The 230686-nt window shown below is 39.6% G+C and carries 186 protein-coding genes, 5 tRNA genes, 3 rRNA genes and 2 pseudogenes (2 of these 196 only partly in view); 103 read left to right on the top strand and 93 right to left on the bottom strand.

Going from position 1 to position 230686, the window contains the following annotated elements:
• Together PREBIDRAFT_RS05720 and PREBIDRAFT_RS05715 are read right to left on the bottom strand one after the other, a co-directional pair.
• Positions 1-579, bottom strand: the beginning of a protein-coding gene (locus PREBIDRAFT_RS05720; protein ID WP_004336736.1) for an Ig-like domain-containing protein. Its footprint begins 1497 nt before the window's first position; the window shows 579 of its 2076 coding nt (coding positions 1-579); it begins with the start codon at positions 577-579; its stop codon lies off the left edge, out of view.
• 30 nt (positions 580-609) lie between these two features.
• Entirely contained in the window at positions 610-2121 is a 1512-nt protein-coding gene (locus PREBIDRAFT_RS05715) for a GH3 auxin-responsive promoter family protein (protein WP_004336735.1), read from the bottom strand.
• A 626-nt stretch (positions 2122-2747) separates the two neighbouring features.
• Between PREBIDRAFT_RS05715 and PREBIDRAFT_RS05710 the strand changes: the two genes are divergently transcribed.
• On the top strand, positions 2748-3077 hold the full coding sequence (locus tag PREBIDRAFT_RS05710; protein WP_004339458.1) for a hypothetical protein: 330 nt from the start codon (positions 2748-2750) through the stop codon (positions 3075-3077).
• 151 nt (positions 3078-3228) lie between these two features.
• Here PREBIDRAFT_RS05710 and PREBIDRAFT_RS05705 read toward each other — a convergent pair whose 3' ends face one another.
• Together PREBIDRAFT_RS05705 and PREBIDRAFT_RS05700 are read right to left on the bottom strand one after the other, a co-directional pair.
• Positions 3229-4203, bottom strand: a complete 975-nt coding sequence (locus tag PREBIDRAFT_RS05705; protein WP_004336734.1) for a phosphatase PAP2 family protein — start codon at positions 4201-4203, stop codon at positions 3229-3231.
• Positions 4204-4228: 25 nt separating this feature from the next.
• Positions 4229-5227 carry an NAD-dependent epimerase/dehydratase family protein gene (locus PREBIDRAFT_RS05700; protein ID WP_004339457.1) on the bottom strand — a complete coding sequence of 333 codons (999 nt, stop codon included), beginning with the start codon at positions 5225-5227 and terminating at the stop codon, positions 4229-4231.
• Between the two features lie 77 nt (positions 5228-5304).
• Here PREBIDRAFT_RS05700 and rnr point away from each other — a divergent pair, with 77 nt between their 5' ends.
• From rnr to PREBIDRAFT_RS05680, 4 genes are all read left to right on the top strand, one after another.
• On the top strand, positions 5305-7593 hold the full coding sequence (gene rnr / locus PREBIDRAFT_RS05695; protein WP_004336731.1) for a ribonuclease R: 2289 nt from the start codon (positions 5305-5307) through the stop codon (positions 7591-7593).
• 16 nt (positions 7594-7609) lie between these two features.
• Entirely contained in the window at positions 7610-8440 is an 831-nt protein-coding gene (locus tag PREBIDRAFT_RS05690; protein WP_004336730.1) for a hypothetical protein, read from the top strand.
• Positions 8441-8451: 11 nt separating this feature from the next.
• Positions 8452-9468: a C1 family peptidase gene (locus PREBIDRAFT_RS05685; RefSeq protein ID WP_004336729.1), complete on the top strand. Its 1017-nt coding sequence runs from the start codon at positions 8452-8454 to the stop codon at positions 9466-9468.
• Between the two features lie 206 nt (positions 9469-9674).
• The gene (locus PREBIDRAFT_RS05680; RefSeq protein ID WP_004336728.1) at positions 9675-12185 is read left to right on the top strand and encodes an outer membrane beta-barrel family protein; all 2511 of its coding nucleotides are present in this window, start codon (positions 9675-9677) and stop codon (positions 12183-12185) included.
• Positions 12186-12458: 273 nt separating this feature from the next.
• On the opposite strand, the gene PREBIDRAFT_RS05675 is transcribed toward PREBIDRAFT_RS05680, so the two are convergent.
• A complete protein-coding gene (locus PREBIDRAFT_RS05675) occupies positions 12459-13763 on the bottom strand; it encodes a histidine-type phosphatase (protein WP_004336727.1) in 1305 nt (434 codons plus the stop codon).
• A 145-nt stretch (positions 13764-13908) separates the two neighbouring features.
• On the opposite strand from PREBIDRAFT_RS05675, the gene rpoN reads away from it, so the two are divergent.
• From rpoN to PREBIDRAFT_RS05655, 4 genes are read left to right on the top strand one after another with little or no spacing between them, the layout of a single operon-like run.
• On the top strand, positions 13909-15420 hold the full coding sequence (gene rpoN, locus PREBIDRAFT_RS05670; protein WP_004336726.1) for an RNA polymerase factor sigma-54: 1512 nt from the start codon (positions 13909-13911) through the stop codon (positions 15418-15420).
• The gene (locus tag PREBIDRAFT_RS05665) at positions 15420-16037 is read left to right on the top strand and encodes a hypothetical protein (protein WP_004336725.1); all 618 of its coding nucleotides are present in this window, start codon (positions 15420-15422) and stop codon (positions 16035-16037) included. The genes rpoN and PREBIDRAFT_RS05665 overlap by 1 nt, the downstream gene beginning before the upstream one ends.
• 43 nt (positions 16038-16080) lie before the next feature.
• Positions 16081-16587, top strand: coding sequence for a 5-(carboxyamino)imidazole ribonucleotide mutase (purE, locus tag PREBIDRAFT_RS05660; RefSeq protein ID WP_004336724.1), 507 nt, complete (start codon positions 16081-16083; stop codon positions 16585-16587).
• Complete coding sequence (locus PREBIDRAFT_RS05655; RefSeq protein WP_004336723.1) at positions 16587-18488, top strand: 4-hydroxy-3-methylbut-2-en-1-yl diphosphate synthase; 1902 nt, start codon at positions 16587-16589, stop codon at positions 18486-18488. Before purE ends, PREBIDRAFT_RS05655 begins: the two co-directional genes overlap by 1 nt.
• A gap of 325 nt (positions 18489-18813) precedes the next feature.
• On the opposite strand, the gene PREBIDRAFT_RS05650 is transcribed toward PREBIDRAFT_RS05655, so the two are convergent.
• From PREBIDRAFT_RS05650 to PREBIDRAFT_RS05630, 6 genes and pseudogenes are all read right to left on the bottom strand, one after another.
• Positions 18814-19209, bottom strand: a complete 396-nt coding sequence (locus PREBIDRAFT_RS05650; RefSeq protein WP_004336722.1) for a hypothetical protein — start codon at positions 19207-19209, stop codon at positions 18814-18816.
• Between the two features lies 1 nt (position 19210).
• On the bottom strand, positions 19211-20698 hold the full coding sequence (cysS, locus tag PREBIDRAFT_RS05645) for a cysteine--tRNA ligase (RefSeq protein WP_004336721.1): 1488 nt from the start codon (positions 20696-20698) through the stop codon (positions 19211-19213).
• A gap of 212 nt (positions 20699-20910) precedes the next feature.
• Positions 20911-21042 (bottom strand): annotated as a pseudogene (locus PREBIDRAFT_RS11705) (DUF4172 domain-containing protein); the annotation flags it as partial.
• A gap of 29 nt (positions 21043-21071) precedes the next feature.
• A complete protein-coding gene (locus PREBIDRAFT_RS05640; RefSeq protein ID WP_004336719.1) occupies positions 21072-21617 on the bottom strand; it encodes an RNA methyltransferase in 546 nt (181 codons plus the stop codon).
• A gap of 15 nt (positions 21618-21632) precedes the next feature.
• Positions 21633-22049, bottom strand: coding sequence for a SufE family protein (locus PREBIDRAFT_RS05635; RefSeq protein ID WP_004336718.1), 417 nt, complete (start codon positions 22047-22049; stop codon positions 21633-21635).
• Positions 22050-22063: 14 nt separating this feature from the next.
• Entirely contained in the window at positions 22064-23320 is a 1257-nt protein-coding gene (locus PREBIDRAFT_RS05630) for a peptidase U32 family protein (protein ID WP_004336717.1), read from the bottom strand.
• Between the two features lie 99 nt (positions 23321-23419).
• On the opposite strand from PREBIDRAFT_RS05630, the gene miaB reads away from it, so the two are divergent.
• The 3 genes from miaB to PREBIDRAFT_RS05615 all read left to right on the top strand — a co-directional run bounded on the left by miaB (position 23420) and on the right by PREBIDRAFT_RS05615 (position 28699).
• On the top strand, positions 23420-24748 hold the full coding sequence (gene miaB / locus PREBIDRAFT_RS05625) for a tRNA (N6-isopentenyl adenosine(37)-C2)-methylthiotransferase MiaB (protein WP_004336716.1): 1329 nt from the start codon (positions 23420-23422) through the stop codon (positions 24746-24748).
• Positions 24749-24835: 87 nt separating this feature from the next.
• On the top strand, positions 24836-26710 hold the full coding sequence (locus PREBIDRAFT_RS05620; RefSeq protein WP_004336715.1) for an ABC transporter ATP-binding protein: 1875 nt from the start codon (positions 24836-24838) through the stop codon (positions 26708-26710).
• A gap of 9 nt (positions 26711-26719) precedes the next feature.
• Positions 26720-28699: an LTA synthase family protein gene (locus PREBIDRAFT_RS05615; RefSeq protein ID WP_004339453.1), complete on the top strand. Its 1980-nt coding sequence runs from the start codon at positions 26720-26722 to the stop codon at positions 28697-28699.
• Positions 28700-28760: 61 nt separating this feature from the next.
• Here the strand turns inward: PREBIDRAFT_RS05615 and PREBIDRAFT_RS05610 are convergent, their stop codons facing one another.
• Positions 28761-29906, bottom strand: coding sequence for a glycosyltransferase family 4 protein (locus PREBIDRAFT_RS05610; RefSeq protein WP_004336713.1), 1146 nt, complete (start codon positions 29904-29906; stop codon positions 28761-28763).
• Between the two features lie 119 nt (positions 29907-30025).
• Between PREBIDRAFT_RS05610 and PREBIDRAFT_RS05605 the strand changes: the two genes are divergently transcribed.
• Both PREBIDRAFT_RS05605 and PREBIDRAFT_RS05600 read left to right on the top strand, forming a co-directional pair.
• The gene (locus tag PREBIDRAFT_RS05605) at positions 30026-30985 is read left to right on the top strand and encodes a lysophospholipid acyltransferase family protein (protein WP_004336712.1); all 960 of its coding nucleotides are present in this window, start codon (positions 30026-30028) and stop codon (positions 30983-30985) included.
• Between the two features lie 5 nt (positions 30986-30990).
• The gene (locus PREBIDRAFT_RS05600) at positions 30991-31803 is read left to right on the top strand and encodes an O-fucosyltransferase family protein (RefSeq protein ID WP_004336711.1); all 813 of its coding nucleotides are present in this window, start codon (positions 30991-30993) and stop codon (positions 31801-31803) included.
• A gap of 105 nt (positions 31804-31908) precedes the next feature.
• Here PREBIDRAFT_RS05600 and PREBIDRAFT_RS05595 read toward each other — a convergent pair whose 3' ends face one another.
• The gene (locus PREBIDRAFT_RS05595) at positions 31909-33096 is read right to left on the bottom strand and encodes a glycosyltransferase (protein ID WP_004336710.1); all 1188 of its coding nucleotides are present in this window, start codon (positions 33094-33096) and stop codon (positions 31909-31911) included.
• A gap of 230 nt (positions 33097-33326) precedes the next feature.
• On the opposite strand from PREBIDRAFT_RS05595, the gene PREBIDRAFT_RS05590 reads away from it, so the two are divergent.
• The 3 genes from PREBIDRAFT_RS05590 to PREBIDRAFT_RS05580 all read left to right on the top strand — a co-directional run bounded on the left by PREBIDRAFT_RS05590 (position 33327) and on the right by PREBIDRAFT_RS05580 (position 37549).
• On the top strand, positions 33327-35006 hold the full coding sequence (locus PREBIDRAFT_RS05590) for a phosphoethanolamine transferase (protein ID WP_004336709.1): 1680 nt from the start codon (positions 33327-33329) through the stop codon (positions 35004-35006).
• A gap of 161 nt (positions 35007-35167) precedes the next feature.
• The gene (locus PREBIDRAFT_RS05585; protein WP_004336708.1) at positions 35168-36352 is read left to right on the top strand and encodes a glycosyltransferase; all 1185 of its coding nucleotides are present in this window, start codon (positions 35168-35170) and stop codon (positions 36350-36352) included.
• 24 nt (positions 36353-36376) lie between these two features.
• A complete protein-coding gene (locus PREBIDRAFT_RS05580; protein ID WP_004336707.1) occupies positions 36377-37549 on the top strand; it encodes a glycosyltransferase family 87 protein in 1173 nt (390 codons plus the stop codon).
• Positions 37550-37582: 33 nt separating this feature from the next.
• Here the strand turns inward: PREBIDRAFT_RS05580 and PREBIDRAFT_RS05575 are convergent, their stop codons facing one another.
• The 16 genes from PREBIDRAFT_RS05575 to pckA all read right to left on the bottom strand — a co-directional run bounded on the left by PREBIDRAFT_RS05575 (position 37583) and on the right by pckA (position 52452).
• Positions 37583-38536, bottom strand: coding sequence for a glycosyltransferase family 2 protein (locus PREBIDRAFT_RS05575; RefSeq protein WP_004336706.1), 954 nt, complete (start codon positions 38534-38536; stop codon positions 37583-37585).
• Positions 38533-39321 carry a polysaccharide deacetylase family protein gene (locus PREBIDRAFT_RS05570; protein WP_004336705.1) on the bottom strand — a complete coding sequence of 263 codons (789 nt, stop codon included), beginning with the start codon at positions 39319-39321 and terminating at the stop codon, positions 38533-38535. Before PREBIDRAFT_RS05570 ends, PREBIDRAFT_RS05575 begins: the two co-directional genes overlap by 4 nt.
• 421 nt (positions 39322-39742) lie before the next feature.
• Positions 39743-39943 carry a DUF4250 domain-containing protein gene (locus tag PREBIDRAFT_RS05565; protein WP_004339450.1) on the bottom strand — a complete coding sequence of 67 codons (201 nt, stop codon included), beginning with the start codon at positions 39941-39943 and terminating at the stop codon, positions 39743-39745.
• 6 nt (positions 39944-39949) lie between these two features.
• Positions 39950-40429: a cytidine deaminase gene (locus PREBIDRAFT_RS05560; RefSeq protein WP_004336703.1), complete on the bottom strand. Its 480-nt coding sequence runs from the start codon at positions 40427-40429 to the stop codon at positions 39950-39952.
• Positions 40426-41196, bottom strand: coding sequence for a glycosyltransferase family 2 protein (locus tag PREBIDRAFT_RS05555; protein ID WP_004336702.1), 771 nt, complete (start codon positions 41194-41196; stop codon positions 40426-40428). The genes PREBIDRAFT_RS05560 and PREBIDRAFT_RS05555 overlap by 4 nt, the downstream gene beginning before the upstream one ends.
• A gap of 18 nt (positions 41197-41214) precedes the next feature.
• Positions 41215-42054, bottom strand: a complete 840-nt coding sequence (gene murI / locus PREBIDRAFT_RS05550; protein WP_004339448.1) for a glutamate racemase — start codon at positions 42052-42054, stop codon at positions 41215-41217.
• Between the two features lie 93 nt (positions 42055-42147).
• Positions 42148-42651, bottom strand: a complete 504-nt coding sequence (locus PREBIDRAFT_RS05545) for an OmpH family outer membrane protein (RefSeq protein ID WP_004339446.1) — start codon at positions 42649-42651, stop codon at positions 42148-42150.
• Positions 42652-42801: 150 nt separating this feature from the next.
• Entirely contained in the window at positions 42802-43305 is a 504-nt protein-coding gene (locus PREBIDRAFT_RS05540; RefSeq protein ID WP_004336699.1) for an OmpH/Skp family outer membrane protein, read from the bottom strand.
• Positions 43306-43346: 41 nt separating this feature from the next.
• Positions 43347-43865 carry an OmpH/Skp family outer membrane protein gene (locus PREBIDRAFT_RS05535; RefSeq protein WP_004336698.1) on the bottom strand — a complete coding sequence of 173 codons (519 nt, stop codon included), beginning with the start codon at positions 43863-43865 and terminating at the stop codon, positions 43347-43349.
• 49 nt (positions 43866-43914) lie between these two features.
• Complete coding sequence (locus tag PREBIDRAFT_RS05530; protein WP_004336697.1) at positions 43915-46533, bottom strand: BamA/OMP85 family outer membrane protein; 2619 nt, start codon at positions 46531-46533, stop codon at positions 43915-43917.
• A 15-nt stretch (positions 46534-46548) separates the two neighbouring features.
• Positions 46549-47307, bottom strand: a complete 759-nt coding sequence (locus tag PREBIDRAFT_RS05525; protein WP_036875488.1) for an isoprenyl transferase — start codon at positions 47305-47307, stop codon at positions 46549-46551.
• A gap of 82 nt (positions 47308-47389) precedes the next feature.
• Positions 47390-48721: a DUF6242 domain-containing protein gene (locus tag PREBIDRAFT_RS05520; protein ID WP_004336695.1), complete on the bottom strand. Its 1332-nt coding sequence runs from the start codon at positions 48719-48721 to the stop codon at positions 47390-47392.
• Positions 48722-48987: 266 nt separating this feature from the next.
• A complete protein-coding gene (locus PREBIDRAFT_RS05515) occupies positions 48988-49368 on the bottom strand; it encodes a DUF1634 domain-containing protein (protein ID WP_004336694.1) in 381 nt (126 codons plus the stop codon).
• A gap of 4 nt (positions 49369-49372) precedes the next feature.
• On the bottom strand, positions 49373-50206 hold the full coding sequence (locus PREBIDRAFT_RS05510) for a sulfite exporter TauE/SafE family protein (RefSeq protein ID WP_004336693.1): 834 nt from the start codon (positions 50204-50206) through the stop codon (positions 49373-49375).
• Positions 50207-50218: 12 nt separating this feature from the next.
• Positions 50219-50506, bottom strand: coding sequence for a hypothetical protein (locus PREBIDRAFT_RS05505; RefSeq protein WP_004339442.1), 288 nt, complete (start codon positions 50504-50506; stop codon positions 50219-50221).
• Between the two features lie 323 nt (positions 50507-50829).
• Positions 50830-52452 carry a phosphoenolpyruvate carboxykinase (ATP) gene (gene pckA, locus PREBIDRAFT_RS05500; RefSeq protein ID WP_004337951.1) on the bottom strand — a complete coding sequence of 541 codons (1623 nt, stop codon included), beginning with the start codon at positions 52450-52452 and terminating at the stop codon, positions 50830-50832.
• A gap of 279 nt (positions 52453-52731) precedes the next feature.
• Here pckA and upp point away from each other — a divergent pair, with 279 nt between their 5' ends.
• From upp to PREBIDRAFT_RS05485, 3 genes are all read left to right on the top strand, one after another.
• Positions 52732-53391: a uracil phosphoribosyltransferase gene (upp, locus tag PREBIDRAFT_RS05495; protein WP_004337950.1), complete on the top strand. Its 660-nt coding sequence runs from the start codon at positions 52732-52734 to the stop codon at positions 53389-53391.
• A gap of 127 nt (positions 53392-53518) precedes the next feature.
• On the top strand, positions 53519-54208 hold the full coding sequence (locus tag PREBIDRAFT_RS05490; RefSeq protein WP_004337949.1) for an alpha/beta hydrolase-fold protein: 690 nt from the start codon (positions 53519-53521) through the stop codon (positions 54206-54208).
• A gap of 173 nt (positions 54209-54381) precedes the next feature.
• On the top strand, positions 54382-55728 hold the full coding sequence (locus PREBIDRAFT_RS05485; RefSeq protein WP_004337948.1) for a DegT/DnrJ/EryC1/StrS family aminotransferase: 1347 nt from the start codon (positions 54382-54384) through the stop codon (positions 55726-55728).
• A gap of 106 nt (positions 55729-55834) precedes the next feature.
• On the opposite strand, the gene PREBIDRAFT_RS05480 is transcribed toward PREBIDRAFT_RS05485, so the two are convergent.
• Positions 55835-56668 carry an RsiV family protein gene (locus PREBIDRAFT_RS05480; protein ID WP_238295907.1) on the bottom strand — a complete coding sequence of 278 codons (834 nt, stop codon included), beginning with the start codon at positions 56666-56668 and terminating at the stop codon, positions 55835-55837.
• Positions 56669-56770: 102 nt separating this feature from the next.
• Entirely contained in the window at positions 56771-58483 is a 1713-nt protein-coding gene (locus tag PREBIDRAFT_RS05475; protein ID WP_004337945.1) for a Na/Pi cotransporter family protein, read from the bottom strand.
• Between the two features lie 365 nt (positions 58484-58848).
• Here PREBIDRAFT_RS05475 and PREBIDRAFT_RS05470 point away from each other — a divergent pair, with 365 nt between their 5' ends.
• Entirely contained in the window at positions 58849-60510 is a 1662-nt protein-coding gene (locus PREBIDRAFT_RS05470) for a nucleoside kinase (RefSeq protein WP_004337268.1), read from the top strand.
• 304 nt (positions 60511-60814) lie between these two features.
• Here PREBIDRAFT_RS05470 and PREBIDRAFT_RS05465 read toward each other — a convergent pair whose 3' ends face one another.
• Complete coding sequence (locus PREBIDRAFT_RS05465; protein ID WP_004339437.1) at positions 60815-61234, bottom strand: hypothetical protein; 420 nt, start codon at positions 61232-61234, stop codon at positions 60815-60817.
• A 50-nt stretch (positions 61235-61284) separates the two neighbouring features.
• Here PREBIDRAFT_RS05465 and PREBIDRAFT_RS05460 point away from each other — a divergent pair, with 50 nt between their 5' ends.
• On the top strand, positions 61285-61464 hold the full coding sequence (locus tag PREBIDRAFT_RS05460) for a hypothetical protein (RefSeq protein ID WP_004337266.1): 180 nt from the start codon (positions 61285-61287) through the stop codon (positions 61462-61464).
• A 99-nt stretch (positions 61465-61563) separates the two neighbouring features.
• Here the strand turns inward: PREBIDRAFT_RS05460 and PREBIDRAFT_RS05455 are convergent, their stop codons facing one another.
• The 3 genes from PREBIDRAFT_RS05455 to PREBIDRAFT_RS05445 form a co-directional block, all read right to left on the bottom strand.
• Positions 61564-62571 (bottom strand): 2-oxoacid:ferredoxin oxidoreductase subunit beta, encoded by a 1008-nt coding sequence (locus PREBIDRAFT_RS05455; RefSeq protein WP_004337265.1) that lies wholly within the window; start codon positions 62569-62571, stop codon positions 61564-61566.
• A gap of 16 nt (positions 62572-62587) precedes the next feature.
• Entirely contained in the window at positions 62588-64486 is a 1899-nt protein-coding gene (locus tag PREBIDRAFT_RS05450; RefSeq protein WP_004337264.1) for a 2-oxoacid:acceptor oxidoreductase subunit alpha, read from the bottom strand.
• A gap of 445 nt (positions 64487-64931) precedes the next feature.
• Positions 64932-65666 carry a plasmid pRiA4b ORF-3 family protein gene (locus tag PREBIDRAFT_RS05445; RefSeq protein WP_004337263.1) on the bottom strand — a complete coding sequence of 245 codons (735 nt, stop codon included), beginning with the start codon at positions 65664-65666 and terminating at the stop codon, positions 64932-64934.
• A 738-nt stretch (positions 65667-66404) separates the two neighbouring features.
• Between PREBIDRAFT_RS05445 and PREBIDRAFT_RS05440 the strand changes: the two genes are divergently transcribed.
• The 3 genes from PREBIDRAFT_RS05440 (at position 66405) to rrf (ending at position 71528) form a co-directional block, all read left to right on the top strand.
• Positions 66405-67933, top strand: a 16S ribosomal RNA gene (locus PREBIDRAFT_RS05440).
• 453 nt (positions 67934-68386) lie between these two features.
• Positions 68387-71295, top strand: a 23S ribosomal RNA gene (locus PREBIDRAFT_RS05435).
• A 120-nt stretch (positions 71296-71415) separates the two neighbouring features.
• Positions 71416-71528, top strand: a 5S ribosomal RNA gene (gene rrf / locus PREBIDRAFT_RS05430).
• The 16S, 23S and 5S rRNA genes sit together here, the layout of an rRNA operon.
• 468 nt (positions 71529-71996) lie before the next feature.
• Here rrf and PREBIDRAFT_RS05425 read toward each other — a convergent pair.
• The 3 genes from PREBIDRAFT_RS05425 to PREBIDRAFT_RS05415 all read right to left on the bottom strand — a co-directional run bounded on the left by PREBIDRAFT_RS05425 (position 71997) and on the right by PREBIDRAFT_RS05415 (position 74060).
• The gene (locus PREBIDRAFT_RS05425) at positions 71997-72989 is read right to left on the bottom strand and encodes an ISAon1 family transposase (RefSeq protein WP_004339432.1); all 993 of its coding nucleotides are present in this window, start codon (positions 72987-72989) and stop codon (positions 71997-71999) included.
• Positions 72955-73341 carry an ISAon1 family transposase N-terminal region protein gene (locus tag PREBIDRAFT_RS05420; RefSeq protein WP_004339429.1) on the bottom strand — a complete coding sequence of 129 codons (387 nt, stop codon included), beginning with the start codon at positions 73339-73341 and terminating at the stop codon, positions 72955-72957. Before PREBIDRAFT_RS05420 ends, PREBIDRAFT_RS05425 begins: the two co-directional genes overlap by 35 nt.
• 245 nt (positions 73342-73586) lie before the next feature.
• Positions 73587-74060, bottom strand: a complete 474-nt coding sequence (locus PREBIDRAFT_RS05415; RefSeq protein ID WP_004338245.1) for a hypothetical protein — start codon at positions 74058-74060, stop codon at positions 73587-73589.
• Positions 74061-74210: 150 nt separating this feature from the next.
• Between PREBIDRAFT_RS05415 and PREBIDRAFT_RS05410 the strand changes: the two genes are divergently transcribed.
• On the top strand, positions 74211-75872 hold the full coding sequence (locus PREBIDRAFT_RS05410; protein ID WP_004339427.1) for a glycosyltransferase: 1662 nt from the start codon (positions 74211-74213) through the stop codon (positions 75870-75872).
• 27 nt (positions 75873-75899) lie between these two features.
• Positions 75900-78458 carry an alpha-glucan family phosphorylase gene (glgP, locus tag PREBIDRAFT_RS05405; RefSeq protein WP_004338241.1) on the top strand — a complete coding sequence of 853 codons (2559 nt, stop codon included), beginning with the start codon at positions 75900-75902 and terminating at the stop codon, positions 78456-78458.
• Positions 78459-78682: 224 nt separating this feature from the next.
• Here the strand turns inward: glgP and PREBIDRAFT_RS05400 are convergent, their stop codons facing one another.
• The 6 genes from PREBIDRAFT_RS05400 to PREBIDRAFT_RS05375 all read right to left on the bottom strand — a co-directional run bounded on the left by PREBIDRAFT_RS05400 (position 78683) and on the right by PREBIDRAFT_RS05375 (position 83820).
• Positions 78683-79915, bottom strand: coding sequence for an FtsX-like permease family protein (locus PREBIDRAFT_RS05400; RefSeq protein ID WP_004338239.1), 1233 nt, complete (start codon positions 79913-79915; stop codon positions 78683-78685).
• Positions 79916-79920: 5 nt separating this feature from the next.
• The gene (gene rbfA, locus PREBIDRAFT_RS05395) at positions 79921-80256 is read right to left on the bottom strand and encodes a 30S ribosome-binding factor RbfA (protein WP_004338237.1); all 336 of its coding nucleotides are present in this window, start codon (positions 80254-80256) and stop codon (positions 79921-79923) included.
• A gap of 106 nt (positions 80257-80362) precedes the next feature.
• Positions 80363-80995 carry an O-methyltransferase gene (locus tag PREBIDRAFT_RS05390; RefSeq protein WP_004338234.1) on the bottom strand — a complete coding sequence of 211 codons (633 nt, stop codon included), beginning with the start codon at positions 80993-80995 and terminating at the stop codon, positions 80363-80365.
• 2 nt (positions 80996-80997) lie between these two features.
• Positions 80998-81414: a type II 3-dehydroquinate dehydratase gene (gene aroQ / locus PREBIDRAFT_RS05385; protein ID WP_004338232.1), complete on the bottom strand. Its 417-nt coding sequence runs from the start codon at positions 81412-81414 to the stop codon at positions 80998-81000.
• An 8-nt stretch (positions 81415-81422) separates the two neighbouring features.
• Complete coding sequence (locus tag PREBIDRAFT_RS05380; RefSeq protein WP_004338231.1) at positions 81423-82493, bottom strand: HpaII family restriction endonuclease; 1071 nt, start codon at positions 82491-82493, stop codon at positions 81423-81425.
• The gene (locus tag PREBIDRAFT_RS05375; RefSeq protein ID WP_004338229.1) at positions 82474-83820 is read right to left on the bottom strand and encodes a DNA cytosine methyltransferase; all 1347 of its coding nucleotides are present in this window, start codon (positions 83818-83820) and stop codon (positions 82474-82476) included. The genes PREBIDRAFT_RS05380 and PREBIDRAFT_RS05375 overlap by 20 nt, the downstream gene beginning before the upstream one ends.
• 59 nt (positions 83821-83879) lie before the next feature.
• On the opposite strand from PREBIDRAFT_RS05375, the gene xerD reads away from it, so the two are divergent.
• The 11 genes from xerD (at position 83880) to tyrS (ending at position 94461) form a co-directional block, all read left to right on the top strand.
• Entirely contained in the window at positions 83880-84812 is a 933-nt protein-coding gene (gene xerD / locus PREBIDRAFT_RS05370; protein WP_004338227.1) for a site-specific tyrosine recombinase XerD, read from the top strand.
• Between the two features lie 305 nt (positions 84813-85117).
• On the top strand, positions 85118-85240 hold the full coding sequence (locus PREBIDRAFT_RS11805) for a hypothetical protein (RefSeq protein WP_262498667.1): 123 nt from the start codon (positions 85118-85120) through the stop codon (positions 85238-85240).
• Between the two features lie 147 nt (positions 85241-85387).
• Positions 85388-86038: a DUF2975 domain-containing protein gene (locus PREBIDRAFT_RS05365; RefSeq protein ID WP_004339424.1), complete on the top strand. Its 651-nt coding sequence runs from the start codon at positions 85388-85390 to the stop codon at positions 86036-86038.
• Between the two features lie 16 nt (positions 86039-86054).
• On the top strand, positions 86055-86258 hold the full coding sequence (locus PREBIDRAFT_RS05360) for a helix-turn-helix domain-containing protein (protein ID WP_004338223.1): 204 nt from the start codon (positions 86055-86057) through the stop codon (positions 86256-86258).
• A gap of 95 nt (positions 86259-86353) precedes the next feature.
• Entirely contained in the window at positions 86354-89170 is a 2817-nt protein-coding gene (locus tag PREBIDRAFT_RS05355; protein ID WP_004338221.1) for a M16 family metallopeptidase, read from the top strand.
• A 155-nt stretch (positions 89171-89325) separates the two neighbouring features.
• The gene (gene metK, locus PREBIDRAFT_RS05350; RefSeq protein ID WP_004338219.1) at positions 89326-90618 is read left to right on the top strand and encodes a methionine adenosyltransferase; all 1293 of its coding nucleotides are present in this window, start codon (positions 89326-89328) and stop codon (positions 90616-90618) included.
• Between the two features lie 8 nt (positions 90619-90626).
• Entirely contained in the window at positions 90627-91559 is a 933-nt protein-coding gene (locus PREBIDRAFT_RS05345; RefSeq protein WP_004339422.1) for a DUF4271 domain-containing protein, read from the top strand.
• 6 nt (positions 91560-91565) lie between these two features.
• Positions 91566-92312: a uroporphyrinogen-III synthase gene (locus PREBIDRAFT_RS05340; RefSeq protein WP_004338214.1), complete on the top strand. Its 747-nt coding sequence runs from the start codon at positions 91566-91568 to the stop codon at positions 92310-92312.
• 9 nt (positions 92313-92321) lie between these two features.
• Entirely contained in the window at positions 92322-92819 is a 498-nt protein-coding gene (rnpA, locus tag PREBIDRAFT_RS05335) for a ribonuclease P protein component (RefSeq protein ID WP_004338212.1), read from the top strand.
• Positions 92816-93091 carry a membrane protein insertion efficiency factor YidD gene (yidD, locus tag PREBIDRAFT_RS05330; RefSeq protein WP_004338210.1) on the top strand — a complete coding sequence of 92 codons (276 nt, stop codon included), beginning with the start codon at positions 92816-92818 and terminating at the stop codon, positions 93089-93091. The genes rnpA and yidD overlap by 4 nt, the downstream gene beginning before the upstream one ends.
• A gap of 71 nt (positions 93092-93162) precedes the next feature.
• Positions 93163-94461: a tyrosine--tRNA ligase gene (tyrS, locus tag PREBIDRAFT_RS05325; RefSeq protein ID WP_004338209.1), complete on the top strand. Its 1299-nt coding sequence runs from the start codon at positions 93163-93165 to the stop codon at positions 94459-94461.
• A 77-nt stretch (positions 94462-94538) separates the two neighbouring features.
• On the opposite strand, the gene PREBIDRAFT_RS05320 is transcribed toward tyrS, so the two are convergent.
• The 7 genes from PREBIDRAFT_RS05320 to PREBIDRAFT_RS05290 all read right to left on the bottom strand — a co-directional run bounded on the left by PREBIDRAFT_RS05320 (position 94539) and on the right by PREBIDRAFT_RS05290 (position 101856).
• Positions 94539-95888 carry an ATP-binding protein gene (locus tag PREBIDRAFT_RS05320; protein WP_004338207.1) on the bottom strand — a complete coding sequence of 450 codons (1350 nt, stop codon included), beginning with the start codon at positions 95886-95888 and terminating at the stop codon, positions 94539-94541.
• Positions 95889-96309: 421 nt separating this feature from the next.
• Positions 96310-98373 (bottom strand): porin family protein, encoded by a 2064-nt coding sequence (locus tag PREBIDRAFT_RS05315; RefSeq protein WP_004338205.1) that lies wholly within the window; start codon positions 98371-98373, stop codon positions 96310-96312.
• Between the two features lie 106 nt (positions 98374-98479).
• On the bottom strand, positions 98480-99214 hold the full coding sequence (locus PREBIDRAFT_RS05310) for a winged helix-turn-helix domain-containing protein (protein ID WP_004338204.1): 735 nt from the start codon (positions 99212-99214) through the stop codon (positions 98480-98482).
• Positions 99215-99426: 212 nt separating this feature from the next.
• Positions 99427-100392, bottom strand: coding sequence for a cation diffusion facilitator family transporter (locus tag PREBIDRAFT_RS05305; RefSeq protein ID WP_004338202.1), 966 nt, complete (start codon positions 100390-100392; stop codon positions 99427-99429).
• A gap of 69 nt (positions 100393-100461) precedes the next feature.
• Positions 100462-100532 (bottom strand) — tRNA-Gln (locus tag PREBIDRAFT_RS05300).
• A gap of 185 nt (positions 100533-100717) precedes the next feature.
• Positions 100718-101266 carry a glutathione peroxidase gene (locus PREBIDRAFT_RS05295; RefSeq protein WP_004338200.1) on the bottom strand — a complete coding sequence of 183 codons (549 nt, stop codon included), beginning with the start codon at positions 101264-101266 and terminating at the stop codon, positions 100718-100720.
• Between the two features lie 314 nt (positions 101267-101580).
• The gene (locus PREBIDRAFT_RS05290; RefSeq protein WP_004338199.1) at positions 101581-101856 is read right to left on the bottom strand and encodes an HU family DNA-binding protein; all 276 of its coding nucleotides are present in this window, start codon (positions 101854-101856) and stop codon (positions 101581-101583) included.
• 242 nt (positions 101857-102098) lie between these two features.
• On the opposite strand from PREBIDRAFT_RS05290, the gene PREBIDRAFT_RS05285 reads away from it, so the two are divergent.
• The 18 genes from PREBIDRAFT_RS05285 to PREBIDRAFT_RS05195 all read left to right on the top strand — a co-directional run bounded on the left by PREBIDRAFT_RS05285 (position 102099) and on the right by PREBIDRAFT_RS05195 (position 124932).
• Positions 102099-103055, top strand: coding sequence for a rhomboid family intramembrane serine protease (locus PREBIDRAFT_RS05285; RefSeq protein ID WP_004338196.1), 957 nt, complete (start codon positions 102099-102101; stop codon positions 103053-103055).
• The gene (locus tag PREBIDRAFT_RS05280) at positions 103036-104190 is read left to right on the top strand and encodes an endonuclease/exonuclease/phosphatase family protein (protein WP_004338194.1); all 1155 of its coding nucleotides are present in this window, start codon (positions 103036-103038) and stop codon (positions 104188-104190) included. The genes PREBIDRAFT_RS05285 and PREBIDRAFT_RS05280 overlap by 20 nt, the downstream gene beginning before the upstream one ends.
• Before the next feature lie 103 nt (positions 104191-104293).
• Entirely contained in the window at positions 104294-107320 is a 3027-nt protein-coding gene (gene secDF, locus PREBIDRAFT_RS05275; protein WP_004339415.1) for a protein translocase subunit SecDF, read from the top strand.
• A gap of 504 nt (positions 107321-107824) precedes the next feature.
• Positions 107825-108769 (top strand): DMT family transporter, encoded by a 945-nt coding sequence (locus PREBIDRAFT_RS05270; RefSeq protein ID WP_004339412.1) that lies wholly within the window; start codon positions 107825-107827, stop codon positions 108767-108769.
• Positions 108770-108870: 101 nt separating this feature from the next.
• Positions 108871-109452: a porin family protein gene (locus PREBIDRAFT_RS05265; protein WP_004338189.1), complete on the top strand. Its 582-nt coding sequence runs from the start codon at positions 108871-108873 to the stop codon at positions 109450-109452.
• 194 nt (positions 109453-109646) lie between these two features.
• Entirely contained in the window at positions 109647-110180 is a 534-nt protein-coding gene (locus tag PREBIDRAFT_RS05260) for a hypothetical protein (protein WP_004338187.1), read from the top strand.
• A gap of 353 nt (positions 110181-110533) precedes the next feature.
• On the top strand, positions 110534-110734 hold the full coding sequence (locus tag PREBIDRAFT_RS11445; RefSeq protein WP_004338185.1) for a hypothetical protein: 201 nt from the start codon (positions 110534-110536) through the stop codon (positions 110732-110734).
• 106 nt (positions 110735-110840) lie between these two features.
• On the top strand, positions 110841-111044 hold the full coding sequence (locus PREBIDRAFT_RS05250) for a hypothetical protein (RefSeq protein WP_004338184.1): 204 nt from the start codon (positions 110841-110843) through the stop codon (positions 111042-111044).
• Between the two features lie 5 nt (positions 111045-111049).
• Positions 111050-112711: a putative transporter gene (locus tag PREBIDRAFT_RS05245; protein ID WP_004338183.1), complete on the top strand. Its 1662-nt coding sequence runs from the start codon at positions 111050-111052 to the stop codon at positions 112709-112711.
• Between the two features lie 41 nt (positions 112712-112752).
• Positions 112753-112824: transfer RNA gene (locus PREBIDRAFT_RS05240), tRNA-Arg, on the top strand.
• 180 nt (positions 112825-113004) lie between these two features.
• On the top strand, positions 113005-113652 hold the full coding sequence (locus PREBIDRAFT_RS05235; protein WP_004338182.1) for a DUF47 domain-containing protein: 648 nt from the start codon (positions 113005-113007) through the stop codon (positions 113650-113652).
• A gap of 4 nt (positions 113653-113656) precedes the next feature.
• Entirely contained in the window at positions 113657-114673 is a 1017-nt protein-coding gene (locus PREBIDRAFT_RS05230) for an inorganic phosphate transporter (RefSeq protein ID WP_004338181.1), read from the top strand.
• Positions 114674-115013: 340 nt separating this feature from the next.
• A complete protein-coding gene (gene ftcD / locus PREBIDRAFT_RS05225; protein ID WP_004338180.1) occupies positions 115014-116717 on the top strand; it encodes a glutamate formimidoyltransferase in 1704 nt (567 codons plus the stop codon).
• Positions 116718-116805: 88 nt separating this feature from the next.
• Positions 116806-118803 (top strand): urocanate hydratase, encoded by a 1998-nt coding sequence (locus PREBIDRAFT_RS05220; RefSeq protein ID WP_004338179.1) that lies wholly within the window; start codon positions 116806-116808, stop codon positions 118801-118803.
• Positions 118804-118889: 86 nt separating this feature from the next.
• Positions 118890-120365 carry a histidine ammonia-lyase gene (gene hutH, locus PREBIDRAFT_RS05215; protein WP_004338178.1) on the top strand — a complete coding sequence of 492 codons (1476 nt, stop codon included), beginning with the start codon at positions 118890-118892 and terminating at the stop codon, positions 120363-120365.
• Complete coding sequence (hutI, locus tag PREBIDRAFT_RS05210) at positions 120365-121609, top strand: imidazolonepropionase (RefSeq protein ID WP_004338177.1); 1245 nt, start codon at positions 120365-120367, stop codon at positions 121607-121609. Before hutH ends, hutI begins: the two co-directional genes overlap by 1 nt.
• Before the next feature lie 912 nt (positions 121610-122521).
• Positions 122522-124342, top strand: coding sequence for an arginine--tRNA ligase (argS, locus tag PREBIDRAFT_RS05200; RefSeq protein ID WP_004338175.1), 1821 nt, complete (start codon positions 122522-122524; stop codon positions 124340-124342).
• Positions 124343-124461: 119 nt separating this feature from the next.
• Positions 124462-124932, top strand: a complete 471-nt coding sequence (locus tag PREBIDRAFT_RS05195) for an RNase H family protein (protein ID WP_004338174.1) — start codon at positions 124462-124464, stop codon at positions 124930-124932.
• Between the two features lie 58 nt (positions 124933-124990).
• On the opposite strand, the gene PREBIDRAFT_RS05190 is transcribed toward PREBIDRAFT_RS05195, so the two are convergent.
• The 11 genes from PREBIDRAFT_RS05190 to PREBIDRAFT_RS05140 form a co-directional block, all read right to left on the bottom strand.
• Entirely contained in the window at positions 124991-125755 is a 765-nt protein-coding gene (locus PREBIDRAFT_RS05190) for a UDP-2,3-diacylglucosamine diphosphatase (RefSeq protein ID WP_004338173.1), read from the bottom strand.
• Between the two features lie 6 nt (positions 125756-125761).
• The gene (locus tag PREBIDRAFT_RS05185; RefSeq protein WP_004338172.1) at positions 125762-126082 is read right to left on the bottom strand and encodes a metal-sulfur cluster assembly factor; all 321 of its coding nucleotides are present in this window, start codon (positions 126080-126082) and stop codon (positions 125762-125764) included.
• Between the two features lie 118 nt (positions 126083-126200).
• A complete protein-coding gene (locus tag PREBIDRAFT_RS05180; RefSeq protein ID WP_004338171.1) occupies positions 126201-127406 on the bottom strand; it encodes an acetate/propionate family kinase in 1206 nt (401 codons plus the stop codon).
• Positions 127407-127461: 55 nt separating this feature from the next.
• Positions 127462-128517: a phosphate acetyltransferase gene (pta, locus tag PREBIDRAFT_RS05175; protein WP_004338170.1), complete on the bottom strand. Its 1056-nt coding sequence runs from the start codon at positions 128515-128517 to the stop codon at positions 127462-127464.
• A gap of 135 nt (positions 128518-128652) precedes the next feature.
• Positions 128653-129423: a diadenylate cyclase CdaA gene (cdaA, locus tag PREBIDRAFT_RS05170; protein WP_004338169.1), complete on the bottom strand. Its 771-nt coding sequence runs from the start codon at positions 129421-129423 to the stop codon at positions 128653-128655.
• 7 nt (positions 129424-129430) lie between these two features.
• Complete coding sequence (gene folP / locus PREBIDRAFT_RS05165; RefSeq protein ID WP_004339401.1) at positions 129431-130243, bottom strand: dihydropteroate synthase; 813 nt, start codon at positions 130241-130243, stop codon at positions 129431-129433.
• A 241-nt stretch (positions 130244-130484) separates the two neighbouring features.
• Positions 130485-131249, bottom strand: coding sequence for an EFR1 family ferrodoxin (locus PREBIDRAFT_RS05160; RefSeq protein ID WP_004338167.1), 765 nt, complete (start codon positions 131247-131249; stop codon positions 130485-130487).
• Positions 131250-131279: 30 nt separating this feature from the next.
• Positions 131280-132827 carry a YifB family Mg chelatase-like AAA ATPase gene (locus PREBIDRAFT_RS05155; RefSeq protein WP_004338166.1) on the bottom strand — a complete coding sequence of 516 codons (1548 nt, stop codon included), beginning with the start codon at positions 132825-132827 and terminating at the stop codon, positions 131280-131282.
• The gene (locus PREBIDRAFT_RS05150; protein ID WP_004339397.1) at positions 132828-133820 is read right to left on the bottom strand and encodes a TlpA disulfide reductase family protein; all 993 of its coding nucleotides are present in this window, start codon (positions 133818-133820) and stop codon (positions 132828-132830) included.
• A 24-nt stretch (positions 133821-133844) separates the two neighbouring features.
• Positions 133845-133930, bottom strand: a tRNA-Leu gene (locus PREBIDRAFT_RS05145).
• A gap of 53 nt (positions 133931-133983) precedes the next feature.
• Positions 133984-135684 carry an RluA family pseudouridine synthase gene (locus PREBIDRAFT_RS05140; RefSeq protein WP_394330218.1) on the bottom strand — a complete coding sequence of 567 codons (1701 nt, stop codon included), beginning with the start codon at positions 135682-135684 and terminating at the stop codon, positions 133984-133986.
• Between the two features lie 116 nt (positions 135685-135800).
• Here PREBIDRAFT_RS05140 and PREBIDRAFT_RS05135 point away from each other — a divergent pair, with 116 nt between their 5' ends.
• Positions 135801-136760: a patatin-like phospholipase family protein gene (locus PREBIDRAFT_RS05135; RefSeq protein WP_004338163.1), complete on the top strand. Its 960-nt coding sequence runs from the start codon at positions 135801-135803 to the stop codon at positions 136758-136760.
• A 460-nt stretch (positions 136761-137220) separates the two neighbouring features.
• Here PREBIDRAFT_RS05135 and pdxT read toward each other — a convergent pair whose 3' ends face one another.
• The 7 genes from pdxT to PREBIDRAFT_RS11100 all read right to left on the bottom strand — a co-directional run bounded on the left by pdxT (position 137221) and on the right by PREBIDRAFT_RS11100 (position 143620).
• Entirely contained in the window at positions 137221-137799 is a 579-nt protein-coding gene (gene pdxT, locus PREBIDRAFT_RS05130; RefSeq protein ID WP_004338162.1) for a pyridoxal 5'-phosphate synthase glutaminase subunit PdxT, read from the bottom strand.
• On the bottom strand, positions 137796-138671 hold the full coding sequence (gene pdxS, locus PREBIDRAFT_RS05125; RefSeq protein ID WP_004338161.1) for a pyridoxal 5'-phosphate synthase lyase subunit PdxS: 876 nt from the start codon (positions 138669-138671) through the stop codon (positions 137796-137798). Before pdxS ends, pdxT begins: the two co-directional genes overlap by 4 nt.
• 17 nt (positions 138672-138688) lie before the next feature.
• Positions 138689-139648 carry a bifunctional hydroxymethylpyrimidine kinase/phosphomethylpyrimidine kinase gene (locus PREBIDRAFT_RS05120; RefSeq protein WP_004339392.1) on the bottom strand — a complete coding sequence of 320 codons (960 nt, stop codon included), beginning with the start codon at positions 139646-139648 and terminating at the stop codon, positions 138689-138691.
• Between the two features lie 203 nt (positions 139649-139851).
• Positions 139852-141915 (bottom strand): methionine--tRNA ligase, encoded by a 2064-nt coding sequence (metG, locus tag PREBIDRAFT_RS05115; RefSeq protein WP_004338159.1) that lies wholly within the window; start codon positions 141913-141915, stop codon positions 139852-139854.
• A 59-nt stretch (positions 141916-141974) separates the two neighbouring features.
• Complete coding sequence (locus PREBIDRAFT_RS05110; protein ID WP_004339389.1) at positions 141975-142517, bottom strand: hypothetical protein; 543 nt, start codon at positions 142515-142517, stop codon at positions 141975-141977.
• Between the two features lie 130 nt (positions 142518-142647).
• Positions 142648-143358: an ABC transporter ATP-binding protein gene (locus tag PREBIDRAFT_RS05105; protein ID WP_036875637.1), complete on the bottom strand. Its 711-nt coding sequence runs from the start codon at positions 143356-143358 to the stop codon at positions 142648-142650.
• An 88-nt stretch (positions 143359-143446) separates the two neighbouring features.
• Entirely contained in the window at positions 143447-143620 is a 174-nt protein-coding gene (locus PREBIDRAFT_RS11100) for an STAS-like domain-containing protein (protein ID WP_048740080.1), read from the bottom strand.
• 603 nt (positions 143621-144223) lie between these two features.
• On the opposite strand from PREBIDRAFT_RS11100, the gene PREBIDRAFT_RS05095 reads away from it, so the two are divergent.
• The 3 genes from PREBIDRAFT_RS05095 to PREBIDRAFT_RS05085 all read left to right on the top strand — a co-directional run bounded on the left by PREBIDRAFT_RS05095 (position 144224) and on the right by PREBIDRAFT_RS05085 (position 148059).
• Complete coding sequence (locus PREBIDRAFT_RS05095; RefSeq protein WP_004338156.1) at positions 144224-146137, top strand: AAA domain-containing protein; 1914 nt, start codon at positions 144224-144226, stop codon at positions 146135-146137.
• Between the two features lie 103 nt (positions 146138-146240).
• Positions 146241-146630, top strand: a complete 390-nt coding sequence (locus PREBIDRAFT_RS05090; protein ID WP_004338155.1) for a hypothetical protein — start codon at positions 146241-146243, stop codon at positions 146628-146630.
• Between the two features lie 136 nt (positions 146631-146766).
• Positions 146767-148059 (top strand): L-cysteine desulfidase family protein, encoded by a 1293-nt coding sequence (locus PREBIDRAFT_RS05085; protein ID WP_004338154.1) that lies wholly within the window; start codon positions 146767-146769, stop codon positions 148057-148059.
• Positions 148060-148180: 121 nt separating this feature from the next.
• Here PREBIDRAFT_RS05085 and PREBIDRAFT_RS05080 read toward each other — a convergent pair whose 3' ends face one another.
• Positions 148181-150172, bottom strand: coding sequence for a helix-hairpin-helix domain-containing protein (locus tag PREBIDRAFT_RS05080; protein ID WP_004338153.1), 1992 nt, complete (start codon positions 150170-150172; stop codon positions 148181-148183).
• Between the two features lie 265 nt (positions 150173-150437).
• Here PREBIDRAFT_RS05080 and PREBIDRAFT_RS05075 point away from each other — a divergent pair, with 265 nt between their 5' ends.
• From PREBIDRAFT_RS05075 to PREBIDRAFT_RS05010, 14 genes are all read left to right on the top strand, one after another.
• On the top strand, positions 150438-151295 hold the full coding sequence (locus PREBIDRAFT_RS05075) for an enoyl-ACP reductase FabI (RefSeq protein ID WP_004338152.1): 858 nt from the start codon (positions 150438-150440) through the stop codon (positions 151293-151295).
• 569 nt (positions 151296-151864) lie between these two features.
• A complete protein-coding gene (locus PREBIDRAFT_RS05070; RefSeq protein WP_004338151.1) occupies positions 151865-153706 on the top strand; it encodes an AMP-dependent synthetase/ligase in 1842 nt (613 codons plus the stop codon).
• Between the two features lie 35 nt (positions 153707-153741).
• Complete coding sequence (prfB, locus tag PREBIDRAFT_RS05065; RefSeq protein WP_004338150.1) at positions 153742-154866, top strand: peptide chain release factor 2; 1125 nt, start codon at positions 153742-153744, stop codon at positions 154864-154866.
• Positions 154867-154893: 27 nt separating this feature from the next.
• Entirely contained in the window at positions 154894-155028 is a 135-nt protein-coding gene (locus PREBIDRAFT_RS11800; protein WP_004338149.1) for a hypothetical protein, read from the top strand.
• 19 nt (positions 155029-155047) lie between these two features.
• Positions 155048-155545: a CYTH domain-containing protein gene (locus PREBIDRAFT_RS05060; protein WP_004338148.1), complete on the top strand. Its 498-nt coding sequence runs from the start codon at positions 155048-155050 to the stop codon at positions 155543-155545.
• 12 nt (positions 155546-155557) lie between these two features.
• Positions 155558-156538, top strand: a complete 981-nt coding sequence (locus tag PREBIDRAFT_RS05055; RefSeq protein ID WP_004338147.1) for a helix-hairpin-helix domain-containing protein — start codon at positions 155558-155560, stop codon at positions 156536-156538.
• Positions 156539-156693: 155 nt separating this feature from the next.
• Positions 156694-156766: transfer RNA gene (locus PREBIDRAFT_RS05050), tRNA-Pro, on the top strand.
• A gap of 653 nt (positions 156767-157419) precedes the next feature.
• Positions 157420-160620 (top strand): SusC/RagA family TonB-linked outer membrane protein, encoded by a 3201-nt coding sequence (locus PREBIDRAFT_RS05045; RefSeq protein WP_004339383.1) that lies wholly within the window; start codon positions 157420-157422, stop codon positions 160618-160620.
• 38 nt (positions 160621-160658) lie between these two features.
• Positions 160659-162188, top strand: coding sequence for a SusD/RagB family nutrient-binding outer membrane lipoprotein (locus PREBIDRAFT_RS05040; protein WP_004338145.1), 1530 nt, complete (start codon positions 160659-160661; stop codon positions 162186-162188).
• Between the two features lie 471 nt (positions 162189-162659).
• Complete coding sequence (locus PREBIDRAFT_RS05035) at positions 162660-165890, top strand: SusC/RagA family TonB-linked outer membrane protein (protein ID WP_004338144.1); 3231 nt, start codon at positions 162660-162662, stop codon at positions 165888-165890.
• 12 nt (positions 165891-165902) lie between these two features.
• Positions 165903-167528: a RagB/SusD family nutrient uptake outer membrane protein gene (locus PREBIDRAFT_RS05030; protein WP_004338143.1), complete on the top strand. Its 1626-nt coding sequence runs from the start codon at positions 165903-165905 to the stop codon at positions 167526-167528.
• Positions 167529-168075: 547 nt separating this feature from the next.
• Positions 168076-171048 carry a SusC/RagA family TonB-linked outer membrane protein gene (locus PREBIDRAFT_RS05020; protein WP_238295910.1) on the top strand — a complete coding sequence of 991 codons (2973 nt, stop codon included), beginning with the start codon at positions 168076-168078 and terminating at the stop codon, positions 171046-171048.
• Positions 171049-171078: 30 nt separating this feature from the next.
• Positions 171079-172635 carry a RagB/SusD family nutrient uptake outer membrane protein gene (locus PREBIDRAFT_RS05015; protein ID WP_004338141.1) on the top strand — a complete coding sequence of 519 codons (1557 nt, stop codon included), beginning with the start codon at positions 171079-171081 and terminating at the stop codon, positions 172633-172635.
• Between the two features lie 584 nt (positions 172636-173219).
• On the top strand, positions 173220-174545 hold the full coding sequence (locus tag PREBIDRAFT_RS05010) for a UDP-N-acetylmuramoyl-tripeptide--D-alanyl-D-alanine ligase (protein ID WP_004339374.1): 1326 nt from the start codon (positions 173220-173222) through the stop codon (positions 174543-174545).
• A 125-nt stretch (positions 174546-174670) separates the two neighbouring features.
• On the opposite strand, the gene PREBIDRAFT_RS05005 is transcribed toward PREBIDRAFT_RS05010, so the two are convergent.
• The 5 genes from PREBIDRAFT_RS05005 to prmC form a co-directional block, all read right to left on the bottom strand.
• On the bottom strand, positions 174671-175087 hold the full coding sequence (locus tag PREBIDRAFT_RS05005) for a hypothetical protein (protein WP_004338139.1): 417 nt from the start codon (positions 175085-175087) through the stop codon (positions 174671-174673).
• Position 175088: 1 nt separating this feature from the next.
• Entirely contained in the window at positions 175089-175721 is a 633-nt protein-coding gene (pyrE, locus tag PREBIDRAFT_RS05000) for an orotate phosphoribosyltransferase (RefSeq protein ID WP_004338138.1), read from the bottom strand.
• A gap of 133 nt (positions 175722-175854) precedes the next feature.
• The gene (locus PREBIDRAFT_RS04995) at positions 175855-176559 is read right to left on the bottom strand and encodes a ComF family protein (protein ID WP_004338137.1); all 705 of its coding nucleotides are present in this window, start codon (positions 176557-176559) and stop codon (positions 175855-175857) included.
• Positions 176543-177028: a regulatory protein RecX gene (locus PREBIDRAFT_RS04990; protein WP_004338128.1), complete on the bottom strand. Its 486-nt coding sequence runs from the start codon at positions 177026-177028 to the stop codon at positions 176543-176545. Before PREBIDRAFT_RS04990 ends, PREBIDRAFT_RS04995 begins: the two co-directional genes overlap by 17 nt.
• Positions 177025-177882, bottom strand: a complete 858-nt coding sequence (gene prmC / locus PREBIDRAFT_RS04985; protein WP_004338127.1) for a peptide chain release factor N(5)-glutamine methyltransferase — start codon at positions 177880-177882, stop codon at positions 177025-177027. Before prmC ends, PREBIDRAFT_RS04990 begins: the two co-directional genes overlap by 4 nt.
• Before the next feature lie 28 nt (positions 177883-177910).
• Between prmC and ribD the strand changes: the two genes are divergently transcribed.
• The 6 genes and pseudogenes from ribD (at position 177911) to PREBIDRAFT_RS04950 (ending at position 184074) form a co-directional block, all read left to right on the top strand.
• Positions 177911-178855, top strand: a complete 945-nt coding sequence (gene ribD / locus PREBIDRAFT_RS04980) for a bifunctional diaminohydroxyphosphoribosylaminopyrimidine deaminase/5-amino-6-(5-phosphoribosylamino)uracil reductase RibD (protein WP_004338125.1) — start codon at positions 177911-177913, stop codon at positions 178853-178855.
• Positions 178856-179397: 542 nt separating this feature from the next.
• Complete coding sequence (gene glpK / locus PREBIDRAFT_RS04970) at positions 179398-180888, top strand: glycerol kinase GlpK (RefSeq protein ID WP_004338123.1); 1491 nt, start codon at positions 179398-179400, stop codon at positions 180886-180888.
• Positions 180889-180986: 98 nt separating this feature from the next.
• On the top strand, positions 180987-181733 hold the full coding sequence (locus PREBIDRAFT_RS04965; protein WP_004339370.1) for an MIP/aquaporin family protein: 747 nt from the start codon (positions 180987-180989) through the stop codon (positions 181731-181733).
• A 38-nt stretch (positions 181734-181771) separates the two neighbouring features.
• Positions 181772-182539, top strand: a complete 768-nt coding sequence (locus PREBIDRAFT_RS04960) for a hypothetical protein (protein ID WP_004338119.1) — start codon at positions 181772-181774, stop codon at positions 182537-182539.
• Positions 182540-182730: 191 nt separating this feature from the next.
• Positions 182731-183117 carry an ISAon1 family transposase N-terminal region protein gene (locus PREBIDRAFT_RS04955; protein WP_036875473.1) on the top strand — a complete coding sequence of 129 codons (387 nt, stop codon included), beginning with the start codon at positions 182731-182733 and terminating at the stop codon, positions 183115-183117.
• Positions 183083-184074 (top strand): annotated as a pseudogene (locus PREBIDRAFT_RS04950) (ISAon1 family transposase). The gene PREBIDRAFT_RS04955 and the pseudogene PREBIDRAFT_RS04950 overlap by 35 nt, the downstream one beginning before the upstream one ends.
• 304 nt (positions 184075-184378) lie before the next feature.
• Here PREBIDRAFT_RS04950 and PREBIDRAFT_RS04945 read toward each other — a convergent pair.
• The 9 genes from PREBIDRAFT_RS04945 to PREBIDRAFT_RS04910 all read right to left on the bottom strand — a co-directional run bounded on the left by PREBIDRAFT_RS04945 (position 184379) and on the right by PREBIDRAFT_RS04910 (position 195486).
• On the bottom strand, positions 184379-186913 hold the full coding sequence (locus PREBIDRAFT_RS04945; protein ID WP_004338788.1) for a DEAD/DEAH box helicase: 2535 nt from the start codon (positions 186911-186913) through the stop codon (positions 184379-184381).
• 24 nt (positions 186914-186937) lie between these two features.
• Complete coding sequence (locus PREBIDRAFT_RS04940; RefSeq protein WP_004338790.1) at positions 186938-189373, bottom strand: N-6 DNA methylase; 2436 nt, start codon at positions 189371-189373, stop codon at positions 186938-186940.
• Between the two features lie 266 nt (positions 189374-189639).
• A complete protein-coding gene (gene fic, locus PREBIDRAFT_RS04935) occupies positions 189640-190536 on the bottom strand; it encodes a protein adenylyltransferase Fic (RefSeq protein WP_004338792.1) in 897 nt (298 codons plus the stop codon).
• Positions 190529-190735 (bottom strand): helix-turn-helix domain-containing protein, encoded by a 207-nt coding sequence (locus PREBIDRAFT_RS04930; protein ID WP_004338793.1) that lies wholly within the window; start codon positions 190733-190735, stop codon positions 190529-190531. Before PREBIDRAFT_RS04930 ends, fic begins: the two co-directional genes overlap by 8 nt.
• A gap of 101 nt (positions 190736-190836) precedes the next feature.
• Complete coding sequence (locus PREBIDRAFT_RS04925; protein ID WP_155114420.1) at positions 190837-191499, bottom strand: hypothetical protein; 663 nt, start codon at positions 191497-191499, stop codon at positions 190837-190839.
• Positions 191500-191746: 247 nt separating this feature from the next.
• Entirely contained in the window at positions 191747-193648 is a 1902-nt protein-coding gene (dnaK, locus tag PREBIDRAFT_RS04920) for a molecular chaperone DnaK (protein ID WP_004338799.1), read from the bottom strand.
• A 128-nt stretch (positions 193649-193776) separates the two neighbouring features.
• On the bottom strand, positions 193777-194205 hold the full coding sequence (locus PREBIDRAFT_RS04915) for an HU family DNA-binding protein (protein ID WP_004338801.1): 429 nt from the start codon (positions 194203-194205) through the stop codon (positions 193777-193779).
• The gene (locus PREBIDRAFT_RS11435) at positions 194174-194356 is read right to left on the bottom strand and encodes a hypothetical protein (RefSeq protein ID WP_004339364.1); all 183 of its coding nucleotides are present in this window, start codon (positions 194354-194356) and stop codon (positions 194174-194176) included. Before PREBIDRAFT_RS11435 ends, PREBIDRAFT_RS04915 begins: the two co-directional genes overlap by 32 nt.
• Positions 194357-194472: 116 nt before the next feature.
• The gene (locus PREBIDRAFT_RS04910; protein WP_004338802.1) at positions 194473-195486 is read right to left on the bottom strand and encodes an aspartate-semialdehyde dehydrogenase; all 1014 of its coding nucleotides are present in this window, start codon (positions 195484-195486) and stop codon (positions 194473-194475) included.
• A gap of 406 nt (positions 195487-195892) precedes the next feature.
• On the opposite strand from PREBIDRAFT_RS04910, the gene PREBIDRAFT_RS04905 reads away from it, so the two are divergent.
• The 6 genes from PREBIDRAFT_RS04905 (at position 195893) to PREBIDRAFT_RS04880 (ending at position 202170) form a co-directional block, all read left to right on the top strand.
• A complete protein-coding gene (locus tag PREBIDRAFT_RS04905) occupies positions 195893-198022 on the top strand; it encodes a cation:proton antiporter (RefSeq protein WP_004338804.1) in 2130 nt (709 codons plus the stop codon).
• Complete coding sequence (locus PREBIDRAFT_RS04900; protein ID WP_004338805.1) at positions 198019-198720, top strand: ABC transporter ATP-binding protein; 702 nt, start codon at positions 198019-198021, stop codon at positions 198718-198720. Before PREBIDRAFT_RS04905 ends, PREBIDRAFT_RS04900 begins: the two co-directional genes overlap by 4 nt.
• Before the next feature lie 45 nt (positions 198721-198765).
• Positions 198766-199629 (top strand): CvfB family protein, encoded by an 864-nt coding sequence (locus PREBIDRAFT_RS04895; RefSeq protein WP_004338807.1) that lies wholly within the window; start codon positions 198766-198768, stop codon positions 199627-199629.
• A gap of 31 nt (positions 199630-199660) precedes the next feature.
• Positions 199661-200539 carry a ThiF family adenylyltransferase gene (locus tag PREBIDRAFT_RS04890; RefSeq protein ID WP_004338809.1) on the top strand — a complete coding sequence of 293 codons (879 nt, stop codon included), beginning with the start codon at positions 199661-199663 and terminating at the stop codon, positions 200537-200539.
• A gap of 111 nt (positions 200540-200650) precedes the next feature.
• On the top strand, positions 200651-200971 hold the full coding sequence (locus PREBIDRAFT_RS04885; protein ID WP_004338811.1) for a heavy metal-binding domain-containing protein: 321 nt from the start codon (positions 200651-200653) through the stop codon (positions 200969-200971).
• A gap of 230 nt (positions 200972-201201) precedes the next feature.
• Positions 201202-202170, top strand: coding sequence for a hypothetical protein (locus PREBIDRAFT_RS04880; protein WP_004338813.1), 969 nt, complete (start codon positions 201202-201204; stop codon positions 202168-202170).
• A gap of 157 nt (positions 202171-202327) precedes the next feature.
• On the opposite strand, the gene PREBIDRAFT_RS04875 is transcribed toward PREBIDRAFT_RS04880, so the two are convergent.
• The 3 genes from PREBIDRAFT_RS04875 to PREBIDRAFT_RS04865 all read right to left on the bottom strand — a co-directional run bounded on the left by PREBIDRAFT_RS04875 (position 202328) and on the right by PREBIDRAFT_RS04865 (position 206660).
• Positions 202328-203371 carry a ribonucleotide-diphosphate reductase subunit beta gene (locus tag PREBIDRAFT_RS04875; RefSeq protein ID WP_004338816.1) on the bottom strand — a complete coding sequence of 348 codons (1044 nt, stop codon included), beginning with the start codon at positions 203369-203371 and terminating at the stop codon, positions 202328-202330.
• Between the two features lie 19 nt (positions 203372-203390).
• Positions 203391-205910, bottom strand: a complete 2520-nt coding sequence (locus tag PREBIDRAFT_RS04870; protein WP_004338818.1) for a ribonucleoside-diphosphate reductase subunit alpha — start codon at positions 205908-205910, stop codon at positions 203391-203393.
• A gap of 668 nt (positions 205911-206578) precedes the next feature.
• A tRNA-Leu gene (locus PREBIDRAFT_RS04865) sits at positions 206579-206660 on the bottom strand.
• 325 nt (positions 206661-206985) lie between these two features.
• Here PREBIDRAFT_RS04865 and PREBIDRAFT_RS04860 point away from each other — a divergent pair.
• The 3 genes from PREBIDRAFT_RS04860 to PREBIDRAFT_RS04850 all read left to right on the top strand — a co-directional run bounded on the left by PREBIDRAFT_RS04860 (position 206986) and on the right by PREBIDRAFT_RS04850 (position 208301).
• Entirely contained in the window at positions 206986-207513 is a 528-nt protein-coding gene (locus PREBIDRAFT_RS04860; protein ID WP_004338819.1) for an RNA polymerase sigma factor, read from the top strand.
• Positions 207500-207817, top strand: coding sequence for a hypothetical protein (locus tag PREBIDRAFT_RS04855; protein WP_004338821.1), 318 nt, complete (start codon positions 207500-207502; stop codon positions 207815-207817). Before PREBIDRAFT_RS04860 ends, PREBIDRAFT_RS04855 begins: the two co-directional genes overlap by 14 nt.
• A gap of 64 nt (positions 207818-207881) precedes the next feature.
• Positions 207882-208301, top strand: coding sequence for a DUF6249 domain-containing protein (locus PREBIDRAFT_RS04850; protein ID WP_004339361.1), 420 nt, complete (start codon positions 207882-207884; stop codon positions 208299-208301).
• A gap of 78 nt (positions 208302-208379) precedes the next feature.
• On the opposite strand, the gene PREBIDRAFT_RS04845 is transcribed toward PREBIDRAFT_RS04850, so the two are convergent.
• The 3 genes from PREBIDRAFT_RS04845 to PREBIDRAFT_RS04835 are packed head-to-tail and all read right to left on the bottom strand — an operon-like array spanning position 208380 to position 212984.
• Positions 208380-209411 (bottom strand): S41 family peptidase, encoded by a 1032-nt coding sequence (locus PREBIDRAFT_RS04845; RefSeq protein WP_004338825.1) that lies wholly within the window; start codon positions 209409-209411, stop codon positions 208380-208382.
• Positions 209411-210244: a DUF3316 domain-containing protein gene (locus PREBIDRAFT_RS04840; protein ID WP_004339360.1), complete on the bottom strand. Its 834-nt coding sequence runs from the start codon at positions 210242-210244 to the stop codon at positions 209411-209413. Before PREBIDRAFT_RS04840 ends, PREBIDRAFT_RS04845 begins: the two co-directional genes overlap by 1 nt.
• On the bottom strand, positions 210231-212984 hold the full coding sequence (locus PREBIDRAFT_RS04835; protein ID WP_004338828.1) for a DNA gyrase/topoisomerase IV subunit A: 2754 nt from the start codon (positions 212982-212984) through the stop codon (positions 210231-210233). Before PREBIDRAFT_RS04835 ends, PREBIDRAFT_RS04840 begins: the two co-directional genes overlap by 14 nt.
• 208 nt (positions 212985-213192) lie before the next feature.
• Between PREBIDRAFT_RS04835 and PREBIDRAFT_RS04830 the strand changes: the two genes are divergently transcribed.
• The 12 genes from PREBIDRAFT_RS04830 to PREBIDRAFT_RS04770 all read left to right on the top strand — a co-directional run bounded on the left by PREBIDRAFT_RS04830 (position 213193) and on the right by PREBIDRAFT_RS04770 (position 224878).
• Positions 213193-214746: a glycine--tRNA ligase gene (locus tag PREBIDRAFT_RS04830; protein ID WP_004338830.1), complete on the top strand. Its 1554-nt coding sequence runs from the start codon at positions 213193-213195 to the stop codon at positions 214744-214746.
• A 97-nt stretch (positions 214747-214843) separates the two neighbouring features.
• On the top strand, positions 214844-215461 hold the full coding sequence (locus PREBIDRAFT_RS04825; RefSeq protein WP_004338832.1) for an FKBP-type peptidyl-prolyl cis-trans isomerase: 618 nt from the start codon (positions 214844-214846) through the stop codon (positions 215459-215461).
• Positions 215462-215606: 145 nt separating this feature from the next.
• On the top strand, positions 215607-217046 hold the full coding sequence (locus tag PREBIDRAFT_RS04820; RefSeq protein WP_036875636.1) for an MATE family efflux transporter: 1440 nt from the start codon (positions 215607-215609) through the stop codon (positions 217044-217046).
• Between the two features lie 799 nt (positions 217047-217845).
• Positions 217846-218667, top strand: a complete 822-nt coding sequence (locus PREBIDRAFT_RS04815) for an ATP-binding cassette domain-containing protein (protein ID WP_004339358.1) — start codon at positions 217846-217848, stop codon at positions 218665-218667.
• Between the two features lie 15 nt (positions 218668-218682).
• The gene (locus PREBIDRAFT_RS04810) at positions 218683-219411 is read left to right on the top strand and encodes a GIN domain-containing protein (RefSeq protein ID WP_004338837.1); all 729 of its coding nucleotides are present in this window, start codon (positions 218683-218685) and stop codon (positions 219409-219411) included.
• A gap of 21 nt (positions 219412-219432) precedes the next feature.
• Positions 219433-220200 carry a GIN domain-containing protein gene (locus PREBIDRAFT_RS04805; protein ID WP_004338839.1) on the top strand — a complete coding sequence of 256 codons (768 nt, stop codon included), beginning with the start codon at positions 219433-219435 and terminating at the stop codon, positions 220198-220200.
• Positions 220201-220214: 14 nt separating this feature from the next.
• A complete protein-coding gene (locus PREBIDRAFT_RS04800; protein WP_004338840.1) occupies positions 220215-221021 on the top strand; it encodes a hypothetical protein in 807 nt (268 codons plus the stop codon).
• A 38-nt stretch (positions 221022-221059) separates the two neighbouring features.
• Entirely contained in the window at positions 221060-221434 is a 375-nt protein-coding gene (locus tag PREBIDRAFT_RS04795) for a GntR family transcriptional regulator (RefSeq protein WP_004338842.1), read from the top strand.
• A gap of 206 nt (positions 221435-221640) precedes the next feature.
• Positions 221641-222231 carry a hypothetical protein gene (locus PREBIDRAFT_RS04785; protein ID WP_004338843.1) on the top strand — a complete coding sequence of 197 codons (591 nt, stop codon included), beginning with the start codon at positions 221641-221643 and terminating at the stop codon, positions 222229-222231.
• 86 nt (positions 222232-222317) lie between these two features.
• On the top strand, positions 222318-223028 hold the full coding sequence (locus tag PREBIDRAFT_RS04780) for a NigD1/NigD2 family lipoprotein (RefSeq protein WP_004339357.1): 711 nt from the start codon (positions 222318-222320) through the stop codon (positions 223026-223028).
• A 24-nt stretch (positions 223029-223052) separates the two neighbouring features.
• Positions 223053-223616, top strand: coding sequence for an RNA polymerase sigma factor (locus PREBIDRAFT_RS04775; RefSeq protein WP_004338845.1), 564 nt, complete (start codon positions 223053-223055; stop codon positions 223614-223616).
• Entirely contained in the window at positions 223616-224878 is a 1263-nt protein-coding gene (locus tag PREBIDRAFT_RS04770; RefSeq protein WP_004338846.1) for an outer membrane beta-barrel protein, read from the top strand. The genes PREBIDRAFT_RS04775 and PREBIDRAFT_RS04770 overlap by 1 nt, the downstream gene beginning before the upstream one ends.
• Before the next feature lie 79 nt (positions 224879-224957).
• On the opposite strand, the gene recA is transcribed toward PREBIDRAFT_RS04770, so the two are convergent.
• The 3 genes from recA to PREBIDRAFT_RS04755 all read right to left on the bottom strand — a co-directional run bounded on the left by recA (position 224958) and on the right by PREBIDRAFT_RS04755 (position 227953).
• A complete protein-coding gene (gene recA / locus PREBIDRAFT_RS04765; RefSeq protein WP_004338847.1) occupies positions 224958-225983 on the bottom strand; it encodes a recombinase RecA in 1026 nt (341 codons plus the stop codon).
• A gap of 74 nt (positions 225984-226057) precedes the next feature.
• A complete protein-coding gene (locus PREBIDRAFT_RS04760) occupies positions 226058-227281 on the bottom strand; it encodes a saccharopine dehydrogenase family protein (protein ID WP_004338848.1) in 1224 nt (407 codons plus the stop codon).
• Between the two features lie 63 nt (positions 227282-227344).
• Positions 227345-227953, bottom strand: coding sequence for a DUF6621 family protein (locus PREBIDRAFT_RS04755; RefSeq protein ID WP_004338849.1), 609 nt, complete (start codon positions 227951-227953; stop codon positions 227345-227347).
• 726 nt (positions 227954-228679) lie between these two features.
• Between PREBIDRAFT_RS04755 and PREBIDRAFT_RS04750 the strand changes: the two genes are divergently transcribed.
• Positions 228680-229573: a LysR family transcriptional regulator gene (locus PREBIDRAFT_RS04750; protein ID WP_004338850.1), complete on the top strand. Its 894-nt coding sequence runs from the start codon at positions 228680-228682 to the stop codon at positions 229571-229573.
• A 133-nt stretch (positions 229574-229706) separates the two neighbouring features.
• On the top strand, positions 229707-230686 hold the 5' portion of the coding sequence (locus tag PREBIDRAFT_RS04745) for a YeiH family protein (RefSeq protein WP_004338851.1). It continues 55 nt past the right edge of the window; the window shows 980 of its 1035 coding nt (coding positions 1-980); its start codon is at positions 229707-229709; the stop codon falls past the right edge of the window.

Genomic DNA, 230686 nt, shown 5'->3' with positions numbered 1-230686 from the left:
AGGCAATTTCTGAAAAGCAGTATCGTTTTGATTACTATACAAGCCCACCAAAATACCCTTTATAGGTTCTAAGTTTTCTGCTTCTAGCACATAACCTGCCACCTCCATTGTGTCAATATGGTTGCCAGTAGAGAAAGAATAAGTATAGTTTCCGAGCGGATTGCCCTCATTATTATCCGAAATAGCATCTGAAAAGTCGATGGTATATGTAGTATTAGGCTTCAATTCGTCAAGGAGTTTCACACTGATACTCTTGCCTTGTCCTTTGATTTCTGGTACTTCTAGTTGTGGAGGAGAAACAACAACCTTTTCAGAGGCATTCTCTAGTTTGATAAACTCATCAAAACTGATCACCACCTTCTTGCTATTCACATCTATAGCCTTATCGGCTGGCGATGCTCCGATAACTTTTGGTGGAGCTTCGTCGTACCATCCACCGTCTGGTTCACCCATTCTAGCGCATGAGCTGATAATAAAAAGCAAACTAGAGAAGCCGAGAAGTGTGAGTAAAGCCAACTGTAATTGCCTACGGCTGCTTATCGTTTTTTGCTTATATATGTTGTTATTGTTTTCTCTCATATTGTTATTTTTAGTATTGCTAACGCCTACTTAGTTATTCAAAGCTAGCATTTCCTCAAGATTAGTGCGGCTATTCGATAGGCGTGGAATTTTGTGCTGACCACCTAATTTTCCTTTCATCTTGAGCCAATCGCTGAACAATCCTTGCCGAGCCACAATCACTTCCAATGGTTGGAGCGTAATATCATGGAAGCGTTTTGCCTCATAATCAGAGTTGATCTCTTGCAATTTAGCATCGAGCACAGCAGAAAATTCAGCTAAACTAGATGGATCTTTCGCAAACTCAATGAGCCATTGATGACGACATTTAGCATTTGCATCCATATATATAGGTGCTGCGGTATAATCGGATATCTGAGCCCCAGTGGCTTTACATGCTGCTTCTAATCCTTTCTCGGCATTGTCCATAATAAGCTCTTCACCAAAGGCGTTGATGAAATACTTTGTGCGCCCAGTGATAACAAACTTATAGGGATCTTTTGAAGTAAACTTTACCGTGTCGCCAATCATATAACGCCACAAACCACATGAGGTACTGATAAGCATAGCATAATTGCGTCCCAGCTCAATGCCTGATAATGGAACGATATTAGGACGCTCGCTCTCAAACTCGTCCATAGGTAAAAATTCATAGAACACACCGTAATCTAACATAAGCATCATGCTGCTATCCGTTAGATCGTTCTGCACACCAAAAAAACCTTCCGAGGCATTATATGTTTCCATATAACGCATATCGCTCTTGGTGATGAGTTGCTCGTATTGTTCGCGGTAAGGAGTAAAGGCTATACCACCATGAAAGAATACTTCTAAATTGGGCCATACTTCTTCCAAATGTTGCTTACCCGATAATTCCATTACGCGCACCAATACCGATAGCATCCACGATGGAACACCAGATATATTGGTTATATTTTTATTTAATGTCTCATGTGCAATCCGATCACGTTTCACCTCAAAATCGCTTAAAAGTGCTGTTTCTTTTTTAGGAACGCGTACCAAATTGGCTAATGGATTGATGTTTTCAATGAGGATAGCACTCAAGTCGCCCACCAGCGAGTTAGGCAGATTATAGTTAGGTGAATGGCTTCCACCGAGAATTAAGCCTTTCCCATTGAACAAGCGACTTTTTGGATTGTTGCCAAGATAATATGCCACTACGTCTGTGCCACCTTTATAATGAATGTTTTGCAAACCTTCCGATGTGATAGGAATAAACTTACTCTTATCGTTGGTAGTACCCGACGACTTTGCATACCATTTCACCTGACCCGGCCACAATATGTTTTCCTCGCCATGCCGCATACGGTCTATGTCTTTCTTTAGTTCTTCATAGGTGTTTACAGGAACGTTTTGTGTAAAATCGTTGTAGGTTTTTATTGCGGCAAAGAGGTGGCTTCTACCATATTCTGTGTTCTTTGCTCTGCCTAAAAGATATTGCATTACCTCGTGCTGAAGTTCTTCAGCATGGTGAGTATATTGATCCAATTCCTTTCGGCGCGATTGAAAATACAGCTTATTTACTATACTAGTAAGACTCATTTTAATTAATTCTTTAAACTACAAAATTACGCTAAAAAAGCCAATAACAGCCTTTTTTCTTCATATTTTAACAGTTTAGAAAGGACGAACAATTACTTTGTAACTTACAGAATATAAACTATTTACCTTTTTCAGCACAATTGTTCTATGGTATATGCTATTCTCTTTCCTTTTTAAAAACGATTTTTTAAATAGTAAAAAGTCATCTTCTTAATAGTAAAACATCACCTTTTTAGTGCAAATAGCTTATCTTTTGAAATTAAAAATAATTTATTTTTGATTTGTTTTTAATTTATTTTTAATCCAAAAATAAATTAAAAATACAAGCAAAACATCACCTTTTATCACATAAACGATGATCGATTAGCATAAAAAAGATAATCTTTAGCTAAACGAAACATACTTTTTTTACATTAGTACCGCATATATATATATGATTATCAATGAGTAATATTTTTTTCTTATATTCGCAAATAAATGGAAATATTACATATTTATTACAGCATATAGTCTAAAATAGAAAAAAATATTTTTTTACTTTGAATAATATTATTACTTTTGTATATGAAGGTAGACAATCTTTGCAAGTTTGTTTTTCTTCTAACAATATTATAAATAAATAAGATATGAAAAGATTAAAGTTTTTAATGATTGCTCTTGTTGCAATGATGGGAGTTCAAAGTGCAACTGCACAGAGTGCAAGACCTAAAAGTTATGTCAAAATATCTAAGGAACAGCTCGAAGCATTATATAACGAAGTAGAAGCTAATTATGACGCTATAAATGATAAGTTGGGCAAAGCTAAAAGTAAAGAGAAAGATGCCAAGAGGGCTTATGACGAAGCTAAAGACAATACAAAAGCACTAAAACAGCAATTGAAGGAAGCAAAAGCTAAGAAAAAAGAAGTGAAAAAAGCATGGAAACTGAGAAAAAAGCTACATAAACTAGCCAACTAAAACGCTTTTCTTAGTTAGTATTATAAAGCATAGCAACCAAATGGCAAGCTAACAACAAATACATTGTAAGCTTGCCATTTGGTTTGTTTTTATGCTTTAACCCGACAAAGGCTATTGCTCCATATAATCGGAATATGAATACCCCGATGCTTTACCTTCCTTTTACAATAATATCCCTTGATATCCAAAGGAAGAAAAAATAAAAAATCACTGCCGATACGAAGCCTGCAAGCGCATCAATGAGGTAGTGGGCTTGGATATATACCGTTGCACAACATAGCAAAACATAGAAAGGAGTCATAAGTAGTAATAGCTTCTTACTGCGCACATGCCATAGTAGGAGCATGCAGATGGTGGATACTCCCACATGAGAGCTAGGAAAAGCAGCAGTAGGACGCTCGCCAGCAGCTTTGGCATCTTCCACCAAATGGTAAAAGAAGCCATCTATATAGCCCGGACTTGTTAGGCAGTCTTGATGATGATTAAAGTAGTCGTGTACATTAGGAAACACACCATTTATAACGGTTTTCATACCTATAGCTTTATAATAAAATGTAGGTCCCACCACAGGTACGAAGATAAAAATAACGTAATAGGTGAAAAACGATGCGAGAATGATAAATGCACAACGCTCAAACTCCTTATAATGCCACCCAAAATAAAAGAAAACCGTGAGTGCTATCATAGGATAATAGCTAGCATATCCCATATCAAAAAGTTCACTAAAAACAGGACTTGACAGTGTTTTAGAAAATAAAAGAGCAGGCTGACAACCAAACATCGACTGCTCGGCAGCGGCAAAAACATGATCGAGATTAGGAAAATGGCGGTTTAGCTCATAGGTATCAGGATACCACCATGCTAGCAACGATATCTGCACCAATGGACGAACAAGCCTTGTTAGCTTACACGGATATATGCGATATACCAGCCATAAAGCCGCCGTTATGGCAACAATGCGCAAACGTCCGAAGATCATTTGCTCTGGATGTCGTATGCTAGTATACATAAAAAAGGTAATGATGAGTGTCAATATAAGGTAAGCCATGACAACCCACTCTAGTGCCATCAGTCCTTTTAGTGGCTTCTTCTCTACTTTAAAAAGGGAAGTTATAAACTTTTGCATTGTTTGTTTTTCTTCTTTATATGGGTTATAACCACTTATTTTCTTTATACCAAGCTATAGTTTCCTCCACTCCACGTGTAAGATCATAGTTGGGCTTGTAGCCCAACTCATTGATAGCTGGGGTAATATCACATCTCCAATTGCGTTGTTTCAATATTTGATATTTGTCATTATTAAGGGCAGTCATTTTACCTGTTACCTTACCGAGAATATCTCCAAAGAAGGTAACGATGCGCAATACAGCAATAGGAGCAGTAATACGGATCCACCAAGGATTTCCTAGTGCTTTACGAATAAGGTTGCTAAACGTGGAACTTTGATATACCTTACCATCGCTTAGGAAATATGCCTTACCGTTTTCGCCCTTTGTTAATGACAGAAATACAGCCTGCACAACATCTTTTACATATACAAAGGTAATGTCTTGTTGCTGATAACCCACCGCAAAATCGGTATGCCCTTTAATGCTTTTAGCCATTAGGAAGTAATCCTTTTCGCGTGGACCATACACGCCTGTAGGTCGTAAGATAACGTATGGCATCGTCCCTGCAAGATCTTTTAGCCGCTTTTCAGCTATTAGCTTGCTCTTACCATAATAGGTATTGGGCTTTGGGGTGTCTTGATCGGTTATTTCTTGGTAAGGTTGTTCTTCCTTTATCGCACCAAAGATGCTCAAGCTAGAGAGGTAAACAAACTTCTCCACAGGCATTTGAAGCGCATGGATAGCTTTTACAAAGTTGACCGTTCCGTTGGTATTTGTTCGGAAGAAGTCGTAGCTATGTAGGCATTTCGTAGCCCCAGCAGCATGTACTATATAGTCGAACTGATGTCCGCCGAGTTGCGCTCGAAGCTTATCCTCTGAAGAAAAGTCTAGCTCTATGAAGTGGATACGCTCATCTTGCAAATATTTTCGCGAAGAAGAGCCACGCACAGCAGCCCAAGTTTCGAAGCCTTTAGCTAACGCTTCTTCTACAATAAACGATCCGATAAAGCCTGAAGCACCTGTAATGAGTATCTTTTTCATCATTTTTTAATATGAAACATTTGCAAAGATACGAACTTTTTCGTTACTTTGTGATTAATAATCAAAGACATATTCCTATGGGAAAAGAAAAGAAAAGCGGAAAAAGACTTACTAAAAAACAGCTATTTGAGGTGTTAGCAAGTTTTTTCCAAGCCAATCCAGACGATACATTTAGTTTCAAAGAAATATTTAAAGCGCTCAAACTCACCACGCATCCAGCAAAAATGCTTGCTATAGATGTGATGGAAGAAATGGCATGGGACGATTTTTTGGCTAAATCTGGAGAAAATGCTTACCGCTTAAATACCAAGGGGCAAGTGCAAGAAGGTACTTTTGTCCGCAAGGCGAATGGTAAGAATACCTTCCAACCAGACGATGGTGGTACCCCTGTCTTTGTCTCGGAGCGCAACTCTATGGCTGCTTTGATGGGCGACAGAGTAAAAGTTCAGTTTATGGCTCGTCGCCAACATCATATCAAAGAGGCTATGGTGATTGAGATATTGCAACGGAAGAAAGATACTTTTGTGGGAAAGTTGCGTGTCGAAAAAGACATAGCCTTCCTTGTAACGCAGGACAATCTCTTTGTACATGACATTCTTATCCCTAAAAAACGCTTAAAAGGCGGACAAACAGGGGATATTGCAGTGGTGAAGGTGATTGCTTGGCCTGACCCTGAACATAAGAATATTTTGGGCGAAGTAGTAGATATTTTGGGCGAAGCAGGCAATAATGATGTGGAAATGAACTCCATTTTGGCTGAATATGGTTTACCTTACAAGTATCCAAAGCGCGTAGAAGATGCTGCCAACAAGATTAGTGCAGAGATTACGAAGCAAGACTATGCCGAGCGAGAGGACTTCCGTGAGGTGTGGACATGTACTATCGACCCTCGTGATGCGAAAGACTTTGATGACGCATTGTCTATCCGTCAGCTTGATAAAAATACTTGGGAGGTGGGTGTTCACATAGCCGATGTGTCGCATTATGTGAAGGAAAACGACATTATCGACCGTGAAGCGCAACAGCGTGCTACCTCTATTTACCTTGTCGATCGCACCATTCCTATGCTTCCAGAGCGTTTGTGCAACCTCATTTGTTCGTTAAGACCTGATGAAGAGAAGCTCGCTTATAGTGTTATCTTTAATCTTGATGCTGAAGCTAACGTAAAGAAATATCGCATTGTGCATACCGTCATCAAGTCGAACCGCCGTTTTGTGTATGAAGAAGCACAGCAATTACTAGAAGATAACGGTGTGATTGATGGCAAAGGTATGCCTGCCCCTGCTCCAGGAAAGGAAGGGTACAAGGGCGAATATGCAGAACAAATAATCTTACTAGACCGCTTTGCAAAGCTATTGCGTGAGAAACGTTTCAAGAATGGCAGTGTAAACTTCGACCGAGAGGAGATGCGTTTTGAGATAGACGAGCATGGAAAGCCATTGCAATGTTATTTTAAACGTTCGAAAGATGCCAACAAGTTGGTAGAGGAGTTTATGCTATTGGCAAATAAAACAGTGGCAGAGAGTGTAGGAAAGGTAGCTAAGGGTAAAAATCCTAAGACACTTCCTTATCGTGTGCATGATAATCCTGACCCAATAAAGTTTGAGAGTTTGCGAGAGTTTTCTGCTAAATTTGGCTATAAACTCAAGTCGACAAGTACCAAAGGGGCTACTGCTCGCGCCCTAAACAAGCTCATGGCAGAGGTAGAAGGCACTAAGGAGGAGAAAGTAATACAAACGATCGCACTCCGATCTATGATGAAAGCGAAATATACCATTCACAATATTGGTCATTTCGGACTAGCTTTCGACTACTATACACACTTCACTTCACCTATCCGTCGTTATCCAGACACGATGGTTCATCGCTTGTTGACACGTTATCAGCAGGGTGGTCGCTCGGGAAATAAGGATCATTACGAGGAACTTTGCGAACATAGTTCGGATATGGAGCTAGTGGCTCAGCAGGCAGAACGCGACTCTATTAAGTACAAGATGGTAGAATTTATGAGCGATCATATCGGTGAATGCTATGATGCTCATATCACCGGTATTCAGAGTTATGGACTTTATGCCGAGATAGACGAGAACCATTGCGAAGGAATGATCCCTATGCGCGACCTAGGAGATGATTATTACGACTTCGATGAGAAGAACTATTGTCTTGTGGGACGTCGTCGCCATCACATCTATCAGTTAGGCGATCCTATCCGTATCCAAGTGGCTAAGGCTAATCTTGAGAAGAAACAGCTCGACTTTACCTTAGAGGGTAACGAGGCAAATACCTATAGCGGTAACATTGCTCAAGGTAAACCAGCAAAGCAAAGTCATAAAAAGGATTCGAAAAAACGCCGTAGAAGATCGTAAATAAAGGCATTTTTTAATGACAAGAAAGTATTTTCTTTTAATATCATTTCTACTCCTGAGCATACTTCATAGCTATGCTCAGGAGCAGCAATATACGCGTATTAAGGGCTATTATCGTGTATATCAAGCCACCGACTCCATGCTAACCTACTTTGTTGACGGTATGATGGAGTTTTATATTCCACTTAATCCAAAGGAGAAGAAACATATTTTCATCGACAGAAAGTTCTTAGGTGAGCGCAGAAGAAAGGCTCCGTTGGCTAATGGCGATGATACATTCGTGCGTATGTGCTTACCAAGCTTAGAACAGCGTCTGCTTATTGAGAGTATCAATAGCGAGGAATACTCTACAAGAAACAGTGGAGATGTGTATCGGTGGGCTGATAAATGTGGAAAAATAAGTACCGATAAGGTGAAAATAGGTAAGCAAATAAGGAGTACTAAGACGATAGAGATGGACGAATTAATGGGACAACCCAACCATGAGCTTGATCTTAGTCAGATGAAAATGTATGGTATCGTAGCAAGAATGACACGCTATGATGATAGCGAAACCTACCTATCCGAGTATCTTCCACAAAGAAACGACACGCTATATACTATGTGTCCTATACTGTCAGCACAGAAGCATCAAACCTTTATGGCACATTATCGTGGCGATGATGTCGACGATCGTATTGATGTGTGGTGCGATTTCTATGTTACTGACAGAATGATCATAGATGAAGCGGAGAAAAAACGTGTGAATAAAGAGAAGAATAAGATATATACTTTCGCTATCCCTGATACTGTTCCTCCAGTAGAAAAGGAAATAGAAGAGGCTTGGCGGAAGATGATAGAATACTAAAATAGCACTGCATGAAGAGGTTATTAAGTTTGTGCTTATTAGCTATTTTGCTAATAGGATGTAAAAGTAGAAAGCAAAATAATTACGAAAATAGGAATATTAAGGTAGATTTTATGTTACCAACTACTCCTATTAAAGACCAAGGAGCAAGTTCTTCATGTTGGATTTATGGTATGCTAGCCACTATAGAAACAGAGCATTTAGTGCAAGGCGACTCAGTAAACTTGAGTGCTGATTACGTTATTAGAATGTATCTTCGTGAGCAAGCTATGCAGCGTTTGTATGGTAAGCACAAGTTTGGGAATAAGGATATTGGCACAAGGGGTATGATGCCAATGACGATCGACTTAATCAATACCTATGGATTACAGCACGAAGACGCTTTTCATCGTGATGAACATACCAATTATAATGTTATAGCAAGGAAGCTATCACAACTTACTAACGGTATATCTGATTTTACTTTGAAAGACATTGACGACTATCTCGATAAAAGTATAGCTTGCTCTCCTAAACAAGTGTTTATGTATGGTGCTATTTATACACCTCAAGAGTTTGCACATAGTGTATGTAGCGACAACGAATATACACCTATTACAAGTTTCATGCATCATCCTTTCAATGAGCGTTTCCCTTTAGAAGTGCCTGATAACAAGTATCATAGCACTTATCTGAACGTACCTTTAGATAAGATGATGAGGCTTATAGAGGAGTCGCTACACCACCATCACCCCGTTTGTTGGGAGGGTGATGTGAGCGAAAAAGGCTTCAATTGGCAAGAAGGTATAGCCGATATTGATGCTAACGATCTTCCTATTACTCCTGAAAAGCGACAGAAAGCATTCGAACATCATACTACTACCGATGATCATGTTATGGCAATCATTGGTATGGGGCATGATGCTAAAGGCAAAAAATACTTCCTTTGTAAAAACAGTTGGGGCAAATCTAATCGTTATGGTGGATTTATCTTCCTGAGCTACGACTACGTGAAGTATAAGACGATAGCCTTAATGGTGAAGATATAATAAGGAGTAAGAGAGCTAAAGATTATTTTTTATCTAGTAAACGGTGGATATTGACCTTATGAGAAATATTTGATATATAGATTAATGTGTTTCCGAAGATTATTTATTATTTTTGCCTTAATCTATATTATTTTTGCTTTTTCTTGTAGTTTTTTCTTTCTCTTTGCGTCTAATGAATAAAGTAAAAACCAAAAACAAGAAATGGTATGGCACTTAATATAATGAAAATTTATCCAATTATGGGCATAAAGAAAACCCTTTTTTGTGTGGCATTAGCAGCCGTAGGAACATCGGTTAATGCACAAACAACGATCGTTTCAGGAGAAATGGTCGATTCGCTAACTCATCAAGGCGAACCAAACGCTAGTATCCGTGTGTTTAAAGCAAACAATATGGATAAGCCTGTAGCAATGAGTATCACTGATGTGAGTGGTAAGTTTAAGCAAACTATCACGGGTACAGGTGCTTACATCATAGAGTTCAGCTCAACAGGCAGGCGTAAAATTAGACGTAATGTGAACCTTACAAAGGACGGAGGAGAACTGAATATTGGTACACTTCTTGTGCAAGATGATGCTCAACAGCTAAAAGGTGTTGATGTGGTGGCACAGAAACCACTTGTGAAGATGGAGACCGATAAGATGACTTACGATGTTCAATCGGACAATGATGTGAAGAGCAATACGGTGCTTGAAATGCTGCGTAAGGTACCAATGGTAGTAGTAGATGGGCAAGATAACATTACCGTAAATGGCTCTGGAGCGTTCAAAGTATATGTAGATGGTAAGCCAAACATTATGTTTTCGAGCAATCCTTCACAAATATTCAAGTCGATGCCTGCTTCAGCAGTGAAGAAGATAGAGGTGATTACCAACCCAGGTGCTAAGTATGATGCTGAGGGTGCAGTAGGTATTCTCAACCTTGTCATGTCAGATGTAGATGGTAAGAAGAAGTCTGTGAATGGTTATAATGGTAATGTTAGTGCTATGATTAGTAATCGTCAACACAACGAGTTGTTATACCTTAGTGGGCAACAAGGCAAACTTACTTATAGTACCAATGTTAGTTACTTTGGATCTTCTGATGATAACGCTTCAATAGTAATCGATAGAACATCTACAAAAGATGGCTCGATGAATAAAACTCAAATAGATCAAGACACTAAGTTTGGTTTTAGTAATGCCAGTGTTAGTCTAGGTTACGAGGTCGACTCATTAAGCACTATAAGTACAACACTAGGCTATTCAGGCTTTAACAATAAAGAGGCTAATCACGTTTTAGAGGAAATATACAGTAAGAGCAGCACGCCTGAAGATAAGTTAGTGTATGATACACAGAATAAAAATTCTAATCCATCGTTCGATTTTAGCATTGACTATCAGCGTTTCTTTAATAAGGAACGTACAAAGAACTTGATTATTAGTTATCTTTTTGATACCTCGCTGAACAAGTCCAATCGTTATAACTATTATGATACTAAATTATCTAGCCAGTCATTGATGGCTAACGACTTCCATACAATTTCTAAACCACATAGTTTTGATCATACTATTCAGGTGGATTATACTACACCTTTGACTAAGGGTCAAACATTGAACATCGGAAGTAAGTATATTTCGCGTGTTAATAAAGCAAATACGCAATACTATAGCTTATTAAATGGTGTAGAAACTTATAACGAAAAGGCAAGTACTGAATATAGAAATGCACAGAGCATCTTAGCGGGTTATGCAGAATATGTGGGCAATTTTGGTAAATTTGGTACTAAAGCAGGTTTGCGTTATGAGCATACTTGGGAGAATGTGAAGTTTCTTTTAGGTAAGGGCGAGGACTTTAAGAAAACATACGGCACGTTGGTGCCATCGGTTAGCTTTACCTATAACATCAGTTCGGGTATGAATTTAGGATTGAATTACAATATGCGTATCAACCGTCCGGATATTTATGCTCTCAATCCTTTTGTGGAAGAAACTCCTACTTCACGTTCATACGGCAATCCAAACCTAGATGTTACGAAGCGACATAAGGTGAGTTTAGTGTTCAATTCGTTTACTCCTAAACTCATGGTCAATGCTACTTTGTCTGGAGCTATTACCAATGGAAGTGTTGAGCAATACACATTCCTAGAAGGAAAGGTATTACATAGCACGTATGGTAATATTGTAAAAGAACGCACAGCAGGTATGGATTTATTTGTAAATTATGCTTTCACACCAAAGAGTAGGTTAATGCTGAATGGTAGTATAGCCTATAATCATCTTCAGGCTAATCAGTTAGGACTAAAAAATTGTGGATGGAACATAAATGCTTTCCTCAACTATCAGCAAACATTACCATGGAATTTGCAATTTAGTGTGTTCACTGGAGTTCAAGGAAGAAGATACGAATTGCAAGCAGTTTCTAACACTTTAGGAGCGGCAGGAGTAGCTTTGAATAAGGATTTCTTTAAGGATAAACTAAATGTTAGCATACAATACTTCAATGTTTTGAATGGAAAACTAAAGTATAAGCAGCATACTTTTGGTTCTACCTATATTCAAGATATGACTTATTCACGCGATATTCAGCGATTAAGCCTTACCCTAACTTGGAAGTTTGGTAATACTAAGCGCCAGTTCCAAACAAAGTCGAGCAACATTGCCAACGACTTTGGATCAAGTGGTAAGAACAATAGTCAAGGTGGTGCTGGTGGTCTGGGCACTGGAGTGGGAATGTAAAGCAGAATAAGATTATATATTTTATAAAGCAGAACTTCTATGTAAGTTGATACAAACATAGAAGTTCTGCTTTTTTTATGAGAACCCATTATGCACTTTATTGAAGGAAATTAAGCACAATTTTATCACATAAACTACAAAATCATAGTCGTGCTGATGTCATGAAAAGTCGTTGTTAGAAAAATAATACTTGTGTTTGATGCAAAGAAAAAAGCCCATATTCTTCGTTATAATGAAGTGTATGGGCTTTATATTTTCAATTAGGTTGAGGTTTTATTTTCCCATGTAGCTGTCTAGTTTCTTGGTGTAATATGCCTTGATGTCGCTCCAACGATAGAAAGAAGAGCGATAGGCGGGGATGGGAAGCGTAGCATCTTCCTCGTTTAGGAGTACTCGGACGAGGGTGCAATCGTCGCTGACGGGCGATTTCTGCTTATTTGTAGGTTTGTAGAAAACGAACTGAATGTTGCAACCCATTGGGAAAATCTTACTGTTTATCCACCCTTCTTTCTCCAAGTTTTCAAGGTTGTCTATGGCTTTGTCGGCTCCGTTTAGCCCCAATAAGCAGGTAAGGGGTAGCACCATCGTCTCATGACCAAAGCGAAGGGTGGCACCAGGATTGGGCAAAGCTAAACAAGAATCGGCTTCGTGGAGGATGTTGCGCAGGAGATTGCGCTGAGTGAAGGGCAGCTTACCCTGTGTAAGTGGTGAGGATCCGTCGCGTAGATACCAATAAACATTGGCTTCCTGCCATAGACGATAAAGCTCTTCGGTGGTGTAAAGGTCGTAGAGCGACACCGTATGGCGTATCTCCGAATTCTGAACGATGCCTGCCAAACTGAAAAGATCGAAAGCAAGATCGTGCGGTTTGATAAATTGCTTGAAAGCAGTGGTATCGGTGAAGAGCTTCACAAAGGTGGAACTATAATCCACATGCTTATCACTCCACTGCTTATAAGCATCCTTTACGGCAGGAAGTTTGCGCAGTTTTGGTAGCTCTTTGTTGGGTTGGTTCATGTAATACATATCGTGTTCGCTCGCATCGTGGCGAATACGCAATAGCGGATTGTGGCGTAGTAGCTCCTGAAGCTCGTTCTCCATCGAAAGAATACAACGAATAACAACAGTAGATTTTGCATCTACCCACACCGAATCGTGGAACACTTCAGGGAAGCGTGTGTACATACGACGAGCTATCTGTCGATGCTGAAGCGCCCCTAACTCGGTAAGTTCCCCCCACCGATTGTACGATTCCGTGTACATCTTCTTGATTTTCTCTAGCACTTCCCTGCCCTTTGTGGTCAGAATACCCACCGAATCAGCCTTTTCAAGCGCATGAATTGGATCAGTATAACTCTTCGGATTGATCATATAGCGTGAGCCATGACGTCCATAATGCGAGATGTAAACAGGCGTATAGCCTTTAGGTGCCTTTGCTAGTGGCTTGATAGGAGTGGGGTAAGCCAGATAATTACTTGCCGATACACACGGATTTTTTGCTATCTCGTCCCGAAACGACTGTGCAGAGGTTGTAAAGACGGTGAAAAAAGATAACAATAAGATGAGTTGTTTCTTCATTGCCTATATGTTATAGTTATTACTTTATATCTACAAAGATAAACAAAAAATAGAAGAAAAGTTGTGTCCGAGTTAAGGATAATTATTTGGCAATTCCTACAAAAAGGAGTAACTTTGCGTAATATTCAGTATATTAAGGTTTATCATGGCTCAGGAACAAATCCAAATTCAGGCGCAGAAACAAATACAAGTGCAACGACTTTCCCAGCAGCAGATGTTGCAGGTGAAGTTGTTAGAGATGCCATTAACCGAACTGGAACAAAATGTTATTGCCGAATTGGACGATAATCCTGCCCTAGAATCAGGTGAACCAGAGACCGATCTAGCGACGACCGATGATGTTTTAGACAACGCTAGCGATGATTTCGATACTCAAAACGAACGCGAAGAACGACAAGATGCGCTAGATATAGCCCTCGAACGTATGCGTTCCGATGACGACTTGCCTACATACGTTGGGCGACAACAACGCGATAATGCCGACTATGAAGAAATCGTTTATGGTGATACTACCTCGTTTATTGACAAGTTGAACGAACAAGTGGGTGAGCGAGAACTAAGCGAAGAGCAACGAGAAATTGTGGAATACCTCATAGGTAGTCTCGATGACGATGGCTTATTGCGCAAAGATCTTGATACGATTAGCGACGAATTAGCCATTTATCAAGGCATTGATGTTACTGTATCCCAATTGGAGGAGAGCTTAAAAGTGTTGCAAGACTTCGATCCCGCTGGTATTGGCGCACGCTCTTTGCAAGAGTGTTTGTTATTACAGATCGACCGAAAGGTGGAAAATGGTGAGTGGGAAGCCGATAGCAAGCTTTATGAATACATACGAAAAGTGATAGCAAACTACTTTGATGCTTTCACAAAAAAGCATTGGGACAAGATACAAACCTCCATGCAGCTTAACGATCTACAGGTGGAAGCACTGCAAAAAGAGATCCGAAAGCTCAATCCAAAGCCCGGTGCCTCGATGGGGGAGACTATGGGACGCAATGTACAACAGATTACCCCCGACTTCATTGTCGACACAGAAGACGATGGAACGATTACCTTCTCGCTCAATCATGGGCATCTTCCAGAACTTTATGTGTCGCATACCTTTAATGAAATGGTGGCAGCTTACAAGGAGAACAAGGCTAGTATGAACCGCCAACAGAAAGAGGCTTTGCTCTATGCAAAGGAGAAAGTGGAGAAGGCACAAGGGTATATTGAAGCCATTAAGCAACGTCGCCATACGCTAACAATCACGATGAACGCCATTATTGACATACAGCGCAAGTTCTTTCAAGATGGCGATGAGGCTGAATTGAAGCCTATGATCCTCAAAGATGTGGCAGACAGAACAGGGCTAGACATCAGTACCATTTCACGTGTTAGCAACATAAAGTATGCTCAAACCCGATGGGGTACTTTCCCATTGCGGTTCTTTTTCACCGATAGTTATACCACTGATGAGGGCGAAGAAATGTCTACACGTAAGATAAAACTAGCCCTTAAAGAGGTCATTGAGAAAGAAAATAAAACAAAGCCCCTTAGCGATGACACACTTGCTAAGGTGTTGAAAGATAAAGGTTTCCCAATAGCACGCCGCACAGTGGCAAAGTATCGCGAACAATTGGGTATCCCCGTAGCCCGTTTACGAAAAGAATAATGAATGTAAAAACTATTATTTTAGCAGCAAGAATCATTAGTATGCTCTTAACGCCGTTTTATCTTTCGGTGGTAGGCGTTCTTGCAATCTTTAGCTTTAGCTATCTAAGTATGTTCCCATGGCAAGCCAAATTGTCGCTCGTTTTGCTAACATACGCTTTTACCGTCCTTATTCCTTCTATCCTTATTCATCTTTATCGGCAATACCATGGTTGGACTTTATTCCAGCTAGGTCATCGTGAGAAGCGTATGATACCATACGTTATCTCTATTCTTTGCTACTCCCTTTGTTTGTATATTATGGACTGGCTACACCTTCCTCATCTCCTTACCGCTATCCTTACGGCAGCTTTAGTGATACAGATACTCTGTGCCATTATCAATGTTTGGTGGAAAATATCCACCCATACAGCAGCTATTGGTGGAGTAACAGGGTCTTTAATAGGTTTTTCTTTCCTTTTCAGCTTCAATCCTATGTGGTGGTTGTGCCTTGTAATTTTGCTCTCGGGCTTGGTAGGATCGAGCCGAATTATCCTCCGACAACACTCTCTTTCGCAAGTGTCTATGGGGTATTTCCTCGGTATAGCTAGTTCTTATCTCACGATTATCTATTTTTAAACGAATACAACAATATTAATTTACCATTTAATAGAAACGTAATATGAAACCTATCATTAGTATTATCATGGGCTCAACAAGTGATTTACCAGTAATGGAAAAAGCTTGTAAGTGGTTAGAACAGCAAGAAATTCCTTTTGAAGTGAATGCACTATCGGCTCATCGCACACCAGCCGCTGTCGAAGCATTTGCTAAAGGTGCAAAGGATCGTGGTATTAAGGTTATCATTGCTGCAGCAGGAATGGCAGCAGCCCTACCCGGGGTGATAGCAGCCTCTACTCCATTGCCTGTTATTGGTGTGCCTATTAAGGGTATGCTAGATGGTTTGGATGCTATGCTTTCTATTATTCAGATGCCTCCCGGTATCCCTGTAGCTACCGTTGGTGTAAACGGAGCGCAAAACGCAGCTATCCTTGCTGCTGAAATGATTGCTTTAGGCAATGACGAAATAGCTCAAAAAGTGGAAGCATGGAAGGCTTCGCTTGGCGAGAAAATTGAGAAAGCCAACAAAGAGTTGGCTGATATTCAGGATTATAAATTTAAGTGTTAATGATTGATTTATTTAATTACGAACGACGAAAAACTTCTGTTACCCATGTGGGTAATCTTGATATAGGTGGCGATAACCCTGTGAGGGTGCAATCAATGACTACCACTTCTACCGATGATACCGAGGCTAGCGTGGCGCAAGTTAAACGTATTATTGCGGCAGGTGGCGAACTTGTGCGCCTCACCACACAGGGACGACGTGAGGCGGAAAACCTCAAGAACATCAATGCAACACTCCGTGGCGAGGGAATAAATACTCCACTTTGTGCCGATGTCCATTTTAATGCAAATGTAGCCGATGTTGCTGCCACTACAACGGCTAAGGTACGCATTAATCCGGGCAACTATGTTGACCCAGGACGCACTTTCAAAGTGTTAGAGTACACCGATGAAGAGTATGCGCAAGAATTACAGAAGATAGAGGATCGCCTTGTGCCTTTCATCAATCTTTGTAAGGAAAACCATACCGCTGTGCGTATTGGTGTAAACCATGGAAGCCTTTCCGACCGTATCCGCAACCGTTATGGCGACACGCCAGCGGGTATTGTGGAGAGCTGTATGGAGTTTCTTCGCATCTTCCGCAAATACGATTTCCACGATGTTGTGATCTCTATCAAGTCGTCGAACACCGTTGTCATGGTACAGTCGGTGCGCCTTTTGGTAGCTGAAATGGAGAAAGAGGGTATGGAATATCCCCTCCATTTAGGAGTTACAGAGGCTGGCGAAGGTGAAGATGGGCGTATCAAGAGTGCCGTAGGTATTGGTGCTTTGCTAGCCGATGGTATTGGCGACACTATCCGTGTATCATTGAGTGAAGAACCTGAAGCGGAAATCCCAGTGGCAAAGCATCTTACATGGTATATGCGTAAGCACGAGAAACACGTGATGATACCTGCTGAAGCTAATAAGGACTTTAATTATCTTGCGCCAGTGCGTCGTAAGACAGTGGCAGCAGCCAATGTGGGTGGCGACAATGCGCCTGTGGTGATAGCTACACGCAGTGCCGAAAATCTTGTGCCACAAGTGAAGGCTAGCGGTGTGCCAACACCCGATTACATCTATGTGCAAGGCGCATTGCCAGCGCAGTTGGATGCTAAGCAGAAGTATATCATTGACTATAATGTGTATATAGAGCTAGCCAATACGAGTAAACTTCCTAAGGGAAATATCTATCCTATCTTCCCTGTTTTGGGTCAAACCTTTATCGGTCTGATCCATTCACCTATCAAGTTTTTAGTATTAAAGTATGGTACGCCTACCGACGAGTTCTTTGCTTGCTTGCGCCATCATCCAGAAGTGGTAGTGGTTTGTATGACAACGCATCAAAACCGATTGGGCGATCAGCGTGCTTTTGCTCACCAACTAATGAATGAGGGATTAACCAATCCTATCGTCTTTGCGCAGATGTACGAACATACCACTACAGAGCGGGATACTGAAAAGGTTTCGGCGAAGGAGAAGTTTCAGCTAGAAGCAGCAGCCGATATGGGGGCATTGATGATGGACGGACTAGTGGATGGTGTTTGGCTTATGAACAATGGCGACCTTTCTCAAGACGATGTGGAGCAGACTGCCTTTGGTATTTTGCAGGCTGGCAGGCTCCGTATGGTCAAGACCGAGTATATTTCTTGTCCCGGTTGTGGCAGAACGCTTTACGATCTTCGCACCACTATTGCTAAGATCAAGGAAGCCACCAAAGGTATGAAGGGCTTGAAGATAGGTGTTATGGGCTGTATTGTGAATGGTCCCGGAGAAATGGCAGACGCCGATTATGGTTATGTTGGTGCTGGGCCCAAGAAGGTTAGCCTCTATCGTAAGCAGGAATGTGTCGAGAAAAACATTTCAGAAGATGAAGCTGTGGAGCATTTGCTCGCTTTAATTAAGCGTGATCAAGAGAAATAAAACAGCGTATTCTTTAGACAAAGTAGCTTTAAGGACAGCATAACAAAGTAACTTTTCCGACAAGATACTTTCAAGCTAATGTAGCAAGAAATAATAAATTGATAGCGAAAAGATAACCCTTCTTTTATAAATAGATAATAGTTTGATTAGCAATAGCTTACCTTTTATCTTTAAAAAGATAAACTTTTAGCATAGAAAATAATTTATTTTTGCTTCATTTTTAATTTAATTTTATCATAAAAATAAATTAAAAATATATTTAAAAGATTAGCTTTTAAAAAAAGAAAGGTGATGTTTCGGTCGTAGAAACATCACCTTTTACTATTTAATAGATTAGTTTTACTTTATTTTTCAGCAATTCCACTACATTCTGACGCTGATCATACGGCAGTGTACCGATGTGAAGTGTAATGCGCTTTGCTTTTGTATTGATCCTTAACAGGATAGTTGGAGAGAAGAAAAACTTATCTTTTTCTATCACAATATTCCGTATCTCGTTGTAAGCAATACACTCCTTCTTAAATACTTTCTTCACCACTATGTCGTCATCCTCTATCTTTATGCGCTGGATATACTTGCACAAGATCATGAGATTAGCCACAGCTATCCCAAGGAAAGGATAAATATTAACTGGTCGTGCAGCTATTATTCCTAGCAGAATGGGGATGAGCAGCAAAGAAGCTGCGTATAAGATGAAATGTAAGTAGTTGTATTTAAGCATGCTACTTATCCAGCTTCCACGTAACACCGTCTTTGGTATCCTTTACATTGAAGCCTGCTTCAGCGAGAGCATCGCGGATCTGATCGCTGACAGCCCAATTCTTTTCAGCCTTTGCCTTAGCACGAAGATCGAGCACCATATCGACAACCTTACCAAAAGCCTCTTCACGTGCATCATTGTTAGCACTGCGTTCGTTGCGGAGACCAAGAATATCGAAGGCGAAGATATTCATAACTTCAGATAGTTCTTTAAGGTCATCGGCAGAGATTTGAGCCTTGTGATCGACTAAAAGATTTACCACATGGCAAGCCTCGAAGAGTGAAGAGATAACGGCAGGTGTCATCAAGTCATCGTTCATTGCATCGTAACACTTCTGACGGAAGGTGCTAACAAACTGCTTTGTATTGGTATCCGACTCGCCTGAAGTTTGCACACGGCTTAAGTCTTCAATGCCATTCATCAGCTTTTCGTAACCCTTCTGTGATGCTTGAAGAGCCTCATTAGAGAAGTCGACCGTACCACGATAATGTGCTGAAAGGATAAAGAAGCGAATAGTCATTGGCGAGTAAGCCTGCTCCAGCTTCTCATGACTGCCTGTGAAGAACTCGCTGAGGGTAATGAAGTTGCCCAACGACTTACCCATCTTCTGTCCGTTAATGGTAATCATATTGTTGTGCATCCAGTATTTCACCATCTCATCGCCCTGTGAAGCTACAGCTTGTGCAATCTCGCACTCATGATGAGGGAACACAAGGTCGATACCTCCACCATGAATATCGAAGTGGTTGCCTAGATATTTGCGGCCCATAGCAGTACATTCGCAGTGCCAACCAGGGAAGCCCTCGCTCCACTTGGATGGCCAGCGCATAATGTGTTCAGGCATAGCACGCTTCCAAAGCGCAAAATCTACCTGATTTCGTTTCTCACTCACTCCTGCAAGCTCACGCGAATTATTTATCATGTCGTTCAAATTACGACCTGATAGCACGCCATACTTATAGTCTTCGTTAAACTTAGCTACATCAAAGTAGATGCTACCATTACTTTCGTATGCGTAACCATTCTTCATAATCTCATCAACAAGCTGTTCTTGTTCAATGATATGACCTGTAGCATGTGGTTCAATGCTAGGTGGAAGCACGTTTAGCGCACGCATAGCATCGTGATAACGATTGGTGTAATATTGCGCAATCTCCATAGGTTCGAGCTGTTCTAGTCGTGCTTTCTTCTCAATCTTGTCGTCGCCCTCATCGGAATCGTGTTCCAAATGTCCCACATCGGTAATGTTGCGAACATAACGCACCTTGTAACCAATGTGCTGAAGGTAACGAAACAGTATATCAAAAGTAATTGAAGGGCGTGCATGTCCTAGATGTGGATCGCCATAAACCGTTGGTCCACATACGTACATTCCCACGTTAGGTGCTGCTATCGGCTGGAATAACTCCTTCTTTCGATGCAGTGTATTGTAAATCACTAAATCTTGCATAGTTGTTATATCTATTATTATAGTGCAAAGTTACAAAAACTTAGTGGGTTACAGAGGTATTGAGGGATAATAAATTATTGTTGAGGCTGAATAGGGAATTATCTAGGCTCAATATTAAATGGAGAGAATAATTAGTTTATGAGATAGCTGCAATATTTGGAAAGCAGCCTTCGTAAGGGCATTTCTCCTTTTAGATATAACGCAGCATCAAGTGTCTGTTTTACGTTCTCTATACCTAGATGTCTGGCTATGGAAGAGCATACATCGTCTACATTCAGCAGAATACCTTCTATTTCTGATGAATGTACTACATCGTGCGTCATATTGTCTGCCACAGCTTGCAACTATTTTCTAATGCTATGTGGACAGCTTCTTACTTTATATGTTCTAAGTAAGCCTTAGCAAACTCCCAAATAACAATGCCTGCGGTGGTACTCACGTTGAGCGAATGTTTGGTACCAAACTGTGGTATTTCAAGGCAGTTGTCGCTAAGATCGACAACCGATTGCTTCACACCTTTTACCTCATTGCCCATAATAATGGCGTAATGTTGAGTGGTATCGAGTGTAGATTGTAAGTTTTGAAGTTTTGTAGAACCCTCCACTTGCTCCACACAATATACGTAATAGCCTTGACTGTGGAGTGCTTTGATAGCATCTTCAGTGTGTTCGAAGTATTTCCAATCGACGGAGTCCTCACCGCCGAGTGCCGTTTTATGGATTTCGGTATTAGGTGGAGTAGCGGTAATGCCACAAAGGTATACAGCAGTAATGCGGAAAGCATCGCCCGATCGGAACACGCTTCCCACGTTATAGAGTGAGCGAACATCGTCGAGAACGACAACAAGTGGCAACTTGTTAGCCTCCTTAAACTCCTCTATCGAGAGGCGATTCATCTCTATTGTGCGTAATTTGCGCATACGTTTAACTCGAAATTACTTAGTACTAAAGGCGATAGAATATGCCTTTATCTGCTTTACCATTGATAGCAAACCATTGCTACGGGTAGGACTTAGGTGCTGACGAAGACCTATTTTTTCGATAAAATATAAGTCGGCATCCATGATTTCCTTTGGTGTATGTCCGCTAATGACACGAATTAAAAGTGCGATAATACCCTTTGTGATGAGCGCATCAGAGTCGGCAGTGAACACAAGATGGCCTTCTACATAGTCGCATTGTAGCCAAACACGGCTCTGACAACCATCAATAAGGTTCTGTTCGTTCTTATATTTCTCTTCCAATGGAGCAAGATCATTACCAAGATCGATCAGCATTTGATAGCGATCCATCCAATCGTCAAACTCTTCAAACTCTTCAATTACAGCGTCTTGTGCTTCATTAATAGTCATATCTTGTTATCTTTTTAGTCCTTAATATCTACTTTGTCTATTCTAAATAACTTGTCGTTAGGGCGCACTTTGTCAGGAACAGGGATAGAAACGCGTGTGCCTTGCTCGGCTGTTTCAACTGGTTCAAGGTCGAAACGGATCTCTTCCGCATTAGCATACATTGCTCCTGTGGTAGGTCCGGTTATTAAAAGCTTATCGCCTTTCTTGAAAGTACCCGACTGTACAGCTACTTCTGCGATACCAATCTTGGAGAAATACTTCACAACTTTACCTACTTGGATCTTCTTTTCGGTGGCTTTATTGCCATAATTCTTCGTCCATTCGCCCAACTTCTGTCCTTGATAGTATCCATCCCAGAAGCCACGATTGAACACACGAGATAGGCGTTCGTCAAGTTCTGTTTTCTTTTCTTCGGTGTAAGTGCCGTTAAGGGTTGCCTCGATAGCCTCCTTATAGCAAGTTACCACAGTGTGAACATATTCAGGTCCGCGTGCGCGTCCTTCAATCTTAAATACCCTTACACCCGCATCCATCATACGATCGATAAAACGAACGGTTTTCAAATCCTTTGGACTCATGATGTATTTATTGTCGATCTCTAGTTGGTTACCTGTTTCCTTATCGGTAACAATATACGAACGACGGCATATTTGGGTGCATTCTCCACGATTGGCTGAGCGATTATTGTCGTGTAAGCTCATGTAACACTTGCCCGAAACAGCCATACAAAAAGCACCATGACAGAACATTTCGATGCGGATAGGTTCGCCCTTTGGTCCTACGATGTTCTGTTCCAATATCTGTTTGTGGATCTCTTTCACCTGATCCATGTTCAGTTCGCGTGCTAATACAGCCACATCCGCAAATTGAGCATAGAACTTTAGCGCATCAATATTAGAGATATTAAGCTGTGTAGAGAGGTGAACCTCTACGCCAACTTGTCGGCAATACATCATTACTGCCACATCACTAGCAATTACTGCCGAGATATTTGCTTCCTTAGCCGCATCAATAATCTCGTGCATAGTGCTAATATCTTCCCCATAAATCACTGTGTTAACAGTGAGATAGGTCTTAATATTCTTCTCATTGCAAGTGGTAGCGATTTCCTTTAAATCGGTAATATCAAAGTGATTAGCCGAATGAGAACGCATATTTAGCTTCCCAATGCCAAAGTAAATAGAGTTGGCTCCAGCCTGAATAGCTGCCGCTAAAGACTCTCTTGACCCCACAGGAGCCATTATTTCGTATTCGCTATTATAATCTATCATTATTCTAAGTTTTATGCAAAGGTATAGAAAATATCTCATATTTGCCTATTTGCAAAGTATTTACTACCTTTGCACATTAAGTGTTAAGTTAGATTTTTGATGAAGAAACTATATATAGAAACATACGGCTGCCAAATGAATGTGGCAGATTCAGAAGTAGTTGCATCGGTTATGAAGATGGCTGGCTACGATGTTTGTGAGAAAGAAGAAGAAGCGGATGCTATTTTCCTCAACACTTGTTCGATACGTGAGAACGCAGAAAACAAGATTTATAACCGCCTTGAGACACTACATGCAGAGAAAAGAAAGGGTAGAGACCTTATTTTAGGTGTGCTAGGCTGTATGGCTGAACGTGTAAGAGACGACTTAATAGAAAACCATTACGCAAATCTTGTGTGTGGCCCAGACTCTTATCTCAATCTTCCAGACATGATAGCACAGTGTGAAAATGGTAATAATGCTTGTGATATAGAACTTTCTACTACAGAAACTTATCGTAATATCATTCCTCAACGCATTGGGGGCAATCGTGTTTCAGGCTTTGTTAGCATTATGCGTGGTTGCAATAATTTCTGCCATTACTGTATTGTGCCTTTTACAAGAGGTCGCGAACGTTCACGCGATGTGGAGAGCATTTTGCAAGAAGTGCAAGACTTAAAGGGGCGTGGCTTTAGGGAAGTAACCTTATTGGGACAGAATGTAAACTCGTATGGCTTGCTTCCTAACGGTAAACGCCCAGAGAATGGAACTTCGTTTGCCGAGCTTTTGCGTAAGGTTGCGCAAAGTGTTCCTAATATGCGTGTACGCTTTACCACCTCTAATCCAGAGGATATGACAGAGGATATCCTACAAGCTATCGCCGACGAACCTAATCTTTGCCACCATATTCACTTCCCTGCGCAGAGCGGAAGTAATAGCGTTTTGAAGGATATGAACCGCAAATATACACGTGAAGAGTATCTTGATAAGGTAGCTGCTATTCGTCGTATCATTCCAGATTGTGGCTTGACAACCGATATTTTTGTGGGTTATCACAACGAATCGTTGGAGGATCATCAGCAAACACTTGACTTAATGCGTGAGGTAGGCTTCGACTCTGCTTTTATGTTTAAGTATTCAGAGCGTCCGGGAACATACGCTGCTAAGCACCTTCCTGACAATGTTTCAGAAGAAGAGAAGGTCAGACGTTTGAACGAACTTATTCATCTACAGACCCAGATTTCTGCTGAAATGAATAAGAAAGACGAAGGAAAAGAGTTTGATATATTGATTGAACGCTTTGGGAAACGTAGCCATGATCAGTTGATGGGACGTACGCCACAGAACAAAGCAGTGGTTATTCCAAAGGGAAATCACCATATTGGCGACACTGTTCATGTGCGTATCGTAAGCTCTTCTAGTGCAACATTAATAGGGGAAGAGATTTGATATAGAATAAAAAAGAAGTTAGAGTAGAGCGGAAAGACATTTGTTTCTTTGCTGTTCTACTCTAAATAGTTTATATTTGCAGAGGTTATGAATGAATTTATAAAAGTATTACGGCGTTTTGTTCCACCTTACAAGCGGTATCTTGTACTGTCGGTGATATTCAATATACTATCAGCTCTGCTGAATATATTCTCTTTTGCTACCTTAATACCTATTCTTCAGATATTGTTTAAGGTAGATTCGGGTACTAGTGTTACGCACGCTATGGCTTGGAGTAACATCGACTCGTTAGACACTTTAAAAGATGTAGTATCCAATAACTTTGACTACTACACCCAAATCTATATCACTAGTTGGGGACCTACTACAACATTGCTAATCATAGGTTTGGCACTTGCTACTATGACCTTTCTCAAAACGGCATCTTATTTCTTGTCGTCGGCCTATATTATCCCTATCCGAACAGGTGTTGTTCGTGATATTCGTAACCAACTTTATCAGAAAATAACCTCTCTTTCGTTAGGTTTCTTTAGCGATGAGCGTAAGGGCGACATCATTGCCCGTATGAGTGGTGATGTGCAAGAGATAGAAGGTTCTATCATGTCGTCGCTTGATATGTTGTTTAAGAACCCTATCTTGATCATTATTTATTTTACAACCCTTCTTACTATTTCATGGCAACTCACGTTGTTTACTATCGTTTTTGTGCCAATCTTTGGTTGGTTAATGGGTTTTATTGGTCGTAAACTAAAGCAAAACAGTATTGCAGCACAAGCACTTTGGAGCGATACAATGAGTACGGTAGAGGAAACGTTAGGCGGATTACGCGTTATTAAAGCTTTCTGTGCAGAGGAGAGAATGAACGAACGCTTCGATCAAATCAACTCACAATATCGCGATGACATCATGAAAGTGAATATTCGCCAGCAGATGGCGCACCCAATGAGCGAGTTCTTAGGTACGGTAATGATCATGGTTGTGTTGTGGTTTGGAGGTATTTTAGTACTTGGACAATATCCTGTTATCAGCGGTCCTACTTTTATTTATTACCTTGTTATCCTTTATAGCATTATCAATCCGTTAAAAGAGTTCTCTAAAGCGGGGTATAATATTCCTAAAGGTCTTGCCTCTATGGAGCGTGTAGATAAGATTTTAAAAGCAGAAATAGAGATTAAAGATCCTGAAAAACCATCTCATTTGGATACTTTTGAACACCAAATAGAGTTCCGTAATGTGAGTTTTGCTTATAACGATGAGCGCGATGCAGAAGGTAATCCTGTTTTACATTGGGTATTAAAGAATATCAATCTTGTTATTCCAAAGGGTAAAACTATAGCCCTTGTAGGGCAGAGTGGTAGCGGAAAGTCAACATTGCTCGACCTTATTCCTCGTTATTACGATGTTGTAGAAGGGGAAATATTAATAGATGGCATTAATATTAAGGATCTTGGTGTGCATAATTTGCGTCAGTTTATTGGTAATGTTAACCAAGAAGCCATTCTCTTTAATGATTCTTTCCGTAATAATATAGCTTTTGGTATGGAAGGAGCAAGCGATGAAAAGATAGCCAATGCTGCTAAAATAGCCAATGCCCACGAGTTTATTTTGGCTAGTGAAAAGGGATATGATACCAATATTGGTGATCGTGGTGGTCGCCTTTCTGGTGGTCAGCGTCAGCGTGTGAGCATTGCTCGCGCTATTTTGAAGAACCCACCTATTCTTATTCTCGATGAGGCTACCTCTGCGCTAGATACCGAAAGCGAACGTTTAGTACAAGATGCGCTCTTCCGTTTGATGAAGACACGTACTACTATTGCCGTGGCTCACCGCCTTTCTACAATCAAGAATGCCGATGAAATTTGTGTGATGCACGAAGGGCAGATAGTAGAACGTGGCACGCACGATGAACTAATGGCGATAGAAGGCTATTATAAGAAGCTACATGATATGCAGGAAATTTAGAAATTTATTATGTTTAAACTACAGGATGCAAAATTGTTAAAGTCTAGTTTTGGGTCTTTAACAGCCTTACTACTTAATCTTATTCTCGTCTTTTTGCTCTATATCGTTGCACGATTAGCATTCTTATTCGAGAATTATAGTTATTTTTCCGAAGGACTTTCAGTCTCTCGTTTATCCACAATGTTTTGGGGAGGTTATATCTTCGACCGCTCTGCTATTGCCTATACCAATATTCTTTATATCGTTTTGATGCTCCTTCCGCTTTGGTTAAAGGAGAACAAAGCCTACCATTTGGTGTGTAAATGGGTGTTTGTGGTGGTCAATACCTTTAGTTTTGTCCTCAATCTTTGCGATGCTGTATATTTCCCTTACACCCTTCGCCGTACCACTACGAGTGTGTTTCGCGAGTTTAGTAACGAGCATAATCTTGTCGATGTCTTTGCAGGTGAGATCCTTGTGCATTGGTATTTGGTAATGCTTACCATTCTCGTTGTTTTCCTTTTATGGAAACTTTACGTTACTCCTAGCACTTCAGCAACTAGCTATCCTACAGTGAAAGGTAAGGTAAAATATGGCTTAATCCAGCTCTTTTGCTTGGCAGCTCTTGCTCCGTTAATCGTGGGAGCTTGTCGTGGAGGACTAGAATCGGGTATTCGCCCTATCACTGTCAATAATGCCAACGAATATGTTGACCGTCCTACCGATTGTGCCCTTGTCCTTAATACTCCTTTCTCTTTGATTAGAACGATTGGCAAAGATGTATTTGAAGTGCCTAATTATTATGCGAGTATTAAAGAGGCAGAGAAGTTTTTCACACCTATTCATACACCTAAACCTACCCATCCTTTCCGCAAAAAGAATGTCGTTGTGCTTATTGTGGAAAGCTTCGGTCGTGAATATATTGGTGCTTTCAATAAGGATTTAGATGGTGGTAATTATGGTTATACTCCTAATGTAGATAAGCTTATCGACAAAAGCATGGTCTTTAAATACTCTTTCTGTAATGGACGAAAGAGCATTGACGGTATGCCTTCTGTACTTTGTGGGATCCCAATGTTTAAAGAACCATTTGTGCTTACACCTGCTTCTATGAACGATTACACGAGTATGGCTGGTTTGCTAAGTCAAAAAGGCTATACCACTTCTTTCTTTCATGGTGCTAATCGTGGCTCAATGGGTTTTCTAGCCTTTGCCAAAAAGACAGGTTTTCAGCAATATTATGGTAGGCAAGACTATGCTACTGACCCTCGTTTTGGTGGCGATGCCGACTTCGATGGACATTGGGGCATTTGGGACGAACCCTTTCTTCAGTATTGGGTAACGAAGATAGGCGAGATGAAACAACCTTTCATGACAGCTTGCTTTACAGTGTCAAGCCACACACCTTATATTATCCCCGACAAATATAAGAATGTATATAAGGAGGAAGGCATTGTTATTCATAAGTGTATTCGATACACGGATATGGCTATTGGTAAGTTCTTTGCTGCTGCAGAGAAGCAACCTTGGTTTAAGAATACTATCTTTGTGATGACTTCCGATCACACTAATCTTAGCGACCACAAGCAATATCAAACCGATATTGGTGGCTTTGCCTCACCTATTATTGTCTATGATCCTAGCGGAGAGATTAAGCCGGGTATGCGCAATGGTATTGCTCAGCAAATAGACATTCTGCCAACGGTGATGAGTGCTTTAGGTTATGATGAGCCTTATTTTTCGTTTGGGTGCGATTTGCTTACCACACCAATGCGCGAAACCTATGCCGTTAATTATCTCAATGGCATTTATCAGTATTGCAAATACGACTATGTATTACAGTTTGATGGCAAACAAACACGTGGGATTTATCGCTTAGACGATAAACTTATGGAGCATAACCTTAAGGGAAAGGTGAAAGAGCAAGCACAAATGGAACGCGAAGTAAAAGCTATCATACAACAATACATGTACCGAATGGTGAACGATAAGTTGAAACCAAGGAGGTAAACAACAAGAAAGCAGTCCTTTTGTTGGGCTGCTTTTTTGTTGGAAGGATGGTTGTATATGGTTATTTTATGAGTGCTTGATACTCGTTTATTAATTGCTTAGTAACTTTTAGCGTATCAAACTTCTTCACATAGTTGAGTCCTTTTTCTATCATTTCCGCCCTATTTACTTCAGAAAGTACAGACAAGAGAGCCGCTTTCATACCCTCTACATCATCAGGATCAACGTAAATACTATCCGTACCACCAGCTTCTTCTAAGCAACTGCCCGTGCATGCTACAACAGGTAAGTGGCTATAAAGGGCTTCTATGATAGGAATACCGAAGCCTTCATAGCGTGATGGATATACAAAGGAGTGGGCAAGTTGGTAAATGGAAGGCAGATCGGCAAAGGGAACACCATGCAATATCATTACCTTGTCTTGTAGTTTGTGGGCTGTTATATAGTCTATCACCTTGTCGGTATAAGGTGTATGCTTTCCCACAATTACCATTTTAGCATCAGTCTCTAGTTTGCCAAAGGCTTTTACGGCAAGCAATACGTTTTTTCTTTCTTCAATACTACCCACATTTAGAAGGTATTTATCAGGCAAATTATAACGCGCCTTCACCTCTGCAAGCTTCTCTTCGCTTATCTTTTCCTTGAAAGCTTGCTCACAATCTTGGTAAACAACCGTGATTTTACTAGGATCTACACCTCCAAACTCAATAATATCGCGCTTAGTACATTCACTAATAGCAATAATTCTGTCGGCTTCCCTACACGTTAGTTGAAACTTATATTTGTAAAGCTGCACATCTAGCCAGTTGTAATACTTTGGAAAACGAAGGAAGATGAGGTCGTGAATGGTTACTAAAGTCTTGATGCCAGTGCCATGAATACCCTTTGGTAGCTCGCCCGATAGTCCATGATAGAGCTGCACACCATCATTTATTAAATCCTTATTGATACCCGAAAAGCGCCACCAAGCCTTGGCGATGTTCCCTTTCTTACCGTGAGGATACACATAATATACTTGCTTAGTCTCCTTTATCTGTTGGCGAAAAGCCTCCTTACCTTGATCAGGAGCATATAAACGGAGCGTAAAACGCAAGTCTTTTGTATGGATGATATTCTTGATAAGCGTCCTACTGTAATTGCCTAGTCCCGTGCCATTGCGCACTATTCGTTTGGCATCGTAGCCTATGATAATGGGAGTATCTTTCATCTAATGAAGTTTTTAAAAGCACTTCAAAGATAAAGAAAAAAGGCGAATGTGCCACGATAACCCTTTAAAAACTTGGTTGGTAGCAATGATTTTGTTAATTTTGTGCAAAACAATGCTCAATGAAGATACTCTATACTCTCGTATATTCCTGCTGGTATTTACTATCGTTATTACCTCTTCGGGTGCTTTATGTGTTATCCGATGTATTTTATTTTGTGCTTGCAAAGATAGTAAAGTATCGCTATCAGGTAATATGGGAGAATGTATCTTCAGCTTTTCCCAACTATGATGAGACGAAAAAGAAACACATTATCAATAACTTTTATGCGTGGTTGTGCGATTATTTTGTCGAAACTGTTAAGCTAATGACTATGAGTGAGGCAGAGGTGAAACGCCGTATGGTGTTCATTGGCTGTGAAAACTTAGATAAAAATTGGACTGATAAGCGTTCGGTAGCAGTTTATTTAGGGCATTACGGACAGTGGGAGTGGATTACTTCCTTGCCACTTTGGCTCCATTCTGACGGCAAATGCACCCAAATTTATCACCCATTAGAAAATAAAATATTCGATAAAATATTCTTGAAAGCACGCCAGCACTATGGTGGGGTGTGTATCCCGATGAATGAATCGTTGCGTAAACTTGTGAAATATCGTGCCAAAGGCATCCCCGTTGTGTTGGGATATATAGCCGATCAAGCTCCTTTTTGGAATAATATCCACCATTGGATCGACTTCCTTCACCACGATACACCAGTGTTTACAGGTGCTGAACGCATGATAAAAAGTACCGATCAGGTAGTATATTATGGTGATGTGCGTCGTGTGAAGCGTGGTTATTATACCTGTGAGTTCAAACTCATAACCGATCAACCGAAGCTGTTTCCTGATTATGAACTTACCGATACTTACTTCGATCTCCTAGAAAAGAGTATTATCTACGATCCTAGTATTTATCTATGGAGTCACAAACGATGGAAGCGCACGCATGAAGAGTATAATATCCGCTTGAATAAAGAGACAGGTATCATCGATTTACGCGATTTAGAAACTATTAAAAAAGAAAAAGGTATCCAGTAAAAGCTATGTTATTTGTACGCGATAAAGGCAGAATGTGCAACAATATCTTGCAGTATGCACATGTATATGCTTGGGCAAGGGAGCATGGACGTAAGTCGATGTCTATGCGCTTTGCCTATAAATACCCTTATTTTCACATCAGCGATACTAAGTATCACAATTTCTTTTTCTATCTTTTAGGAAAGTATGGAGCAAAAATAGGGTTGTTTAAGACCGTTTCTTTTGATTGTGAAAGTGCCGATTATTCAGCTAACGAGACACAGATGCTAACCCATCAACACTTATTGGTGGAGGGATGGTATGTGCGTTATTATGACTTGTTCTTGAAATATAAAGCCGAAATACTCCGTCTTTTCCGTTTTCATGATGATATAGAAGAGAAGATAACCCAAACGCTTGCGCCCTTTAAGGACACTATTAAGCTTGGTGTACACATTCGTCGAGGCGACTATGCGCGTTGGCAAGGCGGTAAATACTTTTATAATGATGACCAGTTTATGCACGTTATCGCACAGTTTGTGAGTCTATACCCTGATAAAACTGTTGAAATTTTTATCTGTGGCAACGATCCTAAGCTCAATCGCGATGCTTATAAGCATGCTTTTGGCAATGGATTTGTACATTTCCCAAATGGCAATCCAGGAGAAGATCTCTGCTTTTTGTCGCATTGTGATTACCTTATTGGCGCACCAAGCACATTTACGCTCACTGCATCTATGTATCACAACGTGCCTCTCTATTGGATTTTAGACCCTCTAAAACCACTTACACGTGAGTCGTTTGAGTATTTTGATCACCTTTTTAAACATATCATCTAATCTAGATTTCGTGCAAAGATTGCATATTCACAAATAACGGATAGGTACATTGAGCCTTATCATTTCCGTGAAGGATAAGGACTATGTCTTTCTCGGGGTATACGGTTATAACGCTTCTATACACATTATTCTGTTCAACTTTGCTTCAATAGCTGTGAATGTAAAGTCGAAAGCACGTTCCGTTGCTCCCTTTAGTAATTGCTTTTGCAAGTCGGTATCGGTGAGTGCCTGATGAATGGCTGTGGCAAGTGCTTGCGCATCACCCACGGGAACAAGCAAACCAGCCTTTCCGCCTGCTAAAAGTTCGCCCGGACCAGTAGGGCAATCCGTAGCCACGATAAGTTTGTTAAGCATTAGCCCTTCTATTAGAACGGTAGGTAATCCTTCAAACTTAGCACTATGCACCAATAGCTTACTTCTTTTTATCCAAGGATAAGGATTAGGCATAAACCCTAAGAAGATAACTTTATCTTCTACTCCCAACTCTTTGGCTAGTTCTCTTAATTCATTTTCCGATTTCCCTTTACCAATGATGTAAAGGCTCTCAGTGTGTTGGTAGGTCTTAACAAGGATTGAATATGCCTTTAATAGCGTAGTTATGTCTTTCTGCGACTCTTCTAATCGTTCTATAGCCAATAAGAAAGGTTGATCAAATCTGTTATCGTTAGGGCGAACCTTTGCTTTGTCTTGCACATCTTTTTGAAATTTTGGGTTATAGATTACCTCAAGTTTTTCTTTCAAATGTGGAAAGAGTTGTTCTCCTTCTGCCCTCATTGCTTCGCAAATAGTAACAATTTTATCGTATCTTTCTAGCTCCTTGCCTAGTCGTTCCATTCGTCGTCTGTCCTGCATTACGCGCTGTTTAAAGCTGAAATGGAAATAGGCTATCTTCTTAGCCGTACAGCTTTTAAGGTGGGAATAGGCACAACTATCAAAGTCGATAACAACGTCAGCATCTGTTATTACTTGCTGAATACCCCGTCTAGTTTGGTATCTTCTGATGGGATTAAGTATTATTTCATCAAAAAGCTTCCCTAGCTTTGATATTTTTCGTAATGCTCTTTGCTGTGCAAAGTGGGTTAATAGCTTCGTATTCGAGCAGTATACAATATTTACGGTCGGTGGTATTTCTTTCTTATATACTTCTAGTTCGCCCATTGCTTTGGCTATACAAAGCGTTATTTTAAACTTTTTGTCTTTGGAAAAATGTTTTAGATACTCTATTAAAACAGTTTCTATACCGCCATCAAGAAGTCCTGAGACGAGAAAAACAAGATGAAAAGGTGATGACATATTTGAATTTTATAACATTCTAAACGTAAATAATAACTATTAATGTACGAACTTTTGCCGCCTATCTTATACAAAGATAGTTATAAACCATAAAACATCATCTCTTTATGAAGAGTTTTTTATATCATAGAAGCATTCTTCTAATTGGGCTTGGGAGGCTCGGATATTTTTTCTACTTTTGCTGTTAATTATATTTTTGTAAACTTATTGAAACATTATTCTAAAAACGTATGAAATTTCTCAATAACGCTAAAGTAATTATAATAAACTTTGCTGTACGAAATTTTGCATTTATCTCTATTCTTTTATTTCTGAGTCTTACTATTTTTATGCTTCCAATTTCTTTTGGAAGAATTATTCACTTATACTTTTATACAACTTTTCTAGCATTATGCTTAGCATGGGTAACAGATGTTATTCGTCCTAACAAATTACGCAACTGCATACGGCGATTATTGATAGGGATAGCAGTTGTTGTTTTCATAATTGATGTATTCTTTCTAATTTATTACCATGCAATACCTAATCAAGCTATTATAGAGGCATTATATGCAACTAATAAAGCTGAAGCCTTGGAATATGCAAGGGCTAATTTAACTAGTGGTTGGTTGTATGCTGCTCTTATTTGTATTCTTTTAGTTTTATATTTTGTTTCAAGGCAACTTATAAAATTGAAGTATAATTCTAGGGTTATTCCTATTTTTGCTTTTTGGATGGTGTTTTCGTCTATTTTCACAATTGTGAACATCGTTAAGGATACATGTAAGGAAAGTGAAAGTACGATGAATAATCTGAAGTATAGATGTTTTCCTTTGGTGCGTACTTGTTTTTATTTATCAGAAAGCTATTCTAATATGGAGAAATTGGCAGTAATGCTTAAAAATCCCCCTGTTTCTCGACTTTTGAAGAATAATAGTTCTATTCCATATGTTGTTTATATTCTTGGAGAATCCACATCACGTCATCACATGGGTATTTATGGCTATAATCTTAATAACACTCCTTATATGAGTAAGCGAGAAGCTGAAGGAGATCTGTTGAAATTTACAGATGTCATCAGTCCTAATGGGCAAACTCTGCATGTGATGGAAAAACTTTTCACTTTTTATAGACAGCATGAACGAGGTAAATGGTATGAATATACAGACTTATTTAGTATTTTGAAAACAGCAGGTTATTATACTATGTGGCTGTCAAATCAAGAGTCTTCTGGAGAATGGGGAAATCATGGTAGAGTATATGCTGAACGTTGTAATATGTATGCTTTTACAAAACTTCGTAATTCTTCAGAGGCGACCATAGTAGAACCTTATGATGCTGCATTGTTGCCACTGTTAGATAAGGTGATGGCACATCCAAAAGTCAAAAATTTTATAGTCTTACATCTATTAGGAACTCATCAACGTTATAGATGTCGCTATCCCGACACCTTTAAAGCGTATTCAGTAAGTGAAGAACAGGGAGAATCTGAAAGAGCAAAAGAGGAAAGAGCTAACTATGACACAGCTATCCGTTATAATGATAGTATTATGAATGAGATTATAAAGCGATTTGAAAATAGGGATGCTATTGTTATTTATACATCAGATCATGGAGAAGATGTTATGGAAATAAATAAAAATGTGGCAGGTCATGGAGAAATTTGCATTAATAATCGTATAATAGAAATCCCTATGTTGGTTTATATGTCAAAAAGTTTCCGTTCTAAACGCCCGAAACTGGCACAACGTATCAAGCAATGTGTAGATCGTCCATTTGTAACAGATGATATGATACATTCCATTTTGGATATAATGGAGATAAAAGCAGAAGGGTATAATCCTCAATTAAGTGTTTTTAATAAGCAATTTAATATCAATAGGAAACGATATTGTGGAAAAAAACTTTATAAAAAGTCAATCGTATCTTAAATATTTTTAGGAAAATATTTAAGATACGATTGAAGCATATTACCTCTTTTTGAGGAGTTTTCATATTATGAAAGCATTCTTCTAATTAGGCTTTGGGGGCTCAGATATTTTTTCTACTTTTGCGGTTAATTATATTTTTGTAAACTTATTGAAACATTCTTATGACAAGAAAACGTATAGCATTTATTATCAGCTTCTTCTTGGATGGTGGAAGAGAGACAGTGCTTCTCCAATATCTCAATTACCTAGTACAGCTTGATACCTACGATATAACTTTAGTTATAGGTGAATATACAGGTCAGCAAGAAGTGTTTAAAAAATACTTACCCAATGAGGTGAAGATTGTCTACTTTGCGAAATCTCCTATTCTTGTATGGGCTAAACAGTCAAGGAGGAACCGCCTTCCTAAGCCGATAAAGTTGTTTGACGAGATATTTATTAATCCCATTCGTAGGGGATTAAAGACCTATCGTATGGCTAAGTTGGATCGAAACAACGATGTAATCATTGATTTTAGCCATGATCAAGCCTCATTTTTGAAGTCGGTCAAGGCTAAGAAGATAGTCTTTTTCCACTCGTCTATAAGCCAAGAGCAACAGAGAGAACCAAGAGTAGTTGCTAAAATGAAAAAGAGAATTCAGGTGTACGATCATATTGTTACCATAGCTAAAGATATGTACAAGGAGGCTTGTACATATTATCCTAATGTTAAGGATCGCATAACCATGATATACAACACTATGGATTTGGAGCAAATACAAAGAAAGGCGCAAATGCCTGTGGAGGATAAGCGCATAGAGAAACCTTTCTTATTAAGTGTATCAAGATTGGAAGAAGGATCAAAGGATATAACATCGTTGATCAAGGCATACGCTATTCTACGCTCAAAGTATGGTCATGATGAAGAACTATACATCATAGGAAAAGGAGATGCTCTACAACAACTTCAAGATGAAGCCGTGAAGCAAGGTGTCAAGAATTACGTACATTTTCTTGGTTTTATGTCAAATCCTTACCCTTGGATAAGCCAATGCCAGCTTTTTGTGCAAAGTTCAAAATATGAAGGTCTACCCACTACGATGATAGAGTCGTTGTTGTTGGATAAGATGATTGTTGCTACCGATTGCCCCACTGGTCCTCATGAAATCATCAATGACGGCAAAGCGGGCCTCCTTACCCCTGTTGGCGATGTTGAGGCTTTGGCGAAGGCTATGCACGAGGCATTGACTGATAAAGCGTTGCAGCAACGCATTGCTCAGGGGAGAGCTGAACATAAGAAACAATTTACATGGGAAGTAAATGGAGAAAAGTTCAGACGTCTGTTAGATGGCGATATGCCACGATAACCATCATTAATTATATACACGCTCATGGTAACACTAAAACAATACTTTAGGCATCCTTTTTTTCGTGATAAGCGCACGCTTTTAGGTCTTTGGACACTTATTGGCATTCTCTCGTGGGCTTTTAAGTTTACCCGTCAGCATAACAACTTTGAGATATTTCGTGGTGTTTATTGGCATACTGTTAATGGTACTTCGCTTTATGCGGCTTATCCTGACGAGTATTTCGATGTCAATCATTATGGACCTTTCTTCTCATTGATCATTGCTCCCTTTGCCATTATGCCCGATTGGCTAGGTATGTTCTTTTGGTGTGTGGGACTATCGCTGATACTCTTTGTATCCGTGAGCCGTTCCAATCTAAAGCAAAAGGAGCAAATCTTTCTTTATTGGTTTTGTGCTCACACCTTGTCGACAGCTCTTTTTATGCAGCAGTTTAATATTGCCATTGCTGCAATCATTATCTCTTCGTTTTATCTTATTGAGAATAAACGCGACTTTTGGGCTGCCTGCCTCATTATGTTAGGCTCTTTTGTGAAGCTTTATGGCATTGTAGGGCTTGCCTTTTTCTTTTTCTCTAAGCAGAAAGGAAAGTTTATCCTCTCACTATTATTTTGGGCTGTAGTGATGTTTGTTGCCCCAATGCTTATCAGTTCGCCAGTATACGTGGTGGAACAATATCAAGCATGGTTTACTTGTTTAGTGGAAAAAAATGGTGAAAACCTAGGATCTATTGCTCAAAACATATCAGCTTTGGGTTTGGTTCGTCGTATATCGGGTAACAATACGTATTCCGACTTATGGATAATAGCTCCTGCTTTGGTGCTTTTTGCCTTACCTTATTTGCGTTTTAAGCAATATAAGTATGTGAAATTTCGTGAGGCTCTGCTTGCTTCGGTATTGCTGTTCGTAGTATTGTTTAGTACAGGAAGCGAGTCGAGCTCTTATATTATTGCGCTATGTGGTGTGAGTATTTGGTGGTATAGCAGTCCTGAGAAGCGTGGAACGTGGGCTATAGCCTTGCTCGTATTTGTGTTTATGATCTCTGGTTTTGGCTCGTCCGACCTTTATCCTCGTTGCATTAAGCGCGGACTTATTCAGCAATATGCTCTTAAGGCCTTGCCCTGCCTTATTGTTTGGTTGAGGCTTTGTTATGAAATGCTCACAGTAAAGTATGAGAGAAGTGAGAAAAGTGTTTAGCCTATACTGTTCTCAACTTTCCATTCTCAATCTTTAATTTTCTTCCCCCACAATATCTTCTATTTCATAGAGGGGGCGTTGCTTTACCTCTGTGTAAATCTTACCGATATAAATGCCAATAATACCTATAGAAAGAAGCATCAAGCCACCAATGAGCCATATACTCATCATAATTGATGCCCAACCGGGATAGGCTGTACCAATAATTAAAGCATGAAGTACATAAATGCCAATGATGAAGCTCATAGCGATAAAAGCTAAGCCAGTAGTAAGAATATAATAGATGGGTTTTATAGAAAACGAGGTAATACCATCTAGTGCCAGATTGAGCATTTTGCGTAGCGTGTACTTTGACTGCCCTGCTTCACGTTCTCTAATTACATCTTCTACAGTTGCCGAAGGTAAGTGTAACATCGGAATTAAAGCCCGAAGATAAAGGTTTCGTTCATGGAAATGGGCTAAAATATTGAGTGCTTTCTTACTCATCAGCCGGAAATCAGCATGATTGAACACGCTATTCACTCCCATCTTATGCTGTAATTTATAAAAAGCTTGTGCTGATATACGTTTTAGTACAGGGTCTGCCTTACGTGAAGTCTTTACACCATACACTACTTCACACTTGTTTTCTGTAAACTCATATATCATCTTGGGAATAGCTTGAATATCGTCTTGCAAATCTGCATCGATGGTGATCACTGCATCTGCCCAATCCTTTGCTTTCATCATACCTGCCATAATAGCATTTTGATGTCCTACATTGTAACTTAGGTTGATACCACGCACAAACTTATTACGTTGTTGCTCTTCGTTGATGATTTCCCAAGTGCGGTCGCTACTCCCATCGTTTACAAGCACTATACAACTATCTTTTGAAATAATCTCCTTTTGGATAAGCTCCTGAAAAAGGTTTGTTAGCTTATGAATAGAGGATATAAGAACTTCTTCCTCGTTGTAACAAGGTGATACCGTGGCTAGTTTTATCATGATTTTACTTGCTTTTTTTGTTCTGTAAAATGGGTGTAAGTAACAAACGTTTCACCTCTAAGTTTTAGCATTTTAATAAGTTTATCCAAACGATTAACCATCGCTCTGCCACTATTCTTCTTAATGATATAAGGCATTTTAAAGTCTGGATGCTCTTTCAGATCGTAAAATTCCCATGGGTGGAAATAAGTTACGAAATAGCCATCATGACGTAAAACGCGGCGCACCATAGCGTGATAAAGTGCTTGTGGCAAGTTGTGTAAGGATAACCAAAAAAGTGGAAAGCGAATGATAGGAGTAACAGAAGCTGGAATCTGTAATACTTTTCCTTCCATAAAGTAGGTGCGTGGATCGGTAAGGTGCATGTAACGCCCCGGGATAAAGGCAGGATTGAGCGATGAGTTATAAAGATAGCCTGCCTTTTCTAAGTTCGCATTGGATACGGGAAACATACGTGGCTGGCGATAGCCATATACCTTAACGCCTGCTATGCGTTCTACAATCTCTTTTGATAGGAACACATCTTCTGGTTTAGGCTGCCAATGATCCACCCCATGGCACGCCACTTCGTGTCCTTCTGCCACAATGCGGTGCATAATTTTTGGAGCTTGTTCCGCAAAATTGCCCGTACAAAAGAAGGTGGCTTTTACGTTGTTTGCTTTCAAACAATCGAGTATTCTGGTAGTTCCCTCCACAGAGACCGCCATTCCTTCTGCAAGCGTAAAGGGTACTCCATGCTCCTTAGGTACGTCAAACTCCTCTGTATCAAAACTTAATAAAATCATATCTATGTATTTTTGTGTGGATAGCTGCTTGCCAAATGTAAAGAATGTTTGGCTGTTCTATCATAGGCAAAGTTAGCGATTATCGGTGGAGTGTGCAAATAAAGTTATTCTTGTAATGAAATAATTGTGATGATTGCAAAGATATTCATTATTTTAGTGGTTGATGAAAGATAGCCTTTATGGTATCAAAGCTTAACCTTTTGACTTGTAAAAGCTAACCTTTCTTGTAGAAAAAGGTGATTTTTAGCTCTAAAAAATAATTTACTTTTGCTTTGTTTTTAATTTATTTTTATTCTGTTTTTAATTTATTTTTATTCCGTTTTTAATTTATTTTTGCTCTTAATAGTTGATGTTTTGCAACAAAAAAGGTTAGCTTTTGCCTGTAAAAAGCTAACCTTTAGCTACTTAGCTGTATATGTTTTTATTCATCATACCCAATAGGGCGGAACTGTTTTTGTGCTTCGCTATATACGTATCCTTCTGTTTTGAGGCGAGCTTTGATGTCGCTAGGATCTTCGTTGAAGGAGTAGCAAAGTGGTTCTAATTCGTCGAACTCTTCATCGCGTAATAGCATATTGATGGTGCTAACGAGTATTGCGGGGTCTTTAGGTAGATATTCCATAGTGGGTTATTTCATTGAGTTGGCTACAAACTGTAAGGGTAATATGTCTTTAATACTGTTGATGACATAGATGCCATCCGTGCCATAGAGGAGAATGCGGATAGGTTGTTTGTAGCGGTCTTCCATTTCAAGGATTACCTGACGGCACGATCCACAAGGCACAATAGGGTCTTGCGTGAAGCCATAACCATTCTTTGCAGCAATGGCTATAGTGGTGATGGCTTTGTCGGGGTGGACCGATTGTGCTGCAAAGATAGCCGAACGTTCGGCACACAGTCCAGAGGGAAAGGCGGCATTCTCTTGGTTTGCGCCACGTACCTCTGTACCATCAGCGAGCAATAGGGCTGCACCCACGGCGAAATGGCTGTAAGGTGAATAGCTATTGGCTGTGGCAGCGATAGCACTATTGATGAGTTTTTGATCTTGCTCTGAGAGCTCATCAAGTTGGCAAAAACCTATCTTGATACTTAAATCTATTGTCTTCATTTCGTTTTGTATTTTCGTTTTTCTATTGTTTTAGCTACAATTAGGAATTGGTAAAACCCCGAAAGATAGCTAGAGATGAGACCGGGAAGCCCCTTTTTATATTGTTGATCCATGACGTATGCTTTAAAGAAACGCCAAGTGGGACGCCATATTAGTGCGCCCAAACCGTATTGTTTGTTAGCGCGTTTGTCAAGTTCTTCGTCGGAATAACGGTTGAGTTTTTCCATTCTATCGTGTAAGTAATTCTCATCGAGATGATTGAAAACAGCTTTATCGTTATCGACGAGTTTGGTTGTTTTTCCTTCTATTTCAGGGATAGAATGGATAAGTGGCGGCCAATATACTTTATCGCGACGGAAGAAACGTAGCTGAAAATCGCGCAATCGTCCCATATCCAACACGTTCATATCACGGTTTCGACGTGGAATGAAGAGTCCTTCAGGACAGTTGGGGGTAGCGATATATTGGTAGAGATATTGTCGAAGTTCAGGGGTAACAAGTTCATCGGCATCAGTAACAAGTACCCATGAGTGAGTAGCACTTTGTACAGCAAAGTTGCGGGCAGGCTCTACAATGGTATAGTTTTTCTTCTCAAAGGTTACAATCTTGCACCCATACTCTCTTGCTATGGCAAGTGTGTTATCTTTACTTTCCATATCACAGATTACGATTTCATCGAAATCTTTTACGCTATCGAGCACCTCTCGGAGGTGTTTCTCAGCGTTATAGGTGTTGATCACTACCGATATTTTATTGTCTTGTGCCATGTTCTGACTATGGATTTGCTATTCTAAAGTAATACGTTCTACATTGATTTCTTCGGGCATAAAGATACGTGCATTCTCTTTAAACTTGGTAGGACTTTCTGTTGTGTAATATTTTGTACTACTATGCTTGGTGCATCGCTCATCCATCTCTGGATGGCGTTGGAGGTAATCTTTTAAAGATGCTGCTACATACTCGCCCTGTGGTACAATCTTCACGCCTCGATCGACATATTTTAGGATCTTAGGCATGAGGATAGGGTAGTGGGTACAGCCAAGAATAAGGGTGTCGATTTGTGGGTCTAGGCGCATGATGTGATCGATACGCTTCTTTACAAAGTAGTCGGCTCCTGGCGAATCGGCTTCATTGTTCTCAATGATAGGTACCCAAAGTGGGCAGGAAAGACCTGTTACTTGTATGTCGGGCGATTGTTTTTGGATTTCAATATTATAGCTTTGACTGCGTATAGTACCCTCTGTAGCTAGGATGCCTACGTGTCTTGAGCTAGTGAGCGAGCCGATAACCTCGGCTGTGGGGCGGATAACGCCTAGCACACGACGGTCGGGAGCTAGCTTGGGCAGGTCGTTTTGCTGTATGGTTCGAAGTGCTTTTGCAGATGCTGTGTTGCAGCCAAGGATAACCAAATGGCAGCCCATCTCAAAGAGTTTTAGCACTGCTTGGCGTGTAAACTCATACACTACTTCAAACGATCGCGAGCCGTATGGGGCACGTGCATTGTCGCCTAAGTAGATATAATCGTACTCAGGTAACACTTGTTGGATGCCATGAAGAATGGTTAAGCCACCATAACCGCTGTCGAATACACCAATAGAACCTGGCTGTTGGGGATAGAAGGGCATATTTTTTGAGGATGATTTTGTGAAGGAATGAGTGTTGATAAGCATTGATAAGCATTGATAAGTTGATATGAATTCTCAATTCTCAATTCTCAACTATTGTAGCACTGTAATCAGTGCGTTTGTGATGTCCTCGCCTACAGCATTGTTAACGTAAGGCATGGTGTTGTTATCCGTATTAAGGATAAATGCGTAACCACTCTCGTGTCCCATTTCTTGCAATGTAGCGTTAAGCTTGTCGCGAACAGGAGCAAAAGTGGCTTGTTCGGCTTGCTTTAAGAGGCGTTCTGTTTCTATTTTGAAGGCGCGGTTACGCTGTAATAATTCCTCTATTTCAGCTTGACGCTTGCGCAGAATGGAGGGATTGAGATTATGTTGCACCTCAAGGAAGTCTTCATAGCGACGATTGAAGTCGTCTTCCGAACGTTTAACTTCGGCATCGTACTTAGCTTTAATCGAAGCGTATGTGTTTGATGCTGTGGCATAGCTTGCCATAGCATGGAACACTTTGTCGTAGCTAAAGTAGCCAAACTTTAAGTTTTGAGCATTCACCAAGAGTGGTAATGTTATGAGTAACAGTGTAAAACAGAACTTTTTCATTCTTTTCTGGATAGATATTAACTGCCGTGTGATAAAAAAAAGAGGTCAACGCAAGAATTAAAATTCATGCGGTGACCTCACCCTTAAACCCTGTTTGCTAGACGCTAGGGTTAGAAATTATATGGGGGTAAAGACACCCCAATGTTATATTTACTTCATTTTAGCTAGCTGAGCCTTAACCTCTGCTGTTACATCCTTGCTAATAGCTTCGTTGATGTAGATGGGTTGACCAGCTGCCTTTTCCATAATGTAGGTGTAACCACCAGTCTTTGCAACTGCTGCGATGGCGTTACGAACCTTCTCAAGCACAGGACCTAGTTGCTTCTGCTGCTCTTCATTGAAAGCTTTCTGGTTATCTTGTGCAGTTTGCTGGATCTTATTATATAGATCCTGTAGGGTCTTTTCGGTTTCAGCTTGCTTTGTTGCGTTCATAGTGCTTTTTGCTTTATCGTAAGCTTCAGCCTGACGCTGTAGTTCAGCCTGCATATCTTCTATTTGCTTCTGATATTCTTTACCCTTTGCTTGAAGTTTGTTTTGGATAGCAGTAGCCTCAGGAAGCGACTGTAAAAGCGCTTGTGAATCGAGGTGACCAAACTTCTGAGCAAACATTGTCATTGGTGCGCATAGCATCAACATCAATAATAACTTTTTCATTTTCGTTTTTTGTTTAAAGTGTTTATAAAATTTCTTGATTATTATTTGGCACCACCACTGAGTACTAGTAGTACTTCGTTGCTGATGTCAATAGTAGGCGATCCATAGATGATACCTGCTGTTTGGCTTGATCGGTCGATGACCATGCTGTATCCACGCTTTTCAGAAATGAGCTTGATAGCAGCATAAACAGCTTCTTGTATAGGAGTGATCATTTTTTCACGCTTCTTTGCGAGTTCGCCTTGGGGTCCAAAGTATTTCATCTTTAGATTAGCAGCCTTCTTTTCCTTTTCCATGATTGCATCTTGACGCTTCTTCTTTTGGTCGAGAGTTAAGGTCGCTATATCTCTCTGATAGTCTTTGTAAAGGTTGGCAGCTTCTTTATTTACCACATCTATTTGCTCTTGTACCTTCTTACTAACCTGACTTAACTGTTCGTTAGCCTGTGTATAGTTGGAGATGTTGTTTAGGACATACTCCATATCGACAAGTGCAAAATTCTGTGCGCTAGCTACCATCGAGAAGATGGCTAGCATAGACATTAATATCAATTTCTTCATTTGTTCTCTCTATTTGATTACTCTCTAGTTATTTACTCTCTGGTTAATGCTAGAACTCTTGTCCAAGGATGAAGTGGAATTGGCTTCCGCCCTTCTGACCATATACCTTGTCAAAGCCGTATGCCCAGTCAATACCCATCAAACCCACCATAGGTAAGAAGATACGAACACCGAGCCCAGCAGAACGCTTCATATCGAAAGGATTGAACTTACTTGTATCAGTCCATGCGTTACCTGCTTCGATAAAGCCAAGACCATAGATTGTAGTATTGCCTAAGAGGAATGGATAACGTAGCTCAAGGGTGAAGCGATTGTAAGCATAGCCTTCTGCACCGTATGGAGTTAGCGAGCCATTCTCGTATCCGCGTAGTCCGATAGTTTCTTCGGCATAACCTGTAGAGTATCCACTCATACCATCACCACCCATATAGTAGGTTTCGAATGGACTCTTCTTATACTTATTGTAACTACCCAACAAACCAAGTTCTACACGTGTCATCAGCACTAAGTTCTTCTGACCACCTGTTAAAGAGGTAAAGGTGCGAGCCTTGAACTTCCACTTGTGATATTCTATCCACTTGTATTTCTCTTGTTGTTCTGCACTGTATGTAGCTGCCTTTGGATCGTTAGCCAAGTTGCGATAGTCCTTGCCATCCCACTTGCTCCATGGTGGAGTAATGGTGAGCGAGGCTGTAAACTCTGAGCCACGACGTGGGAAGAGTTGGTTATCTGTTGATGAACGGTTTAATGAAACATTTACGTTTAAGTTGTTGGCAGCACCATTTGACATGATGAAATAACGCCAGTTCTTTAACATATAACGCTGATATGCCAACTGAAGCGACAATGTGAAGTAGTCGTCGGGCCATGTTAAGCGTTTACCCCAACCCACGTTAACACCAAACAATCTGATAGACTTGTTTGGGTCGTAGTAGTTTTCATAGCTATTATAGTTGTAATTACCATAACCATATTGATAGTTATAGAAATTATTCATATAGGCACTGTTGTAGTAATTGCTACTTACATCGGTCTGCTTGCTATAGTATGCACCCACAGAGCACTGAATAGGACGTTTGCCACCAAACCAGTTTGTAGAGTAGTTAACGCTATAAGACTGGTAGTAAGTACCGTTGGTCTGTGCGCTCAAAGCCAACACTTCGCCATCGCCTACAGGCAAAATTCCACGGCGTTCGCTCTTCTTGCGGAAGAGATTAGCCATAGAGAAGTTGTTTAACTTTAAACCAACCTTACCGATAACACCCGTCTGTCCCCAACCAAGTGATAGCTCAATTTGGTCGTTCGACTTCTGTTTCAAGTTCCAATTGATGTCTACTGTACCCGTCTCATAGTTGGGTTTCACATCTGGATTAACATGTTCAGGGTCGAAGTGTCCCATAGATGCCAATTCACGAGCAGTACGTGTCAGTGCCTCTTTAGAAAAGAGGTCGCCTGGTTTGGTACGCATTTCACGGCGAACTACATTCTCATACAAACGGTCGTTACCATTGATGCGAACACGGTTGATGTGTGCTTGTTGTCCTTCAAAGATGCGCATCTCTAGGTCAATGCTATCGCCATCAATGTTTACCTCGGTAGGTTGAAGGTTATAAAACAAATAACCATTATTCCAATAAGCATTGCCCACAGCATCTTCGTCCTCAGACAGACGCTTGTTCATATACTTTTGGTTATATACATCGCCCTTGTGCATATTGAGCAAGCGCGACAATTGATCTGTGGTATATACTGTGTTGCCCACCCAAGTAATGTTACGAATGTAGTACTTCTTACCTTCGTCCACCTTTACATAGATGTCTACATGGCTATCATCAACGTTCCACACGCTATCTTTAACGATGGTAGCATCGCGATAACCATACTCATTATATTTTGCTATAAGGTTTTTCTTATCCTCTTCCCAACGTTCTGGTGTATATTTCTTCGACTTTAGGAAGCTAGCAAGAGTGCCAGATTCATGGATTTTTGAGAAGGCTCCTTTCTTGAACAAACCGCCTTTTAGCTTTTTATCTGAAAGTTCTTTATTGCCGTCAATGTAGATCTTATGAACCTTCATTTTCTTCTTTTTGTCGATATTAACATCAAGTGTTACTTGATTCTTGTTGTTATTATCATCGCGCTGAACAATATTTATTTCGGCATTTTTATAACCTTTGTCATCAAAGTATTTCTTAGCAAGCACCTTTGCACGGTCGATCATGTTAGGAGTAATCTGTCCTCCCTTCAATAGTCCTAGCTTATTTTCCATGTCTTCCTTCTCTTTTTTAGAGATGCCATTATAGTTAATGGTAGAAACACGTGGTCGAGTTTTTAGATGAATGTTAAGGTAGATGTCTTCACCAACGATAGAATCGGCACTGATAGATACATCTGAGAAGAGTCCATGCTTCCAATATCGCTTTACAGCATCTGATATGGCAGTACCCGGAACTTCAATTTTTTGCCCAACAGCCAAACCAGAAATACCTGTCAATACATAATCCTCATAACCTGTTACACCCGTAACGCGTAAGCCTGCAAGGCGATAGGTAACAGGATTACCTGCATAAGTAATATTGGGATTAACGATTTTTTCTTGCGCATTAGCAGTGTATGTACCACCACTTGCTATGGCGAGAAGCATCAATATTTTATTTATATTCCTCATTTATATCGCGTTTGCTTATTTGTTTTCGTTTTCTATTTGATTGCCTGTCTTACCAAATCGACGCTGACGGCGCTGATAGTCGGCAATTGCTTGGTGTAGATCTTTCTCCGAGAAGTCAGGCCAAAAGGTATCACAGAAGTATAATTCTGAGTAAGCTATTTGCCAAAGCAGATAGTTAGAGATACGCAGCTCTCCACCAGTTCTTATTAATAGGTCGGGTTCTGGCATAAAAGCAGTAGTAAGATGCTTTGAGATTGTATCTTCTGTAATGTATTCTTTTATGTTATCAGCAGTGAGCTGAATGTTTTGTTGTTGTAATTCGAGTGCAATATCTTGTGTTGCCTTTGTAATTTCCCATCGTGAAGAATAGCTTAGTGCCACTACTAGCGTGAGGCTCTTGTTATTCTTAGTGTTGTTGATGGTTTGCTGAAGTGCTGTCTGTACTTCCTTAGGAAGGCGCTCAATATCGCCAATAACCTGAAGTCGAGCATCGTTCTTCATGAAGATTTCGTCCTCAAGCGATGAGAGTACTAGCCCCATTAAGGTAGATACTTCTTCAGAAGGGCGGTTCCAGTTTTCGGTAGAAAAGGTATAAAGTGTTAGATATTTCACTCCCAGTTCGCCGCAAGCCTTTGTAATACGGCGCACAGTTTCCACCCCAGCCTTATGCCCTTCGGTACGTGGTAGGTTGCGCTTTTGTGCCCATCTGCCATTGCCGTCCATGATAATGGCTATGTGTTCAGGGATGCGAGTCATATCTAAAGTTTTTTCCATACTGAAAAAAGAATATGCTTTAATGCTTTTTCTAAAATGTATTCTACTATAATTATGGTGTTTATATGGGTAAGACAAAGCCTTATCTGAACAAACCTTTCCATACCTTGTTACCACTTATCACCCACAAATAACCGTCTTTGTCCACAGTAGCTGCTAGCGTGTTTGCAGTGTCTTTTGTAGGAGGAACGGTATATGTGCTATTGCTCTTCCATGTAATGCCTTGATCACCACTTAATAATAAGGTGGCAATTTTGTTCTCACTGGTTAAGCCTAAAGCTAGTGGAAGGTTGTTATAGTTGACTACGGTGAGGCACTTATATGCTGGAAGCCTGTAAGATGAAACTGCGTCGATGGTTGCCCAATTATAGCTAATACTAGCGTTTGTTGTGTTTACCAAGCGTGTCCATTCCACTACTTTATTGCTTGCACTAGTGCCAACAAGTAGCACTCGGCTTAGGTCTTTGCCCGAATTAGTACTGAATAAAGCACTGCTAATGTTGTCTGTAGGGAGGTTTGCCACACTGCCAGATAATGTTTCTTCTGTCCAAGTCTTACCTTTATCTCTCGATGCTTTTATCTTGCCATCGGTTGTTACAGCATAAAGACTTGATGAGGTGGCAAAGAGACTTGATAAAGTATTATCTTGGCCCATTACGCTCCATGTGTTACCATCTATAGAACTCAATACTTGGTTGTTGTCAAGAATGAAGAGGGTAGCCCCTTGTGCTACAAGATTTTTATAAGCCGAAGCCGAGAAAGTTTTGGTAGCAGTAGTCCATGTCTTGCCGTCAGAGGTGGTTGTAACAAACAACTTAGTAGCATTGTCACTCACACCAGCTACAAAAATCTTGTCGCCAATGCTCGCTGCTTTAGTAGCTGAGAGTGTGCCAAGGGTAGTATTATCGGCTACGCTAGTCCATATAGCAGTGTTCGTTTTCTGCTTCTTTACGTTGAGTGTAACGGTATAGATGCGGTATGCCTTTCCGCTGTTTGCATAAACGTATAGCTGGCGATCCTTAGAAAAGTCGATAGAGTCGGTGTTGGAATATGGCTTAAAGGCTTCGTTTGTAAGCGATTTAATAGCAATTACACCACCATTCTTAGTCTTAATGTTAGCCAATACCGCACTTGTCTTTGTGCCGTAAGGCAGCGAGTCGGTGTTATAAATTTTTGCATTGGCTTGATCAATATAAAATTTGTACTTACTACCCATAAGTTTTTTGGTATAAGTACTATCTTTTCCACTCTTCCCAATGGTGTCTACAACTTGTTTAATTGCGCCTAAGGAAAAACTTGTGATCGCTGTATCATCGTAAGTAGCAATGTCTGTTTGGCTATCATCTTTTAAGCATGATGTTGTTGTAAACAGAGTTGCAGCTAACGCGATAAGCGTAAATATCTTGTATTTCATCTTTATTCGAATAAATGATTTAGCTGCAAATTTAGTTAGAAATCTTTATATACTACTGCCTTTTAGCGGTTTATTATGAAAATAAGCGAAATAAATCTGTTTTTTAAGGTTGTTTAGTAGTGCAGTATTTCTATCGTAATGCTTTTTATTATAGTTATTCTTCTTCTATAATTTATGGCTGTGCTATGATGTCCGAAGTCTTTCATAAAAATAATGCTCCACACGCACAAGCGCATAAAGCATTATTATTTTGTATTAGTCATTTTCTAAAACCCACCTATAGAGTTGGCTACAATTACGAATAGTACAATGGCTGTGATGCCTACATAGAGCCAATCTCGCTGAATACCAAAGTCGAAAAGGGAAAGGACAATTCGCGAAATAGGGGTGAGCATCAGCACGATAACACCGAATTGGATCCAGTTTTCTGCCTGCATACGAAGCATTCCCGTGAAGATCCCCGATAGCGTGGTGAGGCTTGTTGTTTCGCCATGAAACGATTGATAGTCAGGCATCGGATCCATACCATGACTGATTAAATAATAGATACCACTCACTAGAGCGATGGTGCATGCGGTGATGACACCAATACGAAGTGTAGAGCTGATGAGCAACTGCATCTTCTTGTTTTCATTGTTTGCTTCCATGTGCTTAGAATTTACCCATTATTCCGTTATAAATCATATTCAATGCCACCAAAGCAATAGCTACCGAGAAGATCTTTCTCAATACGCTTACATTCATACGTTTAAGCAATCGAGCCCCCGACATCGAACCTGCTAACACGCCAATGATAATAGGAAAGGCTATACCTGGGTCGATATATCCCCGTTGAAGATAAACCACTGCCGAAGCAACGGCTGTAACGCCAATCATAAAGTTGCTAGTGGTGGTGCTAACCTTAAATGGTACTTTCATAGCAGCATCCATTGCTAATACTTTCAAAACGCCACTACCAATACCTAATAGTCCCGATAGCACACCTGCACTAAGCATAATCGAGAAGCCACCAGCTACATTGGTGAGCTGGTAACTCTTCATGCCCTCTTTGGTGGGATAGCTACCGTAGAGTTGTAACTTTTTAGCCATTGTGCTTCCTACAACATTTTCGTGATCCACTTTGCGACGTTGCTGAAGGACGGCTGTCATAATCATTACAACACCAAAAATAACGGCAATGATATTTGTAGGCATCCAAATAGCGATGAACGCTCCACATACAGCCCCAATGGTGGTTGCAATTTCGAGGAACATGCCTAGTCGGATATTCGTAATACCTTCGCGCACATAGGCACTAGCCGAGCCTGAAGAGGTTGCAATAGAGGCTATAAGGGCTGCGCCAATAGCATAGTGGAAGTCGATACCGAAGCATAAGGTGAGTACGGGTATCACTACCACTCCGCCACCTAGTCCAGTGAGCGATCCTAATAATCCTGCAAGAAATGCAGCAAGGATCAAGATCAGCGTAAATGTTAAAACTGTCATTATTTTAAAATTTTAAAACAAAGCTAGTGCAAGCGAGCGCAATGAAAATTTATTTTCAAATTGCCGAGTGCCGCCTAGCTTATGCAAAGCTAGTGCCAGCGAGTGCAATGAAAGTTTACTTTCAAATTGCCGAGTGCCGCCTAGCTTATGCAAAGCTAGTGCCAGCGAGTGCAATGAAAGCTTACTTTCAAATTGCTGAGTGCCGCCTAGCTTATGCAAAGGTAAGTAAAAGATATTCAATGAAGTAGTAAAAGTTTGTCTTTTTGCTGGTAAAAGATAACCTTTCGATAAGTAAAACATAAACTTTTGTGTGCAAAAATAATTTATTTTTGTTTTATTTTTAATTTGATTTTAGTGTAAAAATAAATTAAAAATACTTTTCAAAGATAAGCTTTTATCAGATTAAAGGTTACCTTTTATCGCAAGAAAGGTGATTGGTTATAGTGAGGAAGATAGTTTTTTATTAGATTTTACCTAGGCTATAACCTTACATAAGACCATTTTATACTGGCTTAGCACGTAATTTGGGAGAATTAGTTGTATAATAAAAAAAGGGAAAAAGACCGTGAAGCCTTCTTCCCTCTGTATGCTTAACTTCTAAAATATTCAGAAGTTGTTTGCGATTAAAGTTGTGGACCAGCAGCAACAAGAGCCTTACCAGCCTCGTTACCTGTGTACTTAACGAAGTTCTTCTGGAAACGACCAGCAAGATCTTTAGCCTTCTCTTCCCACTGTGTTGCGTCAGCGTATGTGTCGCGTGGGTCAAGAATGTTAGTATCAACACCTTCAAGCTGTGTAGGAACTACGAAGTTGAAGAATGGGATAGTCTTTGTAGGAGCTTCGTTGATAGCACCACTCAAGATACCGTCGATGATACCACGTGTGTCCTTAATAGAGATACGCTTGCCAGTACCGTTCCAACCAGTGTTCACCAAGTAAGCCTTAGCACCGTTCTTCTCCATCTTCTTAACCAATTCCTCAGCATACTTAGTTGGGTGAAGCTCTAGGAAAGCCTGACCGAAACATGCAGAGAAAGTAGGAGTTGGCTCAGTAATACCACGCTCTGTACCAGCTAGCTTAGCTGTGAAACCAGATAGGAAGTAGTACTTAGTCTGCTCAGCGTTAAGGATAGATACTGGAGGAAGTACACCAAATGCGTCAGCAGAAAGGAAGATAACTTGCTTCGCAGCAGGACCTGCAGAAACTGAATGCTTCTTTAATACGATATTCTCAATGTGGTTGATTGGATAAGAAACACGAGTGTTCTCAGTTGTGCTACCATCAGCAAAGTTGATCTTACCGTCAGCAGCAACAGTAACGTTCTCAAGAAGAGCGTTGCGCTTGATAGCTGCGTAGATGTCTGGCTCAGACTCTTTGTCAAGGTTGATAACCTTAGCGTAGCAACCACCTTCGAAGTTGAATACACCATTGTCGTCCCATCCGTGTTCGTCATCACCGATTAAAAGACGCTTAGGGTCTGTTGACAATGTAGTCTTACCTGTACCAGAAAGACCGAAGAAGATAGCTGTATTTTCACCGTTTAGGTCGGTATTAGCAGAGCAGTGCATAGAAGCGATGCCCTTCAATGGCAAGTAGTAGTTCATCATAGAGAACATACCCTTCTTCATTTCACCACCGTACCATGTGTTAAGGATAACCTGCTCTTTAGTTGTTACGTTGAAAGCAACGCAAGTTTCAGAGTTCAAACCTAGTTCAGCAAAGTTTGTAACCTTAGCCTTTGAAGCGTTATATACGATGAAGTCTGGCTCCTGAGCTAGTTCTTCGTCGTTAACTGGCTTGATGAACATGTTTGTAACGAAGTGAGCTTGCCAAGCAACTTCAACGATGAAGCGAATCTTCATACGTGTGTCCTTGTTTGCACCACAGAAACCGTCAACGATGAATAGGCGCTTGTTAGAAAGTTCTTTCTTAGCTAGGTCGTTAACAACAGCCCAAGCCTCTTCAGTCATCTTCTTGTTGTCATTCTTATATTCATCTGATGTCCACCATACAGTGTTGCGAGAGTTGGCATCATCAACAATGAACTTGTCCTTAGGAGAACGCCCAGTGTAAACACCTGTCATAACGTTAACTGCACCAAGTTCTGTTTCCTGACCCTTTTCAAAGCCTTCTAGGCTTGCCTTAGTTTCTTCTTCGAACAATGTTTCGTACGAAGGATTGTAAACAACTTCTGTTGTACCTGTAATACCGTACTTTTCTAGTACGCTCTTATCAAACTGTGCCATTTTATAAAATGTATTTAGTTGGAAAAATAAATTCTGTTGTTTCCGAAGTGTGTTATTTTTTACACACCGCAAAGGTAGCATTTTTAATAAACTTGCCCAAAGATTACGCTTATAAATTCTATCAAAGAGAGATAGAAGTAGGTTAAATAATTAAAAATTATTACACGGGTGTTTATAATTGCTAGTTGTGTATTGCAAAATAGAAAGGAAATTAGTACTTTTGCCAAAATTTTGTAATTTGCTTAACGAAAGTGGGCACTTCAACACCTAAATGAAAGAATGGAAATTATTAATTTCTCGGAGAACAACTCCATTATTAATCAGTATCTCGCAGAGATTCGTGATAAGGATTATCAGAAAAATCGTTTATTATTCCGTAACAACGTTGTACGTATAGGAGAGTTTGAAGCTTTTGAAATTTCGAAAACTTTGCATTACGAAGCAAAAGATATCACAACTCCTTTAGGTGTAGCTAAGGTTAATGTTCCTTCAGATAAGATTGTTTTAGCGACTATCTTCCGTGCAGGTCTTCCTTTTCATAATGGTTTTCTTAATATTTTTGATCACGCTGGCAACGCTTTTGTCAGCGCTTATCGTGAATATACGGATAAGGATCATCACGAAGTGGGCATTCATGTGGAGTATTTGGCTACCCCAGATATTAATGGAAAAACATTAATTATTGCCGATCCTATGTTGGCTACAGGTGGCTCTATGGAACTAGGGTATAAGGCTATTCTTAGCAAAGGTACTCCAAAACATGTACATGTGGCTTGCGTTTTGGCTACTCCAGAGGGTATTGCTCATATTAAAAAGACTTTCCCAGATAGCACTACTACTATATGGTGTGCAGCTATTGATGAGGGACTAAATGAGTATAAATACATCGTACCGGGCTTCGGAGACGCTGGTGATCTTTGCTACGGCGAGAAAATTTAATAAGATAGTTAGCCCTTGGCTAGCTATGAAGAATAGAGATAATGCGTGCATTGTCTCACACAAAGTTTCGTTTTAATACCATTTGTGTGAGGCTATGTGCGCTTTTTCTTTTTAATCGTAAGTTTATATGGTGAAGGAAATACTAACGATTGGTGGTAGAGATTGCATTGTTCAAGGAAGCAGTAATGCTACGATAGTACTTATTCAGCCTGTGGATGGGCATGATATAGAGGAACTTGACAAGCTTATAGCTTATCTTCTTGCCCATACAGCGCAGTCGTTTCTGCATGTAGCTGTGCCTATCAAGCGATGGAATGAGGAGCTAACGCCTTGGCAAGCACCGCCGGTCTTTGGTAAAATTCCTTTTGGTAATGGTGCTTCAGCTACTTTGTTTTATATAGAACGCGAGCTTATTCCTTTTCTAAATGAAGCTTATTCTTTTCAAAATACAACACAATTTGTTCTTGGTGGATATTCTTTAGCAGGCTTATTTGCACTTTGGGTGGCATATCAACCTTCTGTTTTTATTGCCACAGTGTCGGCATCCCCTTCTGCATGGTATAAAGATTGGCTAGCTTATGCGGAGCAGCATCAGCCAAAGGTATCGCATATTTACCTTAGTTTGGGTGATACAGAAGATCATACTAAGACAAAGATCATGCAAACAATCAAGTTAGATGTTTATCGTCTTGCTGAAATATTCAAACAAAAAGGTGTTGATACAATCTTAGAATGGAACGCTGGAAACCATTTTCAAGACAATGGTACACGTACAGCAAAGGGGTTTGTGTGGGCGATGAAAAGTATAGATTGTTGAATAATAATAGTGAAGTAGTGCTTAAATAACTAGTTGTATAATATTTATATTCGTTAGATATAAGAGGAATATTTTTCTTTTTATGGGTACTAACTACTTAATTTACAGCTCTTAATTTTTGCTTTTTAATAATAATCTTTACCTTTGTAAATCTTAAAAGAACTTGTTATATTATGAATAAAAGAGTATTGTTGTGTTTAGCACATATGTCTGGCAATGAACAGAAATATATTCAGGAAGCCTTTGAGCAAAATTGGGTAGTACCATTGGGACCTAATGTTAACGGTTTTGAAGACGATTTGAAGCGTTTTTTTACATCTAAACCAACTGCTAAAACGTATGCAGATGAGGGTTATCCTAAAAGTATTGAAGCGCATACAACTACTTCGGAAGGACTTTGGCAGGAGCAGTTTGATGAATTGCAAGGAAAAGAGGTTGTAGCGCTTTCGTCAGGAACATCTGCTGTTCATCTTGCATTGGTAGCACTTGGTGTAAAGACTGGTGATGAAGTGATTTGTCAAAGTTTCACATTCTGTGCCTCATCTCACCCTGTTACTTATCAAGGAGCAACTCCTGTGTTTGTCGATTCTGAGATAGATACTTGGAATATGGATCCTATCTTATTAGAAAAAGCGATTAATGATCGTATTGAGAAAACAGGTAAGAAGCCTAAAGCCATTATAGTTGTATATCTATATGGTATGCCTGCAAAGCTCAATGAGATTGTGGCTATTGCTAAGAAATATGATATACCATTGATAGAAGATGCAGCCGAGGGGCTAGGTTCACGTTATAACGAGCAAGCGTGTGGCACTTTTGGCGAGTATGGTGTAATGAGTTTTAATGGTAATAAGATGATAACTACTTCTGGTGGTGGTGCTTTGATATGTCCAAATAAAGATGCTAAGACAGAAATAATGTATTATGCTACACAAGCTCGTGAGTCTTATCCTTATTATCAGCATGTACACATTGGCTTTAATTATCGTATGAGTAATATTTGTGCAGGTATTGGTCGTGGACAGATGACGGTACTTGACGAGCATATTGCGCACCATCGCCATATTGCTCATCTATACGAGGCAGCTTTCAAAGATATCGAAGGAATTACTTTTCATGGCAATCCAAGCGCTGAATACGACTCAAACTTTTGGTTGAATACTATTCTTTTAGATGAGAACCTCAAGGTAAAGGGTGAGGAAAATGCTTATAAAACCATTATTACAGGTGCTGTTGGAGGTGCTGCCGGTGTGGTACATACTGCGGAAACAGCTCATACCGACTGTGAACCTCATAACAATGTAGAAGCTATGCGTGTGGCTTTGGATAAAGCTAATATAGAGGCACGTCCACTTTGGAAGCCTATGCACAAGCAGCCTGTTTATGCTTCATGCCCTGCTTACGACAATGGAGTGAGCGTTGATCTCTTTCATCGTGGGTTATGCTTGCCAAGTGGTCCATTAGTAACCGATGACGATGTAGCCTATATAGTGCAATCAATTAAGGAGGCAATAGCTTAATAAGATCCTTTTATCGACTAGTTATATACCCAAAGCAGCGACTCTTATCACAAAGGGTCGCTGCTTTTGGTATTATTGGGTGAGTATTTATTTCTTTAAATACTACCTATCTACCATCTAAATTCTTCATATCTACCAACTTTTTAGCTTCATCTGTCAAGTAACAATAAATATCCTTATAGCTAATCGTAAACTCTGGCATACCAATGACGTAAGGACCAATTTCATACAGACCATATACAAAGGTAATTCCCTTAGCGGTAAAGTAAGGTGAAGCAGATGGTAAGGGTATTATGTTGTTATCTTCTAGCGATAATATCTCTACCACATCGCTTTCTAGAGTATCACCTTCTTGCGTGAGATAACGGGTTAATCCTTGCTTTAAAAGCTCTTGCATACCCTCTACTTGGGTGGTATCTATGATGTAACCCAACTGCTTTCCCGTCGCTTTGTCAAGCATAAAAGCATGTGAAGAAGCTGCACCATGTGCGCCACCAAAGAAACCATAGGAGTCGACAAGATAGGTTATAACCTGCTTATTTTCATACTTCTTTAATATTCCAACGTTGTGTTCGAGTTGTAGTGTGCGCGAATCGTTATAATCACAGAGAGACTTTAGATTGTCGTAATAAGCCTCGCTATAAAATTTTGCAAGCTTGTTAGCATCGGTAAGCGAGCCTTTAAAGCAAACTATATGTGTACTATCTTCTGTGTAATAGAATGAGTCGTAAAGCGCTCTATTAATATTTGCTCGCAAAGAGTCCATCAGACATTGTGGTCCCGCCACGGGATAATCTATTTCTACATCACCCATACAGACAGAGTCGGATGTTGTTTGATGCACCCGCTCTGTCCTTATAGTGTCAGCTTCATAAGCCATTATCGCCTTATTACCTTTGTATCCAAAGGCTATAATAACAGTTAATATGGCTAATGCCAATATAAAATTTCTTTTGCTCATCATTATTTTCTCCTAATATTATAATGTAAAGCGATATACTAATGAGGATGTGAGCTACAGAACAATTTTTATACTAGTGCTTTACGCTCCTTGTTTAACGTGCATCCGTGCTTCTACTACATTGATAGCATAGTCGCCAAGTTTTTCACATTCTTGGATAATATCCATATACATAGTACCGATGGCGTAAGTATATTTGCGACTATTAATGTCTGTTATATTCTGATCGCGCAACTGATTGCGGAAGTTATTAATCTCGTTTTCTATCATGAAAGCACGATTAAGATCATTATCCTTACGCTTTATAATCAGTTTATCCATTTGTGAAAGCGCACTGTCTGTGAGTTCAAACATCTGCTCAATATGGCTCAGTTGCTCATCGGTAAAGTTTTCATTTTTATAGCTACGTTTACGATTTATGGTACGAGCTAGGTTATAGCATGAGTCGCCAATGCTTTCTATTTCACTAATCTCACGCAACATATCGCGCACCTTCTCCTTTGTTTCATCACTAAGGTGGGCATCGCTTACATGGTCCAGATATTTTGCAATTTCTACTTCCATATTGTCAGATATGCGCTCATACTTTTCTATTCGCTTATACAGCTTATCAAATTTGCTCTCGTCATTAGTATATAGCAACTCACGTACCATAGTAAACATTCTGTGAATACGCTCTGCAAAGGACTGTATTTCTTTGGATGCCTCTAGTACAGATAATTCAGGAGTTTTCATAATGCCTACTTGGATGAAGCGTAAACGGAAATCGTCCTCTTCTTTTTTATTCTTATTCTTGATGAATAGGCATACTATCTTCTCAAGTTGTGGTATAAACCAAATGAGGATAAATGTATTTGTTACGTTAAAGCAGGTATGAAATGCTGCAAGTGCTATAGGAAGAATGCTTGTACGCTGGGCAATGGTCAATGTGTCATTAGTAGGATCATATCCCACAAAACCACATACTAAATCAACGAATGGATAGAATAAGCACATCACCCAAGTTACACCTATTACATTGAACAATAGATGGGCTAGTGCTGCTCTACGTGCTTGTGTGTTTGCTCCCAAGGCTGCAATGTTAGCGGTTGCTGTGGTTCCTATATTCTCTCCCATAACGAGGGCAATACCGAAGTAAATGGGCAGTACACCTGTAGAGCAAAGAAGAATAGTTATAGCCATAACGGCTGCAGAACTCTGAACAACACAAGTAATAACCGTACCTATGAGTAAAAACAATAATATATTGCTGTGGCTGCTTGTATCGAAAGAAGAGAAAAACTGTATGGCTGCAGAATTATGAGATAAGTCGAGCTTGTTTCCTGCATCGCTCAAGAGTACGAGGGAGAAGAAAAGAAAGGCAATACCAAATAGGAAGTCGCCAACATATCTTCTTCGCTGACTGAAAATAAGAAGGATGCCTAAGAAAAAGGCTGGATAAATGGCAATGGTAAGATCAACACGAAAGCCTAACGACATAATCCAAGCTGTCAGCGTAGTACCTATGTTGGCACCCATAATAACGGAGATGGCTTGTGCAAGGGTGAGAAGTCCTGCATTTACAAAGCTCACTGTCATCACTGTGGTGGCTGATGATGATTGGACAGCACATGTAACGAAAGTTCCTGTGAGCATTCCTGTGAAGCGGTTGGTAGTCATAGCCCCAAGAATGTGGCGCAACTGTGAGCCAGCCATCTTTTGTAAGGCTTCGCTCATTGCTTTCATACCATACATAAGTAGTGCTAGCGACCCTAGTACTTGCATGAATATGAGCATGTAGTGATTTGTATTCATAAAAGTGTTGTCTCGAAAAACTTAATTTTTCCTATATTCTGATGCAAATTTACAAAAACATATCACGTGTTACAAAGATATTAAGTGTTATTTTTCTGTCGAAAAAAAGATTTCTCTCAATTAAATTGATTAACTTTACATAAGTTAGGCTGCACTCGGAAATACTTGAAAGTAAACTTTCGTATTTCGCTCGTTTGCACTAACTTTACATAAGTTAGGCTACACTCGGAAATACTTGAAAGTAAACTTTCGTATTTCGCTCGTTTGCACTAACTTTACATAAGTTAGGCTGCACTCGGAAATACTTGAAAGTAAACTTTCGTATTTCGCTCGTTTGCACTAACTTTTAAAAATAAAAACAGACTATGGGACAGACAATTAGAATTCGTTGTAAAAATAATGGGAAGGTGCTAAATGCTCCTATCGGAAGTACGCTTGCTGAGATTTATAAACAGCTTGATTTAGGTCTCCAGTACGGACCTGTCAGCGCAAGGGTAAATAATAAGGTGGAAGGATTACATTATCGTGTATATCATGATAAGGATATAGAATATTTGGATCTTTACACATCTTCAGGCATCCGTACTTACACGCGGTCGCTCTTTATGGTGCTATGTAAGGCTGTTCACGATCTCTATTCGGGTAGTGAGGTGGTTATTGATATTCCTGTTTCAAATGGTTATTACTGCAATCTTCGTTTGGGACATGAAGTTACCAAAGCTGATGTCGATAAGATAAGAGAGCGTATGCAGCAGATTATTGATGCCCATTTACCGCTTCAGCGTTTTGAGGCTACTACGGAGGAGGCTATTGAGATGTTTGCCAAATTGGGCGATGAGGCTAAGGTAAAACTGTTGAAAAACTCTAGTTCGCTTTACACTGTGTATTATGTGCTTGACGATTACACCGATTATTACTATGGCTCTATGCTCACCAACACGGCTCAGCTCACCCTTTTTGGACTAAAACAATATTATGATGGGGTGTTGTTGCGTATTCCTTCGGTGAAAGATCCCTCGCAATTGGGCGAACTCATCAAGCAAGATAAGATGTTTGAAGTATTTAAGGAACACCACCAGTGGCAAAACCTCTTAGGTATTAGCACAGTGGGCGACTTTAATGAAGCAGTGTCAAAGGGATTGGCTACCGACTTGGTAAATGTGAGCGAAGCATTGCAAGAGAAGAAAATATCACAGATAGCCGACACCATAGCAGCCAATGATAAGGTGAGAGTAGTCCTTATTGCAGGACCATCATCGAGTGGAAAGACCACTTTCTGCAAACGTCTTTCGGTGCAGTTGCTAGCTTGTGGGATAAAACCTATTCAGATTTCGTTAGACGATTATTTCGTTAATCGTGCCGATACACCGAAGGATGAAAAAGGAGAACTCGACTATGAGAGTCTTTATTCGCTTAATATTCCGCTCATCAATGAGCAGTTTAATGCGCTTTTCTGTGGTGAAGAGGTAGAGCTACCTAAGTATAACTTCCAAACGGGCGTGAGCGAGAAGAGTGGTAAACGGCTAAAGATGTCAGAGCATAATATCCTCATCGTGGAGGGTATTCATGCGCTCAACCCTCATCTTACCCAGCAAATACCTGATGAAAAGAAGTTTAAGATATATGCTTCTGCCCTCACTACTATTCTCCTCGACGATCACAACTATATTCCTACTACCGATAACCGCTTGCTTCGTCGCATTGTGCGCGATTATAAGTATCGTGGTTGTTCGGCTAAGGACACTATTCACCGCTGGCCATCGGTGCGGGCGGGCGAAAATAAATGGATTTTCCCTTATCAGGAAGAAGCCGATGTGATGTTTAACACTGCTATGCTTTTTGAACTAGCTGTAATCAAGCAGCAAGCTATTGAAATATTGGAGCAGGTGCCTGAAAACTGCGAAGAGTATGCCGAGGCTTATCGCCTGCGTAAGTTCTTACGCTATTTCTCACCACTTTCTAATAAAAATCTTCCTCCAACATCTTTGCTTCGCGAGTTTTTAGGTGGGTCATCGTTTAAGTATTAAGTAGGGATTGTTGAACCCGAATTTTTAGTAAACTTTATGATGTGATGTAAAAAATATTTGCAGTCCAATTCTTAGACGTGATCTTTCCCATCGCAATACATGACCTTTTGCCCCGCAAAAGGTCATCGTTTGCTAAGCAAAAGGTAACCTTTTTAAACGTAAAAGGTTACCTTTTTGTAATGCTCTGTTAATGAGCGGTATACAGCCTTGTGTTTTGTTTCGTTATGTCGGGTGGGTTGTAAATAATATTCTTAATAGTGCTTGTAAAATGAGTATTACTAAATAGTAAAAACAAGCAATTTATTTAATGTTTTTTTGAACGCTTGCTACCTGCTACCGATACCATTAAATTAAAGGTATTAAGTATGAGGAAAAATATCCAAACTTTATAAGAAGCATGCAGCCAAAAACTAATTATAAGTGCAAGAATGGAAATTATAACATCAATGTATATAAATGGACTTTTACTTGTTAAATTTTTGAAGAAATCTTCTTTATTCTTTGTCAAATACAAAATAACACTAATAACAGCAATTTCAAAACATATCATTGATAGTGAAAAATTGATGTAATAGTACATATCATTTTCTTCAAAGAAGGGCGAGATAGCAAACAATAAAAAGAAAGCACTAAAGAAAAATCGTGGGGTATTATAACTTATTTGTGATTTGCTCATAAGTATATTTTTTTCAAATATAATTATATTCTTTGCAACTAACATCATATCGCTATTTTTTTTGATAAAAATAAGCGTTATCAAGAGAGCATTAGAGTTTGGGTATAGTACAGAATTATATTTACCTACTAATAAAAAAAGAATTAGTAGGCGATTATAATATTAAGGCGCGCGAACTATATGATAAAGGATTAATATCACAAGCTAAATACTATCAGTTGCTTGATGATATGGGCATTAACCGGATGCAGAATGACGAAAAAGTTTGTACTGATTGATGCCGATGTTCGATATTTTATTGAGAATATAAAAAGCGACCACCCTTCGTTCGCTTACGAAAGGTGGTCGCAACTTATTAATTTGGTAACAATGGAATATTATTCTACTTCCCAAATATCATTTGTTTCGAGTAGCTCCATGAAGTTATGATACTTCTTTTGCGCCTTTACTTCCTCGATTTGTGCATTCACAGCAGCATCGTAAGTAGGAGCTTCTACATCGCGGATTACACCCAATGCCACAGGGAAACCGTCTTCGTTGCTCATCATAGCGAGCTTTAGCTGTAAGGTGTCTTCCATACAATGGGCATCGTGGATAAGGATGTCCTCAAGTTTTACACCATTTTCACCAATCTTTACGACCTTTAGTCCGAAACCTTGTTGCATTAATCCGTACTCGTTGTTTTCTCCAAATACCAATGGTTCGCCATGGCGAACATAGATGGCATTGGTCTTACGACCCTCTGAAGAGTAAACAGCATCGTGGCAACCATTGTTGAAGATAACGCAGTTTTGCAAAATCTCACAAACGGCAGCACCTTTATGCTTGTAAGCTGCTTGAAGAATTTTCATTGTTTCAGCGTTGTCGCTAGCCACGCTACGTGCGAAAAACTTGCCACGTGCACCAAAACAAAGCTCGGCAGGGCGGAAAGGATCTTCACAAGTACCGAAAGGACTCGACTTAGATACGAAGCCGCGAGGGCTGGTAGGCGAATACTGTCCTTTGGTCAAGCCATAGATACGGTTGTTCAGAAGGATCATATTCAGGTCGATGTTACGGCGCATAGCGTGGATAAAGTGGTTACCACCAATAGCCAACGCATCGCCATCACCTGAAATTTGCCATACGGTAAGGTTAGGATTGGTAACTTTTGCGCCTGTAGCAACTGCTGCTGCACGACCGTGAATGGTCTGCATGGCGTATGTGTTTACATAATAAGGCAAGCGGCTAGAGCATCCAATACCTGAAATAACGGCTGTTTCGTATGGAGCTACCCCTATTTCTGCCATTGCCTTTTGTAGGCTTGCTAAGAAGAAGTGGTCGCCACATCCTGGACACCATCTAGCAAGTCCCTTTTTATAATCTTGTGCTGTATATGTAGTCATTGTTGTTTCCTCCTTCTTATTGTAAGATCTTATTATAGAATGTACCACCTATTTCTTTAGGTAGTGGTGCGGTAATTAATTCATCAAACTGCTTAACAAGCTCTCTTACAACGAAAGGTTGTCCTTTTACTTGGTTATACTGATAAGGTACAAAGTTGTTTAAGCGGATACGCAACAAGGCTGCAAGCTGACCGAGGTTTTGCTCGGCTATTACGACCTTAGGGTAGCGATGTAATATCTCTGCTGTGTTTTTGGGCAGTGGGTTGATATATTTAAACTGAGCCAAAGCTACCTTACGCCCCCTTGCACGCAACTCTTTCATCGTAGCGTAAAGATGCCCAAAGGTACTACCAAAGCCCACTATTAGTAGGCTAGCATCGTCCTTGTCGCCTAAAACTTCTAGGTCGGGTACTGGGATCCGAGCCACTTTATCCCAGCGCAAGTGGTCCATCATATCGTGATTTTCAGGGTCGGTAGAGATTGTACCAGTCTCACCGTCCTTTTCCAAACCTCCAAGAATGTGAGCATAGCCTTCTGTGCCAGGGATAGCCCAGTAACGTGCTAAGGTTTGGTTGTCGCGTTTGTAGGGAGAGTACTTATACTTCTGTGCGTCAGTAGCGTAGTGCGGTTTAATGTCAGGAAGATCATCGATGTTAGGAAGTTTCCATGCTGCTGATCCGTTTGCAATAAAAGCATCGGTAAGAAGTACAACAGGGGTCATGTGCTCAAGAGCTATTTTACATGCGTTGTAAGCAGCATCAAAACAATCGGTAGGACTTGTAGCAGCGATAACAGGCATAGGGCTTTCACCATTTCGTCCGTAAAGTACTTGAAGAAGATCAGTTTGCTCACTCTTTGTAGGCAAACCTGTAGAGGGACCACCACGTTGAACATCCACAATAACGAGTGGAAGCTCATCAATAACAGCCAAGTTCATGGCTTCGCTTTTCAAACAAATACCTGGTCCAGAGGTAGAAGTAACAGCCAAAGCACCAGCAAAAGCTGCACCGATAGCACTCGCACAACCAGCAATTTCGTCCTCACACTGCACGGTTGTTACGCCTAAGGACTTGTGCTTAGTCAGCTCGTGAAGAATGTCTGTTGCAGGGGTAATAGGGTAGGAGCCTAGGAAGAGGCGCAAACCAGCTTTCTCGGCGGCTGCTATTAGACCATACGCTGTAGCTTTGTTGCCAGTAATATCCATATAACGACCTGGCACCTTTTCAGTGGTTTCCACACGATAGGTGTTAGGAACTGATGCGTGAACATTGTTACCATAGTTGTAACCAGCTTGTACCACCTTGATGTTAGCGTCTACAAGGTTCGGCTTTTTCGCAAATTTCTTTCTTAAAAAGTCAAAAACTAATGCTAGCTCTCTGTTGAATAACCAGCATACCAAGCCGAGTGCAAACATATTGCGGCACTTTAGTATTGATTTGTTGTCCATACCAGAGTCGGCTAAACAGTCTTTGACCATAGTGGTAATAGGGCATGCCACAACGCGATCGGGGTCGATACCCATTTCGCCTAGATAGTCATCACTTGAGAAATCGGCTTTCCTAAGGTCGCGAGATCCAAACGAATCGGTATCTATAATAATGGTACTTTGTGGCTTGCAGTGGTGATACTGCATCTTTAGTGCAGCAGCATTCATGGCTACAAGGACATCACATTTATCGCCAGGGGTATAAACCTTACCTGCTCCAATGTGGACTTGGAAACCGCTAACACCTGTTAGGGAGCCTTGCGGGGCGCGAATGTCTGCAGGATAGTCTGGAAAAGTAGAAATATCATTACCTACAGTGGCTGAAACTGTAGAAAAAATGTTACCAGCTAGTTGCATACCATCCCCCGAGTCTCCCGAGAAATGTACAACAACATGATCTAAGTTTTTAACTTCGATAGGTGCGTCCATAATAAACGTGTATATATTGTTTAAGTTATAATTATGAGCAAAATTGCGAATTATTTCTTATACCTCCAAATCTTTATAATAAAAAATAAAATTCTACTCGTTTAAAAGAAAAAGTATTATTTTTAGTATTCCGCAAGATATAATCTGTTTTTGTAAGTATATTATGATCAATCTATTTTCTATGTTAAGTTTATGGCGAGTTTTGTGGCAAATGTGTAGTTGTATACATTTTATGCGTTTATGATTAATTAACAAAGACGTCCACGTTTAGTAACTATTCTGCAATTGGCTATATTGAATATCAGTAATTTGCAAATTTGATGTAAGCAGGCAAGGGTATAAATTTTAAAATTTGCTTAAACCAGCATCGGGCATTGTACATTGACTTGTACAATATACAATGCCTGATGCTGGTAATGTAATGCTTATTAAGCATAGTCTAGAACTAGAAATCCTCAAAATCTTTTGCCTTTATCGAAGCTACCTCATCTGCTACTTCATCTAAATCGAAGTAGTTTGGGTCTATATCTGTTGGGTCGAAATCATCATCATGGTCGTTATAGGGATCAACGTCCATAGCTTTCAAAGCCTGCCATGCGTAAGGTCCTCCACAATCTTCATAAGGACAAGCTCCTTTGCCTTTTGTGCAGATGGCATGGCTGCGCTTTTCTGCTATAACCTTTTCTATTTTTATATCATGTATCCAGTCATCGCCAAAATCGTAAACATAGCAGAGCTTTTGGATCGTTTCGCCAGTTCCGAAAAGTTCGCCTAACGTTAGCTTGCGTTCATCTTTCCAAGGTTCATTCCAGTCGTCGGGAGTTTTATGGAAAATTTCATCGGGTGATCCGTATGGTAATAAAGCAAACTTATGAAGATGATAATTATACCAGCCAAAAGCGGCTTGGATAATAAGATGGAAAGCTCCAAAAGTAAACTGCGATGGAACTTCTACTTTGCGCCAAACAGGGGGCTTGGTAATACCTCTTAGCTGGATTTTAAAGCAATAAGTAACCATTTCTCCTTTCTTTAAAGGGGTCTGTGTGTAAAGGACGCGCAACATTTGATCTTTTTTCAGATTACCAAACATCCACGTTAAGTCCTCCTGTTCAAGGGAGTTCTGGTTAAACATAGGGGTATCAGGGATAAACTCCATCATGTCATCTATTTTTTTTGCCATATAACTCTTCGTTGCGATATTAGTTTAATATTTTGTTATGTCTATAACTTTACTTAGGTTAGTGTTGCAAAAGCAATTAAGTAAATGTTACTCAAGACACAGCAAAAGTAGTAATAAAATCTGAATACTTACCCTCCTCTTTGGAAAAATATATTCCATTATGGAGAATTTTGATGGTTCTTCTTCTGGAGCATTTCTTATTTTAAAAATCGGATTATATGGCATTACCACTATTATTAAGATGAGGGTTTTTGCCTAAATCTATTTTCTTTTTTTATTTTTGAGAAATGTTTAGGTCAGGATTAGCTTATTTAGGTCTTTCGCTATTTTGTAAAGCTATCCCTCCCTCTTTATTATGCCTATATATAATAATATAATGTGTATTTCCTCTTTTCTTCTATTTTGAGGTAGAAAACCAACTTTTTTCTCATTTTTTTCTTGTTAAAGTTTGGTGTTTTGTTCTAAACTCTATACCTTTGCACTCGCTTTTACGAAATGAGTCATTCACAATTCGTTTAGGCACAACAAGAAAGAGTTCTTTGAAAAGATTTACATAACAGACAAAGTAGTACAAGAAGCAATAGTGCATATTTTTATGCACATTGGTAAAAAACAAACCGTTGATTTATTTAACAAGGGTGCTTTTAAACTTGATACTTTAGAATTTAGGATACATTCGAGCTATAGATACAAACGTTATCACTATTTTTTTAGTGATATACATTATAATGATATTTTACAATGGAGAGTTTGATCCTGGCTCAGGATGAACGCTAGCTATAGGCTTAACACATGCAAGTCGAGGGGCAGCGAATAGATAGCTTGCTATTTATGTCGGCGACCGGCGCACGGGTGAGTAACGCGTATCCAACCTACCCATAACTAAGGGATAACCCAGCGAAAGTTGGACTAATACCTTATGTATTCGTTTGATCTCATGAGATTACGAATAAAGATTTATCGGTTATGGATGGGGATGCGTCTGATTAGCTTGTTGGCGGGGTAACGGCCCACCAAGGCAACGATCAGTAGGGGTTCTGAGAGGAAGGTCCCCCACATTGGAACTGAGACACGGTCCAAACTCCTACGGGAGGCAGCAGTGAGGAATATTGGTCAATGGACGCAAGTCTGAACCAGCCAAGTAGCGTGCAGGATGACGGCCCTATGGGTTGTAAACTGCTTTTATATGGGGATAAAGTGGGGAACGTGTTCCCTTTTGCAGGTACCATATGAATAAGGACCGGCTAATTCCGTGCCAGCAGCCGCGGTAATACGGAAGGTTCGGGCGTTATCCGGATTTATTGGGTTTAAAGGGAGCGTAGGCCGTTTGGTAAGCGTGTTGTGAAATGTAGGAGCTCAACTTCTAGATTGCAGCGCGAACTGTCAGACTTGAGTGCGCACAACGTAGGCGGAATTCATGGTGTAGCGGTGAAATGCTTAGATATCATGAAGAACTCCGATTGCGAAGGCAGCTTACGGGAGCGCAACTGACGCTGAAGCTCGAAGGTGCGGGTATCGAACAGGATTAGATACCCTGGTAGTCCGCACAGTAAACGATGGATGCCCGCTGTTAGCACCTAGTGTTAGCGGCTAAGCGAAAGCATTAAGCATCCCACCTGGGGAGTACGCCGGCAACGGTGAAACTCAAAGGAATTGACGGGGGCCCGCACAAGCGGAGGAACATGTGGTTTAATTCGATGATACGCGAGGAACCTTACCCGGGCTTGAATTGCAGATGAACGATTTAGAGATAATGAGGTCCTTCGGGACATCTGTGAAGGTGCTGCATGGTTGTCGTCAGCTCGTGCCGTGAGGTGTCGGCTTAAGTGCCATAACGAGCGCAACCCCTTTCTTTAGTTGCCATCAGGTTCTGCTGGGCACTCTGGAGATACTGCCACCGTAAGGTGTGAGGAAGGTGGGGATGACGTCAAATCAGCACGGCCCTTACGTCCGGGGCTACACACGTGTTACAATGGGTGGTACAGATAGTTGGTCGTGTGCAAATACGATCTAATCCTTAAAACCATTCTCAGTTCGGACTGGGGTCTGCAACCCGACCCCACGAAGCTGGATTCGCTAGTAATCGCGCATCAGCCATGGCGCGGTGAATACGTTCCCGGGCCTTGTACACACCGCCCGTCAAGCCATGAAAGCCGGGGGTGCCTGAAGTTCGTGACCGTAAGGATCGACCTAGGGCAAAACTGGTAATTGGGGCTAAGTCGTAACAAGGTAGCCGTACCGGAAGGTGCGGCTGGAACACCTCCTTTCTGGAGCAGGATGTAAAACCTTGCTAAAGTAGCCAAACATTTGACAACAAGATTAAAGTAACCGATATATTTTTATCAATATATTATTGTTATCAATATAAATTGGTTTGTTTTCTTCTTGTACTGCGAGTAATCTGTATTATATAAATAAGGGAGTAAGAGTAATTTTGGTAAACCAAATAAGGCTCACAGAAAGTTATATACTAGGTTCAAGACCTACTACTCCACATTAGACTATAAAATCTCTATTTTTTATAGAGTAGTCTTTACGATCTTTGACATATTGCAACAATGAATAAACTGTAAGTATGAACTGTTTTTTATAATATTATTATAATAAATAGTTTCTAAGAAAAGAATTCCATTTCTTTTAATAGAAATCACACAACAGCTGAAAGTATGAGCTACATACTCTTTTTGCGGTATTAGTTTACTAGCAATTAGAGTCGAGCGAAGAAAGTAAGAAAGGGCGCATGGCGGATGCCTTGGCTCATGGAGGCGATGAAGGACGTGATAAGCTGCGATAAGCTTCGGGTAGATGCAAATAATCTTTGATCCGAAGATTTCCGAATGGGACAACCTAGCGTGTTGAAGACACGTTACTCTTGCAATGTAAGAGAGCTAACGCAGGGAACTGAAACATCTTAGTACCTGTAGGAAGAGAAAATAATTTAATGATTTCCCTAGTAGTGGCGAGCGAACGGGAAGTAGCCCAAACCTATGACGTAGCAATGCGCCATAGGGGTTGTAGGACCACGACATTGTATTAAGTCAATCGAGAAGAATATTCTGGAAAGAATAACCATAGAGGGTGATAGTCCTGTACTCGAAGTGCGACTTAGCATAGTGGTATCCTGAGTACCGCGGAACACGTGTAATTCTGCGCGAATCAGCCGGGCCCATCCGGTAAGGCTAAATACTCCCATGAGACCGATAGTGAACGAGTACTGTGAAGGAAAGGTGAAAAGCACTCCGCGAGGAGAGTGAAATAGTTCCTGAAACCATGCGCCTACAAGCGGTCGGAGCAAAGTAATTTGTGACGGCGTGCCTTTTGCATAATGAACCTACGAGTTACCATGTCTGGCAAGGATAAGTGATTCAGTCACGCATCCATAGTGAAAGCGAGCCTGAACAGGGCGTTATAGTCAGATGGGGTAGACGCGAAACCAAGTGATCTACACTTACCCAGGTTGAAGTTCGGGTAACACCGAATGGAGGACCGCACCAATAAGCGTTGAAAAGCTTCTGGATGAGGTGAGTGTAGGAGTGAAAGGCCAATCAAACTTGGAGATAGCTCGTACTCCCCGAAAGGCATTTAGGTGCCGCGTGCTACGATCAGCATAAGAGGTAGAGCGACCGATAGGTCAAGAGGGCTTCACCGCCTATTGCGACCTGACGAACTCCGAATGCTTATGTTTTGCAGTAGTGCAGTAAGGGGGCGGGTGCTAAGGTCCGTCCCCGAGAGGAGAAGAATCCAGACCGTCATCTAAGGTCCCGAAATTCTGTCTAAGTTAGTCTAACGAAGTGTGGTCCCCGTGACAGCTAGGATGTTGGCTTGGAAGCAGCCATTCATTCAAAGAGTGCGTAACAGCTCACTAGTCGAGGGTCCGTGCATGGATAATAATCGGGTATTAAGTCAGATACCGAAGGTGCGGGATAGTATTGTATATAAAAAGTATCGGTAGGGGAGCATTCCATCGGCGCAGAATATAGACCGTAAGGTTTGTTGGAGCTTATGGAAAAGCAAATGTAGGTATAAGTAACGATAAAAAGGGTTAGATTCCCTTTCGCCGAAAGACCGAGGTTTCCCGGGCGATGCCAATCAGCCCGGGGTTAGTCGAGTCCTAAGTCTCATCCGAACGGAGCAGGCGATGGCAGATGAGGTTAATATTCCTCAACTTGCTTATATAGTGAAGTGGAGACGGAGCAGTGACACTGTCGCGTCCTGACGGACATGGACGTTTAATATTTTAGGCATTGATAGGTGCAGGCAAATCCACACCTTGAGCTGAGAATAGAAAGTACAACCTTCTCTTCGGAGAGGGTTGATAGTACAGGTAATCATACTCCCGAGAAAATCCGCTAGCGTTAATATTTAAGCAACTCGTACCGCAAACGGACACACGTGGTCGGGTAGAATATACTAAGGCGTTGAGAGATTCATGGTTAAGGAACTAGGCAAATTGACCCTGTAACTTCGGGATAAAGGGTCCTCGTATTTAGCTATACGAGGCGCAGAGAATAGGTCCAGGCAACTGTTTAACAAAAACACAGGGCTGTGCTAACTCGAAAGATGATGTATACAGCCTGACACCTGCCCGGTGCTGGAAGGTTAAGAGGAGAGCTTAGATGTAAATCGACGGTTTGAATTGAAGCCCCAGTAAACGGCGGCCGTAACTATAACGGTCCTAAGGTAGCGAAATTCCTTGTCGGGTAAGTTCCGACCTGCACGAATGGTGTAATGATCTGGACGCTGTCTCAACCATGATCTCAGTGAAATTGTAGTATCGGTGAAGATGCCGATTACCCGCGATGGGACGAAAAGACCCCGTGAACCTTTACTACAGCTTAGCATTGACCTTGGTCATCCGATGTGTAGGATAGGCCGGAGGCTTTGAATCGGGCGCGCCAGCGTTTGTGGAGCCATCCTTGAAATACGGCCCTTTGGCTGTCTGAGGTCTAACGCGCTTTATGTGCGGACATTGTTTGGTGGGTAGTTTGACTGGGGTGGTCGCCTCCAAAAGCGTAACGGAGGCTTCCAAAGGTACCCTCAGGTCGATTGGTAACCGACCTCATGGAGTGTAATGGCATAAGGGTGCTTGACTGGGAGGCAGACATGCCGAGCAGGTAGGAAACTAGGGCATAGTGATCCGGCGGATGTGTATGGAAACTCCGTCGCTCAAAGGATAAAAGGTACTCCGGGGATAACAGGCTGATCCCCCCCAAGAGCTCATATCGACGGGGTGGTTTGGCACCTCGATGTCGGCTCGTCACATCCTGGGGCTGGAGAAGGTCCCAAGGGTTGGGCTGTTCGCCCATTAAAGTGGCACGCGAGCTGGGTTCAGAACGTCGTGAGACAGTTCGGTCTCTATCTATCGTGGGCGTTGGAGTTTTGAGTGGTGCTGACACTAGTACGAGAGGACCGTGTTGGACAGACCTCCGGTTTACCAGTTGTGCCGCCAGGTGCACTGCTGGGTATCTGAGTCTGGTATGGATAAGCGCTGAAAGCATCTAAGTGCGAAGCCTTCCGCGAGATGAGAACTCCTCATAAGGGTCGTCATAGACGATGACGTTGATAGGGTGTAGGTGTACAGACGGTGACGTCAAAGCCGAGCACTACTAATTGCCCGAAACTTTCTTCGGTGCTTTCTAGGGTAATATTCCCTATTGGCACAGTGGTTCATTCTTTGAGCTGTTGATTTCTAGGACAGTAGATAGTATTCTACTCTTATAGTTTATTAGTTACAATATGTCACCGTTATTTAGGTGGTTATTGCGACGGGGTTCCACCTCTTCCCATTCCGAACAGAGAAGTTAAGCCCGTTTGCGCCGATGGTACTGCAATGCAATGTGGGAGAGTAGGAGGCTGCCTTTTTTTATAGCAAGTAGAAGTCCTGATTACTGAAAAGTAGTTAGGACTTTTTTTTGTGTTGTAATTCAATTAGCGGGTTATCTAATTGAAGCGTGTTGTGTATCAAAACTATATTTAGGGTCAGCGGATTTTTCCAGTTGGTAAAGCTAAGTATTAAGTATAAATTTTAGATTTATAGTTATACACAACAAAAAGCGTGGACTTCCACTTTTGCCTGTTCGCTTCTGAGGTCCAGAGAAACTCTTATAGGTAAACAAGCAAAGTGTATGCCCACGTCAATATGTTATTTGCAACTCCGAAAGTGTGCAGAGGGTAATTGATTACTCTCAATACACACAACGAGCTACATTGATTAACATACTCGTAGCATTCACTTTCAACTTTGTTCTTGACCTATAATAATGAAATTTCTCAGGTTTCAGAAAGTCCAATAACAAAGCATCAATGACACTTTTATGGCTCAGTAGAAATTTAGTGGGGATATCCATATAGTTTACTTAATCTAAAAATAAAGAATTTTTTATCCGTAACTCCTCTTAGATTGGCTCTGAATAATTTTATTTTTGAGTTAAATGATTCTGCTGCCGCATTTGAAGCTCTGTTGTTATAGAAATTGAGTATATCATTATAATGTTCATAGAATGTTGCAGCAATCACATTAAAGGAATGAAATCCAGCTTCTTCTACCTTATTATACCACTTAGCCATGCTTAGTCTTGCAGCATCTTTAATAGTGTTTTTAGCAAAAATCATCCTTAACGAATGACATAGTCCATACGCTATCTTGAGTTTGGGGTATTCTCTAAATAATATTTTAGCTCTCTGCTTTTGTGTTGTAGTCCATTTATCAGTAGACTTAAATAGTAAATACCTACTCCTTGCCAATAACTCTTTACGCGTATCTCCATTTTCATAAATAAATGGTTCGTATTTTTTACCCTCTAATTTAGCATTTTCCATATCATCAGTGGCTTCCTGTATTGCATCCCATCTATAATCTATTCTTATCTGTTGTACTGCATCACAGGCTAACTTTTGGATATGAAATCTATCAATAACTCTTTGAGCTTTAGGAAAACAATGATGTACAATTTTACGCATTGTATCAGATAAATCTAAAGTAACTTCTTCTACTTGTTCTCTTTGTTGTTCATCTATTTTATCTAATATCTTACAGACTTCCTCTGATTTTGTACCTGCCACAATAGCTACCAAACAGCCTTCTTTACCGTGTTTATCACGATTAGTAACGAGGGTATATAATTCACCATTCGAGAGAGCCACCTCGTCAATAGCAAGAAACTTACCTATATTCTCGGAAAACAATACCCATTTATCAGCATGGGACAACTGCTCCCAATCCCTATAACCACTTAAAGTTTCCTTGTATTGCTTCTCAAAAGTATGTCCATTTATATGATAAAATTCCTCAAGCGTACGGCAGGTCACGGGGGATGTCTCCATACGTTTCTTTTAAAAAAGCTCCGAACTCTTTACTATAACGAGTTCCAGAGGAAGTAAGATCTATGGGTAAGGGCAAGGAGAAGCTTTTACCTGTACGGGTATCAACCCAGCGACGACGGCGAAAGGAAAGAATTACTTTATGATCACGAATAGGAAAGTCCGTTATATCAACTACTGCCATAAAACCCTTTGATTCAAAATGGAGGTCATTGAGAAGTTCCGTTTCCATCTTCTCATCTAAATAAATACGAAACAAGGTAGAATCCTTTTCTAGCCTAACTATTGAAAAATACCGAAGTACTTCGCTGGGAAGAACTAACTCGGCTAACTGATAAAGATATTTCTCTTCCATAATACAAAGGAAAGAAAAATAAAACAATTATGAAAATATCCCCACTAAATTTCTACTGAGCCACTTTTATATTATGTAGTAATACTGTTCGCCTTTTCTTATATTATTTCGATTTTATGCGAAACTAGGATGACCACACAGTTAAGTATAAGCTGTTATATAGCAAAATAAAATATAAAAATATTATTACTAAGTAATGATAGTATAATTTCTATCTGTTTTTCACCTTAATAATATATAATAGTTTATTGTCTTTTGAACACTATCTCCTTTGGTATTTTTAGCCATTTGTTATTGACCACTATCTTTATCGTGCTACCGTCTAGCTGCTTTAGCGTGTAAGTGCCATTACTGTTAAGGCGAAGCTCTGCCGTTAAGTCTTCCGACCCATAATCGTTTATGATGAGTAGTTTGGCAGTTTTTCCTTTTACTGTAGCTTCAGAGATAATCCATTTGCGTGTATCACGCTTTGCTCCAAAATATCCTGGTAGCTCACCGAATATTTCTTGTCCTGGGATAATGATATTCTTATTAATGAAGTCGATATCTAACCATACTTGAAACTCGTCGTTAACCATGTGAGCTTTAAAAGGATCAGCTTGTTTTTCGAGTGCTGTTGTCTTAACCTTTTTACCTTTTAAAGTGTCAGCCGACTGTGCATTTGTAGTTAATGCTAAAGCTGTTAGTGCAGTTATTAGTATTATTTTAACTTCTTTCATATCTCTCTTTTTTGCTTGTTTTTTGCAAAGATACTATTTTAAATCAAGTAATGATAGGAAGATTTTTAAAATCAAAGGTTTAAAATTGCGCTTTATTTTAATTTATACTATCTTTGTACATTGAGATATTAGTAATAGTAGAGGTTAAAAATGTTATTTCCAGATTTCATCTTCGAAACTAGTTGGGAAGTATGTAACAAGGTTGGTGGTATTTATACCGTTCTTTCAACGCGTTCTAAAACACTACACGAAAAGCTAAAAGACAACCTTATCTTTTTAGGTCCTGACTGTTGGGGCGAGAATGGTTCGCCATATTTTATAGAAGATAAAACCCTTTATACGCTTTGGCAGCAGAAAGCCAAGGACGAAGGTTTACGAATAAAGGTTGGTCGTTGGGATATTCCCAGCCATCCTATAGCTATTCTTGTTGCTTATGACCATTTAGCCAATGTAAAAAACGAGTTGTTTGCTCAGCTATGGAATGAATATCAGGTGGATAGTCTTCATGCTTACGGCGATTATGACGACTCTGCACTTTTCTCTTTGGCTGTTTCAAAAGTTGTGGAAAGTTTCTACCACTTTCATTTATCCACAGATCATAAAATCGTTTTTCACGCTAATGAATGGCAAACAGGGTTTGCAGCACTCCTGCTTCAGCAAACCTTACCACAGATAGCCTCTGTGTTTACTACCCATGCCACTTGCATAGGCCGTAGCATTGCGGGTAATAATAAGCCTTTATACGATTTTCTTTGGGCTTACAATGGCGATCAAATGGCGCACGAACTGAATATGGAAAGTAAGCATTCTATTGAGAAGCAAACAGCTCACTATGTAGATTGTTTTACCACCGTGAGCGATATTACGGCAAAAGAATGTGCCGAACTACTTGACAAGCCTGCTGATGTTGTTCTTCCAAATGGTTTCGAAGATAGTTTTGTTCCTAAGGGTGGCAGCTTTACAAAACACCGTTCTGCGGCTAGAAAGTGTTTGCTCACTGTTGCTAATGCTTTACTAGGATCCCAATTATCCGATGATACCCTTATTGTATCTACCTCTGGTCGATATGAATTTCGTAATAAAGGTATTGATGTTTTCATTGATGCCATGCACCGACTCAACGATGATCCTATCCTTCAGAAGAATGTAGTAGCCTTCATTGAAGTGCCTGCATGGGTGGGCAGTCCTCGTCAAGATCTTATCGACCGACTACAAAGTGGTCAGCATTTCGATACACCATTAGAACAGCCTTATTTAACCCATTGGTTGAATAATATGAATGAGGACAATATTCTTAATAAGTTCCGCTCACTCCATCTTACGAACAACTATAATAATAAGGTGAACATTATTTTTGTGCCTTGTTATCTAACAGGTACTGATGGTATCTTTAATATGGCTTATTACGACCTTGTAATAGGCAATGATCTTTGTGTATATCCTTCTTATTATGAACCATGGGGCTACACACCGTTAGAGGCAGTAGCTTTCAAAGTGCCTTGCATTACTACTGATCTTGCTGGCTTTGGTTTATGGGCAAATAAGGAAAAGGGTAGCTATAGTACGATAGAAGATGGTGTTCAGGTAGTTCATCGCACCGATTACAACTATAATGAAGTGGCTGATGCTATAAAATATACAATTACACAGTATGCAGCGATCGACAGTAAGCAAGTAAATAAATGTCGTACATCTGCTCATAAATTATCGAAAAAAGCACTTTGGAGCAAGTTTATAAAGCATTACAATATAGCTTACGATCATGCTTTACAAAAGGCTAATAAGCGTTTTACAAACATAGGAAAAATATAATAACACAATAAGTAAATAAAAACAACGATGAAGATTAAGTCAGATTACACTAACACACCTCAGTTTACTGAGTTAAACGTTAAGTCTACTCTTCCTAAAGAGTTAGTATGTCTTGATGAAATTGCACACAATATGTGGTGGGCATGGACTTACCAAGCGCGCAATCTCTTTAAAAGCCTTGACCAAGACTTGTATGAGCAGGTGGGGCATAACCCTGTTCTTTTGCTTGAACGTTTAAGTTGTGAGCGTCAACAAGCCATCATCAAAGATAAGTCTTTAATGAAGCACGTTGCAGAAGTTTATAAAATGTTCCGTGAATATATGGATGTTAAACCTAACGCTAAGCGTGCCTCTGTGGCTTATCTTTCTATGGAATACGGCTTGGATCAGGTATTGAAAATATATTCTGGTGGTCTTGGTATGTTGGCTGGCGACTATTTGAAGGAAGCATCCGACTCTAATGTAGACCTTTGCGCAGTAGGTTTCCTATATCGTTTCGGCTATTTCCGTCAGAGTTTGTCTATGGACGGACAGCAGATTGCTAAGTATGATGCACAGCGATTCAACTCACTTCCTATTGAGCGCGAACTTGATGCGGAAGGCAATCAAGTTGTTGTAGAGGTACCTTACCGCGATTACACAGTTAAAGCTCTTGTTTGGCGTGTTAATGTAGGTCGTATTAAGCTTTATCTTCTCGATACTGACAACGACTTCAATTCTGAATACGATCGCTCTATTACCCATGCGCTTTATGGTGGCGATTGGGAAAACCGCTTGAAGCAAGAGATCCTTCTTGGTATTGGTGGTATTCTCACATTAAAGAAGCTAGGCATTAAGAAGGACATATACCATTGCAACGAAGGTCATGCTGCACTTTGCAACCTTCAGCGTTTATGCGATTATCGTGAGGAAGGTTTGAGCTTCAATGAGGCTATGGAACTTGTTCGTGCATCATCTTTATACACTGTTCACACACCAGTTCCTGCTGGCCATGATTATTTCGATGAGGAACTTTTCGGAAAGTATATGGGAGGCTACCCTGAGAAGCTTGGTATTTCTTGGGACGAGTTTATTGGTATGGGACGTACCAATCCAGACGACCATGCTGAACGTTTCTGTATGAGTACCTTTGCTTGTAACACTTGTCAAGAAATCAATGGAGTGTCAAAGCTTCATGGCTGGGTAAGTCAGAAGATGTTTGCTCCTCTTTGGAAGGGTTACTTTGCTGAAGAAAACAGCGTAGGTTATGTTACCAATGGTGTCCATTTCCCTACATGGACAGCTTCAGAGTGGCGTAAGCTATACGATAAATACTTCGATAAAACCTTTATGAGCGACCAAAGCAACGAAGATATTTGGCATGCTATCTATAAAGTGCCAGATGCTGAGATTTGGGAAACCCGTATGGCATTAAAGGTAAAGCTCATTAAGTATATCAAAGATAAATTTACCCAACAGTGGTTGCGCAATCAAGGCGATCCTGCTAAGGTTGTTCAGGTACTTGAAAAGATCAATCCTAACGCCCTAATGATTGGCTTCTGTCGTCGTTTTGCTACTTATAAGCGTGCCCATTTGTTGTTCACTGACTTAGAGCGTCTTGATAAAATCGTAAACAATCCTGAACGCCCTGTATTGTTCTTCTTCTCAGGTAAGGCTCACCCTGCCGATGGTGCTGGTCAAGGACTTATCAAGCGCATCTTTGAAATATCACGTATGCCACAGTTCTTAGGCAAAATTATTTTCTTAGAGGATTATGATATGCAGTTGGCTCGTCGCTTAGTTTCTGGTGTAGATATATGGATGAACACCCCAACTCGTCCTCTTGAGGCAAGTGGTACCTCTGGTGAAAAGGCAGAGATGAATGGTGTTGTTAATTTATCTGTGCTTGACGGTTGGTATGTTGAGGGTTATCGCGAAGGTGCTGGTTGGGCTTTACCTGAAAAGCGTACCTATAGCGACCAAAACTATCAAGATCAGCTTGATGCTGCTACTATCTATAGCTTGTTAGAGCATGAGATTACTCCTCTTTACTTTAGTAAGGATGCTAAGACTGGTTATTCAAAGGGTTGGATCCAAGTAGTAAAAAATTCTATTGCGACTATTGCTCCTCACTACACTATGAAGCGTCAGTTAGACGATTATTATAGCAAGTTCTACAATCGTCAGGCTAAGCGTTTCGCAACACTTCAAGCTAAGGATAACAAGCTTGCTAAAGAAATTGCTGTATGGAAAGAACAAGTAGCTCAGAAGTGGGATACCATCAACGTAGTAGATAAGAATTTGGAGGCTTTGCACGATGTCGTAACAGGTAAGAAAGCAAAGATAAGCTTTACACTCGACGAGCAAGGTTTGCATGATGCCGTTGGACTAGAGTTTGTAATGCTTCACAATACTCCTGTCGATGATGTTAATGTCTTTAAGGTTGTACCTTTCAAGCTGGTAAAGACCGAAGGCAACCTTTATACTTTCGAAGTAGAACTCAATCCTAGTGTGGCAGGTGCGTATAAGTATGGCATTCGTATGTATCCAAAGAACGAAAACTTACCACACCGTCAGGACTTTGCTTATGTAAAATGGATAGGTTAAGATAATATTCTGAAAGTGGTAGGCGCTTTACCTATCACTTTTCGATAGATCAAAAGCGAGAAATCCTCCCTTGTGCCAAGTGGCATGAGGGAGGATTTTGGCTTTCTATGCGGTAATCTAGCAGTGATCCTGAATAGATTAAGTGTTTTTATAAATTGTATTATATAGATTACAAGAAGGAAAAGTGTTATTGTTAGTTCCCTACCTTTTATATGTTTTCTATATTATTTCTTTGTCAACTTTTTGCTCATGTGGTTTACTGGGTACCATACTGCCAACCATCCAACGATAATAACCGTGCAGAAGATAGCAATAATATCCCATGGATGCACACTAATAGGGTAAGCATTTACGACGAAACTGCCCGCCTCATTGCCTAGCTTAACGAGTCCGTACGCTTGTTGTAACCAGCATAATAGCAAGCCTAGTGCTATACCAATGATAGCACCAGCCACCGAGATCATACGTCCTTCAAAGAGGAATATACGCACTATTTGCTTTTCTGAGGCACCCAAATTGCGCAGCGTTTGTACATCGTTCTTTTTGTCAATCATTAACATGGATAGCGAACCAATGATGTTAAAGCATGCCACCATTAAGATAAAGCTCAAAAAGATGTAAGCAAACAACTTCTCAATGCGCATAATTTTAAACGTATCTGCTTGCTGTTCGTAGCGGTTTTTCACCGTATATTTTTCACCTAGCAGCGTCTTGATCTGGTCTTGTACCTTGTCAATATCCACCCCACTTTTCATTCTTAGCTCCAACGATGTTATTTCTCCTTGGCGGTTAAAGAGCCGTCTGGCAAAGTTGAGCGAGGTGATAATGTATCCACCATCATATTTACTTTGCTTTACTTGGAAAACCATTCCCGGTGAAAGCAGCGAGTCTTTCACAAAGCTCTGTGAGGGATCAAGCGGATCGTATTGTCCTTCACGCAGCGGTGCATAGATGTGTAAATAGTCGCGCCATAACAAGCCCGTACCCAAGTCTTGTGCCACACGAATACCTAAGAGTGCATATTGTAAGTTGGCTACCTCCAAATCCAAGTCGCCTTCACCATAGCAGATATTGCTGATATGGGTTAGCGAGTCGAAATTTTCTTGCATACCCTTCACGGTAATCATTTTTTGCTTACCGTGATAAATAGCTAAAGCCTGATCTTCTACACATTCGGTCGATACCGAAACCTCTGGCATTTGCTTCACTTTTACGAGCAACGGATCGTCGGCAGGCATAGCTTTACCCGTAACCGCCTCAATCTTTAATTGTGGATCGAACTCTGTAAAGAACGATGCCACTAAGTCGGAGAAGCCGTTGAAACCACTCATTACCACTACTAATGCCATTGTTGCCACAGCCACACCTATCACCGAGATGCTGCTAATCACATTAATGGCATGGGTACTCTTTTTAGAAAAGAGGTAACGACGTGCTATATAAAAGGGAAAATTCATCTTTTTTACTTCTTCAAAAGATGATCAATGCGATCAAGATAATCGAGAGAATCGTCGATGAAGAAACGCAATTCTGGAATGATGCGCAGCTGGTTGTGCGTGCGCTGTCCTAGTTCGTAGCGTATGGTCTTATCGTTAGCATTGATGTTGTTGAGCAGTTCTTCCGCCTTGTCAGAAGGGAAAATGCTCAAATAGGCAGTACAGATACTGAGGTCTGGACTCACCTTTACACGTGTAACACTTACCAATACGCCATGCAACATACGTGTTTGCGATTGGAAAATACTAGCTAGCTCCTTTTGGAGTAGTCGTGATATGCGGTTTTGTCTTGTCTCTTGCATGTAATTAATTGAGAATTATTTTTGGCGTAAGCCATTTGTGTCTGTGCTTATCTTATCTCTTTTAAGCGTGTACAAAGTTACTAATTTTTAATGAGAAACAGCACCTTTATTTTTTCCTTATCAGTGTTAGCCCATCTCTAAGCGGTAAGATAACTTTCTCCACTCGTTCGTCTTTGGCTATCATATCGTTAAATCTTCGGATACCCACCGTTTGCTGGTCGTGATCGTAAGCAGCATCGGCAACGTGTCCATCCCATAGGGTATTATCGGCAATAATGTATCCTCCTTGATTTATAATGGGGAGTAAAGCCTCGTAAGTTTCTACATAAGTGCGCTTGTCGCCATCTACGAAAGCCATGTCGAACATCACGCCTAGTTTGGGTGCTTCTATGATAGCATCGCCTATTCTGAAGTCGATCTTATCGGCATAGGCAGAGTTTTCTATCCATGGACGTGTAAAATCTTCCATTTCGTCGTTAATCTCGAAGGTGTATAGTTGGCTTCCTTCTTCCAAACCTTCTGCCATACAAAGGGCTGAGTAACCACTAAAAGTACCTACCTCAAGAATGTTTTTAGGGCGCACCATGTGTACAAGCATCTTCAAAAGTCGTCCTTGCAAATGTCCACTTGCCATACGTCCGTGTACGGTATGTATGTTAGTGGCACGATAGAGCCGATACAGATAGTCGCCCTCTGCATCAATATGCGCATTGATATATGTGTCTAGTAGCTCGGTCATTTTTATCCTATGAATGCTTCTATTGCCAAACGGTAACTGTCTAACCCAAATCCTTGTATCGTACCCTTACACCCTGCTGCTATCATAGAGTGTCGGCGATACTCCTCACGCGTGTTTACATTGCTAATATGCACCTCGATAACAGGGGTAGAAATAGCCCGAATGCAGTCGAGTAGTGCAATACTTGTATGCGTATAAGCTCCTGCATTGAGTATGATACCATCAAAGGCGAAGCCCACTTCTTGTAGCTTGTCGATGAGTTCGCCCTCTATATTGCTCTGATAGTAATGTAGCTCTATTTGTGGATACCGCTTCTGTAGCTGTGGAAGCAATGCTTCCATCGGCGCGTTTCCGTAAATACTTGGTTCGCGTTTGCCTAGCAAATTAAGGTTAGGACCATTGATAATAAGTATGCGCATAGTGTTGTTTATTTAAATCTTACTTGTAGGTTTAATTTCATAAAATACAGCTTTCCTTCCTGATATATATTTCCAAAGAGGTGTCTTGATGTGCTTGGAGATTCAAATTTAGTATTGTGGAACAGATAGTTTTCTAAATCGTTTCTGTCAAAAAAGTGATAACATACTATATCCCCATCTTCTTTTACTATAATATATCCCCCATTAGCATTGAAGTTTCCATACCACGGAGTGGTGCAAGTCATACCTAGTGCAAAAGCCAATAGCCATTGCTTCATTTTGTATTCATACATTGGTTGATCCGTATTTTTTGCAATTTCAAGCGGATCAGTTTGTGAAATGATTTGGGTAATCTCATCTACTTCTTTTCCTTTTTTTGTATAATATGCCAGCAGTGTTTCTGCAATAATGCGCTCCATACCCAAGTCTAGCAGCATTAAGTTATTATGTAGCGTATGATTTGCTACTTTATGGAATACAATTTTAGCTGAAGTAGTATCGAGAAACTCAAATTTCTTTTTAAAGTTATCAAGGTTATTAAAGGTTGCTACATCAGCTTCTGAAATATTTTGTATTTCATATATAAAGTTTGTACCATTCTTGTTTGCATTAATTAGGGTAGACGGTGCACCTAATTTTGATTTTATGCTATACCCTAGTTCTGGTTTAGAACCAGTATTCAGGTTATGAATAACAATTCTTATATCTGCTTTATCTTTTGATTTAGCTTTAATGTGTTGAATGTCTATTTCTTGTAAAAACTCGTATAGATACGGGAAATTAGCTGTAGCTTCCATACCTTTTATATGAGCTAATAATGTTTGCGCCTCTTCTTTAAATCTTTGCTGTGATAGCGTTGTGTTAATATGCTCTCCTTGAATAGATATTTCTTTTGAAGAAGTTTTTATGATGTATGAGTTTCTATCTTCATCATCATTTCTAAATATTTTAAGAATGGGATAACACTTGTCATCATATCTGTTTAAAGCACCATCACCACAATATAGTTTTCCTTCTCCGAGTAGCTTTAAAAACGCATATAGTTCGCTCCATTCTCCTTTATTTCCTTTTAGTTCCATAGGCGTAAGGTTTGTTTAGGTTAAGACATTCTATTATTTTTTCAGCAGTTGCTTGAATGGCAGGAACTGCTACCGAATTGCCAAATTGTTTATATGCGTTTGTGTCAGCAACACCTATAATAAAGTTGTCGGGAAATCCTTGCAATCTAGCCCACTCCCTAGGTGTCATTCTGCGAATGCCCTCCCTATTAATTTCACCTTTGATGTGAGTAGTGGGAGTGAAATCTTTTAACCTATGATCTATTACTAAGTTTCTCTCTCTACCCATACCGCCTACAACGATAGCATTTGCTATTCCTGTGTCAGAAATTATCTCATATCCAAAGCCGTGTCCTTTTGCGGCATGCCGTGCTTTATGCGCAATAAGCGTATCGAGATAGGTTGTAGATAAATAATATTTGGAAGAAACGGTAGTTGCTTCTTTAATATCAGCAAATGTCTTCGAGTTATCTGTCGGCATAGGGTAATTAAAAGCCTTAATATTCAAGTCTTTTCTAAAGCCTACAATATATACTCTTTCTCTATGCTGTGGTACTCCAAAATTGGCAGCATTGAGAACTTCAGGGTCAGGAACGTAATAATTTAAATCTTCTCGTAATACGTTCAATATAGTATTGATGGTCTTTCCTTTATCATGTATTAGTAACCCTTTCACATTTTCAAGGAAGAAGGCTTTAGGTTGTTTTCTTTTGATGATTTCAGCAACATCAAAAAACAGTGTTCCTCGAGTTTCTTCGAACCCTAATCTCTTACCTGCTAAGGAGAAAGCTTGGCATGGAAATCCTGCACATAAAATATCAAAATGGTCGGGAATATATGCTTTCGTTCGTTCTTGGGTTATATCGCCAAAAGGCACTTCACCATAATTTAAGAAGTATGTTTTTTGTGCTTGAATATCCCATTCTGAAGAAAATACGCATCGCCCTCCAAGATTTTGCATCGCCATTCTAAACCCACCTATACCTGCAAATAGATCAATAAAGGTAAAAGTAGTTTTTGGTTTTGGTAAAAATGGCACAGAAAAATAGTCGTTAAAAAGACTTGCTTCAAGCAAAGGCTCTGCTACATTTGATACCGATAAATCACAACCCTCTTCTATATTATAAATGGATCTTATATGCTTCTCTCCTTCTTCTCTATATGGTAGCACTGACTTATAAGATTTATTATGTAGGTAATGAGATATTATAGCAAGCTGTTCAGCGCATGGAAATGCTTTATTTTCCATATCAGATTTACATTTTGCTCCTTCTTTCCCCACAGCATATTTACTTTTTAAGGGAGCAGAAATATTGAAGATATTTTTATTTAGAGTTGTTTCTGACATTTAAATAGTATCTTTGTATGTACTAATAATTAGCATCTTTTGCAAAAATAGCAATTTAAATGGAGACCAACAAGAAATCATCCGACAACGTTGTACGCAAGTTTCGCCGTTATCTGAAGCTCGAAAAGGGACATTCCGAGAATACTGTCGATGCCTATATGCACGATATTGAGAAACTTTCGTCCTATCTTAAAGCCGAAAAGGTGGATGTGTTGGATGTGAAGCTTGATGATTTGGAACACTTTGCCGCCTCTATTTCTGAAATTGGTATTGGCGCCAGGTCATTGGCGCGCATTCTAAGCGGGGTGCGCCACTTCTATCGCTTTCTAGTTTTAGATGGCTATTTAGAAGCCGATCCTACCGAATTGCTCGAGTCGCCCAAGCAGCCGCAACATCTTCCCGAGGTGCTTTCCACAGCCGAAGTAGATATTATCTTACAAAGCATTGACCTCTCAAAGTGGGAGGGGCAGCGCAATAAGGCTATTATAGAAATGCTTTTCTCGTGCGGGCTGCGTGTGTCCGAACTTACCAATCTGAAACTTTCCAACCTGTATCTTGACGATCTGTATATCCGTGTGATGGGAAAAGGCTCAAAAGAACGCCTTGTCCCTATCTCGCCACGTGCTGTCGAGGAGCTGAACTATTGGTTTTTAGATCGTAACCAGATGGTGATAAAGGAGGGAGAAGAAGATTATGTATTCCTAAATCGGCGTGGCGCTCATCTTACCCGCACTATGATCCTTATTATGTTAAAGCGTTATGCTAAAGGGGCTGGTATTAAAAAGACCATTTCTCCCCACACGCTTCGCCACTCTTTTGCCACTGCTCTGCTTGAAGGGGGTGCCGATCTTCGTTCCATTCAAGCTATGTTGGGGCATGAAAGTGTGGTAACTACAGAAATTTATACCCATATTGACACTACAACCCTGCGACAAGAGATCCTCAATCATCATCCCCGTAATATCCGTTATCGGGAGGAACATGGGCTATAGTTGAAGTGAAAGATCGTTGCTCATATAGCATAATATTACCTTTTGAGTAGTAATAGCTTACCTATTATATATAAATAGGTAAACTTTTGATTTGAAAAATAATTTATTTTTGCATTAAAAACAAATTAAAAACGAACTAAAAATAAATTATTTTTCAAGTCGAAAGGTCATGTATAAACACTTAAAAGCTTATGTATTAACCATTAAAAGCTTATCTTTTGCTATTTAAAACATAGTATTTTCGTTTGGTAGTGATTTCCTAATTTTATATATTTGCATCTAGTTTATGGGCAGAACCGTTAATAATGCCCATTTCGTGGAATAATCATCTAGTGGGTTTCTATATGGAAGCGTATTACAGCATTACCTCATTTTATAATGGGTATGGCGGTATAGAAGGTATAGAGAAAGCAAAAATAGAGGATTAAAGGGAAAATTATCGTTTTTCAATAAAAAAATATCGTTTTTCTTGCACGTATAAAAAATCATGTATATCTTTGCCTTATCGAAAAACGATAAGAATATATTTTTATTCAGTATGCTATTGTGCATGACAATGAAAAAGGTAAAACGTTATGAAAAAATTTAATTTTCTTTGCACGCTCCTGCTAGGAATAATGTTTGTGTCGGTAGTGTACGAATTGTATAGTGCGGGTTATTCCTTTGGGCGAGGATGGTATCTTGCTGATGAATTGATAAAAAAAGATACTCCAACAATGGAGATGGCGATCAATAGGTGTGAGCTAGAGGGTAAGAAAACTTTTTTCCCTGATACCCTTGCCAATGTCAAAACGGGCGGAAAGGTATATACAGGACGGTCGACCGTTATGTATGAAACGCTTTACAAACCTACTTTTACACACAGTGTGTGGGATATTTTGAAGATTATCGTCGAACTAGTTTATATCTATGTATTAATACGGTTGTGCTATATTTTCATAAAACTGATTAGGCAGGTTAATCGTGGAGAAATCTTTGATATATCTACAGAGCGAAAGTTTCAGCGTCTTGGCTGGTTAATGATTGTGGGTTATGCTTTAGAATGGTTGTTGCTTTTTATTGACTACTCGCTTGCAAATATTGAGCTAATGCTCAAGGATTATGATATTGTTTTAGGCGAACACCCATCGGTCTTGCTACTCGTATCGGGTGTTGGATTGTTAATTATTGAGCAAATATTTGTGATGGCTCGTAAGATGCGTGAGGAGCAGGAACTCACAATATAATACGGAGGGGTGTAAAATGGGCGTAATCGTAAATCTCGATGTTATGCTGGCTAAGCGCAAGATGCAGAGTGGTGAGCTGGCGGAAAAGATAGGTATAACACCTGCTAATTTGTCAATTTTGAAGACAGGGAAAGCCAAAGCTATTCGCTTCTCTACATTGGAAGCTATTTGTGAAGCACTCGATTGTCAGCCCGGTGATATTTTAGCATATAATAAATAAAAATTAAAAATAATTCAATACTTGTAGTGTATTAGATTTTTTTCTATCTTTGCGCTTAATAGTTTGAAAGTCTTATTATTAAAAACATAAATAAAATGAAATTAAAACAATTGCTATTATTATCTTTCTGTTTCGTTGCAGGAATGGTTTCGGCTCAGCAGATGGGACCTATTCCTACGAATAAGAATGTAAGACAAGGTAAATTAAGCAATGGTCTTACTTATTACATTTTGCATAATGAGTGGCCAGAGCATGTTGCTAACTTCTACATTGCTCAGCGTGTAGGTGCTATTCAAGAGAATGACGACCAACGTGGTTTGGCTCACTTCTTGGAACACATGGCATTTAATGGTTCTGAGAATTTTCCAGACTCTACCTTGTTAGAGTTTACACGTAGCCTCGGCGTGGAGTTTGGCACTGATTTGAATGCTTATACTAGTATTGATCAAACGGTGTATCGTGTATGCAATGTGCCTACAAAACGCCAGTCAGCACTCGACTCTTGTTTGTTGATTATGAAAGACTGGTCAAATGGTTTGACACTTGCTGATAAAGAAATCGACAAAGAACGTGGTGTGATACATCAGGAATGGCAGTTGGGATCAAGCCCTAGTATGCGTATCTATGAGCGCGTTTTACCTAAGATGTATCCAGGGTCTAAGTATGGCTATCGCCTACCGATAGGCTTGATGAGTGTGGTAGACAACTTCCCTTACAAGGCTTTGCGCGACTATTATAAGAAATGGTACAGACCAGACAATCAATGTATCATCGTTGTGGGCGATGTAGATGTAGACCATACAGAGGCACAAATCAAAAAGCTTTGGGCGAATGTGGTTACACCAGCTAATGCTGCTAAGGTAGTAGATGAGCTTGTTCCAGATAATAAGGAGGCTATTTATATTGTAGATAAGGATAAGGAGTTGCAAAACACCTCTGTTTCTTTGGCAATGAAGCATGATGTATATCCTGATAGCGAGAAAAATGATCAAACTTATTATATCGATGGTTATGCTAAGAGTCTTATTGGTATGATGCTTAACCAGCGTTTAACAGAGCTTTTACAGAAGGCCGATTGTCCTTTCACTTCTGCTTATGGATATGATGGCAACTATATTTTGTCTAAGACTAAGGGGGCTTTCATACTTGATGCAACAGCTAAAGAAGGTAAGGGCCTAGAAGCATTGGCAAGTATTTATCGTGAGGCTTTGCGTATTCGCCAATTCGGTTTTACAGCAACAGAATTTGAAAGAGCTAAGGCTAACTACTTGTCAGAGAAAGAATCTCAATATACAAACCGTAACAAAAAGACTAATAATAGTTATGGTGATGAGCTTCGCGATCACTATTTGGCTAACGAACCAATTCCTAGCCCTGAGGACGAATACCAACTCTTGAAGCGTATTGCAGAAATGCCTGCTCTCAATGTGAACGCTATTAATATGTATGTAAAGGAATTGATTTCTGACAAGGATAGCAATCTTGTTGTATCATTGTTTGAGCAAGAGAAGGCTGGTAAGCAATATATTACAGAAGCACAGTTGGCTAATGTTATCAAAAATGTGCGTGCAGAAAAGCTAGAAGCATGGGTGGATAACGTAAAGCAGGAACCACTTTTGGACGAAACTAAGCTTCCAAAGGCTGGTAAGATTGTAAAGGAAACAGAGAATAAGGTGCTAGGATACAAGGTGCTTACATTGAGCAATGGCGCACGTGTATTGTTGAAGAAAACTGATTATAAGGATAATGAAATTCAGTTTACAGGTTATTCTAAGGGTGGTAAGAGCCTTTATGGTGCTGCCGACTTTGATAATCTAAAGCTCTTCGATATATATTTAAGCACTTGTGGTTTGGGTAATTTTACTAATCAGGAGCTTTCAAAGGCTTTGGCTGGTAAGGAAGTTAATATGAATGTTAGCTTAACTGAAATATCACAGCGTATCGGTGGTAGCTGCGTTCCTAAGGATGTGGAAACAATGATGCAGCTAGCTTATCTTCATTTTACGGATATTCGTAAGGACGAAGCTGAACTAGGTGTTATTAAGGCGCAGTTGGAAACAGCTTTGAAGAATAAGGATTTGTCTCCAGAGGCTGTATATTCAGACTCTCTTACTTATACCATTACAGGTCATAATCCTCGTTTTTCTCCGCTACAGTTAAGCACTGTTCAGAAGGCAAACATAGATCGTATTCTTCAGATTTGGAAGGAACGCTTTGCTAGTCCTGGTCAGTTCACTTATATGTTTGTAGGTAATTTTGATGAGGCTACGCTTCGTCCATTGATAGAAAAGTATCTTGCTTGCTTGCCAACTGGTAAGGCTGAAAACTTTGTTCAGTACAGTCGTCTTGTAGATGGTAAGGTTTCTAACAAGTTTACGCGTAAGTCTGAAACACCAAAAGCTATTGCTTTCGAGTTTTGGAGACAGCCAGCTTCTTATACTTTAGAAAACAGTGTGTTGGCTGATGCTGCTGGTCAGGTGTTGAGTATGGTATATTTAAAGGATATTCGTGAGGATGCTAGTGCTGCTTATTCAGTAGGTGCTGGAGGTAGTTTGTCAAAAGAAGGCAACAAGTCTTATATCCAAATTCAGGCTTATTGCCCTATGGATCCAACAAAGTCTGATCTTGCTGTTAAATTACTTCATGATGGTTTCAAGAATAATACAATGAAGATTGACACTGACAAGCTACAGAAGGTAAAGGATAATATGCTCAAGAATGCTGATATTGATGCTAAGAGCAACAATCATTGGGCTTCTGTAATTGAGGAACTTGACCGCTTTGGTGTTGACTTCCATACTGATTACAAGAAAGTTGTAAATGCTATGACTCCTGAAAAGTTGGCTAACTTCTTGAAGGGTGTATATCAATCTGGTAATCAAATAGAGGTTGTGATGACCCCTGCAAAGTAGTTTTTACTTTACTATAATATAAATGCCCACGTAAGATAAATAGTCTTACGTGGGTATTGTTGTTTTTAATTATAGCTAAATAATTTGCGATAATTTTATTATCCAGCTAATTTTCAGTAACTTTGCACCCCTATTAAGATTTAAGATAACAAATTATGGCATATTTATTTTCATCAGAATCAGTTTCAGAAGGACACCCAGATAAGGTGGCTGACCAAATAAGCGATGCATTATTAGACCAGTTTTTGGCTTACGATGAGCATTCTCACTGCGCTATTGAAACCTTTAATACCACAGGACAAGTAGTTATTATGGGCGAAGTTCGCTCGGAAGAGTACGTCGATTTACAAACAGTAGCACGCAAAACAATCAACAAGATTGGTTATACTAAGGCTGAATACCAGTTTGATGGTAATAGTTGCGGTGTGTTGTCGGCTATCCATGAGCAGAGCGATGATATTAATCGTGGTGTAGAAAATGGCGATGACGAGAACCAAGGAGCAGGCGATCAAGGTATGATGTTCGGTTACGCATGTAACGAAACCGATAATTTTATTCCTGTAACGCTAGACTTAGCGCATCTATTGATGACTACTTTAGCAGATATTCGTAAGGAGGGTAAGCAAATGACCTATCTTCGTCCCGACTCAAAGAGCCAAGTTACCGTAGAGTATAGCGATGATAATATTCCACAACGTATAGATACGATTGTTGTATCTACTCAGCACGATGACTTCATAGCGCCTACAAACGACTCTCGTGAAGCACAGTTGAAGGCTGATGAGCAGATGCTTGCACAGATACGTAAAGATGTTATTGAGATCCTTATGCCACGTGTGAAGGCACAAATCACATCGGATAAGGTGCTAGCTTTATTCAATGAGCAGATAAAATATTTAGTAAACCCAACAGGAAAGTTTGTGATTGGTGGCCCTCATGGCGATACAGGGCTTACTGGTCGTAAGATAATCGTTGATACATACGGCGGTAGAGGCGCACACGGTGGTGGTGCTTTCTCTGGAAAAGACTCATCAAAAGTGGATCGTTCAGCGGCATACGCCACTCGATACATAGCAAAGAATATGGTAGCTGCAGGTGTGAGCGATGAAATTTTGGTACAGTTGGCTTACGCAATCGGTGTTGCAGAGCCTGTTAGTGTATATGTAAACACTTATGGACGCTCAAAGGTAGAACTATCAGATGGTGAGATTGCCAACAAAATAAAAGCACTATTCGATCTCCGTCCTAAAGCTATTGAACGCACTTTGAAGCTTCGTCAGCCTATGTATCTTGAAACAGCAGCATACGGACACATGGGAAGAAAGAATGAAGTGGTAAAGAAGCACTTCGAGAGTCGTTATCATGAGTCAAAGGATATAGATGTAGAACTCTTCACGTGGGAGAAGCTTAATCGTGTAGAAGAAATCAAAAAAGCATTCGGATTGTAATCGCCTGAATGGTAAAAACAGACTCCATAGCTCGTCCATCTATGTTATTGCGATCGACAGTAGCTAAGATGTGTAAGGCTGAAACAAATGTAAAGCCGAAAGAGAAGGCATCAACCGACTCCCTCGGACTAGTAAGCTTGAAGGCAATAAAGTCCTTCAAGCTTTCTGATTTGCATTTTGAGGAAGAAGGATATTTTAAAGGAAGCAAGTATTTTAAGACTGGAAAGAATAGTGTTCGATATGGAACAGAATTGGGAGATCCTGTTCCTTATACCCTTAATACGGACAATACGCTAGCAGGAGTGTTACTAGCTTGTTTTATAATTGCAATGCTTAGTTTTTCGGCTTCTCGTAGTTTTATTGTTAATCAGTTGCAAACTTTCTTTAAAGAGTCGCGTCGCAAGCGTGCAATAGCAGAGAATGAGCCTAAAGGAAAGGTGATGCCACTACTTATGTTGCAAACTTCTTTACTACTTAGCGTTATCTTTTTTATAGCGTGGAGTCGTATCTCTGGAGATACGTATGAGGCTGGAACACAACTTATTAAAATAGGAATATACTTCGGAGAATTTATAGTTTACTTCGTCTTAAAGCGTCTTTTTTACTCGATAATTGATTGGACTTTCTTTGAAAGAGAGCAAAATCATACATGGGCAAAGGTGTGGCTCTTTCTTAGTACCATAGAAGGGGTTTTGTTATTCCCACTTGTTTTGCTTTTAGTATATTTTCATCTGTCGTTTCATATAGCACTTATTTATAGCGTAATCGTGGTATTTTCAGTCAAAATCCTGCAACTTTACAAGAGCTATGCTATCTTTTTTAGCAGAAAATCAGCCAGTTTGCAAATAATTTTGTACTTTTGCACCCTTGAAATAATACCATTAATTCTGCTATGGGGAGTATTAGAATTAACTGGGAACTATTTGAATATAAACATTTAAAAAACGATGATAAAGAAAATCTTGGTTTCACAACCTAAACCAACAAGCGATAAGTCGCCTTATTATGATATAGCTTCTGACTTAGGTGTGGAAATGGTTTTTAGACCCTTCTTTAAAGTCGAAGGACTTTCTTCTAAAGAGTTTCGTCAGCAAAAGATTAATTTGTTAGACTATACTGCTGTGGTATTTACCTCTCGTCATGCCGTTGATAACTATTTTAAGTTGGCAAAAGAGATGCGTGTTACTATTCCTGAAGATATGAAGTATTTCTGTGTTATCGAGACAATAGCACTCTATATTCAGAAATATGTACAGTATAGAAAGCGTAAAGTGTTCTTTGGTGATACGGGTAAGATTGATAGTTTGATCCCACTCATGCAAAAACATAAGAACGAAAGGTTTCTTGTTCCACAAAGCTCTGTTCACAATAACGCAATATCTTCTTTGTTAGATGCACAAAAATTGAAGCATACCGAGTGTGTAATGTATCGCACGGTAACCAATAATATGTCAGAAGAAGAGGTTAAGAGTTTTGATTATGATATGGTGGTTCTTTTCTCAACCACAGGCGTAAAAGCCTTGAAAGAGAATGTGCCAGGTTTGGAGCAAGGCGAGGTTAAGGTAGCTGCTTTTGGTCCAGCCACTTCTAAAGCCGTTGTAGATGAAGGTTATCGTCTCGATCTTGAAGCACCAACAGCCGAACATCCATCTATGACAGGTGCTTTAAAAGCTTACTTAGAAAAGAATAAATAACAACAGATAATGTCTGATTTACACACAGATGTATGTTCAAACGCTAGTCTGTCGGAACATAATCTATCAAAGTTTAAGTTCCGTAAGGCTGAACGTCTGTGTAGTAAAAAACAAATAGAACTGCTCTTTGAAGGCGGTGCCAGCAAATCGATGACGGCATTTCCTTTAAGAGCAGTTTTTCGTTTTATAGCTCGTGAGAACGTTGAGACTAGTAAGGATACCACGTTGGAAACCGAAGAACCGCTTGCTTTTAATACCCAAACACAATTGCTTATTAGCGTTCCCAAGAAGTGTTTTAAGCGTGCTGTAAGGCGAAACCGAGTGAAGCGTCAAGTGCGTGAAGCTTTTAGGAAGAACCGTACCTTGCTCAATGTTGTGCTTGCGGAGCATAAAGGCGAACAGTTGCTGCTTGCAATGATATGGCTCGACGATAGCCTTCATAGTTCAGAAACTGTAGAACAGCGTGTATGCCACTTGTTAAAACGTATTGGAGAGGTAAAGAAATGAAACTAGCAAATGATAAAAATACCAATTGGGTAAAGCGTATAGTGCATTTTGTATCGCATACTCTTTCATGGCTTTTGTGCGTACCTATTGTGTTTTATCAGCAGTTTATTTCACCTTTCACACCGCCTTCATGCCGTTTTACGCCTTCGTGTTCGGCTTATGCGAAGGAAGCTATTATGAAGCACGGGCCCATTAAAGGCTTAGCGCTAGCTATTTGGCGCATATTAAGATGTAACCCTTGGGGTGGAAGTGGATACGATCCAGTGCCATAAACCTAGCAAAAGCTACCCCTATAAGATATTAATAAATTGAGTTTCTATCGAAACTTTAAACGGATATAAGAATGAAGAACTTTGTAGAAGAACTACGTTGGCGTGGTATGTTGGCACAAATGATGCCTGGAACAGAAGAGTTTTTGATGAAAGAAATGGTTTCAGCCTACTTAGGTACTGATCCAACTGCCGACTCTTTACACATTGGACACCTTTGCGGTATTATGATGTTGCGCCATTTGCAGCGTTGCGGACATAAGCCTTATTTGCTTGTTGGTGGTGCAACAGGTATGATTGGCGACCCTTCTGGCAAGAGCCAAGAGCGCAATCTCCTCGATACAGAGACACTATATCATAACCAAGAGGCTATTAAGAAGCAGGTAAGCAAGTTCCTCGATTTTGATAGTACTGAGCCTAACAAAGCTGAAATGGTGAACAACTACGACTGGATGAAGGACTTTACCTTCCTTGATTTTGCACGTACTGTTGGTAAGCATATCACCGTAAACTATATGATGGCAAAGGATAGTGTAAAGCGTCGTTTGAATGGTGAGGCTTCAGATGGTCTTTCTTTCACCGAGTTTACCTATCAGCTCCTTCAGGGTTACGACTTCCTTTATCAGTATCAACACTATAATATTAAGCTACAGCTTGGTGGTAACGACCAATGGGGCAATATGACTACGGGGTCAGAGCTTATCCGTCGCACCCTAGGTAGTGAGGCTGAAGCTTATTGTTTGACTTGTCCTTTGATTACAAAGGCAGACGGTAAGAAGTTTGGTAAGACCGAAAGTGGTAATATTTGGCTCGATCGTAACCGCACATCTCCATACGCTTTCTATCAGTTCTGGCTCAATGTGTCGGACGATGATGCAGCTAAATATATCAAGATCTTTACCTCTTTGGATCGACCTACTATCGAAGGATTAATCGCAGAACACAGCGAAGATCCTGGTCGTCGCACACTTCAGCGCCGTTTGGCAGAGGAAGTAACCCGTATGGTTCACTCTCAGGAAGATCTTGATATGGCTATTGCTGCTTCAAATATTCTCTTTGGTAAGAGTACAAAGGAGAATTTGCTACAGCTAGACGAGCAAACATTCAATGATGTGTTTAAAGATGTACCCCATTTCGAAGTGTCAAAGGAGCTGCTAGGTCAGCCTGCTGTCGAGATAATGAACCAAGAAGGTATGACTATCTTCCCATCTAAGAGTGAAATGCGCAAGCTTGTAAAGGGTGGTGGCGTATCGCTCAATAAAGAAAAACTTGCAGCTTTCGATCAGGTAATCACTGCCGATGATCTCATTGACGGTAAGTACCTCCTTGTTCAGAAGGGAAAGAAAAACTATTTTTTGATTATTGTGAAGTAAAAGGAAGAATACAATAGTATAAGCAAAGGGGGGATAAGTTCGTATGAGCCTATCCCCTTTTGCTATTGTATCTTACTTTATAAAAACATTGTCATGTATATAGGGACAAATAATAATTGTTGTTCTTTTTGTAGGTCTTTCGTATATATAAGATATCTATTTTGGATACGATCAGAATACTTATTACAAAAGGCATCTAGGGAGGCATGAGTTTTATATCCAGACGATTTCACTTCTATGGGTGAAATCTTGAATTGATCGGCTAAAACAAAGTCGACCTCATAAAACTTTTTGCCTTCATGATAAGGAATGGTATGATAGTACAATTCTTTTCCGTTAGCTTTAAGCATTTGTGCTATGACATTTTCGTATACATATCCTAGATTAGTACTCAACTTGTCGCTAAGCAATTTGGTGTAAATACTATTTTCAGTGAAGTCTTTATCCATAAAAGCTAACGTTACGAATAACCCCGTGTCGCATACATACATCTTGTATCTTTCAATGTCCAATGTTAGTGCTAAGCCTACATTAGGATCATTTGAGTGATATGCTATATTGGTAGTCATTGAGTCAGCCATCTGTCTAATGATGTCAACAATGCGATTAGGTTTCTCTCCTTTAATCACATTACCCACTTGATAACGAGAAGTGTTATTGCTAAGTTGGGCAGGAATATACCGAAAAAGTCTAGATGCTCGCCCTGTATTGTCTATTTTGTTCAGATCTTCTAAGTACAAAGAGAGAATATCTCTTTTAACAATATCAACGGCAGCTAGATTATTTGTTTTAATATATTCAAGGATGGCTTGTGGCATACCTCCCACCAACATATACAATCGAAAATCTCTCATCATTCGTCTGTGGGTAGCATCTCCTAGTGCTATTCTTTTCTCAAACGCTTGTTGTAGCAATGGTATTGTTGCTGTATTACCCATCGCCCATTGAAATTCTTCATAGTCAAGCGGATACATCTCTATTTTAGTTTCTTCACTCGGAATAAGAATTTTCTCGCTCGATGATCGTACTGAAATAAGCGACCCTGTTTCTATATAGTCGTATCTATGATCCTTTACTAAAATTTTTATGGCTTGTCTAGCTAGTGGTTGTTTTTGTACTTCGTCAAAGATGATGACCGATTCACGTTCGTATAGTTGCGTTCCATAAATGAGTTGTAACTGTAGAAAGATGTAATTAAGGTTGGATAAATCTTTAAAGAGATCGTGTACCTCTTGTGGTGCAAAAGCAAAATCGATTAATATATAGGAACGATACTCCTTCTTAGCAAACTCTTCTGCGAGCGTCGATTTTCCTATACGGCGTGCCCCTTGAATAAGCAAAGCCGAGTCTCCTTGCCTTTGTTGTTTCCATTTTAGCATTTTGCTATATGCTTTTCTACGAAAAATGAATGAGTTTTTATCTTCCATACTTCTTACTTTTATGCCACTAAGATACGCAAAACAGCTATTCCCACCAAATTTTTTTAGCCTATTTGCCATTTTCCACCAAATTTATTTTCGCATTTTGCCGTTTTCCACCAAATGTTTGGCAAAATATAGCTTTTGTCAGTAGATACTTGCTAAGATGCAAAGGCATACTTTAAGTGGTCAGAGCTTATGTTTTAAATAGTAGTTAGTAGCCTTTTATCTGTAAAAAGGCTATCTTTTACGAGGAAAAATAATTTATTTTTGATTCGTTTTTAATTTATTTTAGCCTTAAAAATAAATTATTTTTCAAGTAAAAACATAACCTTTAAATGCGTTAAAGGTTATGTTTTACTCTTTAAAAGATTGTATATTAGCTCTTTAAAGGTTATCTATTATTATGCCATTCACAAGAGTTGAGCCGTTACATAATGCCTGTATCTGTGTCTTTATGCGTTTGTCTTTGGCGAGTTTCCTTACCTTTTCGTCCAAAATCCATATTCCACGAAAAGCTAAAGTTGATGAGATTACCAAACTCCTTGCCACTAATGCTATGATCTTTCTTCACATATTGGTTGAGCAAATGGTATTGTGAAAGCGTAGGGTTGTGCATAAATGGATTTTGGATATAGAGTGAAAACATACAATTTCCTACTTGATAGCTAGCTCCTATATATGCAGCCAAGAGATTGTCAGCCTTTCTTTCGCCCTCTATAAACGACCAACCATTGTCTACATAGGCAGAAATTGTCCATTTCCCGAGGTAAGCATCTATACCAATTTGTCCGTTAAAAGCCGTGAGATTGTGGGTATAGTCATCGCCTTTGTTTATAAAACGATATACACCTACACCAATACTCGCTTCCAACACATCAGGAATGAAGCGTAAGGTAGTATTGTTGTTTGCATAAAACATATGGATATAATGCTGGTTATCTTGTATATATAAGAATTGATTATCGGCTGTGCGTACATATTTACCCATGTTAGGACGATGATTGAGGCGGGCATTTAGTACGAGGTTGTTCATCATGCGAGGGCTGTTATACGACAAAGTAAGAAACTGTTCTATACGGTGTGATGGGCGAATATTAGGATTTCCTACGTTCCATTCCATTTTGCTTGTTCTCACTTTGGTATCGCTGATCATCGCTATTTGGGAAACGTGATCGGACATTTCAAAACTATAGCGCACCGACCATTGCTTATTGAAGTGATAATTTAGCGAAAGCTTAGGGCGGGGCAGCCAATAATTATAAGTCGACGCACCCTGCGTGTAATACACATTGGCTAACCCCATACCCAAAGAATATCCCCACTTATCCCATTGTTTTTTTATTTCAGTAAAGAAATAGGTGCGTGTATGGTGCATTTTGTTTATGGAAAGTACATCGTGCGTATATTCGTTGTTGAAATACTTGAGACTATTATTCAGCCCAACAGATAGTGTAAAGGGCTTTAGTTGGTTTTCGTATATGAGTTCAGAGAAAAGCGAATAGGTGTTACCTTTCACATTATATAGGTAGGGTTCACCCTCGTTTAGTTCGTTCCTACTATTAGTTTGTATCTTTGTTCCCACCACATTAGCAGTGATACTCTGCTGCTTGCTGAGTTTATGGAAGAAATATAGATCTAAGCTCGGCGATAAACTCTTGGTTGTAATGTTGCTAAAACCATTGATAAAACTCCCATCTTCCACGATGTCATACCGCTGATAATTGTTTGGACGATGCTGGAAATCGGCAGAAAGTGTGGCTTGAAAAACGTACGAAGCCGAGTCGGCAAGGTTGTATTTTAGCTCGATACTATTGTTAGCAAACTTCGTCCTGTCCTCCGTTGTATGGTGTTCGATAGTGTGGATAGTATTATCATTGAAAAGGAAAGAAGCTATTTCGTTCTCTTTGATATGCTTAAAGTGGCGGTAGTCGAAAGTATAGTTAAGGCTAAATTCAGAGTTTTTATAGTTTGTCTTAGCATACACAGCGTTCTTACCATTAATTGCTGTGAGCGAATTGGACAGATGAATACCCACACTTCCACCCATAGCAGTCTTTATGGTCTTAATGTCTATCACATAGCCTACATCTTCTCCATAGCGTACACCGGGATTGTCTATAAAATGGACACTCTTTACAAGTTTAGGATTCATACTTAGTAGTTCTGCTTCCGATGAGATAATACCATTGATACGTATCTGAATATAGCCCTTATGGTTGAGTGCGGTGATGGTATGTAAGGCTTCGTCGATGCGTATCTGTGGTAGATGAAGTTTGGCAAGCAAGCCATATCCATTTTTGGAAGCCTCCGTTTGTGCTATAGAAGGAATGTAAAGTGTGCCGTCTGGTTTATCAATGGTTTTAGTTGCGGCTACAGTTACTTCGTTAAGAACGACGGTTTTTGTGCTATCAGCCACCTGCTTTTTTGTTTCTTGGGCAGTGGCATGAATAGTCATTACGAGATAAGTGATTAGGAATAAAATATTTTTCATCTTTGCAATGTTTATGGTTTTGTGTAGCAAAGATAGATTGTCAGAAATGAAAGGGCAAAAAAAGAGGCTGACAATGGTCTGACATTCCATTATCAGCCTATGTATGTTAGAGCTGTTTTAGTTCGTAATACCCTTTATTATCCGATGAAATGGTACATTTTGCATGCTCTTGAAGGGTAAGACGGAGTCGGCGAACAAGTGTGTAAAGCGTGTCGCTAGCATCGGGCTTTTTATGCCACAAATGGTCGCATATAGTTTGTTTAGATAGCTTGAGGTCGGGTGTAGAAAGGAAAAGTTGCATCAATTCGGTTTGCATTGGTGTGAAACGGATTGTTTCATGGTGTATTCCTATGAAGCATTGTTTGTCTTTAGCATAGACAAGTGTGCCGATAATGGGTTGGGTGTTTTTTTGCTTTCTGTGCCAAAAGGCATAGGCTGTTGTCCACAGCATAAGGAGCAAACAGAAAAAAGCCGATGATCGTTGATCAGAAAGTTTCCAAATGGTGGCGAAAGAGCAGGTGGCATACGATTGGAAAGCTATCGGTTTGGCGGTTTGTTCTTTCCATATCATCGGTTTACTGCATAGTGTTTGTGGTGTAGCTGTTTGCGCATAAGTAATAAACGACTCGTTTTTCAGAGCCTCTATCTTTAAGTTTTGCTTATAGTTTTGGATGGTATCGGGCGTAATCCATGCCACTGTTTTGTGGGCGAGGGTCTGCTCTAACGCTTGGTTCATATCCGTAATGATGATGTTTTTAGCCACTTTGTAACTATGAACACTTGTTATGGATGCTGATAACGCTAGTAGTAGAAAGACAATGAGTGCGTGATAAGATTTCATAAGCTATTGCTTTAAATAGTTATCTGTTGGGCAAAGATACTCATTTATTGTGATTTTGTTGCGTGGTTAGCGTAGAAAAAAGCCCACATCCCTCTGATAATTGGGATATGGGTTTTAAGATTTTCTCGTTGGTTTATAGTGTAAAGAGGCTTTTGTATAACTGTTTTTCGATTGTTATTCCTTTCGTTTCTTTAGCTCATTTATCAATGGGGCTATGCTTTGCTAGTTCCATAATCTAAGGTGTGCTTCTCCTTATAGTTATTCTCGAAGGTATCGGTTTCTATGTAAATATAGAGTTTATATTTCGGGAAGCTATGTCGGATATTGTTCTCAATGTCATTGATGATGGTAGAGGCGTGGTCTTGTGCGGCAGAAGTAAACTCTATTTTCGCTGTAACGAGAATGTCGGTGGGTGAGAGGTGGATTGTTTTAACATTGATAAGCTTGTTGATCTCGCTACGTTCAAAGGCGCAATGCAAGACAGTAAGATCCTTTTGGGTCATACTTTCGCCTATCAATAAGCTATAAAATTCGCGTGCAAGGAAGAGTGCAGCCATACAAAGCATGAGTCCGATGAGCAAACCTGATGCAGCATCAAACATGGCATTGCCTGTTATATGGGTAAGGATGGTACCTGCCATTGCAATGATTAAGCCCACCACAGCACAGGTATCTTCGGCAAATATAATGAGGATTTCGCTATGTCGGCTCTCTTTTAAGAACTTGAATAGTGGTAATTTTTCGGTGTTCAGCTCTTTAATTTCTTTGAAAGCAATGCGCAGGCTAAAACTTTCTACTACCATTCCGAAGAGTAAAATACTCATCACGAGCCATATATTTTCGACACTGTGTTCGGGATGAAATAGCTTTTGGGTAGCTTCCATAACGCCGAGCGCACCACCAGCAAAAAATAACATCATAGCAACAACAATGCTATAAAAATATTTGGCGCGTGCTTGTCCAAAGGGATGGTTTTTACTGACTCCCTTTTTAGCTTGTTTGTCGCCCACTAATAACAATATCTGGTTACCGCAGTCTACAATACTGTGAATGGTTTCATTCATCATAGCTGTTGAGCCTGAGACAAGATAGCCCACAAATTTGGATATGGTTACAAGAATATTAGCTCCTAGTGCTGCAATGACACTTATCATACCATGCGATTTCTTATTCTCCATTTTTCTTGTTTTTGTTTGTCTTTACTTAATAAAAAAAGCGCGATGTGTTTAACATCGCGCTTTTTTAAGTTGTCCCAGGCGGATTCGAACCACCACTGACAGAACCAAAAACTGTAGTGCTACCATTACACCATAGGACAATTGCGGGTGCAAAGATACTATATTTTTAGTATTTCACAAAATATTTTGTTAATAAATTGGTGTGAATATACGAAAAAAGCCCTGTCAAGCGTACTTAAATGGGAAAGAAACGAGAAATGGCAGGACTTTTATAATGGTGTAAGGTCTCACCTTGGGCTAGATGAGACCTTATAAAATGTTATCCTTACAACAAGTTTTTTACCTTGCTTTCTACATCAGCGATGTCGTGAGTTGGCTCAAAACGCTCAACTACGTTACCCTCGCGATCTACTAAAAACTTAGTGAAGTTCCACTTAATGTCGCTCTTCTTGCGCCATTCTGGATCCTGCTTGTCATAGATTTCAACCAAAATAGGAGCAATCTTATGATCCATATCGAAATCAACAAAACCTTTCTGAGCTTTCAAGAAAGTGTAAAGAGGTAATTCGTTTTCACCATTAACCTCAGACTTCTTGAATTGTGGGAAGTCTGTACCGAACTTCAAAGAGCAGAACTCTTTAATCTCTTCGTCAGTACCTGGGGCTTGACCACCGAACTGATTACAAGGAATATCTAGGATTTCAAGACCCTGACCCTTTAGGCGTTTGTACATTGCTTCTAGTTCTTCGTATTGTGGAGTGAAGCCACATTCTGTTGCTGTATTGATGATGAGAAGAACCTTGCCTTTATATTCAGAAAGACTTACTTCGTTGTTCTTTTTGTCGCGAAGATTGAAATCGTAAACTGTTGCCATATTTCTTTTATTTATAATGTTATAAAATGATCGTTTTTGCTTTATGCAAAGATACGTAATAGTTCTATTATCGCAAACGATTTATGTATGAGTTTAACTATCTTTGTACACTCTTCTTTGAATTAAGAGTTATTTTAAAGAGTATTAACTTAATGTCGGCAGCGATGCTATTCTTTATAAACTATTCTAAGGGTGGTTATTATTGAAATAGGAAAATGTAAGATAGCTTAGGAAGATTTATCGTTAAATTATACTGGAAACAAAAAAGGCAACCCAATGAGGTTGCCTTGATTTTTATCCGAATTCTTAACAAATTACTTGTTAATAGCCTCTGTTAGTTCAGCACCAGCCTTAAACTTAGCAACCTTCTTAGCAGCGATTTGGATCTTTTCCTTTGTAGAAGGATTAATGCCTTCGCGTGCAGGGCGCTCGTTTACTGCAAATGTACCAAAGCCAACTAGTTGAATTTTATCACCCTTTGCTAGAGCTTCTTTAATAGCCTTGATAGTTGCATCTAGTGCTTTCTTTGAATCTGCCTTGCTCAAATCGCTACTTGCTGCGATTTGGTCGATTAATTCTGATTTGTTCATAATTCTTTCAGTTATAATTTATGATTAATGTATGATATAAGAATTGCTTGTTGCTGCAAATATAAGGTAATCATTTTAAAAAGCAAATAAATTCTAAAGAAAAGTGTAGAAAATTCTGAAAATTAGGGCATATTCCCTATATATAGTACTTTAAGACGTGTTTTTTTTGTATTTTTGTGGCGTATAAAAATGATATACTCTGATTTAGAAAAACTTATAGATAGAATTTTAAAAAGATACTGATGCGTAATATTCCTACAGTAACCAAGAATTTGCTTTTTATTAATATCATAGCTTTTATTGCCACTTATGTCTTTGAAAGAGCGGGTATTGATCTGACAAAAACCTTTGGTTTACATTTTATTCTTGCGTCTGACTTCCATATATGGCAGTTTGTTACTTATATGTTTATGCATGCGGGCTTTATGCATATTCTTATGAATATGTTTATGCTTTGGATGTTTGGTATGGTAGTAGAACGTGTGTGGGGAGCAAAGAAATTCCTTTTTTATTACATTGTGTGTGGAATAGGAGCAGGTTTTTGCCAAGAGTTAGCACAGTTTGTTAGCTATAGTATAGAGGGATTAGCCGCATATAATACGGGTTCAATGTATGGACAGGCAGTACCGATGGATGCTTATCTTAACTTATGGACTACAGTAGGTGCTTCGGGAGCTATTTATGCAGTACTCTTAGCTTTCGGAATGTTATTTCCAGAGGAACGCATGTTTATTATTCCTATTCCTGTTCCTATTAAAGCCAAATGGATTATAGTAGGATCGGTGGCTATGGAGTTGTTCTCTGCCTTTGGAACAAGTAACGATGGTGTGGCGCATTTGGCGCATTTAGGTGGTATGCTCTTTGGCTTTATCCTTATAAAATATTGGAAGAAACACCCTTATGGAGGATATAATAACTTTGGAATGAATAGCGGTAGCGACTTCTTTGATAAAATGAAGCACAATTGGGAGCAACGAAAAGGGAGAACATCTCAGCACAATAATACAGGATTTACCAATAATTGGAACTTTAATCAGCCACAAGATGCTCAACCTAAGGAAACCGATTGGGATTACAACGCTCGTAAAAAGCAAGAACAAGAAGAGATAGATCGTATTCTTGATAAGGTGCGAAAGAATGGCTATGATAGTTTAACACCAGCCGAAAAGCAACGACTTTTTGATAGTAGTAAGCACTAATCGCAAAAATAAACGAAGAAAGAGGGGCATCGTTGTGCTAAAAACATTAAGGAAACTAACATTTAGAACGTTGGTTGTTTTAAATGTTGTAGCAGTCATAGCGTTACTAATTGTGGGGTATAGTGGGCGGATCAACCCTGTTGATCATCCCATTATCGCAACCTTAGGCTTAGGTTTTCCCTTTGTTTTAATCGCTAATATCGCCTTTATAGTGTTGTGGGTATTCATACGAAAACGTATGCTTTGGTTGCCCATCTTAGGTCTTATCATTAGCTACGGACCTATCAGAAACTATTGTCCTTTCAACCTTTCAAAGGAGAAACCACATGGTGCGATTAAGATTTTGTCGTATAATGTGTATCTATTTGATACGTGGGACGATGTTGAAGGTAAGCTAAATCCAATTGCCGATTATATTATCCGAAGTAAAGCCGATATTGTGTGCTTGCAGGAAGCTAAGATAGAAACGGCGAAAAAGCCAAATATAATGCATACTTTACGCAAACATTACAAGTATATTGATCGTATGGTGAAGCGTAATTCTGGTGATGATAACATGGTTTTGCTTAGTAAATTCCCTATTTTGTCGCGTGATTCCATCCCATATTCGTCCCATTCAAACATGAGTGTAGCCTATATGCTAGATGTAAATGGCACAAAAACCTTACTTGTTAACAACCATTTTGAAAGTTACGGACTAACTGAAGAGGAGAAAACTAGTTTTACGGAGATGGTTGATGGTAAGGTTGCAGTGAAAAAAGCAAAAGGGAAATCGGTATCATTGATTGATAAATTAGGTAAAACTATGATGCGGCGTGCCCCACAGGTAGATGCTGTTGCTGCATACGTGAAGAAGTATTTAGACAAAGGAACTCCAGTGATCTTGTGTGGCGACTTCAATGATACCCCCATTAGTTATAGTCATGATGTTATAAATGGTTTGCTAACTGATAGTTATGCTTCGAGTGGGAATGGACTTGGGTTTAGTTATAACAAAAGTAAAATGTATTTTCGTATCGACCATATTTTTGCTTCTAGCGAGTTTGAACCATACGGAGCAAAGGTGGATAAATCAATAAATAATTCCGATCATTATCCCATTTCTTGTTGGCTGAAATATCGTCCAAAACCTTAATAGAAACGATTTGTGCATAATTAATTTCTCATAATGTGAAAAATTCATTATCTTTGCATACCTTATAATATATAGCAAATAATAATTAAATCAAATAAATAAAATGCAAAACAAAGGATTAGTCATTTGCGTAGCTGTCTTATTGACACTAGCAAGTATCTTTTACCTGTCTTTTTCGGTAGCTACAAGCTATTATGATGGGCAGGCTGCAAAGATTAAAGACCCTATTGCACAGCAGGATTACAAAGATTCTGTGAAGTATTTGGGTATTTATTCTTACCAAAAATGCCTTGAAACTCAGATAGGCTTAGGTCTTGACTTGAAGGGTGGTATGAACGTAGTACTAGAAATTTCAGTACCTGATGTTGTTGACATGCTAGCCGATCACAAGACAGATCCTGCTTATGTTAAGTCGCTTAATGAAGCTAAAGAACAAGAATTAGCTGGTCAGGGCAACTTTATTTCGCTATTTATTAAGGCTTATCAGAAGAATGCTCCTGGACACAAACTTGCTGAAATCTTTGCTACTCAACAGCTAAAGGGAAAGGTAAGTACACAGAGTACAGATAGCGAAGTTGAGAAAGCTTTGCGTGCAGAGGTAACTGCTGCTATTGACAACTCATATAATGTGGTTCGTAATCGTATTGACCAGTATGGTGTTGTTCAGCCAAACATCCAAAAATTAGAGGGGCAAGAAGGCAGATTGATGGTAGAAATGCCCGGTATCCGTGAGCCTGAGCGTATGCGTAAGCTATTGCAAGGTTCGGCTAACCTAGAGTTTTGGGAAACTTATAATAACCAAGAGGTTGCTCCATACTTGCAGCAGCTCGACCAACGCCTAGCTAATGGCGACACAAAGCCTGATACTACTGCTACAGATTCTGTAAAAGCTACTACTGCATCTACTAACAAAATAGCACTTACCGCAGCTAAGAAAGCCTTTGGTAAGGCTGCTGGTGCTAGCAAAGAAGCTGCTGGTGCAGAGGCTTTGAAGAAGCAACACCCATTGCTATCACGCCTACAACTCATTCCTGGCGATGCGCTTAGTGTCGTAGGTTATGCAAATGTTCGTGATACAGCAGCTATTAACAAGCTCATCCATAGCCAGCTTGCTAAGCAAGTATTACCAACCGACTTACGTCTATTATGGAGTGCTAAGCCTGCTGATAACATCCAAGTAAAGAATACCTTCGAGTTACATGCACTGAAAGTTACAACTTCCGATGGTCGTGCTCCTTTGGAAGGCGATGTTATTACAGATGCTAAAGACCAGTTCGACCAGTTTGGTAAGCCTGAAGTTAGCATGAGTATGAACTCAGAAGGTGCACGCGAATGGGCTGCGTTGACAAAGGCTAATGTTGGTAAAGCTATTGCTGTAGTATTGGACGGTGTAGTTTATACAGCTCCACGTATCAATACCGAGATCGATGGTGGTCAGTCGTCTATTTCAGGTTCATTTACTGTTGCTGATACAAAAGACTTGGCTAACACCTTAAAGTCTGGTCGTATGCCTGCTCCTGCTAAGATTGTTCAGGAAGAAGTAGTAGGTCCTACACTTGGTGCACAGTCTATCCAGCAGGGGCTTATATCATTTGCTATTGCCTTTGTATTGCTCATGTTCTACATGATAGCTATGTATGGCTTTATCCCAGGTATGATGGCTAACTCGGCATTGATCGCTAACTTATTCTTCACACTTGGTATTATGGCATCCTTCCAGTCGGCACTCACCATGCCAGGTATTGCTGGTATCGTGCTTACTTTAGGTACGGCGGTAGATGCTAACGTGCTTATTTATGAGCGTATTAAGGAAGAACTTCGTCTTGGAAAGGGAATGAAGCAAGCCCTTCATGAAGGTTATAAGAATGCGTTCTCTGCGATCTTCGACTCTAACCTGACCTCATTGATCACGGGTGTGATCCTTCTTGTTACAGGTACAGGTCCTATTCGCGGCTTTGCCACCACTTTGATCATTGGCTTGATTATCTCTTTCTTCACAGCAGTATTCTTGACTCGTTTAGTATTTGAGAGCCGTGTTAATAATGATAAGTGGCTTCACCTTTCATTTACAACAGGTATTAGCAAGAATTTGTTGCAGAATACCAGTATGCGTTTTATGCAAATGCACAAGAAGTCGTTTACTATTTGGGGTATCGCAATAGTGATTTGTATTGTAAGTTTCGCTGTTCGTGGTCTAAGTCGTAGCATTGAGTTCACTGGTGGCCGTAACTATGTTATTACATTGTCTAAGCCTGCTCCTGTAGAAGATATTCGTAAGATCTTTGATGGTGCTTTCGTTAATACCGAAGGTGCTAATAAGGGCAAGGCTGCAACAACTACCGTTATCGCTATTGGTACTGATGGCAAGACCATTCGTGTATCTACCAACTGGAATGTCGACTCTTCTAAGGACGATGATGATCAGGCAGAGAATATCCTTTATGCAACATTGAAGAAGCATAACTACGTTTCTCAAGAAAGCGTTGCTAAGTTTAAAAACCCTGATATTCGCGAAGGTGGCTCTATTATTCAGAGTGCTAAGGTAGGTCCTTCTATCGCTAAGAACATTACAACAAATGCTTTTATTAGTGTAGGTTTAGCGATTGTATTCATCTTCTTGTACATCTTACTACGTTTCCGCAACATTGGTTTCTCTGTAGGTTCTATCGTTGGTTTGATTCTTGATACTACAATCGTAGTGGGAATATTCTCGTTGTGTCATGGCTGGATAGGCTTCTCGCTTGAAATCGACCAAACTTTCATCGGTGCTATCTTAACAGTAATTGGTTATGATATCAATGATACAGTGGTAGTGTTCGACCGTATCCGTGAGAATATGGGTAAGCATAAGTCTACATTAGCTAAGTATGGATTGCAAAGACTTTTCAATGAGTCAATTAATGAAACTTTGTCGCGTACCATCAATACTTCGTTTAGTACCTTGATCGTATTGTTTGCTATCTTTATTCTTGGTGGTGATAGTACACGTAGCTTCTCATTTGCAATGATCATCGGTATTATTATCGGTACACTTTCTTCTATTTTCATCGCATCTCCTATTGCCTACATTGTAATGGGACATAAGATTGAGGCGGAGGAAGCAAAGGCAGAATTGGCTGCAAAAGTATAAAGCACTTGTTATCCTCATTAAGAGAATAACATTATTAGGTAAAATAATAAAGTGGGCTTGTTACATTAGTAGCAAGTCCACTTTTTGTATTTTTTACATAGTAGCATAGTATTTTTTACATAGTAACACAGTATGTTGGGCATAGTAACTTGTGGCTTAAACTGCTGAAAAACAGAGGTGTAGTGTGTTTTTAATAACTTTTTTCTATCTGTTGATGATCTTTTTTGTGGTAAAAAAATACCTTTTTAGTGATAAAAGGTTATCTTTTGCGGGTATTTTTAATTTATTTTTCAGTTGAAAATAAATTAAAAACAACTCAAAAATAAATTATTTTTTATAGTGAAAGCTTGCCTATTGACGGGCGAGAGGTAAACGATTACTCTACGAAAGCTTATTTTTTGAACATTTAGCGCATATCTTTTCTGAAATGATAGCAGAGGGAGGACTCATGAATGATATAAAAGCCGTACCTTTGCACCTTATTATATATAAGGTAAAAGGAGTATGATGACTGGAAAAGGAAAAACTTTAGCGGAAACACCCCATAGCATGTTTCAACGCCCATTGTGGGTAACTATCTTTGCGCTTACGGCAGCATTGGTGTGGGGGTGGGCTTATCCGCTTATCAAGTTGGGCTTTGCAGCATTTCAGATAACTCCCGATATGACGGGTTCGAAGATGCTTTTTGCAGGTATCCGCTTCTTTCTCTCGGGTGTTATTATCCTTGTTATGGCAAAGCTGCTGCACCGATCGTTTTCTGTTCGTGCTAAAACCAACTATGGATTTATCCTAGGTTATGCCCTCCTCAACACTACCCTCCATTATGCCTTCTTCTATTTTGGCTTATCGCATAGTGCTGGTTCGCGTGCCGCATTGCTCAATTCGCTCAGTACTTTTTCTGTTGTGATCCTTGCATGCCTCTTTTTTAAAAGCGACAAAATGACGAGAAACAAGTTAGTTGGGTGTATCGTAGGTTTTGCAGGTATAGCCGTGCTGAATGTTGGTAACGTGCAATCGGATACTGGTTTCTCATGGCTTGGCGATGGTATGATAGCGTTAAACGCCCTTTGTTCTGCTTTTGCATCGCTTTTAACACGAGGATTAGGCAAGCGCATAGATATTTTTGTAGGTACAGGTTACAGTTTGGCTCTAGGAGGAGCAATGCTTGTCGTCCCCGGACTGATGATGGGTGGGACATTGCCAGCAGTTACAGGGTGGGGCATTTTAATATTATTGCTCCTGATAGGCATATCTACTACGGGTTTTACCTTATATAATAAGCTCATCAGTTGCAATCCTGTTGGCAAGGTTGCCATTTACAATTCGCTCATCCCCGTTATTGGTGCTGTTAGCTCATGCTTGTGTCTTAATGAAGTGTTTTATTGGAAGTATGTTGTAGCAGGAGTGCTGGCAACGTTTGGTATTTATATTATCAATAAAGATAAATAGAAATAATGTTGGTTAAATCTTTGGTGATTTTAAATAATTTGTATAATTTTGCAGCAATATTAATTATTTAACAAAAAGATTTTTATAAACTAAATGTTATTATGAAGAAGTTATTATTGGCAGCAGCTTTGATGATTACATCGGCTTCTGCATTTGCACAACATGCAGTAGGAGCTTTTACTGTTCAGCCAAAGGTAGGTTTGAGTATTGCAAATATTACCAAATCGAAGGCTGACTGTCGTATTGGTGGCGTTTTGGGTGCGGAATTAGAGTATCAAGTTACCGATATGTTCTCTGTTAGTGCTGGTGCTTTGTATTCTATGCAAGGAGCTAAGTCTGAAGAAGACAAGGAAAAAACCACATTCAAGCTCGATTATATTAATGTTCCTATCCTTGCGAACGTTTATGTAGCTCCTGGTTTGGCAGTAAAGCTAGGTATTCAGCCAGGTTTTAATGTAACCCACAAGACTAAAGTAGAAGCTGAAGGTGTGTCAGTTACAGGAACCCAAGATGGTGTGAATACTGTAGATTTTTCAATCCCTGTAGGTGTTTCTTACGAATATAAGAACTTTGTGCTTGATGCTCGCTATAATTGGGGATTAACAAATATTGCTAAGGGAGGCGAGGTAAGTAATAAGAACAGTGTTTTCCATATAACACTTGGCTACAAGTTCGATCTTTAAATCTACGAAATAGATAAAACCAAAAGTATAAGCTGCTCATCTTTTCAATCATTTTTGAGAGATGAGCAGTTTCTTTTTATTTGATAATTAAATAAGTTTTAGACTTGTTTTTATTAATTATTTTATGTACCTTTACCACCTAATTTAAACTATTTATATATAAGGATATAAAAAAGATTTTTTTATTATTTGTGATGTTGATTTGCGGTATCTCTATTAATGCCCAAGTAACAGTTTCAGAACCAGAGTTTGCAGACGAAACACTTTTGCTAACCTCAAATGGTCAGGGAGTGCTTTTAAAACGAGAAAATGGCACAGTAAAAACCAAAGCAGGTGCTAGCTTATATCTTGTAGGTATTGGTAAAGTTAAGTCGCGCTTAACTTTGGCTGGTGTACATTCTGCTAGCACCATAAAAGGAGCTGCAACAACCCGTCTTATTATAAGAGCAAAGGATAATACAACAGATCCAAACTCTTTTATTAGTATTTTTAAGTTTGATGTTACCAAGAAGGAACGTAGGTATCAACTTGCAGAATCTGGTACGCTGTCTAAGACTGAGACAAACAATCTTTCTAGTGTAGAATTTAAGGCAAAGAAGTATGGCAAAAGTTCATATTTATTACTTTTAGAGGATTTGCAGCCAGGTGAATATGGTATTGTTATAGGTGACCCAAATAATACGAATGAAAAGAATAGTATGAAAGTAACTACATTTACTGTAGAATAAACTTTCTTACAAGCTATCTTCTTAATGATAGGAAGATAGTTAAAACAGTAAAATTCTGCATAGAAAAGGATTTTTTTTTCTTCCTTTTCTGTGCAGAATTTTACTGTATTTGTTTCCGAAAGATTGAAGGATTATGAACGAATTAGATAGGAAGATGGTAAAAATGGGTAATAGAACAAAAACTGTTGTTACGCCCCTCTAGTTTTATGATAAGATGCTTTACTTTGCCTGATTTGTTTGCTGGTAAGCTACATGCGCTTACTTTTCGCAATTAGAAAAATAGAGCGAAAGGTCGTGATTGGTATGATTTTGAGTGGTATGTACGACAAGGAATAGGTCTTGATTATACCCATTTGCAAGAGCGTATATATGAGCTTAATGGTATAGAGATGGGTTATGGGAAGTTTATTGAGACATTAAAAGCTAAGATCTTATCTACCAACATAGAGCAAGTGAAAGCCGATGTGTTGCCGTTTGTTCTTGATCAAAGCGAAATCGCTATTTGGTCGACAGCATATTTTTTACAATTGGTAGATATGATAAAGCTTGCATAAAAAAAATATTTCACCAATGCAAGTAGCAAGGTGGTTCAAAAGTTGCTAAATATTTTGTCTTTTATATGGTTTGCTGTACCTTTGTACCCAATAAAAGTGTAAGTAAATGAGTAAGAAACAGATCCTTCTTATTAATGGTATGGCAGGATATGAAAAAGTAGCAACAGCAGCGATGTTGCCTAATATCTTATATTACGGTAAGTTTACCGTTCTAAAAGCTACCGATAGCGTTAAAGAAGATTTCTCTGTTTTGAAAAGAAAGGCTTCAGCCTTGCTGCTCTCTCTTGAGCAGTATTTAAATTTAGTATAGAGCGTATGGATTGGATTAATGGGCTGTTTTCTTTCCACACTGCCCTCCAGTGTGTTATTATTATTTCGCTTATCTGTTCTGTTGGTCTTGCACTTGGTAAGATCCGAGTAGCAGGTATTTCTCTAGGCGTAGCCTTTGTGTTTTTCGTTGGTATTGCTGTTGGTAATTTCGGATTTAGTGTTGATGCCCAAATGCTCTCATTCTGCGAAACTTTTGGCTTGGTACTCTTTGTTTATACCCTTGGTCTCCATGTTGGTCCTAACTTTTTTGGGTCTTTACGCCATGAGGGAATGGGGCTGAATATGTGGTCGCTAGCAGTTATATTGGTGGGAACACTGTTGTCGATAGCCCTCACCTATACTTTTCATATTCCGATGTCGGATATGGTGGGTATCCTTAGTGGAGCTACGACTAATACCCCAGCTCTTGGTGCTGCTCAGCAAGCCCTTCAGCATGTAGGGGTTAGCGGAGCACGTGCAGCACTAGCCACGGCAGTAACTTATCCATTGGGTGTGGTAGGTGTGATTTTTGCTATGATAGTTATTAAGAAAGTATTTGCAAAGGCAGAAGATATGAAGTCGAAGTCGGGCGAAAATGATAATCACACCTTTGTAGGGCAATTTGTGGTAGCTAATCCTGCTATAGTGGGAAAAACAATAGGGGCTATAGCACAAGGAAGTCATCAAAAGTTTATCATTTCACGTATTTGGCGTGGCGAAGAGGTGGTTAATCCCATGCCTAACACCGTACTTCAAAAGGACGATAATATCCTTGTTGTTACAGGTAACCACGAGGAAGAAGCTATGGAAATAATGTTTGGTAAGATGGTTCAGCGCGATCTTAACAAAGGAGCTGTCGATTGGAACCACCTTGACACAAAGATGGAAAGTCGTATTATAGTGCTTTCTCGCAGTGTGTTGAATGGTAAGCACTTAGGCAGTTTGCATCTTCGCGATATTTACGGCGTTACTGTAAGTCGTGTTCTTCGTGGCGATATTAAGCTTTTAGCTACTGGCGATCTTGTGCTTCGTTATGGCGATCGTCTAACGATAGTTGGTAAGCCAGAGGCAATTGATCAAGCAGAAAAGTTTCTCGGCAACTCTGTAAAGACGCTCAACGAGCCTAATGTGGCAAGTATTCTTTTCGGTATGTTGTTAGGTCTTGCGCTAGGTACTATTCCTTTGTCTTTTTCTGGTATGGATGCACCTATCCGCTTAGGCATTGCAGGAGGCCCTATTATTATGGGCATTTTGATAGGAGCCTTTGGTCCTCGTTTCCGAATGGTTACTTACACCACGCGAAGTGCTTCTCTTATGCTTCGCAAGTTGGGGCTTTCGCTTTATTTGGCTTGTTTAGGTTTAGAAGCTGGAAAGGATTTCTTGAGCACGGTGGTGCGTCCTGAAGGTTTGCTTTGGATAGGTCTTGGCTTTGTGATAACAATGTTACCGCTTATTATAGTGGGTGCAATTGCATTGCGAACAAAGAAATTTGACTTTGGTACTATTTGTGGTATCCTTTGTGGTTCAATGGCAAACCCAATGGCATTAGTCTATGCTAACGATACGGTGAAGGACGAATCGAGCAATATAAGCTATGCTACCGTTTATCCTCTAGGTATGTTTATCCGTGTTATCATAGCTCAAATTCTTGTAATGTTCTTTGTCTGACAAAAGGAAAATAGCTACCTTTGTAGCTCACAAATACTGTTGCTCTGATAGTTCAATGGATAGAACGTAGGTTTCCTAAACCTTTGATCTGGGTTCGATTCCCAGTCAGAGTACTGTTATAACATCCTAATAAACATTTAGTTTGTTAGGATGTTTTATTTTAGCGTGTTTAAGTTCTTATTTGAAAGCCGAAAGTTTAATTAATAGTTAAACTATTTGTAACTTCCTTGTAACACCTTTTCCATAATTTTGCGGCAGAATAAAGAATAATAATTTCACAATATATTATATATATGCAAAATTCCATTTTAAGTAGGTTCACACCAAAAGAGCCAAAGTTTGTTGATCTTTTAAAACAAGTTAGTGCTATTAGTATAGAAGCAGCATCTCTTTTAGGAGAAGCTTTAAAAACTAAGACACAAGAAGAACGGCTAGACTATTTTCATAAGATAAAGGATAAAGAGCATGAGGCAGATGTAATTGCTAACCAGATTTTTGAAGCTTTAGAGTCGTGCTTTATTACGCCTTTTGATCGTGAAGACATCTCAGAGCTATCTAACCGTTTAGATGATGTTGTCGACTATATCAATGGCTCGTCAAAACGTATGGCTATTTACAATCCATATAAGGTACATCCGGCGATTATAAAGTTGAGCGATCTTGTAATTGCAGGCGTGAGAGCAATAGATAAGGGTATTAATATGCTTGCTACTTTGCGCAGTGATAAGAAAGCGTTGAAGGAAATAGTAAATAGTCTTCATGCACTTGAAAATGATGCAGATGAGGTATATGAAATGGCTATTAGAGAAGTCTTTGCACAAGAGAAGAATGCTATTGAACTTATGAAAACCAAAGAGCTATTAAGTGAGCTTGAGAAAACTACTGATGCTATAGAGCATGTTGGCAAGATATTGAAGACTATTATCGTAAAATACGCATAAAACTATGGTACTCCTAATCTCAATTATAGTATTGGGCTTGGTGTTCGATTACATCAATGGTTTCCATGATGCAGCCAACTCCATATCCACTATTGTTACCACACGTGTGCTCACCCCTTTTCAAGCAGTGCTATGGGCTGCATTATTCAACTTTGTAGCTTTCTTCATTTCAAAGTATATCATAGGCGAATTTGGTATTGCTAACACTGTTTCTAAAACCGTTTACGAGCATTATATTACCCTACCTATTATCTTAGCAGGTGTGATAGGAGCTATTGCATGGAACCTTTTAACATGGTGGAAAGGAATACCTTCTTCCTCTTCTCATACACTTATCGGAGGTTTTGCTGGTGCAGCAATTGCTGCAAACGGCTTTGTAGCCATTCAGGCATCTGTTATTTTAAAGATAGCTGCTTTCATCTTCCTAGCTCCTTTGGTAGGTATGTTCATCGCCTTCGTTTTCTCACTCATCGTTTCTTATGGCTTTAAGCATGTGCCTCACACTAAAGCTAGTATGTGGTTTAAGCGTTTGCAGTTGCTTTCTTCAGCACTATTTAGTATTGGTCATGGTATGAACGACTCGCAAAAAGTAATGGGTATCATCGCTGCTGCTATGGTAGCAGCCCATCCATTAGGTATTGGTATGGGGATTAAGTCGGTAAGCGATATTCCTGATTGGGTAGCTTTTTCTTGCTTTGCAGCCATTTCTATCGGAACAATGTCGGGTGGTTGGCGCATTGTAAAGACTATGGGAACGAAGATTACGAAGGTTACTCCTTACGAAGGTTTTATATCGGAAACAGCGGGTGCTATCACACTTTACATCACAGAAATCTTTAAGATCCCTGTAAGTACGACACATACCATTGCTGGTTCGGTAATGGGTGTAGGTGCTACTAAGCGTCTTTCAGCAGTAAGATGGGGTGTTATGAAAAACTTAATGGCTGCGTGGGTACTTACAATCCCTGTGAGCGCATTGCTCGGAGCAATCATTTATGGCATTACGAAATTCTTCATTTAAGCAAACAAAATAGACAGCTAAAATGGCAGATAACCACATCTTGAGTTATCTGCCATTCTTGTTTTTAAAAACTATTGGGCTAAAAATACTAATCTTTTCTACAGAAAACGTTGTCTCTTTTATATGATACCTGCATTAGCAATGTTGTAGAAGAGGAGACTACACTAACTTTTAAGTGATGTAGTTATTTATTGAATAGGATTTTTTTATGTAATAACCAGAATAAATAGTGTATAAATCACTTATTTTATATTGTTTAACACGAATAACTTTATCATATAACTACAAATTTTTAATTTTACAACAACTAACAGAAGCCTAAATTTAATAACGACATAAAATGATCCAAGAAAAGAAAATCGTTGAGTGCGTACCTAACATTAGTGAAGGACGTAACAAAGAGATTATTAAGCAGGTTACAGACGAAATTGAAGCTATTAAGGGTGTAAAACTCCTTGATGTTGATCCCGGTGAAGCTACTAACCGCACAGTTATTACCTTTGTAGGAAGTCCAGAGGTTGTTGTTGAAGCCGCTTTTCGTTGTGTAAAGAAGGCAGCGCAGCTTATTGATATGCGCCAACATCATGGTGCACATCCACGTATGGGTGCCACTGACGTATGTCCTTTGATCCCTGTTGCTGGCATTACGCTTGCGGAATGTGCAGCATTGGCGCGTACCTTGGCAGAACGTATTGCTACCGAATTGTCAGTGCCTTGCTATTGCTATGAAGCTGCTGCACGCACTCCAGAGCGTAAAAATCTTGCTATTTGCCGTAAGGGCGAATATGAGGGGCTGCAAGAAAGAATGACAGTGGAGAAAGAAGCTCCCGACTTTGGCGCACGTCCATGGGATGAAGGAGTGGCACGCACTGGTTGTACGGCTGTTGGAGCACGCGACTTCTTGGTTGCAACCAACTTCAACTTAAATACTACTTCTACTCGTCGTGCTAACGCTATTGCATTTGATGTACGCGAGAAGGGTCGTCCACAGCGTGAAGGTGGTTCGCCAGTTGGTAAAATCATGAAAGACGAGAATGGTAAAAACATTATGATACCTGGCACCTTGAAGGGAACAAAGGCTATTGGATGGTATATTGATGAATATGGCATTGCGCAAGTTTCAATGAATATTACCGATATTAATGTTACTCCACTTCATATAGCTTTCGACGAAGTATGTCGTTGCGCACAAAATCGTGGTATCCGTGTAACTGGTACAGAGATTGTGGGTTTAGTACCTAAGCGCACTTTGATAGATGCTGGTAAGTACTTTTTAAAGAAGCAAAACCGCTCAACGGGTATACCAGAAGCCGACATCTTACAGATTGCTATCAAGTCAATGGGCTTAGACGATTTGAAAGCTTTTAACCCACGTGAGAAAGTAATAGAGTATCTTTTGGAAGACGACGATAAGCGTGCAAAGCTCATTGATCTTACAGTAAAGGACTTCTCTGAAGAAACTTCACGCGAGTCGCCAGCTCCCGGTGGTGGTACTATTGCTGCTTATATGGGTGCATTAGGTGCTGCTCTTGGTACAATGGTTGCTAACTTGTCTAGCCATAAGGCTGGTTGGGATGCTCGTTGGGAAGAGTTTAGCAATTGGGCTGATAAGGGTCAGCAGATACAAGCCGAACTATTAGTGCTTGTTGATGAAGATACTGAAGCCTTCAATCGTATTATGGATGCGTTTGGTTTGCCAAAGGGGACAGACGAAGAAAAGGCGCTTCGTTCGGCAGCTATCCAAGAAGCAACATTATTTGCTACCCAAGTGCCTTTGCATACAATGCAGGCATCTTTCAAAGTGTTTGAACTTTGTAAAGCAATGGCAGAAGAAGGCAATCCTAACAGCGTCTCTGATGCTGGCGTAGGTATTCTAGCAGCACGTGCAGCAGTATTGGGTGCAGGCTTGAACGTGAAGATCAATGCTTCAGGGCTTAAAGATCGTGAAACGGCTGATAAACTTGTAGCAGAAGCTAACGAACTTATCCAAAAAGCAAATGATGCTGAAGCTGAAATTATGAAGATTGTAGAAGCAAAAATATAAGAATAAAGTAACAAGAAGTTAGAGAAGGCTTGTTTTCAGCCATCTCTAACTTCTTTTTTCATATACAATAAAAACCTAAACAGCAAAGATGACAAAAGAAGAATTTATTGCAGATATTCGTGCAGGCATACCTGAAGTGTTACCACAGCCACAGGCATACGATAAAAGTATTAATCATGCACCTAAGCGTAAAGACATTCTCTCTGTAGAAGAAAAGAAGTTGGCTCTTCGCAATGCGTTACGTTATTTCCCTAAGAAATTCCATGCTACGCTTGCGCCAGAGTTTGCTGATGAGTTGGAAACCTACGGACGTATCTATATGTACCGTTTCCGTCCAACTTACGAAATGTATGCTCGTCCTATCGACGAATATCCCCATCGCTCTCAGCAGGCTGCTGCTATCATGATGATGATACAAAACAACCTTGATAAGGCGGTTGCACAGCATCCTCACGAATTAATAACATACGGTGGTAATGGTGCTGTATTCCAGAACTGGGCACAATATCGTTTGGTGATGAAGTACTTAAGCGAGATGACCGATGAACAAACGCTTGTTATGTATTCAGGTCATCCTCTTGGGCTTTTCCCTTCTCATAAGAATGCGCCTCGTGTTGTAGTAACCAATGGTATGGTAATTCCTAACTATTCAAAGCCTGACGATTGGGAGCGTTTCAATGCATTAGGCGTGAGCCAATACGGACAAATGACAGCCGGATCGTATATGTATATCGGTCCACAAGGCATTGTTCATGGTACAACTATTACCGTATTGAATGCTGCTCGCAAGGTAGGTGGCAACAATATGAAGCTATTTGTAACAGCAGGTCTTGGAGGTATGTCGGGGGCTCAACCAAAAGCTGGTAACATTGCAGGAGTTGTTAGTGTTACTGCCGAGATCAATCCTTTAGCAGCGCGCAAACGTTACGATCAAGGTTGGGTAGACGAATTGCATGAAAGTCTTGACGAATTGATCCCTGCTATTCGCAAAGCTGTTGATGAAAAGCGTGTCGTATCAATGGCATACGTAGGCAACGTAGTAGATCTTTGGGAGCGTTTAGCAGAAGATAATATCCACGTTGATCTTGGTTCTGACCAAACATCGCTTCATAACCCATGGGCTGGTGGTTATTATCCTGTTGGCATTTCGTTGGAAGAAAGCAAGCGTATGATGGCTGAAGAGCCAGAAAAATTTAAGGAAAAAGTACAAGCATCTTTGCGCCGTCAGGTAGCAGCTATTAATAAGTTGACCGCCAATGGTATGTACTTCTTCGACTATGGTAACGCCTTCCTTTTAGAGTCGAGCCGTGCAGGTGCTGATATTATGAATGCTGATGGCAAGTTCCGCTATCCTTCCTACGTACAAGATATTATGGGACCAATGTTCTTCGATTATGGCTTCGGTCCTTTCCGTTGGGTATGTAGTTCAGGCAATCCTAAAGATTTGGAGACTACCGACCGTATAGCTACTGAAGTATTAGAAGAATTGCGCAAGACCTCTACCCCTGATATTATCGGTCAGTTAGACGATAACATTCATTGGATCAAAGAAGCAGGAAAGAACAAACTTGTAGTAGGTTCGCAAGCACGTATCCTCTATGCCGATTCAGAAGGTCGTACAAAGATCGCTTTAGCTTTCAATGAAGCTATTAAGCGCGGTGAAATAAGCCGCCCTGTAGTGTTGGGTCGCGACCACCATGATGTATCGGGAACTGACTCTCCTTACCGTGAAACCAGTAATATCTACGATGGATCACAGTTCTGTGCCGATATGGCTATTCAGAATGTTATTGGTGATTCTTTCCGTGGTGCCACATGGGTATCTATCCACAACGGTGGTGGAGTAGGTTGGGGCGAAGTGATCAATGGAGGCTTCGGTATGGTGATAGATGGCGGTGAAGACGCTGAACGCCACATCCGCCAGATGCTCTTATGGGACGTTAATAATGGTATCTCTCGTCGTAGTTGGGCTCGTAACGAAGGTTCTGTAGATGCTATCAAACGCGAAATGGAGCGCACTCCCGATCTTCATGTAACATTACCAAACTTTGTTGATGACGATATTATCAACGAAGCTTATAAATAAAACAACATTTCTTCCACAGACTGAGTTTCGTTTAGGAAACTCAGTCTGTGATCTTTACTAGTCAGTGTTGACTTAAAAATATAATTATGAAACATAAAATTAGTGCTGATCATCTTTCTATAGAACGTATTGGCGAAATTATCAAGAATAATATAAAGCTAGAATTGTCTGACGATGCTCGTAATCGCATTGTTCGTTGTCGTGAGTATTTGGATAAGAAAATCGAAACTTCCGATAAACCTATTTATGGTGTTACTACAGGTTTCGGGTCGTTGTGTAAGATTTCTATCGACAAACAGCAGTTATCTGATTTGCAAAAGAACTTGATGATGTCTCATGCTTGTGGTGTGGGTGATAGAGTTCCTAACGAAATTGTTAAGATCATGTTGTTGCTAAAGATCCAATCTTTAAGCTATGGTTTCTCTGGTTGTCAGTTGGTAACCGTAGAACGCTTGATCGACTTCTTCAATAACGACATCTATCCAGTGGTATATATGCAAGGATCATTGGGTGCTTCTGGCGACCTAGTACCATTGGCACATCTTTGTTTGCCACTATTAGGCATTGGAGCTGTTGAGATGGACGGTGAAGTAATCTCAGGAGAAGAGATGTTGCAAAAGATGAATTGGCAACCTATACAGCTTGTTTCTAAGGAAGGTTTGGCTTTGCTTAATGGCACCCAAAATATGAATGCTTTTGCTGTTTGGTGTATGCTTCAGGCTGAACGTTTGAGCGATTGGGCTGATAAGATCGGTACGATGTCTTTGGAAGCTTACGATGGTCGTATCGAACCATTCACACACGCTGTTCATGCTGTACGTCCTCATCAAGGACAAATAGAGACCGCTGCGCATATTCGTGAGTTGTTAGAGGGTAGCGAACTTATCAAACAACCAAAAGTAAACGTACAAGATCCATACTCTTTCCGCTGTATGCCACAGGTACATGGTGCTTCAAAAGATACTATTCGATATGTGAAGTCGGTGATTGATATAGAGGTAAATGCTGCAACAGATAACCCAACTGTATGTCCAGATGAAGATTTGGTTATCTCGGCAGGTAACTTTCATGGTGAACCTATTGCTCAACCAATGGATTTTCTAGCTATTGCGCTTTGCGAATTGAGTAACATTTCTGAACGTCGTATATACAAACTAGTTTCGGGAACGCGTAATCTTCCAAGCTTCTTAGTGGCTAATCCTGGTGTGAACAGTGGTTTTATGATCCCACAATATACAGCAGCTTCTATCGTAAGTCAGAGTAAGATGTATTGCACACCTGCTTCTGCCGATAGTATTCCTTCTTCTCAAGGTCAGGAAGACCACGTAAGTATGGGTGCTAATGCAGCTACTAAGTTATATCAAGTGGTATTGAACACAGAGCGTGTGCTTGCTATTGAGCTTTTCAATGCTGCACAAGCACTTCAGTTCCGTCGCCCATTAAAATCGTCTCCAGCTATCGAAGCTATCTTTGAGGCTTATCGTAAGGAAGTTCCTTTCGTAGAGGACGACCAGTTTATGGCACCACATATTGCAAAATCAGTAGATTTCCTTCGTAAATAATGAAGTTATTAATCACAAATATAGGTATCCTTGCAGGCATTGGGCATGATAAACGATGCTTGCGAGGTGCTGAAATGTCGCAACTCTATACGCTAGAAAATGCTTATCTCTATGTAGAAAATGGTAGAGTAGCCGCTTACGGAAGAAGTGAGGCTTTGCCAAAGGTAGAGGAAGATGTGCTAGTGGTTGATGCACAAGGCGGTGCAGTCTTGCCCTCTTTCTGCGACTCGCATACGCATATTGTCTATGCTGGTAGTAGAGAAGGTGAGTTCGTAGATAAAATACGTGGATTGAGCTATGCAGAAATAGCTAAGCGAGGCGGTGGTATCCTTAATTCTGCCGATCGTTTACACGAGCTTTCTGAAGACGAACTCTATGCGCAAGCTATGAAGCGCGTAGATGAAGTCATTCGTAAGGGTACGGGAGCGATAGAGATTAAGAGTGGATACGGGCTAAACTTAGAGGACGAGTTGAAGATGTTGCGTGTTATACGCCGCATTAAAGAAACTACTCCTTTGAAGGTGGTATCCAATTTCCTTGGAGCTCATGCCGTAGGACGTGCGTATGCAGGGCGACAAAGCGAGTATGTAGATCATATCATCAATGATATGTTGCCAGCGATAGCAAAAGAAAATCTAGCCGATTTTATAGATGTATTTTGTGATGAAGGTTTCTTCACTGCTGACGAAACGCGCCGCTTGCTACAAGCAGGTGCTAAGTATGGCTTACGTGGTAAGATACATGGTGAGGAACTTGCAGTATCGGGTGGAGTAGAGGTTGCTGTGGAATGTAATGCTTTGTCGGTGGATCATCTTGAAGCGATGGACGACCATGATATTGATCTTTTGAAGCATTCCGACACTATGCCTACTGCCTTACCCGGCACTTCTTTCTTCTTAAATATGCCTTTTGCACCAGGACGAAAGATGATTGATGCGGGGTTGGCTATGGCGATAGCTTCCGATTACAATCCCGGCTCAACACCATCTGGCGATATGAAGTTTGCGGTTTCGCTAGCTTGCATTAAGATGCGACTGATGCCTGCTGAGGCTATCAATGCTGCAACCATTAACTCGGCTTGTGCTATGGGACTGAGTGAGGATTATGGATCACTAGCAGTAGGCAAAGTAGCCAATTTTTACATCACTGATCCTATTCCTTCAATCGACTTTATTCCTTATGCTTACACTACACCTATTATTCGTCGTGTATTCCTTCGTGGCGAAGAATACGTTGGGGAGTAGATTACGAGAAAAGGCAATACAATATAATAAGGTGGTTACTAAACGAGCTATAATTTCGTTTAGTAACCACTTTTTTAGTATGTTTTTATTCCTAATTCTTCTTATAGGCTTCTAGTAATCTGTTGCATTTATATTGCGAAAATATTTAACAAGAAAGTAATACGTGATCTATTACAGCGTAAAAGGTCATGTTTTACATGGTAAAAGGTAACCTTTAGTGGAGTAAAAGATGACCTTTCACAGAGTAAAAGGTTACCTTTTAAAAATCAAGTCATAACACCTTATTATATAAGAAGTTACATAGAGCTTATTTTACGTGTATATTAATTTTAATGTAAGAAAATAAATTTACAGATAACTCGTTGGTTGAATTAATTAATATTTATATGACAAAAAAGTTGCACATATTGTTGAATATGACAGCTTGAATGATATAAAGATAACATTTACAATTAGTTACACAATATTTATCCTGCAAAATGACCTATAGGTTAAATGTTTTCTGTTACCCTACAATAGGCTATTGTATAAATATTGTTATATTACACTATCTAACAAGGTTTATGTATTTTAGAAATACTCTTTATGTGTATATTTACCTATCATTTATAACAGAAAATATGATGAAACTCATTGTTATCTTAATCTTATATATAATAGGAGTTATTTTGACTTTATTAGCAAATGATTTTAAACCCAATTTGCCTATAACAATGCTAATTATTTTTGCTATTTGGGCTGTTTATCATTTTGTTTCTAAGTACTCAAAAAAATAACTTATTGATGAAATTTAATAAATATAGCAAACTTATTCTATGTAAAGTGAAAGCATTTACAAAAAGAATGCTTCCGCTTTTATATTTGGTTGATTTTCTGTAACTTTGCAGTTTAAAAGATAATAAATATACAAAGATGAAGATAGAAGATCAGATAACAGCCGCTGCTTTAGCAGCTATCAAGGAATTGTACGGAACTGAAGTGCCAGAAAGCATGGTGCAATTGCAGAAAACTCGTGCGAACTTTGAAGGTAACCTCACCCTTGTAACCTTCCCACTGCTAAAGACATCGAAGAAAAATCCAGAGCAAACAGGCGAAGAAATTGGTAAGTATCTTGTAGAAAACTGCAGGGCTATTGCTGCTTACAACGTAGTGAAGGGCTTCTTAAATCTTGTGATAGCACCTGCTGCATGGGTAGGTTTGCTCAATGATATCAATACTGATGAGCATTTTGGCGAAAAGGCTGTAACTGATAATAGTCCGCTAGCAATGGTGGAATACTCTTCACCTAACACCAATAAACCTCTCCACTTAGGACACGTTCGTAACAACTTGCTTGGTTGGTCGCTTTCTCAAATCATGGAAGCAAACGGATACAAAGTAGTGAAAACCAATATTGTAAACGATCGTGGTATCCACATTTGCAAATCTATGTTAGCTTGGCAAAAGTGGGGCGAAGGTATTACTCCAGAGAAGGCTGGCAAGAAGGGAGACCACTTGATAGGCGACTTCTATGTGGCTTTCGATAAACATTATCGTGCAGAGCTAAAGGAGATGACTGATAAGTTTATGGCAGAGGGCTTGTCTGAAGACGAGGCTAAGGCTAAGGCTGAAAAGGAATCGCCACTGATGCAAGAAGCTCACGATATGCTTGTAAAATGGGAAGCTAACGATCCTGATGTGCGTGCGCTTTGGGAAAAGATGAACAGTTGGGTATATGCTGGTTTCGATGAAACTTACAAGGCACTCGGTGTGAGCTTCGACAAGATCTACTATGAGAGCAATACTTATCTTGTTGGTAAGAAGAAGGTAGAGGAGGGCTTAGAGAAAGGTCTCTTTATTCGTAAGGACGACAATTCTGTATGGGCTGATCTCACTGATGAAGGCTTAGACCAAAAGCTATTGCTTCGTGCTGATGGAACTTCTGTTTATATGACACAAGATATTGGTACTGCACAAATGCGTTTTGCCGACTATCCTATCGACAAGATGATTTACGTAGTAGGCAACGAGCAGAACTACCACTTCCAAGTATTGTCTATTTTGCTCGATCGCTTGGGATTCAGATGGGGTAAAGACCTCGTCCACTTCTCTTACGGTATGGTGGAATTGCCTAATGGTAAAATGAAGAGCCGCGAGGGAACTGTTGTTGATGCCGACGACTTAGTGGCTTCTATGATTGAGAATGCGAAGACATTGAGCGAGGATAAGGTTAACAAGCTAGAAGGTATTACTGAGGAAGAGAAGAACGAAATAGCTCGTATTGTGGGAATGGGTGCTTTGAAATATTTCATCTTAAAGGTGGACGCTCGTAAAAATATGTTGTTCAACCCAGAGGAGTCGATCGACTTTAATGGTAACACAGGTCCTTTTATTCAATATACATACGCACGTATCCGCAGTATCTTGCGTAAAGCAGAGGCACAGAACATTGTTTTACCAACACTGTTGGCTGACGATGCACCACTCAACGAGAAGGAAATTGAATTAGTTCAGAAGTTGAACGATTTTGGTGCTGCTGTTGCACAAGCAGGTATCGACTATAGTCCTAGTGGTATTGCCAACTACTGCTACGAACTAACTAAGCAGTTCAACCAGTTCTATCACGACTATAGTATCCTCGGAGCTGACACTGAAGCCGAGAAGATTACTCGCTTAGTGATAGCCAAGAACGTTGCTAAGGTAATCAAGAACGGTATGGCATTGCTCGGTATTGAGGTACCAGAGCGTATGTAGTGCGATCAAGAAAAGAATAATCCTTCAAACTTTCCTCCTATATTTAGTAATAGGAAAGTTGAAGGATTATATTTTTTAAGCCAAGTTGCTATACTAACAACTGCAAAAGCATTAATCTTATGAATTCTATTCAGAACCCACCATACTATCGCCACGATACTGTTCTTTCGCTTCCAATGGAGGTGAAAGCTAATGCGTGGGCTGTAGATGCAGCCTGTTCTGGCAATCCTGGCAAGATGGAATATCGTGGTGTTGACCTTACTACAGGGCAACAACTCTTCCACTTTGGACCAATAAAAGGTACGAATAACATCGGTGAGTTTCTTGCTATTGTGCATGCGCTAGCCTTAATGGAGAAACAAGGCATAAAGGATAAGGCAATCTATAGCGATTCTTATAACGCTATTCTTTGGGTAAATAAGAAGAAGTGTAAAACAAGTTTAGAGCGTGAACCAGCAACAGAGCAAGCCTTTAGCATGATAGAGCGTGCTGAGTTTTGGCTCAGAACACATATTTTTAACATACCGATTATAAAGTGGGAAACAAGCCAATGGGGTGAAATTCCTGCCGACTTTGGTCGAAAGAAATAAGTATTAAGGCTTTAAGAGAAAGTTATAACAAAAAAAAGGGGATACAAAACTGCTACTTTTAGAGTTTTGTATCCCCTTCAATATATTGCTCTAAGAACAAATGCTCACCATCGAACACTGCGTAAGAAAACAGCCGTATCCAATCGCCAAGGATAAGCATACGCGCATTATGATTGAGCTTAAGGTCGAGCATAATATGGCGATGACCATAAAGGAAGTAATCAATATCGGTATGCTGCTCAATATATTCCTTAGAATAACGCACTAAATACTCTTTATCTTCACCTAAGAAAGGCGTTTCTTTGCCATCTACACGCTTCATACGGCTATGGCGTGCCCACTTCAAACCTAGCTGAACACCATACCAAGGATGGAAGAAATTGAGTAAACGCTGGCAAGAGCGGTTATGAAAAACGCAACGAAGAAACTGAAATTTAGGATCGGGATCGCCCAAACCATCACCATGTGCAAGGTAGAATACCTTACCATGTAGTTCTACCGTTATAGGATTTCTGTGAAGAATTACGCCACACTCCTCTTCTAAATAGCCGTAAGTCCAAATATCATGATTACCAATAAAGAAGTGAACCTCTACTCCGCTATCGGTTATCTCGGATAGTTTTCCCAAGAAACGCGTAAAACCTTTGGGTACAACATAGCGATATTCGTCCCAAAAGTCGAACATATCACCTAAAAGATAAATAGCTTCCGCCTTATTTTTTATGTCATCAAGGAAGCGCACTAACCGCCGCTCTTGTGTCCGTTTATGCGGTATAGCTAGCGAACCGAGGTGTGCATCAGAAAGAAAATAGATATTCTTCATGCAATTTTAATCAAACCCTAGCTCCACTTTTGCTTCTTCGCTCATCATACTTTGATCCCAAATAGGATCAAAAACAAGGTTGATATTCGCAGATTTGATACCCTCTACACTCTCTACCTTTGTGCGGACATCCTCAAAGATGAAATCAGCAGCAGGACACGAAGGTGAGGTAAAGGTCATATCCATATCCAAATTGCCTTTATCATCCACATCTATCTTATAGATCATACCAAGATCGTAAATGTTTACAGGTATCTCTGGATCATAAACAGTTTTGAGAACATCAATTATTCTCTCCTGAATAGCGAGTTTTTCTTCTTGAGTCATTATTCCTTTGTTATGTAAAAGCCCTCTATAACTCCCCCCGTAAGGGAGAACTCTTTTATACCACAGCAAGAGTATTAGTTAGTTCTCCTCTACAGAGGGAGTTAGAGAGGGCTTCTAATTATTTCTTCAAGTTCTTTACAATCTCTTGTGTATCGCGTGCAATAACAATTTCCTCATCTGTAGGAATAAGTACAACTTTCACCTTAGAATCTTCTGCAGAAATGATAGTTTCCTTACCGCGAACATTGTTACGTTCAGCATCCATCTTAACACCTAGGAACTCTAAACCTGAACATGCTTCCATACGAGTAGATGTTTGATTCTCACCCACACCAGCAGTCCATACGATAATATCTACACCACCCATAGCGGCAGCGTATGCACCAATATATTTCTTGATGCGATAGTTATACATCTGCAAAGCTAGTGTAGCACGCTCATCGCCCTTTTCGTATGCACTCTCTATCTCGCGCATATCAGAACTAATACCAGTGATACCAAGTACCCCCGACTCTTTATTCAAGAAGTCAGCCATCTCCTGTGGCTTCTTGCCTGTCTTATCCATTAAATAAGTAACAACAGAAGCATCAATATCACCAGAACGAGAACCCATCATCAAACCTTCTAGCGGTGTCAAACCCATAGAAGTATCTATCACCTTACCGCCCTTGATAGCTGCAACAGATGCGCCATTACCGATATGGCAAGTAATGATCTTCTGATCTTTAATATCTACACCCAGCATATCGCAAACACGCTGTGATACATAGCGGTGGCTGGTGCCGTGGAAACCATAACGGCGCACGTGATACTTCTCGTAGAACTCGTAAGGAACAGCATACATATAAGCATACTGTGGCATTGTGCTATGGAAAGCATTATCGAATACGGTTACCTGTGGAGTATTTGGCATCAATGCGTCAACGGCACGAATACCACGCAAATGACCAAGATTGTGAACAGGAGCTAGATCGATCAATCTCTCAATACCATCTTCAACATCCTTTGTTACCAAACAACTCTTTTCAAATAAGTCGCCACCTTGTACTACACGATGACCTACTGCATCTATTTCGTCCAAGCTCTTGATAGCACCGATTTCCTTATCAAGCAATAGTTCAAAAACAAACTTTACACCCTCCTTGTGATCAGGCATATCATGCATAATTTTCTTCTTGCTGCCATCACTCAAAGTAACCTTAACAAAAGCTTCATCAAGACCAATACGCTCAGCACCACCTTGTGCTAGAACACTTTCGTCTTCCATATTATATAGCTTGTACTTGATAGAACTACTACCACAGTTTAATACTAATATATTCATGTTTATATTATCTAAATATTATTTTTATCTATATTTTCTCTTAATTACTAAGATATTAGAGCTGCTCATTAGCCTTAGCATTCTGAGCCTGACAAGCAGTGATAGCTACCATATAGTAAATATCATCTACTGAACAACCACGTGAAAGGTCGTTAACAGGACGAGCAATACCCTGAAGGATTGGACCAATAGCAGTAGCACCACCTAAACGTTGAACAAGCTTATAACCGATATTACCAACTTCCAATGTAGGCACTACCAATACATTTGCCTTACCAGCAACATCAGATCCCTGCGCCTTGATAGAAGCAACCTTTGGATCAAGTGCTGCATCTGCTTGCAACTCGCCATCAACCTTCAAGTTAGGATACTTTTCCTTAGCAATCTTTGTAGCTTCAACTACTTTGTCAATTACGTAAACACTCTTACCTGTAGCCTTATCAATAGCATCCTTTGCAGAACCCTTTGTTGAATAGCTCAACATAGCCACATGAGGATCTTGGAAACCAGCCACGCTCTTTGCTGTTTCAGCCGATGCGTAAGCAATTTGTGCTAGCTGATCGGCTGTTGGGTTAGGAGTAACGGCAACATCGCCCATTACTACAATACCATTCTCACCATAATGCTGTTCGTGAGTCAAAACAAGCATAGCACCACTTACACAAGAGATGCCTGGAGCACACTTGATGATCTGTAATGCTGGGCGAAGTGTTTCGCCTGTAGTAGAAAGTGCGCCAGAAATCTGCCCATCAGCACCTTCTGTCTTGATAATCATACAGCCTAAATATAGGTTGTTCTTTGTAACAAGCTCGCGAGCTTGCTCAATAGTCATACCTTTTGATTTACGCAGTTCCGCCAATTTCGCAGCAAATTCTTCGCTTTTGGGGTTGTTAGATGGGTCAACAATGGTAGCCTTGTCAATATTCTTTAGTCCCCACTCTGTGGCAGATTTTTGGATATTGGCTGGGTTGCCAATGAGGATTAAGTTAGCGATATCATCAGCTAACACTTTGTCTGCTGCTCTAAGTGTACGCTCCTCTTCAGCCTCGGGAAGCACGATGCGCTGCTTATTTGCTTTAGCACGCGCAACGATTTGCTCTAATAAATTCATAGTTTATATTTAATTTTCTTGTTTGATGTCTATATTTGCTATGCAAAGATAGCAATTATAAGTGAACAGAGCAAGCTCGCACGACCTTTTTATTAGGCTGATTTGGAAATAAGTTATTCTGTTTCAGTAATATTTTTATGTCAGCATCTCTTTTGTTAAGATACTTTCCAATTGCTCTGCAGATAACCGTAGTTGGAATTCTCCATGCATAGCTACACTGATACGTCCAGTCTCTTCCGAAACAATAATCGCTAGCGCATCGGAATCTTGCGAAATACCCATAGCAGCACGATGTCGAAGTCCGAGTTCACGAGGGATATCTTGTTTATGACTTACGGGAAGAATACACCCCGCAGCCTTCACACGTTTGTTTGAAATTACCATTGCGCCATCATGTAATGGAGAGTTTTTAAAGAAGATATTCTCTATTAAACGCTGGTTGATCCGCCCATCAATATAATCGCCCGTTTCCACAATATCATCAAGTATCACACCACGTTCTATCACAATGAGAGCCCCTACCTTTCCACGACTCATACTCATACAAGCCATAACGATAGGCATAATGGCTTCCTTATCTGCTTCGCTTTTCTTATCACGCCCGAAAAGTTTCACGATACTCTGTAGCTTACCATGCGCTCCTAAGCTATAGAGGAAGTGGCGAATTTCTTCTTGAAAGAGTACGATTAAGCCAATCATACCCACAGAAACTAACTTATCGAGGATACCTCCAAGCAAATGCATTTCTAGCACCTGACTTACAATGAGCCACACGATAACAAACACCATAATACCGATAAACACATTCAGCGAACGTGTTTCCTTCATCAGTCGGTAAATATAGTAGAGCATCAGTGCTACTAATACGATGTCGATAACGTCTTTTATGCCAAATTCAAAAAACATATCTTTTTTATTTCCCCCTTAGTGCTTTTATTATTTTTACTGTTTCAACGGCTTGTTTCACATCATGTACTCGCAAAATATTAGCTCCTTTCAAGAGTGCAATCGTATTTAGCACAGTGGTACCATTCAAACATTCGTTAGCCGTGATACCTAGTAATTGGTGGATCATACGCTTTCTACTGATACCAACAAGAATAGGAAGCTCCAGAACTTGTATGCGTTCCATGATGTTAAGCAGCTCATAATTACCTTCTACAGGTGTCTTTCCAAAACCGAAACCTGGATCAAGAATAATATCTTTCTGTCCAAGGGCACGTAATTCCTGCACCTCACGTGAAAAATTGATGAGTAAATCACGCAAATTAGCTGCCACCGACATTAATATATATGGTACACCTAGTTCGGCAACTGTTTTGAACATATCAGGATCTTTTCCTTCTTCTACATCATTAATAATATCAGCACCAAACTCTTCTATGCATCTTCTTGCCACTGATGCACGGAAAGTATCAATAGAGATTACTGCCTCTGGTTGTGCTTTTGTTATAATGGGCAAGGCAAAAGCAAGTCGAGCCATTTCCTCCTCTTCGTTTACTACGGCTCCCCAAGGACGTGTAGAACAAGCCCCAACATCAATAATCGTTGCTCCTTCCTCCATAATTTGGTTTGCCCTATTATAGATTTCTGCCTCTGTTTGTTTACGACTATCGGCAAAAAACGAATCGGGTGTAACATTCAGAATACCCATTACCTGAGGTTCGCCTAGGTTCATGAGCTTTCCACGTACGTTAATATTATAGTTTATCGGTTCAGTTATCATGCTTTTATTATTATTTTCACTTATGCAAAGATAGTGCAAGCGAGCGCAATACAAGCTTGTTTGGATATTGCCGAGCGCAGCCTATCTTATGCAAAGATAGTGCAAGCGAGCGCAATACAAGCTTGTTTGAATATTGCCGAGTGCAGCCTATCTTATGCAAAGATAGTATAAATCTCTTGCAATGCACTTTTTTACAGACGAAACTTGCGTCTAAAAAACATTAAAATATAAGGTGATTTCTTTAGAGATACTTCTTCAGCCGATACTGTCCCTTACCCTTCGTAAAATTATAGCTAATAGCATTTATGGGACACGCATGATAGCAGGCAAGACAAGCAGCACAGTTATGATGCCACACAGGTAAGCCACCATTATCATAGTTGATATTTTGCATGGGGCAAGCCTTAGCACAAAGTCCACAATGAGTGCAAGTATCATTCACCTTATAATATTTATCACTAGTAAGCAACTTATTAAAGATAGGACGAATAATAGTACTCTTGATAACAGGAAAAGCCCCTGGTCGGACAATATGAAAACAAATATGCTTACGGATACGGCTTACCAAAGGCGCAATCTCGGCTATTACCTTTTCTAGTTTTTTGCGCCCTACATCTTGTTTATCAAGATAAAAACCCGGAAAGGCGACATAAGTTTCAGGCATCACCACCGATTGGACAGCATTCATGGTTATATCATACTCGCTTAGCAATTGCGCTACTTCTTTATCAGTAGTACCTATATCATCTCCACATGTGCAAATAACATAGGTATATAACTTATTCTTCGGCAACTGAGTATGCTCAAAAAGATAGCGAAGTCGCTTTTTAAACACTGGGGGCATCCCCCACGCATAAATAGGGAATATAATACCGAGAGAAGTCTCTGCAGAAAGGTCTGTAGGTAGCTTATCTCGTGTCATATCAACAGCGACATCGCCCAATTGTGCATTGAATAGATCGACAAAATACTTGGTATTGCCCGATCCCGAAAAATAAAGAATCATAAAACTAAAAGGGCTAATATTTTTAACACTTTACACTCCTCGTTCTGCCCAATCGCTTCTATCAAGACTGCGATAACCAATGGCTTCAGCAATATGTGGCATCTTTACTTGAGGACTCTTGTCAAGATCGGCTATGGTTCTTGCCACCTTTAATATTCTATTATAGGCACGAGCCGAGAGCTTTAGACGCTCCATAGCAACCCGTAACAAGTCTAACGACTCTTGATCAGGTTCTGCAAATTCGTGTATCATACGCTCCGACATCTGCGCATTGCAGTGTATATGTGGATAATCCTTAAAACGTTCTGTCTGTCTTTCCCTTGCTGCCATCACACGTTCGCGTATAGCCTTGCTCGGTTCACCAGATGTAGCCTGCGATATATCTTTAAAAGGTATAGGAGCTATCTCACATTGAATGTCAATACGATCGAGTAAAGGACCCGATATTTTTGAAAGATATTTTTGGATTTGTCCTGGCGAGCATACACAATGATGGGTAGGGTCACCATAGTAACCACATGGGCAAGGGTTCATACTTGCCACAAACATAAAGCTACAAGGATAAGTAACGGTATATTTGGCTCTTGATATAGTGATGTTTCTATCTTCTAATGGTTGGCGCAATACTTCGAGGGTGTGCTTCGAAAATTCTGGCAATTCATCACAAAACAACACACCATGATGCGATAAAGTGATCTCACCGGGCATAGGATTTGTACCACCACCCACTAAAGCTGCTTCGGAAATAGTATGATGAGGACTACGGAAAGGTCGCTGAGTGATGAGACCGCTATTCCTTTTTAACTTTCCTGCAATAGAATGAATTTGTGTTGTTTCAAGGCTTTCCGATAAAGATAGTGGAGGAAGAATAGAGGGTAAACGCTTCGCCATCATACTCTTTCCGCTTCCGGGAGGACCTATCATAATCAGATTATGCCCACCAGCAGCAGCCACTTCTAAGGCTCTTTTTACATTCTCTTGCCCTCTTACATCAGCAAAATCTAGCTCAAATTGATATTGTTGCTCATAAAACTCTTTACGCGTGTCAACCGTATAAGGTTTTGGAGCCGACTCACCATTTAGAAAGTTGATTACTTCTAAAATGTTATTCATGCCATACACCTCCAACGTATCTACCACAGCCGCCTCATGTTCATTGGCTTTAGGAACGATAATTCCCTTAAACTTCTGCTTTCGAGCTTTAATAGCAATGGGTAGAACACCCTTTACAGGCTGTAAAGAACCATCTAAGCTAAGTTCGCCTACAAGTATATAATCGGCTAACTTATCACTCTTCATTTTATCACTAGCAGCCAGTAAGGCAATGGCAAGGGGCAAATCGAAGCTAGCCCCCTCTTTCTTAATATCGGCAGGCGCAAGATTGGCAGTAATATCAGCTACAGGAAACTTATACCCATTGTTCATCAAAGCCGCAGCAATACGGTCATGACTCTCCTTCACGGCTGTGTCTGCCAGCCCTGTAAGATGAAATAATATGCCGCGTGTAATACTCACTTCAACGGTTACAGTGGTTACTTCCATACCGTTTACAGCAGCACAGAATGTTTTTACAAGCATTTAAAGTTTATTATCGGATAAGCGTTGACGGACGGTATTAGCAGTTACATTACGCTCCACAATACGTCCATTACGAATAACAATATTATCAGGTATTGTACTTAGGTTGAATGTCTTGAGCAATTTTGTCTCAAGCATATTGCCATCGCATACATTTGCGAATTGTATATCGTTAGATTTAAGCAGTTGTTTACAAACCTTAGCATCAGGATCTACACAGATACCGAGAGCAACTGCTTTGCCTTCTTTCACAGCATCATTGATAGCACGCTGAAGCTCCATACTTTCAAAACTCCATGAAGCCCATGTATTTATAAACACTGTTTTGCCTTTTAAGTCAGCGTTTGTAATCACCTTACCATTAACATCTTTTGTTTTAAAACGTGGAAGCGTTGTTCCTATACGTGCGTTTCCGTGTGTTAATAGCAGTTGCTTCATACCTACCAAAGTAACATTCTTGGGTTGTTCCTTCAACATAAGATTGATAAGCTTTAACGCTTGCTTATAATCAGGTGTTTCTGTCTCAATGAGATATTTTCTAACAAGGTAAGTACTCACTATTGATTCGGGGTGGTCGTTTACAAATTGCACAGCATATTTTAGTATATCTGGAGGTGATGCCGTTGCTATTTGCTTACGAAACTTTGTCATCAACTCATTGTTATCCGTGCCAGATACTTCCATTTCCTTCAAGTGGGAAGCGTCCGCCTTCACCTCTACAGCCTCGCCTTCTTCGGCAAAAATGGGTTGAGTAGAGAAGTTAGGGAAGATCATTACTAAGGTAGAAGGAGTGGCACATGGTATCTCGTATGCAAAACGACCAGCCTCAATCTTGATAGTATCCATACCATCAATACCACCATCGGGGCTATAAAGATAAAGTTCACCAGAATTCATGTGCAGGAAACGACCTTCCATCTTGAAGTAACCACTTCTGGTACCGCAAGAAACCAACAGCAATAGGGTCAAAAATAAAAATGCTATTCGTTTCATCTGCATAAGAGATAAATAAGTTAGTGCCGCGAGCGGGACTCGAACCCGCACAGCCATTTCTGGCCAAGGGATTTTAAGTCCCTCGTGTCTACCAATTCCACCATTGCGGCTAAACCGAGTGCAAAGATAAGTTATTTCTACAAATTGGCAAAATAATTCTAAACTATTTTATACTACTTTGAAGCGAAAATGTCATTTCTTTATGGGTTATGGGGTGTACAAACCGAAGCCGATCGGCATAAAGATGAAGCCGATTGGCCTTGTTTCCATAAAGATTATCGCCTATAATGGGTGTGCCTAGTCCTTCGGAATGAGCGCAATGCACACGTAGCTGGTGGGTTCTTCCCGTATGTGGGTAAAGTAAAACACGTACAGCCAGCTGCTTTAGCCTCTCTCCATAGTGCGTTTTACCTACTATTTCATACGTTGTAATGGCTATCTTGCCCACTTCTTTATCTACCTTTTGGCGTGGACGGTCGAACAAATCGGCAGTCAGCGGAAGTATTATTTTACCTTTTGGGGGCAAGTTTTTATCAAGAAGCGACAAGGGTAAAAAGGCTGTATAGCGTTTATTGACAGTCCGATTAATAAACTGTTGCTGTAAATCATGATATACATGCGCTTGCTTAGCTACCACCATGAGTCCGCTTGTATCCATATCTAATCTATGTACCATATAGGGTTTACACCGTCCTTGCCATTTTTGCTTTAAAAGAGCATATACCGAAGTGGCAAGTTTCTTCCCTGGCACACTAAGCAAACCTGCAGGTTTGTCTATCACGGCAAGATAGTTGTCCTCAAATAGGATAGGTATTTCTATGCTTACATCTTGCCGATGGCGGTGAATTTCCTCGTTTGGAAGCTCTTTAATCTTATACTTTTCTTCTAACAAGTTGCCCAACATCCACGACAAAATGGGTTTACACTTACCATTGCAAGCAGGATAAAACTGCCCATGTTGCCTTATTTCTTGGTTTGGCGAGGCTCCCCACCAAAACATTGCCATAGCAATGGGCTTATAGCCCTGTGTGAAAGCATATTGCAAAAGCTTTGGTTCGCAACACTCTCCTGCACCAGAAGGTGGTTGTTGACGGTAGGAACGATCCTTTTTATCAGTGTTTTCACCTTCGTTTATATAATAATCGCGAAAGATAGCGCATAGATCCTTTTTTTCACCTTTATAGTTAGTAAACTTAAATTGTGAGAAAAGCCACGCTTGTAGTCGGTCGGACTTCAATTTTCTTTCACACTGCAACAAGCGTATTTCTTCTTGATAACTATTGACTACTTGCTGTATAGCTGCTATCTTATCCCTATAATATAGCTTTTTACGATGAAGTTCAGCTTTTAAGAATTGACTTTCCTTTATCAATGCTCGTTCATCGTCTATGGTTACATAGCCTGCTTTTCTCACCTGATCGCGCAAAGCTTTTGATATTTTCATCGCTTGTTTCTGCTCCTCTATAGCCTTATCAGCTTCCTGTTGAGCCTTTATAAGCGTGTCTTTTGCCTTGATAAAATTGCGTTGGGTTTCTATAGCTTTGATCTTAGCATTAATCTGACTTATCTCTTGCTCGTGTTGCTTAAAATAACCATCGGGCTGAAGATAATCAAACACTGCGGGAACAAAAGCGCCATTATTATCAGCGATCTGACCAGAATAGGCAGCTAAATAGCCTAACTCTCCCTCTTTCTCCACCACTAAGACTCCATACATTTTGCCTTCTACATTGGCAGAAGGCAGGGAAGCTTGTAGAGCTTTACAAGCTAACAAACTCACTTCGTCAGGATCGTAATCAAAAGGATTATTCAAGCCTGACGGAAGCGAACCTTTATATTGTAAGGGGTGAAAGCAGTTGTGCATGTTGTAATCGTCAAAGAAGTTATTTGAAAACAAAGTTACAACTTATTTTAGTGTAAAAGTCATTAAAACCTTTTGAAATAGAACTTGCTTTCTTTTTAAATCCGTATTTTTGTCAAATGATGAAGAAGTTAGTTTTATTTATAATCACCCTTATAACGCTCTTGCCAGCAATGGCTAGTCGCCCAAAGGTAGGACTTGTTTTTGGTGGTGGCGGAGCAAAAGGTGCTGCCGAAGTGGGGGTGCTAAAGGCGATAGAACGTTCTGGTATTCATATTGATTATATTGCAGGAACCAGTGTAGGTGCTATTATTGGTGGACTCTATGCTAATGGTTACAGTGCTACCGACTTAGATACTTTGTTTCGCAATCAGGATTGGCTCAACTTATTAACCGATCGTGATAGCACATTAGCAGGGAGAATATATAAGGAGGAAGATGGTGTTACCTACCTCTTTGGCTTCCCTGTGAAGAAACGAAAAGAGGACGGACAAAAGCGTAGTCATGGCTTTTTAAGAGGTGATAAAATTTACGATTATCTCGACTCATTAATAACTCACTCGCCTGCAAAGGTGAAAGGATCTAAGGAGATACCTTTTAAATGTGTGGCTTTCGACTTTAAACATCGCCAAGAGGTGGTGCTCGACACGGGGTGTTTAGCACGTAACATACGTGCAAGCATGGCTATCCCCGGGGTGTTCAAGCCTGCACAGCTAGACTCTATGATGTTGGTGGATGGTGGAATGATCAACAATCTTCCTATCGACATTGTGCGCCAGATGGGTGCCGACATCGTGATTGCCATTGATCTTCAGCAGAAAAAGCACGACGATTATAAGTCGCCTTTTAGTTTCTTGCGCAGTTTAGGTGGTATCTTCGAATGGCTTGCCGATCGTCCAGACATCAAAAAATACAACTTTAATCGCCAAAATATAGACATATACATCAACCCCGACCTTAAAGGATACAGCGTTTCTAGCTTTACCCCTAAAGCAATTGCAGAAATGATAAAGATAGGTGAGGAAGCTGGTAAGGTAAAAGAGGACGATCTGAAAACATTGGCTAAAAAGCTAAAATAGCCGTCGTTGGCTCATTGAAGGATATATAAAAGCATAGCCGTTGGCTACTGTAATCTTTTTTTAAAAGCACCAGCAGTGTGCTAGGTGGCAGAATATTATCTGTAAATTTATTTTCTTACGTTAAAATTACTATACACAAAAAATAAGCCTTATGTAACTTGTTGTATAATAGTGTGTTAGGGCTTAGTTTTTAAAAGGTAACCTTTTACTCCGTGAAAGGTCATCTTTTACAATGCTAAAGGTTACCTTTTGCCATGTAAAACATGACCTTTTACGCTGTAATAGATCATGTATTACTTCTTTGTTAAATATTTTACAGCACAAATGCGATAGGTTTTTATCAACCTATAGGTCAGTTTTTGTATGAAAAGTAGTTAGCATAAAAAACAAAAAGCGGAAGCGCTTTGTATAGAAATGCTTCCGCTTTACCATTAAACAGATATACGAATATCGTGTTTTTTTATATCATCTTTATGAAATACTCGTGGATGCGCGTGTCGGTATCAAGCTCTGGATGAAATGAGGTAACGAGCATATTACCCTCACGAGCAGCAACAATGTTACCATTTACTTCGGAAAGAACTTCCACGTTATCGCTCACCTTACTAATGAATGGCGCACGAATAAAGGTCATAGGAACATCATTGCCAATGCCTTTGAAAGCTGCTACGGTATAAAAACTCCCCAGTTGGCGACCATAGGCATTGCGATTAGCTGTTATGTCCATCATGGCAAGTTGTGAGTGGGCACGTGTGTTCTCACTATCGCCCTCCACATTCTTAGCTAAAAGGATAAGTCCTGCACAAGTACCAAAGACGGGCAAGCCTTCACGGATAGCCTTTTGAATAGGCTCTTGAAGTCCGAGATCAAAGAGTAGTTTGCCCATCGTTGTACTTTCCCCACCGGGAATGATAAGCCCATCCTTTGGCTGTTGCCAGTCGGCTAGTTGGCGCACTTCAAAGAAGTCGATCCCTAGCCGCTGTAGCATTTGTTCATGTTCAAGGAATGCTCCTTGAAGTGCTAATATTGCAATTCTCATTGACCGCGTTCTGCCATAATGATTTCAATCTCCTGCTCGTTGATGCCGACCATAGCCTGACCTAAGTCTTCAGAAATCTCTGCTAAAACCTTAGGATCATTATAGTTGGTAACAGCCTTCACGATAGCAGCAGCACGCTTTTCAGGATCACCACTCTTGAAGATACCAGAGCCAACGAATACGCCTTCAGCACCTAGTTGCATCATCAATGCTGCATCAGCAGGAGTAGCAACACCACCAGCGGCAAAGTTTACTACAGGCAACTTACCGTTGTCGTGTACATACTTCACGAGTTCGTAAGGAGCTTGCAACTGCTTAGCAGCCTCAAACAACTCGTCTTCGCGCATACCTACCAAACGGCGGATCTCTGCTTGCATCAAACGCATGTGAGAAACAGCCTGAACGACATCTCCCGTACCTGGTTCGCCCTTTGTACGAATCATCGTAGCACCTTCTTGTACACGACGCAAAGCCTCGCTCAAGTTGCGTGCACCACAAACGAATGGTACTTCAAACTGGGTCTTGTCAATATGATAGATATTGTCAGCAGGTGAAAGCACCTCGCTCTCGTCGATATAGTCGATCTCGATAGCCTGAAGGATTTGTGCTTCAGCAATATGACCGATACGGCACTTTGCCATTACAGGAATAGTAACAGCTTCCTGAATGCCCTTTATCATCTTAGGGTCGCTCATACGACTTACGCCACCAGCAGCACGAATATCGGCAGGGATGCGCTCTAAAGCCATTACAGCACAAGCACCAGCAGCTTCAGCAATACGAGCTTGCTCAGGGGTAGTTACGTCCATAATCACACCGCCTTTTAGCATCTGTGCTAGGTTGCGGTTTAATGTTTGTCTTTCGTTGTTCATATTATTAAAAGTTTTAATTATTTCTCTTTATGCGGAGTTAATGTTCTTCTAAACTCGCTTGGTGTTAGCCCTGTTTGTTTTTTGAAATACTTTGTAAACTGAGCTTGCGACCCAAATTTGAAACCGTATGCCACTTCTTGAATGGTGAGCACGGTAGAGGATAATCGGTTAGAGATCGTTTCGGTCAAGGCTTGATCAATGATGTTCTTTGGATTTTTCCCTGATACCTTATGGGTTACTTGCGAGAGATAAGTGGGCGAAACATTCAAGCAGTCGGCATAAAACGCTACATCTCTGTTTGTTGCGTGGTGTTGTTGTACAGCCGTTAAGAACTCATTATAGAGTTGTGCGCTACGCCCCGTTAAGTCGCCTTCTTGTTTTGCAAACGTGTTTGCATATTCCTTTGCCCGTGCAATGGCATTATCTATGGTTTTGTCCTTATTTAGATACACAGCCAAAGCCGATGAGAAGATGTTAGAGTAGCCATGCTCTTGCGGATTATCCAGCACTATTATGCGTGTTCCATCTGCCATTTCTCTTGCAGCAAACTTTGTTTCGTCGCGCTTTCGTAATACCACCACCGAGCAGAGAGGTAGCAGTCTGCGCCGTATCAGTGCAACGACATCGTCAGATAGTAGTTTATCACCATTACTTGCGGTTACAACAGGGTCGTAAACTACAAATTTAGGACGATACTTTTGTAGTGTTTCCACCACAACGGCTAAGGTTTCAGCATTGCGCACTAAGCCTATATGTACCGTATCGAGTTGCACATCATTGATAATAGCTTCTATTTGTCCACGCACAGTTTCGGCAGGCAAGTCGTATACCGCCTGAATACCCAAAGTGTTCTGCATAGTTACCGATGTAATAGCCGATACGGGATGTCCTCCTAGTACAGATATTGTTTTAATATCCGCCTGAATACCAGAACCTCCAGTACCATCAGAACCTGTTATGGATAAGATAATAGCCATCAGTTTACGCACGTTTCTTTCTATGCTTACAAAGTAAAAATTTTTTTTTTACCTGTGCAAGTTTCGTTTGTAAACTGACAAAAAAAACTAAGATTTTACTAAATCTTTACTTCCCAATGTCCTTTTGAATACAAAAAGGAGCGTAACACTTTTCTGCTACGCTCCTTTTCTGCTATTATAATAAAAATGTTTGATTGTCGTTATTATCCTACTTGGCTACCTGGCTTCACCTCACCCAGCGTTGTTGTTACGCTAAGAGTGCCATCAAAGTTGACGGCAGAAAGGATCATACCTTGGCTTTCGATCCCCATCATTTTGCGAGGAGGGAAGTTGGCAATAAACAATACGTCCTTGCCGATGAGCTGTTCTGGCTCGTAATAAGCAGCGATACCACTGAGAATGGTGCGAGGAGTGCCGCTACCATCGTCGATGGTAAACTGAAGTAGCTTCTTGCTCTTCTTCACTTTCTCACAGTTTATGATATGACCTACACGAATATCCATCTTCTCGAAGTCTTCGAAAGACACATTTTCCTTGATAGGTTCTGCCTTATAGTTAGCGGCTTGGTTTGCTTTCTTGGTGTCTTCTAGCTTTTGAAGTTGAGCCTCAATAGCATCATCTTCAATCTTTTCGAAGAGCAAATGAGGTTCGGCAAGTTGCTGACCAGCTTTCAAAAGATCAGTAGATCCTAGTTCGCTCCATTCACATTCTGTCAGGTTGATGAGCTTGCGAAGTTCGGCAGAGCTGAAAGGCAAGAACGGTTCGAAAGCAATACTTAGGTTAGCCACCAACTGCAATGAGATATTCAATATCGTTTCCACACGCTTAGGATCGGTTTTCCAAACCTTCCAAGGCTCACACTCGGTGATGTAACGGTTACCAATGCGTGCAAGGTTCATAGCTTCTTTCTGTGCTTCACGGAACTTGAACACGTTTAAGAAAGCTTCCACTTTCTCCTTAACATCTTGAAATTCTGCAATAGCTTGTTTGTCTACATCAAGCAATTCGCCACATGCTGGTACCACACCATTCCAATACTTCTTTGTCAACTGTAACGCACGGTTAACAAAGTTGCCATAGATAGCCACCAACTCAGAGTTGTTGCGCTCTTGGAAATCCTTCCATGTGAAGTTGTTATCTTTGGTTTCTGGCGCATTAGCAGTAAGCACATAGCGTAACACATCCTGCTTTCCAGGGAAGTCTACTAAGTATTCATGCAACCAAACAGCCCAGTTTTTACTAGTAGAAATCTTGTCGTTCTCAAGGTTTAAAAACTCGTTTGATGGCACATTATCAGGGAGAATATAGCCACCGTGTGCCTTTAGCATGGTAGGGAAGATGATACAGTGGAACACAATATTATCCTTACCGATGAAATGAACCAAGCGGGTTTCAGGATCTTTCCACCACTTTTCCCAATTACCAAACTTCTCTGGCTCGTTATCACAAAGCTCTTTGGTGTTAGAGATATAACCAATAGGTGCATCAAACCAAACGTATAGCACCTTACCTTCTGCTCCCTCTATAGGAACAGGAATACCCCAATCGAGGTCGCGGGTCATAGCACGAGGCTGAAGATCCATGTCTAGCCAACTCTTACACTGACCATATACATTAGGACGCCATTCCTGATGCTCCTTTAAAATCCACTCTTTCAACCACTCTTGATAATCGTTTAAAGGCAAATACCAGTTCTTGGTATTTTTAAGTACAGGCTGTGAGCCAGAGATTGTAGATCGAGGGTTCTTTAATTCTAAAGGACTAAGATCCGAACCGCACTTCTCGCACTGATCGCCATACGCATTAGGATTACCGCAATGAGGACATTCTCCCATTACATATCTATCTGCTAAGAACTGCTTTGCCTCTTCATCGTAAAGCTGTTCGCTTTCCTTTTCCACGAGTTTTCCCTCTTCATAAAGTTTCTTGAAGAAGTCGCTTGCTAGCTTATTGTGTACATCGCTTGTGGTACGGCTATAAACATCGAACGAAATTCCAAAGTCTTTGAACGAGTCTTTAATCATGGAATGATAACGGTCGCACACATCTTGAGGAGTGATGCCTTCTTTCTTAGCACGGATAGTGATAGGCACACCGTGTTCGTCAGATCCGCCAATGAAAACTACTTCTTGCTTTTTCAAGCGAAGATAACGAACGTATATATCTGATGGTACATAAACACCTGCAAGGTGCCCGATATGAACACCACCATTCGCATAAGGCAACGCTGCCGTTACGGTGGTGCGTTTAAATTTCTTTTCTTCCATATATGGGTTGCTATTTATTTCTACTGCAAAGTTACTTTAAATAAAACAAATAGCAAAAATTATTGTATTCTAATGCTTTTGCCTGCCTGATAGCATGCAATGGTGCGTTCACCACGCTTATAAATATCCTCACTGCCTGGCATATCTAGCACAAAACCATTTGCCTTTACTTGTGCCACAAGGTTGTCGTAAGCCTTTTGATTGAATACAGCCACGATAATAGCCCCTTCTTTAAAGGCGATATAGCTTGATACCCCCTTAGCTAATGGTTTTGGATAATCGCCGTATGCCGTTTTTGTTATTAGCTTAGCGAGGGTGCAATTCTTGTAATACATCTTTGAAAATTTATCTAGTCGATATACTTCATAACCCTTCTTGAGTTTGTAGCCATACTTCTTTACTATAGCATCTGTGTTCTCTGGGTGCTCAAAGATTGTTATAGCCTCAGCCACTGAAATCATATCGCTTTGTGCTGTAACGTTTTCCACGGGAATAATAGGGGCATTTGTTTCGGTTGTTGTTGCTTTTTGCTGTGTTCCACAACTAGCAAAAAGTAGGGCAATACCCATTCCTAGGGTAGCCATCCATAAGCTTCTTTTCATTTTCTAAATTCTTTTATTTTGTTTGTTATTTTCTTCTTGATTGTAAAAGGTTATCTTTTGCTCATTTAAAAGATTACCCTTTACTTTTCAATCTTTTTTCTTTCCTGATAAAGTTTATAACGTGTTGATATTAAATATTTAACAGTAATTCTATATTTTGCTCAACCTCTACCCTTGAAACCTTCTTTACTCCCTGTTTCGATACCTCTAAAATTGTGTCGGAGAAACGAATGGCAAGTTCCAAATCGTGTGTGGAGAGGAGGATAATTTTATCCAATTTCTGTGCTGTTTCGTGTAAGAGGCGATAGGTATCAGCCTTTGAAGGGAAGTCGAGAAAGGCTGTTGGCTCATCTAAGAGGATGATAGGCGTTTCTTGTGCTAATGCCTTTGCTATCATCACTTTTTGTCGTTCGCCGTCCGATAGTGTGTGTATTGCTCTACCTTTCAGACTTGTTATGCCTACAGTTTCGATTACCTCATTCACTACCTTTTCGTCTTCCTTGCGCAAAGTGCCGAAGAAACCCGTGTAAGGGGAGCGTCCCAAACCTATCATTTCTTCTGTTGTGATATTCTGAACATCGGGCTTTGTGGTGAGAACTACGCTAATTTTGCGTGCCAAATCTTTGTTGGATAGGTGTGAAAGGTCTAGCTTGTTCAGTAAAATCTCGCCTCCTAATTTCGGTAAAAAGCCCGATAGCGTTTTTAGTAAGGTAGATTTTCCAACACCATTGGGACCTATCAAACACGTCAGTCCACCACTTATCACTTCAACGTTAATATCTGATATTACGTTGTGCTGTGGTTGGTAACCAATGTCAAGATGTGAAAGTGTAAACTTCATGTGTGTTACCTTAGTAAATAAAGAAAGGTATAACCAAAATACCATACTGCTGATTATACCTTTATTTTCTTAGGAATTAAAAATAAAATTACTTTTTAAGTGGAACAAATCTATTCAGATAATCCTTTACACGTTCTGCTTGTGCTTTTGTAATATTCTTAAAAGAGAGTTTCCCTTTTAAAGCCTCTTCGCCAAAATCTTCAATAATTCTGCCTAATGACATATTTAGGAAAATAGATGGTAGAGGTTCTACTCCTGTCATCTGGCAAATTCTTTTTGGTCGCTAATACGTTATTTATATTTATTGTACACATAATTTTATTCTTTTATGACCAAATTTACACTATCATTATCTTCTAACTTTAATATATCTACCTCAAGATAGATAAGTGTGCCTGGGAATTTAATGTTAGTGCCTAGCACTTTCTTCTTTTCTCCAACCTTTATAAGTACAGCTTCACCGCTGAATATTCTAACAATATCTGAATTATTAAGAATATTTTCAAGCCCCCAGCCACGATTATGTTCCGTAGAGGCAATCGTAAAATTAACTTCAATACTTTTCTCTAAAGCCTTCTTGTCATTGCCTATATTAGGGATATGATTGCGAACAGAATTGACAATGCCTATACCAAAATCACAAATACCGACAGCTATTTTTTGCCTATTCTTATCATATTTGATAAATGAAAACGCATTATTTCCAGCTTGTGCATAGTCAAATATATTGTAAATAACATATTTATATAATGCAAAAGTAAGATTAATATTTAATATACCAAAATCTTATAGTTATGTTTAGATTTATTTTATCTATGGTAAAGTTTATTTTTATCTCCACCAAAGAATTATTATCTTTGCATTTATGCAACAACAATTACCCATACAAGTGCTACAAGGACAGAAGTTGCTCCTAGAAATGGAGTATTATTCGGAAAAGGAAACGTTCCGAAAACAAACGGAAGCGTTGGGCATGCAGCGCAAAATAAAGCGGGGTGATGCGTGGTATCCCTTACGTGTGGGAAAGCGTTTTTACAATGGTTTGAACCAACTTTGTGTGGAAGTGTTCCGTACACAAGATCTTGACATTGAGCATAACTTCGAGTTTGGGCGACCTTTGCTCTTCTTTAAGTATAAGAAGGGTGGGACAGCAGGGCGGAAACTACAGATAAGCTACTATTCGTTTACGGGTATGGTGTCGTTTGTAGATGGTGACAGAATGGTGGTTTCGGTACCAGATCATGCGCCTATCCTCGACTTGCAAACTTCTATGGAGGCTATAGGATGCCAAATAGGTTTTGACGAAACGAGCTATCGTATGATGTTCGAAGCCCTTGATAGGGTGATAAAAGCCAAAGGAAACCGACTCGCTTATCTGCGGGATTTGTTTTATTCGCACCAAAAGGCAGAGCGTTTTTCGTTCAATGCGTTGAAACTTCCGTGGCTAAATCCTACGCAAGAAAAGGCGGTTAATGAAGTATTGTGGGCAAAAGATGTAGCAGTAGTACACGGACCTCCGGGTACTGGTAAGACAACAACGCTGGTAGAAGCCATCAATGAAACATTGATGCGCGAAAATCAAGTGCTGGTTTGTGCGCAGAGTAATATGGCTATTGATTGGATTAGTGAAAAGCTTGTGGATCGAGGTATCAATGTTCTTCGCATAGGCAATCCTACACGGGTCAATGATAAGATGTTAGGCTTCACTTATGAACGTCGTTTTGAAGCCCATTCCGATTACCCACAGTTGTGGAGTTTGCGCAAGGCTATCCGACAGTTACGAAGCAATAGAAAGCGAGGATTGGAGCGTTTTCATGAAAAGCTAGATCGCTTGAAGAGTCGTGCTACAGAGTTAGAGATACGCATCAATAGCGAGTTGTTTAGTGAGGCGCGCGTGGTGGCATGTACATTGGTGAGTGCCAATAGCCGAATAATGGAAGGGCAGAAGTTTGATACACTCTTTATTGATGAGGCTGCACAGGCTTTAGAGGCTGCTTGCTGGATCCCAATACGTAGGGCTAGTAGGGTTGTTTTTGCAGGCGACCATTGTCAACTGCCACCAACGATCAAGAATATTGCAGCCATGCGAGCAGGACTTGGCAAAACGTTAATGGAGCGTATTGTGGAGAATAAGCCAGAAGTGGTAACGTTATTGAAGGTGCAATACCGTATGAACGAGGAAATTATGCGCTTTTCTTCCGATTGGTTTTATCATGGAGAAGTAGAGAGTGCACCACAAATTAGGTATAGAAGCATTCTAGATTACGACCATCCTATGCTTTGGCTTGATACTTCTAAGGTGGATATTGGCGATGACGAAGTTAGTTTTAAAGAGGAATTTGTGGGCGAAAGCTTCGGACGTATCAATAAAGGCGAGGCGGAACTCACGTTGAATAGCTTACAAGAATACTTTACGAAGATAGGCAAACAGCGCATCTTAGACGAAAGTATTGATGTGGGGGTGATCTCACCATACCGTGCACAGGTGCAATATCTTCGGAAATTGATCCGCAAACGCAAGTTCTTTAAGCCCTATCGCCATCTTATTACGGTAAATACTGTAGATGGTTTTCAAGGACAAGAGCGCGATGTGATCCTCATTTCTATGGTGCGTGCCAATGATGAAGGACAGATAGGTTTCTTAAAAGATTTAAGAAGAATGAACGTAGCGATCACGCGTGCTCGTATGAAACTCATCATATTGGGTAATGCAGAAACAATGACAAAGCACCCATTTTATGCCAAATTATATGAGTATATCGAAGCTTTGACAGCGTAATATTCCCAACAAGATTAATATGATTTACAAGGTAAGATCCTAGTTTTTGGACTTTTATTATCTCATGAAATCTTGTTTATTATGTCTGAAAAATAACAAAAATATGATACAACGCGATTATTTTCTCCGCTTGATAGAGGAGTTTCAAGCAGCAGTTGCTCGCTTTTTAGAGAAGGATAAAGCGGGTAAAGATGAAGAATTAAAGGATCTTTATCGGCAATATGTGGGCGATTATGAACTGCTTCGTAATTGTTCTGTAGACGAACTCTTTTGCTATGCCAATGATAATTGGGGTGAAGAGAAGTTAGAAAAAATCAATATGGTAGCAGAACTGCTCTATGCAGAAACGTCCTATTGTGCTAATCCCTTACGTGCTATGCTTATGGAAAAGGCATATACCTATTACGACTATGTAGAAGCCAATGGTGATATGTTTTCTATCGAACGTAGAAAGAAGATGCAAGCATTGAAGAAAGAGCTTAGAAAAGTATAATAAAACAGGGCTTACATACCTATGTTTTTCCCTCTAATGGTAACTAAAAAAGTAGCTAAAGGGTTAAAATTAGGATAGAGTTGTCGTTTTCTATTTTTTTATTTATCTTTGCAATGTTATCTTTATCAATAAAGCAATGCTAGATAAAAACATTAGAAACCAAATCGTTGAACTTATTCAACAACAAGTAGTGCCTGCAATTGGATGTACAGAGCCAATGGCAGTAGCCCTTTGTACCGCACGTAGTACCGAGCTTTTGGGGTGTCGTCCTGAAGCTATAGAGGTATTCTTGTCGCCTAATATGTTGAAAAATGCTATGGGTGTGGGTATTCCGGGTACAGGTATGATAGGATTGCCAATCGCCGTTGCGCTTGGTGCTCTTATCGGAAAATCGGAGTATAAGCTAGAAGTGATCAAGGATTTAACCCCTGAAAGTCTGGAAGCAGGTAAACAATTTATAGCGAATAGCACAATAGATATAAAGTTAAAGGAGAATAATACCGAGAAACTTTATATCGAAGTGGTGTGTAAAGCGGGTGAGAAGCAAGCTACATCTGTAATCACTGGTTCGCATACCAACTTTGTTTATGAGGCTGTCGACGGCAAACCGTTGTATGATAACAGAACATCTAGTAGCGAAACGGCAGAAGAAGAGGAATTTACGCTTAACCTTCGTATGGTGTATGACTTTGCTACTACTTCTCCAATCGAGGAACTTGAGTTTATCCGTGAGTCTAAACACTATAATATGCGTGCAGCAGCCGAGGCATTGAAGGAAAACTATGGACATTGCTTGGGTAAGCTAATGGAGCGTCCTCTAGGTCGTGGTATCTTCGGAAACTCTATTTTCTCACATATTATTTCTAAGACAGCATCGGCTTGCGATGCTCGTATGGGTGGTGCATTGGTACCCGTTATGAGTAATAGTGGGTCTGGAAATCAAGGTATTTGTGCAACAAATCCTGTGGTAGTGTTTGCTAAAGAGAATGAAAATACAAAGGATGAGCTTACGCGTGCCTTAGCTTTGAGCCATTTAACGGTGATTTATATTAAGCAAAGTTTGGGTCGTTTGTCAGCACTTTGTGGCTGTGTTGTGGCTAGTATCGGTTCTAGTTGTGGTATTACTTATCTTATGGGCGGCAACTTTGATAATATTTGTAACGCTGTTAAGAACATGATAGCCAACCTAACGGGCATTATTTGTGATGGTGCAAAGCCTAGTTGTGCGCTCAAAATATCATCAGGGGTATCTACAGCAGTGCTTTCTGCTATGCTTTCTATTGAGGGAAAGTGTGTTTCTTCAGCAGAAGGTATCATCGAAGACGATGTCGATAAAACCATTCATAACCTCACTTCAATAGGTAAAGACGCAATGAGTCGCACCGATGATATGATCTTAAAGATTATGACAAGTAAGGGAAATTGCTAAATTTCTTTCTTAATAGTTTAAGCCATTACCGCTGTTTATGGGGTAATGGCTTTATTGTTGTAAAGTTATCCACATTTGTCATAAACTTCTTAATACCTCTTAAAACCTTTAATTTCTTGCCTTAGAACTTCCACCTCACTTGTATATCAATATCCGTCATAGCAGAAGCATTAATCTTTTGATAGCTAGAGGAGATACTGTTGCGATCGAAGTATTGAGTGGTAGATAGGCGGACGATGCCAATAAGGTTCTTTCTGATGGCAGCACGAGCGAAGAAAGCATAGCGCATACCCTCTCCATAAAAGGACGGAAAGTTAAAACTATAGAGCGGACCACGTTCGTATGTGTAGATGCGAGAGGCGTAACTATCGGTGTGAAAGTACCCAATGGTAGCAGTCATAGATAGCCATTGGCATGGGATATACGAGAAATTCTCGCTTACCATATAGCCCAAACTGTGTGTTTTATAATCATTAATGACAAGATCGGCTTGTGTTTTACTGCTCCATTTGTTAGCTATATAAGCAAAAGCGAGCCTGTCTCTTTGCGTAATATCACGGATTAATCCCTTTTTCTTCGCCCCATCTTTCTCTGTTACTTTGTAACGATAACATGCCGATAACGTAATTTTACCGTATGTATAAATAGCAGAAAGAAAGCTATCCCACGCTTTACTACCAATGTGCGCACCATATTTAGGGTGCGAAAACTGCACAATATCGGTGTAAGCCATTAAGGATAGTCCACGCAGCGGGTTCCAAGTAGCCCCAAATAATACGCCGTTTTCATTCTGAATATGCCCACTATTGCTAAAGCCTCGGCTAAACAATGAGTAGTATTTATGTCCATAATATCGTTGCACACTGAGGAGAGTTAGGCTGTTAGTAACACGCCATGAGAGTGCGTTCATAGTAGCAATACCACCTGCATTGTTTGTTGCCGTTTCCCCTTGTAAGTTCCAACGGTGCGATAGATAGCCATAATCCACACTTACGTTCCAAAAGTTATTGTCCTGTGGTGCATAGCGTTTATACGCTTGTTTGGTTTCGGGCTGTAGTGGTTTGTTAAAGCTTGTAAAGAGGGTTGAAACACCAATGTGAAAGCCACCATTCGTCCATTTCGCATTAACTCCTGATGCAAATTGTGAAGCATTGTTCTTTTTTGCCATCTCGGTCTTGGTGCGATGATAGCCCGATGCTAACACCGTTTGGATATACCCTTTTTTGTTTAGTGTAGCGTCAATGTGGCGATAAGATACAAATCCTGTTAGGTCAATATGTTTGTTCAGTGCCACCGTAGCAGCCACACCTTGCAAATAGTTGTAGGAAGAACGAGAGGAATGTCCTCGGATAATGTTCGATTGCCTACCTAAAGTTTGTAACATAGCAAGTTTTCCAAAGCCAAACGAGTTGTTGATAACTAGCCCTTGCCCTAGCGAAACTTTGTATCTTCCTATGGCAAGTGTCTTTAAAAAGCCTAACTTCTTTATCAAAACGTAGAAGCTATAATGATCATATCCTATGCTATTTTTATCTGAAAAAAAGGGTTCACCAGCATCTTGCGATCCGATCAAACTCGCTTTTACATAGTCGGAATACTGAAAAGTATAGCGCAACGAGTGTGGATATTTGTAGCCTAAATAGCCATTGCGGTCGCCTTTGCGGTTGTAAAGTGGCAGTTTCGCTGTAAACATAACCTCATGTTTACCATATTTCAAAATGTTTTTAAGCGATGGAAAGCCTTTTGTTTCTACTTTTTCCACGTAAACGAAAACGGCTAAAAGCTGCCTTCGGATAACGTCTAGCGACTCTATCATTGCCAGCTCGCCCAATGTTTCCATACCATGATATTGATAAACGTACGCCAGCAACTCCTCTATTTGGATAGCATTCAAGAAAGGAATACGCTCCAAGTCCTCGCGGGTAGCTGTGTTAAGATTAATGGGATGCTCGGCAAGATCGGTCAACAGTTCTAAAGTTGCTTCATTGGTGTAGTTGCCTTCACCATCTATTTGTGCCAGATCGTAAAGATATTGCTCCCACGTGGGTTGTGTTTGAGCGTTGATAGGTAGCGACAAGAATATATATATAAGGTATATTGCAAAGCGTTTCATCGTATAGCTGTTTAGGCTTCTGTTTCGCAAAAGTCGGAAATTCTATTAAAATATCCAAATATTTAGGTATAGGAGTGAGAGGAAAAGAATAAAGAGTACTTGAATTTATTCTTTATTTATACTCATACTATAGTTTTTTAGTATTCCACTTCATAGGTAAACAAACCGAGCGGCTTGAAAGATGAAATATGGCTTTTTTATAAACCGTTGTTCTATATATCGACTTTTTTAAGTACTTTTGCACCATTAACTAGATTATAAAATTATGAGTTATAACTTATTAAAAGGTAAAAAGGGTGTTATCTTTGGAGCTCTCAATGAGCATTCAATAGCATGGAAAGTGGCTGAGAGAGCCGTTGAAGAAGGTGCAACAATTACCCTTTCTAACACGCCTATGGCTGTGCGTATGGGTACAGTAAACAATCTTGCAGAGAAGCTTCATTGTGAAATTATTCCTGCTGATGCTACTAGTGTAGAAGATCTTGAAAACGTATTCAAGCGTTCTATGGAAGTGTTGGGCGGTCAAATCGACTTTGTGTTACACTCTATCGGTATGTCGCCTAATGTTCGTAAGCGTCGCACTTATGACGACTTAGACTACAAAATGCTCGATACCACACTCGACATCTCGGCTGTATCCTTCCACAAGATGATACAAAGTGCAAAGAAATTGAATGCTATTGCTGATGGTGGTTCTATTCTAGCATTGACTTATGTTGCAGCTCAACGTACATTCTTCGGCTATAACGATATGGCAGATGCTAAGGCATTGCTCGAAAGTATAGCACGTAGCTTTGGTTATATCTACGGTCGTGAGCACAATGTGCGTATCAATACGATTTCTCAAAGTCCTACTATGACAACAGCAGGATCGGGTGTGAAGGGTATGGATCGTTTGTTCGACTTTGCTAATCGTATGTCGCCTCTTGGTAATGCCGATGCTGCCGATTGTGCCGACTATTGTATTGTGATGTTCTCCGACCTTACCCGTAAGGTTACTATGCAGAACCTTTACCACGATGGTGGCTTCTCTAATGTGGGTATGAGCCTCCGTGCCATGACTACTTATGAGAAAGGTCTTGAAGAGTTTATGGACGAAGACGGAAATATTATCTACGGATAACCTCTCTGCGGATAACTTATTGTAACAAAATATGGGGCTGCTTCTTCTATCGTGAGGAGGCAGCCTCCTTTGGTTAATTGAGAGTTGAGAATTGAGAGTTGAGAGTTGAGATTTGAGAAATACTTGTCCACTAAAATAACTAGTATAGGTTATCTTTCATTTAGCAAATACTTACCTTTTGGATGATAAAAAAGTAATAATTATGTTGAAAAATAATCTATTTTTAATAGAAAAATAAATTAAAAACGATTTGGAAATAAATTAAAAATAAATCAAAAACAAATTATTTTTCATTATAAAACATCATCTTTTTTCATAAGAACAATAACCTATTACTATTTAAAAGCATAGCTTTGACATCATAAAACGTATTTTTTTTATCACCATTTTATGGTATTCGAGGTTATTGCACAATTGAACAAAAATGGAATTATTGTGCAATTTATTTCTTGTTTTGGCGGATATTGCTTATTTTTGCAAATGCTAGATACTGATTTAATGGTTGTTTTACTATCATTAAGCACAGAAGTTTAGTTAAAAATAAGTGTCAACATAAACGCTATAATACAATGCAAACAAGATGTCACCTAGCTGTTCTTATTCACGAACAGGCAAAGAAATTTGGCGATAAGCCAGTATTGACCTACAAAGACTTTGGTGGATCAGATTGGAAGACAGTAGTTTGGAGTGAATTTTCTACTCGTGTAAAAGAAGTGTCGAATGCACTTCTTAACCTAAAAGTAAAGCCACAAGAAACCATAGGTGTGTTTGCACAAAACTGTGTGGAATATCTTTATACCGACTTTGGTGCATACGGTATTCGTGCTATTAGCATTCCGTTTTATGCTACGAGTTCGGAGCAGCAAATTCAATATATGATACAAGATGCGTCTATTAAGCTTCTTTTTGTAGGTGAGCAGGAGCAGTATGATAAGGCGCACCGTATCTTCCCACTTTGCCCAATGCTAGAGCGCATCATTGTGTTCAATAAAAACGTGCGTATTAGTACACATGATCCTAATGCTATTTATTTTGAAGATTTCTTGAAGCTAGGTGCTAACTTGCCAAGACAATCGGAAGTGGAACATCTATGGGGACAGGTTGCTATGGACGATATTTGTAACATATTATACACGAGCGGTACTACTGGAGACAGCAAAGGCGTTATCTTGACGAACAAAATGTACGATGCAGCGATAGATGCTAATGGCAAGTGTGTGCCTATAACCGATAAAGATAGGGTTATAAATTTCTTACCTTTTACCCATATCTTTGAGCGAGCATGGTCTTATTTGGCTTTAACTTTTGGTGCAGAACTCATTGTAAATACTGATCCTAAAGAGATACAGCGCTCTATGCGTGAAACAAATCCTACAAGTATGGCAGCAGTGCCACGCTTTTGGGAGAAAGTTTACATTGCAGTAAAAGACCGCATGGATAATACTAGCTTCTTACAGCGCAAAGTGTTCTACAACGCATTAATGGTAGGTCGTCGCCGTAATGTTTTTTACAAATCAAGGGGTAAACGTGTGCCATTGGGACTAGAACTGAAATATAGATTTTATAACAGTACTATCTTGAACCTCGTGCGCAAACAACTAGGACTTATCCATCCGAATATTTTCCCAACAGCAGGTGCTTATGTTTCGCCAGAGGTAGAGGAGTTTGTCCACAGTATTGGGCTTGATATGCTCGTGGGCTATGGCTTAACAGAAAGCCTTGCCACTGTAAGTTGCGATCATAAAGGTAAGGCTTATACCATAGGTTCTGTGGGACGTCCTATCAGTGGTATTGAAATAAAAATAGGTAAGGATAACGAAGTGTTGCTGAAAGGTCCTACCATCACACCTGGTTATTATCACCGTGATGCTATTAATGCTTCTGCATACGATAAAGAAGGTTTCTTCCATACAGGCGATGCAGGATATATGAAGGACGGAGAGTTATACTTAACTGAACGTATTAAGGACTTGTTTAAGACCTCAAATGGTAAGTACATTGCTCCACAAATGGTGGAATCGATGCTCTTGGTAGACAAGTTTGTGGAACAGGTAGCTATTATTGCTGATCAGCGTAAGTTTGTGTCTGCCTTAATAGTGCCAGAGTTTGGCTTATTGGAAAAGTGGGCAAAGGATCATAATATTAGTTTTGCCGACAGAGAGGAACTGTGTGCTAATGAGCGTGTAAACGAAATGATGAAAGATCGTATCGAAACCCTTCAGCAACACTTGGCACAATATGAGCAAATTAAGCGTTTTACCTTGTTGGCTCACCATTTCTCAATGGAAAGTGGCGAACTTACAAACACTTTGAAGCTAAAACGCTCTGTGGTGGTAAAGAATTATGCTGACACCATTAACGCAATGTACGAAGAGCCAGACCTTACAACTCAACTGCCTTCTATAGAATAACCCCCCCCCATCGGACTCCTCGATAATATAAAAGTATGATAACAGCCGACCAACTTAAAGATATTCTCTCACGTACTGATGCACTCTACCATTATTTAGGTATTGAACAGAAACGTATCGAATTTGAAGAAGAGCAACTTAGAACCCAAGCTCCCGACTTTTGGGAAGACCCCGATCGTGCTCGCGAGCAGATGAAAAAGGTGAAGGAGATAGAAAGATGGGTGAAGGGCTATGATAAGGCACGTGCTCAGGCGGAAGAATTGCAGTTGGCTTTCGACTTCTATAAAGATGAACTCGTTACAGAGGAAGAGGTAGATGCTATATATAATAAAGTGGTGGCAACTATCGAGGATTTAGAATTAAAGAATATGCTCCGTCAGCAAGAAGATCCGATGGAGTGTGTGATGAAAATTAATTCTGGTGCAGGTGGTACAGAAAGTCAAGATTGGGCTGATATGCTTATGCGTATGTATATGCGTTGGGGCGAAGCTCATGGCTATAAGGTAACAATCTCTGATATTCAAGTGGGTGATGAGGCTGGAATAAAGAGCGTTACAATGAAGTTTGAGGGGGGAGAGTATGCGTTTGGATACTTGAAGAGTGAAAATGGCGTGCACCGTTTGGTGCGTGTGAGTCCGTTTAATGCCCAAGGTAAGCGAATGACTAGCTTTGCTTCTGTCTTTGTTACTCCACTTGTAGACGACACGATAGAGGTATATGTTGATCCTGCTCGTGTGAGTTGGGATACGTTCCGATCGAGTGGTGCTGGTGGGCAGAACGTGAATAAAGTAGAGTCGGGTGTACGCTTGCGTTATCAATATGAGGATCCTGATACAGGTGAGCAAGAGGAAATCTTGATCGAGAATACCGAAACGCGCGATCAGCCTAAGAACCGTGCAAAGGCTATGCAGTTGCTGAAATCGCAGCTCTATGACCGTGCGATGAAGAAGCGTATGGAGGCACAAGCTAAGGTAGAAGCGGCTAAAAAGAAGATAGAATGGGGTAGTCAGATACGTAGTTATGTGTTCGACGATCGCCGTGTAAAGGATCATCGTACCAATTATCAAACATCGGATGTAGATAGTGTGATGAATGGCAAATTAGATGGATTTATTAAAGCCTATCTGATGGAATTTCCAACAGAAGAGCAGAACATATAAAGCAACAATCTTTTAAACCATGTAGCTATGAACAATTCTAAATCATTAAAGCGCAAAGCACGCGCTGAACAACAAGAGAAGCAAGGTAAGAAAGTGATTACAGGTATTGCTATTGCACTACTTGTCTTAGGTATTATTACCTTAGTGGTGGCTTTTGGATAAATGGTTTTATTACAGACGAATGAGCGGATTAGAGATAGAACGCAAATTCTTGGTTCACAAAAAGAGTAATTGGAAAATACTTGCTCATAGCTGTAGCCATATACAGCAGGGCTACTTTGCTGCGGTAAACACCGTGCGGGTACGGGTTCGTGATGAAAAAGCTTACCTTACTATTAAGGGACCTTCGCGCAATGGAGGCTTGTCGCGTTATGAATTTGAGAAAGAAGTTACGCTTGAAGAGGCAAAGAACCTATTACTTCTGTGCGAGGCAGGCATAATAGATAAGCATCGTTACTTAATAGATTATGCTGGACATACCTTTGAAGTGGACGAATTTCATGGAGAAAATGAAGGATTGGTGATGGCTGAAGTGGAGCTATCTAGCGAAGCTGAACAATTTGACCGCCCTGCATTTCTAGGCATAGAGGTTACTGGTGATGGGCGCTTTTATAACGCACACATGCGCCGTTATCCCTTTAAACTGTGGCGAGACACATTGGAAGAGGAGTATCGGTAAGAGGGAATAGCTATGAATTTAAAATCCTTTTTCTATCTTCATCGTTCCGATCGTAGAGCTGTTATTTTCTTAGTAGCCTTGTTCTTACTGATAGGGGCTATCGTTTATTTTGTGGGGAATGGCTTCTCGAATACTTCTGATGTATTGATGGGTGATTCTATAGACAATCTTTCTTCTTCGAGTATTGGAGTATCTCCTAAGGAAAATGACAGAGAGAGGTTAGAAGAAATGTCTACCAAGCATTTTTCTTTTGATCCAAATACAGCCGATAGTGCTACGCTGCGCCAATTAGGATTAGCGCCTTATCAAATTAGAAATATTTATAAATACCGTGCAAAGGGTGGGGTGTATCATGCTCCAGAGGAGTTTGCTCGTCTCTATGGTATGACACGTAAACAGTACCAAGAGCTTGCACCTTATATAAAGATTAGCGACGACTTCTTACCAGCTTCTACACTTGCTTCGGTGAGAGCATATCAAGAACGTAGGGCAGAGCGGCAACAACAAGCTAGAGAAGCCTTTGAGACTTTTAAGGCAAATGATAAGTATCGTGCTTATAAGGAGTATGATCGTGATACGGTGCGTTATCCCATTAAGTTGCAAGTGGGGCAGAAAATCAATCTTGCCACAGCCGATACTACTGTGTTAAAGAAGGTGCCTGGCATCGGATCGGGATGGGCTAAAGCTATTGTCGCATACGGCAAGCGTCTGGGGGGCTATGTTGCTGTAGGACAATTAAAGGAAATAGAAGGTTTCCCAGAAGAGGCTTTACCCTACTTTGATATAAAAGGATGGCATACAACGAAACTTAATCTTAATATGCTCACACTTTCTCAACTACGTAAACATCCTTATATTAATTTTTATCAAGCTCGGGCTATTTGCGATTATCGTCGTTTGAAAGGTAAGCTCACTTCTCTTTCTCAGCTTCGTTTGCTCAAAGATTTCCCAGAAGAAGCATTATTGCGCCTTGAGCCGTATGTGTGTTTTTAATTGAGCATTGAAAGTAGAGTGTTGAGAATTACCCGTCCTTATATATGTTTGTTATGGACGAGTAATTCTCAATTATCAATTGGGTAAGATTCTCAATTTTCAATAGGATAAAATTTTCAGTTCTCAATTCTTATTCCTACCTTTGCTAGCCAATTCGGGATGTAGCGCAGTTGGTAGCGCACTACGTTCGGGACGTAGGGGTCGCCAGTTCGACTCTGGTCATCCCGACTATATAGGAGAAGTGTGTTTAGAAAAGACATACTTCTCTTATTTGTATCTAGTTATTAGTAAGTTACGGTTTGATAGTTTGTGTAGGAACACAATTTAACTTTGCTTAGTAAAATCAATAATTCATTATTCTTGTGTTGTCATATTGTTACCTGTTATGGTCTTTTTATTATCTTTTTGATAATTTCTTATAGGCTAAAATAGTAATAAGAATGTAGTATAATGTTTATTACTTTGTTTTTTTTATATATAAAATGTTGATATATTGTGTTTTATAGTGTATTTTGATTGCTTTGTAGCGTGATTTATTAAACATCCTAAATGTTAAATTCTAATTTTTTATTTATATTTCTTTGAAATTATATTTTAAATTCATATTTTTGTAGTGTAGAATATTAATAAATGTCTTTCAAAGGCAAATAGAAGTATTGATGCTGCTGATATGTGTAATTACATTTGTTATTCATTTTTACTTATAGTGGTTACATTTTATTAGACGATTAGGAAATCTTATACATTATGGACACGTAAGTCCTTGTTTAATGTATGATCATTATGGCTACTGATAGAAATCGTCATACAAGTACAACGATTTTGTTAGCTTTAGTATTTTAGAGCATAACATTCATTATTAATTCTAAATGAGAGATTTTATGAAAAGAAGACTAACAATGCTTTTAGCTGGACTGTTCCTCTTTGTGGGAGCCGCACTGGCACAAAAGAACATTTCTGGTACTGTTGTCTCTGCAGATGATGGGGAACCAATTATTGGTGCTTCCGTTAAGGCTGTAGGAGCAACGGTTGGTGTACAGACCGACATTGACGGAAAGTTCTCATTCACACTTCCTGCAGGTGAAACTAAAATCGTAGTTTCCTATGTAGGGATGCAAACACAAACAGTGGCTGCTGCTAGTAATATGAAAATCACATTAAAACGTGATAACAAGCAGCTTGACGAAGTCGTAGTAACCGCTATGGGTATTACTCGTAAGCAAAAGTCTCTAGGTTATTCTACTCAGGAGATTAAAGCCGACAAGCTGCAGACCACTCGTGTTACTGATGTAGGTAACGCTTTGGCTGGTAAGGTGTCTGGTGCACGTTTCTATGGTGCTTCTGGTGCAACTTTTGATGCTGGTGCTATTGTTCTTCGTGGTACTACAACGCTGACTCCTGCTGGTAGTGAACCTATCTATGTTGTAGATGGTGTTATTACTAATAAAAATATGATCAATATGGATGATGTTGCTTCTCTTAATGTTTTAAAGGGACCTGCTGCTACTGCTCTTTATGGATCACAAGGTGATAATGGTGCTGTTATTATTACTACTAAGGGTATTTCTAGCGGTAATCAGCAAATTGATATCAGTCATACTATCATCTTTAATAAGCCTTACAATCACTATAAGATGCAACAAGAATATGGTGGTGGTTATGGTATGAGTACCTATACTTTTAATCCTGCTACCGATCCTGCAGAATGGAAAGTTTTAGACGGTAAGCGCTTCTATGACTATGCTTATGATGAGAGTTGGGGAGCTAAGTATGATGGCGAGGAATATATTCCTTACTATGCTTGGGACTCTACAAGTCCTTATTATCTCCAAACTGCTCGTTGGGAATCTCCAGGTGAGGATAATATGAACCATTTGCTCCGCACTGGTATGGTCAACACAACTAACGTTGCTTTTGCAAAGGCTGGAAAGGATTATATGTCTCGTATTTCTTTTACTAATACTTCTAACAAAGGTATTATTCCTAATAGCGATGCTGCAAAGCGTTTCCTCTCTGTTCGTACAAGTTTCAAGCCTTTGGATCACTTAAATGTTGATCTTGACTTCAAGTACACTTATAGTAAGACACATAATGCTGCTGTAGAAGCTTACAATGAAGGAGACGGTGCAATGTTTCCTAGTATGACACAGTGGTTTAACACCAATGTGGATATTAATATGATGAAAGATTATCTTCGCCCTGATGGTTCTTTCCGTTCTTGGAATATCAATAATCGTTATAACTTTACTCCAGCTTTCCACAACAATCCATTCGCAGTGTTTGATAATCGTAACGCATATGATATATACCAGTGGAATGTGTTCCGTGCAGCAGCTACTTACGACATTTTAAAAAATTTAAAGGTGGGATTGGCTGTAAATGGTAATATCCGTAGTTATAGAGGTGAGCTTAAAACCGCTATGGGTTTTGTTGCAATGACATCTGGTTTTAAAGAAACACAAAACACACTTAATGATATTTCTACTATAGGTAGCATTGCTTATAATACTGATTTCTTGAACAAGCGTTTGACTTGGAACATAGCAGGTTTTGTAGAATCTCGTTACTATCATTTTGAAAAGCTTTATGGGTATACAACAGATGGACTTCTTGTGGATAATTTCTATAATATGAGTGCTTCAGTTGGTAAACCTATGGCAGAGAATACAAAGAGTAGTTATCGTACACAGAGCTTGTATGCTAATACAACTTTAGGTTTGGATGATACTTACTTCCTAGAACTATCTGCTCGTAATGATTGGGATTCTCGTCTTCCTAAGGATAAGAATAATTACTTCTATGGGGGTGCATCTGCTACGGTATTGATGAGTAACATTCTTCCTAAGAATAACGTCTTAACTTTCTGGAAACTTCGTGCATCTTTAGCACAGGTAGGTAGTACTTTGAATCCTTACTCTTTGTATGATATGTATGATATTAAGAAATTTGGTGCTACAGGCTATATGATCAATCAGAAAGTATTGCGTAATCCTAATATCAAACCTACTATTTCTACATCTTACGAAGTTGGTACAGAATTCCGTATGTTTAAAAATCGTTTATGGGGTGATATCAACTACTATAGCCGTAATACCAAAAATCAGATTATTAATTTGAATATTACTCCTGCTAGTGGTTTTAACTCAAATACAATGAATGCTGGTCAAATCCGCAATCAAGGTATTGAAGTAATGATTGGTGGGCGTCCTATCGAAACAAAGAATTGGTCATGGGAACTTACTGGCAATATTGCTCACAACAGTAATAAATTAATTGAACTTTCTGACGGTGTTGATCGTTATCGTTTGTTCTGGTATGGTTATAGTACAACATTGTATCAATTTGCAGAGGTTGGAAAACCTGTTGGTACGCTTTATGGCTCAGATTGGAAGCGCGATCCTGATGGTAATATCATTATGCGCAAGTTGTCTGGTGCTTCAGCAGAAAAGAATGGTGAATACCTTCCTGTACAAGATAAGAATGCTATGAACTATCTAGGTAATGTTCAGCCTGATCTTACTGGTGGTTTTGGAACTTCTCTACGTTGGAAGAACCTAACCCTAAGTATGTCTTTAGACTTCCAGGTAGGTGGTAAAATAGCTTCTACAACGAATATGTTTGGTGAATTTTCTGGTATGCTTGAGTCTACTGCTGGTAAAAACGACCGTGGTGGCGACATTCGTGGTGCTTTAAAGGACAATGGTGGTATTCTTGTTAAGGGCGTTTATAATACAGGTACTGCTGAAAAACCAGTATATACACCTGTTGAGAGCTATGTAAATGCTAATGTTTATTTCGAGCAGTTGAAAGGTGCGCTATGGTCTCCATACGTATACGATGCTTCATATGTAAAGATGCGTGAAATATCTCTTTCTTATGAATTTCCTAAGACATTGTTGGCTAAAACCAAGATTATTAAGCAAGCTTCAATTTCTTTGGTGGCACAGAACCCATGGCTAATCTATTCAGCTATGCCTAATGTAGATGCATCTGAAGTTGGTAATGCTTACGCTGGCTGTTTGGAACGAGGACAGGCTATGAGTTCTCGATCTTTTGGTTGCACAGTTAAGCTAACCCTCTAATAATTTCGTTTCGTTCAATAATTAAAACGATAAAGATCATGAGAAAATCATTTAAATTAACAATATTGGCAGCTTGTGTTCTAGGATTAGCAGGCTGTGGTGACTTTGGCGATATCAATAGCTCTCCAAACAATATATCTGTTCCTGATACACGATATTTGCTTCTTGGTGCTGAGCAGTATGGTGGTTACTTTAATTGGAGTGGTAACTATAACCCATACGCAGCTTTGTATGCTCAGTATATTTCAGAGCGTAAGAATGTACAGCAAACAAAGTTTGGTATATTGAATGGTACATCTAGTACTATTTATCGTATTGCTATGCAAAACTGTGTTAGCATTATCAACATGAATAAGGATCCTGCACAGAAAAATTTAAGTTCTGTGAAGAATTTGAGTTCAAGTAATAAAAATCAGATAGCAGTCGCAACAACATTAAAGGCTTTCTATATGATGCATCTTGCTGATACTTATGGTTCTATGCCATACTCAGATGCCTTTAAAGCTAAGTCTGAAGGTAATACTAAGCCTAAATACGATACTGTAAAAGATATTTATACAACACTTGATACAGAGCTAAACGAGGTTTATGCGATGTTTGAAGATGGTAATCTAAGCAGTAGATATGATGTTATCTATCGTGGCGATATCAATAAGTGGAAGAAGCTAAATGCTTCTATTCGTATGATGATGGCTATCAAGTTATCAGATGTTGATGAGGCAACAGGTAAGACTCGCTTTTTGAAAGCATACAATGATGGTGGTATTGTAGCGAATGAAGATGCTATGATCCGTCCATATTTACAAGAAGATGCAGCAGCTAATCCTCTTTATATCAATATCTATGTAGATGGTCGTGTGGATTATGCTCCTTCTAGTACGCTTATCAATAATTTGTTAGCATTGAAAGATCCTCGTGTTATAGCTTATGCTACTCCTAATAAAGCTGGAGATTTTAATGGCTGGGTATGGGGGCATACAAATGCACAGATACCTCAAGATACTGAAGTGTTCTCTGAGTTTGCAAAACGCTTCAAAACGCAAAATGCAAGTTTCTGTGTAATTTCTCCTACTTATATTCTTTCACTTGAGGCAGAAGCTGCATATCGTGGATGGATAGCTGCTGACTATAAAACTTTGTATGAGGAATCTATTAAGAAATCATTTGAATATTATGATATTAAAAACCTTCCTACAACAGGGCTTTCTGCAGCAACAGCTGGTTTATTGCAAGCAAATCGGACAGTATCAACTTACTTAGAACAAGATGGTGTTAAGTTAGCAGGTGATAAATCTGTGGATGATTTGCATAAGATTGTAATGCAGCGTTGGTTAGGTAACTTTATGATGGATGCTACACAGTCATGGTGTGATTGGCGTCGTTTCAACTATCCAGAGTTGAAGGTTGGCGATGCAGGCTCTGTTACGTTGTCTGTTATTCCAGAACGTTTGTCTCAGAAGACTGATGATTATGAAGCTAATATGGATAACTATAAAGCAGCCATTCAGCTACAAGGTGAAGATAAGGTAACAACTAGAGTTTGGTGGGATACCACTGCAAATCACTAATCATAATTCGCTATAGTATAGAGGGATGTGCAAACGCACATCCCTTTTTTGTGATCACAAATAACCTTCTTGGTATTATATGTTGCTATATATTTTAATATAAAACTAGTCATTTTGCTTAATAATATACATATAAAAGTTGCTTTTGGTATTTAAAACGCTAAGAAGTAAAAGATAAACATTTTTAAGGTAATGGTTAAATTTCTTAAATTATTATGTAGAAAACTTTGTAGTTTGCTAATTAATAATTATTTTCGTATCCAAAATATTACTAAACTTGAAAACTATAATCAATACACGTTTTTCAGTTAAAAAAATAAGTATTTTCTTTTCTTTCTATATATGAATGAAATTTCAATAGAAAGTCTGAGATTAACTCATATATTGAGAGAAGGAGAACCTTTTTAGATTACTCCTTTACAAAGGCAAAACAACTAAACAAAATAATTTAATTTTAAACCTAGAGATTTTATGAAAAGAAAAATCACATTACTATTGGTCTCGCTTTTCCTTATGGTAGGAACAGCGTTAGCACAAAAGAATGTCTCTGGTACTGTAATCTCAAGCGATGATGGTCAGCCCATTATTGGTGCTGCTGTTAAAGCCTTAGGAGCTTCTGTTGGTACTCAGACAGACATTGATGGAAAGTTCTCTTTTGAATTACCTGCAGGTGAAACAAAGATTGTTGTTTCATACGTTGGTATGGTTAGCCAAACTTTGGTTGGTGGTACTGGTATGAAGATTACCCTTAAAGCAGACAACAAAAACCTTGACGAAGTAGTTGTTGTGGCTTATGGTACTGCAAAGAAGCAGTCACTCGTTGGAGCGCAAGCAAGTATTTCTTCTAAACAATTAGAAAATCGCCCTGTAACCAACGTAACCAATGCTCTTGCTGGTGCTGCTCCTGGTGTACAGGTAACTACTTCTTTGGGACAGCCTGGTTCTTCGGCTAGTATTATGATTCGTGGCTTTGGTTCTATCAATGCCTCTAGCGCACCTTTGTTTGTTGTTGATGGATCTGTTTACAATGGTAGCCTTGCAGATATCAACCCTGCTGATATCGAAAGTATGTCTATTTTGAAAGATGCAGCTTCTACAGCACTTTATGGTTCTTCTGCTGGTAATGGTGTTGTTTTGATTACCACAAAGTCAGGTAAGCGCAATAGTGCTGAACCTACATTTACCTTTACAACAAGTCAGGGTATTTCTAATCGTGGGCAGCAACCTTATGAAACAGTTGGTGTCAATGAATATTTCCCATTGATGTGGCAACAGTGGTACAATCAGTATATTTATGAGTATGGTGAATCAAAAGAACAGGCTGCTTTGTGGGCTAACTACGAGATGTATGACGATTTGCGCCTTGATAGATATCAGCCTTTTGCTGGTATCAAAACAGGTCTAACCTTTGATGCTGCAACTAAAAGTTTAGGAACATCAACAGATCAAACCCAATGGGTAGATGGAGTACCTATGATTGTAGGTCGTGATGGCAAACTTAATCCTGAGATTACTGGATTAAGATGGGGTGATGACTTGGATTGGGAAAAGGCATTGTTCCGTACTGGCTATCGTGGTGAGTATAACCTAAGTGGATCTTACAGCAATGATAAGATTAATACATTTATGTCTTTAGGGCATATCACAGAGCAAGGTTATCGAAAAAATACAGAATATGAGCGTACGTCAGCTCGTTTGAACCTTGATTACAAGGTAAATAAGTTCCTCGATTTAGGAGGTAATATCTCATTTGCTCATGCTGTAAATACAGCTCCTAAGATGGCTAGTGGTAACTACTCTGCTAACTCTTTTGCTTTCTTACAAGGAATTGCTCCTTTCTATCCTATTCATGCTCATAATGCAGGAACAGGTGAATATGTTTTGGATCCTATTACAGGGCAACCTATATTCGATTATAGCAATGGTCGTCCATACAATGATCGCTTTAATCCTGTTTACGAGGGTGAGTTAGACCATTCTACAACAACTCGCGATATGTTGAATTCTCGTGGTAATGCAACTATTCATATTCTTCCAGAGTTGAAATTAATGTTGAACGTAGCTTACGACTTGACTAATTCTAAAAACAAGCGAAGATATAATAATATTATGGGCGACCAGCCTGCTGGTATGCTTTCCATTGAAGATTTTGCAACAAGTGCTTTAACTTTCAATCAATTGTTGGAATACTCTAAGAAGTTTGGCAACCACGAGATTACAGCTTTGTTGGGTCATGAGTCATACAAGTTACATGATGAAAGTCTTAGTGGTGAGAAGAAGAATATGTTAGTATTAGGTATTGATGAATTTCCTAATTTGACAAATATTACTGGTCTTAGTTCTTATACAGATAAGTATCGTAAGGAAGGTTACTTTGCACGTTTAAACTGGGATTGGATGGATAAATATAATTTCTCAGCTTCTATTCGTCGTGATGGTACCTCTCGTTTCCATCCAGACAATCGTTGGGGTACATTCTGGGCAGTAGGTGCTGGTTGGCACATCGCTCGTGAAAAGTTTATGGCTGGTGCGTCAAAGTGGTTGGATGATTTGAAGATCAGAGTTTCTATCGGTCAGACAGGTAATGATGGTGTAAGCAGTTATTATGCATATCAAACTTTATATGGTTTTGGTAGCAACAACCTTTATGGTGGTGGTTTAAGACTTTATACCTATGCAGATCCTTCTATCCGTTGGGAGGCACAAACTAGTATGGACTTGGCTCTCGAATTTAGCATACTTCGTCGTATCACAGGTACATTTGAATTCTTTAATAAGGAGTCTAAGGATCTTATCTTCCCTTATCCTCTTCCTATGTCTACTGGTATAGGTTCACAAGATCGTAATATTGGTAAGGTGCGCAACCTTGGTTTTGAGTTTAATGTAAATGCACTCATTATTAATCGCCCAGATTTCTCTTGGAAAGTAAATGTTAATGGAACTCATTATAGAAATAAAATTGTTAGATTACCAGAAGATAACCGTGAAAAAGGTATAGAGCTTGCCTATCACAAATACCTAGAAGGTAAGAGTATCTATGACTACTATCTCAATGAGTTTGTTGGTGTAGATCCTGATGATGGTATTGCAATGTATCGTTTAGACACTGAACTATATCCAGATGCTAAGCCATTAGGTACAGAAGGCGAAAAGGCTACATTGACGAAAGATGGACAAAAAGCTAAGAAACATTTCTGTGGAACATCTATTCCTGACTTATATGGTGGTTTTGGTACTACACTTACATGGAAAGGATTTGAATTAGGCATCAACTTTGCTTATCAGCTAGGTGGTAAGACATACGATTCTGGCTATGCAGGTTTGATGGGTCGTAGGCTTAAGGCTGGTCGTGCTATGCACGTAGATATGCTCAATGCTTGGAAGCAAAAAGGCGAGAACACTAATATTCCACGTCTTGATGCTGGTCAAGGAGGTATGTATGATGGTATTATGAGCGATCGTTTCCTAATTTCAAGTTCTGCTTTGATGCTTAAGAACATTAGCCTTGGTTATGTTTTGCCAGCTTCTTGGATGAGAAGTATCTATCTTAAGAGTGGTCGTATCAGCGTTGCAGCAGAAAACTTGTTCTTAGTTTCAGCTCGTAAGGGTATGAACCCAATGGGGCAATACTCAGGTGTTCCTGGTGCTGCTGGTTATGCATATAATCGTACCGTTACAGCTACTTTATCTCTAACATTCTAAAGAAAAGACAATATGAAAAAAATATTTTTATCAATGATGGGAGCTGCGGTTCTCACGCTAGGATTTTCTTCATGTTCTAGCGATTTCCTTGATACTGTTTCAACTAGTGCTCTGAGCGAGGATCAAATAAGCAAGGATCCTAGTGGAATGCAAGGTATCCTTAATGGTCTTCACAATATGATGTATCAGTATGATTGGGGGGATACTGGTGCACACTTTTTTGGAGCGGGACACAGAAGTGTTGGGGTTCAGCTTGATATAATGGGTGGTGATATGATCAATACCATGCCAGCCTACTTTATGTCTGTCTATCGCTATCAAGATCACAATAATCCTTATGGTGATCTCAATTGGCGTGTATGGGATATGTATTATACCATTATTGCTCATGCTAACCTTTTGATTGATAAGGCAGAGGCTAATACTAGTCTCCCAAAAGATCAGAAAGATAATCTTTTAGGTCAAGGCTATGCTTTTAGAGCTATGAGTTATCACATGTTGATCCAATGCTTTGGTAAGCGTTATGTAAAGGGTGATGCTAATGCTAATCTTGGTGTACCATTGCGTCTTGATAAAGATAATATTAAGCCACAAGCACGTGCTACTGTAGCAGAAGTTTATAAGCAGATAGATTCAGATATGGCAAAGGCTCTTGAACACCTAAAGAACGCTCCTGTAATCGACTCTAAGAATCAAATTTCTTATGTAGCTGCTTTAGGTCTTGCTGCTCGCATAGATCTTTGTAAGTCTGATTGGGCTAGTGCTGCTAAGCATGCTGAAGAAGCTATAAATAATGCTACCGCGACTAATATTACCTTAGCAAAGGGTAAAGATCTTCTTGACGGTTGCAATAATTGGGCTAATAGTGAGTGGATTTGGGCTTACAAGCAGGCTTCTGATCAAGATAATAGTTATTTTAGCTTCTATGCAGACTATTCATACAACTTTGAAGGTTACAACTCTGGTTTCCGTTTTGCTGTTAATCGCGATATTTATGACAAGATGGATAAAACCGATGTTCGACGTAATTGGTGGGTTTGTGTAGAGAAGAAGGAGACAACTATTGACGGAAAAAAAGTAGTTCGGCTAGATACTGTTCCTAATATTCCTAAGGATGCTTATTCAGAATATTTTCCTAAAAATGGTAAGTGGGAAAAGACTGGGCAATCTATTAAGTTCAAATCGCAAGCTAACAACAATAGTATGGGAGACTTGTTGATTATGCGTCTTGCAGAGTTGTACTATATTAAGGCTGAAGCTGAGGCTCGTATGGGGGAAGAGGTTAAGGCTCGTGAAACGCTTACAAAGATAATGGTTACTCGTCAAGAAAACTTCAAAACAGAAGCATCTGGTCAGGAACTTATCGACCAGATTATGGACAACAAACGTATCGATTTGTGGATGGAAGGACAGCGTTTCTTTGATATCAAGCGTTTAGGCATTATCATTAATCGTGCAAAAGCATCTAATATTACAAAGCATCTTACTGGAGATGCTCAGCAGACGGCTATTAAGCGCAATACAGGTGATAATGTTGCCAATGTTCCTACAACAGTGGAAGATAAGAATTGGCAGTTTGCTATTCCTTATGATGAAATAAAAGTTAACCCAGGCTTGATAAAGCAAAATCCTCTTTAATGTAGGATTGACCATAATGAGCTAAAAGGAATATCTTTAAAGCTGATTTATAATAATGGGAGTGTGTTTATTATGGCACACTCTCATTTTTTGTTATATTATCTTGTATTTTCCAACAAGTAGGTAGCGTTATACTAACAACCACATATCAATGAATATATTGTGCTTTTATTTGTAATATTGTCATTTTTAGACTATAGTTATACTCATAAATTACATTTTTTGCTACATAAAGTGTTAAAGTGAAAAAGTTTTTATAATATTTTTTCTTGCAAACCGAAGTTATTTCTAATTTTGCAACTATTAAAAGTGAAAATTGTATTTTGGGTAACAATAAAAGGTATTTAGGAATAGCATTGGTAAGCATACTTAATAATCTAAAATAAAAACAAAGAGAAGGATGTTATTCCTTTCTAGTGAAGTATTGTTTTTTCCTGCTTTTTAGTTCTAATATCTAAGTTTCATGGGTGGATTTCCACTTATGAAAATGTTGTTTATCCACCATTCAAAACATAACATTATTTATTATTTTAACAAACGAGATTTTATGAAAAAAAGACTCACACTGCTTTTTGCTACTCTCTTCCTGCTGATAGGAACGGCGTTAGCACAGAAAAATGTCTCTGGAACTGTTATCTCTAGCGAAGACGGTCTGCCTGTTATTGGTGCCGCTGTTAAAGCTGCAGGATCATCAGTAGGTACAACAACAGACCTTGATGGTAAGTTTTCTTTCGACTTGCCTGCAGGAGAAACAAAGGTTGTTATTTCATACGTAGGTATGATAACTCAAACTCTTGCAGCCTCTAGTGGTATGAATATAACCCTTAAACCTGATAGTAAAAATCTTGAAGAAGTCGTTGTCGTTGGTTATGGCTCTGCTAAGAAGATAGGTAGTTTAACAGGTTCTGTCGCAACTGTCAATTCAGATAAAATCAAGAATGCTCCTTCTGCTTCAGTACTCGATGCTTTACAAGGTCAGGTGGCTGGTCTTTCTGTCTTGAGTTCTTCAGGTGTAGCGGGCGATAATGCAACCTCTTTATCTCTTCATGGTATAGGTTCTTTAGGTAGTAGTTCTACACCTTTATATGTTGTAGATGGTATTCCAACAACTAGTAGAAGTGTGATGGCTATGAATCCTAATGATTTTAAGAGTGTAACTATTCTTAAAGATGCTTCTTCAACATCTATTTATGGTTCTCGTGCAGCCAATGGTGTTATCTATATTACCACTAAGAATGGTGGCTTTAATTCTAAAGCAACAGTAACTGTTCGTTCTCAATTTGGTTGGAATACACTTGCTAATAAGGCTTTCTATGAAGACTTTATGAGTGGTGATGAACTTTATGACTTTTGGAAAACTTCAGGTTTGATGTCAGAAGCAATTCTTAATAAGCGTTATGATAGCAATGGTTATCGTTATAATACGAAATGGTATGAAGTGTTCCAGCAATTTAATAATCCTCAAACACAGAATGATATTACCTTCGAAGGTGGTGGTGATAAGGTTTCTTATTTATCAAGCGTATCCCAGTTCCATCAGAAGGGTACCACTATTGGCAACTACTATGATCGTTATACTGTTCGTACTAATATCAATGCTCGTCCAAAAGATTGGTTACGTGCAGGGTTTAATATAAACCTTGCCTATGATAAGCGTCAGAAGAATAGCAGTTGGGGCGACTCTTCAGCTAGTTCAAATAATCCTGGAGGTGGTCTTTCTTATATGCTTAATCCATTGTTTCCTAGTACTGATGCTGATGGCAATGCTTTAGAGCGTTATGGTTTTGGATTTTATAATCCTGAGTACATAATGTCAAAGCGTCCAGATGTTTATGAGCGTTATAGCGTTGTTGGTAATACTTATGTTGAGATAGAGCCTATCAAGAATTTGAAGATTATGTCTCGTATAGGTACCGATTTGAGTTATACCCGTGATAACAGGCTGACCTATCCTTCTTATATCCCTGCTAATGGTAATGGCGCACGTGGTAAGAGTACTGCTTTACAATACTCACACACCATTACAAATACGATAGAGTATAGTTTTGCTATCAATTCTATTCACCATTTCACTATACTTGGTGGACAGGAAGGTATCAAAAATAACTACGATTATTATTATGCATTATCAACAGGTCAAATAGTAGATGGATTGATGAATCTTCAAAATGGTAAGCAAGCCAATTACTCAATGAAAGAAGAAGCTACTGCTAGTAAGTTTCTTTCTTTCTTTGGTCGTTTAAATTACAACTTGAAGGATCGTTACTTTGTCGACTTATCTATTCGTAACGATGCTTCTTCTCGTTTCAGTGCTAACCATCGTAATGCAACGTTTTGGTCGGTTGGTTTTATGTGGAAGCTTGCTAAGGAAAAGTTTATGCAACCATATAAATGGGTTAATGATTTAAATTTCAAGATTGATTATGGTACACAGGGTAATGCTGCTATTGGCGACTATGAGTCTTTAGGCTTGATGACTCCAGGTGTTAACTATAATGAAAATGGATCGCTATTATATACACAGCCACAGAATGCTGAGCTAACATGGGAAACGCAAAAGTTATTTACTGTTGGCTTTACGGGTCGTCTTTGGAATCGTTTCGACTTTGATATTTCATACTATTTGCGTAATACTACAGATATGTTGATGCTTGTACCATACGCATATACAACAGGTTTCAGCAATTTAACCTCTAATGTAGGTTCACTTCGTAATAGTGGTATTGATATAAAGTTGGGTGTTGACATTGTACGTGGCAAGAATTATTATGTAAATGCTGGTGCTGTATTCAACTATAACAAGCAAACAGTAACAAAGTTGTTTGGTGGCAAAACCCGTTGGGAAGTTGCTAATACTGGTGTTGCCTATGTGGTTGGTAGCCCTGTTATGTTGTATAGTCCTATTTATGCTGGTCTTAACAGAGAAACAGGAGCTCCTATGTGGTATAAAGCAGGTGCAAATGTAGATAAGACTACTAAGGAAGAAACTACAGAAAAGTTTGATGCGGCTTCATTAACTCAGAATACAGGTAAGAAACGCTATGCCCCTATCAATGGTGGTTTCAATATTGCAGCAGGCTATAAAGGTTTCTCTTTAGCTGCCGACTTTGCATACGTTTTAGGTAAGTACCTCACTAATAATGATGCTTATTTTTATGATAATGCTGCTCAATTCTTAGGTTACAACCAGCGAAAAGATGTTACCGATTATTGGACTGTTGATAACAAAGATGCTAAATATCCTAATTGGGCTAAAGGCTATCAGATGCAATTTGATACTCATTTGCTAGAGAATGCTTCATTCCTTCGTTTGAAGAACTTCCAACTTGGTTATCTCTTTGATCAAAAGTTGTTAGGCTTCCAAAACGTAGTACAGACGGTTAAGTTGACCTTCACTGCACGTAACCTCTTTACTATTACTGGATATAAAGGGCTAGATCCTGAGATAAATAGCAATGTGGTTTTGGGTCGTGTTGGTAATACAAAACAGTTCTTGTTTGGAGTGGAATTAACATTCTAATCTACCCTATTAATTTAAAGGAAAGAATATATGAAATTATATACAAAATCAATATTTGCCCTATTTATAGGTGCAACGATATTGTCATCTTGCAGTCTTGATGACAGTCCTACAACCAGTGTAAAGGCTGATGTGAATAATCCTATTACGGATATGCTTACGTTAGAAGCTATGGAGCGTGGTGTTATGCAGTCTTATCGTGCTACCATGTATGGTGCTTCTTCTGAAGTAGAAGAAGTAATGATGGACGGTTTTAATGCTTCTTCTATTTATGCTAACAATTTTGGTGCTGCTCATCGCACCGATGCTTCTTTCACTGCTTCCGATAGTGATATTAAAGGTATTTGGGCAACAGCATATGCAGCTATTAAAAACTTTAATATCTTCCTCAAGGGTGATAGCACTTTTATGGCAAATGCAACCTTGGGCGATGCTAACAAGCTAGAAGCAAAGATTGCTGCTGGTGAGGCACGTTTTGCACGCGCATCTACCTATATGTACTTAGCACGCCACTTTGGTAAGGCTTACAATAAGGCTACTGCTAGCACCGACCTATGTGTGCCATTGATATTGGCATATAATCAGGATGAACTTCCTAAGCGTGCAACCGTGCAGCAGGTGTATGATCAAATAAAAACTGATTTAGATGCTGCCGCAGCAAATTTAGCAAATGTGGCAGGTGCTACTTTGGTAACAAAGCGCACTAATCCTTCTATTGATGCTGTAAACGCTTTATATGCACGTTATTATCTTGATATTAAAGATTATGCTAATGCTGCTTCTAAGGCTGAAGCTGTGATCAATACAGGAAAATATACTTTAGCTAATAGCGACGACTTGATGGTGGCTGAATATACCAATGACAATGGTAAAGAACCTATTATGCAGCTTCCTGCTACAAAGACAGAAAATGGCTCTGGAACCAATAATATTTATACCCTTACATCATTCAATTCTAAATTTAAGAAGATTAACAAAACAGGTTTTTATGTTTCACCTTATTACTTACCTTCTCAGAAGCTAGTTGGTGCTTACGAGGCAGAAGATTTACGATTGAAACATTGGTTTGATAACAGCAAGTATATCGTAGATTTGGATGGTAGCCGATTTTTAGGCAACTTTTATATTTTCAATAAATATAATGGTAATCCAGAATTGTACACAACAACTCCAAATGCTCGACAACATGTGAAGCCTTTGCTAATAGGTGAAATGTATCTGATTGCCGCAGAAGCCAATTTCTATAATGGTAAGGTAGATGTTGCAAAGTTGCGTCTAAACGAGTTGCAAACAGCTCGTAAAGCAACAGCAACCGAGGCAACCGAGGCAACGATCCAAAACGAATGGTTTCGTGAAACTGCTGGTGAAGGGTTGCGTATGAGCTGTTTGAAGCGTTGGGGAATAGGATATACTGGGCGTTCTGCACAAGCTGGGGCTATTGCTGGTGCAGTTTTGCAACAAACTCCTTCTGTATCTTATGTAGACAAGTCGATGCCAGCAACTGATTATCATTATCAATGGCCAATACCGGGTTATGAAATGAAGATCAATCCTAATTTGGTTCAAAACCCTGGCTATGATGACTAATCTGGCTTGAGGTTATTATAAAAAGAATGTGTTAGAAAGTTTCTAGCACATTCTTTTTTTTATGCCCATACTTTTAATGGGAAACTCCTTTTAGAAATATCCTCTGTTATTTGGTGGGCAGTTAAAACTAGAAAATATTTAACAACAAACTAATATGTCATCTTTTCAATCGTAAAAGGTGATGTATTGATGAGCTAAAGGTCATCTTTTGCTCTGTAAAAGGTTACCTTTTGCATCTTAAAAGATGACCTTTTTGTTTTGCATTTTTAAGTAGTTGGTAATCAGGTGTATACATTGCTGTTTGCTTTACTAATTCGCTATGTTAGTATAAGTAAAAATAGTTGACTTTACCTAATCTCGCTTGAAGCAAATATATCTTCACCAAGCCAGTTTGGTGGGCAGGTGGTGCGTAGTAACAAAGGTAAAGTAAAAGTAATATATTCAGAAAAGAAGAGTCGGCCAGTGATAGCAGGCTCTTTTTGTTTGCAATTCTTAATTTTCAACGCTCAACGCTCAATTCTCAACGCTCAATTTTCGATTTTCAATTATTCCTCCTACCTTTGTATCAACAAAAATCAAGAAATATGGATGCAAAACAACTATATGCGCTTTATCAGCAACACCCCAAGGTAACTACTGATAGCCGAAACTGCCCTGAAGGGAGTATATTTATCGCTTTAAAGGGTGCTTCGTTTAATGGTAATAAGTTTGCAAAAGCTGCCTTAGATAAGGGTTGTAGCTATGCTATTGTTGATGAGGCTGAATATGCTGAAGCTGGTAACAATCGTTTTATTTTGGTGGACAATGCGCTTGTGGCATATAAAGAGCTAGCGCGTGAGCATCGACGCAATATAGATATTCCTGTTATTGGTATCACAGGTACGAATGGTAAGACTACTTCTAAAGAATTGATCTCTGCGGTGTTGGCAGAGAAATATAAGGTGCATCATACACTAGGCAATTTTAATAATGATATTGGTGTACCTCGCACTTTGCTTGAAATGACTTCTGATGATGAAATTGCTGTCATCGAAATGGGAGCTTCGCATCCTAAAGATATTGAGAAGTTGGTAACTTATGTAGAGCCTACTTGCGGACTTATCACTAACGTGGGACGTGCCCATTTGCAAGGTTTTGGTAGTTTTGAGGGGGTAAAGAATACGAAAGGGGAACTTTATGATTACCTAAAGGCACACAACGCTTTGTTATTCTTAAACGAGAGCAATCCTGATTTGGTGGAGATGGCAGAACAACGCGAATTCGAACGCGTGATAACTTATGGTCAGGATAATACTGCCGATGTGAAAGGTGAGGTAGTTTCGTGTGCTCCATTATTGAAGTTCTCATGGCAAGCCACACAGTCGTTAGGAACAGAGCAGGTTGTTTCTGCTGTTTATGAAGTGCAGTCGAACCTCATTGGTGCTTACAACCTTGATAATATGTTGGCAGCTATCACTATTGGTTTACACTTTGGGGTAGAGCCGCAGAAGATTTGCCATGCGCTCGAAAGTTATGTGCCTAGCAATAATCGCTCGCAATTGACAGAAACGAAAGATAACAAACTCATCGTAGATGCATACAACGCTAACCCTTCTAGTATGAAAGCTGCAATAGAAAACTTTCGGTTAATGGACATAAAAAATAAAATGGCTATTCTTGGAGATATGCGAGAGCTTGGCGATGTAACGGCAGAAGAGCATCAGCGTGTTGTCGATGAGCTTATTGCTTCAGGGCTTGAAAACGTTTGGTTAGTAGGGGAGGAGTTTGGAAAGACGAACTGCTCTTTCCGTAAGTTTGCTGATATAGAAGAGGTTAAGGCTGCTATTGCAGCTCAAAAACCTATAGATCATTACATCTTAATAAAAGGTAGTAATGGTATTAAGCTCTTTGAATTGCCAGAGCTGTTGTAGAGAGTAGAGAGTTTAGAGTTGAGATTTAAGAGTTGAGAGTTGAGAGTTGAGAAGTGAGAATTAGCCTTTAAAGCGCTCTAATAATAGGGAACAAGCATTCTCAACTCTCAACACTCTACTCTCTACTAAACATTGTATGGTATCATAGCCAGTGCATCGGCTATTTTTTCTACTCCTTCTTGTAGCGGACCAGCTACCATTCCTTTAGCAAAGAAAGGAATATCGGCATCTATTGTTAGCTTTATCTTTGATGAGGTGTCGTCGACAGGGAGTAGCTGTATCCAAAAATTAAAAGCCAAAGGCGAATTTTCACTCGCAAACTTAATCGTTTTTGGCTCATCACGCTCGATAATACGCATTGAGATTTGACCAATAGGACTCACCGAAATAGAGATCGTATCTTTATCGAATGTGAGATCTTTTAGCTTGTCGTCAGGGATCTGAGCCTTTACACGTTCTATATTGGTTAAATCGCTCAGCATATTATACACGTTCTGCTGAGGATAAGCGATCTGCTTTACATTACTTTCAAATTTGCTCATTTTATTTTTTCCAATTAGATGGATCTTTGCGCCAATCATTCAAGAGCGCAATATCATCTTGTTTAATATAACCTATTTCTAATGCTTTCTCTACCACATGCTCATAATCGGTAAGGGTAACGAGCTTTAGTTGCGCTTCTTTAAAAGCCTCTTCTGCTACAGGGAAGCCGTAAGTGTAAGATGCTACCATACCTACCACTTCAAAGCCTGCTTCACGAAGTGCTGCTACTGCTTTGAGAGAAGAGCCACCTGTAGAGATTAAGTCTTCTACAACTACAACTTTTGCCCCTTTAGGTATTTCACCTTCAATTTGGTTTTTCATACCATGGTCTTTTGGTTTGGGACGTACGTATGCGTATGGTAAAGCCAATTCTTGTGCCACTAACATACCTTGTGCAATAGCTCCAGTAGCTACGCCTGCTACGGCTGTTGCTTCTGGGAAGTTTTCCAAGATAGCATGTACCAACTCTAACTTAACGAAGGAACGTACATCGTGGTAAGACAATGTTTTACGATTGTCGCAATAAAAAGGCGATTTCCATCCGCTAGCCCATGTAAAAGGGTCGTTGGGTTGTAACTTAATGGCTTTAATGCCTAAGAGCTTTCCTGCAAAAACTTTCTTTAGATCTTCCATATTGTGATGTATAAGTGATAGTTTGTTGCTGCAAACTTACATATTTTTTTCGAGAAAAGCGCAGTTAAAACTCAAAGCTAATAATATTTTCTTTCTGGCTGGGGATATTGTAGAAAGCATTTTTCTATAACGGTTAGTCTTTAGCGTAACCTAAGCTGCAGATGCTTATTTTTATGCCTTCTGCTTTTAGAAGTTCTTCACCTACAGCGGTAATCGTTGCGCCTGTGGTAATAATATCATCAATGATAAGGATATGCTTTCCACTTATCTTTTCTGCATTTATTAAGGAGAAAACATCTTTTACATTCTCATTTCTTTGCCAACGATCCAGCTTGGTCTGACTTTGATGAAAGGCGTTGCGCCTTAGCACATTAGTAAGGATGGGCAGATGAGTTGTTTCGCTGATGCCCCTTGCAAGCTCTTCGCTCTGATTATATCCTCTTTGCTTGAGGCGATCCTTAGAAAGAGGTACGGGTAGCAGGGCATCAATATCCTCAAAAAAGTTATTACGCGCATAGGCTTCGGCTATGGTTTTACCGATGACTACTCCTATATCGGGGCGATTGCCATATTTGAGGGCATATACCATTTTGCTACTTTGGGTGTGGTGCTGATAAAAGAGGTAAGCAGCACAACGCTCAATGGGAATTTTACCCCAAAAACAACGTGCTAATTCGTTGTCGTAGGGCGAAAGATGATAATTGGTGCGATTAAGATGGAGGTTGCAAGTGGCACAGATCACAGCTTCGGATAAGCTCAGTCGCTTGCCACAAATGGTGCAAGCGCGGGGAGCAATTATATCAAAGATGCTCGACCAAATATTAAATATCATCTTCATCTACTGCTGCATCAATACATTGTTTTATCAAATCGAAAGTGAAGCCTTTCCCCAGTGCATACTTAATGAGTTTCACCGAACGTTCATAGTCGGTTTCGGCTTTGATAGTAGGGTATTTGCTCTTTAGTAATGGGCGTAACACGGAAAGATACTCCTCATCGGGTACAGCATCAAGTACTAAGTTTGCAATCTTATTATCTATTCGCTTTGCCCATAAAGCTTGCTCAATCTTACGTCTCCCCCACTTATTATATCTTATTTTATCATACACATAAGCGTTGGTGAAACGCTCGTCGTCCACATAGCTATACTTTGTGAGCTTCTCCATAATGCGTGTTTTAGCATCTTCTGGTAAGCCCATTTTGTACATCTTCTCCATTATTTCGCCAGAGCAGTGTTCGGTTTTTGCACAAAGATCGCCAAGTTTCTTCAAGGCTTGTGCTTCTGTTATGGGTTTCTTCTGTATCATAATAATGTGGCTTTTACAAATCGTTGCTTGTCATACTGATCTTTTCGGAGTTGGATCATAGTATACCCTAAGTCTTTGAGCATTGTTTTCACCTCTTTTATATAGAGAGGATTGGTTTCAAAATAAAGTGTTCCACCTTTGGTCAGTGTTTTCTTTCCTAGTTTTGCAATGGCGGTATAGAAGCGCAAGGGATCATCGTTAGGAACAAAAAGGGCAGTGTGTGGCTCGTGTTGTAATACGTTTTCTGCCATTGCTTCGCACTCCTTCTCACAGATGTAAGGAGGATTGCTCACAATGATGTCCCAACAACGATCGGTAGCTTCAATGGACAAGGCATCTTGCAATTGAAAGTTGACTTTTGCCCCTAAGCGTAAAGCGTTATCGCGGGCAATGAGTAAGGCATCGCCACTGATGTCCCATGCTGCGACACTACTATTTAGAATATCGAGCGCAAGGGTAATGGCTATGCAACCGCTACCAGTGCCAATGTCAAGAATTTGTAAAGGAGCAGGTGGGAGCAAACCGCAAACGGGTGTGTTATAATCCTCTTCAATCCACTGTACAAGCATTTCTGTTTCAGGGCGCGGAATGAGTACGCCTGACTCGACATGAAAGGTTCTACCAGCAAAGTTCTCTCGCCCTAACACGTATTGCACAGGCTCTGATGCTGCTAGTCGGCAAACGATTTCGGCTAGTTTTGTCGTTTCGTCTTGAGATAATTCATTAACTTTGCCTATAAGAATATCGGCAAACGAAAGGTGAAACTCCTCTTCTAGTACCATTCTGATGATGGCTTGCGCTTCATTTATGTCGTACAAAGGAGTAAGCCTTTGCCAAAGATGTTGATATGTCATGAGGACAAAGTTATAAAAAATAAAGAATATGGAACGACAAGACATAGATGAAATGTACATGCGACGCTGTTTACAGTTGGCCACGAATGGGAAGCTTTTAGCAAAACCTAACCCTATGGTAGGAGCTGTTATCGTGTCGAATGAGGGTAGAATTATCGGTGAAGGTTATCATGTTCGTTGTGGCGAGGAGCATGCAGAAGTGAATGCTTTTGCTTCGGTGAGGAAAGAAGACGAATCTTTGTTGTCGGATAGTACTATTTACGTAAGTCTTGAGCCGTGTTCTCATTTTGGAAAAACACCACCTTGTGCCAATCTTATTATTAAAAAAGGTGTAAAGAGAGTGGTGTGTGGCTGTGTCGATCCCTTTTCGAAAGTGCAAGGGCGTGGTATTCAACGCATCAGAGAGGCAGGAATAGAGGTTACTGTTGGTGTGTTGGAAGCAGAATGTCTGGTCTTGAATAATCGCTTTATCACCTTTAATACGCAAGAGCGACCTTATATCATATTGAAGTGGGCACAAACAGAGAATGGATTTATGGGGGTAAAAGGAGGCGTGTTAAAGATTTCAACACCTTTTACTAAGATGCTTGTTCACAAATTGCGCTCTGAATGCGATGCTATTTTAGTGGGTAGGAATACTGAAGAACAGGAGTCTCCACAACTTAATGTGCGCGACTGGTCGGGAAGAAATCCGCAAAAAGTAGTGCTTTCATCCACTTTACCTACTGCTATTCATGATATTCCTTCTCTTTTGCAGCAACTCTACCATGATAAATGCCAAACTTTGATAGTCGAAGGTGGTGCGACAACGCTGGAAACTTTTATTCGATCAGGAATGTATGATGAGATAAGAGTAGAGGTTTCGCCCACAACGGTTAGAGAAGGTATCAAAGCTCCTCAACTTCCAAAGGATGTAAGTGTGATTAGAAAAGAATATTTTGGTAATGTTATAACCACCTATCAGCGTTTATAAAATGTAACCCCTTTGATAAACCTCTCTCTCTTTTAGCTATCTGTCATGGTTATGATGTATCTTTATAAGCGGAAAATGTGAAGTTATTATCTATTCTTTCAAAACAAAAGCTTCTATCTTGTTAGAGGGTAAATATTTACAATCCGTTTATTTAAAATTAGACATAATAGTAGTTTTAGGGAAGTTTAGAGGGAGAATTTCTACGCAATATTCTCTTTTTTATGGTTATATTTAGGTGTGAGCTTTCTATATGAAAGTTTTTTCTATAAAAGTTTTTTGGTTGGAATTATAATAAAACTGTGGGTATATAGAAAAGTTGTCAACTTATCGAATGCTTATTGTGTTATAAGATTGATAGTGCTAGCGCTCTAAGGGTAGGTTTGAAAGTATAAAAGTAGTGTTTGTTTTGTTCAAATCGAAAAAATAAAATTACGAAGCGAATATTTTCTAAAAAAGTCTTGCGATAATAATATTTTTTGTTTAGTTTTGCATCAGAGTAATTAAAGATATAAAACCTAACATAAAATAAATAACAATCTATTATGGCAGCAAAGTACATTTTGGCGCTAGATCAAGGTACTACCTCTTCTAGGGCAATCGTTTTTGATCATGCAGGGCAAATCTGTTCAGTGGCACAGCGTGAGTTTACCCAATATTTTCCAAAACCAGGATGGGTAGAACACAATCCTAACGAGATTTGGGCTTCTCAGGCTTCTGTTATTTCTGAAGCTATCTCTAACATTAATATCAATGGTTTGGATATCGCTGGCATTGGTATTACTAATCAGCGTGAGACTACGATAGTATGGGATGTTGATACAGAGGAGCCTATTTATAATGCTATTGTTTGGCAAGACCGCCGCACAGCAGAATACTGCGATGTATTAAAGGGGCAAGGACTTGTTGATCAAATCCGCAATAAGACAGGTTTGATAATTGATGCATACTTTAGCGGCACAAAGATTAAGTGGATTTTGGATAATGTTCCTGGTGCACGTGAACGTGCAGCACAAGGCAAGTTGCGTTTCGGTAATGTTGACTCTTGGTTAGTATGGAGATTGACACGTGGAGAAGTACACGTAACTGATGTTACTAATGCTTCACGTACTATGTTGTTTAATATTCACGATTTGAAGTGGGATGAAGATCTATTGAAGTTGCTTGATATACCAGTATCAATGATGCCTGAAGTAAAATCTAGTTCTGAAGTTTACGGACATACAAAGACTACCATATTTGCACACGAGGTACCTATCTCTGGTATCGCTGGTGACCAGCAGGCAGCTCTCTTCGGGCAGATGTGTATTGAGCCGGGTGCTATCAAGAATACATACGGTACAGGTTGTTTCGTTATGCTGAATACTGGTAACAAGCCTGTTGTATCAAAGAATAATTTGTTGACAACTATCGCATGGAAAATCGGCAAGGAAACGACTTACGCTCTCGAAGGCTCTATCTATGTAGGTGGTTCTGTTGTTCAATGGTTACGCGATGGTCTTGGCATCATCAAGAGTTCTTCTGAAATAGAGGATTTGGCTTCTACTGTTCAAGACAGTGCTGGTGTTTACTTTGTTCCTGCTTTAACAGGTTTGGCTGCTCCTTATTGGGATCAGTATGCACGTGGTACTATCGTAGGTATTACTCGTGGTACAACTGCTGCCCATATTGCTCGCGCAGCTTTGGATGGTATCGCTTTCCAAACACACGACATCGCTCTAGCTATGGCAAAGGATATGGAAGCTCCATTAAAGGAGTTGAAGGTGGACGGTGGTGCATCTCGCAACAACTTATTGATGCAATATCAAGCTAACTTACTAGGAATTAATGTTGTTCGTCCAAAGATTACAGAGACAACTGCTCTTGGTGCAGCTTATTTGGCTGGTCTTGCTGTAGGCTTTTGGAAAGATATTGACGAGGTTAAGACTCAATGGCAGGTAGAGCGTGTTTTCGAACCTACCCACGATAGCGAAGAAATTCAGCAGGCTAAGAAGGGCTGGGAAGATGCTATTAAGCGTACTATTCTCCCAAAATAATATTAGAAGTTGAGGGAGAGAAAAGATCTTTGTCTCCCTCTGCTTTCTCCTTTACAATCTAAATATTATTACGACTAACTTATTTTAATTTTATTCTTATGGAATATTCAATGACAACTCAGTTTATGATGGAACTGATTGGTACCCTTGTTCTCGTATTATTCGGAGATGGTGTTTGTGCATGTGTTACTTTGAATAAGAGCAAAGGTCAGAATGCAGGTTGGATAGTTATCACCATCGCATGGGGTCTTGCTGTTTGTATGGGTGTATTAGTTGCTGGACCTTATACCGGTGCTCATCTTAACCCTGCTGTTTCTATTGGTCTTGCTGTTGCAGGATTATTCCCTTGGGCTTCTGTTCCTGCTTATTGTGCAGCTCAGATGATCGGAGGTTTCCTTGGTGGATTGCTCGTTTACTTATTCTACAAGAATCATTACGATGCCCACGAAGACGAAGCTGCCAAGCTAGGTACTTTCTGTACAGCTCCTGCTATTCGTAATACTCCTATGAACCTTTTATCAGAGATTATCGCAACGATTATGTTGGTAATCATCATCATTAGCTTTGGCGTAAAGGGTAATACCTATAATCCTGACACACATGCCTTTGGTCTTGCTGCTTTAGGTCCTATCCCTGTAACACTTTTGATCATTGCCCTTGGTATGTCATTGGGTGGTACTACTGGTTACGCTATGAATCCTGCCCGCGATCTTTCACCACGTATTGCACATGCTGTATGTATGAAGGGCAGTAACGATTGGGGGTATTCTTGGGTGCCTGTTGTAGGTCCTATCATTGGTGGTGTTATCGCTGGTTTCTTAGGTATTTACCTCCGTGCATTATAATCGTTTTTAAAGAAAATAACTAAACAATTATTACAGCTATGAATAAAATATTTAGAAGTTTAGCATGCCTAAGTGCAATGCTTACACTATCACTTTCTGCAAATGCACAAGCTAAGTTGCATGTAGTATCTGGATTAGAAACTACTCATATTTGGCGTGGTTTGGAAGTTTCTAAAGGTTTGACCTTTGATAACGAAATAGCTATCTCGGATAAGAATAATCACTTCCGCTTCGGACTATGGGGTGGTATGCAGATCAACGGGAACTACAAAGAGTTCGATTATTATGTACAGTATTCTAACAATGGTTTCACTGCTTCTGTTTGGGATATCTATAATTTCTCTGATGGTATCTATAATAATGATAATCGTTATAAGATTTTCAACTATGACTGCCACGATACAGGTCACTTTATTGATGCAGGTATTAGCTATGATTTCTCGGCTATCGCTCCTAAGTTCCCATTGACATTGTCATGGAATACTGTGATTGCTGGTCGCGACCGTGGTGTAACAAACGATCATAACTTGTATTCTACCTACGTTCAGGCTGCATATAAGGTATATGAAGATGACAATTTCATCATCACACCATCTGTTGGTTGTAACTTTGCATTGAATCCCGAAAAGGATATTAAGGGTACTTTCTACGGAGATAAAAATTTTGGCGTGAATGATGTCCGTATTAACGCTACTTATAAGTTGAAGATAGCTAACCATCCTTTCCCTGTAACTACTACAGCTATGTGGAATCCAGAAGCTAACAAGGGTTACTTCTGTGTGTCAGTGAATCTACTGAATTTATAATCATATACTTTTTTAGATTTTTAGTTTATAAGCAAAGCCCTAGCGTTGAGAAACGGTAGGGTTATTTTTGTTTATAGGTAAAAATGGGCCTATAGGTCGCATATAATGCAATTCGGAATAGTAATTATGGCTCAGTAGAAATTTAGTGGGGGATATTTTCATAATTGTTTTATTTTTCTTTCCTTTGTATTATGGAAGAGAAATATCTTTATCAGTTAGCCGAGTTAGTTCTTCCCAGCGAAGTCCTTCGGTATTTTTCAATAGTTAGGATAGAAAAGGATTCTACCTTGTTTCGTATTTATTTAGATGAGAAGATGGAAACGGAACTTCTCGATGACCTCCACTTTGAATCAAAAGGTTTTATGGCAGTAGTTGATATAACGGACTTTCCTATTCGTGATCATAAAGTAATTCTTTCCTTTCGCCGTCGTCGCTGGGTTGATACTCGTACAGGTAAAAGCTTCTCCTTGCCCTTACCCATAGATCTTACTTCCTCTGGAACTCGTTATAGTAAAGAGTTCGGAGATTTTTTAAAAGAAACGTATGGAGACATCCCCCGTGACCTGCCGTACGCTTGAGGATTTTTATCATATAAATGGACATACTTTTGAGAAACAATACAAGGAAACTTTAAGTGGTTATAGGGGCTGGGAACAGTTATCCCATGCTGATAAATGGGTGTTGTTTCCTGAGAATATAGGTAAGTTTCTTGCCATTGACGAGGTAGCTCTCTCAAATGGTGAATTATATACCCTCGTTACTAATCGTGATAAACACGGTAAAGAAGGCTGTTTGGTAGCTATTGTAGCAGGTACAAAATCAGATGAAGTCTGTAAGATATTAGATAAAATAGATGAACAACAAAGAGAACAAGTAGAAGAAGTTACTTTAGATTTATCTGATACAATGCGTAAAATTGTACATCATTGTTTTCCTAAAGCTCAAAGAGTTATTGATAGATTTCATATCCAAAAGTTAGCCTGTGATGCAGTACAACAGATAAGAATAGATTATAGATGGGATGCAATACAGGAAGCCACTGATGATATGGAAAATGCTAAATTAGAGGGAAAAAATACGAACCATTTATTTATGAAAATGGAGATACGCGTAAAGAGTTATTGGCAAGGAGTAGGTATTTACTATTTAAGTCTGCTGATAAATGGACTACAACACAAAAACAGAGAGCTAGAATATTATTTAGAGAATACCCCAAACTCAAGATAGCGTATGGACTATGTCATTCGTTAAGGATGATTTTTGCTAAAAATACTATTAAAGATGCTGCAAGACTAAGCATGGCTAAGTGGTATAATAAGGTAGAAGAAGCTGGATTTCATTCCTTTAATGTGATTGCTGCAACATTCTATGAACATTATAATGATATACTCAATTTCTATAATAACAGAGCTTCAAATGCGGCAGCAGAATCGTTTAACTCAAAAATAAAATTATTCAGAGCCAATCTAAGAGGAGTTACGGATAAAAAATTCTTTATTTTTAGATTAAGTAAACTATATGGATATCCCCACTAAATTTCTACTGACCCGTAATTATGTTTGTTTCGTTGCTTAATTGACATAATAAACCCCGAAAGTTGTTATGTCCAACTTTCGGGGGTACATCAAATTAAAAGTTAGGGCTCTCAAAAATTTAGTTATGACACACCCTCTTTTTATTTTAATTCTTATCTATTCTGAAGTTTACTTCACTTCCTCAAAAGTATTCTATATTGATTACCAACAACTTATAATTGCATGGTACAAATAAGTCTCCTCAATTTGAGTACTATTGATTAGAAACAATCGTGGATGTTGTCATCTTGTACATCTTTTATCATTACTGAGCAACAGGAGTCACCGAATAAAGTTGTTCCACATCTTTAAGTGTTAATTTGTGAGTTTCTAACGCTTTTTCTATAAAATCCTCACTAACGCTTTTTAAATCATATTTGGAGAATTCGCCAATGAATCCCTTTATATTTTTTTTAAGTTTATCAAGCTCTTTAGAGGTGATAATGGATACTTCTTTTGTATAATTTGCTTTATTAGAAACTATATTAGTTTGATGAATATGAATATATTTGATATTTTTATCGGCACCATATTCTTGTTCAAACCACCCAATATGGTTATTCATTTGTCCTACCTCATCTTTTGATATATATTTTCTTGTATTTAAGACTTCATTTTTACACTCAAATCCTATGAAATCTAATCCATTTGGAAATATCCACAAATTATCAGGACCAACATTATATTGTTGATCAGGTCTTTGACTTATATAACCTAATAATCTACCTATTTCTTGGAGTGCAGCTTCAAATTTATTCGCTTTGCAACCAAAGCATAAATCAGCAAGGATTGAATCTATCTTTAGCTGTAAGTCTTCATATGTTTTAAATTTAGAAAGATAATTAGAGGTGAGTGTAATTGCTTTTTGATCGATGGGAGTAATTACTTGATAGTTATACTCTTGAGGTTTCAAGACATATGGATTTAAATCATGGGCTGCTTTCTGTAGCTTTTCAGAATCTATTTTACTTCTACGATAAACACATTTTGCCATTAATTGAAGATACCATCCTTTTTCTTGCTGATTATCTTTGAAATCTATGTCAATAAGATCTTGATATATTTTTTCTGCTGCAGTATAATTCGATTTTATACAAGATTGTTCTGCTCTAAATTCCTTTGTTATTATATTTATAAGAGGATGCGTCTCTTCTTTCAATACAATATTATTCATTGTCTCTTTGTAAAATTGTTTCCAATTTTCGTCACGATTAAGACACTGTTTTGTTACTTCAAAAAAGGCTTTTTTAGCTGTATTAATGTCTGTAACTTCATCTTTTACACTATTTGACACATCTTCTCCGATTCTAATCTGCATCAATGTTTGTGGAGAGAAAAAGTTTTGATTTACTGATGTTTTTATAAAACTAACCAAGTCTTCGCCAACTATAAGAATAACGCTATAGTCCTTTTCACTTCTTACACTTCTTCCAAGTCCTTGTTCTATTTTTTGTGCTATTTTTGTTGTAATAAGATTACTAAGCTCTCTACATTGTTGCTCATACTTGTCTGATAAATTCCCAAATGAGGGTAGGGAATCTAGTACAAGTATTCGACATTGATTATCAGCAAGGTCTATTCCATCATATCTATTTACGAATACAACAGTATGATTATATGGACCACCTCCCCGCAGATAGCTAATTTCTTCAGGAAGTTTACTTCCTATTGCAATTTTAGCTCCTCTCTTTGCATAATCATCCCCCCACCACAGAGAAGGAACTAAGGCTACTTTGCTAATACTCCCTTTCTCAGAAGGATTGCTAATTATCTCACGAATGAATTCTGAATTTAAGCTCTTATCAATTCTCGTTGGAAATAAGATCATTTTTTCTCCTGACCATTTCGTTAAAGAATTCGTTAATGGATGTATAACGGATTCTTCGTCCATCATCAAACCTTTTATAAAAAAGGAATCATCTTGAGTCGTTGCAGACATTAAGATACGTTGACCTGCTTTTGTGAAAGAAGTAAATCTATGAATTAAATTATAATCAGGTGTTATCTCTATGCCATAACCTGTAAAATAGGCAGTACAATCGCTCCATATATCTTTTAAAAGAGGATATACAAATTTAACCTCATCACAGTCTTGTTGTTGATTCATGTATTCAGCAACTTCATTTTGTTTGTCTATCCAGTCCCAATAAGGTACAGGCATAAGCTCATAAGAGCTTTCTGTATTCTTTATATCTAAATATGTACCTTCACCCTGCTTTCGCATAGATGCCTCAAATAAAGATAAAAAATGTTTATAAATATCAGATTGTCGATTGGCTTTAATAGAATAAGCACTACGAATAGAATCTATGCACGCATGAGAGTCATCAAGAACTATAGTTCCAATTTTTATACCATTATTATCTATTCCAAACTGTGTGCGTCCATTAAAGAGTCGCTGAACATATGTTATCAAGATTTCTTTGCTCTCCAAGAACTCGTCAGGAAGTTTTTCTCCCGGCTTATGAAGTTGATGTTTGATACCAAACTTTGTAGCATCATATGATGCTTGCAAGGCTAATTGTTTACTGGGGCAAACATACAGGCAAGGTCCCTTATCTGTATTCAATCTAGACTGTAAAAGTAAGAGTCCTATAAGAGTTTTTCCTTCTCCTGTATGAAGCTTTATAATTATATCACGTTTATCTTTATAATTAGTATACCAGTCGTTTAGTACAGATTCTTGAATAGTTCTTAAAGGACCAGCTGATGCTTGTCGATCTAAATTGGAATATATTTGTATAGGATTTGTTTCCTTTACAAATATTTTACTTTTGATTTTCTTTTTAAAATCTACCATAATATAAAAATAGTAATATCGTTTCTATACTGTTCGTATATTGTTCTTGTCTATAATTGTAAGCAATTCCTTTTGACATTCTACATAATTCCTAAGAAAATTTTGAGAAGCCATCCAGTAATCGTTGTAAGTTTTAGACATCATTCTGTGAATTTCTTTTTGAGTAGTTTTACAAGGAATTGGAACAAAGACAGAGTTCAAAAAAGCATCTTCTTGAACTCTCGCTCGCGAAGAAGATGAGCCTGTAGCAAGTCGTACGAGCTGTGATTTGACAAGATCAGACTGTAAGATAGTCGACAACACGTAATTGCTTATGATATCACTTTCCTGTAATAATTCTATTACATATGCCTCCTTTGATATAAGGACAGTGTCTATTTCTTTTGGAATAATAAACACACGATTCTTTCTCGGATTGATGCGACAATAAGCCAAATCACCCCCATGGGCGACATAGAATGAGCTGCCAATTTCGCCCCCTTTCAATTTTCTTATATTTGATATGGTTCCTGTATCTGGGGATACATCAGGAATTTCCAAATAGAAATAATCTTCATCTTTTTTAGGAGTTATAGACTTATTCCTAAACCTACATACTTTATCAAGTCTCTTTAAACTCGTAAATTTCTTATGCAGATTCTGAATATCGATGGTGTTAATGAGATAGCTAGAATCTATCCTATAATTTGTTATGTTATCTTGTTTAATCCAAGTACACTCACCACCATTATTCGTCATTCTAACATCGGAAAAAACATCCTCTGAAGCCCTTGAAAAGAAAACAAAATCATTCTTATTTATTTTTTTATATACAGATTTCCCAACCTCGTAACCAACCTCCTTAGCAGTTCCTAAGAATACGAAATCCGGTTTGTTGCTACCTTGTTGATTCTTTTTTCGTAAACCTAATATTGCTGTTTTTGAAACAGATTTACCAAAAGGAATAAAGGCTCCTTCAGGAAGACTTATTGATAATGTTATATAGCATTTTCCCAATAACCATTTTCTAAAATTCTGGTAGTAGGGTAAATTTAATAACCCTTCTGGAAGTACTATGTACATTTCACCACCAGCTTTAGCGTCTAAGGCACGAATACATTTTTCAACAAATAGAATATCAAGCTCTTGACTTTCCCTATTCTGTCCCATCTCATATTTATTAAGTATATCCTTAAATGTATATGGGATGGTAAAAGGTGGGTTTGTAAGTATGAGATTAAAAGTATCATTGGGCAATTTCTTATTGCTCAATGAATCTCCCTGATAGATATTGTTATATCCATCACCATGCATTATCAAATTGATTTTTGCTAGTACATGTAAATCCTCATCAGCCTCTCCACCCCACAAGCATTTATCAATTAGTTCATTGAATTTTAGCTTGCGGTCTAATTCAGAACACGGAGTGTCAATAATTTTTTGATTCACATAGAGAAATGACTGAATAAGAAAGCCACCAGAGCCACAAGCTGGGTCTAATATTTTATCTCCTATTTTAGGGTCTGCATATTTAACTATAAAATCAACTATTTCTCTCGGTGTAAAGTATTGGTCAAAATCTCCTCTAAGAGTTGACTTTAAGAAAATCTCATACACAGCTCCCTTTATATCATCACCTGTGCCTATAAAAGACCATGGCTCAAGTTCTTCTATAACTTTTAGTAAGCACCCATGATCAATAATCTTTAATGTCTCTGTTGAATTACTATAGATAGGGTATGCAACTAATGCTTCCTGGAATAGATTGATAAATTCGTCATATATGGTTACTTCTTCAGCCTTTGCCAACTTATCAAGAACCTCTTTTTGAAATCTATTTGTCTGCCCATTCTTGGCTCTCTTCTCTTCGTTCATTTTAACAAGAAGAATCTTGGTCATTTCTTTAAAAGATTGATCGGAGCGAATGAGCCCTCTTTTTTCAAGAAGGTCTTTACATTTTTTTATTATTTTATATAACTCATCTGAGTTGTTTAGAGTAAGCATCAGACTTTTAACCTCACGAATCTCTATCTGAGACAACATTTTTTTACGCGTACGAGAAATATCACGAATTATTTCACTACGTGTTGGAATTTCTGCTGATTTCTTACCTGTGTAGATATTTGTTGATATAATATCAATCCCATTAGTAACAATGGCATACAAAGCTGGAGGTGTTGAAACCAACTTTGCATAACTTATGCTTTGCAGTATTTCTTTATCATTCAAAGAAACATTAGGGGCTTTTACATCTATAACAATTTCGATATTGCCCCCTTCCTCTATTTCTATATCAGATTGGACGGTAATTTTCTTTGTCCCAGCTTGAACTGGCATTGCATTTTCAAATCTCATCTTTGAAGAATCAAAGCCAAGCAATGATAGATAGGGTAAAACGATATGTATTTTTACATCTTCTTCAGTCTTGATTTTAGCAGAGAAGTCTGTAATATTCTCAGAAATCCATTCCTTTAAATTCATATTGTGTAATGTATTATTTTATTCTTAAATTTTCACTTTTTTAAATGCCTCAAATTAATATTATAAACCCAAATCGGTCATTAGGATTGTCATTTTCGTGGTTATCATCGTAACTATTTGATAAGGAGTCATTTGTGAGTTGAATTTTCTAATGACCGCCATTAGAAATATAATTTTACAAACGACTCATCTTCACTGTATTACAGGTCTGATCACGGATTATAGCACTTCTAATGACCGATTTGGGATAAACAGAAAAGGTAATGTTAATCATTTTGTTCATAATAATATGAATAATCAATACCTTTCATGAACATTTCTCGGTCATGAATCTTGGTGGTGAGTGCAGGCTGTACCAAAGCCTTGATGTGTGTACTATCAGAAACACTCTCACGCATTGCCGATAGATATTCATTCTTGTCTATCTGACTCCAATCCACACACCGCTTGAGAGAACGCTTCAGCATGAGGTCGAGCCAAATGCGAGTGCTGCGACCATTACCCTCCATAAAAGGATGGGCTACGTTCATCTCTACATACTTATCCATAATCTCATAAAAGGTTGTTTCTGGCATTCGCTCTATTGTTTGCAGGGTTTCGGGGAAGTGCATACAGTTAGCAAAGGTGAAACCTCCTTTTGAAATATTCTTCGTGCGGATTTGCCCTGCAAAATCGTACAGTCCTCCAAAGAGATAAGCGTGTATCTGTTGCAGACACTTGATACTGCCAGGTTCCGCCGTTTGCAAGATGCCACTTTCAAAGAGTTGATATGCTTTCTTCTTGCTCTGTCCATCAATGGTATTATCGCTGTAAGTAAACCAATCAAGAAATCCCATTGCCTTGACATTGGGTATTGCTTTTGCCAACAAAACAACACCTTCGCCATCTAACATATCGGTTAATCGTTGTTTCCCATCAGGAGCTTGCAGCTTCAACTGGTTAGTGGCACTAACCAGTTCGTTCTTTTCTTTCTTCAACTTTGTTTTGAGATACTTCCAATAGTTTCTCGTCTTTTGGTAATCATCCTGCTCGTTAATCGCAGCAATGATGTCCAGTACTGAGAACCACCACTTATTGTGTGTGTCGTCCCATACGGCACGTACTTCACGGTCGTTGAAGAAGCGAATTGATTTCTTATGCTCTACCATAATAAAGTTACTCATCTGGGGTGTTAATCAATTCCTTTGGATTAACCTGTAAAATCTCTGCTATCTGAAATAGCAATTCTAGGCTTGGCTGTCGACGATTGCAAACGTAGGAGTTTACGATAGTGAAACTCTTACCGAGTTTCTCTGCAAGCCATGTTTGCTTAATCCCTTTCTCGATAAGCGCCTCTTTAATTCTATTAGTTGGACTTTCCATAAATATTATATGATTGTTTGCAAATATAGTAAATTTTCTTGCGTAAGAAATAAAAAAGAGGAGATATTTTCTCCTCCTTCAAAAGTCTTATATCTACAATTCTATTTGCTTTTCTTATTTTGTAGATCATTCTGCATTAGACTATCTGCTTTTGCTTTCAGTCCCACATTATAATCATCTGTATGCTTTTTGATTTTTTTAATTATTGCAACATTGCGATGAATGTCAAACACATCATTGAGCCATAGGATTTCCTTTGAGCTACATCCTCTCCATACTCTGATGATACGGAATTTCAAGGCATCATCCTTGTATTGCTGTTTACTTTGCCACAAGAAGTAATTGCCGACCAAAGAAACAAAACAAAGGACAGATACTGCTACCATATAAGTAAAAACTTTCGAGGACTTGAGGTCAAAACTGTGCCTGTGGATATGTTCCTGCGGTTGTGGATGCTCTTTCTGCTCTTGCCATTCGTGCAACATGGTCATGACGCTTACCACCAATTTGTCCATGGATTTAGCCTCCTCGTCCTTGATGCGTACTTGTACTCCAATATACTTGTTAATCACGTCTTTTGTACGCTGTTCATACTGATTGAGCAATTCCTGTTCTTTCTGCTCATCACTTTGTGCTAGTGTAGATTGAACAGGGAGGGAAACAGAACCGCTCTCCTTTTCTTTCAACTCCTTTAGTTCCCTGTAATTTGTCTCCAGTTTGTTTTTGATTTCCTCAAAGAGGACAAATGTATTGTTTGCCATAATTATAAGATTTTACGTTTTTCTTTTTCTTTTTTCTTCCTTTTTAGGTTTGCTAAACGATAGGTGTATCCCCACTAAATTTCTACTAATCCCAAAAGTATTGCAAGAAGAAGGTAAGTTAATACTTGAAGCGGTAAAGCAAGAAATAGAACGAAAGATAATAGGATAAAGTATCTATACAGAAATAAAAACGGCAGCAATGCACTTCGCACTGCTGCCGTTTTCTATATAATCTAATCTATAATTCTTTTTACTTCACTTCCTCAAAGTCAGCATCTTGGATGTTGTCATCCTGCTTTGGTTGCTCTTGCTGACCTCCAGCTTGCTGCCCTGCACCTTGCTGTGCGCCAGCACCTTGATACATCTGCTGACTAGCTGTCTGCATAACGTTGTTGAGGTTAGCGGTAGCGGTGTCGATAGCTGCAATGTCTTGTGCCTTGTGTGCATCCTTTAGGGCTTGGAGAGCTTGCTCGATAGCTGGCTTCTGGTCGGCTGGGAGTTTGTCACCGTTGTCCTTTAGGAAGTTTTCAGTGGTGAAGATCATTGAGTCTGCTTGGTTTAGCTTGTCAATCTTTTCGCGTTCAGCCTTATCAGCAGCCGCGTTCTGCTCTGCCTCAGCCTTCATACGATTGATCTCCTCTTCGCTCAAACCACTTGATGCCTCGATGCGGATAGATTGTTCCTTGCCAGTTGCCTTATCCTTTGCCGATACGCTCAAGATACCGTTAGCATCAATATCAAAAGTTACTTCAATCTGTGGCACACCACGACGTGCTGGCGCAATACCTGTTAAATTGAACTGACCGATACTCTTATTCTGTGCAGCCATAGGACGCTCACCCTGCAATACGTGGATAGTTACCTCTGTCTGATTGTCGGCTGCGGTAGAGAATACCTCGCTCTTCTTAACAGGGATGGTAGCGTTGGCCTCTATCAACTTGGTCATCACACCACCCATAGTCTCAATACCCAATGTCAAAGGAGTAACATCAAGCAATACAATATCGCCTACACCGCTTTCCTTGTTTAAGATCGCACCTTGAATAGCAGCACCTATAGCTACTACCTCATCAGGGTTAACACCCTTAGAAGGCTCTTTACCAAAGTAGTTCTTTACCAATGTTTGCACTGCTGGGATACGGCTAGAACCACCTACGAGGATAACCTCATCAATATCGCTAGTTGATAGCTTAGCATCGCGGATAGCATTCTGACAAGGTACCAAACAAGCTTGGATCAACTCGTGGGCTAACTGCTCAAACTGTGAACGAGTTAAAGTCTTTACCAAGTGTTTTGGCACACCGCCTTCAGCTGTAATATAAGGTAGGTTGATCTCGGTTGAAGACGAAGAACTTAGTTCAATCTTTGCCTTTTCAGCAGCTTCTTTCAAGCGTTGCATAGCCATAGGATCCTTACGAAGATCAATACCTTCTTCCGATTGGAAACCATTAGCTAGCCAGTCGATGATTACTTGGTCGAAGTCGTCGCCACCAAGGTGTGTATCACCATTAGTAGATAGTACCTCGAACACACCACCACCAAACTCAAGAATAGAGATATCGAATGTACCACCACCAAGGTCGAACACTGCAATCTTCATATCCTTATTAGCTTTATCAACACCGTATGCAAGTGCAGCGGCTGTTGGTTCGTTTACAATACGCTGAACGTTCAAGCCTGCAATCTGACCTGCTTCCTTTGTAGCCTGACGCTGTGAGTCAGAGAAGTAAGCTGGAACAGTGATTACTGCATCGGTAACCTCCTGACCAAGATAATCTTCAGCAGTTTTCTTCATCTTCTGAAGCACCATTGCAGAGATTTCCTGAGGAGTATATTTACGATCGTCGATCTGAACACGTGGATACCCACCTTCGTTTACTACCTTAAATGGTACGCGGTTTACTTCCTTTGCACTCTGATCGAATGTTTCACCCATAAAACGTTTAATAGAGTAAACGGTCTTTTCTGGGTTTGTGATAGCCTGACGCTTAGCAGGATCGCCCACCTTACGTTCGCCACCTTCTACGAAACCAATAACAGAAGGAGTAGTACGCTTGCCTTCGCTATTAGCGATTACTACTGGCTCGTTACCTTCAAATACTGAAACACAAGAGTTTGTTGTGCCTAAGTCAATTCCTATAATCTTTCCCATAATTGTATATCTTTTTTTTATTTATTATTCTGTTTTATTTGCAGATTAATTCACAAATGGTATGCCAACGAAAGAAAAGATATAAAAACTGACACTTTGGCAGTCGTGGCGAGATGAGAGTTGAGAGTTCACTTCAGCTCTCTGTTATTTTTATCAGCCCAAACTACCTGCACACCGAAGCCGAAATCTTCTACCTTGCGGTTAGTGTCAGGATCGCGACGACCAGAAGGCACAAACTTACACTTTACGCCCTTTACATTTTTACGCAAAGAAAAATCTTCTGGAGTCGTTGAGGGGATGCTCTCTACAGTAAGGTGGAAACGCCCCAAACCATCTAGTGCTACCGTTTTGCCATTCGCTAACTGGAAGCCAATCTCATCAATGAGTGCCATTACGATACCGCGCACATCACCACGTGTAAACGATGTACTCTCTTGAATAGCATCCGCCAAGTCGTCAATGGTAGATACTCCATTACTCACAGTGCGTGCATGCCACTTTCCGCCGCGATTCTCTTCCTTAAACTTACTTTGCTGTAGTCTGATCTTTACTGCCATAATACTTTTCTTTAAAATCCTTACTCTGTTTGCCTTCTTCAAAACAAAAGATAAGTGCTTCTGTGGTAAAACATCCTCTTTTTTCTAGTAATGGCTTATCTTTCTTCAAATAGAAGGTATGCAAATGTACCCAAAAATAATTTATTTTCAAAGTTTTTTTAATTTATTTTTCAATTAAAAATAAATTATTTTTCTTTGCAAAAGATGATGTTTTGTGAATAGAAAGCTAAGCGTTTGCTCAACGAAAGATAGCCTATTGCTATTTATTTACTTAATGTTACCCACCTTAATCAAGTATTCTGCTATCTGAACAGCATTTAGTGCGGCACCCTTACGGATCTGATCGCCCGTTAACCATAATACACAGCTATTGTCATCGGCAAGATCCTTACGAACACGCCCTACATAGATATCGTCGTGACCAGCACTTTCTAATGGCATGGGATAAACATAGTGTTGTGGATCGTCTACCAATGTAACACCGGGAGCGGCTTTCAAGGCTTCACGAATAGCAGCAACCTCTAGGGGCTTTTCTGTTTCAAACCATACACTTTCAGAATGACTACGCAAAGAAGACACACGAACGCAGGTAGCACTAGTGCGAACATCCGAGTGCATTATCTTACGTGTTTCGTTAAACATCTTCATCTCTTCCTTTGTATAGTCGGTTTCGGTCATCTTATCTATTTGTGGAATAACATTGTAAGCCAACTGGTGTGGGAACTTATCTACGGTCTTTACCTCGCCTGTTGATAGCAATTCCCTATATTGCTGCTCAAGTTCCGCCATTGCAGCAGCCCCAGCACCCGAAGCACTCTGATAGCTACTGATATGTATTTTCTTAATGTGGCTAAGCTTCTCGATAGGGGCTAGTGCCACTACCATCATAATTGTAGTACAGTTAGGGTTGGCAATGATACCACGAGGACGGTTTAAAGCATCTTCTGCATTGATCTCTGGCACTACTAATGGCACATCATCGTCTTGACGAAACTGGCTAGAGTTGTCGATCATCACAGCGCCATACTTTGTAATGGTTTCTGCAAATTCTGCTGAAGTGCTACCACCAGCACTAGCAAAGGCTATATCTATATCCTTAAAATCGTCGTTATGCTGAAGCAATTTTACCTCATATTCCTTACTTTTAAAAGTGTATTTAGTACCTGCTGAACGTGAAGAACCAAACAAAACCAAATTATCTATGGGAAAGTTTCTCTGATCTAAGATGCGAAGAAATTCTTGCCCTACAGCACCACTGGCGCCAACAATTGCTACTTTCATATACTCTATCTAAAATATTATTATTCTGATTATGCTGCAAAAGTACAAAAAACCATTAATTATCAACTTTACTATGTCATAAATTTACTATCTTTGCATAAGATAGGCTGCATTCGGCAAATTGTAAGCAAGCTTCCTTTGCGCTCATTTGCACTATCTTTGCATAAGATAGGCTGCATTCGGCAAATTGTAAGCAAGCTTCCTTTGCGCTCATTTGCACTATCTTTGCATTATAGACGGTAGTGCTTTCTCACCTGAAAGGTGATATGTGCTTAGCCGTGGGTTAAGCGTAACGTAGTGGAGTGCAACCTACGGATAGTGTTAGGTATAAAGGTTCTTTCTGCAAAGAAAGCACATCCGCAACACGCCCCACCTCATTTAATAATAAATACATCCAATATCAACAATGATCGAGCTATCCCATTTTTTCCCCATTACAGATCCAACACTTATCTTTTTCGTTGTATTGCTGATGATTTTATTTTCTCCTATCATCATGGGAAAATTGCGCATTCCACACATTATCGGAATGGTTTTAGCAGGAGTGCTTGTGGGTAAGGATGGTTTTAATATCCTAGAGCGTGATGCTTCGTTTGAGATATTTGGGCAAGTGGGTTTATACTACATTATGTTCTTGGCAGGGCTAGAGCTAGATATGGAAGGATTAAAAAAGAATAGCAGGCAGGTTATCATTTTTTGCTTACTCACTTTTCTCTGTCCTTTTGTTCTTATCTATGGTGCTTTCACCTCGTTACTCCATTATGGAGGTATGGCAGCCTTGCTCATCAGTACCATTATGGCAGACAACACGCTAATAGCCTATCCCATTGTGGGGCGTTATGGACTAACGAAACACGTAACCACTACCATTAGTGTGGGGGGGACAATGCTCGCATTATTGGTTTCGCTCATCATTCTTTCCTCCATAACCAACTCGGTAAATGGCAATGGTGGTACTATGTTTTGGATCCTATTTGCTGCAAAATTTATTGCCTATAGTACGTTGCTCTTTTATGCTATTCCTCGTTTAGCACGTTGGTTCTTACATCGCTATTCTGATAGCGTGATGCAATTTACCTTTATTCTTGGTATTATGTTTGGCTCGGCAGTCTTGTCTTCTGCCATTGGTGTAGAAGGCATCTTTGGCGCATTTCTCTCAGGACTGATCTTAAACAGATTTGTTCCCAAAGTTTCGCCGCTCATGAACCGTCTGGAATTTACGGGTAACGCTTTATTCATTCCATACTTCTTGATAGGTGTGGGTATGCTCATCAATGTTAAACTACTCTTTCAAGGTACCCATATATTATGGATAATGGTATGCCTAACCGTGTTTGGAACGTTAGGAAAAGCCCTCGCATCGTATATCGCTGCATGGATTTTTAAGTTATCAAAACAGTCGGGACACATGATTTTTGGTCTTACTTCGGCTCATGCTGCTGGTGCTATAGCATTGGCGATGGTGGGCTGTAAGTTACCTATTGGTAACGGCGAGTACCTCTTCGACAATGCTATTCTCAACGGAATAGTACTTATGATCCTTTTTACTTGCATCATTTCGACTATGGTAACAGAGCGTGCAGCGCAACAATTACGCTTATCGGAGAAAGAAGATTTCAAAGAGAAGAAGGTGGATAATGATGAGAAAATTCTTATTCCAGTGAAGTATGCAGGCACGTCAACCAATCTTTTCAGTCTTGCGTGTATGATGCGCAACCCCAAACTGAAACGTGAGGTAGTGGCACTCAACGTGGTGTATGATGATGTTAATATGCACAAAAAACAAGCAGAAGGTCAGCACATCCTTGACAAGATAAGCAAACTTGCTAGTTCGGCAGATGTTCCTATATCCACCCAAGTGCGTGTGGCAGCCAATATAGCAAACGGAATAATGTACGCTTTTAAGGAAAATAGGGCTTCAGAGGTTATCATGGGACTTCATTTCAACCACCACAAAAATGGCGGTTTTTGGGGTGAATTTGCGCGCAGTGTGTATCAACGTCTTAACCGTCAGATCATCATAGCCCGCATAAAGCAGCCACTAAACACTATTCGCCGCATTCAAGTAGCAGTACCTTCAAGAGCAGAATACGATCCTGGGTTCTATCGCTGGCTAGAGCGTTTGGCACGAATGGCAGGCAATATGGAGTGCCGCATCGTGTTTAATGGTCGTCAGGAAACGCTCGACTTGATAAAAGAATATCTCGTTAATAACTTTCCTAGTGTGCGTGCCGAATACGAGCTAATGGAGCATTGGAACGAACTGCCTAATAAAGCCATGCATGTAAAGGACGACCACATGTTCGTGATAGTTACCGCACGTAAGGGAACTATTTCTTATAAGCCAGCTATGGACGACCTTCCTAACGAGATAAACCAATACTTTAGTGGCAAAACCATTATGATCATCTTTCCCGATCAGTATGGAAGCGGTATGGATAGTATGACTTTTGCAGAGTCGCAGCACACAGAAGAACGTAGTGTTTACGAGGTAGCAAGTGAATGGATACATAAGAAAAACTTACAAAAGCTATGATAGATATAAAAGGTATTACTAAGAGTTTCGGTTCGCTTCAGGTGCTGAAGGGTATCGATTTACATATAGAGAAAGGTGAGGTTGTTAGTATTGTGGGTCCTTCGGGTGCAGGCAAAACTACATTGTTACAGATTGTGGGCACACTTGATCGCCCTAATAGTGGTTCGATAGTTATCGATGGTATTGATGTTAGCAGTCTTTCTACTAGCAAATTGAGCGATTTTCGTAACCAGCACCTCGGTTTTGTTTTTCAGTTCCATCAACTACTACCAGAGTTTACCGCCCTCGAAAACATCATGATACCTGCTTATATTGCTGGTAAAAGTACAAAGGAAGCAAAGGCAAGAGCCGAAGAATTGCTAGGCTTTTTGGGCTTAACTGGTCGGGCTAGCCATAAGCCTAACGAGCTTTCAGGTGGTGAGAAACAGCGTGTTGCTGTAGCTAGAGCGTTGGTAAACAACCCTGCGGTGATACTTGCTGATGAACCTTCTGGAAGTTTGGACACAAAAAATAAAGAGGAACTTCACCAACTTTTCTTTGAATTAAGAGATAAGTTTGGACAAACTTTCGTCATCGTTACCCACGATGAGAATTTGGCTAGCATTACAGATAGAACCATACACTTGAAAGATGGTATCATTGTTTCGGACGAAAGCCGACAACATGTTCCCTCTGATGCGCAGTTTGTTGCAGAATAAGCGATAACTCATTCATATTAAGCAAATTAAAAAGGACGACAAGACATGAAAAAGATAGAATTAGGTACGTATAATAAGCTCACTGTAGTAAAAAAAGCATTGCGCGAAGGTTTTGGTGAGGAGTTTGGTGTTTACCTAGATGGTGGTAAGGCTGGCGACATCTTGATGCCACAGAAATATGTACCTGAGGGATTGGAAATAGGCGATGAGGTAGAAGTTCTCGTTTATCTTGATCAAGACGAACGCCCCATAGCCACTACCGAACACCCCCTCGCCACAGTGAATAGCTTTGCTTATTTGGAATGTTCATGGGTCAACGAGTTTGGTGCATTCCTATCATGGGGCGTAACAAAAGATCTCTTCTGCCCTTTCCGCGAACAAAAGAAGCGCATGGAAATAGGCAATTCTTACATTGTGTATATACACCTTGATGAGGAAACTTACCGCCTTGTTGCATCGGCAAAGGTAGATCGTTATTTCTCGAAAGAACCATCAAGCTATAAGCATGGGGAGAAGGTCGATCTGCTTATCTGGCAAAAGACCGATCTTGGCTTTAAGGTGATTATTGATAATAAGTATCCTGGTTTGATTTATGAGGATCAAGTATTCCAACGTATCCATACTGGCGATAAGCTGAAAGGTTACATCGCTAATGTTCGTCCTGATGGTAAAATAGATTGTACCCTTCAGCCTACAGGGCAACGCCATACCGTCGACTTCGCTGAAACGCTACTAGAATATCTCGAAACTCACGATGGATTTTGTGATCTTGGTGATAAGAGCGATGCTGAAGCTATAAAATATCGCTTCCAAGTATCCAAGAAAGTCTATAAAAAAGCCATTGGCGACTTATATAAAAAGCACTTAATAACAGTAGAGCCAACAAGTATTCGACTAGTTAAAAATTAAGATTTCCATCTTATCTTATTAAATATAATTCATGCAAAATCAGTTTTCACGAACACAATTATTATTAGGTAAACCAGCCTTAAACACACTACAAGGAAGCAGAGTGTGCGTCTTTGGAGTAGGTGGCGTGGGCGGATATGCTGTTGAGGTACTTGCACGCAGTGGTGTGGGAGCTATCGACATTGTAGATGACGACCGTGTATGCCTTACTAACGTTAATAGACAACTCTTAGCTACCACAAAAACAGTAGGAAAGTTTAAAGTGGATATAGCCGAAGAACGTATTCTCTCCATCAATCCCCGCTGCATCGTACGCAAGTATCAAACGTTTTATTTGCCAGACAATGCCGCACAGTTCGATTTCGCTAACTATGACTATGTTATTGATTGCATTGATACTGTAACAGCAAAACTTGATTTAATCTATCGCTGTCATGAATTGAATATCCCGCTGCTGTCGTGTATGGGAGCTGCTTATAAACTAGATGCTACCAAGTTTGAGGTAACTGATATTTTTAAAACAATCAATGATCCACTAGCTAAAGTTATTCGTAAGAAACTTCGCAAGACAAAAATCAAACATCTAAAGGTGGTATATAGTCCTGAAGAGCCATTGGAAAGTATCGAACAACCAGAAATAAGTTGTGCTTTTCACTGTATTTGTCCTGACAAAAATATGCGTAAATGTACCGAACGCCATACCATTCCTAGCTCCAATGCTTGGGTGCCAGCCACAGCAGGACTTATTGCTGGTGGTGAAGTAGTGAAAGATCTTGTCAATATAATGGGTACGATGCGTATAAAGCCAGAGGACGAAGCTACCAATGAGGCTGCCATTCTTGCAGAACAACGCGCAAAGGCTATGCTAGAAGAGCGTAAACGCTTAAAGGAAGCAGAAAAAGAAAACTAAATATTTATTCTACTTTTTATTTTGTATGTAGGGATAGATTTCTTAAATTTGTAGCTATCTATTACTTATAAACAAGATTACTTTTATGTTTAACTATAAATTATCTACTTTATGATTATTACAACAACTCCTCAAATAGAGGGACACAAGATCCTTGAATACAAGGGATTGGTAACTGGAGAAACAATTATCGGTGCAAACTTCTTTAAAGACTTTGCTGCTGGTATCCGAGATATTATCGGTGGACGCAGTAAGTCGTATGAAAAAGTTCTTATCGAAGGTAAGGAAACGTCTATTAACGAAATGATGCAACGTGCACAAGCAATGGGAGCAAATGCTATAGTTGGTGTCGATATTGATTATGAAACAGTAGGTCAAGGGGGAACAATGCTTATGGTAGCTACAAGTGGTACCGCCGTGGTGATCGACTAATTACTAACACAGCCTTTCAACTAAGATAGTCAAGTAGGTGGCAAATTGTGTGAGGCTGTTTGGTAAGATATATAAAAAGCAAGTTTTTAATACAGAAGTAATGATATTTAATAGCTTACCGATTGCATTTTTAATTATATCTTTTACTTTTGTAAAAACAAGCTAAAGCTTTACAAGCTAAAAATGGCTTTATATTACCTAAGACTATAACTAGAATAAAACCAAACAATATGAAAAGGACATTATTTGTATTTACTACTGCGTTTTTTATGCTCTTTACTTTTAGTTCATGTGAGAAAGCGGTATTAGAGGGAAGCGGAGACGATACTGAAGCAACTACACAGAAAACGCAATTAGTATCATTAAATTTAGCTTCTGAGACTACGCCAATGGTAGGGGCTTCTCGTGTACCTCTAAGTTCTCAAATCGTTTATGGTATAAATGTTTATGCTAAGAAAGAGGGGTTTGCATCATACGCTAAGTATGCCTATGGTCTTTTCATCGATGTATCAAAGGTGAGTCTTGAGTTACCAGAGGGTAGTACTTATAAATTCGAGTGTGTTGCTATACAAGATGATGAAAGCCAACTCTTTCATGAGGGCTTAGTTTACAAAGCTCCATACCTTCATGGGGATGCAGGATTGCCTACCGAGGCTAGCAATGCTTTTGTACGTTCCACATCGGAAAACCTCTCCAGTATGAAGAATTTTTCAGTAAACCTTATGGGACAAGATGATGTAGCGAAAGTTTCTCACATTTATAAGTATTATGGGGTTGTTGATGGATATAATCCTGCGGCAGGTGCCGATCCTCAGTTAGCACTCAAAAAGATGGTGTATGGTTTACACTTCAGTATCAAGCCTCCAAAAGAGGGAACGTTGAAGATAAGCTATAACGGCACAGAAAGTGTGGAGGTAAGTGCGCAAAACGATGCTTATGATCATTCTTTTATTTATCCTTTTAGTAGACTAGACGAAGCAAGTGCTGACAATTATAGTGTTACACTTACGCTCTTTTTAACTTGGACTAAAGCTGATGGAACTGTTTTTACAGGTCAAAAAGATATTACTATTAAGCGAAATGTTATGTATAATATAGCTATTGATGCTTCAGGCCCCAATCCTAAACAATTTACATTAACTTTAGATAACTCAGAAATGCTGCAAGAGAATATTGAGTGGCACTTCCAAACGCAATAGTTAGAAGCTTCATAGTTACTAGTGTTCCTCTAAATTTGTAGTTAAGTACATAAGTTATTAGATCATAAAAAAGAAAAGCCATAATCAAGAGAAGTTTTCCTCTTGGTTATGGCTTTTTATTATAGTTCTTTGTCGTTCCTATTTTCCTTTATTCTTTTTACAAATCATCTATTAGCGCAGTACTCTTTGCATAAGCAGTACTCTTGGCTTCAAAGAAATCGGTCTTTACCATATTCGCGTTCGAATATTGTGCCACCCATTCCATATCGGTAGGCTCTGTTTGGTTGTCTTCGAAAAGATAATCAAAGCCAAGACTCTTCCAACGTAGGTTGCCAAGATAGCGAATGTAATCGGACACCATTTGCTGGGTTAGTCCTTGTACCTCATTGCCTATAACATATTGTCCCCATGCTATTTCTTGTGCCACACCTTCACGCATCATAGCCTCATATATAGCCACTTTCTCTGGTGTAAATAGCTCTGGCTCTTCTTGTTTTAGCTCTATTATCATATTGCGGAAAAGCCACAAGTGTGTATTCTCATCACGATTGATATAGCGAATTTCTTGTGCCGATCCCGACATTTTTCCGTTTCTACTTAGATTATAGAAGAACATAAAACCGCTATAGAAGTAGATTCCTTCGAGGATAAAATTAGCGATGCAAGCTTTCATTAGACAGAACTTATTACGATGGGCTTGAAACTCATTGTAGCAATCGCCAATAAAAGTATTACGGCGTAGCAGGTGTTCATCGGTCTTCCATTGGTAAAGAATATCGTTACGTTCTTCTGGCGAACAAATACTATCTAGCATATAGCTATAGCTCTGACTATGCACACACTCTTGGAAAGTTTGAATGTGCAAGCAAAGGTTCACCTCGTTGGCTGTGATATATTCGCTGATGGTGGGTAGGTTATTGCTCTGCAAAGAGTCGAGGAATACTAAGAAACTAAGGATCTTATCGTAAGCCTTACGCTCGGCAGGAGGTAGGTTAGGGTAGTCCTTAATGTCTTGCGCTAGATTAATTTCTTCTGGAATCCAAAAATTGTTCATAGCCTGACGATACCAATCGCTTACCCACGAGTAGCGCATGTTATTAAAGTCGTTAAGGTTGGTAGTGTTACCACCAATCATACGGCGTAATCTTAAATCTGTGTCGCCTTGCGGATTGAACAAGGCGTTGCGTTGTAGTTGTTCCATTTTTTATGAATTCTTCTATTTAGCTTGCGCAGCTTTCACACTCTTCTACTTCTAGCGATTTACTTCTAACATAGTAAATCGTTTTTACACCGCTTTTCCATGCTAGCAGATAGAGATTGAGTACTTGTCGCATTGTATAATCGTTTGTAATATAGAGGTTCATGCTTTGTGCCTGATCAATATGGCGTTGTCGAATGCCCGATGCTCGAATGCTCCATTGCTGGTTGATGTAATAGGCACCTTTGTACATCCAATAAGTTTTATCGGATAACTCTGGAGCAACACGTGGCAACATAGCTCCTTTCTTTTCTTCTAAGAAAAAACGCTGCATGATAGGGTCGAGACCAGCCGTTGTTCCTGCCAAAATACTCGTGCTACTTGTTGGTGCTACAGCCAACAGGTAAGCGTTGCGCATACCCTGTTGTGCCACGTGTGCTTGCAATTGCTGCCATGCCTCGCTATTATAGTCGCGTTTCTTAAAGTAAGCTCCCGTTTGCCAGTCGCTTCCCTCGAAGTATTCATAACTACCCTTTTCTTTTGCAATAGCCGAGCTAGCTTTGATAGCCGCATAATTAATGGTTTCAAATACCTCGTTCATAAACTCAAGATGTCGGTCGCTTTCCCATTTAATACCACGTTTAGCCAAAGCATGATGATAACCACTCACACCAAGACCGATGCTACGATAGCGGTGGTTGGTAATTTCGGCGTATGGAACTGGGTAAAAGTTGAGGTCGATCACATTGTCCAGTGCGCGAACCACCGTTGCCACCTTGTCGCACATGGCTTCTTTGTCTTCCAAAGGCAGTCTGCCTAATGATAAACTAGCCAAATTGCACACCACAAAATCGCCAGGTTTTACGGTTGTTATTACCACCTTGTCGCCATTTTCGGTCTTTACTTCTTGACTTACTTCCTCAATAGCTGCCATATTTTGTGCAATCTCTGTGCAGAGGTTAGAGCAGTAAATAATACCCTTATGGTTATTAGGGTTAGCCCTATTTACGATGTCTCTGTTGAATGTAAATGGTGTTCCCGTCTCTACTGCCGAACGAAGAATAAGGCGAACAAGGTCTTTTATGCTAATCACTCGTCGCGAAAGGCGAGCATCGTTGATACACTCTTGATAACGGCGTTCCCATTCTTCACCATAGAAATCTTCCAAAGCATATCCCTTTACACGTAAAATCTCGTTCGGACAGAAAAGAGTCCAGTTCTGGTCAAGGCTCTGTTCTGCCATGCGCCAAAACAAATCGGGATAGCAAACAGCAGGAAATATATCGTGTGCCTTCATACGATCGTCGCCGTTGTTGGTGCGTAATTGTAAAAATTCAGGAATATCCTTATGCCAAACATCTAGGTAAACAGCTACAGCACCTTGTCGCATACCGAGCTGATCTACAGCTACTGCCGTGTCGTTTACCAACTTCATCCACCGTATCACACCGCCAGCTACGCCTTTAAACCCACGAATATCACCACCTGTGGCACGCACCTTACCAAAATACATACCCATACCACCGCCATGTTTGCTCACTTGAGCAAAGTTGTCGATACTGCGATAAATGCCGATGAGACTATCTGGCACCGTGTCGATGAAGCAACTAGATAGCTGATGATGAGGTTTTCGCGCATTAGAGAGGGTAGGCGTAGCCATCGTTACTTCTAGCTGGCTGAGCAAATCATAAATCTTGCCCACCCATTCCATACGGTTTTCTTTTTCAGGAATTGCCAAATGGAGGGCAATACCCATATACATTTCCTGTACACGCTCAATGACTTTATGGTCAAAGGTGTGGATAAGGTAGCGCTTTGATAAGAGGTCTAGTCCGCTATAATTAAAGAGGTGGTTGCGACTAGTGTCCATTTTCTTTTCGGCAGCCATGATGTCTTCTTGGCTATAGTGTTCCAGAATATACGTTCCGTAAAGCCCTTCGTCTGTAAGATAGCGCAATTTCTCGTAAAAAGAGCTGAGTCCTAATTTGCGTTCCACCTCATCAATGCTGCGGTTGAGCTGAAAACTTAGCAATCTACCCGCTATCATTTCCCATTGTGGACACTCGGCAGTGGTCAATTCCACGGCAGCTTTTACCAAGGCGTTAAGCTTTTCCTTCTGTGTCATCAGCGGTTTAGAGAAACTCATAAACTTATCCGACAACAAAGTAACGCTATATTCTGCGCCGCGGAAATCCTGACGGATACCATTCAATACTTTTTCTATCTCGTTATCACCAATGTTAAAAGCTATATTCTTGATATATTTACGTTGCTCATTGCGTTGCCAGCGAAAAAGGATATAGCTTTTTGCCTCGTCGAAGAAACCATGTGCCATTAAGGTTTTTTCCACTTTGTCTTGAATGTTTTCCACATCACGTTTGCTGGTGTTTTCTTTTAGGAAATTTTCCACCTCCAAAGCCATCTCCTCTATTTCTTTTTGATGACCTAAGTTTTCTGTGCTAGCAAAGCTTTTTCCTATCGCTGCTATTATTTTTGATTGAGTATAGTTTTCTATACTGCCATCTCTTTTGGTAACTTGCATCTTGTATTATTTATGGTAAGTTGTCTGTTTTTAATTTAAATATATCTGATTACCAATTGTTTAAAGATTTAGTTGTCTCTAAAAGTTATCCATTTTGTGTAACCATGTACAAAGATAAAAAAAATAAATGATCTAAAATTGTAAACTATGCAATATTTTAAGATATTATATTTTATTGTTTTAGTAAGCTGTTTTTAAGAGCTTCTTATATGTTTTTTTCTAAAGCTACTTTACCATGTTATATATTTATGGGGTATATTTTGTTTATCTGTGGCAACGGAAATTGCATCTTTCAGATTTTTTGTAGTGGAGTCTTATATAGCACTCTTTTCTCTATAGATTACAGTTTCCCGCTACATATCTAATGCGCCAAATGGTGGTATAAATGTAATATTATTTCTTTCTATCTAAACGGTTTAATGATAGAATAGAGAGTGTTTTTAACTCATTGATATTCTGTATGTTATGAGTGAGTTTTTAAAAGGTTACCTTTTACCGTGCAAAAGGTAACCTTTTGTAGCGTAAAAGGTCATCTTTTACTCGGTAAAACATGACCTTTTGCAACGTAATAGCTTATGTATAGTTTTTGTGTAAAATATTTTTCTGTGCGGAGTATATAAAAAGAAAAGAGCCATAAGTTAAAAAACTTACAGCTCTTTTGCTTGATGTGCGCCTGATAGGACTCGAACCTACACGTCGCGAAACACTAGATCCTAAGTCTAGCGCGTCTACCAATTTCGCCACAGGCGCGTATCTTTTTAAGACTGTGCAAAGGTATAGGTTTTTGGTGGAACTGCCAAATGTTTTGAAATATTTCTAGCTGTGATTTACAAGAATAATATGAGTTTTGGCGATTTTTTTAGCATAATTGCCATGATTATCGCCATTTAAGGGAGAGGCTTTGAGGCAAAAAGTAGCAAGATAAGTCGGCTAAGGATAGGCGTACTATAATATAATAAGGTAGAAGCACTGAAAAATAAAGTGCGCATATTAGGGAAACTTTTTCTAATTATTTTGTATTTTTGGTGTAATAATATGAAACCATTGCCGTCTATAAGACAGAAATATCTAAGAAATGGACGAAAAAGAACTCGTAGAACAGATATTGCAAGGCGACACGAAGCTATATGCGGAGATCGTTAAGCGTTATTCGGGACAGGTTTTCTCGAAGATGCTCTGTATGACGAAAAATACAGAGGAGGCACAAGAACTCACGCAGCAAACATTTGTACGTGCTTACACCCGACTAGAATGTTGGCGGGGTGGTGCGCTAGGTGGTTGGATCAGTGCCATTGCTATGCATCTATCGCTCGATGCTATTGCCAAGGCAAAACGACTTCGCTCCACACCCATTGATAATATTGGTAGCAAAGAGCAAGACGATCCTTATAATGAGGAACGCGAGCGTAAGTTGCTACAAATGGAAGCGGCAATGGCTACTCTCTCGGAAAACGACCAAGCGATCATCAAACTTCACTACTATGAAGGAAAGAAAGCTAATGATATTGCGGGGAAGTTAGGTATGACACAAAGTAATGTTTTGGTGAAACTTCACCGCATTCGTGAACAACTTAAAAAGAAAATGGAAGATGAAAGAGGTTAATGATAAAGAACTAGATGCGTTGATAGCAGAAACGCTGCAACGGCAAATGATACAAGATGCCATTCAGGTGGAGGTGATGAAAGAGTTGCGACACGCTAAACAGAGAAGTAAGTGGAATAGTATGCTTCGCCTAGTTGCTTTCAGTTTTGGTTTGCCATTGCTGTTGTTAGTATCAGCTTACGGAGCTTATTGCGCAATGAAGGTTGATAATTTCTCGACACCATTGGTTATTGTAATGAGTGCGTTTGTAGGTTTGGTAATCTATGCTTGTGATGGATTAGTGAAAAATTTTTCTTATCGATAGTGTAATAATATTGCATAAGGAAAGTCTTAACAATAAAGAGTAATAATAATAAAAATATAAAGTTATGGGAATTTTAATGTATGTTATGAATGGCGGACAATTAGTCGGATTAATTTGCGGAGTATCTGGAATTTTATGTGGTATCATTGGGGTTATCTCAAATGCCATTGTTGAGGGAAAGAAAAACCAAAGTGAAGAACGTGTAAAGCAAGCGATAATAGAGAAAGGAGTGTCATTAGACACTATGAAAGAACTTTTTCCAGAACCTAAGAAGAGTAAAAAATATGCTTCTTTGCATTGGGGGTTTATACTTCTGGGACTAGGTTTGGGCTACCTCCTTTATCTTTTTGCAGGAATGAATGGTGATACTGGCTTTATTTTCACGTTAAGTCTTGGTATGGGATTAGGATTAATAGTATCGTTTTTTATTCGCCGTAAGTTTGAAATTAAAGACGAAGAGCGTGAGCGTAACATCAACCAATAAGATGTTAGTTATTAACGAAAAAAGCATAGCGATGGGCTGAAATAGGTCTATCGCTATGTTTTATTATATAATAAAGGGCTACTTACTCAGCAAGGTGCGGGCATATTCTATGATTGTATCTTTGCCTTTTTGGAAGTCTTCGCTAGTCATATTTACTTTATAATCGGGGTCTATGCCAAACTCTGTAGTCTTTTTCTCACGGTCATACATAGGTGCGGCAGAGAAACGAACGCCCCATCCGTTAGGCAATTCTGATGAGAAAGGCATACCTGCACCACCTCCTGTGCGGTCGCCCACTATTGTTACGCCATCGAAGCATTTCATATACTTCACAAATTCGTTAGCTGCCGAGTACACACTGCGGTTGGTGAGTACCACAATAGGTTTCTGCCAGCGAATACCTTTGCCCGGTTTTAGGTGTTGCTCTTCTAATGGCGAGAAGTCGGAATGTCCTATACCTGTCTTATGTTGCATATAGCCCACTAAGGTTTCTTTGTTTGTAAAGCGGGCTGCAAGTGCTTCGGCAGCAGTAAGATTGCCACCGCTATTGTTACGAAGATCGAGGATAAGACCACGTGTGGGCTGTAGGTAAAACAAAATCTCATCAAGGTTGCCTGCTCCAAAGGTTGTCTGAAAGGTGGAACATCGTAAGTAACCTATGTTATCATCAAGGATTGTATAGGTCATTCCGTTAGCAATGAGATAGTCTTTACCTATGTATTTACGCTCTAATGAGTCGGAAAAATTCTGCGCATAGTCCTCATGCCACGACCAATAACGCCCTATATTAAACGAGGTGTAAAGGTTAACGTGTCCGTCTTTCAGTTCTGCTAGCATGTTAGTCATTACCTCAAAGAGCTGACTTTCCGTCATTCCTTCGTTCACTTGTTTGGCATATTTTGCGTGAATAGCATTCCAGTCCACCTGCTTCTCATTGAAGAAGCAATAGCGTTCGTCCATAATCTTCCACAAAGCTTCAAAGTTGCCACGTGTGTTGTTAGTCTGTACATCGTTGGTAACACAAGCTGAAAGCGTGAAAAGGCTTAATGTGGCAGTAATTAAACCCAATAAGACCGTATTGCGGCTAGATAATTTCTTTATTGGTTTCATTAAGGAAGAATTTTAGTAAGGTTAAACTTTCTCACCAATCCTATTACGAAAAGATTGCTCCATGTGTGGTATTTTAAGCCGTTGAGCTTTGCTTGTTGGAGGTCGGCTTCATAGCCAATGCGCAGTGTGGTGTGGTGAATGGTGTAGTCGGCAGAGATGAATTGTCTCACCGATGGCGTTGAACCAATGGTGGTAAACACGATGTTATGGTCGTAATTGTTTTTTGAAAATAGCTCGTAATAGCTCTGTCCGTAGTTGGGGGAGAAAGTCAATCCCACGAGCGGAGCTTGCGCTTCGTAACGCAGAAGGATAGGATGGCCTTTCACACGAAAGCTGTATGCCGCAATGATACTTGGTGCAAGGTTCACCTGAAGGTAAGCTTGTGCAGGGTTATTGCTGTTGCGCGTATTGTAAAGGAAGCCCAAATTGGCATCCATGCCACCACCTGCTTTTACTGTTAATTTGCTCTTTCCGAGCGTTGCGTCTAGCAGTTTATAGTGTACATTGTACTGGAAATTGTACCAACCCCCTATCTCTTTATTATTTTCAGCTCTGTTACGTGCAGACAATAAATGTGCTTGGTGTACCAATTCGCGTGAAATTCGTGTACCATTCTCACGTTCAGTGAGCGAGATATAGCGCAGTTCTCCACCTCGATACTCTTCTGGTGAGAGGTAAGTATCTAGTACATTCACGCTTCCAATACCTATCATTTGTGCGTTGGTTATTATCTTATTCGTGCGCAATGTGTCTTGTGCAGATACACGAATGGCTAGCAACAATAGAATTGTTGCTAGCCATAGTCGTTGTGATGTAAGCTTATTTTGTTTCATTGTCAGTCGTATTATTGAATAAACGAAGCTGTCCAGTAATTTCATCTATTACCTGTTGCTGACTTTTTCCTGCATCAGGATCAAGGTTTTCGTGGTTGGAAGCTGTTCCCTTTAATGCCCCGTTGTCGTTGGTTTCGTCATCATTCTCATCGTTATTTCTAGCACTTTCTTCTTCAGGGAAGCGCAAAGGTTCTAGTTCTTCTATCTTTTTTACTTCCCATGTAGTGAGGCGTTTGCCCTTTGCTTTAATACCTTTCACACCCACAAATTGCTCAGCATCAATCTCTTCGTTACTTCTTACGGCATCAGCACCTCCATAAGTAACCTGCAATCGAGGATAAACGGTATCGGTAAGCAGCACGAGTTCATTGTCTGTATTATCGCCAATGTAGCTCTGTCTGCGCTTAATAGCTTCAAATTGGAAGCGCTTTAGGTAAGCATAACCTTGGTTGTCGGCATCGTAAACCACAGCAGTCCATACCTTTTCAGCATCAAACTTTTCTATTCTCAATATATTATCTTCATAGTGATTGGTAGCTTCGAAGGTAGAAAGATAGAAAGTTCCGTCTTTGAGAATTACTAAAATCTGGTCTTGATCGTTAAACTCGCCAAGGTATTTTCCATGCTCTTCGTAGTTTACACGATTGATATCGGCATCAAACCACACCTTTCTTCCGCCCAAAGTGGAGCGTCCATGACTTTTCAACGATATGCGATGCACACTTTCTTTCGTCAATATATTACCCTTAGCATCCCTTCCTTTGATTGCGATTTGTGAGAAGTCGCGCTCTAAGAAGATATTTTGCTTTTTCTTTTCAAGGTTTGGATTGAGTGTAACCTTTATTACTTCAGCCTCTCCATTCGGGTTGGCTGTGAAATAAACAACACGCGACCCTTTTGTACCTGTGGTGAGATCGTATTCCTTGTCGCGTGTCATAGAGGTAACATTGAAGCGCTTTATGTAGTGAATATTCGTCTCTCCGTCTTTATATACAACGTTGTAGATGGTGCGCTTATCGTTCTTTTTAAACACTTGTAAGTGCAAAACATTCTTGCCAACAAACACTTTATCGGCAATGCGGATAATCTTATACTTACCGTCTCGATAGAAAATGATGATGTCATCGAGGTCGGAGCAGTTTTGAACAAACTCAGCTTTCTTCAGTCCTGTACCGATAAAGCCACCTTGACGATCAATGTATAGCTTCTCATTAGCATCTACTACCTTCGCAGCAATGATAGTATCAAAACTTTTTATCTCTGTAAGGCGAGGGTGATCCTTGCCGTATTTCTCCTTTAAATGCTTGAACCACTCGATGGTTACACGCACCATTTCGCTCAAATCCTTATCTATTTCAGCGATCTCAGCTTTGATTTTTGCAATGAGTTCGTCGGCTTTGTCTTTATTAAACTTCAAGATGCGTTGCATCTTAATTTCTAAAAGGCGGATAATATCATCGCGTGTTACTTCACGTATGAAGGTATTTTTGAAGGGTTCTAGCTTCGAATCAACGAACAAAACAACCTCATCAATATCTTTAGCTGTCTCGAATTTGCGTTCCTTATAGATGCGTTCTTCTATGAAAATGCGCTCCAATGAGTTGTAGAAAAGCTGCTCTTCTAGCTCATGTTTGCGTATTTCTAATTCAAGTTGGAGTAAATCTTTTGTATGATTAACCGAGTATTTCAACACATCTGATACTGTAAGAAATCCTGGTTTGTTATCTTCGATGACACAACAGTTGGGCGATATATTGATTTCACAGTCGGTAAAGGCATAGAGGGCATCAATGGTTTTGTCGCTAGAAGTGCCTGGTGTGAGATGAAGTTGTATCTCAACCTCTGACGCAGTCATATCTTCCACCTTGCGCACCTTGATCTTTCCCTTTTCAATAGCCTTGGTAATCGACTCCTGAAGCGAGCTTGCTGTCTTAGTAAAAGGCACCTCTCGGATCACCAAAGTTTTGTTGTCGAGCTTTTCTATCTTAGCTCTCACCTTCAGAGCACCGCCACGTTGTCCATCGTTATACTTAGAAACATCTATGCTTCCACCCGTGGGGAAGTCGGGATAAATGCTGAAATCTTTCCCTTTCAAGTACGAAATGGCAGCCGAACAAATATCATTCAGGTTATGAGGGAGAATCTTCGACGACAAGCCGACAGCAATTCCTTCAGCACCTTGTGCCAAAAGCAAAGGAAATTTCACAGGCAGCGTAATAGGTTCCTTGTTTCTTCCGTCGTAGGATGCTTGCCACTCAGTGGTCTTAGGATTAAAAACGGTTTCAAGCGCAAACTTAGATAGGCGTGCTTCTATGTATCGAGGCGCAGCAGCACGGTCGCCTGTAAGGATGTTTCCCCAGTTACCTTGCGTGTCAATGAGTAAGTATTTCTGCCCCATTTGGACAAGAGCATCGCCGATAGAAGCATCGCCATGAGGGTGAAACTGCATGGTATGACCCACGATATTCGCCACCTTATTATATCTACCATCGTCCATTCTTTTCATAGAATGTAAGATGCGGCGTTGCACAGGCTTTAGTCCATCTTCGATATGAGGCACAGCGCGTTCCAAGATTACATAGCTAGCGTAATCTAAAAACCAATTTTTGTACATACCAGAGAGGTGGTGCACAGCCGAAGCATCAAACTTATCGCTAGGTTTGTAACTAGAATGTGCATTGTTTTCGGTGGTTTCTTCCTCCGTGCTTAGAAGTTCATTGTCCTTTATTTCGTCGTCCATATTTGTCTTGAAAGTTGTGTATCAGTCCCTCAAAAAAGGGGCTTATGTGTGCAAATTTAGCAAAAAAAGAGCAGAGTAACAAACGAAACTCTTTATGATATATCGCGCACACGTATACATATTTATAAAGTTTCACACCCTATCATGGGCTAATGTAGGCAAAAAGTAGTAACTTTGTGCCATAAATATAGAAATTAAAAACGAATTTATGGCACAAGAGGATGTATTCAAGAAGATTGTAAGCCACTGTAAAGAATATGGCTTTGTCTTCCCAAGTAGTGATATTTATGATGGTCTTGGCGCTGTTTACGATTATGGTCAGAACGGTGTTGAGCTAAAAAATAATATTAAGCAGTATTGGTGGCAGTCAATGGTGTTGTTGCATAACAACATCGTGGGTATTGATGCTGCTATCTTTATGCACCCTACTGTGTGGAAAGCCAGCGGTCATGTCGATGCTTTCAACGATCCATTGATAGATAATCGCGATTCTAAAAAACGCTATCGTGCCGATGTGTTGATCGAAGATCAGATGGCTAAGTATGAGGAAAAGATAGCTAAAGAAGTAGCTAAGGCTGCTAAAAAGTTTGGCGATAGCTTCGATGAAGCTCAGTTTCGTGCTACCAATCCACGTGTTTTGGCGCACCAAAAGAAGCGCGACGACCTTCACGCTCGTTATGCTGAGGCTATGCAAGGACCAGATCTTGAGCAGCTAAAGCAAATCATTATTGACGAAGAGATCGTCGATCCTATCAGTGGTACTAAGAATTGGACAGACGTTCGTCAGTTCAACCTTATGTTCTCTACCGAGATGGGCTCTACGGCTGATGGTAGTCAGAAGATCTATCTGCGCCCAGAGACCGCACAAGGTATTTTCGTTAACTTTTTGAATGTTCAGAAAACAGGTCGTATGAAGTTGCCTTTCGGTATTGCACAGATAGGTAAAGCGTTCCGAAACGAAATCGTTGCACGCCAGTTTGTTTTCCGTATGCGTGAGTTTGAGCAGATGGAAATGCAGTTCTTCTGCCAGCCCGGTACTGAAATGAAGTGGTTTGAATACTGGAAGGCTCACCGTCTTGCATGGCACGAGGGCTTAGGTATGGGCGATGATAACTACCGTTTCCACGATCATGACAAGCTTGCTCACTACGCAAATGCCGCTACTGACATTGAGTTCCACTTGCCTTTCGGCTTCAAAGAAATAGAAGGTATACACTCACGTACCGACTTTGACCTTGGGCAACATGAGAAATTCTCTGGTCGTCAGATAAAATATTTCGATCCAGATCGCAACGAAAACTACACTCCATACGTGGTAGAAACCTCAATTGGTGTGGACCGTATGTTCCTAACAGTGATGTGTCATGCTTACCAAGAGGAACAATTAGAGAACGGCTCATCACGTGTTGTCCTCAAGTTGCCAGAGCCATTAGCACCTATCAAGTGTGCTGTGCTTCCACTTGTCAATAAAGATGGACTTCCTGAAAAGGCGCAAGAAATTGTAAACGACTTGAAGTTCCACTTCACAACACATATCGAAGCTAAGGATTCTATTGGCAAACGTTATCGTCGTCAGGACGCTATTGGTACACCTTTCTGCGTTACTGTAGATGGCGATACGCTCACCGACGGCACCGTTACCTTACGTTATCGCGACACTATGGAGCAAGAACGCGTGCCTATTGATAAACTTCGTGAGATTATTGAGGATCGTGTTTCGATCACAACATTATTGAAGAAGATAGATATTGACAATCAATAAAATAGCAAAAGGGTTATCAAGGCTAAGGCTTTGATAACCCTTTTTGGCTTTTATCATTATGAAAATAAATATGAAAAATTTTAAACTCAATCTCGGAATGTTACTCGCTGTAGTGGTAGGAGCAATGTGTTTTGCAGCATGCTCTGAAACCAACAGCACGGTGGAGGAATTTCCTGAGTGGCAGAGTAAGAACGATACTTACTGGACCAACCTATACAATGCTACCAAAGCAAAGGTAGATGCTGGGGATACTTCTTGGAAGTTGATCCTTAATTACAGTAAGGAAAAGCAAGCTAATACAGCTACTTCTGCTGTAACCTATAAGCCAGAAGACTATATTATCGTGCATGTTAAAGAGACAGGCACAGGAGCGGCTATGCCTTTATACACCGACTCTGTGCGTGTACATTATCAAGGACGTTTACTTCCTTCTACTACTTATACTAGCGGGCTCATCTTTGATACCTCATGGGGTGGTGAAAAATTTAACGAACATACCGCACGTGCTGCCCACATGCTTGTAAGTAGTACTGTTGATGGCTTCTCTACAGCTCTTCAAAAGATGAAGGTTGGCGACCATTGGACGGTCTATATGCCTTATCAATTGGCATACAGAGGGTCGGAAGCGGGCTTAGTTCCTGCTTATTCTAATCTGATTTTCGACCTGCGTTTGGTTGAAATAGCACACCCGGGAACAGCCTTGGGTAATAACTAGCCTTAGTATATATGCTCTTATAGAGACGATGCTTGGCATCGTCTCACCCTCTAAAAAACTGACAAAGGATATAAAAGAAGAGGAGATAATACCTACTTCGTCTCCAAAGCAGGATAACATTTATAAAACGACTACCTTTTATTTTATGCGATTTAGCAAAGCTGTTTCCGATCAACTATTGGCGAAAATACGTGATGGAGAGCAGATGACCACTGGTGAAAAGCTCAATCTGATCATTCAGTTGAGTATTCCTTCCATATTGGCACAGGTTACCGCAGTCATGATGTTCTACATAGATGCGTCAATGGTAGGATCGTTGGGTGCTGGTGCTTCGGCTTCTATCGGGCTTGTAGAGCCTGCTACATGGCTTTTTGGATCGTTGGTAGGAGCGTTTACAATGGGTTTTTCAGTGCAAGCAGCCCATTTTATAGGAGCTAACGATTTTGCTAAAGCACGCTCTGTAATGCGTCATGGCTATATCTTTGGTGCGTTTTGGAGTACGTTGTTGGCGGTTATTATGGCGTTGATAGCAGGATCGCTTCCCCTATGGTTGGGTGGAGGCAAGGATATTCAAGTCGATGCGTCTATCTATATTTTAGTTTTTTCGTTGGCAATACCTGTACACATGGTAGAGAGCTTGTCGGCTGCGATGTTGAAATCATCGGGCGATATGCGCCGAACAAGTATCATCTCTGTGCTGATGTGTTGTTTTGATGTAGTTTTCAATTTCTTTTTGATATTCCCAACACGTGTTATTACCGTACTAGGGCATAGCTTTACGATGTTTGGTTTTGGGCTTGGTGTAAAGGGTGCAGCCTTGGGTACCTTGCTCGCTTTCGTGTCTGCCGCTATTCCTTTGTTTTATTATGCCGTGTTCCGAAGCCAAATCCTTGCATGGAAACTTGATACCGAACGCTTCGTTTGGGTGTGGTCGTATATTCGTAATGCTGTAAAGATAGGCGCACCGATGGCACTTCAATATATTCTAATGAACGGTGCGCAAGTTATTTCGATGGCTATTGTTGCTCCATTGGGTAACATTTCTATTGCTGCCCATTCGTTTGCGATTACAGCCGAGAGCCTTTGCTATATGCCGGGCTATGGTATTGGCGAAGCTGCTACCACACTGGTGGGGCAGAGTGTGGGTGCGCAGCGTAGGGAACTTTGCTGGAGTTTTGCCCGAATGACCGTCTTTCTCGGTATGGCAGTAATGGCATTGATGGGTATTGTGATGTATATCTTTGCTCCCGAAATGATAGGTATACTCTCGCCAGTTGAGGCTATTCGCGATCTTGGTACATCGGTGCTTCGTATTGAAGCCTTTGCCGAACCCCTCTTTGGTGCTTCCATTGTGGCTTATAGCGTATGTATTGGTGCGGGCGATACGCTCTTGCCGTCTATCATCAATCTTGGTAGTATGTGGCTGGTGCGTCTCACGGTGGCTTATGGGTTATCTTCCCAATACGGACTTCGTGGCGTTTGGTTTGCTATGGCGCTAGAACTCTCCCTGCGTGGTATTCTCTTCCTCGTCCGATTGTTTAGAGGTAAGTGGATGAAAAAAATCGTTATCACAGAAAAGGTTTAGCGCCGTGCGATGCGTTAAACCTTTTTGGTAAGAAGTTATTTTATATGTTATATAATATATACTGATGTTAATTATACGCTTTGTTTATATAGCTATATTAAAAAAGACGTAGGTTTGCTTTTGATTATTTATTCATCACAAAAGTATTAAGTTGTTTTCTATTTTAATTATAAAGTTTTTATTTTAAATTATTTTACCCGTAATAGTTCTTAGCTGATAATTAATACTTCTTGGGTAAACGAAATTTTTCGTAACGAATATTTTTACAAACGTAGCGATAAAAATATTGACTTATGAGTAATGAAAGAGCAATCTTTTGAGAAAAAACTACTTTTAATAGCATAAAGGATAATATATGAAGTAATAATAGATAAGCTTTTAATGCGCCAAAGGTAAACTTTGGTTTTCATTTTTAATTTATTTTTGTCTTAAAAACAAATTGATAAAGGATTAAAAATAAATTATTTTTCTTTGTAAAAGATGATGTTTTTACACGTGAAAGATAATCTATTGCTATTTAAAGGCTTATGTTTTACAAGAAAAACGTTGCTGTTTTGCTTTGCCGCTTAGATGAGATCTTGTGTAAAAGGCTTTTTGTTAAGGAGATAAAGGCGGATGGGGCAAAGCGCATTTTATACCTGCTTATATAATAAGGTGTAAACAGCCTAAATAGATTTTATTTTCAATTTTCTGAAAAATTTTCGCCCAAAAGCTTGGAGGGTATTATTATTTATTATACTTTTGTAGTGTACTATTTTACTAGTACACTATTATTAAAACTCAAAAATGATATAACGCTATGATTGAAGTCGAAAATTTATTCTTTAGTTATCCTGGTAGCAAACACAAAGTGTTTGAGGATTTTAACTTGAAGTTGGCAGACAGTAGGATCTATGGTTTGCTTGGCAAGAACGGTATGGGTAAGAGTACGTTGCTCTATCTCCTGTCTGGTTTGTTGCGCCCAAAGAAGGGCAGTGTGGTTGTGAATGGTCATATTTCGAAGAAGCGCGAACCTGAACTATTGCAAGACCTTTACATTGTTCCAGAGGAATACAACTTGCCTGATATGACATTGGAAGCATACGTGAAGATACACGAAAACTTCTATCCAAAGTTTAGCCGTGAGGTATTGAACAATTGTTTGACCGCTTTCGAGATGCCACTGAATGTCAACTTCAAGGAACTATCTATGGGGCAGAAGAAAAAGGTGTATATGAGCTTTGCTTTGGCATCTTGCTGCGGATTGTTGCTTATGGACGAGCCTACAAATGGTCTTGATATTCCTTCTAAAGCCTTGTTTCGTAAGGTAGTAGCAGGCAATTTGCCTGAAGGATCATCGCTCATTATTTCTACTCACCAAGTACACGATGTGGAGCAATTGCTCGATCACGTAGTAATTATGAACAACTCTAGTGTACTTTTTAATGCTTCAATCGAAGATATAACAAAGCAATATTCCTTTACTTATCGTCTTCCTAACGAAATGGATGATACTGTTCTCTATGGAGAACCTTCTTTACAGGGTAATGCTGTTATAGCTGTTCGTACGCAAGAGGCTCCCGAAACACCTGTTAATTTGGAGTTACTCTTCAATGCCGTAACATTAGGTAAACTAAAATAAAGGGAGGAATTTGCAATGAGAAGAAATTGTTGTATATGGAACATTATTGCCATTATATGTCTTTTTGCAATGGCTTGTGCTTCAACTTCTTGTATCCGTTTGAAGGATAAAGATGCAGGTCCGATGGTGGCAAAAAATGTTTTAACCAAAAGCTTTGATAAGTTGTTTTTGAGCGGTATAGGCGATTTTTATGTTACACAAAGCGATACTACTTCCGTAAAGATCGTTGCGCCTGCTAAGTATCAAGATAAGTTGAAGGCTGTATGGAAGGCTAGTGAGCTGAAAATATTCTACGATGGCAATGGCGATGGCAAGCCTGATGAGCATTTAGATAATATGAAAGATGTAGATGTTTCTATCTTTATTACCACACCAAAGCTCACTTCTGTAAAACAAGAAGGGATTGGTTCGCTCAAAATAGACAAGAAGTTTGAAACCGATTATTTTTATATCAGTGTGAAAGGTGTGGCAAAAGCCAATCTTAACAATTTTCGAGCAAAAAGATTTAATGCTGATGTTGAGGGTGTCGCTAAACTTAATGTTGACACATTAACGGCTGATACTACTCATTTAGCTATTGACGGAATTTGTAAAGTAGATGTGAACTTTGAAAAATCGGGCATTACAACGGTGAGTGCTGATGGCATTTGCTATGTAAATCTTACAGGTACGCTAAAGCAAAAGCCTATAAAGTCGAAGGATGGTATTACCAGAATTAGCGATGATACAGAATTGTGGAAATAAAGAGAGAGGAGGAACATTAAAATGAAAAAACTTAGATTATACCGTATAGTAGTAGTGTTGTGCCTAATAGGTGCATTGATTACTTCAACATCATGTATTAGAAAGAAGAAAGACTGGGGAAAAGTAGTCTCAAAAAATATAACTGTAGCACCTTTTGATAGTATAGAGGCTAGAGGGAATTCTAATATATTTTTTAAGCAAGGCAATGCTTTTAAAGTCAGAATAGAAGCACCAGAGAAGATGTTACCTTATGTGAAGGTAAGGGTAGAGAATGGTAGGTTATCGGTTTCTTTGGATAGAATTCCCAATCTCTATAATAACTTAGGAGCTATTCATTTTAATTCAAGTTTGCATCCAGAACACGAAGGAGAAATAAAAATTTATTCAGAATTGGATATAAAAGTGTATGTGGAAGCCCCAAAACTTTCTTATATATGCACAATGAATAATGCTGATTTTGAAATTACTTCTCCTTTAGCTGTAGATAGTTTAGAAGCTGTAGCTTTGAATAATAGTGAAATAGAGATTGACGAAATAGTGGGAAAATCTCTTAACATAAGTCTTTCAAATAATGCCTCTATGGAAATATCTAAGGTAACTGTTGATAAAGCTGCTTATGAAGTGTTTAACAATGCTGATGCTACGATAGAGCATGATAGGTCAGGGAAAGTGGAAGCATCTACCTTAAACAATGCTAGTATTACCTTAAAAGGTACAGTTCGTCAAGCAGTAATAGAGCATTCTGCTAATAATAGTGATATAACCAATAACACAACCATTATAAAATAAGTGAGGATACAGTTATGAATACATTTAATATAAACAGATTTTGGAATACGCTTGTACGTCTTTTCATAACACGTAAGAAAGAATTGAGAAATATATTTTTTACTTATAGTATCTTGTTTTTTGTACTATCGGTATGTGCTACAGGAATATTTAATACAGATCCACTGACAGATATAGAGGCACTTGATTCGCTTCTCGGCGTAACTCCAATGTATATGATAATATATTTCGGTGGGGCAGTCCTTATGGGTGCTTTTGTTATTAAGGATCTTGAATATCGTGGAGCACGTATTCATGAGCTAGCATTGCCAGCCACTAACCTAGAAAAATATGCAGCACGTGTAATTTATAGCTCGCTAGGAATATTGATAACTGCTTCTTGTGGTGTTTTGCTTGCGGATGGTTTGCAGCAATTGATGTCTATGTTAATGCATCATGGAGGTAGAGCTAGTATCATAGGACTTGCTTTTATGTCCCCTGCTTTTTCGGAAGTACCAACATCTAAATTGATTGCTGCTATTCTTGGGTTAGTGTTAAACAATGCAAGTTTTATCCTTGGTGGTATGTTTTTCCGCAAAGTAGCTTGGTTAAAAACAAGTATTGCACTATGGGTGTTGGCTATGATCGGATCTATGGGGGTAGCACTTTTTGCAGGTATTCTATTTTATTATACAGCCTATGAATTATACATAGATCAAGATATGCAGATAACCTCCTATATTATAGGATATAGTTTGGTAGGTATAGCTCTCTTTTACTTTCTTGGTTACAGATTATATTGTCGCTTGCAAGTGATCAACAACCGTTGGATTAATATTTAAAAAATAGGTTTTATTTCAGGATTAAAGGAGAGAACAATATGAAGTTTGACGAAACAAAAGCTATTTACGAGCAGATGGCCGATAGGCTATGCGACGAGATAATAGCAGGCAACTATAAGGAAGACGACCGCATTCCGTCAGTAAGGGAGTACGCCGTTACGCTGCAAGTGAATACAAACACAGCAGTGAAGGCTTACGAATTACTATCGCGCGAAGAGGTTATCTACAACAAGCGAGGGCTAGGATATTTTGTTTCAATAGGTGCTCGCCAGCAGATTATGAAGGGTAGGAAGCGTGAATTTATGTCGAAGATGCTACCAAATCTTTTCCGTGAGATGCAACTACTAGGTATAACGGAAGCTGAAGTAAAAGAGCAGTGGCAACTTTTCTCGCAGAAACACAGTGTGGAATGAAAGTGTAGTATATAAATATAAATGAATTTCCTTTTTAAAAAGTAGTGTTGTAAGCCATAGCTTCAGCACTACTTTTTTGCTTGAAAGAGAGGTTATCTTTTTTATTTTTTAACTTTTGAAAGTGCAACCTTCTTGTTATCTTCTCATTTATAAAGTGAGTACTCAAGAGATAAAAAATAGAAATTGTAAATTTAAAAGAAATAGAAATGAAAACCAATAAAATCATTTTAAGTTTGATGTTTATTATAGGAAGTGTTGGGCTGTTTTCTTCATGTAGTGAAGATAATCCTACAACTGTTCCTATCCCTAAGACTGTATTAAAAGAGTTGCCGGGTAAATATATGGGTGCTACTTTGATCAATAGTAATAAAGGGGCTAATGTAGAGGCTACTGTAACAGATAACCAAATGGCTTTCTTACTTCCTGATACTGCTATTTTAAATAGGATTATCACCGATAAGGCTTTGCTGGAGGAAGCTAAGAAGAATATTAAGTCATCGGCTTTAACCACTTCATGGCGTTTAGTAAATTATGCTGAAGGTAAGACTGAGGGTAGCGGGCTATTGTCAATGATACTTATCCCAATGAAAGCTTATAGTTTTGCATACACAGTAAAGGGCAAAACAGTAACTGTAACTGCTAACTTTTCAGGAGCTATGGCAATGTATAATGCAAGTACAAAGAAGCTAAATATCAGTGTTGGTGTGAAAGAAGTTGTCATAGATAAGAAAAAAGTTGATAATTTTAAAGCGTTTACGTTTAAGGTTGTGGATGCTGAAAAAAGCAAAAAAGTATGATGTAGATGAAGTGTCATCATTATCTTTTTGATGGCACTTCCTTTTAAGAGTAATAGGTAAAGTTTTAATCTAAAGGGGTGAACGTTATGAAAGTAAACAAGTTTTTTTTATTTGCGTTGATAGCCATAGCTACTAGTCTTATGTTTATATCGTGTGATGATACTGCCGATGGATATCGTGATAATTATGTCGTTAATGCAGTGGTAACTATTAAGCCTATTAATAATGGTGAAGGCTTTAATATTTGGGTAAGTGATAAGGTACAAGGACAGGCTACTAACTTGGTAAAATCGCCTTATGGAAACAAAGAGGTGCGTGCACTTGCTAATATTAGAGATGAGGGTAAAGCTGCTAATGGTATGCAGAAAATTTATGTTAATTGGTTGGATAGTATAAGAACAAAGCAAACTGTTAGCTCTGTTGGAGAGAAAGAAGATATAAAAAAATATGGTGATGACCCTTTAGAGATAGTAAAAGACTTTACTACGGTGGTAGAAGATGGCTATCTAACATTAAGGTTTCAGACTGTATGGGGAAATCTAAATACCAAACATGAGTTAAATTTAATAACAGGAGTGAGTAAAGATGATCCCTATAAACTGGTACTAAGACATAATGCAAAAGGTGATGTTACAGGGCGAAGAGGTGATGGAATTATAGCTTTTAGGCTTAGAGAAATAGATAAAATAGCAAAGGAAAAGGGGAAAAAAGAAGTACCTTTACAGCTCTATTGGAAATCGTTTAACGGAGAGAAGCATATTACTTTTACTTATCATACGCGTGATGATAAGTCGTAAATAGTTGATAAATAGCATACTTTAATGAAGAATATATCTGGGGAAGAGGAGAAAATGCTTGCCGAGGGACTGATGAAAAGGTCTCGTTCGGCAATGCAATCTTTTTATAGTCTTTATGCAGGTGTACTCTTTTCGGTATGTTCTCGTTATATGGCTAATGATGATGATGCGAAAGATGTTTTACAAGATGCACTTATTAAAATATTTACCAAAGCCGAAAACTTTGAATATAGAGGAAAAGGTGCATTGCTGGCATGGAGTAAAAAGGTAGTAGTTATGGAGGCTTTAGACTTTCTGAGGCGGAAGAAGACAATACCATTAATCTATGAAGATAATATACCCGAGCTTGAAGACGATGATAACCTAGAAGTGGAGGATATACCACAAGATGTACTTTTTAGGATGTTACAAAACTTACCTGAAGGTTATAGAATCGTTTTTAACTTGTATGTTCTAGAAGATAAAACACACAAAGAGATAGGAGAGATGCTGGGGATAAAAGAAAAATCGTCAGCATCTCAATTATCTCGAGCAAAAAAAATACTAAGACAACAGATTGACTTATATAAGAAAGGAGGACTATTGTGATGAAAGAATGGAAAAAAGAGTTTCATAAGAAGCTAGACCATTATGAGATTACTCCCCCACAAGATCTTTTGAATGATGTGTTGTTACAATTGCCTTTAGAAGAGACAGAAGCCACAGCAGCACCAATAAAAGAAGATGTTGCTACTGCGGTATATCAAAAACGAGACCATAAGGTTACTATTTGGCTAGTAGGGCTGCTATCGGCAGCAGCTATGAGTGCTTTTGTTTTGATTAATTATACAGCTACAGATATTGAAAAGGGTGTTTTAGAAGCACGAACTTTAGCCAAAAATAGCAAAGTAAAGCGTAAAGGAGTAGAGCAGAATAGGGTATTTAGTGGGGTAAAGCAAGCTTTTCAGGCGCCTATAAAGGAGCTTTTAGTGCCTTTTATCCCCAAAGAAGATATTAGGTTAGCGGTAAATGATAGGATAATAATAGAAGAATTACCAAACGATTCTGTTAAAACTCGCGTAGAAGTTCCAGCCGATTCTGCTAGAAACGACCTGAAAAAGGAAGAGAAAGAAGTGTTAAGAGCCAAGAAAAAGGATAATAATAGCAAGATGTATGACTTTGCAGAAATAGGCAAAGTACATCATGAAAGGAAACCTATTCGCCTTGGAGTTTTAGTGGCAGGACTTCCTAGTAGCACATCTTCTTTGACAAGTAGTAGTCCAATGCTTCTGACAGTTTCCGCTTCTGAAGGCGATAATCAACGAGTTAGCTATAATTTGGTGGAGAGGCAGAATAATATTGTAAAGAAAGCTCACCATCTTCAGCCTATTACTTTTGGTATATCTCTGGCTTTTCCTTTTGGTAGGAAGATGAGTTTAGAGACTGGTTTGGTTTATAGTTACCATAAATCTTCCTTGTCTTATGAAGTGGGTAGTATGCGTCATAGCATTGATCAAAAGCTTCAATTTATAGGTATTCCTATTAATTTAAACTATCAATTATGGCACAATGACAACTTTGGGGTATATGCTTCAAGTGGTTTCACTGTAGAGAAAATGGTTTCAGGGCGACAATATGATACCTACGATGGTAGTATAGAACCTATTAAGCGTGATGTGAAGATGAAAGAATTGCAGTGGTCGATAGGTGCGAGAGTGGGTGCTGAATATAAAATATATGATGGTGTTGGCTTATATTTTGAGCCGGGAGTGGGGTATCATTTCAAGAATAAATCGGACGTGCAAACTATTTATAGCGATCATCCTATTTCTTTTGATATTAAATTTGGTGTCCGTTTAAATGTGCAATAAATAAAATAGAGAGGGCTAGAAAGGATTTTTATTTAGATTTATCTTTCTTTCTAGCTCTCTCTATTTGTATTATTTGCTCTTATTTGGTAGTCTTTTCTACGATTGCTTCCTTGATAAGTCCTTCTAACTCTTCTGTTAATTCAGGATTATCCTTTAACATTGCCTTTACACCATCACGTCCTTGTGCTAGCTTGGTATCGCCATAGCTAAACCAACTGCCACTCTTCTTGATAATATCGTATTCTACACCAAGATCAATAATTTCGCCTAGTTTAGAGATACCTTGACCAAAGATGATGTCGAACTCACATTTACGGAATGGGGGAGCTACCTTATTCTTAACCACTTTCACCTTAGTGAGGTTACCTAGGATCTTTTCTCCTTCCTTTATCTGTGTACTCTTACGCACATCCACACGAACAGAAGCATAGAACTTTAAGGCGTTACCACCCGTTGTTGTTTCAGGACTACCGAACATAACACCAATCTTTTCGCGCAACTGGTTGATAAAGATGCAGCAAGTATTAGTCTTAGCGATAGTAGAAGTGAGCTTGCGGAGAGCCTGACTCATCAAACGTGCGTGTAGTCCTACTACCGAATCGCCCATTTCACCTTCTATTTCTTTCTTAGGAGTGAGGGCTGCCACAGAGTCGACTACCAATAAGTCGACAGCAGAAGAGCTGATAAGCTGGTCTGCAATCTGTAAAGCTTGCTCTCCATTGTCTGGTTGAGAAATCCACAAATTGTTAATATCTACACCCAAAGCGGCTGCGTATGTAGGGTCGAAAGCATGTTCAGCGTCAATAAAGGCTGCAACACCATTTTGCTTCTGTGTTTCTGCAATAGCATGAAGTGCAAGTGTTGTTTTACCAGAACTCTCGGGACCAAATATCTCTACAATACGACCGCGTGGGTAACCACCTACACCTAAGGCTACATCTAAGCCCAAACTTCCAGTAGGGATTACATCAATCTTAACAGCGACCTTATCGCCCATTTTCATGATTGCTCCCTTTCCGAAGTCTTTTTCTATCTTAGCCATTGCTGCTTGAAGTGCCTTTAGTTTGCCTTCTGCTGCTGATATTTCTTTTTCTTCTTTTGCCATTTGTTGTTTATTAGGAGTTAGAGGAGTTGTGAGGAGTTATCGCTTTGCTTTAACATCCTTAACTCTTTAAATATTTATAATTCAATATCCTTGTCAAATTCTTCGTGCCATGGCAAACCTTGCTTGTTGAGTTGCTCCATAAATGGATCTGGATCGAAGTCTTCAAGGTTCCAAACGCCTGGTTTGCGCCATAAGCCTTTAACAAACATCATTGCACCAATCATAGCAGGAACGCCAGTAGTGTAGCTTACACCCTGCATACCTGTCTCGTTGTAAGCATCTTGATGTTTGCAGTTGTTATATACATAATAGGTAGTTTCCTTACCATCTTTGATACCACGAATACGGCAACCAATAGAGGTTTCACCATCGTAATTCTCACCCAAATCTTGTGGATTAGGGAGTACAGCCTTCAAGAACTGCAATGGAACGATCTTTACTTTCTCCGTCTTACCTGACCCATCGGCTAATGGTGCCTCGTATTCTATCTCGTCAATACGGCTCATACCAAGGTTCTGAATAACATCTAGGTAGGTGAGATACTGCTGACCGAAAGTCATCCAGAAGCGAGCACGCTTGATAGTAGGGAAATTTTTAACGAGCGATTCTAGCTCCTCATGGTGCATAAGGTAAGAGTCGCGAGGTCCGATGTTAGGATATGTAATATCCTGATGTACAGCCAATGGCTCTGTTTCTACCCATTCGCCATTCTCATAGTACAAGCCTTTCTGTGTGATCTCACGAATATTGATCTCTGGATTGAAGTTGGTTGCGAATGCTTTGTGATGATTACCTGCATTACAATCTACAATATCTAAGTAGTGGATCTCATCAAAGTAATGCTTAGCAGCGTATGCTGTGAATGCTTGAGATACTCCGGGATCGAAGCCACAACCAAGAATTGCAGTCAATCCAGCTTGCTCAAACTTCTCTTTATACGCCCATTGCCAGCTATATTCAAAGTGAGCCTCATCCTTTGGTTCATAGTTGGCAGTGTCAAGATAGTTGCAGCCGCATGCCAAACAAGCATCCATGATGGTAAGATCTTGGTAAGGAAGTGCAAGATTGATGACAAGGTCAGGCTTAAACTCAGAGAAGAGAGCCTTCAATTGTTCTACATCGTCAGCATCGACCTGTGCAGTTTTAATATCAGCTTTATATCCCTTAGCATGGATAGCATTCACAAGTTCATCACACTTTGCCTTACGACGGCTAGCAATCATAAACTCACCGAACACATCAAGATTCTGAACGATCTTATAAGCTGCTACTGTAGCAACACCACCAGCACCTATCATGAGGATGCGTGGGTTAGCAATTTGAGTTGGATTGTTCATTCTTATCTATATTTTTCTATTGTTTTATTTAAATTCTTCCGCCTTAATGCCCATTGCATTCATAAGCGAATATCCTAATATCTCTTGTCTAAAGTTGCCTCCAACCATAGGTTGCATGGTAAAAACGGTAATGCGCTTCTCGTCATCGTCCACCTTTTCGAGCATCTTCTTTACTTCATTGTAAGTAACGGTATCCTCTGCATTGGGTATGATCATGATGCGATGCACCTCTTCATGCGTGGTGAGCATTTGTAAAAGATCGGAGAGTACCGCCTCTTTTGAAGTATTTTCCTCACCTGTTACGATAGAGTTGACTAGAAATTCGCCCAAAAACTCATCCTTGAAAGCCTTGTTGTTAAGGTCTGCTTCGTATGATGAGGGTGTAAAGTTTTCAAGCATAGCTTTCTCTTTATCGTGCAAAAGTACCACTTGTGTCTCGTTATTGCCTGGTTTTAGTTTGCCGTCTAAAGCAATGTTTACAGCCCATTGGCTAAAATTGGCTGTGGGAATTTTGCGGTTTAGCATGCGCTCGAAGTTGACAATGAGATCGAACGCTACATAATCTATATAATCACCATCGGCAATGATGATGTTTTCACTCCATTTTATTTTATCTGCCTGTTGTGCATTCATAGGTACAAAGATACTCGAAAAAGGTAAAAAACCAAAGAAAATTATTCGTTTTTAAGGCTTTAGAAAGTGGACAATGCTTTAATATTTGTCTCATTAAGTGGAATATTTTGGGCATTGCTTTGCCGATTTACTTATGTTTTTTGTGAATATTCATACTCGGCTAAGGTGAAGATAGGGGGAATTTTGCTATACGCCCGATGCACGAATATTCTTTTAATAGTCAGTAAGCAATCCTTGCTAGACAACTTGTTGTCAATATGTTCTGTAGCAATCTTTTGTGTAAAGATATTTCCTCTCTGCTAAAATCGTAATCGTTAAAATGTTGGGTTTGCAATTGTTTGTTAATCAGCCGTTTACAACCTCTATTTTAAAAGGTCATCTTTTGCGTTGCAAAAGGTCATGTTTTACTCACCAAAAGGTCATCTTTTGCACCGTAAAACATGACCTTTTGCAACGTAATAGGTTATGAATTATTTTCGTGTTGAATATTTTCATTTAGTTATTTCTTCTTATCTTTGCATAACGTAGGCTGCACTCGGCAATATTCAAGCAAGCTTGTATTGCTCTCGTTTGCACTACCTTTGCATAAGGTAGGCTGCACTCTGCAATATTCAAGCAAGCTTGTATTGCGTTCGTTTGCACTACCTTTGCATAAAAACTGTCCTTGGACGACTCTTACAAGATTCGTTCAAATGTTTTTTAAAACTAAGCATTATTAATTTTGACATGATAGATATTCGCCTCAAAGTGTTTCGCAGTGTAGCAATCAATCGAAGTTTTACAAAGGCTTCGCAAGAGTTGTTTATCAGTCAGCCTGCCATTAGTAAGCATATTCAAGAGTTAGAAAAAGAGTATAACGTGCGTCTTTTCGATAGAATGGGTACGCATATCCAGCTCACTACGGCTGGAGAAAAGTTGCTAACTCATGCCAATAAGATACTGAAAGATTATCAAAGACTTGATGTTGAAATGAATGCCTTGCGCCAACAGACTACTGGCGAACTTCGTATCGGTGCTAGCACCACTATAGCTCAATATGTTCTTCCTGAACAGATAGCAGCTTTCCGCAAGCGTTTTCCTGATGTTCGAATATCGCTGTTGAGTGGAAATTCACGTGAAGTGGAGGCTGCTCTTATTAGTGGACGCATTGATCTAGGGATGGTGGAAGGATATTTTCATCAACCACAATTGAAATATACCCCATTTATGGACGATGAACTTGTTGCTATTGTTAGTAAAACGGGTAGATATAGCGAGCTAGAAACAATCTCTTTAGAAGAACTAAAGCAGGTGCCTATCGTGTTACGCGAGTTTGGATCCGGATCGCTTGATATTATGCAACAAGCTTTAGAAAAAGGTAATATACGTTTGTCAGACCTAAACATAGAAATCAATCTTGGTTCCACTGAAGGCATAAAACACTATGTAGAACATTCTGATTGTATGGGTATTGTGAGTATCCGTTCGGTAAACAAGGAAATATTTGGTGATGTTTTTAGAGTTGTTGATATTGAAGATCTAAAGCTAGAACGCACTTTTGCCTTTGTAGAGAAACGTGGAGAAGCTATGGAGCCATACGAGATGTTTAAAAGGTTTATAACTTCAGGTTATAAGTCATAGTTATTATGTATATACAAGATTAGAGTTTTCTTCTTATCTTTGCCAAAGATAAGCTGCGCTTCGCAATATTTAAGCAAGATTACTTTACACAATATTTTATGCACTCATAAAAAATAAATATAAAGAAGAAAAAATGAAACTTTCAGAACAACGTGGCAGTATGCTACATGGTGTACTGCTAATGGCGCTCTTTTCTTGCGCTGCTTTTTACATTGGAGATATGAATTGGGTGAAAGCCCTTTCTTTTAGTCCACTTGTAGTAGGTATTATTTTAGGTATGATTTATGCTAATAGCTTGCGTAATCATCTTCCAAGTGCGTGGATACCTGGTATAGCTTTCTGCTCTAAACGCATTCTTAGGCTAGGTATTATACTTTATGGTTTTAAACTTTCTTTTCAGCAGGTGTTAGAAGTGGGACTACCTGCTATTGTTGTTGATGCCATCATCGTAGTAGGAACAATTTGTCTTGGTATTCTTATTGGTAAGATTTTGAAGATGGATCGTAGTATAGCCTTGCTTACTGCTTGTGGTAGTGCTATTTGTGGTGCAGCAGCAGTGATGGGTGTTGACGGTGCTATTCGTCCAAAGCCTTATAAGACAGCAGTAGCAGTGGCAACAGTAGTGATTTTTGGTACGTTGTCAATGTTTCTTTATCCTATTCTTTATCGTGCAGGTATCTTCACGTTGCCAGCCGATCAGATGGGCATTTTTACAGGTGCTACCGTACATGAAGTAGCCCATGTGGTGGGTGCTGGTAATGCTATGGGAGCAGCTATTAGCGATCCTGCTATTATTGTAAAGATGATCCGTGTGATGATGTTGGTACCTGTTTTGTTGGTCATTGCTTTCTTTGTTGCGCGTAGTGCGTCAAAGAATAGTGAGAATGGCGAGAAGCATAAGATCACCATTCCTTGGTTTGCTATCATATTCTTAGTGGTAATTGGTTTCAACTCGCTCAACCTTTTGCCAGCAGCAGTAGTCGATTTTATCAATACCCTTGATACCTTTTTGCTTACAATGGCTATGACGGCACTGGGTGCAGAGACAAGCATTGATAAGTTTAAGAAGGCTGGCTTCAAACCTTTCCTTCTTGCTGCCATTATTTATGTGTG

It is taken from the genome of Prevotella bivia DSM 20514 (genome assembly GCF_000262545.1).
Classification (GTDB): Bacteria; Bacteroidota; Bacteroidia; order Bacteroidales; family Bacteroidaceae; genus Prevotella; species Prevotella bivia.
Note: the sequence above shows the minus strand (reverse complement) of the source record. Positions and strands in the feature narration are given on the sequence as shown.

What these genes read in the sequence shown, in the direction of transcription:
- PREBIDRAFT_RS05260 (WP_004338187.1), top strand. Translation starts at nt 109,647, where the DNA reads ATGTTGATTTGCGGTATCTCTATTAATGCCCAAGTAACAGTTTCAGAA.
- PREBIDRAFT_RS05095 (WP_004338156.1), top strand. Translation starts at nt 144,224, where the DNA reads ATGCAACAACAATTACCCATACAAGTGCTACAAGGACAGAAGTTGCTC.
- PREBIDRAFT_RS05180 (WP_004338171.1), bottom strand. Translation starts at nt 127,406, where the DNA reads ATGAATATATTAGTATTAAACTGTGGTAGTAGTTCTATCAAGTACAAG.
- PREBIDRAFT_RS05195 (WP_004338174.1), top strand. Translation starts at nt 124,462, where the DNA reads ATGAATTCTATTCAGAACCCACCATACTATCGCCACGATACTGTTCTT.
- purE (WP_004336724.1), top strand. Translation starts at nt 16,081, where the DNA reads ATGAAACCTATCATTAGTATTATCATGGGCTCAACAAGTGATTTACCA.
- PREBIDRAFT_RS04775 (WP_004338845.1), top strand. Translation starts at nt 223,053, where the DNA reads ATGAAGAATATATCTGGGGAAGAGGAGAAAATGCTTGCCGAGGGACTG.
- PREBIDRAFT_RS05510 (WP_004336693.1), bottom strand. Translation starts at nt 50,206, where the DNA reads ATGACAGTTTTAACATTTACGCTGATCTTGATCCTTGCTGCATTTCTT.
- rpoN (WP_004336726.1), top strand. Translation starts at nt 13,909, where the DNA reads ATGGCTCAGGAACAAATCCAAATTCAGGCGCAGAAACAAATACAAGTG.
- PREBIDRAFT_RS05690 (WP_004336730.1), top strand. Translation starts at nt 7,610, where the DNA reads ATGACAAGAAAGTATTTTCTTTTAATATCATTTCTACTCCTGAGCATA.
- PREBIDRAFT_RS04990 (WP_004338128.1), bottom strand. Translation starts at nt 177,028, where the DNA reads ATGATACAGAAGAAACCCATAACAGAAGCACAAGCCTTGAAGAAACTT.
- rnr (WP_004336731.1), top strand. Translation starts at nt 5,305, where the DNA reads ATGGGAAAAGAAAAGAAAAGCGGAAAAAGACTTACTAAAAAACAGCTA.
- PREBIDRAFT_RS05070 (WP_004338151.1), top strand. Translation starts at nt 151,865, where the DNA reads ATGCAAACAAGATGTCACCTAGCTGTTCTTATTCACGAACAGGCAAAG.
- PREBIDRAFT_RS05020 (WP_238295910.1), top strand. Translation starts at nt 168,076, where the DNA reads ATGAAAAAAAGACTCACACTGCTTTTTGCTACTCTCTTCCTGCTGATA.
- PREBIDRAFT_RS04800 (WP_004338840.1), top strand. Translation starts at nt 220,215, where the DNA reads ATGAATACATTTAATATAAACAGATTTTGGAATACGCTTGTACGTCTT.
- PREBIDRAFT_RS05140 (WP_394330218.1), bottom strand. Translation starts at nt 135,684, where the DNA reads ATGCACAACTGCTTTCACCCCTTACAATATAAAGGTTCGCTTCCGTCA.
- PREBIDRAFT_RS05010 (WP_004339374.1), top strand. Translation starts at nt 173,220, where the DNA reads ATGGATGCAAAACAACTATATGCGCTTTATCAGCAACACCCCAAGGTA.
- PREBIDRAFT_RS05355 (WP_004338221.1), top strand. Translation starts at nt 86,354, where the DNA reads ATGAAATTAAAACAATTGCTATTATTATCTTTCTGTTTCGTTGCAGGA.
- PREBIDRAFT_RS04760 (WP_004338848.1), bottom strand. Translation starts at nt 227,281, where the DNA reads ATGATAGGTGCTGGTGGTGTTGCTACAGTAGCAGCTTATAAGATCGTT.
- PREBIDRAFT_RS05525 (WP_036875488.1), bottom strand. Translation starts at nt 47,307, where the DNA reads ATGGAAAAAACTTTAGATATGACTCGCATCCCTGAACACATAGCCATT.
- PREBIDRAFT_RS05105 (WP_036875637.1), bottom strand. Translation starts at nt 143,358, where the DNA reads ATGAAGTTTACACTTTCACATCTTGACATTGGTTACCAACCACAGCAC.
- PREBIDRAFT_RS05540 (WP_004336699.1), bottom strand. Translation starts at nt 43,305, where the DNA reads ATGAAAAAGTTATTATTGATGTTGATGCTATGCGCACCAATGACAATG.
- PREBIDRAFT_RS04825 (WP_004338832.1), top strand. Translation starts at nt 214,844, where the DNA reads ATGTTACTCGCTGTAGTGGTAGGAGCAATGTGTTTTGCAGCATGCTCT.
- PREBIDRAFT_RS05485 (WP_004337948.1), top strand. Translation starts at nt 54,382, where the DNA reads ATGAATAAAAGAGTATTGTTGTGTTTAGCACATATGTCTGGCAATGAA.
- PREBIDRAFT_RS05545 (WP_004339446.1), bottom strand. Translation starts at nt 42,651, where the DNA reads ATGAAAAAGTTCTGTTTTACACTGTTACTCATAACATTACCACTCTTG.
- PREBIDRAFT_RS05575 (WP_004336706.1), bottom strand. Translation starts at nt 38,536, where the DNA reads ATGATAAAACTAGCCACGGTATCACCTTGTTACAACGAGGAAGAAGTT.
- PREBIDRAFT_RS05285 (WP_004338196.1), top strand. Translation starts at nt 102,099, where the DNA reads ATGCGTAATATTCCTACAGTAACCAAGAATTTGCTTTTTATTAATATC.
- PREBIDRAFT_RS05380 (WP_004338231.1), bottom strand. Translation starts at nt 82,493, where the DNA reads ATGGAACTAAAAGGAAATAAAGGAGAATGGAGCGAACTATATGCGTTT.
- cysS (WP_004336721.1), bottom strand. Translation starts at nt 20,698, where the DNA reads ATGCAAGATTTAGTGATTTACAATACACTGCATCGAAAGAAGGAGTTA.
- cdaA (WP_004338169.1), bottom strand. Translation starts at nt 129,423, where the DNA reads ATGTTTTTTGAATTTGGCATAAAAGACGTTATCGACATCGTATTAGTA.
- miaB (WP_004336716.1), top strand. Translation starts at nt 23,420, where the DNA reads ATGAAGAAACTATATATAGAAACATACGGCTGCCAAATGAATGTGGCA.
- PREBIDRAFT_RS05665 (WP_004336725.1), top strand. Translation starts at nt 15,420, where the DNA reads ATGAATGTAAAAACTATTATTTTAGCAGCAAGAATCATTAGTATGCTC.
- recA (WP_004338847.1), bottom strand. Translation starts at nt 225,983, where the DNA reads ATGGCAAAAGAAGAAAAAGAAATATCAGCAGCAGAAGGCAAACTAAAG.
- PREBIDRAFT_RS05580 (WP_004336707.1), top strand. Translation starts at nt 36,377, where the DNA reads ATGGTAACACTAAAACAATACTTTAGGCATCCTTTTTTTCGTGATAAG.
- PREBIDRAFT_RS05420 (WP_004339429.1), bottom strand. Translation starts at nt 73,341, where the DNA reads ATGGAAGAGAAATATCTTTATCAGTTAGCCGAGTTAGTTCTTCCCAGC.
- PREBIDRAFT_RS04875 (WP_004338816.1), bottom strand. Translation starts at nt 203,371, where the DNA reads ATGGAACAACTACAACGCAACGCCTTGTTCAATCCGCAAGGCGACACA.
- PREBIDRAFT_RS05365 (WP_004339424.1), top strand. Translation starts at nt 85,388, where the DNA reads ATGAAAAAATTTAATTTTCTTTGCACGCTCCTGCTAGGAATAATGTTT.
- PREBIDRAFT_RS04945 (WP_004338788.1), bottom strand. Translation starts at nt 186,913, where the DNA reads ATGGTAGATTTTAAAAAGAAAATCAAAAGTAAAATATTTGTAAAGGAA.
- fic (WP_004338792.1), bottom strand. Translation starts at nt 190,536, where the DNA reads ATGAGTAACTTTATTATGGTAGAGCATAAGAAATCAATTCGCTTCTTC.
- upp (WP_004337950.1), top strand. Translation starts at nt 52,732, where the DNA reads ATGGAAATTATTAATTTCTCGGAGAACAACTCCATTATTAATCAGTAT.
- PREBIDRAFT_RS05290 (WP_004338199.1), bottom strand. Translation starts at nt 101,856, where the DNA reads ATGAACAAATCAGAATTAATCGACCAAATCGCAGCAAGTAGCGATTTG.
- PREBIDRAFT_RS05515 (WP_004336694.1), bottom strand. Translation starts at nt 49,368, where the DNA reads ATGGAAGCAAACAATGAAAACAAGAAGATGCAGTTGCTCATCAGCTCT.
- rnpA (WP_004338212.1), top strand. Translation starts at nt 92,322, where the DNA reads ATGTCTGATTTACACACAGATGTATGTTCAAACGCTAGTCTGTCGGAA.
- pdxT (WP_004338162.1), bottom strand. Translation starts at nt 137,799, where the DNA reads ATGAGAATTGCAATATTAGCACTTCAAGGAGCATTCCTTGAACATGAA.
- PREBIDRAFT_RS04930 (WP_004338793.1), bottom strand. Translation starts at nt 190,735, where the DNA reads ATGGAAAGTCCAACTAATAGAATTAAAGAGGCGCTTATCGAGAAAGGG.
- PREBIDRAFT_RS04955 (WP_036875473.1), top strand. Translation starts at nt 182,731, where the DNA reads ATGGAAGAGAAATATCTTTATCAGTTAGCCGAGTTAGTTCTTCCCAGC.
- PREBIDRAFT_RS05080 (WP_004338153.1), bottom strand. Translation starts at nt 150,172, where the DNA reads ATGAAACGCTTTGCAATATACCTTATATATATATTCTTGTCGCTACCT.
- PREBIDRAFT_RS05035 (WP_004338144.1), top strand. Translation starts at nt 162,660, where the DNA reads ATGAAAAGAAAAATCACATTACTATTGGTCTCGCTTTTCCTTATGGTA.
- PREBIDRAFT_RS04820 (WP_036875636.1), top strand. Translation starts at nt 215,607, where the DNA reads ATGCGATTTAGCAAAGCTGTTTCCGATCAACTATTGGCGAAAATACGT.
- PREBIDRAFT_RS05400 (WP_004338239.1), bottom strand. Translation starts at nt 79,915, where the DNA reads ATGAATTTTCCCTTTTATATAGCACGTCGTTACCTCTTTTCTAAAAAG.
- PREBIDRAFT_RS05450 (WP_004337264.1), bottom strand. Translation starts at nt 64,486, where the DNA reads ATGGACGCACCTATCGAAGTTAAAAACTTAGATCATGTTGTTGTACAT.
- PREBIDRAFT_RS11100 (WP_048740080.1), bottom strand. Translation starts at nt 143,620, where the DNA reads ATGACAGGAGTAGAACCTCTACCATCTATTTTCCTAAATATGTCATTA.
- PREBIDRAFT_RS05590 (WP_004336709.1), top strand. Translation starts at nt 33,327, where the DNA reads ATGAAATTTCTCAATAACGCTAAAGTAATTATAATAAACTTTGCTGTA.
- PREBIDRAFT_RS04795 (WP_004338842.1), top strand. Translation starts at nt 221,060, where the DNA reads ATGAAGTTTGACGAAACAAAAGCTATTTACGAGCAGATGGCCGATAGG.
- PREBIDRAFT_RS05705 (WP_004336734.1), bottom strand. Translation starts at nt 4,203, where the DNA reads ATGCAAAAGTTTATAACTTCCCTTTTTAAAGTAGAGAAGAAGCCACTA.
- PREBIDRAFT_RS04900 (WP_004338805.1), top strand. Translation starts at nt 198,019, where the DNA reads ATGATAGATATAAAAGGTATTACTAAGAGTTTCGGTTCGCTTCAGGTG.
- PREBIDRAFT_RS05445 (WP_004337263.1), bottom strand. Translation starts at nt 65,666, where the DNA reads ATGGCAAAAAAAATAGATGACATGATGGAGTTTATCCCTGATACCCCT.
- pyrE (WP_004338138.1), bottom strand. Translation starts at nt 175,721, where the DNA reads ATGGAAGATCTAAAGAAAGTTTTTGCAGGAAAGCTCTTAGGCATTAAA.
- PREBIDRAFT_RS05270 (WP_004339412.1), top strand. Translation starts at nt 107,825, where the DNA reads ATGATGACTGGAAAAGGAAAAACTTTAGCGGAAACACCCCATAGCATG.
- glgP (WP_004338241.1), top strand. Translation starts at nt 75,900, where the DNA reads ATGAAGATTAAGTCAGATTACACTAACACACCTCAGTTTACTGAGTTA.
- PREBIDRAFT_RS05230 (WP_004338181.1), top strand. Translation starts at nt 113,657, where the DNA reads ATGGTACTCCTAATCTCAATTATAGTATTGGGCTTGGTGTTCGATTAC.
- PREBIDRAFT_RS05700 (WP_004339457.1), bottom strand. Translation starts at nt 5,227, where the DNA reads ATGAAAAAGATACTCATTACAGGTGCTTCAGGCTTTATCGGATCGTTT.
- PREBIDRAFT_RS05235 (WP_004338182.1), top strand. Translation starts at nt 113,005, where the DNA reads ATGCAAAATTCCATTTTAAGTAGGTTCACACCAAAAGAGCCAAAGTTT.
- pta (WP_004338170.1), bottom strand. Translation starts at nt 128,517, where the DNA reads ATGAATTTATTAGAGCAAATCGTTGCGCGTGCTAAAGCAAATAAGCAG.
- PREBIDRAFT_RS05615 (WP_004339453.1), top strand. Translation starts at nt 26,720, where the DNA reads ATGTTTAAACTACAGGATGCAAAATTGTTAAAGTCTAGTTTTGGGTCT.
- PREBIDRAFT_RS05560 (WP_004336703.1), bottom strand. Translation starts at nt 40,429, where the DNA reads ATGAAGACAATAGATTTAAGTATCAAGATAGGTTTTTGCCAACTTGAT.
- PREBIDRAFT_RS05265 (WP_004338189.1), top strand. Translation starts at nt 108,871, where the DNA reads ATGAAGAAGTTATTATTGGCAGCAGCTTTGATGATTACATCGGCTTCT.
- PREBIDRAFT_RS05570 (WP_004336705.1), bottom strand. Translation starts at nt 39,321, where the DNA reads ATGATTTTATTAAGTTTTGATACAGAGGAGTTTGACGTACCTAAGGAG.
- rbfA (WP_004338237.1), bottom strand. Translation starts at nt 80,256, where the DNA reads ATGCAAGAGACAAGACAAAACCGCATATCACGACTACTCCAAAAGGAG.
- PREBIDRAFT_RS05220 (WP_004338179.1), top strand. Translation starts at nt 116,806, where the DNA reads ATGACAAAAGAAGAATTTATTGCAGATATTCGTGCAGGCATACCTGAA.
- PREBIDRAFT_RS05490 (WP_004337949.1), top strand. Translation starts at nt 53,519, where the DNA reads ATGGTGAAGGAAATACTAACGATTGGTGGTAGAGATTGCATTGTTCAA.
- PREBIDRAFT_RS04910 (WP_004338802.1), bottom strand. Translation starts at nt 195,486, where the DNA reads ATGAAAGTAGCAATTGTTGGCGCCAGTGGTGCTGTAGGGCAAGAATTT.
- dnaK (WP_004338799.1), bottom strand. Translation starts at nt 193,648, where the DNA reads ATGGGAAAGATTATAGGAATTGACTTAGGCACAACAAACTCTTGTGTT.
- PREBIDRAFT_RS05655 (WP_004336723.1), top strand. Translation starts at nt 16,587, where the DNA reads ATGATTGATTTATTTAATTACGAACGACGAAAAACTTCTGTTACCCAT.
- PREBIDRAFT_RS04885 (WP_004338811.1), top strand. Translation starts at nt 200,651, where the DNA reads ATGATTATTACAACAACTCCTCAAATAGAGGGACACAAGATCCTTGAA.
- PREBIDRAFT_RS05375 (WP_004338229.1), bottom strand. Translation starts at nt 83,820, where the DNA reads ATGTCAGAAACAACTCTAAATAAAAATATCTTCAATATTTCTGCTCCC.
- glpK (WP_004338123.1), top strand. Translation starts at nt 179,398, where the DNA reads ATGGCAGCAAAGTACATTTTGGCGCTAGATCAAGGTACTACCTCTTCT.
- PREBIDRAFT_RS05505 (WP_004339442.1), bottom strand. Translation starts at nt 50,506, where the DNA reads ATGTTTTACTTATCGAAAGGTTATCTTTTACCAGCAAAAAGACAAACT.
- PREBIDRAFT_RS05675 (WP_004336727.1), bottom strand. Translation starts at nt 13,763, where the DNA reads ATGAAGAAACAACTCATCTTATTGTTATCTTTTTTCACCGTCTTTACA.
- PREBIDRAFT_RS04780 (WP_004339357.1), top strand. Translation starts at nt 222,318, where the DNA reads ATGAAAGTAAACAAGTTTTTTTTATTTGCGTTGATAGCCATAGCTACT.
- yidD (WP_004338210.1), top strand. Translation starts at nt 92,816, where the DNA reads ATGAAACTAGCAAATGATAAAAATACCAATTGGGTAAAGCGTATAGTG.
- PREBIDRAFT_RS05295 (WP_004338200.1), bottom strand. Translation starts at nt 101,266, where the DNA reads ATGGCAACAGTTTACGATTTCAATCTTCGCGACAAAAAGAACAACGAA.
- PREBIDRAFT_RS05635 (WP_004336718.1), bottom strand. Translation starts at nt 22,049, where the DNA reads ATGACTATTAATGAAGCACAAGACGCTGTAATTGAAGAGTTTGAAGAG.
- PREBIDRAFT_RS05600 (WP_004336711.1), top strand. Translation starts at nt 30,991, where the DNA reads ATGTTATTTGTACGCGATAAAGGCAGAATGTGCAACAATATCTTGCAG.
- PREBIDRAFT_RS04895 (WP_004338807.1), top strand. Translation starts at nt 198,766, where the DNA reads ATGAAAAAGATAGAATTAGGTACGTATAATAAGCTCACTGTAGTAAAA.
- PREBIDRAFT_RS05160 (WP_004338167.1), bottom strand. Translation starts at nt 131,249, where the DNA reads ATGATTCTTTATTTTTCGGGATCGGGCAATACCAAGTATTTTGTCGAT.
- PREBIDRAFT_RS04860 (WP_004338819.1), top strand. Translation starts at nt 206,986, where the DNA reads ATGGACGAAAAAGAACTCGTAGAACAGATATTGCAAGGCGACACGAAG.
- PREBIDRAFT_RS05090 (WP_004338155.1), top strand. Translation starts at nt 146,241, where the DNA reads ATGATACAACGCGATTATTTTCTCCGCTTGATAGAGGAGTTTCAAGCA.
- PREBIDRAFT_RS11805 (WP_262498667.1), top strand. Translation starts at nt 85,118, where the DNA reads ATGCCCATTTCGTGGAATAATCATCTAGTGGGTTTCTATATGGAAGCG.
- PREBIDRAFT_RS05685 (WP_004336729.1), top strand. Translation starts at nt 8,452, where the DNA reads ATGAAGAGGTTATTAAGTTTGTGCTTATTAGCTATTTTGCTAATAGGA.
- ftcD (WP_004338180.1), top strand. Translation starts at nt 115,014, where the DNA reads ATGATCCAAGAAAAGAAAATCGTTGAGTGCGTACCTAACATTAGTGAA.
- PREBIDRAFT_RS04915 (WP_004338801.1), bottom strand. Translation starts at nt 194,205, where the DNA reads ATGGCAGTAAAGATCAGACTACAGCAAAGTAAGTTTAAGGAAGAGAAT.
- PREBIDRAFT_RS05305 (WP_004338202.1), bottom strand. Translation starts at nt 100,392, where the DNA reads ATGGAGAATAAGAAATCGCATGGTATGATAAGTGTCATTGCAGCACTA.
- PREBIDRAFT_RS05710 (WP_004339458.1), top strand. Translation starts at nt 2,748, where the DNA reads ATGAAAAGATTAAAGTTTTTAATGATTGCTCTTGTTGCAATGATGGGA.
- PREBIDRAFT_RS05110 (WP_004339389.1), bottom strand. Translation starts at nt 142,517, where the DNA reads ATGAAAAGAAGCTTATGGATGGCTACCCTAGGAATGGGTATTGCCCTA.
- PREBIDRAFT_RS05470 (WP_004337268.1), top strand. Translation starts at nt 58,849, where the DNA reads ATGGGACAGACAATTAGAATTCGTTGTAAAAATAATGGGAAGGTGCTA.
- PREBIDRAFT_RS05410 (WP_004339427.1), top strand. Translation starts at nt 74,211, where the DNA reads ATGTTATTTCCAGATTTCATCTTCGAAACTAGTTGGGAAGTATGTAAC.
- PREBIDRAFT_RS04880 (WP_004338813.1), top strand. Translation starts at nt 201,202, where the DNA reads ATGAAAAGGACATTATTTGTATTTACTACTGCGTTTTTTATGCTCTTT.
- PREBIDRAFT_RS05465 (WP_004339437.1), bottom strand. Translation starts at nt 61,234, where the DNA reads ATGATGTTAGTTGCAAAGAATATAATTATATTTGAAAAAAATATACTT.
- PREBIDRAFT_RS05135 (WP_004338163.1), top strand. Translation starts at nt 135,801, where the DNA reads ATGATGAAGAAGTTAGTTTTATTTATAATCACCCTTATAACGCTCTTG.
- PREBIDRAFT_RS05015 (WP_004338141.1), top strand. Translation starts at nt 171,079, where the DNA reads ATGAAATTATATACAAAATCAATATTTGCCCTATTTATAGGTGCAACG.
- PREBIDRAFT_RS04965 (WP_004339370.1), top strand. Translation starts at nt 180,987, where the DNA reads ATGGAATATTCAATGACAACTCAGTTTATGATGGAACTGATTGGTACC.
- PREBIDRAFT_RS05520 (WP_004336695.1), bottom strand. Translation starts at nt 48,721, where the DNA reads ATGAAATACAAGATATTTACGCTTATCGCGTTAGCTGCAACTCTGTTT.
- aroQ (WP_004338232.1), bottom strand. Translation starts at nt 81,414, where the DNA reads ATGCGCATACTTATTATCAATGGTCCTAACCTTAATTTGCTAGGCAAA.
- PREBIDRAFT_RS05185 (WP_004338172.1), bottom strand. Translation starts at nt 126,082, where the DNA reads ATGACTCAAGAAGAAAAACTCGCTATTCAGGAGAGAATAATTGATGTT.
- folP (WP_004339401.1), bottom strand. Translation starts at nt 130,243, where the DNA reads ATGATAACTGAACCGATAAACTATAATATTAACGTACGTGGAAAGCTC.
- PREBIDRAFT_RS05475 (WP_004337945.1), bottom strand. Translation starts at nt 58,483, where the DNA reads ATGAATACAAATCACTACATGCTCATATTCATGCAAGTACTAGGGTCG.
- hutI (WP_004338177.1), top strand. Translation starts at nt 120,365, where the DNA reads ATGAAGTTATTAATCACAAATATAGGTATCCTTGCAGGCATTGGGCAT.
- PREBIDRAFT_RS11800 (WP_004338149.1), top strand. Translation starts at nt 154,894, where the DNA reads ATGAACAATTCTAAATCATTAAAGCGCAAAGCACGCGCTGAACAACAA.
- PREBIDRAFT_RS04960 (WP_004338119.1), top strand. Translation starts at nt 181,772, where the DNA reads ATGAATAAAATATTTAGAAGTTTAGCATGCCTAAGTGCAATGCTTACA.
- PREBIDRAFT_RS05345 (WP_004339422.1), top strand. Translation starts at nt 90,627, where the DNA reads ATGGTAAAAACAGACTCCATAGCTCGTCCATCTATGTTATTGCGATCG.
- PREBIDRAFT_RS05415 (WP_004338245.1), bottom strand. Translation starts at nt 74,060, where the DNA reads ATGAAAGAAGTTAAAATAATACTAATAACTGCACTAACAGCTTTAGCA.
- PREBIDRAFT_RS04785 (WP_004338843.1), top strand. Translation starts at nt 221,641, where the DNA reads ATGAAAACCAATAAAATCATTTTAAGTTTGATGTTTATTATAGGAAGT.
- PREBIDRAFT_RS04815 (WP_004339358.1), top strand. Translation starts at nt 217,846, where the DNA reads ATGATTGAAGTCGAAAATTTATTCTTTAGTTATCCTGGTAGCAAACAC.
- PREBIDRAFT_RS04750 (WP_004338850.1), top strand. Translation starts at nt 228,680, where the DNA reads ATGATAGATATTCGCCTCAAAGTGTTTCGCAGTGTAGCAATCAATCGA.
- PREBIDRAFT_RS05680 (WP_004336728.1), top strand. Translation starts at nt 9,675, where the DNA reads ATGGCACTTAATATAATGAAAATTTATCCAATTATGGGCATAAAGAAA.
- secDF (WP_004339415.1), top strand. Translation starts at nt 104,294, where the DNA reads ATGCAAAACAAAGGATTAGTCATTTGCGTAGCTGTCTTATTGACACTA.
- PREBIDRAFT_RS05075 (WP_004338152.1), top strand. Translation starts at nt 150,438, where the DNA reads ATGAGTTATAACTTATTAAAAGGTAAAAAGGGTGTTATCTTTGGAGCT.
- PREBIDRAFT_RS04870 (WP_004338818.1), bottom strand. Translation starts at nt 205,910, where the DNA reads ATGCAAGTTACCAAAAGAGATGGCAGTATAGAAAACTATACTCAATCA.
- PREBIDRAFT_RS05715 (WP_004336735.1), bottom strand. Translation starts at nt 2,121, where the DNA reads ATGAGTCTTACTAGTATAGTAAATAAGCTGTATTTTCAATCGCGCCGA.
- hutH (WP_004338178.1), top strand. Translation starts at nt 118,890, where the DNA reads ATGAAACATAAAATTAGTGCTGATCATCTTTCTATAGAACGTATTGGC.
- PREBIDRAFT_RS04840 (WP_004339360.1), bottom strand. Translation starts at nt 210,244, where the DNA reads ATGAAACAAAATAAGCTTACATCACAACGACTATGGCTAGCAACAATT.
- PREBIDRAFT_RS05310 (WP_004338204.1), bottom strand. Translation starts at nt 99,214, where the DNA reads ATGAAATCTTATCACGCACTCATTGTCTTTCTACTACTAGCGTTATCA.
- PREBIDRAFT_RS05245 (WP_004338183.1), top strand. Translation starts at nt 111,050, where the DNA reads ATGGATTGGATTAATGGGCTGTTTTCTTTCCACACTGCCCTCCAGTGT.
- PREBIDRAFT_RS05610 (WP_004336713.1), bottom strand. Translation starts at nt 29,906, where the DNA reads ATGAAAGATACTCCCATTATCATAGGCTACGATGCCAAACGAATAGTG.
- PREBIDRAFT_RS05455 (WP_004337265.1), bottom strand. Translation starts at nt 62,571, where the DNA reads ATGACTACATATACAGCACAAGATTATAAAAAGGGACTTGCTAGATGG.
- PREBIDRAFT_RS05340 (WP_004338214.1), top strand. Translation starts at nt 91,566, where the DNA reads ATGATAAAGAAAATCTTGGTTTCACAACCTAAACCAACAAGCGATAAG.
- PREBIDRAFT_RS05045 (WP_004339383.1), top strand. Translation starts at nt 157,420, where the DNA reads ATGAAAAGAAGACTAACAATGCTTTTAGCTGGACTGTTCCTCTTTGTG.
- PREBIDRAFT_RS05320 (WP_004338207.1), bottom strand. Translation starts at nt 95,888, where the DNA reads ATGGAAGATAAAAACTCATTCATTTTTCGTAGAAAAGCATATAGCAAA.
- PREBIDRAFT_RS05535 (WP_004336698.1), bottom strand. Translation starts at nt 43,865, where the DNA reads ATGAAGAAATTGATATTAATGTCTATGCTAGCCATCTTCTCGATGGTA.
- PREBIDRAFT_RS05120 (WP_004339392.1), bottom strand. Translation starts at nt 139,648, where the DNA reads ATGGCTATTATCTTATCCATAACAGGTTCTGATGGTACTGGAGGTTCT.
- prfB (WP_004338150.1), top strand. Translation starts at nt 153,742, where the DNA reads ATGATAACAGCCGACCAACTTAAAGATATTCTCTCACGTACTGATGCA.
- PREBIDRAFT_RS05595 (WP_004336710.1), bottom strand. Translation starts at nt 33,096, where the DNA reads ATGTCATCACCTTTTCATCTTGTTTTTCTCGTCTCAGGACTTCTTGAT.
- metK (WP_004338219.1), top strand. Translation starts at nt 89,326, where the DNA reads ATGGCATATTTATTTTCATCAGAATCAGTTTCAGAAGGACACCCAGAT.
- prmC (WP_004338127.1), bottom strand. Translation starts at nt 177,882, where the DNA reads ATGACATATCAACATCTTTGGCAAAGGCTTACTCCTTTGTACGACATA.
- PREBIDRAFT_RS05585 (WP_004336708.1), top strand. Translation starts at nt 35,168, where the DNA reads ATGACAAGAAAACGTATAGCATTTATTATCAGCTTCTTCTTGGATGGT.
- PREBIDRAFT_RS04890 (WP_004338809.1), top strand. Translation starts at nt 199,661, where the DNA reads ATGCAAAATCAGTTTTCACGAACACAATTATTATTAGGTAAACCAGCC.
- PREBIDRAFT_RS04855 (WP_004338821.1), top strand. Translation starts at nt 207,500, where the DNA reads ATGAAAGAGGTTAATGATAAAGAACTAGATGCGTTGATAGCAGAAACG.
- PREBIDRAFT_RS05565 (WP_004339450.1), bottom strand. Translation starts at nt 39,943, where the DNA reads ATGGAATATCTACCTAAAGACCCCGCAATACTCGTTAGCACCATCAAT.
- tyrS (WP_004338209.1), top strand. Translation starts at nt 93,163, where the DNA reads ATGAAGAACTTTGTAGAAGAACTACGTTGGCGTGGTATGTTGGCACAA.
- PREBIDRAFT_RS05005 (WP_004338139.1), bottom strand. Translation starts at nt 175,087, where the DNA reads ATGAGCAAATTTGAAAGTAATGTAAAGCAGATCGCTTATCCTCAGCAG.
- PREBIDRAFT_RS04810 (WP_004338837.1), top strand. Translation starts at nt 218,683, where the DNA reads ATGAGAAGAAATTGTTGTATATGGAACATTATTGCCATTATATGTCTT.
- PREBIDRAFT_RS04940 (WP_004338790.1), bottom strand. Translation starts at nt 189,373, where the DNA reads ATGAATTTAAAGGAATGGATTTCTGAGAATATTACAGACTTCTCTGCT.
- PREBIDRAFT_RS05315 (WP_004338205.1), bottom strand. Translation starts at nt 98,373, where the DNA reads ATGAAAAATATTTTATTCCTAATCACTTATCTCGTAATGACTATTCAT.
- PREBIDRAFT_RS05250 (WP_004338184.1), top strand. Translation starts at nt 110,841, where the DNA reads ATGAGTAAGAAACAGATCCTTCTTATTAATGGTATGGCAGGATATGAA.
- PREBIDRAFT_RS05150 (WP_004339397.1), bottom strand. Translation starts at nt 133,820, where the DNA reads ATGAAACGAATAGCATTTTTATTTTTGACCCTATTGCTGTTGGTTTCT.
- PREBIDRAFT_RS05055 (WP_004338147.1), top strand. Translation starts at nt 155,558, where the DNA reads ATGAATTTAAAATCCTTTTTCTATCTTCATCGTTCCGATCGTAGAGCT.
- PREBIDRAFT_RS05030 (WP_004338143.1), top strand. Translation starts at nt 165,903, where the DNA reads ATGAAAAAAATATTTTTATCAATGATGGGAGCTGCGGTTCTCACGCTA.
- PREBIDRAFT_RS05060 (WP_004338148.1), top strand. Translation starts at nt 155,048, where the DNA reads ATGAGCGGATTAGAGATAGAACGCAAATTCTTGGTTCACAAAAAGAGT.
- PREBIDRAFT_RS05390 (WP_004338234.1), bottom strand. Translation starts at nt 80,995, where the DNA reads ATGACCGAGCTACTAGACACATATATCAATGCGCATATTGATGCAGAG.
- PREBIDRAFT_RS04835 (WP_004338828.1), bottom strand. Translation starts at nt 212,984, where the DNA reads ATGGACGACGAAATAAAGGACAATGAACTTCTAAGCACGGAGGAAGAA.
- PREBIDRAFT_RS05530 (WP_004336697.1), bottom strand. Translation starts at nt 46,533, where the DNA reads ATGAGGAATATAAATAAAATATTGATGCTTCTCGCCATAGCAAGTGGT.
- PREBIDRAFT_RS05555 (WP_004336702.1), bottom strand. Translation starts at nt 41,196, where the DNA reads ATGGCACAAGACAATAAAATATCGGTAGTGATCAACACCTATAACGCT.
- PREBIDRAFT_RS05040 (WP_004338145.1), top strand. Translation starts at nt 160,659, where the DNA reads ATGAGAAAATCATTTAAATTAACAATATTGGCAGCTTGTGTTCTAGGA.
- PREBIDRAFT_RS04770 (WP_004338846.1), top strand. Translation starts at nt 223,616, where the DNA reads ATGAAAGAATGGAAAAAAGAGTTTCATAAGAAGCTAGACCATTATGAG.
- PREBIDRAFT_RS05085 (WP_004338154.1), top strand. Translation starts at nt 146,767, where the DNA reads ATGCTAGATAAAAACATTAGAAACCAAATCGTTGAACTTATTCAACAA.
- PREBIDRAFT_RS05425 (WP_004339432.1), bottom strand. Translation starts at nt 72,989, where the DNA reads ATGGAGACATCCCCCGTGACCTGCCGTACGCTTGAGGAATTTTATCAT.
- argS (WP_004338175.1), top strand. Translation starts at nt 122,522, where the DNA reads ATGAAGATAGAAGATCAGATAACAGCCGCTGCTTTAGCAGCTATCAAG.
- PREBIDRAFT_RS04755 (WP_004338849.1), bottom strand. Translation starts at nt 227,953, where the DNA reads ATGAATGCACAACAGGCAGATAAAATAAAATGGAGTGAAAACATCATC.
- PREBIDRAFT_RS04805 (WP_004338839.1), top strand. Translation starts at nt 219,433, where the DNA reads ATGAAAAAACTTAGATTATACCGTATAGTAGTAGTGTTGTGCCTAATA.
- PREBIDRAFT_RS05155 (WP_004338166.1), bottom strand. Translation starts at nt 132,827, where the DNA reads ATGCTTGTAAAAACATTCTGTGCTGCTGTAAACGGTATGGAAGTAACC.
- PREBIDRAFT_RS05620 (WP_004336715.1), top strand. Translation starts at nt 24,836, where the DNA reads ATGAATGAATTTATAAAAGTATTACGGCGTTTTGTTCCACCTTACAAG.
- PREBIDRAFT_RS05640 (WP_004336719.1), bottom strand. Translation starts at nt 21,617, where the DNA reads ATGCGCAAATTACGCACAATAGAGATGAATCGCCTCTCGATAGAGGAG.
- metG (WP_004338159.1), bottom strand. Translation starts at nt 141,915, where the DNA reads ATGGAAGAAAAGAAATTTAAACGCACCACCGTAACGGCAGCGTTGCCT.
- pdxS (WP_004338161.1), bottom strand. Translation starts at nt 138,671, where the DNA reads ATGAACAACGAAAGACAAACATTAAACCGCAACCTAGCACAGATGCTA.
- xerD (WP_004338227.1), top strand. Translation starts at nt 83,880, where the DNA reads ATGGAGACCAACAAGAAATCATCCGACAACGTTGTACGCAAGTTTCGC.
- PREBIDRAFT_RS04850 (WP_004339361.1), top strand. Translation starts at nt 207,882, where the DNA reads ATGGGAATTTTAATGTATGTTATGAATGGCGGACAATTAGTCGGATTA.
- PREBIDRAFT_RS05190 (WP_004338173.1), bottom strand. Translation starts at nt 125,755, where the DNA reads ATGAAGAATATCTATTTTCTTTCTGATGCACACCTCGGTTCGCTAGCT.
- PREBIDRAFT_RS05360 (WP_004338223.1), top strand. Translation starts at nt 86,055, where the DNA reads ATGGGCGTAATCGTAAATCTCGATGTTATGCTGGCTAAGCGCAAGATG.
- PREBIDRAFT_RS04830 (WP_004338830.1), top strand. Translation starts at nt 213,193, where the DNA reads ATGGCACAAGAGGATGTATTCAAGAAGATTGTAAGCCACTGTAAAGAA.
- PREBIDRAFT_RS04845 (WP_004338825.1), bottom strand. Translation starts at nt 209,411, where the DNA reads ATGAAACCAATAAAGAAATTATCTAGCCGCAATACGGTCTTATTGGGT.
- murI (WP_004339448.1), bottom strand. Translation starts at nt 42,054, where the DNA reads ATGCCCTTCTATCCCCAACAGCCAGGTTCTATTGGTGTATTCGACAGC.
- PREBIDRAFT_RS05605 (WP_004336712.1), top strand. Translation starts at nt 30,026, where the DNA reads ATGAAGATACTCTATACTCTCGTATATTCCTGCTGGTATTTACTATCG.
- PREBIDRAFT_RS05630 (WP_004336717.1), bottom strand. Translation starts at nt 23,320, where the DNA reads ATGATAGATTATAATAGCGAATACGAAATAATGGCTCCTGTGGGGTCA.
- ribD (WP_004338125.1), top strand. Translation starts at nt 177,911, where the DNA reads ATGGAACGACAAGACATAGATGAAATGTACATGCGACGCTGTTTACAG.
- PREBIDRAFT_RS04995 (WP_004338137.1), bottom strand. Translation starts at nt 176,559, where the DNA reads ATGAAGATGATATTTAATATTTGGTCGAGCATCTTTGATATAATTGCT.
- PREBIDRAFT_RS05650 (WP_004336722.1), bottom strand. Translation starts at nt 19,209, where the DNA reads ATGCTTAAATACAACTACTTACATTTCATCTTATACGCAGCTTCTTTG.
- PREBIDRAFT_RS04905 (WP_004338804.1), top strand. Translation starts at nt 195,893, where the DNA reads ATGATCGAGCTATCCCATTTTTTCCCCATTACAGATCCAACACTTATC.
- pckA (WP_004337951.1), bottom strand. Translation starts at nt 52,452, where the DNA reads ATGGCACAGTTTGATAAGAGCGTACTAGAAAAGTACGGTATTACAGGT.